Source organism: Variovorax boronicumulans, assembly GCF_040544675.1.
GTDB lineage: Bacteria > Pseudomonadota > Gammaproteobacteria > Burkholderiales > Burkholderiaceae_C > Variovorax > Variovorax boronicumulans_D.
This window is the reverse complement of record NZ_JBEPKK010000005.1, coordinates 170,380-394,975: the sequence shown is the minus strand read 5'-3', so window position 1 is coordinate 394,975 and position 224,596 is coordinate 170,380. Positions and strand designations below refer to the sequence as shown.

General features: G+C 67.5%; 209 protein-coding genes (2 of these 209 running past the window's edge). 95 read left to right on the top strand and 114 right to left on the bottom strand.

All coding sequences use genetic code 11. From position 1 onward, the window contains the following. The 12 genes from ABIC90_RS12480 to ABIC90_RS12425 all read left to right on the top strand — a co-directional run. Window positions 1-692, top strand: partial view of a type VI secretion system Vgr family protein gene (locus tag ABIC90_RS12480; protein WP_354354429.1) — the final stretch only. The gene continues 1,642 nt to the left of window position 1, outside the view; 692 of the gene's 2,334 nt are visible here — the last part of the coding sequence; its start codon lies beyond the left edge, outside the window; the stop codon is at window positions 690-692. A gap of 30 nt (window positions 693-722) precedes the next feature. Continuing rightward, window positions 723-1,163 (top strand): hypothetical protein, encoded by a 441-nt coding sequence (locus tag ABIC90_RS12475; protein WP_354354428.1) that lies wholly within the window; start codon window positions 723-725, stop codon window positions 1,161-1,163. Continuing rightward, a complete protein-coding gene (locus ABIC90_RS12470) occupies window positions 1,160-3,844 on the top strand; it encodes a DUF2169 family type VI secretion system accessory protein (RefSeq protein WP_354354427.1) in 2,685 nt (894 codons plus the stop codon). The genes ABIC90_RS12475 and ABIC90_RS12470 overlap by 4 nt, the downstream gene beginning before the upstream one ends. Next, entirely contained in the window at window positions 3,841-4,896 is a 1,056-nt protein-coding gene (locus ABIC90_RS12465; protein ID WP_354354426.1) for a pentapeptide repeat-containing protein, read from the top strand. Before ABIC90_RS12470 ends, ABIC90_RS12465 begins: the two co-directional genes overlap by 4 nt. Window positions 4,897-4,916: 20 nt before the next feature. Then, window positions 4,917-5,618 carry a DUF3540 domain-containing protein gene (locus ABIC90_RS12460; protein ID WP_354354425.1) on the top strand — a complete coding sequence of 234 codons (702 nt, stop codon included), beginning with the start codon at window positions 4,917-4,919 and terminating at the stop codon, window positions 5,616-5,618. Between the two features lie 48 nt (window positions 5,619-5,666). After that, a complete protein-coding gene (locus tag ABIC90_RS12455; protein WP_354354424.1) occupies window positions 5,667-6,050 on the top strand; it encodes a DUF4150 domain-containing protein in 384 nt (127 codons plus the stop codon). 403 nt (window positions 6,051-6,453) lie between these two features. Continuing rightward, entirely contained in the window at window positions 6,454-8,835 is a 2,382-nt protein-coding gene (locus ABIC90_RS12450) for a type VI secretion system Vgr family protein (protein WP_354354423.1), read from the top strand. A 40-nt stretch (window positions 8,836-8,875) separates the two neighbouring features. Then, window positions 8,876-9,265: a hypothetical protein gene (locus tag ABIC90_RS12445; protein WP_354354422.1), complete on the top strand. Its 390-nt coding sequence runs from the start codon at window positions 8,876-8,878 to the stop codon at window positions 9,263-9,265. Window positions 9,266-9,320: 55 nt separating this feature from the next. Next, entirely contained in the window at window positions 9,321-11,909 is a 2,589-nt protein-coding gene (locus ABIC90_RS12440; RefSeq protein ID WP_354354421.1) for a DUF2169 family type VI secretion system accessory protein, read from the top strand. After that, on the top strand, window positions 11,906-12,955 hold the full coding sequence (locus ABIC90_RS12435; protein ID WP_354354420.1) for a pentapeptide repeat-containing protein: 1,050 nt from the start codon (window positions 11,906-11,908) through the stop codon (window positions 12,953-12,955). Before ABIC90_RS12440 ends, ABIC90_RS12435 begins: the two co-directional genes overlap by 4 nt. Window positions 12,956-13,001: 46 nt before the next feature. Continuing rightward, window positions 13,002-13,661 (top strand): DUF3540 domain-containing protein, encoded by a 660-nt coding sequence (locus ABIC90_RS12430; protein WP_354354419.1) that lies wholly within the window; start codon window positions 13,002-13,004, stop codon window positions 13,659-13,661. Window positions 13,662-13,677: 16 nt separating this feature from the next. After that, window positions 13,678-14,058: a DUF4150 domain-containing protein gene (locus ABIC90_RS12425; RefSeq protein ID WP_354354418.1), complete on the top strand. Its 381-nt coding sequence runs from the start codon at window positions 13,678-13,680 to the stop codon at window positions 14,056-14,058. A 22-nt stretch (window positions 14,059-14,080) separates the two neighbouring features. Here the strand turns inward: ABIC90_RS12425 and ABIC90_RS12420 are convergent, their stop codons facing one another. The 3 genes from ABIC90_RS12420 to ABIC90_RS12410 are packed head-to-tail and all read right to left on the bottom strand — an operon-like array spanning window position 14,081 to window position 17,427. Then, window positions 14,081-14,893: a PP2C family protein-serine/threonine phosphatase gene (locus tag ABIC90_RS12420; RefSeq protein WP_354354417.1), complete on the bottom strand. Its 813-nt coding sequence runs from the start codon at window positions 14,891-14,893 to the stop codon at window positions 14,081-14,083. After that, window positions 14,886-16,976: a type VI secretion system-associated FHA domain protein TagH gene (gene tagH / locus ABIC90_RS12415; protein ID WP_354354416.1), complete on the bottom strand. Its 2,091-nt coding sequence runs from the start codon at window positions 16,974-16,976 to the stop codon at window positions 14,886-14,888. The genes ABIC90_RS12420 and tagH overlap by 8 nt, the downstream gene beginning before the upstream one ends. Window positions 16,977-17,022: 46 nt before the next feature. Next, window positions 17,023-17,427, bottom strand: coding sequence for a TssQ family T6SS-associated lipoprotein (locus ABIC90_RS12410; RefSeq protein WP_354354415.1), 405 nt, complete (start codon window positions 17,425-17,427; stop codon window positions 17,023-17,025). A gap of 149 nt (window positions 17,428-17,576) precedes the next feature. On the opposite strand from ABIC90_RS12410, the gene tssJ reads away from it, so the two are divergent. From tssJ to ABIC90_RS12380, 6 genes are all read left to right on the top strand, one after another. Continuing rightward, on the top strand, window positions 17,577-18,092 hold the full coding sequence (gene tssJ / locus ABIC90_RS12405; protein WP_354354414.1) for a type VI secretion system lipoprotein TssJ: 516 nt from the start codon (window positions 17,577-17,579) through the stop codon (window positions 18,090-18,092). Between the two features lie 159 nt (window positions 18,093-18,251). Next, window positions 18,252-19,631 (top strand): type VI secretion system baseplate subunit TssK, encoded by a 1,380-nt coding sequence (tssK, locus tag ABIC90_RS12400; protein WP_354354413.1) that lies wholly within the window; start codon window positions 18,252-18,254, stop codon window positions 19,629-19,631. Between the two features lie 8 nt (window positions 19,632-19,639). Continuing rightward, a complete protein-coding gene (locus tag ABIC90_RS12395) occupies window positions 19,640-20,989 on the top strand; it encodes a DotU family type VI secretion system protein (RefSeq protein WP_354354412.1) in 1,350 nt (449 codons plus the stop codon). After that, window positions 20,989-24,624 (top strand): type VI secretion system membrane subunit TssM, encoded by a 3,636-nt coding sequence (gene tssM / locus ABIC90_RS12390; RefSeq protein WP_354354411.1) that lies wholly within the window; start codon window positions 20,989-20,991, stop codon window positions 24,622-24,624. Before ABIC90_RS12395 ends, tssM begins: the two co-directional genes overlap by 1 nt. A gap of 1 nt (window position 24,625) precedes the next feature. Further along, the gene (tagF, locus tag ABIC90_RS12385) at window positions 24,626-25,339 is read left to right on the top strand and encodes a type VI secretion system-associated protein TagF (RefSeq protein WP_354354410.1); all 714 of its coding nucleotides are present in this window, start codon (window positions 24,626-24,628) and stop codon (window positions 25,337-25,339) included. Between the two features lie 31 nt (window positions 25,340-25,370). Then, the gene (locus ABIC90_RS12380) at window positions 25,371-27,404 is read left to right on the top strand and encodes a serine/threonine protein kinase (protein WP_354354409.1); all 2,034 of its coding nucleotides are present in this window, start codon (window positions 25,371-25,373) and stop codon (window positions 27,402-27,404) included. Between the two features lie 69 nt (window positions 27,405-27,473). Here ABIC90_RS12380 and ABIC90_RS12375 read toward each other — a convergent pair whose 3' ends face one another. Continuing rightward, window positions 27,474-29,018, bottom strand: coding sequence for a YifB family Mg chelatase-like AAA ATPase (locus ABIC90_RS12375; RefSeq protein ID WP_354354408.1), 1,545 nt, complete (start codon window positions 29,016-29,018; stop codon window positions 27,474-27,476). Between the two features lie 216 nt (window positions 29,019-29,234). On the opposite strand from ABIC90_RS12375, the gene ABIC90_RS12370 reads away from it, so the two are divergent. The 9 genes from ABIC90_RS12370 to ABIC90_RS12330 all read left to right on the top strand — a co-directional run bounded on the left by ABIC90_RS12370 (window position 29,235) and on the right by ABIC90_RS12330 (window position 38,591). Next, window positions 29,235-30,104: a TorF family putative porin gene (locus ABIC90_RS12370; protein ID WP_354354407.1), complete on the top strand. Its 870-nt coding sequence runs from the start codon at window positions 29,235-29,237 to the stop codon at window positions 30,102-30,104. A gap of 63 nt (window positions 30,105-30,167) precedes the next feature. Then, on the top strand, window positions 30,168-30,506 hold the full coding sequence (gene glnK, locus ABIC90_RS12365; RefSeq protein WP_007833403.1) for a P-II family nitrogen regulator: 339 nt from the start codon (window positions 30,168-30,170) through the stop codon (window positions 30,504-30,506). A 28-nt stretch (window positions 30,507-30,534) separates the two neighbouring features. Continuing rightward, window positions 30,535-31,959, top strand: a complete 1,425-nt coding sequence (locus ABIC90_RS12360; protein WP_354354406.1) for an ammonium transporter — start codon at window positions 30,535-30,537, stop codon at window positions 31,957-31,959. Between the two features lie 194 nt (window positions 31,960-32,153). Beyond that, window positions 32,154-33,086: an SMP-30/gluconolactonase/LRE family protein gene (locus ABIC90_RS12355; protein WP_354354405.1), complete on the top strand. Its 933-nt coding sequence runs from the start codon at window positions 32,154-32,156 to the stop codon at window positions 33,084-33,086. 46 nt (window positions 33,087-33,132) lie between these two features. Continuing rightward, the gene (locus ABIC90_RS12350; RefSeq protein WP_354354404.1) at window positions 33,133-34,014 is read left to right on the top strand and encodes a LysR substrate-binding domain-containing protein; all 882 of its coding nucleotides are present in this window, start codon (window positions 33,133-33,135) and stop codon (window positions 34,012-34,014) included. Between the two features lie 136 nt (window positions 34,015-34,150). Further along, on the top strand, window positions 34,151-35,653 hold the full coding sequence (locus ABIC90_RS12345) for an FAD-linked oxidase C-terminal domain-containing protein (protein ID WP_354354403.1): 1,503 nt from the start codon (window positions 34,151-34,153) through the stop codon (window positions 35,651-35,653). 28 nt (window positions 35,654-35,681) lie between these two features. Next, complete coding sequence (gene glcE, locus ABIC90_RS12340; protein WP_436318202.1) at window positions 35,682-36,815, top strand: glycolate oxidase subunit GlcE; 1,134 nt, start codon at window positions 35,682-35,684, stop codon at window positions 36,813-36,815. A 23-nt stretch (window positions 36,816-36,838) separates the two neighbouring features. After that, complete coding sequence (gene glcF, locus ABIC90_RS12335) at window positions 36,839-38,080, top strand: glycolate oxidase subunit GlcF (protein WP_354354401.1); 1,242 nt, start codon at window positions 36,839-36,841, stop codon at window positions 38,078-38,080. Between the two features lie 88 nt (window positions 38,081-38,168). Next, window positions 38,169-38,591, top strand: coding sequence for a carboxypeptidase regulatory-like domain-containing protein (locus tag ABIC90_RS12330; protein WP_354354400.1), 423 nt, complete (start codon window positions 38,169-38,171; stop codon window positions 38,589-38,591). Window positions 38,592-38,600: 9 nt separating this feature from the next. Here the strand turns inward: ABIC90_RS12330 and ABIC90_RS12325 are convergent, their stop codons facing one another. The 3 genes from ABIC90_RS12325 to lplT form a co-directional block, all read right to left on the bottom strand. Further along, complete coding sequence (locus ABIC90_RS12325; protein ID WP_354354399.1) at window positions 38,601-39,095, bottom strand: glutathione peroxidase; 495 nt, start codon at window positions 39,093-39,095, stop codon at window positions 38,601-38,603. Window positions 39,096-39,107: 12 nt separating this feature from the next. Beyond that, entirely contained in the window at window positions 39,108-39,998 is an 891-nt protein-coding gene (locus ABIC90_RS12320; protein WP_354354398.1) for a DMT family transporter, read from the bottom strand. A gap of 69 nt (window positions 39,999-40,067) precedes the next feature. Next, window positions 40,068-41,372 carry a lysophospholipid transporter LplT gene (gene lplT, locus ABIC90_RS12315; RefSeq protein WP_354354397.1) on the bottom strand — a complete coding sequence of 435 codons (1,305 nt, stop codon included), beginning with the start codon at window positions 41,370-41,372 and terminating at the stop codon, window positions 40,068-40,070. Window positions 41,373-41,555: 183 nt separating this feature from the next. Between lplT and alr the strand changes: the two genes are divergently transcribed. From alr to ABIC90_RS12300, 3 genes are all read left to right on the top strand, one after another. Next, window positions 41,556-42,671, top strand: a complete 1,116-nt coding sequence (gene alr / locus ABIC90_RS12310) for an alanine racemase (protein WP_354354396.1) — start codon at window positions 41,556-41,558, stop codon at window positions 42,669-42,671. Continuing rightward, window positions 42,668-43,429 (top strand): hypothetical protein, encoded by a 762-nt coding sequence (locus tag ABIC90_RS12305; RefSeq protein WP_354354395.1) that lies wholly within the window; start codon window positions 42,668-42,670, stop codon window positions 43,427-43,429. Before alr ends, ABIC90_RS12305 begins: the two co-directional genes overlap by 4 nt. 495 nt (window positions 43,430-43,924) lie before the next feature. Continuing rightward, the gene (locus ABIC90_RS12300; protein ID WP_354354394.1) at window positions 43,925-47,764 is read left to right on the top strand and encodes an autotransporter outer membrane beta-barrel domain-containing protein; all 3,840 of its coding nucleotides are present in this window, start codon (window positions 43,925-43,927) and stop codon (window positions 47,762-47,764) included. A gap of 112 nt (window positions 47,765-47,876) precedes the next feature. Here the strand turns inward: ABIC90_RS12300 and ABIC90_RS12295 are convergent, their stop codons facing one another. From ABIC90_RS12295 to hpaR, 14 genes are all read right to left on the bottom strand, one after another. Further along, window positions 47,877-48,854 (bottom strand): 2-dehydropantoate 2-reductase, encoded by a 978-nt coding sequence (locus tag ABIC90_RS12295; protein ID WP_354354393.1) that lies wholly within the window; start codon window positions 48,852-48,854, stop codon window positions 47,877-47,879. 13 nt (window positions 48,855-48,867) lie between these two features. Further along, entirely contained in the window at window positions 48,868-49,665 is a 798-nt protein-coding gene (locus tag ABIC90_RS12290) for a class II aldolase/adducin family protein (RefSeq protein ID WP_354354392.1), read from the bottom strand. 18 nt (window positions 49,666-49,683) lie between these two features. After that, entirely contained in the window at window positions 49,684-50,673 is a 990-nt protein-coding gene (locus ABIC90_RS12285) for a Bug family tripartite tricarboxylate transporter substrate binding protein (RefSeq protein WP_354354391.1), read from the bottom strand. A 126-nt stretch (window positions 50,674-50,799) separates the two neighbouring features. After that, window positions 50,800-51,267, bottom strand: a complete 468-nt coding sequence (locus ABIC90_RS12280) for a nuclear transport factor 2 family protein (RefSeq protein WP_354354390.1) — start codon at window positions 51,265-51,267, stop codon at window positions 50,800-50,802. A 37-nt stretch (window positions 51,268-51,304) separates the two neighbouring features. Then, on the bottom strand, window positions 51,305-52,126 hold the full coding sequence (hpaI, locus tag ABIC90_RS12275) for a 4-hydroxy-2-oxoheptanedioate aldolase (RefSeq protein WP_354354389.1): 822 nt from the start codon (window positions 52,124-52,126) through the stop codon (window positions 51,305-51,307). 12 nt (window positions 52,127-52,138) lie between these two features. Continuing rightward, the gene (gene hpaH, locus ABIC90_RS12270) at window positions 52,139-52,942 is read right to left on the bottom strand and encodes a 2-oxo-hept-4-ene-1,7-dioate hydratase (RefSeq protein WP_354354388.1); all 804 of its coding nucleotides are present in this window, start codon (window positions 52,940-52,942) and stop codon (window positions 52,139-52,141) included. A gap of 16 nt (window positions 52,943-52,958) precedes the next feature. Beyond that, the gene (locus ABIC90_RS12265; RefSeq protein WP_354354387.1) at window positions 52,959-53,366 is read right to left on the bottom strand and encodes a 5-carboxymethyl-2-hydroxymuconate Delta-isomerase; all 408 of its coding nucleotides are present in this window, start codon (window positions 53,364-53,366) and stop codon (window positions 52,959-52,961) included. A gap of 13 nt (window positions 53,367-53,379) precedes the next feature. Further along, on the bottom strand, window positions 53,380-54,207 hold the full coding sequence (locus ABIC90_RS12260; protein WP_354354386.1) for an extradiol ring-cleavage dioxygenase: 828 nt from the start codon (window positions 54,205-54,207) through the stop codon (window positions 53,380-53,382). Next, window positions 54,204-54,539, bottom strand: a complete 336-nt coding sequence (locus tag ABIC90_RS12255; protein ID WP_354354385.1) for an aromatic ring-opening dioxygenase subunit LigA — start codon at window positions 54,537-54,539, stop codon at window positions 54,204-54,206. The genes ABIC90_RS12260 and ABIC90_RS12255 overlap by 4 nt, the downstream gene beginning before the upstream one ends. A gap of 339 nt (window positions 54,540-54,878) precedes the next feature. Beyond that, on the bottom strand, window positions 54,879-56,342 hold the full coding sequence (gene hpaE, locus ABIC90_RS12250; RefSeq protein ID WP_354354384.1) for a 5-carboxymethyl-2-hydroxymuconate semialdehyde dehydrogenase: 1,464 nt from the start codon (window positions 56,340-56,342) through the stop codon (window positions 54,879-54,881). A gap of 16 nt (window positions 56,343-56,358) precedes the next feature. Continuing rightward, window positions 56,359-57,345 carry a Bug family tripartite tricarboxylate transporter substrate binding protein gene (locus ABIC90_RS12245; protein WP_354354383.1) on the bottom strand — a complete coding sequence of 329 codons (987 nt, stop codon included), beginning with the start codon at window positions 57,343-57,345 and terminating at the stop codon, window positions 56,359-56,361. A 41-nt stretch (window positions 57,346-57,386) separates the two neighbouring features. Continuing rightward, a complete protein-coding gene (locus ABIC90_RS12240) occupies window positions 57,387-58,157 on the bottom strand; it encodes a fumarylacetoacetate hydrolase family protein (RefSeq protein WP_354354382.1) in 771 nt (256 codons plus the stop codon). Next, complete coding sequence (locus ABIC90_RS12235) at window positions 58,154-58,789, bottom strand: fumarylacetoacetate hydrolase family protein (protein WP_354354381.1); 636 nt, start codon at window positions 58,787-58,789, stop codon at window positions 58,154-58,156. The genes ABIC90_RS12240 and ABIC90_RS12235 overlap by 4 nt, the downstream gene beginning before the upstream one ends. Further along, a complete protein-coding gene (gene hpaR, locus ABIC90_RS12230; protein WP_013538719.1) occupies window positions 58,786-59,220 on the bottom strand; it encodes a homoprotocatechuate degradation operon regulator HpaR in 435 nt (144 codons plus the stop codon). Before hpaR ends, ABIC90_RS12235 begins: the two co-directional genes overlap by 4 nt. A gap of 99 nt (window positions 59,221-59,319) precedes the next feature. Here hpaR and radA point away from each other — a divergent pair, with 99 nt between their 5' ends. Further along, window positions 59,320-60,708, top strand: coding sequence for a DNA repair protein RadA (radA, locus tag ABIC90_RS12225; protein WP_354354380.1), 1,389 nt, complete (start codon window positions 59,320-59,322; stop codon window positions 60,706-60,708). 53 nt (window positions 60,709-60,761) lie between these two features. On the opposite strand, the gene ABIC90_RS12220 is transcribed toward radA, so the two are convergent. Further along, window positions 60,762-61,217: a hypothetical protein gene (locus ABIC90_RS12220; protein ID WP_354354379.1), complete on the bottom strand. Its 456-nt coding sequence runs from the start codon at window positions 61,215-61,217 to the stop codon at window positions 60,762-60,764. A 154-nt stretch (window positions 61,218-61,371) separates the two neighbouring features. On the opposite strand from ABIC90_RS12220, the gene ABIC90_RS12215 reads away from it, so the two are divergent. Next, window positions 61,372-61,809, top strand: coding sequence for a glycerate kinase (locus ABIC90_RS12215; protein ID WP_354354378.1), 438 nt, complete (start codon window positions 61,372-61,374; stop codon window positions 61,807-61,809). Window positions 61,810-61,822: 13 nt separating this feature from the next. On the opposite strand, the gene ABIC90_RS12210 is transcribed toward ABIC90_RS12215, so the two are convergent. Then, window positions 61,823-62,839, bottom strand: a complete 1,017-nt coding sequence (locus tag ABIC90_RS12210) for a recombination-associated protein RdgC (RefSeq protein ID WP_354354377.1) — start codon at window positions 62,837-62,839, stop codon at window positions 61,823-61,825. A 135-nt stretch (window positions 62,840-62,974) separates the two neighbouring features. Between ABIC90_RS12210 and ABIC90_RS12205 the strand changes: the two genes are divergently transcribed. Then, window positions 62,975-63,928, top strand: a complete 954-nt coding sequence (locus ABIC90_RS12205) for a branched-chain amino acid transaminase (RefSeq protein ID WP_354354376.1) — start codon at window positions 62,975-62,977, stop codon at window positions 63,926-63,928. Between the two features lie 7 nt (window positions 63,929-63,935). Then, window positions 63,936-64,145: a zinc-finger domain-containing protein gene (locus tag ABIC90_RS12200; protein WP_354354375.1), complete on the top strand. Its 210-nt coding sequence runs from the start codon at window positions 63,936-63,938 to the stop codon at window positions 64,143-64,145. Window positions 64,146-64,152: 7 nt separating this feature from the next. Here the strand turns inward: ABIC90_RS12200 and ABIC90_RS12195 are convergent, their stop codons facing one another. The 7 genes from ABIC90_RS12195 to ABIC90_RS12165 all read right to left on the bottom strand — a co-directional run bounded on the left by ABIC90_RS12195 (window position 64,153) and on the right by ABIC90_RS12165 (window position 72,850). Then, complete coding sequence (locus ABIC90_RS12195; RefSeq protein ID WP_354354374.1) at window positions 64,153-65,418, bottom strand: O-antigen ligase family protein; 1,266 nt, start codon at window positions 65,416-65,418, stop codon at window positions 64,153-64,155. 76 nt (window positions 65,419-65,494) lie between these two features. After that, entirely contained in the window at window positions 65,495-66,691 is a 1,197-nt protein-coding gene (locus tag ABIC90_RS12190) for an ATP-binding protein (protein ID WP_354354373.1), read from the bottom strand. A 113-nt stretch (window positions 66,692-66,804) separates the two neighbouring features. Further along, window positions 66,805-67,527, bottom strand: coding sequence for a response regulator transcription factor (locus tag ABIC90_RS12185; protein ID WP_354354372.1), 723 nt, complete (start codon window positions 67,525-67,527; stop codon window positions 66,805-66,807). A gap of 53 nt (window positions 67,528-67,580) precedes the next feature. Continuing rightward, window positions 67,581-69,230 (bottom strand): NAD(P)/FAD-dependent oxidoreductase, encoded by a 1,650-nt coding sequence (locus ABIC90_RS12180; RefSeq protein WP_354354371.1) that lies wholly within the window; start codon window positions 69,228-69,230, stop codon window positions 67,581-67,583. A 4-nt stretch (window positions 69,231-69,234) separates the two neighbouring features. After that, on the bottom strand, window positions 69,235-70,089 hold the full coding sequence (locus tag ABIC90_RS12175; protein ID WP_354354370.1) for a beta-ketoacyl synthase chain length factor: 855 nt from the start codon (window positions 70,087-70,089) through the stop codon (window positions 69,235-69,237). Next, entirely contained in the window at window positions 70,086-71,294 is a 1,209-nt protein-coding gene (locus tag ABIC90_RS12170; RefSeq protein ID WP_354354369.1) for a beta-ketoacyl-[acyl-carrier-protein] synthase family protein, read from the bottom strand. The genes ABIC90_RS12175 and ABIC90_RS12170 overlap by 4 nt, the downstream gene beginning before the upstream one ends. A 155-nt stretch (window positions 71,295-71,449) precedes the next feature. Further along, window positions 71,450-72,850 carry an AmpG family muropeptide MFS transporter gene (locus ABIC90_RS12165; protein WP_436318201.1) on the bottom strand — a complete coding sequence of 467 codons (1,401 nt, stop codon included), beginning with the start codon at window positions 72,848-72,850 and terminating at the stop codon, window positions 71,450-71,452. Between the two features lie 60 nt (window positions 72,851-72,910). On the opposite strand from ABIC90_RS12165, the gene ABIC90_RS12160 reads away from it, so the two are divergent. The 15 genes from ABIC90_RS12160 (at window position 72,911) to ABIC90_RS12090 (ending at window position 87,850) form a co-directional block, all read left to right on the top strand. Next, window positions 72,911-73,777, top strand: a complete 867-nt coding sequence (locus tag ABIC90_RS12160) for a M48 family metallopeptidase (protein ID WP_354354367.1) — start codon at window positions 72,911-72,913, stop codon at window positions 73,775-73,777. A gap of 427 nt (window positions 73,778-74,204) precedes the next feature. After that, the gene (atzF, locus tag ABIC90_RS12155) at window positions 74,205-75,935 is read left to right on the top strand and encodes an allophanate hydrolase (protein WP_354354366.1); all 1,731 of its coding nucleotides are present in this window, start codon (window positions 74,205-74,207) and stop codon (window positions 75,933-75,935) included. Between the two features lie 29 nt (window positions 75,936-75,964). Continuing rightward, the gene (locus tag ABIC90_RS12150; RefSeq protein ID WP_354354365.1) at window positions 75,965-76,963 is read left to right on the top strand and encodes an ABC transporter substrate-binding protein; all 999 of its coding nucleotides are present in this window, start codon (window positions 75,965-75,967) and stop codon (window positions 76,961-76,963) included. Window positions 76,964-76,965: 2 nt separating this feature from the next. Then, complete coding sequence (locus ABIC90_RS12145; protein ID WP_354354364.1) at window positions 76,966-77,793, top strand: ABC transporter permease; 828 nt, start codon at window positions 76,966-76,968, stop codon at window positions 77,791-77,793. Further along, window positions 77,790-78,623: an ABC transporter ATP-binding protein gene (locus tag ABIC90_RS12140; RefSeq protein WP_354354363.1), complete on the top strand. Its 834-nt coding sequence runs from the start codon at window positions 77,790-77,792 to the stop codon at window positions 78,621-78,623. The genes ABIC90_RS12145 and ABIC90_RS12140 overlap by 4 nt, the downstream gene beginning before the upstream one ends. Next, window positions 78,620-79,000, top strand: a complete 381-nt coding sequence (gene hpxZ, locus ABIC90_RS12135; RefSeq protein WP_354354362.1) for an oxalurate catabolism protein HpxZ — start codon at window positions 78,620-78,622, stop codon at window positions 78,998-79,000. The genes ABIC90_RS12140 and hpxZ overlap by 4 nt, the downstream gene beginning before the upstream one ends. Window positions 79,001-79,049: 49 nt before the next feature. Next, the gene (locus tag ABIC90_RS12130; RefSeq protein ID WP_354354361.1) at window positions 79,050-80,168 is read left to right on the top strand and encodes a BMP family ABC transporter substrate-binding protein; all 1,119 of its coding nucleotides are present in this window, start codon (window positions 79,050-79,052) and stop codon (window positions 80,166-80,168) included. A 16-nt stretch (window positions 80,169-80,184) separates the two neighbouring features. Then, entirely contained in the window at window positions 80,185-81,246 is a 1,062-nt protein-coding gene (locus ABIC90_RS12125; protein WP_354354360.1) for an ABC transporter permease, read from the top strand. Further along, on the top strand, window positions 81,243-82,166 hold the full coding sequence (locus ABIC90_RS12120) for an ABC transporter permease (protein WP_307644631.1): 924 nt from the start codon (window positions 81,243-81,245) through the stop codon (window positions 82,164-82,166). The genes ABIC90_RS12125 and ABIC90_RS12120 overlap by 4 nt, the downstream gene beginning before the upstream one ends. Before the next feature lie 5 nt (window positions 82,167-82,171). Further along, window positions 82,172-83,167 (top strand): formamidase, encoded by a 996-nt coding sequence (locus tag ABIC90_RS12115; protein WP_354354359.1) that lies wholly within the window; start codon window positions 82,172-82,174, stop codon window positions 83,165-83,167. A gap of 7 nt (window positions 83,168-83,174) precedes the next feature. Then, on the top strand, window positions 83,175-83,861 hold the full coding sequence (gene biuH, locus ABIC90_RS12110; protein ID WP_354354358.1) for a biuret amidohydrolase: 687 nt from the start codon (window positions 83,175-83,177) through the stop codon (window positions 83,859-83,861). A gap of 7 nt (window positions 83,862-83,868) precedes the next feature. Further along, entirely contained in the window at window positions 83,869-85,467 is a 1,599-nt protein-coding gene (locus ABIC90_RS12105) for an ABC transporter ATP-binding protein (protein ID WP_354354357.1), read from the top strand. Window positions 85,468-85,930: 463 nt separating this feature from the next. After that, complete coding sequence (locus ABIC90_RS12100) at window positions 85,931-86,599, top strand: cysteine hydrolase family protein (protein ID WP_354354356.1); 669 nt, start codon at window positions 85,931-85,933, stop codon at window positions 86,597-86,599. A 29-nt stretch (window positions 86,600-86,628) separates the two neighbouring features. After that, window positions 86,629-87,372 (top strand): GntR family transcriptional regulator, encoded by a 744-nt coding sequence (locus tag ABIC90_RS12095; protein ID WP_354354355.1) that lies wholly within the window; start codon window positions 86,629-86,631, stop codon window positions 87,370-87,372. Window positions 87,373-87,604: 232 nt separating this feature from the next. Next, the gene (locus ABIC90_RS12090) at window positions 87,605-87,850 is read left to right on the top strand and encodes a LysR substrate-binding domain-containing protein (protein ID WP_354354354.1); all 246 of its coding nucleotides are present in this window, start codon (window positions 87,605-87,607) and stop codon (window positions 87,848-87,850) included. Between the two features lie 9 nt (window positions 87,851-87,859). Here the strand turns inward: ABIC90_RS12090 and ABIC90_RS12085 are convergent, their stop codons facing one another. Next, a complete protein-coding gene (locus ABIC90_RS12085) occupies window positions 87,860-88,663 on the bottom strand; it encodes an exodeoxyribonuclease III (RefSeq protein WP_354354353.1) in 804 nt (267 codons plus the stop codon). A 12-nt stretch (window positions 88,664-88,675) separates the two neighbouring features. Between ABIC90_RS12085 and pyrE the strand changes: the two genes are divergently transcribed. Then, complete coding sequence (gene pyrE, locus ABIC90_RS12080) at window positions 88,676-89,359, top strand: orotate phosphoribosyltransferase (protein ID WP_354354352.1); 684 nt, start codon at window positions 88,676-88,678, stop codon at window positions 89,357-89,359. 11 nt (window positions 89,360-89,370) lie between these two features. Continuing rightward, a complete protein-coding gene (locus ABIC90_RS12075) occupies window positions 89,371-90,057 on the top strand; it encodes a DUF4124 domain-containing protein (RefSeq protein WP_354354351.1) in 687 nt (228 codons plus the stop codon). 42 nt (window positions 90,058-90,099) lie between these two features. Here ABIC90_RS12075 and gatB read toward each other — a convergent pair whose 3' ends face one another. Genes gatB through gatC form a run of 3 tightly spaced genes read right to left on the bottom strand, consistent with a single transcriptional unit; the run spans window position 90,100 to window position 93,414 of the window. Beyond that, a complete protein-coding gene (gene gatB, locus ABIC90_RS12070; RefSeq protein ID WP_354354350.1) occupies window positions 90,100-91,590 on the bottom strand; it encodes an Asp-tRNA(Asn)/Glu-tRNA(Gln) amidotransferase subunit GatB in 1,491 nt (496 codons plus the stop codon). A 1-nt stretch (window position 91,591) separates the two neighbouring features. Continuing rightward, a complete protein-coding gene (gatA, locus tag ABIC90_RS12065) occupies window positions 91,592-93,115 on the bottom strand; it encodes an Asp-tRNA(Asn)/Glu-tRNA(Gln) amidotransferase subunit GatA (RefSeq protein ID WP_354354349.1) in 1,524 nt (507 codons plus the stop codon). Next, a complete protein-coding gene (gene gatC / locus ABIC90_RS12060; protein WP_354354348.1) occupies window positions 93,112-93,414 on the bottom strand; it encodes an Asp-tRNA(Asn)/Glu-tRNA(Gln) amidotransferase subunit GatC in 303 nt (100 codons plus the stop codon). The genes gatA and gatC overlap by 4 nt, the downstream gene beginning before the upstream one ends. 210 nt (window positions 93,415-93,624) lie before the next feature. On the opposite strand from gatC, the gene ABIC90_RS12055 reads away from it, so the two are divergent. From ABIC90_RS12055 to mrdA, 4 genes are all read left to right on the top strand, one after another. Continuing rightward, complete coding sequence (locus ABIC90_RS12055; protein ID WP_007833435.1) at window positions 93,625-94,668, top strand: rod shape-determining protein; 1,044 nt, start codon at window positions 93,625-93,627, stop codon at window positions 94,666-94,668. A 90-nt stretch (window positions 94,669-94,758) separates the two neighbouring features. Further along, window positions 94,759-95,721 carry a rod shape-determining protein MreC gene (gene mreC / locus ABIC90_RS12050; RefSeq protein WP_354354347.1) on the top strand — a complete coding sequence of 321 codons (963 nt, stop codon included), beginning with the start codon at window positions 94,759-94,761 and terminating at the stop codon, window positions 95,719-95,721. Further along, on the top strand, window positions 95,718-96,239 hold the full coding sequence (gene mreD / locus ABIC90_RS12045; protein ID WP_354354346.1) for a rod shape-determining protein MreD: 522 nt from the start codon (window positions 95,718-95,720) through the stop codon (window positions 96,237-96,239). The genes mreC and mreD overlap by 4 nt, the downstream gene beginning before the upstream one ends. 54 nt (window positions 96,240-96,293) lie before the next feature. Beyond that, window positions 96,294-98,264 (top strand): penicillin-binding protein 2, encoded by a 1,971-nt coding sequence (mrdA, locus tag ABIC90_RS12040; RefSeq protein ID WP_354354345.1) that lies wholly within the window; start codon window positions 96,294-96,296, stop codon window positions 98,262-98,264. A gap of 37 nt (window positions 98,265-98,301) precedes the next feature. Here the strand turns inward: mrdA and fahA are convergent, their stop codons facing one another. The 5 genes from fahA to ABIC90_RS12015 all read right to left on the bottom strand — a co-directional run bounded on the left by fahA (window position 98,302) and on the right by ABIC90_RS12015 (window position 103,850). After that, entirely contained in the window at window positions 98,302-99,573 is a 1,272-nt protein-coding gene (gene fahA / locus ABIC90_RS12035; RefSeq protein ID WP_354354344.1) for a fumarylacetoacetase, read from the bottom strand. Between the two features lie 31 nt (window positions 99,574-99,604). Further along, entirely contained in the window at window positions 99,605-100,915 is a 1,311-nt protein-coding gene (gene hmgA / locus ABIC90_RS12030) for a homogentisate 1,2-dioxygenase (protein ID WP_354354343.1), read from the bottom strand. A 50-nt stretch (window positions 100,916-100,965) separates the two neighbouring features. After that, entirely contained in the window at window positions 100,966-101,190 is a 225-nt protein-coding gene (locus tag ABIC90_RS12025; RefSeq protein WP_354354342.1) for a DUF2783 domain-containing protein, read from the bottom strand. Further along, window positions 101,187-102,824, bottom strand: a complete 1,638-nt coding sequence (locus ABIC90_RS12020; protein WP_354354341.1) for an FAD-dependent oxidoreductase — start codon at window positions 102,822-102,824, stop codon at window positions 101,187-101,189. Before ABIC90_RS12020 ends, ABIC90_RS12025 begins: the two co-directional genes overlap by 4 nt. Before the next feature lie 66 nt (window positions 102,825-102,890). Further along, a complete protein-coding gene (locus ABIC90_RS12015; protein ID WP_354354340.1) occupies window positions 102,891-103,850 on the bottom strand; it encodes an MBL fold metallo-hydrolase in 960 nt (319 codons plus the stop codon). A gap of 141 nt (window positions 103,851-103,991) precedes the next feature. Between ABIC90_RS12015 and ABIC90_RS12010 the strand changes: the two genes are divergently transcribed. From ABIC90_RS12010 to ABIC90_RS12000, 3 genes are all read left to right on the top strand, one after another. Further along, on the top strand, window positions 103,992-104,918 hold the full coding sequence (locus tag ABIC90_RS12010; protein ID WP_354354339.1) for an IclR family transcriptional regulator: 927 nt from the start codon (window positions 103,992-103,994) through the stop codon (window positions 104,916-104,918). A gap of 137 nt (window positions 104,919-105,055) precedes the next feature. Then, a complete protein-coding gene (locus ABIC90_RS12005; protein WP_354354338.1) occupies window positions 105,056-105,799 on the top strand; it encodes a Crp/Fnr family transcriptional regulator in 744 nt (247 codons plus the stop codon). After that, a complete protein-coding gene (locus ABIC90_RS12000; RefSeq protein WP_354354337.1) occupies window positions 105,796-106,554 on the top strand; it encodes a Crp/Fnr family transcriptional regulator in 759 nt (252 codons plus the stop codon). The genes ABIC90_RS12005 and ABIC90_RS12000 overlap by 4 nt, the downstream gene beginning before the upstream one ends. A gap of 196 nt (window positions 106,555-106,750) precedes the next feature. On the opposite strand, the gene ABIC90_RS11995 is transcribed toward ABIC90_RS12000, so the two are convergent. Next, complete coding sequence (locus ABIC90_RS11995; RefSeq protein ID WP_354354336.1) at window positions 106,751-107,005, bottom strand: hypothetical protein; 255 nt, start codon at window positions 107,003-107,005, stop codon at window positions 106,751-106,753. A gap of 17 nt (window positions 107,006-107,022) precedes the next feature. Continuing rightward, the gene (locus ABIC90_RS11990) at window positions 107,023-107,283 is read right to left on the bottom strand and encodes a hypothetical protein (RefSeq protein ID WP_354354335.1); all 261 of its coding nucleotides are present in this window, start codon (window positions 107,281-107,283) and stop codon (window positions 107,023-107,025) included. Window positions 107,284-107,521: 238 nt separating this feature from the next. On the opposite strand from ABIC90_RS11990, the gene ABIC90_RS11985 reads away from it, so the two are divergent. Next, entirely contained in the window at window positions 107,522-108,238 is a 717-nt protein-coding gene (locus ABIC90_RS11985; RefSeq protein ID WP_354354334.1) for a winged helix-turn-helix domain-containing protein, read from the top strand. A 24-nt stretch (window positions 108,239-108,262) separates the two neighbouring features. Here the strand turns inward: ABIC90_RS11985 and ABIC90_RS11980 are convergent, their stop codons facing one another. The 6 genes from ABIC90_RS11980 to ABIC90_RS11955 all read right to left on the bottom strand — a co-directional run bounded on the left by ABIC90_RS11980 (window position 108,263) and on the right by ABIC90_RS11955 (window position 113,244). After that, complete coding sequence (locus ABIC90_RS11980; protein WP_354354333.1) at window positions 108,263-108,484, bottom strand: hypothetical protein; 222 nt, start codon at window positions 108,482-108,484, stop codon at window positions 108,263-108,265. 54 nt (window positions 108,485-108,538) lie between these two features. After that, the gene (locus tag ABIC90_RS11975; protein ID WP_354354332.1) at window positions 108,539-109,216 is read right to left on the bottom strand and encodes an ABC-type transport auxiliary lipoprotein family protein; all 678 of its coding nucleotides are present in this window, start codon (window positions 109,214-109,216) and stop codon (window positions 108,539-108,541) included. Window positions 109,217-109,231: 15 nt separating this feature from the next. Further along, a complete protein-coding gene (locus ABIC90_RS11970; RefSeq protein WP_354354331.1) occupies window positions 109,232-110,188 on the bottom strand; it encodes an MlaD family protein in 957 nt (318 codons plus the stop codon). 18 nt (window positions 110,189-110,206) lie between these two features. Continuing rightward, window positions 110,207-111,037, bottom strand: a complete 831-nt coding sequence (locus ABIC90_RS11965; protein ID WP_354354330.1) for an ABC transporter ATP-binding protein — start codon at window positions 111,035-111,037, stop codon at window positions 110,207-110,209. A gap of 8 nt (window positions 111,038-111,045) precedes the next feature. Continuing rightward, entirely contained in the window at window positions 111,046-112,212 is a 1,167-nt protein-coding gene (locus tag ABIC90_RS11960) for an MlaE family ABC transporter permease (protein ID WP_354354329.1), read from the bottom strand. Between the two features lie 129 nt (window positions 112,213-112,341). Then, window positions 112,342-113,244, bottom strand: a complete 903-nt coding sequence (locus tag ABIC90_RS11955; protein WP_354354328.1) for a LysR family transcriptional regulator — start codon at window positions 113,242-113,244, stop codon at window positions 112,342-112,344. Between the two features lie 147 nt (window positions 113,245-113,391). Here ABIC90_RS11955 and ABIC90_RS11950 point away from each other — a divergent pair, with 147 nt between their 5' ends. After that, window positions 113,392-115,026, top strand: a complete 1,635-nt coding sequence (locus tag ABIC90_RS11950) for a GMC family oxidoreductase (protein WP_354354327.1) — start codon at window positions 113,392-113,394, stop codon at window positions 115,024-115,026. 152 nt (window positions 115,027-115,178) lie between these two features. Here ABIC90_RS11950 and ABIC90_RS11945 read toward each other — a convergent pair whose 3' ends face one another. From ABIC90_RS11945 to ABIC90_RS11915, 7 genes are read right to left on the bottom strand one after another with little or no spacing between them, the layout of a single operon-like run. Then, entirely contained in the window at window positions 115,179-116,252 is a 1,074-nt protein-coding gene (locus ABIC90_RS11945; RefSeq protein WP_354354326.1) for an ABC transporter substrate-binding protein, read from the bottom strand. Window positions 116,253-116,264: 12 nt separating this feature from the next. Then, a complete protein-coding gene (locus ABIC90_RS11940) occupies window positions 116,265-117,410 on the bottom strand; it encodes an NAD(P)/FAD-dependent oxidoreductase (protein ID WP_354354325.1) in 1,146 nt (381 codons plus the stop codon). Beyond that, a complete protein-coding gene (locus ABIC90_RS11935; RefSeq protein ID WP_354354324.1) occupies window positions 117,407-118,816 on the bottom strand; it encodes an NAD(P)/FAD-dependent oxidoreductase in 1,410 nt (469 codons plus the stop codon). Before ABIC90_RS11935 ends, ABIC90_RS11940 begins: the two co-directional genes overlap by 4 nt. Next, on the bottom strand, window positions 118,813-119,118 hold the full coding sequence (locus ABIC90_RS11930; RefSeq protein ID WP_354354323.1) for a (2Fe-2S)-binding protein: 306 nt from the start codon (window positions 119,116-119,118) through the stop codon (window positions 118,813-118,815). Before ABIC90_RS11930 ends, ABIC90_RS11935 begins: the two co-directional genes overlap by 4 nt. Then, entirely contained in the window at window positions 119,119-119,913 is a 795-nt protein-coding gene (locus tag ABIC90_RS11925) for an ABC transporter permease (protein ID WP_354354322.1), read from the bottom strand. It lies immediately after the preceding gene. Between the two features lie 4 nt (window positions 119,914-119,917). Then, a complete protein-coding gene (locus tag ABIC90_RS11920; RefSeq protein ID WP_354354321.1) occupies window positions 119,918-120,778 on the bottom strand; it encodes an ABC transporter permease in 861 nt (286 codons plus the stop codon). Next, on the bottom strand, window positions 120,775-121,845 hold the full coding sequence (locus ABIC90_RS11915; RefSeq protein ID WP_354354320.1) for an ABC transporter ATP-binding protein: 1,071 nt from the start codon (window positions 121,843-121,845) through the stop codon (window positions 120,775-120,777). The genes ABIC90_RS11920 and ABIC90_RS11915 overlap by 4 nt, the downstream gene beginning before the upstream one ends. A gap of 205 nt (window positions 121,846-122,050) precedes the next feature. Between ABIC90_RS11915 and ABIC90_RS11910 the strand changes: the two genes are divergently transcribed. Next, window positions 122,051-122,929, top strand: coding sequence for an IclR family transcriptional regulator (locus ABIC90_RS11910; protein ID WP_354354319.1), 879 nt, complete (start codon window positions 122,051-122,053; stop codon window positions 122,927-122,929). An 8-nt stretch (window positions 122,930-122,937) separates the two neighbouring features. Here the strand turns inward: ABIC90_RS11910 and ABIC90_RS11905 are convergent, their stop codons facing one another. Further along, entirely contained in the window at window positions 122,938-123,393 is a 456-nt protein-coding gene (locus tag ABIC90_RS11905) for a DUF4174 domain-containing protein (RefSeq protein WP_354354318.1), read from the bottom strand. Next, window positions 123,390-123,890: a hypothetical protein gene (locus tag ABIC90_RS11900; RefSeq protein ID WP_354354317.1), complete on the bottom strand. Its 501-nt coding sequence runs from the start codon at window positions 123,888-123,890 to the stop codon at window positions 123,390-123,392. Before ABIC90_RS11900 ends, ABIC90_RS11905 begins: the two co-directional genes overlap by 4 nt. Before the next feature lie 199 nt (window positions 123,891-124,089). Between ABIC90_RS11900 and amaB the strand changes: the two genes are divergently transcribed. From amaB to ABIC90_RS11880, 4 genes are all read left to right on the top strand, one after another. Further along, window positions 124,090-125,628 (top strand): L-piperidine-6-carboxylate dehydrogenase, encoded by a 1,539-nt coding sequence (gene amaB / locus ABIC90_RS11895; RefSeq protein WP_354354316.1) that lies wholly within the window; start codon window positions 124,090-124,092, stop codon window positions 125,626-125,628. Window positions 125,629-125,794: 166 nt separating this feature from the next. Continuing rightward, window positions 125,795-126,703, top strand: a complete 909-nt coding sequence (locus tag ABIC90_RS11890) for an amino acid ABC transporter substrate-binding protein (RefSeq protein WP_354354315.1) — start codon at window positions 125,795-125,797, stop codon at window positions 126,701-126,703. Continuing rightward, window positions 126,700-127,917 (top strand): pyridoxal phosphate-dependent aminotransferase, encoded by a 1,218-nt coding sequence (locus tag ABIC90_RS11885; protein ID WP_354354314.1) that lies wholly within the window; start codon window positions 126,700-126,702, stop codon window positions 127,915-127,917. The genes ABIC90_RS11890 and ABIC90_RS11885 overlap by 4 nt, the downstream gene beginning before the upstream one ends. 157 nt (window positions 127,918-128,074) lie before the next feature. Then, window positions 128,075-129,748 (top strand): thiamine pyrophosphate-binding protein, encoded by a 1,674-nt coding sequence (locus ABIC90_RS11880; protein ID WP_354354313.1) that lies wholly within the window; start codon window positions 128,075-128,077, stop codon window positions 129,746-129,748. Between the two features lie 3 nt (window positions 129,749-129,751). On the opposite strand, the gene ABIC90_RS11875 is transcribed toward ABIC90_RS11880, so the two are convergent. Together ABIC90_RS11875 and ABIC90_RS11870 are read right to left on the bottom strand one after the other, a co-directional pair. Further along, a complete protein-coding gene (locus ABIC90_RS11875; RefSeq protein ID WP_280810470.1) occupies window positions 129,752-130,054 on the bottom strand; it encodes a hypothetical protein in 303 nt (100 codons plus the stop codon). Window positions 130,055-130,072: 18 nt separating this feature from the next. Continuing rightward, window positions 130,073-131,308 carry an ammonium transporter gene (locus ABIC90_RS11870; RefSeq protein ID WP_354354312.1) on the bottom strand — a complete coding sequence of 412 codons (1,236 nt, stop codon included), beginning with the start codon at window positions 131,306-131,308 and terminating at the stop codon, window positions 130,073-130,075. 631 nt (window positions 131,309-131,939) lie between these two features. Here ABIC90_RS11870 and chrA point away from each other — a divergent pair. Then, window positions 131,940-133,301, top strand: coding sequence for a chromate efflux transporter (gene chrA / locus ABIC90_RS11865; protein ID WP_354354311.1), 1,362 nt, complete (start codon window positions 131,940-131,942; stop codon window positions 133,299-133,301). Window positions 133,302-133,396: 95 nt separating this feature from the next. Here the strand turns inward: chrA and ABIC90_RS11860 are convergent, their stop codons facing one another. From ABIC90_RS11860 to ABIC90_RS11850, 3 genes are all read right to left on the bottom strand, one after another. Further along, window positions 133,397-133,813 (bottom strand): RNA recognition motif domain-containing protein, encoded by a 417-nt coding sequence (locus ABIC90_RS11860; protein ID WP_354354310.1) that lies wholly within the window; start codon window positions 133,811-133,813, stop codon window positions 133,397-133,399. Between the two features lie 182 nt (window positions 133,814-133,995). Further along, window positions 133,996-134,232, bottom strand: a complete 237-nt coding sequence (locus ABIC90_RS11855; protein ID WP_354354309.1) for a DUF3820 family protein — start codon at window positions 134,230-134,232, stop codon at window positions 133,996-133,998. A gap of 8 nt (window positions 134,233-134,240) precedes the next feature. Continuing rightward, a complete protein-coding gene (locus ABIC90_RS11850) occupies window positions 134,241-134,615 on the bottom strand; it encodes a translation initiation factor Sui1 (RefSeq protein WP_206176755.1) in 375 nt (124 codons plus the stop codon). A gap of 51 nt (window positions 134,616-134,666) precedes the next feature. On the opposite strand from ABIC90_RS11850, the gene ABIC90_RS11845 reads away from it, so the two are divergent. Beyond that, complete coding sequence (locus tag ABIC90_RS11845) at window positions 134,667-135,938, top strand: DEAD/DEAH box helicase (protein WP_354354308.1); 1,272 nt, start codon at window positions 134,667-134,669, stop codon at window positions 135,936-135,938. Window positions 135,939-135,947: 9 nt separating this feature from the next. On the opposite strand, the gene ABIC90_RS11840 is transcribed toward ABIC90_RS11845, so the two are convergent. The 11 genes from ABIC90_RS11840 to argE all read right to left on the bottom strand — a co-directional run bounded on the left by ABIC90_RS11840 (window position 135,948) and on the right by argE (window position 148,786). Next, complete coding sequence (locus tag ABIC90_RS11840) at window positions 135,948-136,250, bottom strand: Dabb family protein (protein ID WP_354354307.1); 303 nt, start codon at window positions 136,248-136,250, stop codon at window positions 135,948-135,950. Between the two features lie 17 nt (window positions 136,251-136,267). Next, window positions 136,268-136,573, bottom strand: coding sequence for a YciI family protein (locus ABIC90_RS11835; protein WP_354354306.1), 306 nt, complete (start codon window positions 136,571-136,573; stop codon window positions 136,268-136,270). A gap of 139 nt (window positions 136,574-136,712) precedes the next feature. Beyond that, window positions 136,713-137,879: an acyl-CoA dehydrogenase family protein gene (locus tag ABIC90_RS11830; protein ID WP_354354305.1), complete on the bottom strand. Its 1,167-nt coding sequence runs from the start codon at window positions 137,877-137,879 to the stop codon at window positions 136,713-136,715. A gap of 15 nt (window positions 137,880-137,894) precedes the next feature. Beyond that, entirely contained in the window at window positions 137,895-139,055 is a 1,161-nt protein-coding gene (locus ABIC90_RS11825) for an acyl-CoA dehydrogenase family protein (protein ID WP_354354304.1), read from the bottom strand. A 15-nt stretch (window positions 139,056-139,070) separates the two neighbouring features. Continuing rightward, the gene (locus ABIC90_RS11820; RefSeq protein WP_354354303.1) at window positions 139,071-139,985 is read right to left on the bottom strand and encodes an SDR family oxidoreductase; all 915 of its coding nucleotides are present in this window, start codon (window positions 139,983-139,985) and stop codon (window positions 139,071-139,073) included. A 40-nt stretch (window positions 139,986-140,025) separates the two neighbouring features. Continuing rightward, window positions 140,026-141,990 carry an acetyl-CoA carboxylase biotin carboxylase subunit gene (locus ABIC90_RS11815; RefSeq protein ID WP_354354302.1) on the bottom strand — a complete coding sequence of 655 codons (1,965 nt, stop codon included), beginning with the start codon at window positions 141,988-141,990 and terminating at the stop codon, window positions 140,026-140,028. Continuing rightward, window positions 141,987-143,597, bottom strand: coding sequence for an acyl-CoA carboxylase subunit beta (locus tag ABIC90_RS11810; protein WP_354354301.1), 1,611 nt, complete (start codon window positions 143,595-143,597; stop codon window positions 141,987-141,989). Before ABIC90_RS11810 ends, ABIC90_RS11815 begins: the two co-directional genes overlap by 4 nt. 73 nt (window positions 143,598-143,670) lie before the next feature. Beyond that, a complete protein-coding gene (locus ABIC90_RS11805; RefSeq protein ID WP_354354300.1) occupies window positions 143,671-144,462 on the bottom strand; it encodes an MHYT domain-containing protein in 792 nt (263 codons plus the stop codon). 117 nt (window positions 144,463-144,579) lie between these two features. After that, window positions 144,580-146,268, bottom strand: a complete 1,689-nt coding sequence (locus ABIC90_RS11800; protein WP_354354299.1) for a hypothetical protein — start codon at window positions 146,266-146,268, stop codon at window positions 144,580-144,582. A gap of 96 nt (window positions 146,269-146,364) precedes the next feature. Continuing rightward, entirely contained in the window at window positions 146,365-147,627 is a 1,263-nt protein-coding gene (locus tag ABIC90_RS11795; protein WP_354354298.1) for a DUF445 domain-containing protein, read from the bottom strand. After that, on the bottom strand, window positions 147,620-148,786 hold the full coding sequence (gene argE, locus ABIC90_RS11790; RefSeq protein ID WP_354354297.1) for an acetylornithine deacetylase: 1,167 nt from the start codon (window positions 148,784-148,786) through the stop codon (window positions 147,620-147,622). The genes ABIC90_RS11795 and argE overlap by 8 nt, the downstream gene beginning before the upstream one ends. Window positions 148,787-148,885: 99 nt before the next feature. Here argE and ABIC90_RS11785 point away from each other — a divergent pair, with 99 nt between their 5' ends. From ABIC90_RS11785 to ABIC90_RS11775, 3 genes are all read left to right on the top strand, one after another. Continuing rightward, on the top strand, window positions 148,886-150,079 hold the full coding sequence (locus ABIC90_RS11785; RefSeq protein ID WP_354354296.1) for a glycerophosphodiester phosphodiesterase: 1,194 nt from the start codon (window positions 148,886-148,888) through the stop codon (window positions 150,077-150,079). Between the two features lie 109 nt (window positions 150,080-150,188). Beyond that, window positions 150,189-151,394 (top strand): M20 aminoacylase family protein, encoded by a 1,206-nt coding sequence (locus ABIC90_RS11780; protein WP_354354295.1) that lies wholly within the window; start codon window positions 150,189-150,191, stop codon window positions 151,392-151,394. Further along, entirely contained in the window at window positions 151,391-152,485 is a 1,095-nt protein-coding gene (locus tag ABIC90_RS11775; RefSeq protein ID WP_354354294.1) for a M14 family metallopeptidase, read from the top strand. Before ABIC90_RS11780 ends, ABIC90_RS11775 begins: the two co-directional genes overlap by 4 nt. 40 nt (window positions 152,486-152,525) lie before the next feature. Here the strand turns inward: ABIC90_RS11775 and ABIC90_RS11770 are convergent, their stop codons facing one another. After that, window positions 152,526-153,662 carry an ABC transporter substrate-binding protein gene (locus ABIC90_RS11770; protein WP_354354293.1) on the bottom strand — a complete coding sequence of 379 codons (1,137 nt, stop codon included), beginning with the start codon at window positions 153,660-153,662 and terminating at the stop codon, window positions 152,526-152,528. 51 nt (window positions 153,663-153,713) lie between these two features. On the opposite strand from ABIC90_RS11770, the gene ABIC90_RS11765 reads away from it, so the two are divergent. From ABIC90_RS11765 to ABIC90_RS11755, 3 genes are read left to right on the top strand one after another with little or no spacing between them, the layout of a single operon-like run. Further along, on the top strand, window positions 153,714-155,801 hold the full coding sequence (locus ABIC90_RS11765; protein WP_354354292.1) for a molybdopterin-containing oxidoreductase family protein: 2,088 nt from the start codon (window positions 153,714-153,716) through the stop codon (window positions 155,799-155,801). Beyond that, window positions 155,798-156,922, top strand: coding sequence for an aminopeptidase (locus ABIC90_RS11760; RefSeq protein ID WP_354354291.1), 1,125 nt, complete (start codon window positions 155,798-155,800; stop codon window positions 156,920-156,922). Before ABIC90_RS11765 ends, ABIC90_RS11760 begins: the two co-directional genes overlap by 4 nt. After that, on the top strand, window positions 156,915-157,229 hold the full coding sequence (locus ABIC90_RS11755) for a polyhydroxyalkanoic acid system family protein (RefSeq protein ID WP_354354290.1): 315 nt from the start codon (window positions 156,915-156,917) through the stop codon (window positions 157,227-157,229). Before ABIC90_RS11760 ends, ABIC90_RS11755 begins: the two co-directional genes overlap by 8 nt. Window positions 157,230-157,319: 90 nt before the next feature. On the opposite strand, the gene ABIC90_RS11750 is transcribed toward ABIC90_RS11755, so the two are convergent. The 7 genes from ABIC90_RS11750 to ABIC90_RS11720 form a co-directional block, all read right to left on the bottom strand. Continuing rightward, the gene (locus ABIC90_RS11750; protein WP_354354289.1) at window positions 157,320-158,057 is read right to left on the bottom strand and encodes an SDR family oxidoreductase; all 738 of its coding nucleotides are present in this window, start codon (window positions 158,055-158,057) and stop codon (window positions 157,320-157,322) included. Further along, a complete protein-coding gene (locus tag ABIC90_RS11745; protein WP_354354288.1) occupies window positions 158,054-159,580 on the bottom strand; it encodes an FGGY-family carbohydrate kinase in 1,527 nt (508 codons plus the stop codon). Before ABIC90_RS11745 ends, ABIC90_RS11750 begins: the two co-directional genes overlap by 4 nt. Further along, entirely contained in the window at window positions 159,577-160,725 is a 1,149-nt protein-coding gene (locus ABIC90_RS11740; protein WP_436318200.1) for an alcohol dehydrogenase catalytic domain-containing protein, read from the bottom strand. The genes ABIC90_RS11745 and ABIC90_RS11740 overlap by 4 nt, the downstream gene beginning before the upstream one ends. A 166-nt stretch (window positions 160,726-160,891) precedes the next feature. Then, window positions 160,892-161,872 carry an ABC transporter permease gene (locus ABIC90_RS11735; RefSeq protein ID WP_354354287.1) on the bottom strand — a complete coding sequence of 327 codons (981 nt, stop codon included), beginning with the start codon at window positions 161,870-161,872 and terminating at the stop codon, window positions 160,892-160,894. After that, window positions 161,869-163,359, bottom strand: coding sequence for a sugar ABC transporter ATP-binding protein (locus ABIC90_RS11730; RefSeq protein ID WP_354354438.1), 1,491 nt, complete (start codon window positions 163,357-163,359; stop codon window positions 161,869-161,871). The genes ABIC90_RS11735 and ABIC90_RS11730 overlap by 4 nt, the downstream gene beginning before the upstream one ends. A gap of 41 nt (window positions 163,360-163,400) precedes the next feature. Beyond that, complete coding sequence (locus tag ABIC90_RS11725) at window positions 163,401-164,321, bottom strand: ABC transporter substrate-binding protein (RefSeq protein ID WP_354354286.1); 921 nt, start codon at window positions 164,319-164,321, stop codon at window positions 163,401-163,403. Between the two features lie 115 nt (window positions 164,322-164,436). Further along, window positions 164,437-165,327, bottom strand: coding sequence for an AraC family transcriptional regulator (locus tag ABIC90_RS11720; protein ID WP_354354285.1), 891 nt, complete (start codon window positions 165,325-165,327; stop codon window positions 164,437-164,439). Window positions 165,328-165,634: 307 nt separating this feature from the next. Between ABIC90_RS11720 and ABIC90_RS11715 the strand changes: the two genes are divergently transcribed. After that, on the top strand, window positions 165,635-166,885 hold the full coding sequence (locus ABIC90_RS11715; RefSeq protein WP_354354284.1) for a CaiB/BaiF CoA transferase family protein: 1,251 nt from the start codon (window positions 165,635-165,637) through the stop codon (window positions 166,883-166,885). Between the two features lie 83 nt (window positions 166,886-166,968). Here the strand turns inward: ABIC90_RS11715 and ABIC90_RS11710 are convergent, their stop codons facing one another. The 6 genes from ABIC90_RS11710 to ABIC90_RS11685 all read right to left on the bottom strand — a co-directional run bounded on the left by ABIC90_RS11710 (window position 166,969) and on the right by ABIC90_RS11685 (window position 171,054). Then, window positions 166,969-167,226, bottom strand: coding sequence for an acyl-CoA-binding protein (locus ABIC90_RS11710; RefSeq protein ID WP_354354283.1), 258 nt, complete (start codon window positions 167,224-167,226; stop codon window positions 166,969-166,971). Between the two features lie 88 nt (window positions 167,227-167,314). Beyond that, the gene (locus ABIC90_RS11705) at window positions 167,315-168,151 is read right to left on the bottom strand and encodes a hypothetical protein (RefSeq protein WP_354354282.1); all 837 of its coding nucleotides are present in this window, start codon (window positions 168,149-168,151) and stop codon (window positions 167,315-167,317) included. Window positions 168,152-168,165: 14 nt separating this feature from the next. Further along, a complete protein-coding gene (locus tag ABIC90_RS11700; RefSeq protein WP_354354281.1) occupies window positions 168,166-168,867 on the bottom strand; it encodes a TetR/AcrR family transcriptional regulator in 702 nt (233 codons plus the stop codon). Window positions 168,868-169,002: 135 nt separating this feature from the next. Then, the gene (locus ABIC90_RS11695) at window positions 169,003-169,506 is read right to left on the bottom strand and encodes a phasin family protein (RefSeq protein WP_354354280.1); all 504 of its coding nucleotides are present in this window, start codon (window positions 169,504-169,506) and stop codon (window positions 169,003-169,005) included. A gap of 105 nt (window positions 169,507-169,611) precedes the next feature. After that, window positions 169,612-170,061 (bottom strand): acyl-CoA thioesterase, encoded by a 450-nt coding sequence (locus tag ABIC90_RS11690; protein WP_354354279.1) that lies wholly within the window; start codon window positions 170,059-170,061, stop codon window positions 169,612-169,614. Window positions 170,062-170,157: 96 nt separating this feature from the next. After that, window positions 170,158-171,054 (bottom strand): LysR family transcriptional regulator, encoded by an 897-nt coding sequence (locus ABIC90_RS11685; protein ID WP_354354278.1) that lies wholly within the window; start codon window positions 171,052-171,054, stop codon window positions 170,158-170,160. Between the two features lie 131 nt (window positions 171,055-171,185). On the opposite strand from ABIC90_RS11685, the gene gtdA reads away from it, so the two are divergent. The 10 genes from gtdA to ABIC90_RS11635 all read left to right on the top strand — a co-directional run bounded on the left by gtdA (window position 171,186) and on the right by ABIC90_RS11635 (window position 181,156). After that, a complete protein-coding gene (gene gtdA, locus ABIC90_RS11680; protein ID WP_354354277.1) occupies window positions 171,186-172,274 on the top strand; it encodes a gentisate 1,2-dioxygenase in 1,089 nt (362 codons plus the stop codon). A 69-nt stretch (window positions 172,275-172,343) separates the two neighbouring features. Beyond that, window positions 172,344-173,048, top strand: a complete 705-nt coding sequence (locus ABIC90_RS11675) for a fumarylacetoacetate hydrolase family protein (RefSeq protein WP_354354276.1) — start codon at window positions 172,344-172,346, stop codon at window positions 173,046-173,048. Window positions 173,049-173,172: 124 nt separating this feature from the next. Beyond that, window positions 173,173-174,453, top strand: coding sequence for a 3-hydroxybenzoate 6-monooxygenase (locus tag ABIC90_RS11670; RefSeq protein WP_354354275.1), 1,281 nt, complete (start codon window positions 173,173-173,175; stop codon window positions 174,451-174,453). Between the two features lie 57 nt (window positions 174,454-174,510). After that, window positions 174,511-175,488, top strand: coding sequence for a Bug family tripartite tricarboxylate transporter substrate binding protein (locus tag ABIC90_RS11665; protein ID WP_354354274.1), 978 nt, complete (start codon window positions 174,511-174,513; stop codon window positions 175,486-175,488). A gap of 83 nt (window positions 175,489-175,571) precedes the next feature. Next, entirely contained in the window at window positions 175,572-176,549 is a 978-nt protein-coding gene (locus tag ABIC90_RS11660; RefSeq protein ID WP_354354273.1) for a Bug family tripartite tricarboxylate transporter substrate binding protein, read from the top strand. Then, the gene (locus tag ABIC90_RS11655) at window positions 176,549-177,904 is read left to right on the top strand and encodes an FAD-dependent oxidoreductase (protein WP_354354272.1); all 1,356 of its coding nucleotides are present in this window, start codon (window positions 176,549-176,551) and stop codon (window positions 177,902-177,904) included. Before ABIC90_RS11660 ends, ABIC90_RS11655 begins: the two co-directional genes overlap by 1 nt. 80 nt (window positions 177,905-177,984) lie before the next feature. Further along, window positions 177,985-178,662 carry a hypothetical protein gene (locus ABIC90_RS11650; protein ID WP_354354271.1) on the top strand — a complete coding sequence of 226 codons (678 nt, stop codon included), beginning with the start codon at window positions 177,985-177,987 and terminating at the stop codon, window positions 178,660-178,662. 113 nt (window positions 178,663-178,775) lie between these two features. Then, window positions 178,776-179,657 carry an acyl-CoA thioesterase gene (locus ABIC90_RS11645; RefSeq protein WP_354354270.1) on the top strand — a complete coding sequence of 294 codons (882 nt, stop codon included), beginning with the start codon at window positions 178,776-178,778 and terminating at the stop codon, window positions 179,655-179,657. 25 nt (window positions 179,658-179,682) lie between these two features. Beyond that, window positions 179,683-180,291 (top strand): glutathione S-transferase, encoded by a 609-nt coding sequence (locus tag ABIC90_RS11640; protein WP_354354269.1) that lies wholly within the window; start codon window positions 179,683-179,685, stop codon window positions 180,289-180,291. Window positions 180,292-180,442: 151 nt separating this feature from the next. Continuing rightward, window positions 180,443-181,156 carry an SDR family oxidoreductase gene (locus ABIC90_RS11635; protein WP_354354268.1) on the top strand — a complete coding sequence of 238 codons (714 nt, stop codon included), beginning with the start codon at window positions 180,443-180,445 and terminating at the stop codon, window positions 181,154-181,156. Between the two features lie 7 nt (window positions 181,157-181,163). Here ABIC90_RS11635 and ABIC90_RS11630 read toward each other — a convergent pair whose 3' ends face one another. The 12 genes from ABIC90_RS11630 to ABIC90_RS11575 form a co-directional block, all read right to left on the bottom strand. Then, complete coding sequence (locus ABIC90_RS11630) at window positions 181,164-181,892, bottom strand: ABC transporter ATP-binding protein (protein ID WP_354354267.1); 729 nt, start codon at window positions 181,890-181,892, stop codon at window positions 181,164-181,166. Next, window positions 181,889-182,644, bottom strand: coding sequence for an ABC transporter ATP-binding protein (locus ABIC90_RS11625; protein ID WP_354354266.1), 756 nt, complete (start codon window positions 182,642-182,644; stop codon window positions 181,889-181,891). The genes ABIC90_RS11630 and ABIC90_RS11625 overlap by 4 nt, the downstream gene beginning before the upstream one ends. After that, the gene (locus ABIC90_RS11620; protein ID WP_354354265.1) at window positions 182,641-183,621 is read right to left on the bottom strand and encodes a branched-chain amino acid ABC transporter permease; all 981 of its coding nucleotides are present in this window, start codon (window positions 183,619-183,621) and stop codon (window positions 182,641-182,643) included. Before ABIC90_RS11620 ends, ABIC90_RS11625 begins: the two co-directional genes overlap by 4 nt. Continuing rightward, window positions 183,618-184,538 (bottom strand): branched-chain amino acid ABC transporter permease, encoded by a 921-nt coding sequence (locus tag ABIC90_RS11615; protein ID WP_354354264.1) that lies wholly within the window; start codon window positions 184,536-184,538, stop codon window positions 183,618-183,620. Before ABIC90_RS11615 ends, ABIC90_RS11620 begins: the two co-directional genes overlap by 4 nt. Window positions 184,539-184,668: 130 nt before the next feature. Then, window positions 184,669-185,874 (bottom strand): ABC transporter substrate-binding protein, encoded by a 1,206-nt coding sequence (locus ABIC90_RS11610; RefSeq protein WP_354354263.1) that lies wholly within the window; start codon window positions 185,872-185,874, stop codon window positions 184,669-184,671. A gap of 195 nt (window positions 185,875-186,069) precedes the next feature. Continuing rightward, window positions 186,070-186,309 carry a F0F1 ATP synthase subunit C gene (gene atpE, locus ABIC90_RS11605; protein ID WP_354354262.1) on the bottom strand — a complete coding sequence of 80 codons (240 nt, stop codon included), beginning with the start codon at window positions 186,307-186,309 and terminating at the stop codon, window positions 186,070-186,072. A gap of 153 nt (window positions 186,310-186,462) precedes the next feature. Continuing rightward, entirely contained in the window at window positions 186,463-191,172 is a 4,710-nt protein-coding gene (locus ABIC90_RS11600; protein ID WP_354354261.1) for an RICIN domain-containing protein, read from the bottom strand. Between the two features lie 229 nt (window positions 191,173-191,401). Next, the gene (locus tag ABIC90_RS11595) at window positions 191,402-192,256 is read right to left on the bottom strand and encodes a class I fructose-bisphosphate aldolase (RefSeq protein ID WP_354354260.1); all 855 of its coding nucleotides are present in this window, start codon (window positions 192,254-192,256) and stop codon (window positions 191,402-191,404) included. A 44-nt stretch (window positions 192,257-192,300) separates the two neighbouring features. Beyond that, window positions 192,301-193,281, bottom strand: coding sequence for an aldo/keto reductase (locus ABIC90_RS11590; protein ID WP_354354437.1), 981 nt, complete (start codon window positions 193,279-193,281; stop codon window positions 192,301-192,303). A gap of 11 nt (window positions 193,282-193,292) precedes the next feature. Next, window positions 193,293-194,327, bottom strand: coding sequence for an ABC transporter permease (locus ABIC90_RS11585; RefSeq protein ID WP_354354259.1), 1,035 nt, complete (start codon window positions 194,325-194,327; stop codon window positions 193,293-193,295). After that, a complete protein-coding gene (locus tag ABIC90_RS11580) occupies window positions 194,324-195,844 on the bottom strand; it encodes a sugar ABC transporter ATP-binding protein (RefSeq protein ID WP_354354258.1) in 1,521 nt (506 codons plus the stop codon). Before ABIC90_RS11580 ends, ABIC90_RS11585 begins: the two co-directional genes overlap by 4 nt. After that, the gene (locus tag ABIC90_RS11575; protein ID WP_354354257.1) at window positions 195,841-196,887 is read right to left on the bottom strand and encodes a substrate-binding domain-containing protein; all 1,047 of its coding nucleotides are present in this window, start codon (window positions 196,885-196,887) and stop codon (window positions 195,841-195,843) included. Before ABIC90_RS11575 ends, ABIC90_RS11580 begins: the two co-directional genes overlap by 4 nt. A gap of 179 nt (window positions 196,888-197,066) precedes the next feature. On the opposite strand from ABIC90_RS11575, the gene ABIC90_RS11570 reads away from it, so the two are divergent. Genes ABIC90_RS11570 through ABIC90_RS11560 form a run of 3 tightly spaced genes read left to right on the top strand, consistent with a single transcriptional unit; the run spans window position 197,067 to window position 201,147 of the window. Beyond that, window positions 197,067-198,626, top strand: coding sequence for an FGGY family carbohydrate kinase (locus ABIC90_RS11570; RefSeq protein WP_354354256.1), 1,560 nt, complete (start codon window positions 197,067-197,069; stop codon window positions 198,624-198,626). Continuing rightward, window positions 198,623-200,386 carry a glycerol-3-phosphate dehydrogenase/oxidase gene (locus ABIC90_RS11565; RefSeq protein WP_354354255.1) on the top strand — a complete coding sequence of 588 codons (1,764 nt, stop codon included), beginning with the start codon at window positions 198,623-198,625 and terminating at the stop codon, window positions 200,384-200,386. The genes ABIC90_RS11570 and ABIC90_RS11565 overlap by 4 nt, the downstream gene beginning before the upstream one ends. Window positions 200,387-200,406: 20 nt before the next feature. Then, window positions 200,407-201,147 carry a GntR family transcriptional regulator gene (locus ABIC90_RS11560; protein WP_436318204.1) on the top strand — a complete coding sequence of 247 codons (741 nt, stop codon included), beginning with the start codon at window positions 200,407-200,409 and terminating at the stop codon, window positions 201,145-201,147. A 190-nt stretch (window positions 201,148-201,337) separates the two neighbouring features. Here ABIC90_RS11560 and ABIC90_RS11555 read toward each other — a convergent pair whose 3' ends face one another. Continuing rightward, entirely contained in the window at window positions 201,338-202,231 is an 894-nt protein-coding gene (locus ABIC90_RS11555; protein WP_354354253.1) for a DMT family transporter, read from the bottom strand. Between ABIC90_RS11555 and ABIC90_RS11550 the strand changes: the two genes are divergently transcribed. After that, entirely contained in the window at window positions 202,230-204,206 is a 1,977-nt protein-coding gene (locus ABIC90_RS11550) for a DEAD/DEAH box helicase (protein ID WP_354354436.1), read from the top strand. The genes ABIC90_RS11555 and ABIC90_RS11550 overlap by 2 nt on opposite strands. 52 nt (window positions 204,207-204,258) lie before the next feature. On the opposite strand, the gene uvrA is transcribed toward ABIC90_RS11550, so the two are convergent. Further along, a complete protein-coding gene (gene uvrA / locus ABIC90_RS11545; RefSeq protein WP_436318199.1) occupies window positions 204,259-207,393 on the bottom strand; it encodes an excinuclease ABC subunit UvrA in 3,135 nt (1,044 codons plus the stop codon). Window positions 207,394-207,544: 151 nt separating this feature from the next. On the opposite strand from uvrA, the gene ssb reads away from it, so the two are divergent. After that, window positions 207,545-208,108: a single-stranded DNA-binding protein gene (gene ssb / locus ABIC90_RS11540; RefSeq protein WP_354354251.1), complete on the top strand. Its 564-nt coding sequence runs from the start codon at window positions 207,545-207,547 to the stop codon at window positions 208,106-208,108. Between the two features lie 83 nt (window positions 208,109-208,191). On the opposite strand, the gene ABIC90_RS11535 is transcribed toward ssb, so the two are convergent. From ABIC90_RS11535 to ABIC90_RS11520, 4 genes are all read right to left on the bottom strand, one after another. Then, complete coding sequence (locus ABIC90_RS11535) at window positions 208,192-208,356, bottom strand: DUF2474 family protein (RefSeq protein WP_354354250.1); 165 nt, start codon at window positions 208,354-208,356, stop codon at window positions 208,192-208,194. Further along, window positions 208,353-209,357: a cytochrome d ubiquinol oxidase subunit II gene (gene cydB, locus ABIC90_RS11530; protein WP_354354249.1), complete on the bottom strand. Its 1,005-nt coding sequence runs from the start codon at window positions 209,355-209,357 to the stop codon at window positions 208,353-208,355. The genes ABIC90_RS11535 and cydB overlap by 4 nt, the downstream gene beginning before the upstream one ends. Beyond that, entirely contained in the window at window positions 209,354-210,784 is a 1,431-nt protein-coding gene (locus tag ABIC90_RS11525) for a cytochrome ubiquinol oxidase subunit I (RefSeq protein ID WP_354354248.1), read from the bottom strand. Before ABIC90_RS11525 ends, cydB begins: the two co-directional genes overlap by 4 nt. 112 nt (window positions 210,785-210,896) lie before the next feature. Continuing rightward, a complete protein-coding gene (locus tag ABIC90_RS11520) occupies window positions 210,897-211,073 on the bottom strand; it encodes a hypothetical protein (protein ID WP_354354247.1) in 177 nt (58 codons plus the stop codon). Window positions 211,074-211,250: 177 nt separating this feature from the next. Between ABIC90_RS11520 and ABIC90_RS11515 the strand changes: the two genes are divergently transcribed. Both ABIC90_RS11515 and ABIC90_RS11510 read left to right on the top strand, forming a co-directional pair. Continuing rightward, window positions 211,251-211,712, top strand: coding sequence for a hypothetical protein (locus ABIC90_RS11515; RefSeq protein ID WP_354354246.1), 462 nt, complete (start codon window positions 211,251-211,253; stop codon window positions 211,710-211,712). 106 nt (window positions 211,713-211,818) lie between these two features. Next, entirely contained in the window at window positions 211,819-212,001 is a 183-nt protein-coding gene (locus tag ABIC90_RS11510) for a hypothetical protein (protein ID WP_354354245.1), read from the top strand. Between the two features lie 40 nt (window positions 212,002-212,041). Here the strand turns inward: ABIC90_RS11510 and ABIC90_RS11505 are convergent, their stop codons facing one another. The 10 genes from ABIC90_RS11505 to ABIC90_RS11460 form a co-directional block, all read right to left on the bottom strand. Continuing rightward, the gene (locus ABIC90_RS11505) at window positions 212,042-212,956 is read right to left on the bottom strand and encodes a F0F1 ATP synthase subunit gamma (protein WP_354354244.1); all 915 of its coding nucleotides are present in this window, start codon (window positions 212,954-212,956) and stop codon (window positions 212,042-212,044) included. After that, window positions 212,956-214,611, bottom strand: coding sequence for an alternate F1F0 ATPase, F1 subunit alpha (locus tag ABIC90_RS11500; protein WP_436318198.1), 1,656 nt, complete (start codon window positions 214,609-214,611; stop codon window positions 212,956-212,958). The genes ABIC90_RS11505 and ABIC90_RS11500 overlap by 1 nt, the downstream gene beginning before the upstream one ends. Next, window positions 214,590-215,366 carry a F0F1 ATP synthase subunit delta gene (locus ABIC90_RS11495; RefSeq protein ID WP_354354243.1) on the bottom strand — a complete coding sequence of 259 codons (777 nt, stop codon included), beginning with the start codon at window positions 215,364-215,366 and terminating at the stop codon, window positions 214,590-214,592. Before ABIC90_RS11495 ends, ABIC90_RS11500 begins: the two co-directional genes overlap by 22 nt. Window positions 215,367-215,369: 3 nt before the next feature. Continuing rightward, a complete protein-coding gene (locus tag ABIC90_RS11490; RefSeq protein ID WP_354354242.1) occupies window positions 215,370-215,660 on the bottom strand; it encodes a F0F1 ATP synthase subunit C in 291 nt (96 codons plus the stop codon). Window positions 215,661-215,701: 41 nt separating this feature from the next. Continuing rightward, entirely contained in the window at window positions 215,702-216,412 is a 711-nt protein-coding gene (locus ABIC90_RS11485) for a F0F1 ATP synthase subunit A (RefSeq protein WP_354354241.1), read from the bottom strand. After that, complete coding sequence (locus ABIC90_RS11480) at window positions 216,403-216,711, bottom strand: ATP synthase subunit I (protein WP_354354240.1); 309 nt, start codon at window positions 216,709-216,711, stop codon at window positions 216,403-216,405. Before ABIC90_RS11480 ends, ABIC90_RS11485 begins: the two co-directional genes overlap by 10 nt. Then, window positions 216,704-217,060 carry an AtpZ/AtpI family protein gene (locus ABIC90_RS11475; protein WP_354354239.1) on the bottom strand — a complete coding sequence of 119 codons (357 nt, stop codon included), beginning with the start codon at window positions 217,058-217,060 and terminating at the stop codon, window positions 216,704-216,706. The genes ABIC90_RS11480 and ABIC90_RS11475 overlap by 8 nt, the downstream gene beginning before the upstream one ends. Then, the gene (locus ABIC90_RS11470; protein WP_354354238.1) at window positions 217,057-217,461 is read right to left on the bottom strand and encodes a F0F1 ATP synthase subunit epsilon; all 405 of its coding nucleotides are present in this window, start codon (window positions 217,459-217,461) and stop codon (window positions 217,057-217,059) included. Before ABIC90_RS11470 ends, ABIC90_RS11475 begins: the two co-directional genes overlap by 4 nt. Further along, on the bottom strand, window positions 217,442-218,902 hold the full coding sequence (gene atpD / locus ABIC90_RS11465) for a F0F1 ATP synthase subunit beta (RefSeq protein ID WP_354354237.1): 1,461 nt from the start codon (window positions 218,900-218,902) through the stop codon (window positions 217,442-217,444). Before atpD ends, ABIC90_RS11470 begins: the two co-directional genes overlap by 20 nt. A 260-nt stretch (window positions 218,903-219,162) precedes the next feature. Continuing rightward, the gene (locus tag ABIC90_RS11460; RefSeq protein ID WP_354354236.1) at window positions 219,163-219,876 is read right to left on the bottom strand and encodes a YebC/PmpR family DNA-binding transcriptional regulator; all 714 of its coding nucleotides are present in this window, start codon (window positions 219,874-219,876) and stop codon (window positions 219,163-219,165) included. Between the two features lie 195 nt (window positions 219,877-220,071). Here ABIC90_RS11460 and ABIC90_RS11455 point away from each other — a divergent pair, with 195 nt between their 5' ends. From ABIC90_RS11455 to ABIC90_RS11440, 4 genes are all read left to right on the top strand, one after another. After that, complete coding sequence (locus tag ABIC90_RS11455) at window positions 220,072-221,775, top strand: M14 family zinc carboxypeptidase (protein WP_354354235.1); 1,704 nt, start codon at window positions 220,072-220,074, stop codon at window positions 221,773-221,775. 57 nt (window positions 221,776-221,832) lie between these two features. Further along, the gene (locus ABIC90_RS11450) at window positions 221,833-223,215 is read left to right on the top strand and encodes a chloride channel protein (protein WP_354354234.1); all 1,383 of its coding nucleotides are present in this window, start codon (window positions 221,833-221,835) and stop codon (window positions 223,213-223,215) included. A 265-nt stretch (window positions 223,216-223,480) separates the two neighbouring features. Beyond that, window positions 223,481-223,861 carry a helicase SNF2 gene (locus tag ABIC90_RS11445; RefSeq protein ID WP_354354233.1) on the top strand — a complete coding sequence of 127 codons (381 nt, stop codon included), beginning with the start codon at window positions 223,481-223,483 and terminating at the stop codon, window positions 223,859-223,861. A 186-nt stretch (window positions 223,862-224,047) separates the two neighbouring features. After that, on the top strand, window positions 224,048-224,596 hold the beginning of the coding sequence (locus ABIC90_RS11440) for a VWA domain-containing protein (protein WP_354354232.1). The gene runs 585 nt beyond the window's last position; 549 of the gene's 1,134 nt are visible here — the first part of the coding sequence; the start codon lies at window positions 224,048-224,050; its stop codon lies off the right edge, out of view.

Genomic DNA, 224,596 nt, shown 5'->3' with positions numbered 1-224,596 from the left:
ACGGCGGCGAAACCCGCACCGTGAACGACGGCGCCACAGAGACGGTCTCGGGCGGCGAGACGCGCACCATCACCGGCGGCGCCATTGAAACCATCAGCGGCGGCGAGACGCGTGTGGTCAACGGCGGCATCTCGGAGACGGTGAACGGCGACGTGATCGTCACGGTCAACGGCTCGGTGCTGCGGCTTGTGGCGGGCGCGGACATCCGCATCACAGGCAGCGGCCGGGTCGAGATCATCAACGCCTTCGACGGGAAGCTGGTGCTCGGCCCCGACAACACGGTGGTCGCCGGCCCGAAGACGGTGACCGCGCCCGACATCACCTACAACAGCACCGACCACACCGTCAACGTCACCAACTTCACGATCAACGCGGACGTGACGACCTACAACACGCCCAGCCAGACAGTGAACGCCGACAGCCAGACCTGGTACCAGCGCAACGTGAAGGAAGGCACGGGCTTCCAGGCCACGGCCACCCTGCTGTCCGCCGACGTGTTCGGCGTCAAGATCCTGACCTCGGGCCTCAACTCGATCAATTCGGGGGTGTTCGTCAATCTGTCGCTGATCAATTTCATCGACTGGGTCTGGCGCAAGGAAAACGTCTTCATCAAGATCAAGCAGGTGGCCGCGGTGGAGGTGGACGTGGCCCTGCAGGAAACGCAGACCGGCGACCTGAGCAACACCGAATGAAGCCCGCACCCCACGAAGGAAAAACGCCGCATGCCATGGTCTGAAATAGTGCTCGGCACGATGGGCGCGATCGCGATCGCGCTGGCCATCGCCATGTCTGTCTTCCTGGTGTGGAGCTCCGTGGCCACCAACGCCGAATACAAGCACGAGGAGCGGCACTGGGCGCAACTGCGCGGCCATGCACGGCACGGCGAAGCGGAGGTGCTGAGGCTCGCGCGCCCGCCCGGCCAGCTCACCAAGCGCAGCCGGCACGGCGCGGGCATGACCGCGGCCGAACTGCGCCTGGCCTTTCGCGACGAGCAGGGCGAACTGCGCGAGGCCACGCTCAAGACCTTCATCGACGAGGACCTGCTCTCGACCTTCGCCAAGGGCAGCAAGGTGCATGTGCTGTATTCCGACGCCGTGCCGCCGCTGGTGGCCATCGACCGCGATCGCTCGCAGGTCGAGATTCCGAGCACGGCCGCTTCATGAAGATCGTCAAGCCGCTGCGCATGAGCATGCTCACCCGCCCCTTCATCAAGGAGCGCCGGCACTGGCTCGCCATGACCGCGATCGTCATGACCGACGGCTTCGGCCGCGACGCGAAGGTGGTGCCCGAACCCGAGTGCTGGAAGACCTTTGCCGCCGAGCTCGGCGGCGAGTTCGCATTCGACCTGGGCATGCCCAAGGCCAACCCCGAGTTCCTGGTGACGGGAAACGCCTACACCTGCCACCAGAACGATCGCACGCAGAGCGCGGTGTCGGTGCGGGTCGGCCGACGCACCAAGGCGCTGCAGGTGTTCGGCGACCGCTTCTGGGTCGATGCACGCGCGAGCGCGCCCCAGCCCTTCGACACGCTGCGGCTCGATTGGCAGCACGCCTACGGCGGCCCCGGCTTCGCGGAGAACCCCGAAGGCATCGGCCACGCGGACGAGCTCGTCAACGGTGTGCGCACGCGGCGCCTGCCCAACATCGAGTTGCCGAACGCGCGGCTGCATCGTCCCGACCGGGAGGCGGTGCCCGCGGGCTTCGGCCCGGTCGGCATCGAGCGGCCCTCGCGCGCGCAGCGCCTCGGAAAGCAGTACGACGAGCACTGGCGGCAGAACCTCTTTCCGGGCTATGCACGCGACATGGACTGGAACTACTTCAACGCCGCGCCGCCGGACCAGTGGCTCGCGCCCGGCGACGGCGAACTGGCCGGCGCCGAGTTCGAGATCCTGAACATGCATCCGTCGTTGGCGGTGCAGCGGGGCCGCATTCCCGACTGGCGCGCACGCGGGTTCGTGGCGCGCGGCGCGCACCGCATGCAAGAGCTCGCCGGCGCGGCGTTCGACGACCTGCCGCTGAACCTGAGCACCGCATGGTTCTTTCCGCATCTGGAGCGCCTGGGCCTGGTCTATCACGGCGTGACCGAGATCGCCGAGGACGATGCCGCCGACATCAGCCACGCCATGATGGCGATGGAAGAGCGCAGCGCGCCGCCGCTGCCCCTTGCCGACTACCGCGAGGTGCTGATGCTGCGCAGCGAGTCCGAAGACCGCGCGCTCTACCTCCTGAGCGACGAGCAGCTGATGCCCGAGCACATCCTGGGCCCCTGGCCCGAACTGGACCTGGCCGCGCTGCCCCAGTCGCCCCTGCGGCGCAACATGCAGGCGCGCGCCGATCGCATGCGCTCCGAAGTGCGCGAGAAAGCGAAGCGGGACGGCGTGGACATGCGCCGCTTCGAGGCGCAAGAGAGCGATATGGCGGCGCCCAAGCCGCCCACCTCGATGCGCGAGTTGCCGGGCTACATCGAGAAGACGCGCGCCATGATCGCCACCCAGCGCGCGAAGATGGAAGAGGTGCGCGCAGAGATGGCGGCGGCCGCCGACGCCAACGCGGCCGAGTCGCGCAAGGCGGGCTTCGACACCTCCAGGCTGATGGGGCAAAGCACCGCTTCCAGGCAGAAGGGGCCGCCCAGAACCGACACATGGTCGCGCATCCAGAAGCTGCAGCAGTCGCCCGGCGCGCGCGCCATGCCGCAGGAGGCGGCCGATGCGTTGAAGCGCCTGTCCGTCGACGCAGGCGATCGGCTCATCGCCAACTACCGGCGCATGGCACAGCACCAGGATGCGGCCGATGCGATGTCGCCCGAGGCGGCGGCAGAGGCGCGCGCAGCCGCCGAACGCATTCTGGCGAGCAGCCGCGACTTCTCGGACCTGGACCTCACCGGCGCCGATTTTTCGGGCATGGATCTGCGCGCCACGCGCTGGCGCCGCACGCTGCTGGAGAGCGCCGACTTCAGCGGCTGCGTGCTCGACGACGCCGACTTCGGCGAGGCGCTGCTGGTGCGCGCGCGCTTTTCGCGCACCTCCTTGCGCGGGGCCGGTTTCGACAAGGCCAACATGGTGCTGGCGGTCTGCGAGAACGCCGACTTCGCGGGCGCCCGCTTCGACGGCACCCAGCTGGACGAACTGCGCGCCGAAGGCTGCGACTTCTCGGATGCGAAGCTGGACGACCTGACGCTGGACAAGGCCCGCCTGAGCGACTGCAGTTTCGACCGCGCGCAGCTTGTCTCGGTGGACTTTCTCGACGAGAGCGAACTGCACCGCATCAGCTTTGCCCATGCGCGTCTGCGCAAGGTCTCGTGGCACCAATGCGTCGTTTCCGGAATGGTCTTTGCGGGCGCCGCCCTCGACACCTGCGACTGGACCGACAGCGAATGCCGTGGCGGTGTCGACTTTTCGGACGCGCGGGTGGAGAGCACCTGCTTCGTCGGGGCCAGCAAACTGGGCGAGACAAGATTCCAGCGCGCGGTGCTGGTGGACTGCAACCTGCGCGACGCGCTGCTCGACGGCGCCGACTTCACCGGCGCGCGCATGGACAACACCGATTTTTCCAACGCCTCGATGCGCCTTGCCGTGCTGGTGGACGCCGATGCGCGGGAGTCCAGCTTCGTGCGCACCGATCTCACGGGTGCAACGCTGGCCGGCGCAAACCTGATCGGCGCGAACCTGCAGAAGGCCGTGCTCGCCTCGGCCAACTTTCATCGCGCAAACCTGTTCCAGGCCGACCTGGGCCAGTGCCTGATCGACGAGTTCACCCGCTTCGACGAGGCCTACACCGAGCAGGTGAAGACCGTGCCCAAGCGCGCGCCGCAACCGATGCAGCCGACACAGGCGGACAGGCCATGACGCCCACGCGCATCCAGGCGATGGTCCAGCGGGGCGACGAGGTCCGCGAGAAAAACCTCAAGGGGCTGGACTTCCGCGGGCTGGACCTGTCGGGCGGCATCTTCCTGTCGTGCGATTTCAGCGGCGCCGACCTGTCGGACGCAAAGCTCGAAGGCGGCATGTTCAACCAGTGCCGCTTCGCCGATGCGAACCTGGCCTCGGCGGCGCTGGGCGAATGCGTCTTCAGCCGCTGCGAGGCCCGTGGCGCGCGCATGCCCGGTGCCCGCATGGACGGCGTGATGTTCGACAGCTGCAACCTCACGGCGGCAGACTTCTCGGGCGCCGACCTGGGCCACACGACCTTCGATCACGCCGTGCTGGACGATGCCTCGTTCACCGACGTCCGCCTGGAAAAGCTCAGCGTCTATGCGTGTTCGCTGCTGCGCGCCGATTTCTCGCGCGTGCAGGTGCGCGCCACCTTCTACAGAACCGACCTGCGCTCGGCGGTGTTTGCCGGCTGCAGCTACGACAAGACCATCTTCATCGAGTCCAACCTGGCGGGGCAGGTGTTCGCCGGCCAGTCCTTCGAGAACTGCCAGTTCACCGACGCCGACCTGCGCGACTGCGACTTTCAGGGGGCGGCGCTCCTGCGCTGCAACTTCAAGGGCGCGTTGCTCGAAGGCGGCAACCTGCGCCGGGTGCAGGCGCCGCAGTGCCTGTTTCCGCAGGTGCGCATGAAAGGCGTGGCCTGCAACGGCGGCGTGTTCACGCAGAGCATCTGGAGCGACGCTGATCTGGAAGGCGTCGATTTCACCGGCGCCGACCTGGAACTGTGCGTTTTCCACCGCGCGCGCTGCGGCACGGCCGACTTCGGCGAATCGACGCTGACCTATGCCGATTTTTCGCATGCCGACCTGCACGACGCGGACTTCGGCGGCGCCACCTTCATGCGCACGAAGATGCACCGCGCGCTGACACAGGGCACGCGGTTTTCCGATCGCGGCGGCCTGCTGCCGAACGATCCCGATCTTTTCGCGGCCGAGGAATTCTCGGCACGACGAGCCAGACCCTGACAAGGACACCGAGGTTTCCCATGAACGTCACTTCCCTGAGATCGCACTCGATCCCCGAAGCCGCTGTTGTTGCTGCTGCCGCCGCTGGCACCGCGGAGGGCGGCGCCGTCAATGCGCTGGGGCGCGTCGCCTCGGCGCTGCCGGGCGGCCTCTACAGCGTGGAGAGCGAGGGCCGCGTGCTGCGCTGCCAGCGCGCCGCCAGTTGCCTGTTGCGCCCCGAGATCGGCGACCTGGTGCTCGTGAGCGGGCCCGATGCGAACCGCCTCTATCTCACCGCGGTGGCCGAGCAGGCCGATGCGCGCACCGCGCGGCTGGACGTGAGCGGCGACCTGACGCTGGCCTCCGAGCGCGGCGCCGTCAGCATCGAAAGCGCGACGCAGCTGTCGCTGGAGGGCCGTGAGGGCCTGCGCATGGGCACGCCGCAACTGGAGATCGACGCCGGCGCCGCCGACTGCCGCGTGGGATGCCTGGCCTACAGCGGCGAGGAAGCCGAGGTCAGGGTGCTCAGCATCCGCGTGATCGGCCGCGTGTACGAAGCCATCGTCGACCGGCTGGTGCATCTGAGCAAGACGGCATTCCGGATGACCGAGGGCATCGACCAAGTGCGCGCCTCGCACATCGACTACCAGGCCAGCGAGATGGCGCGGCTGCACGGCAAGAACACGGTGGTCACGGCCAAGGACCTGATCAAGGCCGACGCCAGCCAGATCCACATGGGCTGAGCGACAGCAGAGCTTTCAGTCTTATCGATAAAAAACAAGGAGACACGCATGTTTGCAAACTGCCAGTTGATGGGCATGGACCTGGCCATCCCCGACGTCTGCAAGACGCCGGCCATTCCGATCCCGTATCCCAACTTCGCGCTGGGCCCCACGGCCATTCCCAAGGCCTGGAACATCCTCTACCTGTGCACGCCCGCGCACAACCTGGCCACGCGCACGCCGATCACCTTCGGCGACAACGCGGGCATCGGACTGGGCGTGGCGGTGCAGAGCGTGATGGGGCAGTCGCAGCACACGCTGGGTGCGTTCACGCTGCTGGTCAAGGGCTCGGCGCAGACGCGCCTGACGAGCATGACGCGGCAGAACCGCGGCAATGCGATGGGCATGCGCATCGTGCCGAGCCAGCCCAAGATCCTGGTGCTGATGGCCTGAAGGCGCGAGAGGAAATAAAGCGAAGAGGCCTCCGGTTGCGCCGCGCGCGGCAACGGCAGCGACAGCGGCTTGTAGTGCTTTTTTACCTGTTGCGCCCGGGCGCATCACATCGCATCATCTGTTGCAGCGCGACCGCACGTCAAAGCGGCTCGCAGCGAACCGTGGCATTACATCGAATTACAACGCCGGCGCCCTGGTCGGGCATGGTGACGGTGTACCGCCATAGAGTTGGATGGACGGGTGATCGGCGCGAAATCCACGCGCGCGATCCTGAACCGGCTGAGCGAGCCGACCATCAGTGGCACGGTCATTGCACGCACTTCGAAGGCGTGCAACCGCGTGCGGCGGATGGCGATTTTCGCGACGGTTTTTCTGGACGTTGAGCGCAGAAAGGGAGTCACACATGGCCAGAGTAGTCACGGCACATACGCCGTTGGCAGCGGACCAGCTGCTGTTTCGTTCGATGCACGGCAACGAAGGGTTGTCGGAGTTGTTCGAGTTCGAAGTCGATCTGTTGAGCCCCAATACCTCGGTCGACATGAAGTCGGTGCTCGGCAAGCCGCTGACGCTGGAGATCGTGACCATCGACGGCACGCCGCGGTATCTCAACGGCCAGATCACGCGCTTCACCATGATCGGCCGCGAGGAAAGCTCCTCGCGCTATGTCGTGTACCGGGCCCTGGTGCAGCCCTGGCTCTGGTACCTCACGCGCACCAGCGACTGCAAGATCTTCCAGAACAAGTCGGTGGTCGACATCCTGGACGAAGTGCTGGGCGAGTACGGTTTTGCCTTCGAGAAAAAGCTCAGCGCCACCTACCGCCAGCGCGACTACTCCGTGCAGTACCAGGAGACCGACTTCGCATTCGTGAGCCGGCTCATGGAGCACGAAGGCATCTACTACTACTTCAAGCACGAGAAGAACCAGCACACCCTGGTGCTCGCCGACGACATGGGCGCGCACGACACGCTGCCGGGCTATCCGCGCATCGGCTACCTGGCCGCCGACCGCGTGGGCGATCCGGGCCGCGAAGTGATCGACCAGTGGGAGGTGACCGAGGAGATCCGCCCGGGCACCTTCGTGGTCGACGACTTCGACTTCAAGAAGCCCAAGGCCGACCTGCTCAACACCCGCAGCCAGCCGCGCGGCAACGACCACGGCCAGTACGAGATGTACGAATGGCTCGGCGGCTACAGCGACGCCGGACAAGGCGAGCACTACGCGCGCATCCGCCTGGAAGAGGCGCAGGCGCAGGCCGAAGTCGACACCGGCCACTCCAACGTGCGCGGCATGGCCCCGGGCTACCGCTTCACCATGCAGAACGCGCCGCGCGACGAGGACAACAAGGAATACCTGATCGTCTCGGTGACCTACAACCTGCGCGAAGGCGGCTACGCGACCGGCTCTCCGGACGGCGTGTACAGCTTCAACTTCGGCGTGCAGCCCACGTCCTTTCCGTTCCGCGCGCCGCGCGTCACGCGCATGCCGACCACGCACGGGCCGCAGACCGCCACGGTCGTCGGCCCGCCCGGCGAAGACATCTGGATCGACAAGTACGGCCGCGTGAAGGTGCAGTTTCGCTGGGACCGCTACGGCCAGCGCAACGAGGACAGTTCGTGCTGGGTGCGCGTGTCCAGCGCGTGGGCGGGCTCCAACTTCGGCGCGGTCAACCATCCGCGCGTGGGGCAGGAGGTCATTGTCGATTTCATCGCCGGCTGCCCCGACCGGCCCATCATCATCGGCCGCGTCTACAACGCCGACCAGATGCCGCCGCTGGAGCTGCCGGCGAAGGCGACGGTCAGCGGGTTCATCAGCCGCACGATCAACGGTGACGGCGAGCTGGCGAACCACTTCGTGATCGACGACGACCCGGGGTGCGAGTCGATCAAGATCCATGCGCAGAAGGACTTCACGCTGGAGGTGGAGAACAACGAGATGCACACGGTGGAGGGCAACCGCACCACCCACATCCACAAGAACGACGATCTCACCGTGGACCAGGCGCGGACCACGACGGTGAACAACGGCCTCGATCACGCGATCTACAAGTCGGGCTCGAAGCTGGAGGTGACGAAGAAGGCCGAGCACTTCTTCAACACCGGGATCGAGATCACGACCAAGGGCGGCGCGAAAGAAACCGTCCAGACCGGGACCTCCGAAGTCATCGTGCCGGCCGGGCAGCGGCACGAGACTTTCAAGAGCGGATTCCTGGTCGAGGTCGAAGGCGGCATGGAAGAAAAGGTCAAAGGCGAATCCAAGCTCACGGCGGAGGATGCGCTGCGCACGGAAAGGTACAACTCAGGCTGGGATCGGAAGGTCACCGGCGCAGGCGTCGACCACATCACCTCGACGCTCACGGAAACCATCGATGGCACGCACACGTCGACCGTGACCGGCGGCGACTACGTGGGCAAGGCGAAGAGCGTGTACATCGAATCTACGGCAGGCAACGTGGAGATCAAGGCCAAAGGCGACGTGATCATCGAGGGCGAGCACGTCAAGCGCATCAATCGGGCAAGCATCTGGGACTCAGCGCCAACGCGGTTCACAAGCTCGGGCCTGAACGTCGGGGCCAGCGGCGCGATCACCAGCAGCGCGGGCATCGCCAACTTCAACAACGGGATCCAGATATCGACCAACGGCGCCAAGGGCGAACTGTTCGGCATCAGCTATGCCTTCGGCCTGTACACGACCACGCAGACGATCGCCCATACGGGCAATGCCGGCTATGACGTCAACATGGGCGGCGTGCTGCTGTACTTCAAGATGCTGACTGGCATTGCCTGATGGCACTTCGCGCGTCGTACCGTCTTCCCGGATGATGGCCATGGCTTCGAGCAATTTCTGGTACCTCCTCATTCCGCTGGCCGCGCTGGTCGTGGTGATATCCGGCGCGTTCGGCGTCATGAAGCTGCAAAAGGCATCGAATGGCAGGGCAGCGGGCGCCGATCGCGCCGCGCATGTGTTGCGTGTCGGCTTGCCGACGACAGCCAAGGTGCTGGACAGCACCGATAGCAGGACACGCATCGACCGTATCTACATACTCACCCGCCTGCGCCTGCATGTCGATGCAGTGGGAGGGTTGCCGGGTTTCGAAGCGGAGCTCACGGTGCCCCTGTCGCCAGTGAAGATGCCGCAGTTCGCACCGGGCCGCACGGTGCAGGTCAAGGTGGACCCGGCCACGCGCGACATCGCCATCGACGAGCCGAGGCAATGAAGATTCCGCATACCTTGCTCGCCGCCGAGCCATCGCGAAAGGGCCGCAGCGCTTCATGAAAACGGTCAAGCCCTTCCGTCTCAGCACATTGACGCGTCCCTACCGTTGGCAGGGACGCGATACGCTGGGCGTTTCGGTGCTCGGGTTGGTCAGCCTGGAAGCACAACCGATGCTGCTGCCAGAGCAGGAGCTCTGGCAGTTGGCGGCCGAGGAGATCGGGTCCGGCAATGTATTGGATCTCGGGGTTCCGAAGCTGGTGCCTGAAATGCTCGTGAGCGGCCATGCGTACACCGCCCATCAGCAAGAAAAGACAATCTGCGCCGTCAAGGTTCGGCTTGCCGAAAGAGAGAAGGCGCTGATCGTGTCCGGCGACCGTTTCTGGCTCGATGGCCGCGCCACCGCGCCGCAGCCGTTCGAAAGCATGAGACTCGACTGGGCGCATGCGTACGGCGGCCCCGATGTTCCCGAGAACCCACAGGGAATGGGCCGGGTCGACGAAATGGTCAACGGCGTGCTCGTGCGGCGTGTGCCCAACGTGGAGGCGCCGGATGCACGCATGGCCTCTCGCGGTCAGCACGTCCGCTCCGCCAGCATGGGCGCGATTCCGCCGGACTGGCCGCAGCGCATGCGACTGCTGGGGACCGCATACGGACAGCAGTGGCTGCAGGAGCAGTATCCGGGCTTCGCCGACGACATGGACTGGCGGTTCTTCAATGCCGCGCCGCCCGACCAGCGCTGGCCCGATATGGCCGAACTGCCGGCAGGCGCCGGGTACGAGATCTGGAACATGCATCCCACCGAGCCGGTGCTGCGTGGCGCCTTGCCGCGCTGGCGGGCGCGGTGTTTCGCGAGCTGGCAGAAGGACGGCGGCGAACTGCAGGAAGCGCCGCTGCGCCTGACCACCGCATGGTTCTTCCCCCACGTGCGGCGCGCGATCCTGATCTGGCATGGAAGCTTCGCGATTGCCGAAGACGATGCGGCGGACGTGAAGCATCTCATGCCGGCGCTCGAACTGGAGGCAGAGTCGAGGCCTCTCTCGCATTACGAGGCGGTGCTGCGGCTGCGCCTGGACCCCGAGACTGCGATTCACGCGGTGCGCGATAGCGACCTCGTACCCAAGTCTGTCATGGGCGCATGGGCGGCAGACCAGATGCCCGACGTGGCGAATCGTCCCACGGTGCGCAACCAGCGGGCTGGCCAGCTCCGCGACTACGAGACGCGGCGCGCAAAGCTGGAAAGCGAAGGGCTCGATCCCGACAAGTTTCTGCCACCACCCGTACTGCTCGAGGGCACGCTGCAACTGGAGGATCTGCCGGAATACAGCGCGCGGGCCGAGCAGAAAATTTCGCAGGCCCGCGACGAGCTCAAGGTCCGCAGCGAAACGATGATGGCGGAATTGGGCGTCGAAGGCTCCGATCTCGCAGATGCGACAGGGCGTCGCCGCTTCGATCCCGACCAGATGATCGAGGAGTTGGCCCGGATCGAGGAGTTCGGGCGGCAGGGCCGGCCTGAGAGCATCGAGGAGGCAGCCCAGGCGGTGCTGGAGCGCGAGCGTATGGCCTCGCAGATTCGCCAGGGGCATCTCTACACGGCCCATCTGCTCGATCCGGCCCCGGCGATGACCACTTTCCGCGCTGCCAAGCTGCGTCGGCGCCTGGGTGCCGCCGAGCCGGGACAGCGCCGGTTCGCCGGTGCGAATCTCACAGGCGCCGATTTGTCGGACATGGATTTGAGCGGTGCCGATTTTTCGGGCGCGAATCTCGAGGACGCCAACCTTGCCGGCGCACGCCTGGATGGATGCGATTTCACGCGGGCCGTGCTCGCGCGCGCGCGGCTGGAGCGTGCGACGCTCACCAACGCGCGGCTCGATCACGCGAATCTCGGTGGCGCGCAATGCGACGGCGCGAACTTCGGTGGCGCGAGCCTGCGCCATGCGAACTGCCACAAGACGGTCTTTCGCGCCTGCGTGCTGGCCGATGTGGAGTTCGAGACAACGAACACCCATGAAAGCGTCTGGCAGCAATGCGACTTGCGGCGTTCTCGGTGGCAGCAGGTCGCGATGATGAAGATGACGCTTGAAGATGTCTCTTTCGACGAAGCGAAATTCCGGCAGATGGGATGGATCGAATGCACGCTGAAAGGCGTGTCCTTCGCACATGCCACCATGAACAGTTGCGGCTTTGTTGCAATCAGCGGATCGGAGGGGCTCGATTTCACGGGCGCCACGCTCACTGGCTGCAGCTTCTCGAACGACAGCACGCTGGCCGGCGCGGTGTTGCGCGACGCAAGCTTCAAGCACTGCGGTCTGCGCGGCGTCGCACTGACGGGCGCCGACCTGAGCGGCGCGCGGCTCGACGGGTGCGATTTTTCCAGCTGCGATCTGCGTCGTGCGCGGCTCGATCGGCTGGACGGCGGTGAAAGCCTGTTCGTGCGCGCCGACTTCTCGGGAGCTTCGCTGATCGGCGCGAACTTCATCGATGCCAATCTTTCCAAGGCGGATCTGCGCATGGCGGACTTCCACAAAGCCAATCTGTTCCGCGCGGACGTGTCGCAAGCCATCATGGATGGTTCGACACGGCTGGACAGTGCCTATACCCACAACGCCAAGGTGTGGCCTGCCCGCCGCACCGAGACGACTCGATGACGCGTGACGAACTGCTGGACAACATTCACCATGGTGTGGCTGTGACCGATCTGGACTGCAAAGGCTGGGACCTGCGTGGACTCGACCTTTCGGGGGCGATGTTCGAGCGCGTGGATTTCAGCGGCGCACAGCTTGCAGGCTGCAGCCTGGAAGACGGCACCCTGTCCAACTGCGCATTCGTTCGCAGCGATCTGAGCCATGCGCGGCTCAAGGACGCGCGCTTCTTCCGAAGCCGTCTCGAGGCGGCGCATCTCGATCACGCGTTCGTGCAGGATGCCTCGTTCATGGAGTCGGTGCTCGACGATGCCGTGTTCGAGGGCGCGTGCCTGGAGCGGGTGGCGTTCTTCAAATGCCGGATGTCCCGGATGAACCTGCGCACGCGCCGGTGCGATCGCGTCACGGTGGGCGAATCCCAGGTGGACCAGTTGGACTGCACCGGCGCCTCGCTGACATTCGCGACCTTCTTCCAGATGGATCTTCGCCAGGTGGAACTGAGTGGAGCGCGGTGCGAGAGCTCGACGTTCATGGAGTGCGATCTCACGGGCCAGCGTCTCGCGGGGCAGGAGTTCGTGCTCTGCCAGTTCACCGACAGCCGCATGGACGGCGTGGACTTCAGCAGTGCGGTGCTGACCCAGAGCAATTTCAAGGGGGCGCAGCTCCGCAAGGCGAACTTCTCCGGCGTTGATGCGTGCCACACCCTGTTCCCCGAAGCCGACATGAGCGACGCGAACTGCAGCTGCGGGCGCTTCGATCAATCGATCTGGGCCGACGCAGTAATCGAACGCGTCGACTTCGGCGAAGCGCGACTGCCGCTGAGTGTCTTTCATCGTGCACGCTGTAGCGGCGCAAATTTCCATGGCGCCGAGCTGCAGGACGCCGACTTTTCCCATGCGGAGCTCGTGGACGTCGACATGCGCAGCGCAAACTTTCTTCGCACGCGCTTCCACCGTGCGATGCAGAAGGGGGCTCGTTTCTCGGGACGCGGCGGCATCATCGAGAACGATCCGGACCTGTTCAAAGCCCAGGCATGGAGCGATGGCCACTGAAGCGCCGCCCTGTGTTTGCCAACCCACATCAAGAAGGAAATAGATCATGAACGTCGTTTCACTGCGTGCAGCCCTGAATGAACCGACTCCGGTCCATTTCATGGGGCGGCTCTCCACGCTGATGCCGGACGGGCGGATCGCCGTCGAGGACGAGCAGGGCGCGGCGTGGCTGTGCCGTCGCGCTGCGAGCTGTCTGCTCAGGCCCGGTGTCGGAGACCTTGTGCTGGTATCGGGCCCGGACAGCTCCAGAGCCTATTTGATTGCGGTGATCGAACAGGCCGATGGGTCGGTAAGCCACATCGACTCAGCCGGAGAGCTGAAGCTGGGCGGGCAGGCCGGCGTGTCCATCGAGAGCGCCGGGGACGTTCGCATCCAAAGCGGCGCCACACTGGACATGAAGAGTCTTGAATGGGGCTTGCGCGCCGGCCAGGGGCGCTGCCACGTCGACGAGATGCGTTATACGAGCCAGGCGGTCGATGCGACGGTGGGGCGTTTTCGCCTCGTCGGGAAGGTGTTCGAAGTCGTGGCCGATCGCATCGTCCAGATGGCGCGCAATGCGCTGCGGCTGGTGGACGAGATCGACCAGGTTCGCGTGGGCCATCTGGACTGCAAGGCAACCGAAACGGTACGGATTCATGGCAACCACACCGTGATAACCGGCAAGGACCTTGTCAAGGTCGATGCCGCGCAAATCCACATGGGCTGACAAGGGAGATCAAGCGATGTTTGCCAATTGCCAGCTGATGGGAATGGACTTGGCCTTCCCGGACGTGTGCAGGACACCCGTTCCCATTCCTTTTCCGAACATGGCCCTCGGCCCCATGGCCTTACCCAACGCCTGGAACATCCTGTTCATGGCGATGCCGGCGCACAATATGGCGACCACCACGCCCATTACCTTGGGCGACCAACCTGGGGTGCTGGGGGGGGTGGTGTCGCAGACCTTCATGCAGCAGTCGCGTCACATCACCGGTGCGTTCACCGTGCTCCTCAAGGGGACCCCCGCGACGCGCGTGACAAGCATCACGGTGCAAAACCGCTGCAACATGGTCGGCATGCGGGTCGTGCCGAGCCAGTTCAAGGTATTGATTCTCGCGCCCTGACTGTCCACCCTGGGGCGGCGTGCTAAGCCGCGGCCCGCGGCGCCGCCGTCCCCGCCAGCGTCACCTGCTGCGGAAACCCCACCCACACCGCCAGCGCCGAATAGTTGTCGCGCGACTCGTCGGCCTTGGCTTCGGCGGCGCGGCGAAGCAGCGCGAGCCATTCTTCGGCGCTGTCGGCCAGTTGCAGCGACCGCTCCATCACCTGCTGCGAGATCAGCTGCCAGAGCCCGTCGGTGCACAACAGGAAGGCATCGCCGTCGGCCAGGCGCTGCGGCGTCGACACCGTGGTCTCGGCCGTGGCGCGCGCACCGAGCGCGCGGTACAGCAGGTTGGTCTTGACCAGGCGCTCGCCGCCGTTGGCGCCGTTGCCCAGCGCCGCCTCGCCCGAGCGTTCGGAGAGGCTGTGGTCTTCGGTGCGCTGCATCAGCGCGCCGCGTCGAAACCAGTAGAGGCGGCTGTCGCCCACGTGCGCCCAGCAGGCCTGGCCGGTGGCGCGGTCGACGAACAGCGAGACGATGGTCGCGCTCATGCGGCTCTGGTCGGCCAGCTCGCGCTGCCTGGCCAGGATGGCGTCGTTGGCGCGCTTGACGGCATCCTTGATGTCCTCGGCCGCGACCGACGGATTGGCCACGAAGGTGTTGAGCGCGGTGTCGACCGCGATGCGCGCGGCCACCTCGCCGCCCGCGTTGCCGCCGACGCCGTCGCTCACGACGAAGCAGGCGCTGTATTCGTCCAGGTGATAGCCGATGGCGTCCTGGTTGCCGGAGCGCTCGCCCACGCAGGAGAACTGCGAGGTCGAAATCGGAACCGCGAAGGCGCGGGTGGCTTCAAGCACGGCGTGCCTCCTTCAAGCGTTCCATCTCCTTGTCGTAGGCCTGCTGGAACGCGCGGCCGAACACGGCCTGGAAATCGTCCTCGACGGCGGCGGTGGTCTCGGCGTGCAGCTGCTGCATCTGCCGCCACAGGCGCGCCTCACGGCCGCCGGGCAGCAGCTTCTCGCCCAGGCTGCCGTCGTGCGGCGTGGTGGTGGTGAGCGCCGCGGGGTCGAAGCGCTTGAGCACGGTGAGCAGCGCCGCGCGCATGCCGGCCACCATGCCCAGCTGGTGCGATTGCAGGTCGCCGAGCGCGTCGTGCACGGCGGCCTCGGGCGTGAGAAAGCCGGGCATGCGTGCGCCGAACATCTGCATCAGCACGGCGCGGCCGTTGGGAAGGATCTTGAACGGGTTGTTCTCCTCGTCCACGATCATCGTGATCTCGGCGCGCACTTCGCGCTTGAGCATCGCGCGCGACGACAGGAGCTCGATGGTGCCGTCGGTGAACGCACGCATGAGCCGGCCGAGGCGGCGCATGGCCTCCACGTCCAGCGGCTGCTGGCCGGCGACGTCGGGCACGCCGGCGCCTTCAAGGAAAGCCTGGAAGAGCTCTTCCGGAGAGGGCGATGAAGCTGATGCAACCGATGAGCCGGAGGAAGCCGGCGATGGCTGCGGTGCGGCCGCTGCCTTTGCCGCAGGCGGCGCGGCAACGGGTGGGGGCGCTGGCTCGACTGCAACGGGTTCAGGGCGCGCGATGTCGACGGGCGGCGCGACGTCGACCGGCGGTGCGATGTCGGCACGGGCCGCGGCAACCGGCGGTGGTGCGGGCGGAGGAGGGCTTTGGGGCTCGACCGGCGCGGGTGCCGGAGGAGGCGGCGGCGGCGGAGGTGGTGGCGGCGCAGGCGGAGGCGCCTCCACCACCACCGGCTTCGCCACCGGCGCATCGAAGGCCACCGGGTTCGGCGGCCTGAACTGCGCGCCCACTTCGCGCGCATGGTTCGAATGGCTGTATCCCTGCACCGCGGGCGGCTTGCCCAGCAGGTCGAGGGCCGGGTGCATGTCGTTGAGCGGGTTCTCGTGCGTCAGCGCGGTGGGGCGCGGATCGGACAGCGGCGAGTGCGCGTTGTTGTCGGATGCGAAGAACGACAGCGGGTCCATGCCGCGCTTGAGCGCGATGTCGGACATGTCGTTGCCGGCCCTGCCGGGGTTCAGCTCGGCGAGCGGGTCGACCGGGTTCCTGCGCGCCTGCGACGGTAGCTCGAAAGGCTCGTGCGCCATCGGGTCGGGCATGGGCGCCGGGGTGCTGTCGACGCGGCGCGGCGCGTTGGCCAGAATGGCGTCCCAGTCGGCCGCGGAAGGGATCTGCGAGGCGCTGGGCGCGGGTGCGTTGGCGAACACCGGCAGCGGAGCGGGGGCGGAGACCGGCGCGGAGACGGGCGAAAGGGCAGGCGCCGCGATGGGCGCGGCGAATGGCTCGCGCGGCGGCGGTGGTGCGTAGACCGGGGCCGGTGCAGGCGAGGGTGCTGGTGCTGGAGCAAGTACGGATGCAGGCGCCGGCGAGGCCGGCTGCGCATCGCCGATGGGCAACGTGCCTTCGCCGAACAGGTCCGCGAACACGTCGGAGCCCGGCGAGGCCGGCATCATCGCGCTCGCCCCACCCATGGGGTTCGGCGGCATGGCCGATGACGGAAACACCGTGGGCGGCACATCGAGCACGGGCGCGGGTGGCGCGGAGGGCACAGGAGCGGGGGCCGGCGGGAACGACGGCGCGGCCGCGACGCTCGCCGCGCGCTGCGCGCTCGCGGCCTCCAGCACATAGGTACCGATCGCCACGAGGTCGCCGTCGGCCACGCGCGATTCTTCTTCATGGCGCAAGGTCTGTCCGTTGACGCTGATCGGCAGCACCGCGCTCATGTTGCGCAGCACCGCCACGCCTTCATCGTCGAAGCGCACGGTGGCCTGCAGACGCGAGATCTGCCGCTGTTCGTCGGGCAGCACGAGGTGGTTGTCGGGGCTTCGGCCTATGGTTCCACCGGGTGCCGCGAGCAATGCCGACGGCCCCGCAGTCACCGGCCTGCCGGCATGTTCGATCACCGTCCAGCGCATGTCTTCTCCCTGTTCATCTCTGGCTTGGGCCGTTGCCTGGCAACGGTCAGCGCTTCATTCGCTTGGCGGCCTCGAAGGCGGGGCCCCACACCGGATGCGAGCGCTCGGCGACGCTCAGGTCGAAAGCCGGGAATGCATCCAGGGCCTTGCGAAATTGCATGCGGCATTCGGGAATCTGGTTGGCCACGCAGTAGCTGAAGGCCTCCAGCTTCATGGCGGCCAGGCGCGTGGGCGGCTCGGCTGCTTCGAACACCGACACGCCGCCGCTCTTGAGCGTGGTGACGGCCTTGGCGTAGTCGCCTTCGTCATACGCCTGTTGCGCGCGCTCCAGGGTGTCGCGTGCGACCTTCTGGCTCAGGCGTTCGGGTTGCGGTGGCTCGGGCGGGGGCGGCGTGGTGCAGCCGGCGACCAGGACGAGCGTGAATGCCAACGCGGGCAGACATGATTTCAATCTTTTCTCCTACCTTGCGAAAGTTGCGAAAGGCGCAAAAAGCAATGCTTTGGAACAGTGTGCTGCTGTGGTGCGACAGCGTGACGATGCGACAACGTTTGTCACACGGACTTCGATACTATAGGCCGCGAACCTCTGAGGGAGATCTCATGCATCGACGAAGCTTGCTACAAGGCGCACTTGCAACCACACCGTTGCTTGCGGGCCTCAGTGGATGCGCATCGACAGCCAAGTCGCTGCCCACACCCTACGCCGTGACCGTGCGTATCGACGATGGTGTGAACCCCGACGGACGCGGCCAGGCCGCGCCGATCCTGGTCAAGGTCTTCGAACTGAAATCTTCCGGAAACTTTGAATCGGCAGACTACTTCGCCCTGCAGGATCGCGACCGCGAAACGCTCTCCACCGAACTCGTGAACGCCGACCAGGCCATCATGCGCAGCGGCGAAGAACGTGTCTTCAAGCGCGAGGCCGGGCTCGATTCGCGTTCGATCGGCATCATCGCGGGCTACCGCAAGCTGGAAGCCGCGCGCTGGCGCATCGTGCTGCCGCTCAAGGAACCCAAGCAAACCAATCTGTACAAGATCTGGCAGTTCTCGCCGAGTGAGCAAGCGGTGCGCGTCGTCATCCGCAAGACGGGCATCGAGTTGCTACCAAGTCGTTAGTTTTTGGTTGCCACTAGTACGAAAGTGCGAGTATTTAGTGCGCGAAATACGGTGCGAAATGTAAGAGGCGCCGTGTAGCATCAGAGCAAAACCGATGGACCGGGAGGGCCGTTCACCAACGCACTTCCGTTTCAGCGTGAGCACACCCCAGGAGGTTCTTTGGTGACAGTTCGCAATACGGGCTCCGCACGGCAGGGAGCCCATCCGCAGGCGTTGGCGAATCGCGTGGTGTGGTCCGAGGGCATGTACCTGCGGCCCCAGCATTTCCAGCAGCTTGAACGCTATGTCGAGCAGTACGTGACCCGCCGCGCCGCGGGCATGCAGGGCGCGTACTGGGGATGGCTCAATCTGGAGATCGATCGCGATGCCTACGCGCTGGGCCGCGTGTCGCTGCTCGGCGGCGCGGGCGTGCTGCCCGACGGCACGCCGTTCTCCTTCGGCGCCGAGGACGCGCCGCCGCCCTACGAAGTCCCCACCGACCTCACCGACGAACTCATCGTGCTCGCGCTGCCGTTGCGCAGGCCCGGCAGCGAAGAGGTCATCTTTGCCGAGGACGAAGGTTCGGCCGCGCGCTTCGGCGTGATCGAGCGCGAAGTGGCCGACGGCAACGCCGTGGCGCTCGGCCCGGCGGTGCTGCAGCTCGCGGCGCCGCGCCTGCGCCTGGCGCGTGCGTCGTCGCTCACCGCCGAGTGGCAGGCCATCGGCGCGGTGCGCGTGATCGAGCGGCGCACCGACCACAAGCTGGTGATCGACGCCAACTACATTCCGCCGGTGCTCGATGCCTCCGCGCACACCATGCTGCGCAGCATGGTCGCCGAGCTGCACGGCCTGCTCACGCAACGCTCCGAGGCGCTGGCCTCGCGGCTGTCGCAGCCGGGGCGCGGCGGTGTGAGCGAGGTGTCCGACTTCCTGCTGCTGGAGCTGGTCAACCGCTACCTTGCCACCACCTGGCATGCGCAGCAGGCGGTGCAGGTGCACCCGGAGCAGCTCTTTACCGACTGGCTCAAGCTGGCCTGCCATCTGGCGACGCACACCTCGCCCACGCGCCGTCCGGTGCTGTGGCCGGTGTACGACCACGACAACCTCAACGAGAGCATCCGCCCGCTGATGGAGGAGCTCCGGCGCTCGCTGTCGGCGGTGCTGGAGCAGAGCGCGATCGCCATCGAGCTCGAAGAGCGCAGCCACGGCGTGCGCGTGGGCCGCATGCCCGACCCGGTGCTGGTGCGCAACGCCGGCTTCGTGCTCGCGGTGCATGCCGACCTGCCGGCCGAGGCCATCCAGCAGCGCTTTCCCACGCAGGTCAAGATCGGCTCGGTCGAGCGCATCCGCGACCTCGTGCAACTGCAACTGCCCGGCGTGGTCGTGCGGCCGCTGCCGGTGGCGCCGCGCCAGATTCCATACAACGCGGGCTACCACTACTTCGAGCTCGACAAGAGCGGCGACATGTGGCGCCAGCTCGAAAAATCGGGCGGCGTCGCGATGCACCTGGCCGGTGACTTTCCCGGGCTGGCCATGGAGTTCTGGGCGATCCGTCCGTGAGGGATCCTATGAACGGTGGCAACGACATGGCCGTCGGCGCGGGAGGCTTCGTGCCCCCCAATCCCGGCGGCAACAACGAAACTAGCGGCATGCCTTCGGGCCTGCGCGGCCTGGGACAGCAGCAGCCCGAGTCCTTCACCGCATGGCACGACACGCGGCGCCCGCATGCGGGCGACACGGCGCTGGCGGGCAACAACCCGCTGGTGGCGGCCGCCAATCCGCTGCTCGACCTGATTCCGCAGATTCGCGCCACCGGCCATCACGGCGCGCCCGCGCAATTGCGCGAGCACCTGGTCGACGAAGTGCGGCGCTTCGAGACGCGCGCACAACAAAGCGGCATCTCGCCCGAAGTGATCATCGGCGCGCGCTATTGCCTGTGCACCGCGGTCGACGAGGCCGCGGCGCTCACGCCCTGGGGCGGCAGCATCTGGTCCTCGCAGAGTCTCCTGGTGATGTTCCACAACGAGACCTGGGGCGGCGAGAAGTTCTTCCAGCTGCTGTCGCGCCTGGTGCAGAACCCGCAGCAGCACCTGCACCTGATCGAGCTCATCTACTTCTGCCTGGCCATGGGTTTCGAAGGGCGCTTTCGCGTCATCGACAACGGCCGCTCGCAGCTTGAAACGCTCAAGCAGCGGCTGCTGCAGATCATTCGCCAGACGCGCGGCGAAATCGCCGTGCCGCTGTCGCCCAACTGGCAGGACGCAAGCGCGCCGGTGCGCCGCACGCGCAACTGGCTGCCGCTGTGGGCCGTGGGCGCCGTGGCCGCGGTGCTGCTGGTTCTTACTTTCCTGGTGCTTACCTTCAGCTTGGCAAGCACCTCCGATGGGGCCTTCGCGGCCGTCAATGCCGTGCGCCTGCCGCAGACGGCGCGCGCCGTGGTCATGCCCGCGCCGCAACCGCGCCTGCAGCGCTTTCTGGAGCCCGAGATTCGCGAAGGCCTCCTGACGGTGCGCGACGAGGCCGACCGCAGCGTGGTGGTGCTGCGCGGCGACGGGCTCTTCGCGTCGGCCTCCGACCGCGTGCTCGACCGCTACGCGCCGGTGCTCAGCCGCGTGGCCGATGCGCTCAATTCCGTCGAGGGCAATGTGCTGATCAGCGGCTTCAGCGACGACCAGCCGATCCGCTCCGTGCGCTTTCCTTCGAACTGGCAGCTCTCGCAAGCCCGCGCCGACTCGGTCAAGACGATGCTGGCCACACGCCTGACACGGCCCGAGCGCCTGCGCGCCGAAGGCCGCGGCGACGCCGATCCGCTGGTGCCCAACGACTCGGCGGCCAACCGCGCCCGCAACCGCCGCGTCGAAGTGACGCTGCTGGTGGCGCCCGTGGCGCCGGCAGCCCGGCAGGGGGGAACCCGCTGATGTTTCGCGCTCTTTTCCGTTTTCTCATCGGCCGCGATCTCTGGATTTTTCTGGGGCTGGTGGCCGTTGCGTTCCTGATCTGGGTCATCGGCCCGGTCGTTGCCGTCGGCCGCTACCGGCCGCTGGAGAGCGAGCTCGTGCGCATCGCGGTCATCGTGGCGATGTTCGCGATCTGGCTCATACGGCTGGCCTATCGCAAATGGCGCGAAGGCCGGCTCAACGCGCAGTTGCTCAACCAGCTGCGCACGCCTTCGGCGAAGGAAAAAGAAGCCAAGCCCGAGGACGCGCCCGAAATCAAGGAGCTGCAGAGCGGCTTCACCGATGCCACCACCATCCTGAAGAACATGCGCTTCGGCCAGGGCGCCGACGGCAAGGCCGCGGGCCGCTTCGCGATGTTCGACCGGCAGTACCTGTACCAGCTGCCCTGGTACATCTTCATCGGTGCGCCGGGCTCGGGCAAGACCACGGCGCTGGTCAACTCCGACCTCGACTTTCCGCTGGCCGACCAGCTCGGCAAGGCCGCGGTGCGCGGCATCGGCGGCACGCGCAACTGCGACTGGTGGTTCACCAACGAGGCGGTGCTCATCGACACCGCCGGCCGCTACACCACGCACGAGAGCAACCGCGAAACCGACGAGGGCGAGTGGAAGGGCTTCCTCGACCTGCTCAAGAAGTTCAGGCCGCGCCAGCCCATCAACGGCGTGATCCTCACGATCAGCATTGCCGACCTGCCGCTGGCCGACGACGCGCAACGCGCGCGGCACGCCATGGCCTTGCGCAAGCGCCTGCTCGATTTGCGCACCGACCTGGGCATCGACTTTCCGGTGTACGTGCTTATCACCAAGACCGACCTGCTGGCCGGCTTCAACGAATACTTCGGCTCGCTGGGCCGCGCCGAGCGTTCGCAGGTCTGGGGCTTCACCTTTCCGATCGAGGCCAACCCGGCGGACCGCGCCAAGGCCGACCTGCGCGAACGCTTCCACCACGAGTACAAGCTGCTGCACCAGCGCCTGGACGAGCGCCTGCCCGAACTGATGGCCGCCGAGCCCGACCAGATGCGGCGCGCGCAGGCCTACCTGCTGCCGCAGCAGTTCGCGAGCTTCGAGGACATCCTGGGCACCTTCCTGGCCGATGTGTTCAACCCGTCGAAGTTCGAGGCTGCGTCGATGCTGCGCGGCGTGTACTTCACCAGCGGCACGCAGGAGGGCACGGCCTTCGACCGCGTGATGGGCGCCATCAAGCGCTACCTGCAGGTCAATGCGCCGCCCGCGCCGCCGCCGGGTCCGGGCAAGAGCTACTTCCTGAAAGAGCTGCTGCAGCAGGTGATCTTCCGCGACGCGGGCGTGGCCGGCACCAACCTGCGCTGGTACCGCCGCCGCCGCGCGATCGACATCGTGGGCTACAGCGTGATCGGCGTGCTGCTGGTGGTGTTCCTGGGTGCCTGCGTGAACAGCTGGCGCAACAACAAGGACTACGTGGCCGAGGTCGACAACAACGCCAAGGCCTTCAACAAGGCGGCGGCGCGCGGCGAGCTGCCGACGGTGGTGGATTCGAGCGGCGACATCGCGAGCTCGCTGCTCATCCTGGACCGCCTGCGCGACCTGCCCAAGTCGAGCCAGTTCGATATCGGCGATCCGCCCGTGTCCTACCGCTTCGGCCTCTACCAGGGCGAGAAGCTGCAGGCCGCAACCGACGGTGTCTACCAGCGGGCGCTCGAAAGCGTGCTGCTGCCGCAGGCCGCGCAGCGGGTGGAGCAGTCTTTGCGCGATGCCGAGAAGATCGATGCCGAATACAGCTACGAGGCGCTCAAGGCCTACCTCATGCTGTACGACGCCGAACGTTACGACGCCGACTTCCTGCAGGCCTGGCTCTTGACCGACGTGGACCGCAAGATCGGCGCCTCGCTCACCCGCGAGCAGCGCACCAACCTCGAGTCGCACCTGAAGGCGCTGTTTGCCGAACGGGTGGTGACCTCGCCCTTCGCCAAGGACGACCGCCTGATCACGCAGACGCGCGAGCGCCTGGCCGGCGTGCCGCTGGCGCAGCGCTCGTATGCGCGGCTGCGCCGCATCCTGCTGCAGACCAGCCCGCCCAACGCCTTCACCATCGCCGAGATGGCGGGGGCCGAGTCGGCGCTGGTGATCCGGCGCGCCAGCGGAAAGCCGTTGACCGACGGCATTCCCACGCTCTTCACCTACCGCGGCTACTGGGACATCTTCGACAAGCGCATGGCCGAAACCACGCTGGCGCTCGAACAGGAAGACCGCTGGGTGCTGCAGATCCGCGCGCCCGGCATCGCCGACATCACCTCGCGCGAGCTGCTGCTGCGCGAAGTGCGGCGCCTCTACCTGACCGATTACGTCCGCATCTGGGACGAGTACCTGGCCGACGTGCGGCTGGCCGAGAGCAAGTCGCTGCTGCAGAGCATCCAGATGACGCGCGTGCTCTCCACCGGCGAGTCGCCGATGTCGCGCCTGATCCGCGGCGCCGCACGCGAAACCGACCTGCTGCGCAACCACGACGAGGCCGCGCGCAGCCTGCTCGATTCGGCGCAGAACCGCGTGGCCAGCACCCGCGAACGCATCGAGCAGCTCATCGGCCAGCCCGACGGCAGCCAGCGCCGCAACACCGCGCCGGACCGCCCCGAGTCGCTGGTGGACAACCACTTCGCGCCGCTGCGCCGCATGGTCACCGCGCCCAAGGCCGGCGGCCTGGCGCCCATCGACGCGACGGCCGCGCTCATCAACGAGCTCTACACCTACCTCACCGCCACCGACACGGCGCTGCGCAGCGGCAACATTCCGCCTTCGAGCGATGCGGTCACCAAGGTGCAGGCCGAGGCCGGTCGCCTGCCGGTGCCCTTCCAGGGCATGCTGAACGACCTGTCGGCCACCGCGTCGTCCAAGGCTTCGGCGGTCACGCGGCAGAACATCGGGCAGAGCGCGGCCGCCACCATCGGCCAGTTCTGCAACCAGGCCATCGGCGGGCGCTATCCGTTCTCGCGCGGGTCCAAGCGCGACGTGGCCTCGGGCGACTTCGCGCAGCTCTTCGCGCCGGGCGGGATGATGGACGACTTCTTCAACAAGAACCTCGTCTCGCAGGTGGACACGTCCACCAACCCCTGGACCTTCAAGCGCGGCGTCGACGGCAGCGCGGCGGGGCGCTCGGCGTACCTCGATTCGTTCCAGAAGGCGCAGGCGATCCGCGACGTGTTCTTCAGCGGCATGGCGGGCGGGCGCACCCCCTCGTTCAGCATCGACATCCGCCCCGAGGACATGGACGCGGCCATCACCCAGTTCACGCTGGACATCGACGGCCAGACCGTGCGCTACGCCCACGGCCCGCAGGCGCCGAGCACCGTCAAATGGCCCGGCCCGCGCAACAGCAACCAGGTGCGCTTGCAGGTGACCACCGCCAACGGCACGCCGGCCGGCGGCATCGTGACCGAGGGGCCGTGGGCCCTGCACCGGCTGTTCGACCGGGCTTCGATCTCGCCAGGCGGCGCGCCCGAATCCTTCAACGCCACCTTCGACCTGCAAGGCAAGAAGGTGGTGCTCGCGGTCACGGCCAACAGCGTCTACAACCCGCTGCGCCTGAACCAGATGAGCAGCTTCTCCTGCCCCGGGAAATCCTAGGATGAACAGCAGCATCCCCCCCCATGCGTGGGTCCCGGTCGATGAGCAGATCGGCTGGTACGGCAAGTTGCCCGCTGCCGGCGACTTTCTCTACCGCCGCATGCCGCGCGAACTGCAGGCCTGGTGGGACCGCTGGATGCAGAACGGCCTGGGCAGCTTCAAGCGCTGGCCCGATGCGATGACGCGGCACTATGCGGTCGCGCCCGTCTGGAATTTCGCGATTCCCGCCACGCAGGGCGTGAACGCCGTGCAGTTCGGCTGCATCGCGCCCAGCTGCGATCGCGTGGGCCGCTACTACCCCGTGTGCGTGACGCTGCAGGTGGCTGCGTCGAACTACCGGCCCGCGGTGCTCGAAGGCTCGGCCGCGTGGTACTGGCAGTGCGGCACGGCCTTGCTGCAGGCCATTCGCCACGGCGTGGCGCCCGACCAGTTCGACGCGCAGATCCTGGCCGCGGGCCGCGAGGGCTTTCGCACCGCCAGCGGGGGCTCGGACGACATTCTCTCGATCCTCGGGCCTACAGCCGGTGGCGCGAGCGCCCAACAGCAGCTGGGCTGGCCCGAGCTTCCACTTTGTTTCGATCCCTTCGGCAGCAGCAGCTACTGGTGGACCAACCAGGCCGACGGATCGCCGTTGCGCACCGCGGCCCATGGCGGCGGGCTCAACACACCGCTGTTCTCGAAATTGTTTTCGCAGGGGCACGTGCCATGGGCATGAAAAAACCAGCCGCTGCATCAGGAGGAGATGAATGACGACGACGCACGGTAGCTTGCCCGCCGATCCGCAGGAACGCCCGCACCCGCTGGGCGTGGGCCATCGGCTGGACGAGTTCGAACTGCTCGAGGTGATCGGCGAGGGCGGCTTCGGCATCGTCTACCGCGCCTACGACCATTCGCTGCAGCGCGAAGTCGCCATCAAGGAATACATGCCCTCGATGCTCGCGCGCCGCGTGGGCGACAACAGCGTGCATGTGCGCTCCGAGCGGCTCACGGCCACATTCCAGGCGGGGCTTCGCAGCTTCATCAACGAGGCGCGCACGCTCGCGCAGTTCAGCCACCCGGCGCTGGTGCGGGTGCACCGCTTCTGGGAATCGAACTCGACCGCCTACATGGCGATCCAGCTCTACAAGGGCCGCACGCTGCGCCGCCTGGCCGAGGACGAGCCGGCGAAGGTGTCCGAGCCGTGGCTGCTCGGCATGCTCGGGCCGCTGCTGGGCGCGCTGGAAACGCTGCACCGCAGCCAGTGCTTTCACCGCGACATCGCGCCCGACAACATCTTCATCCAGCACGACGACCTGCCGGTGCTGCTGGACTTCGGCGCGGCCCGCAAGTCGATTGCCGACCTGGTCGACGAGGTGGCGGTGATGGTGAAGTCGGGCTACTCGCCCATCGAGCAGTACGCCGACGACAACACGCTGCTGCAAGGGCCGTGGACCGATCTGTATGCGCTGGGCGCCGTGCTGTACCGCGCGGTCACCGGGCACCCGCCGCCCTCGGCCGTGGTGCGCAGCGTGCAGGACGCCTACGTGCCGCTGTCGTCCATGGGCCGCGCCGACCTGAGCCCGGGCTTCTGCGCCGCGGTCGACCACACGCTGGCCGTGCACAGCAAGGACCGCACGCAGACCGTCGCGACCTTCGCGGCCGAGCTGGGGCTCGTGAAGCTGGGCGACATCTATGTGAACGCGTTGGCCGCACCGACGGTGATGATCGCGCCCGCTCCCGTGTCGGCCACGCCGCCCCCGCCGCCGCTCTCTTCGATGGCGCCGGTGGCGCCGCCGCCGTTCTCGCCGGTGTCGGCCCCCGCGCCGCTCGAAACCCTGGGCACCACCGCCTATGCCGCGCCGCCCGTCGCCGCGGCCGAGCCGGTGGTGCATGTGAGGCCGCCCGCCGCGCCGCCGGCGCGCGCCCAAGCCCGCACAAAGCCGGCCACGGCGGCCAGGAAATCGCGCGTGCCGACCTGGGGCGTGGTTGCGGTGCTGGTGGTCGCGCTGGTGGCCGTCGGGTCGTGGATCGGCCTGCGCCTGACGTCCAGCACGCCGGACACCCGGACCGCCATGGTGCCGGTGCCGCCGCCCGCGGCGCCGATGTCCAACACCGCCGCTCCGCCCGCCACGATGCCGCCGGGCACTGATGCGCCGCCTGTCGCCGGCGCCGTGCCGGGCGCCACCGACGGCACGCCAGTCGCCGGCGCCGCCACGCCGCCCGCAGCGCCCGCCAGCGCGCCGGCCGCAGGGCCGCTGACGCCGCTGGACCCGGTGCCGGTCAACACGCCGGCCATGCCGCCCGAGGCCGCGCTCGCGACTTCCGAGGTCGAGGACTGGAACCTGGCCCAGGCCGAGAACACGCGCGAAGGCTATGAGGCGTACCTGCGCCGCTACCGGCGCGGCCTGCATGCGCGGGAGGCGCGCAACGCGATCGCCGAAATCAACCGCCTGTCGCCCACGGTGCCGCTCGCACCCGGCACCACCTTGCCCGGTGTGACCGCGCCGCCCGGAACGGTGACCGCCGGCGGCACGGTCCCGCCCGGGGTCGTGCCCGGTACTTCGCCGGCACCGAGCGCAGCTGTGCCCGGCATGGGCCGCGTGCAGTTCAACATCCGGCCATGGGGCCAGGTGTTCGTCGACGGCGCGGACCGCGGCGTGAGCCCGCCGCTCAAGTCGCTGTCGCTGCGGCCCGGCATCTACAACATCGAGGTGCGCAACGGCGACCTCGATGTGTACAGGCAGCGGGTGACGGTGCAGGACAGCAAGTCGGCGCCTGTGGTGGCGCACGAGTTCAAGTAGGCGGCCTGTGCGTTCGGGCGGGCCCCCTTGGCGGTGACCCTTGCCCTGAACGCGCCGAGTGACACGGTGTCAGGCCACGCCGCGCAGCGCCCGCCGGTATTGCACCGCCTCCGCCACATGCACCACCTGCACTTCATCGGCTGCGGCAAGGTCTGCAATGGTGCGCGCCACCTTCAATGCCCGGTGCGTGCTGCGCGCCGACCAGCCCAGCTTGGCGGCGGCGTTGTAGATGAACTGCCGCGCGGTGGCGTCCAGCGCCGCGTGCGTGTCGATCGCGCTGCCCTGGAGCGACTGGTTGGCATGCCCCTGCCGCCGCATCGCCCGCTCGCGCGCCGCCACCACCCGGCCGCGGATGCTGTCTGTCGCCTCGCCCGGCGGCGCGTCGAGCAGCTGCTGCGCTGAAACAGCGGGCACTTCGATGTGCAGGTCGATGCGGTCGAGCAGCGGCCCGCTCAGCTTGCCCTGGTAGCGCGAAATCTGGTCCGGGGTGCATCGGCAACTCTTCGACGCCGAACCGAGGTAGCCGCAAGGGCAGGGGTTCATCGCCGCGATCAGCTGAAAGCGCGCCGGAAACTCCGCCCGCCGCGCGGCCCGTGCGATGGCGATGGTGCCGGTCTCCAGCGGCTCGCGCAGCGCTTCGAGCGCGGCGCGCGCGAACTCCGGGAATTCGTCCAGGAACAGCACGCCGTGGTGCGCCCGCGAGATTTCGCCGGGCCGGGGCGGCGAGCCGCCGCCCACCAACGCCACCGCGCTGGCCGTATGGTGCGGCGCTGACGTCGGCCTGCACATCCAGCGCTCGGTCGCAAAGCGGCCGCCCAGGCTGGCCACGGCGGCGCTCTCCAGCGCCTCGTCGATGCTCATCGCGGGCAGCAGGCCGGCAAAGCGCTGGGCGAGCATCGACTTGCCCGAGCCCGGCTCGCCCACCATCAGGAGGCTGTGGCCGCCCGCCGCCGCGATCTCCAGCGCGCGCTTGGCGCCAGCATGGCCCTTGACGTCGGCCAGGTCGGCGTAGAACGGCCGGGCCGCGCCGGCCACGGCCCGCACGCGCGCCCAGCCGTCGTCCGGCGTTTCGAGTGGCAGCGCCGCCGCCTCGTCTTCGCTCATGAACTGCCGCACCACGTCCAGCAGGTGCCGCGCACCGTAGACCTCGCCGCCGGGCACCAGCGCGGCCTCTTGCGCACTGTCCATGGGCAACACCAGCCGCGTCGCCACCCCGCGGGTGTGCAAGGCCAGCGCCATGGCCAACGCTCCGCGCACGGGCCGCAGTTCGCCCGACAGCGACAGCTCGCCCGCAAACTCGTGCCCTGCAAGGCGCGCGTCCTGGATCTGCCCGCTGGCCGCCAGGATACCGAGCGCGATCGGCAGGTCGAAGCGGCCCGAGTCCTTCGGCAAGTCGGCCGGCGCCAGGTTCACCACGATCTTCTTGTTGCTCGGAAACTCCAGCCCGGCGTTCTGGATGGCCGAGCGCACGCGCTCGCGCGCTTCCTTTACCTCGGTCTCCACCAGCCCGACGAGCGTGAAGCTGGGCAAACCGTTCGCCAGATGCACCTCGACCGTGACACTGGCCGCTTCCAGCCCCAGCAAAGCACGGCTTTGCACCAAAGACAGACTCATTTCTTCTTTCCTCCCCAAGATGGTGCGCCATCTTTTTGTCATTCCACGGTCACGCGACACCGTGGTGCCCGCGACCGAACCGAACATCGCTTGTAACGAATTGGCGCTCGTTCCACGCCGTGCCGTGGCTCTTGCGCGCGGGCATTCGTGCGGTTTGGCACGCTCCCTGCTTTGAGGGTGTTCAGGTTCCACAACACACTTGCGAGGAGTTTCCCGATGACGCACCGTTCCGCCGCCCAGGCCCTGATCGTTCTAGCCGCCGCAATGACCATGTCGGGCGCTGCCCTGGCACAGACCGCACCGGCAGAGCCCGCGCCTGCCCCGGCATCGCCGCTCACCGGCAACATCTCGCTGACCACGAACTACAAGTTCCGCGGCCAGGACCAGGACATGATCGGCCGCAACGACTACGCCAAGACGCGCGGCTTCAAGCCCGCCATCCAGGGCGGCTTCGACTACGCCTTCGGCGACAGCGGCTTCTACGTGGGCAACTGGAACTCCAGCGTCAACTGGCTCCAGGGCAACAGCATCGAGACCGACCTGTACGGCGGCTACAAGTTCAAGGCCGGCCCGGTCGACATGGACGTCGGTGCGCTCACCTACATCTACCCGGGCAACTCCGCCGGCAACACCACCGAGCTGTACGTGGGCGCCACCTACGCAAACGAAGCCTTCGGCTCGTTCACCGCCAAGTACTCGCACACCGTGTCCAAGGACTACTTCGGCTACGCCGGCAACAAGGCCGGCTCGGGCCTGAAGGGCCGCAACACCGGCTACCTGAACCTGGCGTACAGCAAGGAAATCGTGCCCAAGGTCACGTTGAAGGCGGCCGTCGGCTTCACGAACATGTCCAGCGACATCCGCAGCCTGGGCTACAAGAGCTACGTCGACTACAACCTCGGCGCCACGTACGACTTCGGCGGCGGCCTGTCGCTCACGGGCTCGGTGCAGGGCGCCAACAAGAAGACGAACTACCAGGTCGTCGCCAACCCGGGCATCGAGATCCCCGATTTCGGCACCTTCGGCACGACGATGTATTCGCCGAACAAGGCGCGCTTCATCCTCACGCTGACGAAGACGCTGTAAACAGAACAAAGAGGTGCGGCCCAAGCTGCCGCACCATTCCATGTCCATCCAAAGGAGAAGCTCATGAAGCTGGTCACAGCCATCATCAAACCGTTCAAGCTCGACGAGGTGCGTGAAGCACTGTCGGCCATCGGCGTGCAGGGGATCACGGTCACGGAGGTCAAGGGTTTCGGTCGCCAGAAGGGCCACACCGAGCTCTACCGCGGCGCGGAATACGTGGTCGACTTCCTGCCCAAGGTCAAGATCGAAGCGGCCGTCTCCGACGACCTGGTCGATCGCGTGATCGAAGCCGTCGAAGGTGCCGCACGCACCGGCAAGATCGGCGACGGAAAAATCTTCGTCTACAACCTCGAGCAGGTCGTACGCATCCGCACCGGCGAAACGGGCCGCGAGGCCCTCTGATCGAGTCTGGCCCTAAAGAACAACGACCATGAAAAAACTGCTTGTCTCTCTCGCGCTCGGCTTGAGCGTTCTCGCCTTCGGCACCACGGGCTTCGCCCAGACGCCTGCCGCACCCGCCGAGGCGCCTGCCGCCTCTGCACCCGCAGCCGCTGAGGCGCCGGCGGCCCCCGCGGCCGCAGCCCCTGCAGCCGCGCCCGCCGAAGCGGCGCCTGCAGCGGCACCGGCACCCAAGGTCGATTCGGGCGACACCGCCTGGATGCTGACCTCGACGCTGCTCGTGATCCTGATGACCATCCCCGGCCTGGCGCTGTTCTACGGTGGCCTCGGCCGCTCGAAGAACATGCTGTCGGTGCTGATGCAGGTCTTCGTGATCTTCTCGCTGATCAGCATCCTGTGGGCCGTCTACGGCTACAGCGTGACCTTCTCGGGCGATGGCAACTTCTTCGGAGGATTCGACAAGATCTTCATGAAGGGCATCACCCAGGAGACCTTCGGCGCGCTGACCACGATTCCCGAGTACGTGTTCGTCGCCTTCCAGGGCACCTTCGCGGCCATCACCGTGGCGCTGATCGTCGGCGCCTTCGCGGAGCGCGCCAAGTTCTCGGCCGTGCTGCTGTTCTCGGTGCTGTGGTTCACCTTCAGCTACCTGCCGATCGCTCACATGGTGTGGGGCGGCGGTCTGCTGGGCAAGGACGGCGCGCTGGACTTCGCCGGCGGCACCGTGGTGCACATCAACGCCGGTGTGGCCGGCCTGGTCGGCGCCTACATGGTCGGCAAGCGCGTGGGCTACGGCAAGGAAGCGTTCACGCCTCACTCGCTCACGCTCACCATGGTCGGCGCTTCGCTGCTGTGGGTCGGCTGGTTCGGCTTCAATGCCGGCTCGGCAGGTGCTGCCAACGCCCTGGCCGGCCTGGCGTTCGTCAACACGGTGCTCGCCACCGCTGCCGCGGCGCTGTCGTGGATCCTGGGTGAAAGCCTGCACAAGGGCAAGGCCTCGATGCTGGGCGCTGCGTCCGGTGCCGTTGCCGGCCTGGTGGCTGTCACGCCTGCCGCCGGTTTTGTCGGCCCGATGGGTTCGATCGTGCTGGGCATCCTGGCCGGCCTGGTCTGCCTGTGGGGTGTGGGCGGCCTCAAGCGCATGCTCGGCGCCGACGACGCGTTCGACGTGTTCGGCGTGCACGGTGTGGGCGGCATCCTGGGTGCCATCCTGACCGGTGTGTTCGCAGCCAAGGGCCTCGGCGGCACCGGCGGCCTGACGCCAGATACGTTCTCGATGGGTGCGCAGGTCTGGATCCAGGTCAAGAGCGTGGTGCTCACGATCGTCTGGTCGGGTGTGGTGGCGTTCATCGCCTTCAAGATCGCCGACCTCACCATCGGCCTGCGTGTGACGGAAGAAGAAGAGCGCGAAGGCCTCGACATCTCCTCGCACGGCGAAACCGCCTACAACCGTTGATCTGCCACCGGGGAGCCCTTCGGGGTTCCCCGGCCGGATGACCACCATCCTTTTTTCTTCTTTCACAAGAACAATTCTTCATACCGGGTTTTTCAAGCGAGAGTCTCCTTTGGATGTTCAGCCCGCGAGCGCTTCGGCGCCAGCGGGCTTTTTTTTGCCTGCGGCTTCGGTGGCCGGGGGCACAATCGCCCACCATGTGGACCTCCCTGGACAACAGCCTCTGCGAGCTCGGCGAATCGCCGTTCTGGCACCCTGAAGAACGCGCCCTCTACTGGCTCGACATCCCCGGCCGCGCCGTGCTGCGAACGCGCGGCGAGATCGGAACGCCATCCGCCACGGTCGAGCGATGGGCGCTTGCCACCGAGCCCGGCTGCATGGCCCCGGCCCGAAGCGGCGGCCTGGTGATCGCGCTGCGCGACGGCATCTACCGCGCGCGCGAATGGGGCGGTGAGCTGGTCGCAATGGCGCGCGTGGAGCACGATGTGCGCACCATGCGTTTCAACGACGGCAAGTGCGATCCGCTCGGCCGCTTCTGGGGCGGTTCGCTCAACGAGGCGAAGGACCGCGCCAATGCCGCGCTCTACTGCTTCGACGCGCGCCCCGGTACGGACATCGCCCCCACGCTCACGCAGATGGCCAACGAGTCCACCACCGCCAACGGCCTCGCGTTCTCGCCCGACGCCCGCACCCTCTACTGGGCCGACACCGCCGCGCATGTGGTGTGTGCGTGGGACTGGGACGCACAGGCCAACGCGCTCTCGCACGCCCGCGTGTTCCATCAGTTCGATGCCAAGCCCGAAGGCTGGACCCCCGACTCGCCCGTCAGTTATCAAGGCCGTCCCGATGGCGCGACGGTCGATGCGGAAGGCCACTACTGGGTCGCGATGTTCGAAGGTGCGCAACTGCTGCGCTTCACACCGTCCGGTGACATCGTGGCTTCTGTTCCCGTTCCTGTTCAGTGCCCGACGATGCCGTGCTTCGGCGGCGACGATCTCAAGACGCTTTTCGTCACCAGCGGTCGCAAGGGGCGGCCTGCGGCGGAGATCGAGCGGCTGCCGGCATCGGGCACGGTGATCTCGATGCGCGTCGATGTGCCGGGGCTGCCCGTCAGCTTCTTCGAGGACTAGGGTGCTCTGTGCACGCGCCCCGGACCAATGAAGAGCGCTTGAAACCGTGGCCCTCCAGCACATCCCGCCCATCCAGTGCCTGCTCACTTTCGAAGCCGTGGCCAGGTTGCGCCACGCAGGCCGCGCAGCCGATGAACTGTGCGTCACGCCCAGCGCAGTCAGCCACCGCATCCGCCAGCTCGAAGCGCACGTCGGCTTCAAGCTCTTCGGCCGCAGCGATTTCAGCCTGACCGCCGACGGTGCCGCCTACCTTGCGAACGTGCGCACCGGCCTCGCCGCGCTGCAGGCCACGCCGCTCGCCAACGCAGCACCGCGCGCCACGCGCCTGCGCATTGCCGTCACGCCGACCTTCAGCCGCGTGTTCCTCATGCCCCGGCTCGAACTGTTCCGCAACATCTACCCGGACATCGAACTGGTGCTGCAGGTGTCGATCCCGCTGCTCGATGTGACCGCCGAACAGGCCGACCTCGAAGTGCGCTACGGCACCGGCGCGTATGCCGATTGCGAGCACCGCCTGCTGCTCGAAGAAGAAGTGGTACCGGCCTGCAGCCCGAGCTACCTCAACGAATTCGGACCCTTCGACGGCTTTCGCACCGCCGCCGAGATCGCCAGCGCGCGGCTGATCCGCAGCCCGCTCGAACCCTGGGGCACCTGGTTCGCAGGCTGCGGCATCGATCAGCCCGAGCCGCACGTCGGCTCGCAGTTCAACGACCTGGGGCTCGTCTACGACGCGGCCGCAAGCGGCTTCGGCGTGGCGCTGGTGCGGCAGAAGATGGGCGCCGCGTGGTTCGAATCGGGCCGTCTGGTGGCGCTCTCCGACCGGGCCGTGCCGTCGCCGCACCGGCACACCATCTGCTGGCAACCCGGCACCCTCGACCGCTGGGAATGCGCAGCTTTTGTCGACTGGCTCGCGCAGAGCCTGCGCTGACGGAGTGCGCCCCACGGCAAAGTTCTCTCAAGCGCCGCGCAAAAAAGCTTCAACCCACGGGCGCCGCATTTCCGTAGAGTGCGGTACACCACGAGACATCCCGCCAGAACGACAAGAGAAAGACGAGGCCCGCCGCATGAATGCGCCGCTCACCGCCGTCCAGCACGGCTCGCTGCAGAAAACGGAACGCCAGTCGCAGGTCGTGCAGGCGCTGCAAGCCTACTTGCCCGCGCATGCGCTGATCTGGCACGCCGAGGACACCACGCCCTACGAGTGCGACGGCCTCACCGCCTACCGGCAGCGGCCGCTGGTCGTGGCCCTGCCCGAAACCGAGGCGCAGGTCGCCGCGGTGCTCAAGACCTGCCACCGGCTCGGTGTGCCCGTGGTCGCGCGCGGCGCGGGCACCGGACTTTCGGGTGGCGCGATGCCGCATGCGCTGGGTGTGACGCTCTCGCTCGCCAAGTTCAACCGCATCCTGAAGATCGACCCGGTGAGCCGCACGGCCGTCGTGCAGTGCGGCGTGCGCAACCTCGCGATCAGCGAGGCGGCCGCGCCGTTCAACCTCTACTACGCGCCCGACCCGTCGAGCCAGATCGCCTGCACCATCGGCGGCAACGTGGCCGAGAACTCGGGCGGCGTGCATTGCCTCAAGTACGGCCTCACGCTGCACAACGTGCTGCGCGTGCGCGGCTTCACCGCCGAGGGCGAGGCCATCGAGTTCGGCGGCGAAGCGCTCGATGCGCCGGGGCTCGACCTGCTCGCGCTGGTCATCGGCAGCGAAGGCATGCTGGCCGTGACCACCGAGGTCACCGTCAAGCTGGTGCCCAAGCCGCAGCTCGCGCGCTGCATCATGGCCAGCTTCGACGACGTGCGAAAGGCCGGCGATGCGGTGGCTGCGGTGATCGCGGCCGGCATCATTCCCGCCGGGCTGGAGATGATGGACAAGCCCATGACCGCCGCCGTCGAAGACTTCGTGCGCGCGGGCTACGACCTCGATGCCGCGGCAATCCTGCTGTGCGAATCGGACGGCACGCCCGAGGAGGTCGAAGAAGAAATCGGCCGCATGACCGCCGTGCTGCGCGGCTGCGGCGCCACCGCCATCGCGGTGAGCAGCAGCGAAGACGAGCGCATGAAATTCTGGAGCGGCCGCAAGAACGCCTTTCCGGCGTCGGGCCGCATCAGCCCCGACTACATGTGCCTGGATTCGACCATTCCGCGCAAGCGGCTGGCGGACATCCTGCTTGCCATTCAGGAGATGGAGAAGAAGTACAGGCTGCGCTGCTGCAACGTGTTCCACGCGGGTGACGGCAACCTGCACCCGCTGGTGCTCTTCGATGCGAACGACCCCGACGAGCTGCATCGCTGTGAGCTCTTCGGCGCCGATATTTTGGAGACCAGCGTGGCCATGGGCGGCACGGTGTCGGGCGAGCACGGCGTGGGCATCGAGAAGCTCAACAGCATGTGCGTGCAGTTCACCGCGGCCGAAAACGAACAGATGTTCGGCGTCAAGCGCGCCTTCGATCCGGACGGCCTCTTGAACCCCGGCAAGGTGATTCCGACGCTGCAGCGCTGCGCGGAGTACGGCAAGCAGGTGGTGCGCGGCGGAAAGCTGCCGCACCCCGACCTGCCGCGCTTCTGATCCGAGAACGACAAGAAGAAAAATGACCATGGATTCAGCCTTCCACCCGATCGCCGAGCGCATCCGCGCCGCCGCTGCCGACGCCACGCCGCTTCGCATTCGCGGCGGCGGCACCAAGGACTTTCACGGCGAAGTGCCGCGCGGCGAGGTCCTGAGCACGGCCGCACTCACCGGCATCGCGAGCTACGAGCCGAGCGAGCTGGTGGTCACCGTGCGCGCCGGCACGCCACTCGCGGAACTCGACGCCGTGCTGGCCGAACAGGGCCAGTGCCTGCCCTTCGAGCCGCCGCACTTCGGCGCGGGCGGAACGGTGGGCGGCATGGTTGCGGCCGGTCTCAGCGGCCCCGCACGCGCCAGCGTGGGCGCGGTGCGCGACTACGTGCTCGGCGCCACGCTGGTCAACGGCCGGGGCGAGGTGCTGAGCTTCGGCGGACAGGTGATGAAGAACGTGGCGGGCTACGACGTCTCGCGCGTGCTGGCCGGATCGCTGGGCACGCTGGGCGTGATCGCCGAGGTGAGCCTCAAGGTGCTGCCCGTCGCGCCGGCCGAGGCTACGCTGGAATTCGCGCCATGCAGCCAGGCCGATGCGCTGCGCTTGCTCAACGAATGGGGCGGGCGGCCGCTGCCGCTGAATGCGAGCTGCTGGTTCGAACACGCGGGTGCCGGTGTGCTGCGCCTGCGGCTGCGTGGCGCCGTCGCCGCCGTGGAGGCCGCGTGCGCGCACTTGGGCGGCGAGCGCAAGGACAACGCGCGCGCCGCCGCCGACTGGCAGGCCTTGCGAGACCAGCAACTGCCGTGGTTTGCTTCCACCGATAGGCCGGAGGCAAAGGACGCGCTCTGGCGCCTGTCGCTGCCGCAGACCGCGCCCGTGATCGCCCTCGAAGGCACCACCGCACCGCTGATCGAATGGCATGGCGGGCAACGCTGGTACAAGGCGCCGCCCGAGCAAGCCGCCCGCATCCGCGAAGCCGCGCATGCCGCCGGCGGACACGCCACGCTGTTCCGCATGCCCGCCTCCCGCGCTGCGGAAACCGGCGTGCCGCGCTTCGACGCACTGAGTGCGCCGGTGGCCCGCATCCACCGCGCGCTGATGCAGGAGTTCGATCCGCACCGTCTCTTCGATCGCGGCCGCCTCCTGGCCCACGATCCCGCCGACGAGTAAATAAAAAAGAAAAGACACCCGCGATGCAAACCGAACTGGCCCCCGAATTCCGCGACACCGACGAAGGCCGCGAGGCCGAAGCCATCCTGCGCAAGTGCGTGCACTGCGGCTTCTGCACCGCCACCTGCCCGACCTACCAGCTGCTGGGTGACGAGCTCGACGGCCCGCGCGGGCGCATCTACCTCATCAAGCAGGTGCTAGAAGGCAAGACGCCGACGCGCAGCACGCAGCTGCACCTGGATCGGTGCCTGACCTGCCGCAACTGCGAGAGCACCTGTCCGAGCGGCGTGCAATACGGCAACCTGGTGGACATCGGCCGCAAGATCGTCGACGAGAAGGTGCCGCGTCCGGCCATGGAGTCGGCCAAGCGCTGGCTGCTGAAAGAAGGGCTGCCGTCGCCGCTCTTCGGCCCCGCGATGAAGCTGGGCCAGTCGGTGCGCGGCCTGCTGCCCGGCGCGCTCAAGGCCAAGGTGCCCGCGAAGCAGGAGGCGGGCGCATGGCCCACCGCCACGCACGCACGCAAGGTGCTGATGCTCGCGGGCTGCGTGCAGCCGTCGATGATGCCCAACATCAACAGCGCCACCGCGCGCGTACTCGATGCGGCCGGGATCCAGGTCGTGATCGCGAAGGAGGCCGGCTGCTGCGGCGCGGTGAAGTTCCACCTCAACGACCAGGAAGGCGGCAAGGCGCAGATGCGCGCCAACATCGACGCCTGGTGGCCGCAGGTGGAGCGCAACGAGGTCGAGGCCATCGTGATGAACGCCTCGGGCTGCGGCGTCACGGTGCGCGAGTACGGCCACATCCTGCAGCACGATGCGGCCTATGCACTGAAGGCGGCCCGCATCAGCGAACTGACGCGCGACCTGAGCGAGCTGCTGCCCGACCTGGTGCCCGCACTGAAGGCCCACGTGCGCGCGCCGGAGGGCGTGATCGCCTACCACCCGCCCTGCACGCTGCAGCACGGCCAGAAGCTGCGCGGCGGCGTCGAGACGCATCTGCGCGCCCTGGGCTTCGACGTGCGCGTGGCCATGAACGAAGCGCACCTGTGCTGCGGCTCGGCGGGCACCTACTCGGTGCTGCAGCCCGAACTGGCGTACCCGCTGCGCGACCGCAAGCTGGGGCACCTCAAGCAGCTGCAGCCGACCACCATCGCCTCGGCCAACATCGGCTGCATCACGCACCTGCAAAGCGGCAGTGCAGACACGCCGGTGCGGCACTGGGTGGAGCTGCTCGACGAGGCGCTGGGCCTGCACGGCAAGGCCTGAGCGCACAGCGGGGCAGGGTTCGGTCCGACTCGCGCGGCGGGCGCTTGCGGCGCATCATGGCGCACCGAATTTGCAAGGAGCTTGTGCCATGTCCCACGTTTTTCGACTTCCCCTCCGCCGCATTCTTCTGGCCTGCGCTTGTGCGGGTGCCGCCCTGGCGGCGCACGCCCAGTCCGCCATGCCGGCATGGCAGGGAACGGGACCCACGCGCTATGTGTGCGGCGGCATCGGCTCCGACGAGTCGGGCGCCATGCGCGCGGCCATGAAGGACCATCCGCTCGCGCTGCTGTTCGCACGCGCCGACGGGGCCTACCTGGCCAACCTGGATGTTGCGATCAAGGGCGGGGGCGACAACGCTTCCGCCGCCATGGCTTTCACGGCCACGGGCCCGGTCTGCCTGATCGACATTCCGGCCGGCCGCTACACCATCGACGCCACCTCGAACGGGCAGACCAAGAGCCAGACAGTGACGGTGGGCGGCGGCTCCAAGACCGCCAGCTTCCGCTTCTGACGGGTCGCTCTAGGCGGCGGCTGTTGCCAGCGCCGCCTCGATGTCGCGCGTGAGCGAAGCCGGGGTGTCCAGCGGCGCGTAGCGCTTGAGCACGGTGCCGTCGCGCCCGATCAGGAACTTGGTGAAGTTCCACTTGATGGCCGTCAGGCCCAGGAGGCCCGGCTTTTCCTTGGTGAGCCACTGGTAGAGCGGCGCCGCGCCGCTGCCGTTGACGTCGATCTTCTCCATCATCGGAAAACTCACGCCGTAGTTCCTGGTGCAGAAGGCGCCGATTTCCTCGTTGGTGCCCGGGTCCTGCGAGCCGAACTGGTTCGACGGAAAACCCAGCACTGCGAGGCCCTGCCCGGCGTATTTCTCATGCAGTGCTTCCAGCCCCGCGAACTGCGGCGTGAAGCCGCATTTGCTCGCGGTGTTGACGATGAGCAGCACCTTGCCCTTGAAGGCGGAGAGCTTTACCGGCGTGCCGTCGATCTGATTGGCTTCGAAGTCGTAGACGCTGGTCATGGTGGTTGTTCCTCAGGTGGACAGGGAGGCGCGATCATCGCCCCGCACGCGCGTTCGCGCAAACGCGGCCCAGACGGCCGCCAGCACGATCAGCGCGCCGCCCACGAGGATGCGCGAGTCCATGGTGGCCGCGCCGAGCGCCACCGACGACACGCTCGCGAACAGCACCTCCGACAGCATGATCACCGAGGTGGCGCTGGCCGTGAGCCGCGCGGCACCGTACTGCAGGCACACATTGGCGATCACGAAGCCGGTGCCCAGCAGCGCGGCCCAGCCGATCCAGCCCGGCGCGGCCTGCATCGGCGAGGCGATGGCGCCGAGCGCGCTGCCGGCCAAGGCGGTGACGCCCGCGACCACGACGCAGCCGCAGAACATGGCCAGCGCGCGCGATTCCCCCGGCGCCTCGCGCAGGCGGCGCAGCACGATGTTGGTCACCGCAAAGCTGAAGCCGGCGGCCACGCCCAACCAGTCGGGCAGGCTCGAAGGCACGGGCCAGGCGGTACCCGGCGTCTTGAGCACCACCACCACGCCGGTGAGCGCCAGCGCCACGCGCGCGAGCGCACCGCCGGTGGGCCGCTCACCCAGCAGCAGCCAGGCCAGCAGCACGCTCCACAACGGCATCAGGTAGAACAGCAGCACCACGCGCACCACGTCGCCCTGCGTCACGGCCCAGTTGAAACCCACGTTGGTGAAGCCGGCCGCCAGGCCCAGCACCGCGAGCATCGGGTAGGCCGCAAAGCCCTTCCAGGCGTGCCTGCGCGCGATGCCCATGAGGGTCGCGATGACCAGATAGATCAGGCAGGTGGTCCACACCGGATGCATGCCGTGGCTCTCGACATGCCGGAACGGAAACCATGACACGCCCCATACGAAGGCGTTGAAGATGAGGGCGAGCGCGGGCATGTTGGCGTTGGAGGGGGAGGGCTTCGGCGCGCTGCGCGCTGGCCTTGTCACCCACGCGTTCGCGCAATGTCAGTGATGCTTGTCGCTGCGGGCGATGGCCAGCAGGTGTTCGACTTCTTCGGGGTACTTCTTCAGGTTGCTGTCGTGCCAGCGCTTGATGATCCACATGCAGCCCGCCACCACCAGGCCGAAGGCGCTGATCGCGCCGTAGGCCGACAGGCCCAGCCCCGTGCACACGCTGTAGAAGCCGCCCAGTAGCAGGATGCAGGCCTGCTCGTTGAAGTTCTGCACGGCGATCGAGCGGCCCGCGCCCATCAGGTTGTGGCCGCGATGCTGCAGCAGCGCATTCATCGGCACCACCAGGAAGCCGCCGAGGCCGCCCAGGATAATCAGGAAGGGCACCGCCAGCCAGACGTTGCCGATGAAGTTCATGCCGATCACCATCACGCCCATCGCGATGCCCATGGGGATCACGCGGGTGGCCATGTCCAGCCGCATGTACATCGAGGCCACGATGGCGCCCACGGCCGTGCCGATGGTCACCACGCCGGTGAGGGCCGAAGCCTGCGTGGTGTTGTAGCCCAGCGCCAGCGAGGCCCACGCCAGCACGATGTACTTGAGGTTGCCGCCCGCGCCCCAGAACAGCGTGGTGGTGGCCAGTGAAATCTGGCCGAGTCGGTCGCGCCAGAGGCGCGCATTGCAATGCCAGAAGTCGGGCAGCAGCGCCGCGATGTTGCGCGCCATGCTGTGTTCGGGGTTGGAGCGCAGCGGCCGCATTTCGACGCCGGTGTGCGGGATGCGCGTGTTGAACCAGGCGGCCAGCATGTAGACCAGGATCAGCACCGAGATGGCGGCTTCGGCCGGCGAATCGATGCCTGTGTCGATCAGCGGAAAGTCGAAGGCCAGCAGATGGGTGGACACCGTGTGGCCCACCAGCGTGCCGCCCAGCACGATGCCCAGCAGGATGGAGGCGATCGTGAGGCCCTCGATCCAGCCGTTGGCCTTGACCAGTTGGGACGAAGGCAGCAGCTCGGTCAGGATGCCGTACTTGGCCGGCGAGTAGGCCGCCGCGCCCAGGCCCACGATCGAATAGGACAACAGCGGGTGCGAGCCGAACAGCATCATCAGGCAGCCGACCACCTTGATCGCATTGCTGATGAACATCACCTTGCCCTTGGGCAACGCATCTGCAAACGCGCCCACCAGCGGCGCGAGCACCACATAGAACACCGCGAAGATCGGCACCAGCGCCGCGCGTTGCCATTCGGGCGCGCCCGAACTTCGCATGAGATCGACGGCAACAACGAAAAGCGCTTGGTCGGCCAGCGACGAAAAGAACTGGGCCGACATGATCGTGTAGAAACCGCGCTTCATCGATGGGCTGGCTGGCCAGAGGGGTCTGCTGGCGGTAGTGAAAAAGTGTCGCGTCCGGGGCGAATGGGCGGTTATAGCATGGGGGTCCGGCGTGGAAATGGGCATCCCCACCGTATTCAACCCCATTCCCGGAAATGCTAAAACGTGGTCCGCATTCCTGCGAAGCCCCTTCAAAAGCCTCCCATGCCGCGCCCCATTCTCGCCACCGTCCATACCGATGCACTGCGCCACAACGTTCAGCGGGTGCGCCGCTCGGCCCTCGATGCCCGCGTCTGGGTGGTGGTCAAGGCCAATGCCTATGGACACGGCATCGAGCGGGTCTACGAAGGCCTGCGCGGCGCGGACGGCTTTGCGCTGCTCGACCTGGCCGAAGCCGAGCGCGTGCGCGCCCTCGGCTGGCGCGGGCCGGTGCTGTTGCTCGAAGGCGTGTTCGAGGCGCGCGACCTGGAGCTGTGCTCGCGCCTGGACCTCTGGCACACCGTGCATTGCGACGAGCAGATCGACATGCTCGCCGCCCACAAGACCTTGAAGCCGCAGCGTGTGTTCCTCAAGATGAACTCGGGCATGAACCGCCTGGGCTTCACGCCCGAGCGCTTCGGCTCGGCCTGGACGCGCCTGAACGCGCTCACCCAGGTCGACGAGATTTCGCTGATGACGCACTTCTCCGACGCCGACGGCGAGCGCGGCATTGCCCACCAGCTCGAAGTGTTCGAGCGCGTCACGCGCGACCTGCCGGGCGAGCGCACCGTCGCCAACAGCGCGGCCACGCTGCGCCACCCCGAGCGCACGCGCGGCGACTGGGTGCGCCCCGGCATCCAGCTCTACGGCAGCGCGCCCGACTTTCCGTTGAACGATGCGGCGCACTGGGACCTGCAACCCACGATGACGCTCGCAACGCGGCTCATCTCGGTGCAGACGCTCAAGTCCGGCGACACCATCGGCTACGGCTCCAGGTTCACGGCCGAGGCCCCTTTGACCATCGGCATCGCCGCGGTGGGCTATGCCGACGGCTATCCGCGCCACTGCGACACCGGCACGCCGGTGCTGGTGAACGGCGTGCGCACCCGCATGGTGGGCCGCGTGAGCATGGACATGATCACTGTCGACCTCACGCCGGTGCCCGACGCGAAATTCGGCGCCGAGGTCACGCTGTGGGGCCGCTCGGCCATGACCGGCGCGGTGCTGCCCATCGACGAAGTCGCGCAGGCCGCGGGCACCGTCGGCTACGAACTCATGTGCGCCGTGGCGCAGCGCGTGCCTTTCGCTCCCGCCGACACCGACCCAGACACGCAGCAATGAAGGTTCTTTCCAACTGGCGCTCGGTGCGCCTGTGGGAAACGCAGGTCGAGCGCGATCTGCATCGCGACTACAGCCTGCGCACGCACGGCATCCTGATCGGCACGTTCACGCTGCTGCTGATGTGGGGCGTCTCGGCGCTGCAGATGCACCTGTTCCGCGTGGACTCACTGGCGGTGCGCTACGCCATCACCTTGGGCATGGGCTATCTGGGCTACCTGCTGGTGCTGCGGTGGTGGGCCAAGCGGCTGGTCGAAGGGCGAGAGCTCAACGCCGACTTCGATCTGCCCGGCGTGGACTTCGGCGGTGGAAAAAGCAGCGGCAGCGGTGTTGGCCCGCAGGGCCAGGTGAACGCGGGGGACGGTGGCAGCAGCAGCAGCAGCAGCGGCCTCTCCGACGTCGCCGGCGCGTTGGACATCGCGGGCTCCGCCGACGAAGGCGCCGTCATCGTGGTGCCGGTGGTTGCGATCTTCCTGATCGGCTCGGCCATCGTGCTGGGCGCCGGCTCGCTCGTGCTGCTCTATTTCAGCTGGGACGCGCTGCTGGCCGTGGCCATCGAGGTGGCGTTCTCGTATGTGTCGGCCCGCGCCGCGGTGCGCGTGGCACGCGAAGGCTGGCTCATGGCGGCCGTGCGGCTCACCTGGAAGCCGCTGCTGGGCGCCATCGTTTGCGCCGTGGCGCTGGGTGCGCTGCTCGATCACTTCATGCCGCAGGTCAACTCCTTGCCCGAAGCCGTGCGGGTCTTGCTGAAGACGCGCTGAGGTTCTGGAGTCCTGCGCGTCGCCGATCACGGCGGCGGCGTGGCCGTTCACTGTGCCGCCGCGCACATCGAGACATTCACGAATGTCAACAATGGTGAACTACTGACACTGAGTTGCGATTGGACAAAGTTGTTGCATAAACTCGTGCGAGTTTCGGCAAACAACGAGAGTGCAAGGGGAAGGCTAAGTGCAAGCAGCACCTGGCAGGGCAACAAGCCCTGGCAAGACATCACATGGGTCGGCGGCCCCTCGCGCATCTGCCCCTCGATGCGCATCACCCTGATTTCCAAGACCCGCCTCGTCGCGGCTTGAGCCGTTGCGGCTGGCCCGCACACCACATCCAAGACTTCGTTTCCGCTTTCTCTGTCACGCGGGCCCATCGGTTTTTTCACTGCCGCTCGGCGAGCGGCTTTTCTGCAGCGTCGTCCAACTCAAAAAGGGAAATACACAATGAGAGTGCCACCGTTCCGAAAGAGCGCCTTCTGTTCATGCCTTGTGCTTCTGTCGATCGCGTGTGCAAGCGCGCAGGCAGCGGACGACCAGGACCCCGGCCAGACGGGGAATCCCGGCAGCTGGCGCACCGGTGAATTCAACGCCTCATGGGGACTCGGCGCGATGAAGGCCGAGTACGCGTACGCGGCCGGCTTCACGGGCAGGAACATCCGCATCGGCGTTCTCGATTCGGGTTTCTACGACAAGCATCCGGAGCTGCCGGCCAGCCGCTTCGTGCCGGTCGTGAGCAACGGGATCTCCGGCGTGCTGAACAACAAGAACGACACGCACGGAACGCGGGTCAGCGGCACCATCGGCGCCGCGCGCGACGGCAAGGGCATGCACGGGGTCGCGTTCAACGCGACCGTCTACGAGGCCAACACCAACGCAACGGACGGATTTCGTTTCGGTGTCTCCGACCCCGCGTTTCCAAGCTCCGACGCCAGGTACTTTGCCGCCGCCTACGACGCCCTGGCGGCCCAGGGCGTGCGACTCATCAGCAACAGCTGGGGCTCGCAGCCCGGCGCCGAGAAGTACGGCACCCTGAGCGATGTCGCCGATGCCTATAAACAGCACAAGCTGGCCAACAACGGCCAGGGCACCTGGCTGGAGGCGGCCATCAAGGTTTCCAGGAACGGCGTCATCAACAACTTCAGCGCCGGCAACACCGGCTTCGACAACGCCAGCATGCGTGGTGCATTGCCGTACTTCCACCCGGAGCTGGAAGGGCGCTGGATGACGACCACCGGCTACGCGCAGCAGCAAGGGCAGGTCTACAACAAATGCGGCGTTGCGAAATACTGGTGCGTTGCCGCCCCCACGGGAACCACGTCCACCAGCTTTGATGATGGACCTCCGGCGGCGTCCGATCCAAAGCCCAGCTACGACAACTTCAACGGGACGTCGGCAGCGGCGCCGCATGCATCGAGCGCCCTGGTGCTGATCATGGAGCGCTACCCCTACATGACGAACGAACAGGCGCTGACGGTGCTGTTCACCACGTCGCAGAACCTGGAAGTGGACCCAAGCAGGCCGATCATCAAGAGGGATCCTCTGGTGTTCAGTGACATCACACCGCTGAAGGTCAGCAGCAGCAAGGCTCCCAATGCGATCGTCGGCTGGGGCCTCGTCGATACTCAGAAAGCGATGAACGGTCCGGCACAGTTCCTGTGGGGTTCCAGTTCCAACTACCACCTGCCAGCGGGCACGGCCGACACCTGGCGCAACGACATCTCCGAGGACGCTCTCATCCAGCGCAAGGCCGAGGAATCAGCCGAGATCGCTGCATGGCCCGAGGCGAGGACCGGACTCCTGAAGCGGCTGCAGGCCGTTCCGGAGCCGGTGGCTCCCTCTGCCGAGCTTCTGGCGGGCATGGCCAAGGGGAAAAAGCTGCTCGAGGCTGCGCTCAACGCCAGAATCAGGGGCGTCTACACGCCGGCGAGGGTCGACGCGGCCTTGGCCGCTGTTCGCGCAGATCCGGCCGGTGCGCAACTTCTGGCGCACTACGAGGCTCTTCGTCCGAACTGGGCCGATTTTTACAGCACGCCCAACGACTTCAACGATTTCATTGCCGGGCGCAGCGATGACGCGCTGGCACAGGCAATCACCAATGCTTCGCGAGAGAACATCCTTGCAAGCAATGCAAGGATCGAAATTGAAATCGACGCTCGAGACATGCGCGTTGTCCATCTCCAGACCAAGACCGATGCCGACTATGTCGGCAGCCTCATCAAGTCCGGCGCCGGCAAGCTGACGCTGACCGGCAACAACAGCTATTCGGGCGGCACCGAAGTGCAGGGCGGCACGCTCGGAGCCGGCTCTTCGACCGCACTGGGCACCGGCACGCTCGCAATGTCCGACGCGACCACATTGCAGGCCGCAGCCGATGGCTTGGCACTGGCCAATGCCATCCGCATCAGCGGCATCGGCACCATCGACACCCAGGCCCACGGCCTGACGCTGTCGGGCGCCATCACCGACGGCGAGGCCCCCGGCGGCTTCGCCAAGCTGGGGACGGGCGCGCTGACCTTGTCGGGCGCCAACACCTATTCCGGTCCCACCGGCGTCATGAACGGCACGTTGCGCGCCGGTTCTGCCACGGGCTTTTCCACAAGAAGCGCGTTCTTCGTGGACACCCAGGGGCAACTCGACCTGGGCAACTTCGACCAGGCCATCGGCTCCCTGTCCGGCAGCGGCCATGTTTCGCTGGGAACGGCCACGCTGACCACCGGCGCGGACGACAGCACCACGATGTTCTCGGGGCAGATCGCAGGCAGCGGCGGCCTGGCCAAGACCGGCAGCGGCGTGTTCACGCTGTCGGGCTCCAACACCTACAGCGGCACCACCGCGGTCGCGGCCGGCACGCTTCAGGCCGGCGCCGTCAACACCTTCAGCGCCGCCAGCGCCATGACGGTGAACACGGGCGCCACACTGAACCTCGGGGGCCACGACCAGCGCATCGCCGGCATGAACCTCGCCGGCACGGTCTCCCTCGCAGGCGCCGGACCGGGCACCACATTGACCGTCACCGGCCCCTGGACCGGCAACGGCGGCCTGCTGAAGTTGGGTACCGTGAGCCCCACCGTCTCGGACCGCGTCCTGCTGAGCGGCGCCGCCGCAGTCGCCACCGGCACCACCACCGTGCAGTTCGGCGATGCGGTGGGGCTGGGGGCGCCCACTGCAGGCCATGGCGTGGAAGTGATCGGCACCGAAGGCGGTGCCAGCGTCCAGGGCGGTGCCTTCGTGCTGGCCGGCGGCCAGCTCACGGGCGGGGCCTACGAGTACCGCCTGAACAACATCGGCAGCGGCGCCTACCTGAGCTCGTCCACGCCGCAGGGACAGGCGTACTACCGCAGCGAAGTGCCGCAGTTCGCCGCATTGCCCGCGCAACTGCGCCAGGCCAGCCTGGCGATGCTGGGCAGCAGGCATCAGCGCGCGGGTGACGACGGCGCGAAGGCCGCGAGCGCCGTCTCGGCCGATGGCTTCGGCGACGGCGGCCGGCGCCGCGCATGGGGCCGGACCATCACCAGCAACCTCGACATCCGTCAGGGCGGCACCGTCAGTCCCGAGAGCCGTGGCCGGCTGGACGGCTTCCAGGCCGGCACCGATCTGCTGGGCATTTCGAGCTGGCGCGCCGGTGTCTATGTCGGCCAGCTCGATGGCGACATGCGCGTGAGCGGCTTCGCCCGCGGCATCCAGAACCTCAGCGTGGGAAGCAACAGCCTGCGCAATCAGTACCTGGGGGCCTATGGCACCTACACCGGCGAAGACGGGTTCTATGCCGACGCCGTGCTGCAGGCCGGACGCCATCGCTACGACCTCGTCAACCCGCTGACGCAATCCGGCAGCGGCGGCAGCGGCAAGGGCCGCAGCCTGCTGGCGTCGGTCGAAGTGGGACAGCCGTTTGCATTGGGCGGTGCGGGTGACTGGAAGATCGAGCCGCAGCTTCAGTTGATCCACCAGCGCTTGAAGCTGGACGATGTGGCCATCGCCGGCAACACGCTGGTGCGGCAACGCCCGGACAACGCATGGCTCGCTCGCGTGGGTGTGCGCATCAAGGGCGAGGTCGGTCTCGGCGCAGGGCGCCTGCAGCCGTATGCACGCTTCAACTTCTACCGTGCGTCCGGCGGCAACGATGTGAGCAGCTTCATCGCATCCGGCGGCCGTGCCGCGATCGCCTCGTCGACCGGTGGCGCATCGGCCGAGCTGGCCGCGGGCGCGACGCTGGTGCTGACGCCGACCTTCGCTCTGTACAGCGAACTCGGCAAGCTCTGGAGCACGGGCGGCGCTGCGCGCGTCAAGGCCTCGGTTCAGGCCGGCGTGGGGGCACGAATCCTCTGGTGAGCGTGAATGAAGAGGGGCCGGTGGTCCGCACGCCCGATGGCGGCGGGCCACCGGCCCTTTTTCGTTCAGCAGCAGCATTCGCACGGGCGCAGGCACCCGGCGTGCCGCTCAATCAGTACAAGCCGAGCTGCCGCGTCCTCAATCGCGCCAGTCCCAGCAGCGCATCGGTGAACGGCGTGGCCACGCCCGTCAGCTCGCCCAGCTCGCGCACCACCGTCACCAGCGCATCGAGTTCCACCGAGCGGCCGGCTTCCACGTCCTGCAGCATCGAGGTCTTGAATGCGCCCAGCTTCTTCGTCACTTCGTGCCGGTCTTCGGGGCTCTGCGTGATCTCGATGCCGATGCGGCGGCCGATCTCCTTGGCCTCCAGCATCACGGCCGAAATGAAGCCGCGCACGTAGTCGTCGCCCATGATCAGGTCGGTGGTGGCGCCGGTGAGCGCGCTGATCGGGTTCACCGTCATGTTGCCCCAGAGCTTGAACCACACGTCCTTCTGGATCTGCGGCGACAGCGTGGTGTCGATGCCCGCGCGGTTCAACAGCTCGACCAGTTTCTGCACGCGCGGCGTGGCCTCGCCCGAAGGCTCGCCCACGATCAGCCCGTTGCCGAAGTGATGCCGCACCACGCCCGGGCCGTCAAGCGAGCAGCTCGCATGCACCACGCACCCGATCACGTTGCGGGCCGGAATGGCCCGGGCAATCGCGCCCTCGGGGTCTACGGCCGCCAGCCGGTGCCCGGTGATCTCGCCGCCGAAACCGCCTTCCAGAAACCACCACGGCACGCCGTTCATTGCAACGAGCACGATGGTGTCGCGCCCCATCAGCGGCCCGATGCGTTCGGCCACCGCGGCCAGCGCGGGCGCCTTCACGGCGATCACCACCAGGTCCTGCACGCCGAGGGCTTCGGGGTCGGCCACCGCGTTGACAGGCACGCGCGTGCGCACGTCGCCGCGCATCAGCGAGAGGCCGTCCTGCTGCAGTGCTTCGAGCGTCGTGCCGCGCGCGACCACGTTGAGCCGTTCGCCGGCCTGCGCGAGGCCGGCACCGATCCAGCCGCCGATCGCGCCGGCGCCGTAAATGCAAATCTTCATGGGAGCGCGCGCCTCAGTTCTTGTAGCTCGGGTCGATGCGGTCGACCTGCCGCACCAGCGCGTTGAACACGTCCTGCCCGGCGCCGTGCGCGGGGCTGAACTGCAGCGCATCGCGCGTGCAGCGCTGCGCGATGTCCTCGCTCACCGGAATGGCCGCGCCCATCGAGAAGGTGGCCATCTGGATTTCGCAGGCGCGCTGCAGGGTCCACAGGATGGCGAAGGTCTGCGGCAGCGTCTGCCCCCAGGCCAGCAGGCCATGGTTGCGCAGGATCACCGCGTTGCGGTTGCCGATGCTCTGGAGCAGGCGCGGGCCCTCGTCGGCATGGATCGTGATGCCCTCGAAGTCGTGGTAGGCCACCATGCCGTGCAGCTGGGCGGTATAGAAATTGGTCTGCTGCAGGCCGCCCTGCAGGCAGGCCACGGCCACGCCGGCCGTGGTGTGGGTGTGCATCACGCAATGCGCGCCGGGCAGGCCGTCGTGGATGGCGGCATGCACGGTGAAGCCGGCCGGGTTCACCGGGTGCGGCGATCCGTCGAGCACCTTGCCGTGCAGGTCGATCTTCACGAGGTTGCTGGCCGTGACCTCGCTGTAGTGCAGGCCGAAGGGATTGATGAGGAACTGCTTCTCGCCACCGGTCACGCTGTCGGGCAGCCGCAGCGTGATGTGGTTGTAGATCATCTCGACCCAGCCCAGCATCGCGAAGATGCGATAGCAGGCCGCGAGCTCTTCGCGCGCGGCGCGCTCGTCGGGGTGGATCGAGGGATGGACCAGCGCCGAGGGCGCCGAGGTCGCGGTAGCGAGTGTGTTCATTGCAGTTCCTTCATATGTTCAACCTTCCGCTGTGAAGCCGACCTCTTTCACGATCGGCGCCCACTTGGCGGTGTCTTTCTTGAGCAGATCGGTCAGCTCCGCGGGCGTGGACGACATGGCGTCCAGTCCGAAGGTGCCCAGTCCGTCGATCACGTCCTTCTGTGCGAGCGTGTTCTTCATGGCGGTGTTCAGGCGCGCCACCAGCTCGGGCGATGCCTTGGCCGGCAGGAAGAAGGCGAACCATTCGCTGTGCGCCATGTCCTTGATGCCTTGTTCGCCGAAGGTCGGTACATCGGGCGCGAAGCGGTTGCGCTGGGCACCCGACACACCCAGGATGCGGACCTTGCCCGACTGCAGGTGCTGCGTGATGTCGCCGATGGGGCCCGACACCGCCGAGATGTTGCCGCCCAGCAGGTCCAGCATGGCCGGCTGCGTGCCGCGGTAGGCCGCGTGCTTGAGCTCGACGCCGCCCTTCTTGCCCAGCAGTGCGCCGATGAAGTGCGGCGTGGAACCCGCGGCCGGCGAGCCGAAGTTGGCGCCGGCCGGGTTGGCCTTGGCCCAGGCCAGGAACTCGGGCACGCTTTTCACGCTGGCCGGAACGGCCGGGCCGACCGCAAAGCCGAAGTCGAAGATGCAGCCGATGCTGACGGGGGTGAGGTCCACCATCGGGTCGTATGGCAGCTTCTTGTAGATGTGCGGGTAGATCGTGAGGATCGAAGTCGGCGTCTGCAGGATGGTGGTGCCGTCGGCGGGCCGGCCCTTGACGTAGCTGACCGCGATCTGGCCGCCCGCGCCGGTGCGGTTTTCCACCACCGCCGCCTTGGCGTACTCGGGGCTGAGCTTCTGCGCCACGCGGCGGCAGATGGTGTCGGACGTGCCGCCGGCCGCGAAGCCGGTGACGATGGTCGCGGTCTCGATGCCGGCCTGCGCAAAGGCCTGCTGGCCGATGCCGGCGAGCAGCGCCGAGGCGCCGGTGGTCTGGAGGATCTGGCGGCGTGTGAAGTTCATGAGGGTCTCTCTCCGGGGTGGTGGTTCGTGAGCGCGTATTTTTCCAGCAAGGCGCGGGGGAAGACCCCCGCGTTTACCTCACGTTTTGAGCGCTGCGACACGATTCTTTGTCCGGCGAGTTCGTCGTCAGAACATCCCGTTCTTGTTGGCGGCGGTCTCAGGCACCGGCTGGATCACATCCCAGTGCTCGACGATCTTGCCGTTCTCCAGCTTGAAGATGTCCACGATGGCGCTGCCGCGCGTGCCGGGTTCGCGTACCGCGTGGACATGCAGGATCACGTAGTCGCCGTCGACAAAGGAGCGCTTGATGTCGCCGCGCGACTTGGGAAACTTCTCGCGCAGGAAGCCGACGAACTTGCGAAAGCCCTCGGGGCCGTCGCCTGCCGTGGGGTTGTGCTGCACATAGCGGTTGCCCACGTACTGCAGGGCCGCATCGGCGTCCTTCTGGTTGAGGCCCTTTTCGTAGAAGGCGAGCACCGTCTGGCGGTTGGCCTCCTGCTGCGCCTGCGCAATGGGGGCCTTGCCCGGTTGGGCGCAGGCTGCGACGAAGAGGGTGGCGGTTGCTGCCATGGCTGTCAGGGTCATGCGTTGCATCTGGGGCTCCGGGAGTGAAGAAGAGGGTGCAAGAGGATCAGTAGCCGTTGGGCGTCACCGCGCTCGCGGCGTTCTTGTATTTGGCCGCCAGCTGCTTCGCCGCGGCCGTGAGCACGATGGTGTCTACCCCCACGGCCACGAACAGCGCGCCGGCCGCGAGCCACTTGCGCGCCTGCTCCTCGGTGGTCGAGAGAATGCCCGGCGCCTTGCCGGCCTTGAGGATGCGCGCGATGGCGTCGGCGATCACCGCCTGCACCTCGGGATGGTTGGGCTGGCCCACGAAGCCCATCGACGCCGACAGGTCGGCCGGCCCGATGAACACGCCGTCCACGCCCGGCGTGGCGGCGATCGCGTCCAGGTTCTTCATCGCCTCGACCGTCTCCGCTTGCACCAGCAGGCAGGTCTGCGCATTGGCTTCGAGCAGGTAGTCGGGGTAGGCCTGCCAGCGCGAGGCGCGCGCCAGCGCACTGCCCATGCCGCGAATGCCCTCGGGCGGATAGCGCATGCCCTGCACCAGCCGCGCGGCCTGCTCGGCGGTGTCGACCATGGGCACCAGCAGCGTCTGCGCGCCGATGTCCAGGTACTGCTTGATCAGCGTGGTGTCGCCCGTCGGGATGCGCACGACGGGGTGCGAGCGCTCCGATTCGGGCTGTGCCGACCACGTGCTGGAGATGCCCTGCAGCTGCCCGAGCACCGAGCGCACATCGTTGGGCGCGTGTTCGCCGTCGACCAGCAGCCAGTCGTAGCCGCAACCCGCGAGGATCTCGGCGACGTAGCCGTCGGCGAGGCCGACCCAGAGGCCGATTTTTTGCTGGCCGGCCTGCATGGCCTGCTTGAAGGTGTTGATGGGGGTGTGCATGAAGGTGTTCTTTCAGACAAGACGAAAAGAGATGGCGCCGAGCGGGCCGTAGTCGGCGTGGAAGGTGTCGCCCGGCAGCGCGGTGGTCGGGCGCGTGAAGGAGCCGCTCAGCACCACTTCGCCGGCTTCGAGGCATTCGTCCCACGGCGCGAGCTTGTTCGCGAGCCACGCCACGCCGGTGGCCGGATGGTTGAGCACGCCCGCGGCCACGCCCGTCTCTTCGATCACGCCGTTCTTGTAGAGCAGGGCGCTCACCCAGCGCAGGTCAACTGCATCGGGCTTCACCGGCCGGCCGCCCATCACGATGCCTGCATTGGCCGCGTTGTCGGAGATGGTGTCGAACACCTTGCGCGGCGCCTTGGTGTGGCGGTCGAACTGCTCGATGCGCGCATCGATGATCTCGATGGCGGGCACCACGTAGTCGGTGGCGGCCAGCACGTCGAAGATCGTCACGTTCGGCCCCTGCAGCTTCTTGCCGAGGATGAAGGCCAGCTCCACCTCGATGCGTGGCGCGATGAAGCGCGTGAAGGGAATGTCGCCGCCCTGCTCGAAGAACATGTCGTCCAGCAGCGTGCCGTAGTCGGGCTCGTCGATCTGGCTGGACTGCTGCATCGCGCGCGAGGTGAGGCCGATCTTGTGGCCCTTCACCGTGCGGCCTTCGGCGATCTTCATCTTCACCCACTCGCGCGAGATGGCGTAGCCGTCCTCCACGGTCATCTCGGGAAAGCGCTTGGAGAAGTGTTCGACCTGCACGCGCGATTTCTCGCTCTCGTGCAGTTCCGCGGCCAGCTGGGCAATGACGGATGGTGAAAGCATGGCGGCTCGTTTTTTCTTATGGCTTGTTGAACAGGGGATGCAGGTTGCTGTGCTTGCCGTCGTACACCTGCCCCGGGCTTTCGTCGATCTGCAGCGTGATGCCGATGTGGCGCTGGTCAAAGATCGGCGCGAAATGCGTGCGCACGTCGGCCAGCAGTTCGTCGCCGGCCTTTTTCTTCACGGCCTCGGAGCGGCCCGCGGCCATGCGGAGGTTGAGGTACACGAAGGCGTAGTCGGCCTTGCCGTCAGCCACCGCATGGTGCGCAGCGGGGTAGGCCAGCACGCGCGTGCCGCCGATGGGGAACACCGGCTTGCCGGTTTCGTCGCGCTGCGCGAGCATGGTGTCGGCGAGCGTGCGACACAGCGCCGACATGTCGGTCTCGGCCTCGATATTCGGCGTGTACAGGATCACCAGGTGCGGCATGTGCGTTTCCAGTTCATTCGATGGACATCGTCGCCGCGGTGCATGTCACCGCGAAGATCGGGATGGCCTTCATGTGGAAGATCTCGCCCTTGCCGCGCGCGGCCGCGGCTACGCTCAGGAATGTGCGGATCTCGAAGCCGCCCTGGCCCGCTTCGCGGTAGGTGGCGTCGTCGCCGTAGTCGTCCTGCGAGAGCAGCGCTTCGCGGTCGTTGGCGCACCAGCGGCGCATGAACTCGGCGTCCCACTCGGCATTCACCTTGCCCGAATCGGGCGTGGCCGGCCAGTGCGAGATGCCGCCCGTGCCCACCAGCGCAATGCGCTCGGGCGCCTTGTCGCAAGCGCGGCGCAAGGCTTCGCCGAAGGCCCAGGCACGGTGCAGCGGCGTGAGCGGCGGGCCCTGGCAGTTGATGTTCACGGGGATCACCTTGGTGTCGAAGTTCGGCGTGAGAAAGTGCAGCGGCACCATGATGCCGTGGTCGAACTTCCATTCTTCCGCATAGGCCACGTCCACCGTCTGCATCACTTCGCGGATCAGGCGCTGCGAGAGCGCGGCGTCGCCGGGGATGGTGTGCTTCTCGATGCCGAGCCACTTCGGGTCCTCGATCGGGCCTTCGTAGCTGTCGGCCATGCCGATGGCGTAGGCCGGCATGTTGTTCATGAAGAAGTTGGCGAAGTGCTCGGCGGCGATGACGATCACCGCGTCGGGTTTCGTCGCGCGCATCGCCTCGCCGAAGCGATGGAACTGCGCGTGGAACTCGTCCTTGACCGCCGGGTCGGCGAGGTGCGCGCGGCCGGTGATGCCGGGGGCGTGGCTGCACACGCCTGCGAATACGAGACTCATACGCCTGCCACTTTCTCGTCGGTTCCGGTTGTCATTGCATAGATGCCTGCGCGCACGGGGCCGTATTTGCGCACGCCTTCTCGCATTGCTTCGAGATAGTCGGCCCATGCGATGCCGAGCAGCGGCGCAAAGTGCATCAGCAACTGACCGTTGCAGCCGAGCACGTAGAGCTTGCCGATGTCGCCGGTGGCGATGGCTTCGCGCTCTTCGTCGTTGAAGTCATACGCGCCCAGCAGTGCCGTGCGCGCGTCGCCGCCTTCGGCATAGCGGCGCTGCACCTCGGGATCGCGGTTGAGCGCGAACAGGAATTTCTGCATGGCGTAGAGGCTCATGTCGATGCGCTGTCGCGTTGTTGTTGCCGTAGCGCGTTCGGGGCGAGTGACGAGAACATCGGGTGCTCCCCTCCGCGAATGTCCCCCGGCTTCGCCTCCTCCTTGATTTCGCTGCGGGGAGCACCCGATGCTCTCGTCACAGGGCACGCTGCCGGTGCATTGACGATCAACGACCGCCCTGAATAACGCTCGCGTCGATGGGGTGCTCTGCGCAGCGAAATAAAGGAGGAGGCCGCAGGCCGGGGGACATTCGCGGAGCAGAGTACCCCGTCGGCGCGAGCGCGCCCTGAACAGCGCGCCCACCGCACGGCATTCAGAAACCAGAGGCCCGTCTTCATCTCAAACGCCCCAGTGCGGAATGTGGTGCGAGCCCATCGACACCGCGATGTTCTTCGGTTCGCAGAACACTTCGTAGCTCCAGGTGCCGCCTTCGCGGCCCGTGCCCGAGGCTTTGGTGCCGCCGAAGGGCTGGCGCAGGTCACGCACGTTCTGGCTGTTGACGAAGCACATGCCGGCTTCCACTGCGGCAGCCACGCGATGGGCCTTGCCGATGTTCTCGGTCCACACGTAGCTGCTGAGGCCGTAGGCGATGTCGTTGGCCAGGCGGATCGCGTCGGCCTCGTCCTTGAACGGGATCAGGCAGGCGACCGGACCGAAGATTTCTTCCTGCGCGATCTTCATGCGGTTGTCGACGTCGGCGAAGACGGTGGGCATCACGTAGTTGCCCTTCTTGACGCGATCCGGCAGCATCGATGGTGCATCGAGGCCGCCGCACAAGAGGGTCGCGCCCTCTTTCGGGCCGAGCTCGATGTAGCTGCGCACCTTGGCCAGGTGGGCCTGCGAGATCATCGGGCCGACGATGGTCTTCCCGTCGAGCGGGTCGCCCACGGTGATGCGCTTCGCACGCTCGGCGAACTTCGCGGCGAAATCCGCGTAGATCGACTGCTGCACCAGGATGCGCGAGCCGGCCGTGCAGCGCTCGCCGTTGTTGCTGAAGATCATGAACACGGCCGCGTCGAGCGCGCGGTCGAGGTCGGCGTCTTCGAAGATCACGAAGGGGCTCTTGCCGCCAAGTTCCATGCTGAACTTCTTGAGGCCCGCGCTCTTCACGATGCGGTTGCCGGTGGCGGTGGAGCCGGTGAATGAAATGGCGCGCACGTCGGGGTGCGCCACCAGTGGCTCGCCGGCTTCCTTGCCGTAGCCGTGCACCAGATTCAGCACGCCGGGCGGAATGCCGGCTTCGAGCGCCAGTTCGCCCAGGCGCGCGGCGGTGAGCGGCGAGAGCTCGCTCATCTTCAGCACCGCGGTGTTGCCGAAGGCGAGGCAGGGCGCGACCTTCCAGGTGGCGGTCATGAAGGGCACGTTCCACGGGCTGATGAGCGCGCACACGCCCACCGGATGGAACAGCGTGTAGTTCAGGTGCGTGGGCGTGGGGTAGGTGTGGCCGTCCACGCGCGTGCACATCTCGGCAAAGTAATAGAAGTTGTCGGCCGCGCGCGGAATCAGCTGCTTGCCGGTCTGTGCGATGACCTGGCCGCAGTCGTTGGTTTCGGTCTGAGCGATCTCGGGCACGTGCGCGGCGATGAGGTCGCCGAGCTTGCGGATGAGCTTGGCGCGTTCCGGCGCGGGCATGCCGGCCCACTTCGGAAAGGCTTCCTTGGCGGCGGCCACGGCCGCGTTCACCTCGGCCTCGCCGCCCGAGGCGACCTCGGCCAGCACCTCCTGCGTGGCGGGGTTGACGGTTTCGAAGCAGGCCGTGCCGGTGACGGACTTGCCGCCGATGAGGTGGTTGATCTGTTGCATGGAGGGTGTGTCCGGTTCAATCGAGCTTGATGTCGCGCGCCTTGATCAAGGCCTGCCATTTCTTGCGCTCCGCATCGGCGTAGCGCGTCATTTCAGTGGCGTCGGCGGGGCGTGCCTCCCAGCCGGCGTCATAGAGCTTCTGCTTCACGCCGGCATCGCCCATGGCCTTCTGCAGCTCGGTGCCGAGCCTGGCCTGCACTTCCTTCGGCGTGGCCGCGGGTGTCACCATGCCTTGCCAGGTGTAGGCCTCGACGTTGGCGTAGCCCAGTTCCTTGGCGGTGGGCACGTTGGGCAGTTGCGGAATGCGCTCGGCCGACATCGCCAGCAGCGGCACGACCTTGCCGGCCTTCACGGCGCTCACGCCGCTGGGCAGGTCGAGCATCATCAGCGGCACCTGTCCGCCCATGAGGTCCTGCAATGCGGGCGCGCCGCCCTTGTAGGGCACATGCAGCATCGACACGCCGGCTTCGCGCTGGAACAGCTCCATCGCCAGGTGATGCGGGCTGCCGGTGCCGGGCGTCGCGATGCTGAACTTGCCGGGCGATGCCTTCAGCGCGGTGATGAGCGCCTTCGCGTCGGCCACTCCGGCGTTGGGCGCGGCGGTGATGACGAGCGGCGAGCGGCCCATCATGCCGACGAGCGCGAAGTCTTTCTCGGCGTCGTAGGGCAGCTTCTTGTAGAGCGCGGGGTTGTAGACCAGCACGCCGTTGTCGGCCGAGAACACGGTGTAGCCGTCGCCCGGCGAGCGCGCGACGTTCTCCGACGCGATGATCGCGCCCGCGCCCGGCTTGTTGTCGACCAGCACCGGCTGGCCGATCTGCTGCGAGACCTGCGCGCCGACCGTGCGCGCGAGAAAGTCGGTGCCGCCGCCGGCCGGATAGCCCACCACCCAGCGCACGGGCTTGGTGGGGTAGGTGGCCGTCTGCGCCGGCGCATCGAGCGCGAGCATCGAGGCGGTGAGTGCCACGAGGGCGGCGGCGAGTGTTTTCTTTCTGGCGTTCATGGCGTTTGTCTCCGCTGGTTTTGTAGGTGTGACAGAAAAAATCAGGACGCGTCGATCGTGTTGACCAGCGCGCCGATGTGCTCGATCTCGGTGACGATCACGTCGCCCGGCTTGCAATCGACCACGCCGTCGGGCGTGCCCGTGAGGATCAGGTCGCCGGGCGAGAGCGTCATGAAGCGGCTGAAGTATTCGATGAGGAAGGGCGCATCGAAGATCATGTCGCGCGTGTTGCCTTGCTGCGTGACGGTGCCGTTCACGGTGGTGCGCAGCGCGAGTGCCATGGGGTCGGGAACGTCGGCCGCATCGACGAACCAGGGGCCCAGCGGCGTGCAGGTGTCGCGGTTCTTCACGCGCAGGTTGGGGCGGTACCAGTTCTCCAGGTAGTCGCGGATCGCGTAGTCGTTGGCCACCGTGTAGCCGCCGATGAAGTCGTAGGCGTCGTCACGCTTCACGTTCTTCGCGGTCTTGCCGACCACGATGGCGAGCTCGCATTCGTAGTGCATGAACTGCACGCCGGCCGGGCGATGCGTGTGCTGGCGGTGGCCGATCAAAGTGCTCTGGCCCTTGACGAACACCAGCGGTTCTTCGGGCGCCTTGAATTCGAGTTCCTTCGCGTGGTCCGCATAGTTGAGGCCGAGCGCGAGGATGGTGCGCGGCCGCGCGGTGGGTGCGAGCGGCGGCAGCCAGACGAGCTGCTCCTGCGGCACGACGCGGCCATCTTCGAGGCGCACGGCGGCGTCGGGCTGGCCGTTGAATTCGTGGGCGATGCCGGTGTGTTCGCGGCCTTCGAAAATGACGCGTGCGTGCTTCATGCGACTGCCTCCTGCACCAGCGTGTTGATCAGAGTCTCGAAGCCCTGGGCGGAGATCTCGACGCGGTCGCCCGCGCGTGCCAGCGGTCGGCCTGCGTCGCAGCCCAGCATCAGCACATCGCCGTGCGCGAGCGTCATGAAGTCGCCGACGTCGGCCAAAAGTTGCTGCGCCGGACGCACAAGCTGCGAGAAGTCGAGCGACTGCTTCAGTTCGTCGTTGATACGCACCTCGACGCGGAAGTCCGCGGGGTCGGCCACGTCCTGTGCATCGCGCAGCGCCGGACCGATGCCCAGGAAGCCATCGACGCACTTGAACTTGACTGGCGGGCGAAAGTAGCTCGCGTGCGGAATCGAGAGGTCGTTCATCAGCACGAAGCCTTCGACATCGCCTTCGGCACCGATCACCATGCCGATGCTCGCGCCGACCTCCACTTCGGGCACCGACGAAGGCACCGCGATGGCGCTGCCGTGCGGGCTCCAGGTGTTGGCGGTCTTCACATAAAGCACCGGCGCTTTCGGCGGCGCCTTGTAGGGCGGCTCGGTCATCTGCGGCGCGAGCGCCTCGACCTCCGCGCGGAAGTTCAGCAGCGTGCCGTACACCGTGCCGGTCGGAAGGAAATGCGCGGTGCTCATGAGGGCTGCTCCAGTGCGATCAGTTCGTCGAGCAGTCCGTAGAGCTGCGTGAGCTTGGCCTTGCCGAGCGACTTCTCCATCCAGTCGTAGTGGGCCTCGATGCTGGTGCCCAGGCGCTTGACCAGCTTCATGCCGTGCGGCGTGGCCTCGACCACGGTGCGGCGCTGGTCGGCGGGGTCGCGTGCACGGGTGATTAGGTTGTCGCGCTCCATGCGCGCGAGCACGCCGGTGAGGCTGGGGCCGAGGATGAAGGCCTCGCGCGCCACGCGCCCGGTGTCGACCGCGCCGTGCTCGCCGAGCACGCGCAGCACGCGCCATTGCTGGTCGGACAGCGCGTGCTCGCGCAGGCTGGGCCGCGTGTGGGCCATCACGGCTTCGCGGGCCTGCAGCAGCAGGCGCGGCAAATTGCGGTGGGTGAACGTGGTGCTCAAGAACGGTTCCTCGTCGAATTACTTAACATGTTAAATGATTCATGATTTCTTTCCTAGCCACCCGTCATCAGGGTTTGTGCGGACACCTAAACTCGTCCCATGGCCAAGGACAAATCTCTTTTCGTCTGCAGTGAATGCGGCGGCACCAGCCCCAAGTGGCTCGGCAAATGCCCGAGCTGCGGCGCCTGGAACACACTGATCGAACAGATGGCCGGCAGCAACGCACCGGCCAACAACCGCTTCGGCACGCAGTTCTCGCCACTGGCGGGCGTCTCCGAACTGGCCACGCTCTCGGAGATCGAGGCGACAGACATCGCGCGCACGCCCACCGGCATCGACGAGCTCGACCGCGTGCTGGGCGGCGGCATCGTCTCGGGCGGCGTGACGCTCATCGGCGGCGATCCGGGCATCGGCAAGTCGACGCTGCTGCTGCAGGCGGTCGATGCGCTGCAGCGCGCGGGACAGAACGCGCTTTATGTCACCGGCGAAGAAAGCGGCGCACAGGTGGCGCTGCGCTCCAGGCGGCTCGGGCTCGATCACTCGCAGGTGCAGGTGCTCGCCGAGATCCAGCTTGAAAAAATCATCGCCACGCTCGATGCCACGCGGCCCGCGATTGCGGTGATCGACTCGATCCAGACGGTGTATTCCGACCAGCTCACCTCGGCCCCCGGATCGGTGGCGCAGGTGCGCGAATGTGCGGCCCATCTCACGCGCTTTGCCAAGACCAGCGGCACGGCCGTGGTGCTGGTGGGCCACGTCACCAAAGAGGGCGCGCTCGCAGGCCCGCGCGTGCTCGAGCACATGGTCGACACGGTGCTGTATTTCGAAGGCGACACGCATTCGAGCTTTCGCCTGGTGCGGGCCATCAAGAACCGTTTCGGCGCGGTCAACGAGATCGGCGTGTTCGCGATGACCGAGCGTGGCCTCAAGGGCGTGGCCAATCCGAGCGCGATCTTCCTGAGCCAGCATGCCGAGCCGGTGCCCGGCAGCGTGGTGCTGGTCACGCTCGAGGGCACCCGGCCGATGCTGGTGGAAATCCAGGCGCTGGTTGACAACGGCGGGCCCAGCCCGCGGCGCCTGTCGGTGGGTCTGGACCGCGACCGGCTCGCGATGCTGCTGGCCGTGCTGCACCGCCACGCGGGCGTGGCCTGCATGGATCAGGACGTGTTCGTGAATGCAGTGGGCGGCGTGCGCATCAGCGAACCCGCGGCCGACCTGGCCGTGATGCTCGCCATCACCTCGAGCCTGCGCGGCAAGCCGCTGCCCAAGGGCTTCATCGCCTTCGGTGAAGTGGGCCTGGCCGGTGAAGTGCGCCCCGCGCCGCGCGGGCAGGAGCGTCTGCGCGAAGCGGCCAAGCTCGGGTTCAGCGTGGCCGTGGTGCCCAAGGCGAATGCGCCGCGCAAGGGCGCCAAGGAAATCGAAGGCTTGACGATCCACGCCGTCGAACGCATCGAAGAGGCGATGGACATCGTCCGCCGCCTCGATTGATTCTTCTCGAGAAAAAATGCCCGGCGCGCCAGTGACGCGCCGGGCTACCCTCCCTATCCCCCGATGTGCATCGTGAACGCCGGCCCGCTGTTGAGCACGCATTGGCCGCTGCCCAAGGTGGCCGAGTTCATCGTGTACTGGCAACTCAGGTTGCCGCCGCGATTGCCGCTGGCGTTGGCCACACCGGCACTTCGCGAGCCGGCAACCCGGGTCGCCTCTCCCTGAAACTGCTCACCGCCGATCTGCGCGTTGAAATGGCCGCGGCCGTTCATGTCGTTGGTCACCGTGCCTGCCACGGTTCCGTAGCGCGCCGCTTCGGCGTTCGACGGATACAGGCGTGCACTGAAGCTCTGCGCAATCGGTCCCGGTGCAACGGCATAGGCCTGCGAAGGCGGCACCGCGGGTGCGGGTTGTGCGATAGGCACCACATAGCAACCGCTCAATACGGTGGCCGTGAGCGCGGCGGCAAGGGTGAGGCGAACGAATGTGACGGAACGCGGAATGGTCATACGCTTTTCAGTGGCCCGGGCCGATGCCCGTGAAATGGAATGTGCGCGAGGCCCGGCTGCGCTCTCGTGCTTTTCGCAATGAGTACCGCGCCGCGCGCCCGGTGGTAGCCATCGCGGCTACCCCTCGCGCGTTCTCCGGGATCGCGAGGCGACAATGCGCGCCATGAATTTCCAGAAATTTCTGGTGCCCGTGGGTGCCATCGTTCTTCTAGGCCTGGCATGGCGCAGCTATGGCTGGGCCGGTGTCGCGCTGACCGGCGGAGCCATCGTGATGTTTTTGCTGCTGCACTTCAACCGCGCGATGCAAGTGCTCAAGCGAGCCGCCGACCGGCCGGTGGGCTATGTCGCCAGCGCGGTGATGCTCAATGCCAAGCTCAAGCAGGGCGTGAACCTGATGCACGTCATGGCCATGACGCGCGCCCTGGGCGAACTGCGTTCGCCACAGGACGAGCAGCCCGAGATCTACCGCTGGACGGACACCGGCGGCTCGTATGTAGACGCCGTGTTCAACGGCGGCAAGCTGCAAAGCTGGACGCTGACCCGGCCCGAGGCGCCACCGTCCGAAGACCAGACCCAGACGCCGGCGAGCTGATCAGGCCGCGTCGTCAGAACGGCGCGTCTTCTTCTGCTTCCTCGGCGGCATCGGCCGGGGTCTTTGCCGCAGGTGCCGCAACCGCAGCGGTTGCCGGTTTGGAAGCTTTTTCGTCGGCAGGCGCAGCGGAGAATGCCGCCTCGCCGCCCAGTGCATCGAGCAGCGCCGGCACCAGCTGGCCGAGTTCGCCCGTGGCGATGGCCACGTCGGCGTCGAAGTTGTCTTCCTTCTTGCCGCCGGCCGCGCCGTCGCCCGTGCCTTCGAGGAACACGATCTTGCGGATCAGCATGCCGTGCGTGAGTTCGAACGACACGCGGTCGTCCCAGGTGAGCGCCAGGCGCGTGGGGCGCTTGCCGTCGGTGATGTGCTTTTGCACTTCCTCGATGTCCAGCGGGTGCTTGGCATAGCGCACCACGGCCTTCGACTCGTCCGACGCCTTGAGCTCGCACTCGCGGTCGATGGTGAAGCCGGCCGGCGGCTCCTGCGTCAGCAGCCAGTCGGCCATGGCGGCGGCCGGCTCGATCTGCGTGTTGATCAGTGCCACGGCAAAGCCGTCGAGCGACTTCACCAGGCTGGTGACCACTTCGTCGGCGCGCGCGGCATTGGCGCTGTTGATCACCAGGCGGCGTTCGGCCTGATCGATCCACACGGCCACGCGGGCGGTGCGCGTGAAGGCCATGGGCAGCAGCTCCAGGGTGATGTCTTCCTTGAGCTCCTTCTTTTCCTTCTTGCCGGGCTTGCGGCCGGTGGTGGCCTCGATCTGCGCGCAGCGCTCGTCCAGCTTGCGGCGCACCACCGAGCCCGGCACGGTCTTGCTCTCGACCATGTATTCGACGAGCCACTGGCCGTCGATGGATTCGACCAGCGGCCCGTTGGCCTCGCCGCGGGGCTCGGCCCAGCCGGCGGACTTTTCCTGCGAGGGGCCGCAGGGCTCGAAGCGGTGCTTGCCTAGCCCTTCTTCCGCCTCTGACAATGTTTGGGACCAGGTCGGTTCGATGCGATAGACGATGACGTTCTTGAATACGGACACGGAAACCCTTTTTCCACTGGTTGGGACAACCGGCCATTGTCGGGCACCCGGTTCCGGCCTCGGCCGTAAAATCGAAAGCTTTTGCGACTTCCCCCTCTGTCGCACCCCCCACACCGCTCCCAAAGGAATCAGGAAATGAGCTCGATCCCCCCCTCGCTGGACGACCGTGACGGCAAGATCTGGATGGACGGCGAACTCGTGAACTGGCGCGATGCCAAGATCCACGTGCTGAGCCACACGCTGCACTACGGCTGCGGCGCCTTCGAGGGCGTGCGCGCCTACAAGACGGCAGACGGCAGCACCGCGATCTTCCGCCTGGCCGAGCACACCGAGCGCCTGTTCAACAGCGCCAAGATCCTGCGCATGAAGATCCCCTTCTCGCAGGAGCAGCTGAACGAAGCCCAGAAGCAGGTCGTGCGCGAGAACAAGCTCGAGAGCTGCTACCTGCGTCCGCTGATCTGGATCGGCTCCGAAAAGCTCGGCGTGAGCCCCAAGGGCAACAAGATCCACGCCATGGTCGCGGCCTGGTCCTGGGGCGCCTACCTCGGCGAAGAAGGCATGCGCCGCGGCATCCGCGTGAAGACATCGAGCTACACCCGCCACCACGTCAACATCACGATGACGCAGGCCAAGTCGGTGAGCAACTACACGAACTCCATCCTGGCCAACATGGAAGCGCTGGACGACGGCTACGACGAAGCGCTGCTGCTCGACGCGAGCGGCTTCGTGTCGGAAGGCGCGGGCGAGAACATCTTCGTGATCAAGGGCGGCGTGGTCTACACGCCCGACCTGTCGGCCGGCGCGCTCAACGGCATCACGCGCAACACGATCCTGCACATCTGCAAGGACCTGGGCCTTGAGCTGGTGCAAAAGCGCATCACGCGCGACGAGGTCTACATCTCGGACGAGGCCTTCTTCACCGGCACCGCCGCCGAAGTGACGCCCATCCGCGAACTCGACCGCATCGAGATCGGCAACCGCGGCGACGGCGGCTCGCGCGGCCCGATCACCGAGAAAATCCAGTCTGCCTTCTTCGACATCGTGAACGGCAAGAACCCCAAGTACGCCCACTGGCTCACGAAAGTCTGAGAAACCCATGCCTACCAACGCAGTCGTCGAGCTCCTGGCCAAGGAGCTCAACCATCAGGGCGGCGTGTTCTGCCCCAGCCCCAAGGCGGACATGCAGCTCTGGGACAACCACCCGAAGGTCTACCTCGATGTGGCACGCACCGGCGAAGCCAAGTGCCCGTACTGCGGCACGGTATACCGGCTGAAGGCCGGCGAGACCGTGTCGTCGCGGCACTGAGGCTGCGTCAGGGCGCCAGGACGTTGGGCAGCGCGGTCTCGTTCGCAGCAACCCGCCTGCGCGGCCACAGGTCGCGCCAGGGCGCAGGGTCTTGCGTTTCCTGCGCGAGCCGCAGGAACACCATGGCGATCCACAGCAAGGCCAGTCCGATCTGCGCGTCTCGCAGCGCCGAATTGACGCTGGTGGCGATGAGCGCAATCAAGGTGGCGGCAAAGGCATAGCGGCCCGCCAGGTCGGGCCGGCGCCAGGCCTGCCACACCGCACTCACCATGATGACCAGCAAGGCCAGCAGCCCGGGCAAGCCGGCCTGCGCGCCCATCCAGAGAAAGTCGTTGTGCGGCATGTTGTAGTCGGCCAGCAGCGCCGGGCCGCGCTTGTGCCATTGGTCGGTCCAGCCGCCGATGCCCCAGCCGGCGAGCGGCTTGTCGATGATCATGCGGGCCGTGTCGCGGTACATGTAGTAGCGAACCACCCAGCTGCCTTCGGACACCACGCCGCCCTGCGCCGCCTCGATCTCCTGAACGCCCAGCGCAAATTTCTGCTGCACTGACGGCAGCTGCGAGACGCCCGCGCCCAGCACCACAACCACCGCGACGAGCGCCACCGCCAGCGTCCTGAGCTGGCGGCGCCACTGGTGAACGCAAGCGGCGGGAATCACCAGCAGCAGCGCGAGCAGCGAGGTGCGCGAGGGCAGCGTGAGGGTGATGATGGCCACCACCGCCAGCACCACCGCGAACGCCGGGATGGCGCGCCACGGCCTGTGCGCGACCATCTGCGAAATGCCGTAGACCGCCGCCGTGGCCGCAACGATGGTGAAGAGCAGCGCGTTGCTGATCGACTTGTTGCCGATCAGGATCAGCACGCCGCGCCAGGGCTCCAGCATCGGGAAGCCCACCGTGTAGTAGAGCGCGATCATCACGATGTTGACCGCCGCCATCGCGAGGAAGCCGCGCAGCGCCCACACGGCTTCCTCGCGCGCGAGCGCCATGGCCATCAGCAGGGTCGCTGCGATGCGCAGGCCGTGAAAGAGGTTGGACGGTGTCTGCGGGTAATGCGGCCGCAAGGCCAGCACGACAAGCGTCCAGGCGACATAGGCCATCACCGGCCACCACAGCGGGTTGGCGCGCAAGCGGGCAAAGCGCTCTTTCGCGCCGCCCGCGACCAGCATCGTCACCAGGAGAAGGATGGCCGACAGGTAGGTGACGCCGACCGGCATGAACACCACCAGCCCCCAGAACATGGCCGCGGGCCGAACGATGTGCGATCTCTGCATAGGCCCGGGATTTTAGGTGCGGCCCATGGCCCCAACCTGACCGCGTGGAGCGCCCCTCGAAAGGGATTGGGGCGTATCAGTGGGCGGGCGCTCTCGCCGGCAGGCGGATCACGAAGCTCGCGCCGCCCCCCGGCGCGTCTTCGCAACGCACGCTGCCGCCGTGCCGCTCGGCAATCGACTTGACCAGCGCCAGCCCCAGGCCCACGCCGCCGTTGCGCTCGCTGGCACCGGGCAGGCGATAGAAGGGCTCGAAGATGCGCTCGCGCAGGGCGGGCGGCACGCCGGGGCCACGGTCGTTGACGCGCACCGTGGCAAAGCCGTTGGCGCTGCCCAACTCGACGCTGATTTCGCCGGCGCCGTAGCGGCGGGCGTTTTCCAGCAGGTTGCGGATCGCGCGGCGCAGCAGGCGCGAGACGCCCGGCACGGTGAGCGTCGCGTTGTCGGTGCCGGCGGCCAGGTCGAGCTCGGCGTTCACCTGCGCGCATTCCTCGGCGGCCAGGCCGGTCAGGTCCACCGCCTCGATGGTGCCCATGTCGGCTTCGCTGGCGTCCAGCCGGCTGGCCAGCAGGATCTCGTCGATCAGCTGGTCGAGTTCGCCGATGTTGCGCGAAATCTCTTCGCGCGCCTTCGGGCTCGGGTGATCGCCCATCAGCTCCAGCCCCATGCGGATGCGGGTGAGCGGCGAGCGCAGTTCGTGCGATGCGTTGGCCAGCAGCGACTTGTGCGAGCGCACCAGTTGCTCGATGCGTTCGGCCGATGCGTTGAATCGTCTGGAGAGATCTGTCACTTCGTCTTGCCCTTCTTCGGCCACGCGCACCGAGAGATCCCCCTCGCCCCATTTTTGAACGCCGCGCTGCAGTGTTTCGAGCCGCTGCGTGATGCGCCGCACGATGGGGTAGACGCCCAGCGCCACCGCCACGCCCACCAGCGCGATCATCCAGCCCAGCCCGAACGGTGTGCGCCATGGCGCAAAGCCGCCGCTGCCGGTGGGCCGTTCGCGCGGCGCCACGCGCAGCGTGATGGCCTTGCCGTCGCTCAGCGTCACGTCGAACTCCAGCCCCTGGCCCGGCACGCGCAACGCGGTGCCGGCGCCGATGGTCTTGTCCTGCGCATCGAGCACGATCACATTGCGCGGCACCGGTGCCAGGCGCTCGCGCTCGGCCTCGGCCGCCTCGCGCACGATCCAGTTGGCCATCAGCGTGAGGATGAACACGCCACCCACCACCGCCAGCCAGATGCGGACGTACAGGTGCCGGGAGTACAGATTTTTCATGACGACGCCATGCGGCCGCCGCCGGGCCGCCCCAAGGCGAGCCGCGCCTCCCCCATGGGGGGTGGCGAATTACACGGAGCGCAGCGAGTGAAAAGCCGGGGGGCCGACATCTTCTAGTCCTGCTGCTTGGCGAACACGTAGCCCACGCCGCGCACGGTCAAGATGCGCTTCGGGTTCTTCGCATCGACCTCGATGGCCGCTCGGATGCGGCCCATGTGCACATCGATCGAGCGGTCGAAGGCTTCGAGCTCGCGGCCGCGCACGGCTTCCATGATCTGGTCGCGCGTGAGCACACGGCCCGCGCGCTCGGCCATCGCCACCAACAGGTCGAACTGGTAGGAGGTCAGGTCGGCCAGCGCGCCGGCCACCGACACGGTGCGCGCGTTGCGGTCGATCTCCAGCGTGCCGAAGCGCATCACGGTGGAGGCCTCGGTGTCGGTGGCGTTCTCGCTGCGCCGGCGCAGCACGGCACGGATGCGCGCGAGCAACTCGCGCGGCTCGAAGGGCTTGGGCAGGTAGTCGTCGGCGCCGATCTCCAGGCCGATGATGCGGTCCATCGGATCGCCCTTGGCGGTGAGCATCAGCACCGACACCTTGGCCATGGGGCCGGGCAGGGCGCGGATGCGGCGGCACACTTCGAGCCCGTCGGTGTCGGGCAGCATCAGGTCCAGGATCACCAGGTCGGGGGCGTGCTGCTGCAGCTGTTCGAGGCCGCTGGCGCCGTCACCGGCGTGGTTGAAGGCGAAGCCCGACTGCGTCAGGTATTCGCCCACCATCTGCGCCAGGCGGGCGTCGTCTTCGATCATCAGGAGTTGGGGGGTGCTCATGCGCTTCATGGTCGTCCACGGCGAGCAAGCGGGCTTGAACGCTCCGTAAAGTTGGGTAAACCTCAGGCGAGCATGTCAACCGAGGGTGCTGCGAAAAGCATAGCGCCGTGGCCGGTGGCGACGGGAGGTACCTTGAGTTTTTCTTCGAGAAGGGCCAGCAGCTCGGCGGCATCCACATGGGGGTCGGCGGCCCGCGCCCGCGCGAGGATCTCGCCGGCCAGCTGGCGCAGCAGGGCGGTCGAGGCGCGGATGCGGGCCTTGAAGCCGGCGTCGTCCAGCGTGTCCTGCAGGCTGCGGTTGAGCTCGGCAAACCACGGCATGGCGGCCTGGTCGAGCATCACGGCCGGGTTGCGCTTGTCGCTCGATGCCGACCAGTCGCGCATCAACCGCTGCACGGCAAGGTTCAGGCGCTGGCAGTGCTGCATCTCGTCCTTGAGGCTGCCCAGCACCGGCAGGTCGGTCAGGCGCCGGTGGAAGAAGATCTGCGAAAGCACGCCCCAGTAGTAGGCGTAGTCCCAGATCACCTTCACCGGCAGCACTTCGGGGTCGCCGAACAGCGGGTACTGGTCCTGGTAGAGGGCCAGCGTGCTCTCGTAGAACGAGTGGTAGATCTGGTCGTACAGCTGCGCCCGCGCTTCCAGCGGGCGCCCGGCGCGGTCCTGCGCGATGAGATCGGTGATGTAGGTGTTGCCGATGGCGATGAAGTCGCTGCCCGGCGAATAGAAGGGGTCCAGAAAGAGCCCCGCCTCGCCCGTCATCGCCCAGCGCTTGCCCGAAAACACCTGCTTGCAGCCGTGCGAGAAGTGCTTGAGGAACGCAAAGTCCTGCAGCAGGTGGCGCTTGCCGTCCAGCGCCTCGTACAGGCGCGGCTGGTAGACGGCGAACCACGCCATGGCTTTCTCGAAGGTGTCGATGGTGTCCAGCGGGTGCAGCTTGGGGTCGGCCACGATGCCCACCGAGTGCGAACCCGAAGCCAGCGGAATCAGCCAAGCCCAGTAGCCCGCGCCCACCAGGTGGTTGGTCGACAGCCAGCGTGCCTGCGGGTTGCAGCGCTCGCGCCATTCGGTGCTGTCGCTCCAGTCGTCCACCGAAATGCGCTCGCCGATGCGAAACCACACGGCGTTCACGTCGTGCGCGTTGGGCTGCGCCAGGCCCAGCTTGCGCTTGAGCATGCCGGCCCGGCCGCAGGCATCGATCAGCCAGCGGGCCTGGGTGCGTTGCGTGTGATCGCCGCGCGTCCATTCGATGTGGTGCGGCGTTGCCGCGTCCTCGGCCAGGTCGATGCGCCGTACCAGTGCGCTGTCGACAAATTGCACGCCGCACCGGGTGGCCTCGTGCGCCAAAAAGTTCTCGAAGATGCCGCGGTCGATCTGGTAGCTGGGCACCGACAGGTAGCGGCTCGCGCCGATCTCGGTGACGTTGTCGATGTCGCTTCGGCCTTCGCTGAAGAAGAAGCGAAAGCCGAACTTGCGCAGCTGGGCCTCGTCCATGTGGGCCTTGAGGCCCAGCACCGTGTCAAAGTAGTGCGCCCCGATCTCGACCGACGATTCGCCCACCTTGTGGGCGGCGTGCGGCACCGGGTGTGTGCGGCGCTCCAGCACCAGCACGTTCAGGTCGGCAAAGCGCTGCTTCAGCTGGATTGCGAGCGTGAGCCCGGCAAGGCCGCCTCCCATGATCACTGCGTCAAATGAATCCAGCGCAGCGTCGTTCATGGTGTCAGTCCTTGAGAGGTGGCCGCAGATGCAATTGCAGCGACAGTGTGGGAGAGAGTGGCAATGCTACGGGCGGGCCCGCATTGCCGTCCAGTTGCGCCAGCGACTCGAAGAGGCCGAGCGCCTGCGCCATCGGGTTGAGGCCAACCAGCGACTTTGCCGCCTCCGAGCGCGGCAGCGTGTAGGTGGAGGCCGCTTCGGTCGAACCGGCGCCGTGGCCGGCCACGGACCAGTCCAGCGCGGCCACGCTGCGCTCGCTGCGCTCCGGCGCGATCACCATCGCCACCGCCAGAAGCCCTTGGCTGTCGGTTGCCGAGGTCAGCGGGCCCACCGTGGGCGTGTCGTAGCCCACCAGCAGCACCGGGGTCTGGTCGGCCGCGCATTGCACGGCCGCCTCGAGCAGGCCGGCTGCAAAGCTGTTTTCGAAGGCGGAGATCGAGTTGCTGGCCGCCATGCAGCCGGTGCCGATGGTCCAGTAGCCCACGGCCGCGTTGTGCACCGAGTTGTGAAAGCGCGTGGGCGACAGCACCGTGGGGTCGGTCGCGAGCGTGCTGCACATGTAGTCGTTGATCGAGAGGTCGCCGTGCGCCGAGACGAACACGCAGGGCACGTCGGCCGCCTGCCGGCCCGAGGCGGCCATGGCGGCGGCGGCCACTTCGAGCGCCAGCGCCACGGTGTCGGGCGCGCGGCGGCGCTCGGCCGGGGCCAGCACCTGCGGCGCCGGGCGCTTGGCCGGCGGATCGGTCAGCGCGCCCTCGCCGCGGAAAGCCGCGCGCGCGGCGTCCCAGCCGGGAAGCGTGGGCGTCCAGAAGGCCGGGCCTTCGATGTAGAGGGTGGGGGGCTTGGGGATGCTGCTCATGCCGCATCCGCCTTGCCGAACACCAGCGAGCAGTTGTTGCCGCCGAAGCCGAAGGAGTTGGACAGCGCATGGCGCACCTCGCCATGCTCGGGCGCCAGGCGGATCTGCGGGCCGAAGCCTGCGTCGATGGTGCCGGTGTTGACGGTGCCCGGCTTCAGGCCGCGCTCGATCGCCAGGAGGCAGATCACCGCCTCCACGATGCCGGCCGCGCCCAGCGTGTGGCCCATGAAGCCCTTGGTCGAGCTCGCGTGCGTGGTGGCGGGGAAGCGGCGCGCCACCAGCGCGCCCTCGACCTCGTCGTTCTTCTGGCTCGCGGTGCCGTGCATGTTGATGTAGTCGATCGCCTCGGGGGCGAGGCCGGCGCGCGCCAGCGCATCGTCGAGCGCGCGTTCGGCGCCCAGGCCCTCGGGATGGGGCGTCGACATGTGGTGCGCGTCGCTGGCTTCGCCGTAGCCCAGGAGGCGCAGCGGCGACGCGGCCGCGCCGGCCTGCACCCGCTCCACCAGCGCGAAGCCGGCCGCCTCGCCCAGGCTGATGCCGTTGCGCTCGGCGTCGAAGGGGCGGCAGGGCGCGCTGGAAACCAGTTCGAGCGAGTTGAAGCCGAACAGCACGCTGCCGCAGAGCGTGTCCGCCCCGCCCACCACGGCCGCGTCGGCCAGGCCCAGGCGAATCAGCCGCTCGGCCGAGGCGAACACCTTGGCGCTGGAAGAGCAGGCCGTGGAAATCGTTTCGTTGGGGCCTTCCAGGCCCAGCACTTCCTGCACGAACATGGCCAGCGAATGGGGCGTGTGCACCGCGGGGCGGCGCTGCTCCGGCTGGAACAGACCGTCGGCGTCCAGCTGGGTGTAGGCCAGTTCGGTCTCGCCGATGCTGGAAGTCGAGGTGCCCAGGATCAGCGCGACGCGCGAGGCACCGTACTTCTCGCGCGCTGCCGCCACGGCCTCGATGAAGCCGTCGGCCTGCAGGCCCAGCCAGGCGAGCCGGTTGTTGCGGCAGTCCCAGCCGGCCTGCGCCTCGGGCAGGCGGAGGTCTTCCAGCCCTTCGACGCGGCCGATGTACGTGGGCAGCGGGTCCTTGCCGAAATCGTTGGTGCGCAGGCCGCTGCGCGAGTGCTCCAGCGCATCGGCGAGCGGCGCCTTGCCGATGCCGACGGCCGAAGTGGCCGTGTAGGCGGTGATCTGGAGAGGGGAAATGCGGGAAGGCACGATGGATGTTGGGGGCGAACGGCAGGCGGAATGGCGTGGCGGAGAAACCGTCAATTTCTCAAAGCGTAATTTTCACGCAATGAACGTGAAAGCCTACCAGCAGAGCGCGCGGGGCCGCGTCGGCTGTTTCCTATAGATCGCACCGAGGCGGGGCCCTATTGACGGTCGGCGGCGCTTGTGGTCGTGGTGGTTGTTGTTGTCGTCAGCCGGGAAGCCAAGCCCACCAGCACCAGCACGGGCACGCCCAGCAGCGCGGTGGCGGTGAAGAACTGGCTGTAGCCGTAGGCATCGACGAAAACGCCCGAATAACCTGCGATGAACTTGGGCAGCAGCAGCATCAGCGAGCTGAACAGCGCGTACTGCGTGGCCGAGTAGCTGATGTTGGTCAGGCTCGACAGGTAGGCGATGAAGGCCGCCGAGGCGATGCCGCCGGCCAGGTTGTCGGCCGAGACCACCGCGATCAGCGCCGTCAGGTCGTGCCCGCGCGAGGCCAGCCAGGCGAACAGCAGGTTGCTCGCGGCGCTGAGCACCGCGCCCAGCATCAGCACGCGCATCACGCCCAGGCGCATCGACAGCACGCCGCCGATGAAGGCGCCGGCCAGCGTCATGATCACGCCGTAGATCTTGCTGACCGTGGCGACCTCATCTTTGGTGAAGCCCATGTCCACGTAGAAGGGGTTGGCCATGATGCCCATCACCACGTCGCTGATGCGGTAGACGGCGATCAGCGCCAGGATCAGCGCGGCCTGCCATTTGTAGCGGCGGATGAAGTCGGCAAAGGGGTCGATCAGCACGTTCCGCAGCCACTCGGCCGCGTTCCTGGCCTTGGGCAGCTCGCGCCGCAGGGGCTCCGGCGACAGCAGCACCGTGAGCACGCCCACGGCCATCGAGGCGGCCATGACGAGGTAGGCCGTTCTCCAGGCGCCGTTCTGGTAGGCCGCCGCGCCGGTGGCGGCCACCGCGGGCGCCACCTCGGCCCAGGCCGCGACCCACAGCACGCCGGCGCCGGCCCAGATCATCGCGAGGCGGTAGCCGGTCTGGTAGGCGGCGGCGAGCGCGGCCTGCTTGCGTGTCTCGGCCGATTCGATGCGGAAGGCGTCGAGCGCGATGTCCTGCGTGGCCGAGCCGAAGGCCACCAGCAGGGCGCACCAGATGAGCGGCGTGAGCCCGTTGCGCGGATCGTTCATCGCCATGCCGATCAGCCCTGCGACGACCAGGCCCTGTGCCAGCAGCAGCCAGCCGCGCCGCCGCCCGAGCAGCGTGGTGAGCGGGGGCAGCGGCAGCCGGTCGACCAGCGGCGCCCACACCCATTTGAAGCCGTAGGCCAGGCCGACCCAGCTGAGGTAGCCGATGGTGGTGCGGTCGATGCCTGCTTCGCGCAGCCGAAAGCTCAGGGTGCCCAGCACCAGCAGCAGCGGCAGCCCGGCGGAAAAGCCCAGCGCCAGCATGCGCAGGGTGGCGGGCTCGAGGTAGACCTTCAGGGCATCGCGCCAGGGCGGTTTGGGGGCGGTGGGGGTTTCTGCGGGCGTGGCGGACATGAGCCCCGGATTGTCCATGAGCCGCCGGGGGAATCGGCCTTCCCGGTCGTCTCCATTTGTTCCTATGATCCGCTCCCTATGTGCCTGCGATGCGAACGCCTTATCTCTGCAACCCCCGCTGCCGCTTCGCCGTGGCAGCCACGGCGGGCTTTCCTGTTGGCCGCGGCGGGCGCTGCCGGCGCGGCCTTGAGCGGCCAAGTGCTGGCGCAGGTCAATGTCGGCAACGCCTCGGTGGCGCGCAACCTTGTGCCCGCGGAGAAGATCGAGGCGGCCGGCGTGCAGCAGTACGGCCAGTTGCTCGCGCAGGCGCGCACCAAGGGCGCGCTGGCCGGCGACAACAACCCGCAGTTGCAGCGGCTGCGCACCATCGCGCAGCGGCTCATTCCCTTTGCCACGCCGTGGAACACGCGGGCGCGCGATTGGAAGTGGGAGGTCAACCTGCTGGGCAGCAAGCAGATCAACGCCTTTTGCATGCCCGGCGGCAAGATCGCCTTTTTCACCGGCATCCTGGAGGAGCTCAAGCTCAGCGACGACGAGGTCGCGATGGTGATGGGGCATGAGATGGCGCACGCGCTGCGCGAGCATGCCCGCGCGCGCATGGCCAAGACGGCGGGCACGGGCGCGGTGTTGTCGATGGGCGCGCAGCTGATGGGGTGGGGGCAGGTCGGCGACCTGGCGGCCCGCGCGGGCACGCAGCTCATTGCGCTGAAGTTCAGCCGCAGCGACGAGACGGAGGCCGACCTCGTGGGCCTGGAGCTCGCGGCGCGCGCGGGCTACGACCCGAAGGCTTCGGTGTCGCTGTGGAACAAGATGGCCGCAGCCTCGAAGAGGCAGGGCGGGCTGAGCTTCCTGTCGACCCATCCGAGTGGGACGGACCGCATCTCGAAGCTGGAAGCGAACATCCCGAAGGTCGAGAGCCTTTACCGCAGCGCCAAGCGGGGGTGAGGTTTGGTCCTCTCTCTGAGGTTTGGCTCCCTCTCCCCTGGGGTTAGGGCAGCGGCACTCATATAAGCGCGCTTCTTCTTGGGGAGCGCCCGGTCTGCGGTACGGCCCCACCGGCCCCACTGCGCCGGCCCTTCGGGCTTCCCTGCGGTGCTCGCGTCTCGCGGGGGCTTGCAGAACTCGCCTTCGGCTCAAACAGCTGCAAGCCCTGATCCGCGAAACGCTGCGCTCCTCGGCGGCGCAGAGGGGCCGGTGGGGCCGTACCGCAGACCGGGCGCTTGTCGTGAAGTTGATGGCGGCTGTTTCGTTGCGGCCCTCTGGCTCCATGGGAAGAGCGGCTAGCTACCAGCGCTTGGCAGTGCCTGCTCATTGGACATTTTCGGCTGGCACATTGCTTGCATATCGACTTGTACACAAGTTTGGATGCCTAATGATGGTGCATGAACACAACGCGCTGACCGCCGCTGCCTGGATCGCGAAATTCGCGGTGCCCGTGCCCGGCGCCGAAACCGGCGACACCCCGGGCGTGACACTGCCGCTGGCGGGCCTGCGCTTCGCGGTCAAGGACAACATCGACGTGGCCGGCGTGCCCACCACCGCCGCCTGCCCGGCCTTCGACCGCAGGCCCACGGCGCACGCAGCGGTGGTGCAGCGCCTGCTCGAAGCCGGTGCATCGCTGGCCGGGAAGACCAATCTGGACCAGTTCGCCTGCGGCCTGAACGGCACGCGCTCTCCTTATGGCGAAGTGCCGAATGCCTTCGATCCCCGTTATGTTTCGGGCGGCTCCAGTTCTGGGTCGGCGTATGTGGTCGCGGCCGGCGAGGTCGATTTCGCCCTGGGCACCGACACTGCCGGCTCGGGCCGTGTGCCCGCGGGGCTCAACAACATCGTCGGCCTCAAGCCTTCGCGCGGGCTGCTCAGCACCTTTGGCGTGGTGCCCGCAGCGCAGAGCGCGGACTGCGTTTCCATCTTTGCGCGCACCGTCGCGCTGGCTGTCGACGTGATGCTGGCGGCCGCCGGGCATGACCCGCGCGACCCGTATTCACGCGACATCGCCATGCACCGCCGGCCGCTGCCCGCGCGCTTCTGCTTCGGTGTGCCCGACACGCTCAGCTTCTTCGGCGACGCCGCCGCCGAAGAAGCCTTTCGCGACGCACAGGCCAGGCTGGTCGCCTTGGGCGGCACGGCCGTCACCATTCCCTACGCCCCGCTCGCCGAGGCCGCCGCGCTGCTCTACGAAAGTGCGCTCGTTGCCGAGCGCTACGCCGCGGTGCGCGAGTTCTTCGACGCGCACGCCGACGAGGTGATCGAGCCGGTGCGCAGCATCCTCGCGAGCGGCAAAAGCTACACCGCCGCCGATGTGTTCGAAGCGCAGACGCAGCTGCGCGCCATCGCGCAACAGGTCGAACCGATGTGGCGCGACATCGACGTGCTGCTGGTGCCCACCGCACCCACGCACTACACGCGAGACCAGATGCGCGCCGACCCGGTGGTGCTCAACCGCAACCTGGGCGCGTACACCAACTTCGTCAACCTGCTGGACTACGCGGCGCTCTCGGTGCCGAGCAGCCTGCGCGCGGACGGGCTGCCGTTCGGCATCACGCTGATCGGCCCCAGCGGGAGCGACCTCGCCCTGGCCGACCTCGGCCAGCGCTACCACCACGCGACCGGGCTCACACAGGGCGCGACGGGCTTGCCGCTGCCCGCGCCGCGTGCGGTGCCCGGCCTCGCCAACCCGGCGCCGCAGACCATGCCCATCGCCGTGGTCGGCGCCCATCTGTCGGGCATGCCGCTCAACGGACAGCTCTGCGAGCGCGGCGCCACGCTGCTGCGCACCACCACCACCGCTCCCACCTACCGCCTCTTCGCGCTGCCGGGCACCACGCCGCCCAAGCCGGGCCTGCAACGCAGCGCGGAGGGCGGCGGCGCCATCGCGCTGGAGGTGTGGGCCGTGCCCATCGCACAGGTCGGCAGCTTTCTTGCGCTGATCCCGCCGCCGCTGGGCCTGGGCAGCGTCGAGCTGGCCGACGGTAGCTGGGTGCACGGTTTCATCTGCGAAGGCCATGCGCTGACCGGCGCGCAGGACGTGACGCATCACGGCGGCTGGCGTGCCTACGTGGCCAGCCGCGCCACCGCCACTGCCACCACCACTGCCGACTGATTCATTCACCTACGGACCCAGGAGCCTTGATGAGCACTCTCGAAAAAACTTCCGCCTCGCGCCGCCGGTTGCTGCAAGCGGGCGCCACGGGCCTGGCCGTGTTGGCCGCGCCGGCCATCGTGCGCGCGCAGGCTGCGCCCAAGCTGCGCATCGGTTTCTGGCCGGTGGCCGCGGGATTGCCTTTCTTCGCGGCGGTGGACCGCGGCTACTTCAAGGAAGCGGGGCTCGAGGTGGAGCCGCTCAAGTTCGCCGGCGCGCAGCAGGTGATGGAAGCGATGCTCGCGGGCCGCTGCGACGGCAGCGCCAACGGCACCGGCTCCGCCAACCTTGCCATCGGCGAGATCGCGCAGCCGGGGCTCTTCAAGATTTTCTGCACCAACCCGAGCAACGCGAAGTTCGTGCTCGACGAATTCATCGTCGCCAAGGACAGCCCCGTCAAGACCATGGCCGAGCTGGCCGGCAAGAAGGTGGCCTCGGGCCCCGGCATCCAGAACGTCACGCTGTGCAAGACCATGCTGGAGCGCGCCGGCGCCAAGGGCGCGATGGTGAGCGAGCTGCCCATCGGCCAGCATGTGGCCGCGCTGGTCGCGGGCCAGGTCGATGCCTGCTACACGCTGGAGCCCACCGGCACCGTCGGCCGCATGAACGGCACCACGCGCGTGCTCGAAGCGGGCGTGGTCGCCAGGTACATCCTCGGCGATCCGATGGCGCCATGGCATGGCGGTGCGGCCAGCCTCACCACCGAGTTCATCAAGAAGAGCCCCGAGGTCGCGAAGAAATACATCGCGGCCTATGCGCGCGGCGTGGAACTGGTGCGCACCAAGCCTGACGATGCCCGCCAGCACATGAAGGGCTACACCGCCATCGAAGGCAAGCTCACCGCCGAAGTGCCGCTCGCCTCGTACATGCTCTACAACGAGTTCAAGCCGAGCGACGTCGCGTACTTCCAGAAGTTCTACGACCTGTTCACCGAGAAAGGCATCTTCGAGAAGAAGGTGCTGGTGGACGGTCTTCTCTACAAGGCCTGACCATGGCCGACGCAAGCACGACCACGGCCGCGCCGTGGACCCCGCCGGCCAGCCTCAATGCTGCCGCGCCCAAGCCACCGCTGCGCGACCGGCTGCTGCCCTTCATCGGCCCCGTGGTGCTGTTCATCGCGTGGGACCTGGTGGTGCGCCTGGGCTTCATCAAGCCGATTCTTCTGCCCACGCCCGCCGACACCATCGCCGCGTTGATCACGGGGCTCGCGGGCGGCCCGCTGCTCACCGACTTTGCGATGACGGTGTGGCGCACGCTGCAGGCCTTTCTCATCGCGGCGGTCGTCGGCGTGCCGCTGGGCGTGCTGCTCGGGAGCAACGAGAAGGCGTACCGCAGCGTCGAGTTCTTGATCGACTTCTTCCGCTCGACGCCGTCGTCCGCGCTGATACCGCTGTTCCTGTTGATCTTCGGCGTGAGCGATGTCAACAAGATCGCCATCGCGGCCTTCGGCGCGCTGCTCATCGTCGTGTTCAACAGCGCCTACGGCGTCATCAATGCGCGCAAGCAGCGCGTGATGGCGGCGAAAGTCATGGGCGCCTCGCGCTGGCAGGTGTTCAAGGATGTGCTGATCTGGGAGAGCCTGCAGCCCAGCTTCGTCGGCCTGCGCTCGGCGGTCTCGATGGCGCTGGTGATCGTCATCGTGGCCGAGATGTTCATCGGCTCCGACACAGGCCTGGGCCACCGCATCATCGACGCGCAGCAGGTGCTCAACGTCAAGAGCATGTACGCGGCGATTCTTGCGGCCGGTGCGCTCGGCTACGCGCTCAACATCCTCTTCCTAGTGGCCGAGCGCCGCATCGTGCATTGGAGCGGACGATGAAAGCCACGCAAGACATCGTCCTGAACGGCCCGGTGTACGCCGACGTGCCCAAGCCCGCGTTCAAGCCCGGCCCCGCCGGCACGCACATCACCATCCGCGGCCTGACCAAGTACTTCGCGGGCTGGCCGTTGTACGAGAACTTCGACCTCGACATTCCGAAGCACAGGATCGTTTCGGTGTTCGGGCCCAACGGCTGCGGCAAGTCCACGCTGATCAACATGATCGCGGGGCTGGTGCCCATCGATTCGGGCGAGATCCTGTTCGACGGCAAGCAGCGCAAGGACACCAAGATCGGCTACGTGTTCCAGAACTACCGCGAGGCGATGTTCCCGTGGATGCGCACCATCGACAACATCGCCTATCCGCTGAAGCTCGAAGGGCGCAGCAAGGCCGAGGTCGACCGGCGCATGGAAGAACTCGTGGCGTCGTTCGACGTGAAGTTCGACCTGAAGCGCTTTCCGTACGAGCTCTCGGGCGGGCAGCAGCAAACGGCATCGATCATGCGTGCCCTCGCGCCCAACCCGGAGGTGCTGTTCCTCGACGAACCCTTCTCCGCGCTCGATTTCGAGATGACGCTCTTCATCCGCGAGAAGCTGCAGGAGGTGTTCATGCAGACCGGCAACACGATGCTGCTGGTGTCGCACGACCTTGAGGAGGCCGTGTACCTCGCCGACGAAGTGCTGCTGCTGACCAAGCGCCCCACCAAGGTGGCCGAGATCCTGCGCTACGGCGATGCGCGACCGCGCACCATCGAGACGCTGAGCACCGAGAGCTTTGTCGCGATGAAGAAGCTGAGCCTGGACATCTTCCAGCGCGAGGTGCGCCGATGACGCTGGAGATCAACCTTCCCGATGTGCATGCCGAGGTCAGCGCTGTGTTCGCACGTTATGAACAAGCGCTGGTGACCAACCAGCGCGCCGTGCTCGACGAACTGTTCTGGAACAGCCCGCACACGCTGCGCTACGGCTTCTCGGAGAACCACTACGGCCACGCCGACATCCGCGCCTTTCGCGCTTCGCTGCCGGTGCAGAGCCCGCCGCGCGAATTGCTGCGCACCGTCATCACCACCTACGGCCGCGACTTCGCAACCGCGAACGTCGAGTTCCGCCGCGAAGGCAGCCGCCAGGTCGGGCGCCAGAGCCAGACCTGGATACGCACTGCCGAGGGTTGGCGCGTCGCTGCCGCCCACGTGAGCATGCCGGCCTGAACGCGCGGCACATTTTTTGCACCTCCTTCAACTCCCCCGAAAGAACGCCATGACAAGCTCGATCAATCGTCGCGATTCACTCAAATCCCTGGCCGCGCTCGGCGCTGCCGGCACCCTCGGAGGCTGGAGCGCCCTGGCTCGCGCACAAGCCAAGCCGCTGACCGTCGGCGTGATCTACGTCGGCGCGCGCGACGACTACGGCTACAACCAGGCGCACGCCATGGCCGCCGCCGAGATCAAGAAGCTGCCCGGCATCAAGGTGGTGGAAGAAGAGAACGTGCCCGAGACCGCCGCCGTGCAGAAGACCATGGGCGGCATGATCTCGCAGGACGGCGCGAAGCTGCTGTTTCCAACGTCCTTCGGCTACTTCGATCCGCACATCCTTGCCGTGGCGCCCAAGTACCCCGACGTGCGCTTCTCGCACTGCGGCGGCCTGTGGACCGAAGGCAAGCACCCCAAGAACGCGGGCAGCTTCTTCGGCTACATCGACGAGTGCCAGTTCCTCAACGGCGTGATCGCCGCGCACATGACCAAGAGCAACAAGATCGCCTTCGTCGCCGCCAAGCCCATTCCGCAGGTGCTGCGCAACATCAACGCCTTCACGCTGGGTGCGCGTTCGGTCAAGCCGAACATCACCTGCAGCGTGATCTTCACCGGCGACTGGTCGATGGCCGTGAAGGAGGCCGAGGCCACCAACAGCCTGGCCGATCAGGGCTGCGACGTCTTCACCATGCATGTGGACGGCCCCAAGGTGGTGGTCGAGACGGCAGCCAAGCGCGGCAAGATGGTCTGTGGCTACCACGCGAGCCAGGCCAAGCTGGCACCCAATGCGTACCTGACAGGCGCCGAGTGGAACTGGCTCACTGCGTACAAGACCGCCATCGATGCCGCGCAAGCCGGCAAGCCGCACCCCAACTTCCTGCGCGGCGGCCTGAAGGAGGGCTACGTGAAGATGTCCGCCTACGGCCCCATGGTGCCGGACGCCGCGAAGAAGCAGGCCGACGACATCAAGGCCAAGATGATCGCGGGCACCTTCGACATCTTCAAGGACGGCATCAAGGACAACAAGGGCGCGGTCGTGGTGCCGGCCGGCAAGGTGCTGAAGCAGACCGACCTGGAGCTGGAAAAGATGAACTACCTCGTCGAAGGCGTGGTCGGCCAAGTCTGATCTTCGGCACTCCGTCATGCGTCACGCGTTCAAGGAATTCGCCCTGCCGGTGTTCGCCATCGCGGCGGCGCTGCTGCTGTTCGGCGTGCTGGTGGCATTCGCCGGTGTCGACCCGGTCGAAGTGTGGGTGACCCTCTTCAAGGGCGCGTTCGGCGACTGGTTCTCATGGCAGAACACGCTGCAGCGCGCGGCACCGCTGATGCTCACCGCGCTGTGCGTGGCGCTGCCCGCGCGCGCGGGGCTGATCGTCATCGGCGGCGAGGGCGCGCTGGTGTTCGGCGGCCTGGCCTGCGCGGCGCTCGCGCATGCGGCGCCGTTGCCGGCCAACGTCGTCGGCACGGTGATCGTCTGCGTCGCGGGCGCGCTGGCCGGCGCGCTGTGGATCTCGCTCGCAGGCTGGCTGCGCCAGTATCGCGGCATCAACGAAACCATCAGCAGCCTGCTGCTGGCCTACATCGCCATCGGCATCTTCAAGCACCTGGTCGAAGGGCCGCTGCGCGATCCGGCGAGCCTGAACAAGCCATCGACGTACGCGCTCAACGACGGGCTGCTGATCGGCGGCATCGGCGGCTCCGACGTGCACTGGGGCTTCGTGATCGGCGTGGTGGCGTGCCTCGGGCTCGGCTGGTGGTTGCGCGCGACCGCTTCGGGCTTTTCGGTGCGCGTGGTCGGCGGCAATCCGCGCACTGCGCAGCTCGTGGGGCTGCCGGCCACGCGGTTGATCCTCGGTGCCTGCGGCCTTGGCGGCGCCTGCGCGGGGCTCGCGGGCGCGGTCGAGGTGGCGGCGGTGCACACCAATGCCAATGCCTCGCTGATCGCGGGGTACGGCTACGCGGGCATCCTCGTGTCCTTCATCGCGCGGCACAACCCGGTGGCCATCGTGCCGGTGGCGATTCTTTTCGGCGGCTTCGGCGCGGCCGGCAGCCTGCTGCAGCGGCGGCTGGGCCTGCCCGATGCCTCGGTGCTGGTACTGCAGGGCATTGCGTTCGTGCTGATCCTCGCGAGCGAGGGGCTGCGCATGATCGACTGGAAGGTGTTGCGTGCGCGCATGTTCCGCGCCTCGGGGAGCCCGGCATGACCGCCGACCAGTGGATCGCGCTAGTGGCTGGCATCGTCGGCGGTGCGCTGCGCGTGGGCGCACCATTTCTTTTCGTGAGCCTGGGCGAATGCCTCACCGAGAAATCGGGCCGCATCAACCTCGGGCTCGAAGGCGTGCTGGTGCTGTCGGCGATGGCTGCCTTTGGCGGCGCCTACCTCACCGACTCGGCCTGGCTCGGCGTGCTGATCGGTGCGATGGCGGGCGCGGTGCTCGCGCTGCTGCACGGGCTGCTGTGCTCGCTCGATCGTGTCAACGACGTGGCGACCGGCATCGCGCTGATGCTGCTCGGCACGGGCCTCGCGTTCTACCTGGGCAAGCCATTGATCCAGCCGCAGGCGCCGCAGATTCCCGCCATACCGCTGGGCTTCTGGAGCGACAACACCGTGGTGCGCTCGGCGCTGCAGCTCAATGCGCTGGTGCCCATCGGCATCGCGCTGGCGGTGCTGCTCTGGTGGGGCTTTGCGCGCACGCGTGCGGGCCTGCTGGTGCGCATGGCCGGCGATTCTGCGCAGGCCACACGCGCGCTCGGCTATTCGGTCTCGGGCCTGCGCATTGCGGCGACCACGGCGGGTGGCTTCATCGCCGGGCTCGGCGGCGCATCGCTCACGCTGTTCTATCCGGGCAGCTGGAACGAAGGCATTTCCAGCGGCCAGGGCCTGATCGCCGTTGCGCTCGTGATCTTCGCGCGCTGGAGCCCGCTGCGCTGCGTGGGCGCAGCCTTTCTCTTCGGCGGTGCGGGCGCCATCGGGCCCGCGCTGCAGTCCATCGGCATCGGCTGGGGCTACCACCTCTTCAACACCGTTCCCTATGTGCTCACGCTGGTGATCCTGGTGCTCACCTGCAAGCCGGGCAGCGCCGCCATCGGCAGCCCGGGCGAACTTTCATCGACAAGGAACTGAACACCATGAGCGGTCTGGGCGGCCTCAACAGATCGGCGCACGGCGTCGTCGTCGGACTTGTGCAGTTGCAACTGCCGAACGTGAAGACGCCGGCCGACCTGGCCGCGCAGACGCAGCGCATCTGCGAGATGGTGGGCAAGGCGCGCCGCAACCAGTCGACCATGGATCTCGTGGTGTTCCCCGAGTACGCGCTGCACGGCCTGTCGATGGACACCAACCCCGAGATCATGTGCACGCTCGATGGTCCCGAGGTCGCGGCCTTCAAGCGCGCGTGCATCGAGCACCGCATCTGGGGCTGCTTCTCGATCATGGAAGCTAACCCAGGCGGCAACCCCTACAACAGCGGGCTCATCATCGACGACCAAGGCGAGGTCAAGCTGTACTACCGCAAGCTGCATCCGTGGGTGCCGGTCGAGCCGTGGGAGCCCGGCAACCTCGGCATTCCGGTGTGCGACGGCCCGAACGGCAGCAAGCTGGCGCTCATCATCTGCCACGACGGCATGTTTCCCGAGATGGCACGCGAGGCCGCGTACAAGGGCGCGGACATCATCCTGCGCACGGCCGGCTACACCGCGCCGATCCGGCATGCGTGGAAGATCACCAACCAGGCCAACGCCTTTTGCAACCTCGCCTACACCGCGAGCGTGTGCCTCAGCGGCAGCGACGGCAGCTTCGACTCGATGGGCGAGGGCATGTTCTGCAATTTCGACGGAACGGTGCTGGTCGAGGGCGGCGGGCGCATCGACGAGATCATCACCGCCGAGCTGCGGCCCGACCTCGTGCGCGAGGCGCGCACCGGCTGGGGCGTCGAGAACAACATTTACCAGCTCTACCACCGCGGTTATGTCGCGGTGAAGGGCGGCGCGCAGGACTGCCCCTACACCTACATGCACGACATGGCCGCTGGCACCTACAGGCTGCCGTGGAGCGCCGAAGTGAAGGTGACCGACGGCACGAGCTGCGGCTTTTCGCCGCCGGAACGCAACTACCAAGAAGGATGAGCACGCCATGACCACCATCGCTTCCGAGGCCTACGCCTGGCCTTACAACGGCGACCTGCGCCCCGAGAACACCGCGCTGATCGTGATCGACATGCAGACCGACTTCTGCGGCAAGGGCGGGTATGTCGACGTGATGGGCTATGACCTGTCGCTGGTGCAGGCGCCGATCCAGCCGATCGCGCGCACGCTCGCGGCGCTGCGGCCCCTGGGCTTTCACATCATCCACACGCGCGAAGGCCACCGCCCCGATCTGGCGGACCTGCCCGCCAACAAGCGCTGGCGCTCACGGCAGATCGGCGCCAACGGCGTGGGCATCGGCGACGACGGCCCGTGCGGCCGCATCCTGGTGCGCGGCGAGCCGGGCTGGGACATCATTCCCGAGCTCGCGCCGCTGCCCGGCGAGGTGGTGATCGACAAGCCCGGCAAGGGCTCGTTCTATGCCACCGACCTGGAGCTGATCCTGCGCACGCGCGGCATCCAGAACCTGATCCTCGCGGGCATCACCACCGACGTGTGCGTGCACACCACGATGCGCGATGCGAACGACCGCGGCTTCGAGTGCCTCTTGCTGTCGGACTGCACGGCCGCGACCGACCACGGCAACCATCTCGCCGCGCTGAAGATGATCACGATGCAGGGCGGCGTGTTCGGCGCGCACACCACGTCGCAGCAACTGCTGGCCGCGCTGGGTTGATGAACTCATGAGCACCGTCGCTCCCCATGCCATCGGCGCATTGCCCACGGGCAGCGGCGCCCTCGCGCTCGACACCTACGAACTGACCAAGCGCTTCGGCGCCTTCACCGCGATGGACCGCGTGACGATGCGCGTGGAGCCCGGCACGGTGCATGCGCTGCTCGGCGAGAACGGCGCGGGCAAGAGCACGCTGGTGAAGTGCGTGGCCGGTTTCCAGCGCGCGGAGGAGGGCAGCATCCTGATCGACGGGCGCGAGCAGGACATCGCCAACCCCATCGTCGCGCGTGCGCTGGGCATCGGCATGGTCTACCAGCACTTCACGCTGGCGCCTGGCATGACGGTGGCCGAGAACCTGCTGCTGGCCGGTGGCAAGACGCCCGCGCTGATCGACTGGAAGACCAAGCGCGCGGAACTGAAGGCGTTTCTCGCCACCACGCCTTTCAGCCTGGACCTCGATGTGCGGCCGTCGGAGCTTGCGGCGGGTGAGAAGCAGAAGCTGGAACTGTTGAAGCAGCTTTACCTGAAGCCGCGCCTCCTGATCCTCGACGAGCCCACCTCGGTGCTGACCCCGCAGGAGGCCGACGAGGTGCTGGGCCATGTGCGCGAGTTCGCGCGCAGCGGCCTGTGCACCGTGCTGATCATCACGCACAAGTTCCGCGAGGTGATGGCGTATGCGGACAGCGTGACGGTGCTGCGTCGGGGCAAGGCGGTGCATCGTTGCCGCGTGGCGGACACGAGCCCGGCGCAGTTGGCGCAGGCCATGATGGGCGGCGAAGACGCGGCGGTTACCGCGCCGCCTGCATCGCCCGTCGCAAGAAAGCCTGTTTCCGATGCGGCGCCTGTCGCGCTGAAGGTCGAAGGCCTGCAGGCGCAGGGCGACCGCGGCACGCTTGCGCTGCACGAGCTGAGCCTGTCTGTGCGCGCTGGAGAAATTCTGGGTGTGGCGGGCGTCTCGGGCAACGGCCAGCGCGAACTGGTCGAAGCCCTGGTCGGGCAGCGCCCACGACTGGCCGGCCGCGTGACCGTGATGGGCCAGCCGTACAACGCACGCCGCGCCGAGAACCGCAGCCTCAAGGTGCGCAGCCTCCCCGAAGAGCCGCTGCGCAACGCCTGCGTGGGCGACTTGAGCGTCGCGGAGAACATGGCGCTGCGCGATTTCGACAGGCCGCCGTTGTCGCGCAGCGGCGTGCTGAACTTTCCGTTCTGGCGCAACCGTGCGCGCGAGTGGATTGCCGAGTACGGCGTCAAGACGCAGGGCGAAGGCGCGCCGATCCGCAGCCTCTCAGGCGGCAACGTGCAACGCGCGGTGCTCGCGCGCGAACTGGCGGGCGACATCAACGTGCTGATCGCGGCGAACCCGGTGTTCGGGCTCGACTTTGCTGCGGTTGCCGAAATCCATTCACGCATCGTGCAGGTGCGGGAGAAGGGCGGGGCGGTGTTGCTCATCAGCGAAGACCTCGATGAACTGCTGGAGCTGGCGGACCGGATCGTCGTGATGAGCGAAGGGCGGATCGTGTTCGAGACCTCTGCTGCTGGGGCTGAAAGGCATGTGATCGGGGCGCATATGGGTGGTGGGCATCATGAGCCTTTGAAGGCGGTTGCATGAGTGCGCTGCTTCTTGTCGGGAGTCCGCCCGGTGTGCGGCACGGTGCGGGCGCCCCCACTGCGCCGGCCGCTTCGCGGCTCCCCTGCGGTGCTCGCATTTCGCGGGGTCTCGCAGAACTCGCTTCGCTCAGACAGCTGCGAGCCCTGATCCGCGAAACGCTGCGCTCCTCGGCGGCGCAGAGGGGGCGCCCGCCCCGCGCCGCACACCGGGCTCCAAGGTGGAGTGTTCGCCGTCGATGCGTCCCCGGCGATGGGTGGTGTGTCTCCGGTCGGCCGTTGAGGCACCGCCGAGCAGCGCAGCGATGGGCGGATCAGGGCTCGCCGCTGTTTGAGCGAAGCGAGTTCGGCGAGACCCCGCCCTTCGTGAGCAGCGCAGGGAAGCCCGAAGGGCCGGTGACGTCGGCTGGCCGGAGACACACCACCCATCGCCGAGTCCCCCGCCCTGGAAAACAACGAGACACGACATGCGCATAGAAGCCAACCCATTCGCGTATGAGTTCGACGTCCAGAAGACAGCCCTGGTCCTCATCGACATGCAGCGCGACTTCATCGAACCCGGTGGCTTTGGTGAAACGCTGGGCAACGATGTGTCGCTGCTGGAAGCCATCGTGCCGGCCACGAAAGCGGCTTTGCAGGCGTGGAGAAATGCAGGCGGTCTTGTCATCCATACGAGAGAAGCGCACAGGCCCGATCTCTCCGATTGCCCGCCCGCTAAACGCAACCGCGGCAACCCGAGCTTGCGCATCGGTGATACGGGCCCGATGGGTCGCATCCTCGTCGCCGGTGAACCCGGGAGCCAGATCATCGAAGCGCTTGCGCCGGTCGACGGCGAGATCGTCATCGACAAGCCCGGCAAGGGCATGTTCTACGCGACCGGCCTGCATGAGCTGCTGCAGCAGCGCGGCATCACGCACCTGCTGTTCGGCGGCGTCACCACCGAGGTCTGCGTGCAGACGAGCATGCGCGAAGCCAACGACCGCGGCTACGACAGCCTGCTGCTCGAAGACTGCACCGAGAGCTACTTTCCGGCCTTCAAGGCGGCGACGCTGGAGATGATCCGCGCGCAGGGCGCGATCGTCGGCTGGACCGCGCCGAGTGCGGCGCTGCTCGCGGCGTTGAGCGGTGCGACCTGAGGCCGGTGCCAGCGACTACCATCCCCCACGTGTCTACCGTCCGACCCCCCTCCGCTTCCACCGCCGCACCCGCTGCTGACGCAGCCGTTTTCCGCACACGCGCCGACGAGGTCTATGCGCAGCTCAAGCGCGACGTGGCCGAGTTCATCCTCGTTCCCGGCGACCGCTTCACCGAGAACGAAATCAGCGACCGGCTCGGCGTGTCGCGTACGCCGGTGCGGCAGGCGCTGTTCCGGCTGCAGCAGGAGGGATTTGTCGAGGTGCTGTTCCGCAGCGGTTGGCGTGTGCTGCCCTTCGACTTCGACCAGTTCGAACAGCTCTACGACCTGCGCATGGTGCTGGAGACCACCGCGGTGCACCGCATCTGCGAAGCCGACCACCGCGTCGACCGCAGCCTGCTCGACACGCTGGCCGGTATCTGGCTCGTGCCGGTGGCCGAGCGCAGCACCGACACCGCGCAGGTCGCGCAGTGGGACGAGGCCTTTCATTGCTCGCTGGTGGCGGCTGCCGGCAACGCCGAGATGGCGCGCGTGCACAGCGACGTGACCGACCGCATCCGCATCATCCGCCGGCTCGACTTCACCAAGCAGCCGCGCATCGAGGCCACCTACGACGAGCACGCGAAAATCTTGAAGGCCATCCGCGCGAACCGCGGAGATCAGGCGGCGATGCTGCTGCGCGCGCACATCGAGACCAGCCAGGCGGAGGTGCGCAAGATCACGCTGCATCAGGTGCATCTGGCGCGGCACGCGGGGAAGACGATGCCGCGCTAAGGGTTGATCGGCCCCTTCCCCCTCTGGGGGAAGGTCGGGATGGGGGCAGGCGGCCTTCACCAAAGTTGCTGCTTTGCGAAGGCCGCGAGCCCCCACCCCTGCCCTCCCCCGGAAGGGGAGGGAGAAAGACATGCCTTGGGGCCACGGCTGACATTGCGCGCACATGCGCTGCACTGGCAGCGGCGAGTCCGCATCGCTCCTTCCCCTCCCGGGGGAAGGCTGGGATGGGGGCTTGCAGCGCTTGCAATCTGGCTGCGCCTGCTCCAACTCGATGGTCGAGGCCGGTTTCGGCACGGCCGTGATGCCGACCTTCGCGCTCGCGGCCTGCCGCCGCCATCGCGTGCGCACCGACGTGCTGGTCAAGCCGAAGGTGGGGCTGGACTTCTACCGCATCGCCAAGCGCGGCGCGCAAGAGGCCGAGGCGATGCAGGCCTTTGTCGCGACGCTGGAGAAGGCGCTGCCGGCGCTGTCGCGCTGAACGACCGGCTCAGAGCGTGAAGTCGTAATCCACCGTGATCGGCGCGTGGTCCGAGAATTTCACGGTCTTGTAGATCTCTTCGGTGCGCGCCAGTGCGGCGATGGCCGGCGTGGCCAGGTGGTAGTCCAGCCGCCATCCCACGTTGTTCGCATAGGCCTGGCCGCGGTTGCTCCACCAGGTGTAGGCCTGGTCGGTGGTGTCGGGCTTGAGCAGGCGGTAGACGTCCACCAGGCCCGCGCCCTCGGCGCCGGCGTCGAGCAGATTGGTCATCCACTGGCGTTCTTCGGGCAGGAAGCCGCTGTTCTTGCGGTTGCCGCGCCAGTTCTTCAGGTCGATCTCCTTGTGGGCGATGTTGACGTCGCCGCAGAGAACGAACTCGCGCTCCTTCTTGAGCGCGATGAGGTGGGGGAAGAAGCCTTTCAGGAAGCGGAATTTCGCCTCCTGCCGCTCCTCGCCCGAACTGCCGCTCGGAAAGTAGCAGCTGATGACCGAGAACTTGCGCTGGGGCGTGTCGAAGCGCAATTCGAGGTAGCGGCCTTCGGCGTCGAACTCGGCATCGCCCCAGCCCACCACGACCTGGCTCGGAGCGTGCTTGGTGTAGATCGCGGTGCCGGCGTAGCCTTTTTTCTCGGCGAAGTGGAAATGGCCCTTGAGGCCGGCCATTTCCTCGAAGCGGCCTTCGATGTCGCTGGCCTGGACCCGGATCTCCTGCATGCAAATACAATCCGGCGCAAGTTCGGCCACCCAGTCGGCAACGCCCTTGGTGGCGGCCGAACGCAGGCCATTGAGATTGAGACTGGTCAGTTTGAACACAAGGAATTCCCGATGGCTGTAGATGGTGAGAAGAGCAGCGCGGTGGCGCAGGACTTCGTTCAGTTCGCGCTCGACGCCGGTGTGCTTCGCTTCGGCGAGTTCAAGACCAAGGCCGGCCGGATGAGTCCTTATTTCTTCAATTCGGGGCTCTTCGACGACGGCGCCAAGATCGCGCGGCTCGCGGGATTCTATGCAGACCGGCTGATCGAGAGCGGCCTCGAATTCGACATGATCTTCGGCCCCGCCTACAAGGGCATTCCGCTGGGCGCCACGGTGGCCGCCGAGCTCGCGCGGCGCGGGCGCAACTACCCCTTTGCCTACAACCGCAAGGAAGCCAAGGCGCACGGCGAGGGCGGCAACCTGGTGGGCGCGCCGCTCAAGGGCCGCGTGCTGATCGTGGACGACGTGATGTCGGCCGGCACCGCGGTGCGCGAATCGATCGCCGCGATCCAGGCCGCGGGCGCCGCGCCGCATGCCGTGGCCATCGCGCTCGACCGGCAGGAAAAAGCCACCGAGAACGGCGTCGACGTGGACCACAGCGCCGTGCAGTACGTGCGCAACCAGCTGGGTCTGGCGGTGATCGCCATTGCCACGCTGGACGACCTGCTGAGCTACCTCTCGGGCAACGCCGCCGCCGATCTGGGCCCGCACCGCGAGCGCGTGCTGGCTTACCGCGCGCGCTACGGCGCGAGCTGAGGAACACAGCGATGCGCACGCGCGATCACGGCAAGCCCACCCGCCTGCTGGCGGCCGCATCGGTTTCCCTGCTGGCAGGCATCTGCCTTTGCGGCGCGGTGCAGGCGCAGAAGTCGGAAGCCAACGCCGGCGGCATCTACACCTGCACCGACGCGCGCGGCCGCACGCTCACGGCGGACCGGCCGATTGCCGATTGCAGCGATCGCGAGCAGCGCGAGCTCAGCCCCAGCGGCCTCACCCGCCGCAAGATCGAACCCACTTATTCGGCGCGCGAACTGGCCGAGCGCGAGGACCGCGCCCGCGAAGCGGCACTGCAAGCCGCCAAGGCGACCGATGAACGACGGCGCGAACGCGCATTGCTGGTGCGCTACCCCAGCGCCGCCTCGCACGAGCGCGAACGCAACGACGCGCTGGCGCAGATCGACGCGGTGATCGTGGCGGCGCAAAAACGCATCGCCGAGTTGAGCGAAGACCGCAAGAAGATCGACGAGGAGATGGAGTTCTACAAGAGCGACAAGAGCAAGGCGCCCGGTGCCATGCGCCGCAAGCTCGAGGACAACACGCAGAGCCTGGCGGTGCAGAACCGCTTCGTCGCCGAGCAGGAAGAAGAGAAGAAGCGGGTCAATGCGCGCTTCGATGAAGAGCGCGGCCGCCTGAATGCGTTGTGGTCGCCGAAGAGCGGCGGAAACACGCGCTGAAGAAAACCGCGGAGCCAGGCGCCTGGCTCCGGGTTTTTTCGATCAACCCAGTTTGGCCTTGAGCAGGTCCGTGACCTGCGCGGGGTTGGCCTTGCCGCCGCTGGCCTTCATGACCTGGCCGACCAGGCCGTTGAGCGCCTTTTCCTTGCCCGCGCGGTACTCGTCGACGTTCTTCTGGTTCTTCGCAATGACCTCATCGAGGATGGCGTCGAGCGCGCCGGTGTCGCTCATCGGCTTCAGATCCTTGGCTTCGATGATGGCGTCGACGTCGCTGCCTTCGCCGGTCCAGAGGGCCTCGAACACCTGGCGCGCCGCGTTGTTGGGCAGCGTGCCCTCGGCGATGCGCTTGATCAACTGGCCCAGTTGCTGCGCGCTGACCGGGGCGGCTTCGATGCCGATCTCCTGCGCGTTCAGCCGGCGTGCAACTTCTCCGGTGATCCAGTTGCTCGCGAGCTTGGGCGTCGCGCCGGCGTTCACCGCGTCGTCGAAGTAGCGGGCCAGCGCCGTGCTTTGCGTGAGCTGCGCGGCGTCGTATGCCGACAGGCCATGCGCGCTCACATAGCGCTCGGCCATGGCGCGCGGCAGCTCCGGCATTTCGCCGCGCACGCGCGCGATCCAGTCGGCCGCGATGACCAGCGGAGGCAGGTCGGGGTCGGGAAAGTAGCGGTAGTCGGCCGAGTCTTCCTTGGCGCGCATCGCACGCGTCTCGCCGGTGTCGGTGTTGAACAGCACCGTGGCCTGCTCGATCTTGCGGCCGTCCTCGATCTCGTCGATCTGCCAGCGGATCTCGTAGTCGATCGCCTGCTGCATGTGCTTGAAGCTGTTGAGGTTCTTGATCTCGCGCCGCGTGCCCAGCTTGTCGCCGGGCTTGCGCACCGACACGTTGGCGTCGCAGCGAAAGCTGCCTTCCTGCATGTTGCCGTCGCAGATGCCGATCCAGGTGACGATCTTGTGCAGTTCCTTCGCATAGGCCACGGCCTCGGCGGTGGAGCGCATGTCGGGCTCGGTCACGATCTCCAGCAGCGGCGTGCCGGCGCGGTTCAGGTCGATGCCGCTCTGGCCGATGAAGTTCTCGTGCAGCGACTTGCCCGCGTCTTCTTCGAGGTGCGCGCGCACCAGGCGCACTGTCTTCATTTCTTCGCCGAGGAAGAAAGACACCGAGCCGCCCTGCACGACAGGAATCTCGAACTGGCTGATCTGGTAGCCCTTGGGCAGGTCGGGATAGAAGTAATTCTTGCGCGCGAACACGCTGCGCGGCGCGATGTGCGAGCCCAGCGCCAGGCCAAGCTTGATGGCGCGTTCGACGGCGCCCTTGTTCATCACGGGCAGCGTGCCGGGCAGCGCGAGATCGACGGCGCAGGCCTGCGTGTTGGGCTCGGCGCCGAAGGCGGTGGAGGCGCGGCTGAAGATCTTGCTCGCGGTCGACAGCTGCGCGTGCGTCTCGAAGCCGATGATGACTTCATAGCCGCGCACCAGCGGGCCGGTCGGGCGGCCTTGTTGCTGTGCTTCGAAGGTGTTTACGGTTTCGCTCATTTCAAAAGCCCTCCGGCGTGCGCGTGTGCCAGTCGGTGGCTTGCTGGAAGCGGTGCGCCGCGTTCAGCAGCTTCGCTTCGCCGAAGTAGTTGCCGATCAGTTGCAGGCCCACGGGCATCGGCTTGCCGATGCCCTGTTTCGAGCCTTGCATGCCGGCGTCGTCGAAGCCCGCGGGCACGCTCATGCCGGGCAGGCCGGCCAGCGATGCGGGCAGCGTGAAGATGTCGGCCAGGTAGTCGGCCACGGGGTCGTCGCCGTGTTCCCCGATCTTCCATGCGGTGGTCGGCGCGGCGGGGCCGGCGATCACGTCGCAGTGCTTGAGTGCCTGCTGGAAGTCGTCGGCGATCATGCGGCGCACTTTTTGCGCCTGCAGGTAGTAGGCGTCGTAGTAGCCGTGCGAGAGCACGTAGGTGCCGATCATGATGCGGCGCTTGACTTCGTCGCCGAAGCCCTCGGCGCGCGTCTTCTCGTACATCTCGGACAGGTCCTTGTACTGCTTGGCGCGATGGCCGAACTTCACGCCGTCGAAGCGGCTCAGGTTGCTCGATGCTTCCGCCGCGGCCAGGATGTAGTACACGGGAATCGACAGCTCGGTGCGCGGCAGCGAGACCTCGACGCGCTTGGCGCCCAGCTTCTCGTACTGCGCAAGCGCTGCATCGATGGCCGCGCGCACGCCGGGTGCCACGCCTTCGCCGAAGAACTCCTTCGGCACGCCGATGCGCAGGCCTTCGAGCGAGTCGTTCAGCGAGCGGCCGAAGTCTTCGGCGGGCTTGTCGAGCGAGGTCGAATCGCGGTCCAGGTCGGGGCCGCAAAAGGCCGACAGCAGCAGCGCGCAGTCTTCGGCCGAGCGAGCCATCGGGCCGGCCTGGTCCAGGCTCGACGCGAAGGCGACCATGCCGTAGCGCGAGGCGCGGCCGTAGGTCGGCTTGATGCCGGTCACGCCGCAGAAAGAAGCCGGCTGGCGGATCGAGCCGCCGGTGTCGGTGCCGGTGGCCGCGGGCGCGAGGCGCGCCGCCACGGCTGCGGCGCTGGCGCCCGAGGAGCCGCCCGGAATGCGGTCCCGGTTCCACGGGTTCCGCACCGGCACGGCCTTGTCATGGCCCACGGCGGGCACGGCGACGTTCTCGTTGGCCGAGCCCATCGCGAATTCGTCGCAACTGAGCTTGCCCAGCGTGACGGCGCCGGCCTCGGCCAGGCGGCGCACCACGGTGGCGTCGAAGGGCGAGCGGTAGCCCGCGAGCATCTTCGAGCCGGCGGTGGTGTCGAAATCGGTGGTGACGAAGATGTCCTTGTGCGCGATCGGCACGCCGGCCAGCGCCGGCGCATTGCCGGCGGCAAGGAGGGCGTCGGCCGCGCGGGCCTGGGCCAGCGTGACTTCTTCGTTCACGGCAACAAAGGTACCCAGCGATTCATGGGCCTTCATGCGGCCGAGGAAAACCTGGGCGGCCTCGACGGCCGAGACCTTGCGGTCGGACAAGGCGCGGGCCAGGGCGACCACGCCCATCTGGTGCAGTTCGCCGCTCATTGTTCGATCACCTTGGGGACGAGGAACAGGCCCGCTTCGACGGCGGGGGCGGTCTGCTGGTTGGCCGTGCGGTTGTCGGGCTCGCTCACGACATCGTCGCGAAGGCGCAGGGTGATGTCCTCGATGGCGGCCACCGGATGGGCCAGCGGCTCGATGCCCGCGGTGTCCACCGAACGCATGCGTTCGACCAGATCGAAAAATCCGTTGATCTGGCTAAGCATGCGCTCGCTTTCGTCGGGAGCGAGCTGGAGCCTTGCCAAGGAGGCAATGCGTGCGATATCTGAAGCGGAAAGGGACATATATCGGGGCGACCGGAAAAGCGGATGTATTGCAAGCCGGAATGGCTGCTAATACGGGGATCAGAGGGGATTCGGGTATTATCCCGCCTTTGCCGCAACCCCCGCGAACGCGTCGGCTTTTGCGCCAAAAACGATCAATTCACCCCGTCAAAACCCAGAAATAGAGCGACGACCTGCCGACGCGCAGGCCGTGCTCAGAGGATTCCGCACATGTTTGGAGCTTTCCGTCGGTACTTTTCCACCGACCTTGCGATCGACCTCGGCACCGCCAACACCCTCATATTCGCCCGCAACAAGGGCATCGTGCTGGACGAGCCCTCCGTCGTCGCGATCCGCCACGAAGGCGGCCCCCATGGCAAGAAGGTGATCCAGGCCGTCGGCCGCGAGGCCAAGGCCATGCTGGGCAAGGTGCCCGGCAACATCGAGGCGATCCGCCCGATGAAGGACGGCGTCATCGCCGACTTCGTGATCACCGAGCAGATGATCAAGCAGTTCATCAAGATGGTGCACCCGCGCACGCTGCTCACGCCGAGCCCGCGCATCATCATCTGCGTGCCCTGCGGCTCGACCCAGGTCGAGCGCCGTGCCATCAAGGACGCGGCCGAAGCCGCCGGCGCCACCTCCGTCTACCTCATCGAAGAACCCATGGCCGCGGCCATCGGCGCGGGCCTGCCAGTCAGCGAAGCCTCGGGCTCGATGGTGGTGGACATCGGCGGCGGCACCACCGAAGTGGGCGTCATCTCGCTGGGCGGCATGGTCTACAAGGGTTCGGTCCGCGTGGGCGGCGACCGCTTCGACGAAGCCATCATCAACTACATCCGCCGCAACTACGGCATGCTGATCGGCGAGCCGACGGCCGAAGTCATCAAGAAGAACATCGGCTCGGCCTTCCCGGGCTCCGAAGTCAAGGAAATGGAAGTCAAGGGCCGCAACCTTTCCGAAGGCGTGCCGCGCAGCTTCACCATCAGCAGCAACGAAGTGCTGGAAGCCCTGACCGATCCGCTCAACAACATCGTCTCGGCCGTGAAGAACGCGTTGGAGCAGACGCCGCCCGAGCTGGGCGCCGACATCGCCGAGCGCGGCATGATGCTCACCGGCGGTGGCGCCCTGTTGCGCGACCTCGATCGCCTGCTGGCCGAGGAAACCGGCCTGCCGGTGCTCGTGGCCGAAGACCCGCTGACCTGCGTGGTGCGCGGTTGCGGCATCGCCCTGGAGCGCATGGACCGTCTCGGGAGCATCTTCACGAGCGAGTGAAGACGCAGGAGCCCTCATCGGCCGGCCTCTGCTTGCGCAGGCCGGCCTTTTGTTATTTGATGCAGCAGCACTACCGCCAGGTCTGAACCCATGCCTCTGGGCACGCTCGATCGCACAGCGCCACCCCTGTTCAACCAGGGGCAGTCGGCACTCAGCAAGCTGATCTTCTTCGGCGCGCTGTCGCTCTTTCTGATGGTGGCCGACGCACGCTTCCATATCGTGCAGCCGATCCGCGCGGCGGTCGGCGCGGTGCTCTACCCGGTGCAATGGGTGGCCATGAAGCCGGTGCAGGCCGTCATGGGCGGCGGCCGCTACCTCGAAGACCTGCAGACCGCCCAGCGCAACGAAGCCGATGCGCGCAAGGCGCTGATGATGCAGGCCGAGCGCGCGAGCCAGGCCGACACGCTGGCGCGGGACAACGCACGCCTGCGCGAGCTGCTCGAGCTGCGCCAGATCACCACCACGCCCGGCCGCGCGGCCGAGGTGCTCTACGACGCGGCCGACCCCTACACCCGCAAGATCGTCATCGACCAGGGCCTCACGCACGGCGTGGCCGCCGGCTCGCCGGTCATCGACTCGCACGGCGTGCTCGGCCAGGTCACGCAGGTGCTGCCCTTCACGAGCGAGGTGACGCTGGTCATCGACCGCGACCTCTCCATTCCCGTGCAGAACACCCGCACCGGGGTGCGCAGCGTGGCCTTCGGCGACGCCTCGGCCCACGGCGGCGGCCTGGAGCTGCGCTTCATGGCCGCCAACGCCGACCTGCAAGAGGGCGACCTGCTCTCCACCAGCGGCGTGGACGGCATCTACCCGGCGGGCCTGCCCGTGGCCAAGATCGAACGCATCGAGCGCCGCGCCGACTCGGGCTTTGCCCGCATCTACTGCGTGCCGCTGGCCAGCGTGACCGCCGCGCGCTACGTGCTGGTGCTCGAGCCCACCGGCGCGCCGACGGCACCGCCGCCCGCCGCTGCGGCGACCGCGCAGCGCAAGCGCGCCGAGGGCAAGCCCGGCGCCGGCAAGAACGAAAAGAAAACCACCGGAGGCACGCGATGATCAAGCGCCCCGGCCAGCAGCAGCTCCTGCTGCCCGTCAGCCCGCTCTTCATGTGGACCAGTCTGGTCGTGGCGCTGCTGATCAACATGCTCCCCATCGGCCGCGCGGCCTGGATGCCCGACCTGCTGGCGCTGGTGATCGTGTTCTGGGGCGTGCACCAGCCCATGCGCGTGGGCATCGGCGCGGCCTTCGTGTTCGGCCTGTGCATGGACGTGCACCAGGCCTCCATGCTGGGCCAGCATGCGCTGTCCTACACCACGCTGGGCTTCTTCGCGATCATGATCCACCGGCGCCTGCTCTGGTACCCGGTGCTGTCGCAGGCGCTGCAGGTGCTGCCGCTGTTTGCGCTGTCGCAGCTCATCGAGGTCATCACCCGCATGATCGGCGGCGGCGTGTTTCCGGGCTGGTCGGTGCTGATCTCGCCGGGCGTGGAGGCCGCGCTGTGGCCGCTGGCCTCGGCGCTCTTGCTGGCCCCCCAACGCCGCACGCCGGAACCCGACGAGAACCGCCCTCTCTAAGCCTCGCCTGCCGTATTTGCCATTGCACTGGCACGCGCCTAAGCTCCCACCGCCATGACCGAAATCCGCAACGTCGCCGCCGACCTCGCGCGCTTCAAGCGCCGCGTGATCGTGATCGGCCTGGTGGTGCTGTTCGCGTTCGGCCTGCTGTGCGCGCGGCTGGTGTACCTGCAGGTCATGCGGCACGAAGACCTGGCCGAACAGGCCGAGAGCAACCGCACGGCCGTGGTGCCGGTGGTGCCCAACCGGGGCCTCATCCTGGACCGCAACGGCATCGTGCTGGCCTCCAACTATTCGGCCTACACGCTGGAGATCACGCCCTCCAAGGTGGGCGATGTCGAGGAAACCATCGACAGCCTCACGCAGGTGCTCGAAGTCTCGCCGCGCGACCGCCGCCGCTTCAAGCGCCTGCGCGAAGACTCGCGCAGCTTCGACTCCATCCCGATCCGCACCCGCCTGAGCGACGAAGAGGTCGCGCGCTTCGCGGCCCAGCGCTACCGCTTCCCCGGCGTGGAAATCAAGGCGCGCCTGTTCCGCAACTACCCGAACGGCGAGACCGGCTCGCACGTGCTCGGCTACATCGGCCGCATCAACCAGCGCGAAAAAACCGCGATGGAAGACTGGGAAGAGGAAGAGCAGGCCAACTACAAGGGCACCGACTACATCGGCAAGCTGGGCATCGAGCAGAGCTACGAGAAAACGCTGCACGGCCTGACCGGCGTGGAGCAGATGGAAACCTCGGCCGGCGGGCGCGCCGTGCGGCGCCTGGCCAGCCATCCGGCCACGCCGGGCAACACCGTGATGCTGTCGCTGGACATCAAGCTGCAGAAGCTGGTGGAAGACATGTTCGGCGCGCGGCGCGGCGCGCTGGTGGCCATCGATCCCAAGACCGGCGAGATCCTGGCCTTCGTGAGCAAGCCCACCTTCGACCCGAACCTGTTCGTCGAAGGCATCGACACCGAGAGCTGGAAGGAGCTGAGTGAATCGCTCGACAAGCCGCTCCTGAACCGCGCGCTGCGCGGCACCTACCCGCCCGGCTCCACCTACAAGCCCTTCATGGCCATGGCCGCGCTGCAAACCGGCAAGCGCAGCGCAGGCACCGTGGTCAACGACCCCGGCTACTTCAACTTCGGCGGACACCGCTTCGGCAGCCCCGAAGGCAACCTGGGCGGCGTCGACATGCGGCGCTCGATCCAGGTGTCCAGCAACATCTACTACTACTCGCTGGCCAACGAGATGGGCGTGGACCTGATCCATGACTTCATGAAGCCGATGGGCTTCGGCCAGATCACCGGCATCGACCTGGGCGGCGAAGTGCGCGGCGTGCTGCCCAGCACCGAGTGGAAGCGCAACGCCTACAAGCGGCCCGAGGCGAAGAAGTGGTATGCGGGCGAGACCATCTCGCTGGGCATCGGCCAGGGCTACAACGCCTTCACGATGCTGCAGCTGGCGCAGGCCACGGCCATCCTGGCCGACGGCGGCATCAAGCACAAGCCGCACCTGGTGCTGGCCACGCGCAACACGGTGAGCGGACAGGTCGTGCCGCTGCAGCAGCCGCCGCCGGAAAACCTGGGCTTCACCGCGGCCAACGTCGCGGTGATCCGCGAGGGCCTGACCAGCGTGGTCACCAGCGGCACCGCGCGCAGCGTGTTCGCCGGCGCGCCGTACCAGGCGGCCGGCAAAACCGGCACCGCGCAGGCCGTGACGCAGGCGCAGAACACCAAGTACAACGCCCGCGCGCTCGAAGAGCACCAGCGCGACCACGCGCTGTTCATGGCTTTCGCACCCGCCAACGACCCGAAGATCGCCCTGGCGGTGATCGTGGAGAACGCCGGCTGGGGCGCCGGCGCCGCGGCGCCCATTGCGCGCCGGGTCTTCGACTACTGGCTGGCCGGCCAGTACCCGAGCGAGGCGGACATGGCGGCCGTCAGCATCGGCAAGGCGGGCGCACCGATGGGCAAGCCGCGCCTGGCGAGCGAAATACCGTGGCCCGCGCCGGCGGCGACTGTCGCGCCGGCACCCTGACCCTCTCCCGCGAGCGGGAGAGTGGACAACACAGATCTCAGGCCACCACGGTGCCGCTGACTTCACCCAACCCGATACGCACCGCCCCCGCGCGCTCGCACCAGCCGCGCATGACCAGCGTGTCTCCGTCTTCCAGGAAGGTGCGCTTCTCGCCGTTCGGCAGCGTGATCGCCTGCTTGCCGCCCAGCGTCAGTTCCATCAGCGAACCGGCCTCGTCGGGCTTCGGGCCCGAGAGCGTGCCAGAGCCCAGCAGGTCGCCCGGCTGCAGGTTGCAGCCGTTCACCGTGTGGTGCGTGACCAGCTGCGCGGCGGTCCAGTAGGCGGCCTCGGTGGTGTTGCCGCGCGTGAGGCGCGCGGGCGCGATGCCTTCGGCGCGCATCTTCGCAGTCTGCAGCAGCACTTCGAGCGTGATGTCCAGCGCGCCGGCCTCGCGGTTCGACGGCGCATCCAGGTACGGCAGCGGCTGAGGATCTTCCGCGGGCCGCTCGAACCTGGCACGGAAAGGCGCCAGCGCCTCCATCGTCACGATCCACGGCGATAGCGTGCTCGCGAAGTTCTTCGCGAGGAACGGACCCAGCGGCTGGTATTCCCAGGCCTGCAGGTCGCGCGCCGACCAGTCGTTGAGCAGCGTCACGCCGAACAGATGGTCTTCGGCTTCGCCGATGGCGATGGGTTCGCCCAGCGCATTGCCACGGCCGACGAGGAAGCCCAGCTCCAGCTCGTAGTCCAGCCGCTTCGACGGGCCGAAGCTCGGCTCGGCGGCATCGGGCGCCTTGGTCTGGCCCTTCGGGCGCTTGAAGGTCTGCCCGCTCACGCCGATGGACGAGGCGCGGCCGTGGTAGCCGATGGGCACCCACTTGTAGTTGGGCATCAGCGGCTGGTCGGGGCGGAAGAGCTTGCCGATGGTGGTCGCGTGGTGAATGCCCGTGTAGAAGTCGGTGTAGTCGCCGATGCGGCAGGGCACGGTCATCTCCGCATTGGCCTGCGCCAGCAGCGCCTTCGACCATGCGGCCTGCCTGTCGCTGCCTTCGGCGAGGCCCGCGGAGATCGCGGCGCGCAGGGCCTGGCGGTCCTTTGCACTCGCGCTCATCAGCGCGTTCATGTCGTCGGTGTCGACGAGGCCCGCGGCCTTCAGGTCGAGCACCTGGTCGCCGATGGCGACACCGATGCGAAAAGCCTCGCTGCTGCCGGCGCTGCGAAAGCGGCCGAACGGCAGGTTCTGGATCGGGAAGTCGGTGCCGGCTTCGTTGGCCGAGGCGACCCAGCTGCGCAGCTTGGGGTCATGGGTGGCGTTCAGTGCGATGGTCATGGATGTCCTTGGGTTCCGGGTTCTGTGGGCCTCATGGCTTGAATTGATCCTTCAGGCCCGCCCAGCAGTCGGCGTAGTCGGTATCGAGCGCCGGGCTCCTGAGGGCGAAGTTCGTCGGAATGAAGCGGTAGCGGCTCTCGAACATGAAGGCCAGCGTGTTGTCCAGCTTGTGGGGCTTGAGGTCGGCGTGGGTGGCCTTGTCGAAGGCTTCCTCGTCGGGTCCGTGCGGCACCATGCAGTTGTGCAGGCTCGCGCCGCCGGGCTTGAAGCCGCCCGGCTTGGCGTCGTACTCGCCCAGCACCAGGCCCATGAATTCGCTCATCAGGTTGCGGTGGAACCACGGCGGGCGGAAGGTGTTCTCCATCACCATCCAGCGCGGCGGAAAGATCACGAAGTCGCAGTTGGCGGTGCCGGGCGTGTCGCTGGGCGAAGTCAGCACGGTGAAGATCGACGGGTCGGGATGGTCGAAGCTGATCGAGCCGATCACCATGAAATGCGCCGTGTCGTACTTCACCGGCACGAGGTTGCCGTGCCAGGCGACCACGTTGAAGGGCGACTGCCTGGCCGGTGCCTTCCAGAAGCGGCCGCCGAATTTCTTGACGATTTCGTAGGCGCCTTCTTCTTCCTCGAACGCCGCCACGGGGGCCTGGAAGTCCCGCGCATTGGCCAGGCCGTTGGAGCCGATGGGGCCCAGTTCGGGCAGGCGGAAATGCGCGCCGTAGTTCTCGCAGACGTAGCCGCGCGAGAGACCGTCCGGCAGCGCCACCTTGAAGGCCATGCCGCGCGGCAGCACCGCGATTTCCCCGGGCTTCACGTCGAGCACGCCGAGCTCGGTGGTGATGACCAGACGGCCCTGCTGCGGCACGAGCAGCATCTCGCCGTCGGCGTTGACGAAGGCGCGGCGCTCCATCGAGCGGCCCGCCAGGTACATGAGCGAGCCGATGCCCACCTGCGATTCGGCATCGCCGTTCGCCGCCATCGTGTGCATGCCGTCGACAAAGTCGGCTTCGGCCGCGCCGTCCAGCGGCATCGGGTGCCAGCGCATCGGCTCGGGCGGCAGCGCGATCTCGCGGTCGGCACCGGTGGTCCAGTGCGGCTGCGCATAGGGCTGGTAGCGGCCCGACACCACCGAAGGCTGGCGGCGGTACAGCCAGGTGCGGCGGTTCTCGTGGCGCGGCGCGGTGAAGGCGGTGCCCGAGAGCAGCTCGGTGTAGAGGTCGAAGGGCCCGCGCTGCGGGTTGTTGCGGCCTTGCGGCAGGGCGCCGGGCACGGCTTCGGAGGCATGCTCGTTGCCGAAGCCGCTCAGGTAGCGCCGGTCATTGTTGGCGGTGGCTGGGGTCATGGTGTTCGTTCGCTTTCGAAAAACGCGATGGAAGTGGGCGCTCAGCCGGCTCAGCCGGCTCGCGCGGCATCGAAGGCCTCGCGCAGCACGGCGAGCGAGCCGATGTGGTTGGCCAGCACGAGCACAAGGCGCGCGTTGAAGGCGTGGCTTTCCTCGGTGGCCATTCCCTGGTGCGCCTCGATGAGCGCTTCATAAAAATCGTCGGGCGCCTCCAGGTTCGGCGCGGCGATCAGTGGTGTGGGGTGTTGCTGCTGCTGTTGCATGGTGCTGCTCATGACTTTGCCAGTGCGCGGTCGACGGCGGCGCGAACCTTCGCCGCCGTGGGTTGCCGCCAGCGCGCGCACACGTGCTGGTCGGGCCGCAGGAGGTAGACGGTACCCGGTTGCGCGTCGTAGCGCTGCGCGGCGAGTTCCGCGCCGGCACTTGTGCCCTCCACGCGCACGACATGCAGCGGCGCGTCGCTCGCCGCCAGCGCCTGGAGGCTGCGCTCGGCCGCTTCGCCCTGGCCGAACACCAGCGCGGTGAACCGGTGCACATGGCAGGCGCGCAGCAACCAGCCGTCGCTGCCGTCGGCAAGCACCACCGGTGCGTCGGCGGCCGCGGCGCCCGGCACCATCGCGCTATCGAAGGCCTCGGCATCGGGCGTGTTGAGCGGCGAGTCGCGCAGCACCGTGGCCACCGACAGCCGCCCGCTGTTGACCAGCGCGCGCGCGAAGGCGTGGCGCTTCGTCAGCGCCAGCACTGCGTCGCGGAACAGGCGGCTCACCTCGCTCTTGGGCGTGATGAAATCGGTGGCGCGCGTGGAGTTGCGGATGTTCTCGTCGGCCGCGAATTCGCGCTCGCTGGCGTAGCTGTCGAGCAGCGCATCGGGCGCTTCGCCGCTGACCACGGCCGCCAGCTTCCAGGCCAGGTTGTCCGCGTCCTGCACGCCCGAATTGGCACCGCGCGCGCCGAAGGGCGACACGCCGTGCGCCGAGTCGCCCGCGAACAGCACGCGGCCATGCCGAAAGCGCTCCATGCGCTGGCAGGCGAAGGTGTAGACGCTGGCCCAGCCGATCTGGAACTGCACGTCGGCAAAGCCGATGCTGTCGAGCAGCGCGCGTACGCGCGGCGTGATGTTCTCGGGCTTGCGTTCTTCCACGGGGTCGGCGTCCCAGCCGAGCTGGAAGTCGATGCGCCACATGCCGTCGGCCTGCTTGTGCAGCAGCACGCTCTGGCCGGGGTGGAAGGAGGGGTCGAACCAGAAGCGGCGCTCGGTGGGCAGTTGCGCATCCATCGTGATGTCGGCGATCAAAAAGCGATCGCGGAACACGCGTCCCTTGGCCTCCTGGCCCAGCAGTTGCCGCAGGTTGGAGCGCGAGCCGTCGCAGGCGGCGACGTAGCCGGCTTGCAGCTGGTAGTCGCCATCGGGCGTTTCGATGGTGAGCACCGCGCCGTCGTCGCGCTGCGCGATGCCCGTCACCTTGTGGTTCCAGCGCAGGTCGATCAGCGGCAGCGTGGCCGCGCGTTCGACGAGGTAGCCCTCGACGTAGTACTGCTGCAGGTTGATGAAGGCCGGGCGCTCGTGGCCGGGCTCGGGCAGCAGGTCGAAGCGGTAGACCTGCTCGTCATGGAAGAACACCTTGCCCACGTTCCACGACACGCCCTTGTCGACCATGCGGTCGCCGCAGCCCAGGCGGTCGAAGACCTCCAGCGTGCGCTTGGCAAAGCAGATCGCGCGCGAGCCGCTGGAGAGGGTGTTGTCGTTGTCCAGCAGCACGACAGGAACCTGGCGCAGCGCGAGGTCGATGGCGAGCGTGAGGCCGACCGGCCCGGCGCCGACGATCACCACGGGGTGAGGGGCCGGGCTCGCTGCGTCCTGGTCGGGGTGGCGTTTGTAGTCGAAGCGCAGGCTTTGATAGTCGATCACGTTTGTCTCCGTGTCCTGGGTCTTGTCTTTTGCTCCCTCCCCCAGCGGGGGAGGGAGCAAGGCCGATCAGCCTTCCAGCGCCTTCCACATGTCGATGTCCCGCTGCGCCGTCCACACGCGCGGATCGGCATGGCCCGAAGCTTCGTCATACGCCCGGCTCACATCGAACGGCATGCAGTGGTCGAAGATCACCCACTGGCTGTACTTGGGCTTGAGCTTCGCGTAGGTGTCCTTGTAGACGGTGTTCAGGTCGCGGCCGGCCTTCACGCCTTCCTGCACGCTGGCATACACATCGGAGATGAAGTCGCGCGTGCCCGTGAGGCCCTCGGCCACGGCCTCCGGCGTGGTGAGCGCGGCGCCGCGGCCCGGCACCAGCGCGGCGGGCTTGAGCGCGGCGATGTTGTCCAGCGTCTGCGGCCAGTCCTGGAAGTAGGCGTCGCCGGCATAGGGCGTGGCGCCGAACTCCACCAGGTCGCCCGACAGCAGCGTGCGCTCTTGCGGCAGCCAGACGACGGTGTCGCCCTTGGTGTGGCCGCGGCCCAGCTGGATCAGCTGAACCTCGAGCTTGCCCAGCCACAGCGTCATCTTGCCGGTGAAGGTCATCGTGGGCCAGGTCAGGCCCGGGGGCACGGTCTCGACGTTCTGGAACAGGCGCGGGAAGCGGCCGATTTCGCTGGCCTTGTCTTCCTCGCCGCGCTCCACGATCAGGTCGCGCGTGTCCTGGCTCGCCAGGATGTGCTCTGCGCCGTAGCCCGCCGCGCCCAGCACGCGCACCGCGTGGTAGTGGGTGAGCACCACGTACTTGATGGGCTTGTCGGTCACTTCGCGGATGCGGCGCACCACGTCGGCGGCCATGGCGGGAGTGGCCTGGGTGTCGGCGACCAGCACGCAGTCGTCGCCGATCACGATGCCGGTGTTCGGGTCGCCCTCGGCGGTGTAGGCCCAGGCGTGCTCGGAGATCTGGCTGAAGGTGATCTTCTTTTCTTCCATGTCGGCTTGGCTGGCGAACTTCTTGGCTTGGCTCATCGTGTTGTCTCCGGTCTGTGGGGGTGGAAGGTGATTCGTCGGAATCGGATTCGTTGAAATTCGTTTAGAGCAAATGAATTCGCGGATGACGAATTTCTCGCAGTGTAGACCGCGAATCGGTTAATGTCTAATCCCTTCTCCATGAACGAACGATCGGCAGGCCTCGTGACCCAAGCGACCAAGGACTCCAGCCCCACCCCCGACACCCCCGAGAGCCCTGAGACCGACCGCGCCGCCCAGCGCGGCATCCAGAGCATCGAGGTCGGCGGCCAGCTGCTGCGCGCGCTGGTGCACCACGGCCGCCCGATGGCGCTGAAGGACCTGGCGCGCGAAGCCGACATGACGGCCGCCAAGGCGCATCCCTACATGGTGAGCTTCGGGCGGCTCGGGCTCATCGAGCAGGACCGCGCCAGCGGCCACTATCTGCTCGGGCCACTGGCCTTGCAACTGGGGCTCATCAGCCTGCAGCAGGCCGACCCGGTGCACATCGCCACCCCGCTGATCGGCACGCTGGCGCAGCAGACCGGGCACACGGTGGCGCTGGCGGTGTGGGGTGCGCGCGGCGCCACCATCGTCCGCACGGCCGAGTCGCCTTCGCCGGTGCACGTCAACATGCGGCACGGCACGGTGTTCTCGCTCACCAACACGGCCTCGGGCCGCATCTTCGCGGCGTACCTCGATGCTGACGCGGTGCGCCAACTGCTCGAGGAAGAGCGCCAGCGCCAGAAGCAACGCAAGGGCGCCGCCGAGCCCGCGCCGCCGGCCGGCATGCCGCCGGTGCAGCCGCTGCCTTCGTGGAGCGACTTCGAGCAGCAACTGAAGGAAGTGCGCGAACACGGCATCAGCCGCTCCGACGGCGAGGTGATCCAGGGCGTGAGCGCCATGGCCGCGCCGGTGTTCGACCACACCGGCGCCATCGTGCTTGCGGTGACCGCCATCGGCCCGGCCGGCATCTTCGACACGGCATGGGACGGCGAAATCTCGCGCGCACTGCGGGCTTGCGCAGGCACCGTATCGCAGCGCCTGGGCGCGAGCGCCGCGGGGCCTTCCGAGCTTCGAAAACCATAGCGGCGATCAGGGCCGGCGCCCCTTTCGCGCCGGTCCGGGTGGTACCCTCCGGCGCGCCGCCGCACAGGGTTTGCGATGCGGCGTTGGCGCGGGGGATCGATCCGATCGCCGCAATCGCAACCGGGCAGGAAAAGCAAGTGGCACCCAGCAGTTCCACGCCGAGTGACAAAGAGGTGATGGCGCGCACCCTGCGCAAGACGCGCGCCTTCGCCAATTGGTCGCCGATGGCACTGAGCCTGCTGCTGGCATCGTCCAGGTTGTGTTGGCATGCGCGCGGCGACTCGCTCTCGGCCCCGGCGAAGTCGCCCGAGATCTTCGTGATCGTGACGGGGCATGCGGTTCAGTTCGAGACATCGCCGCAAGGCATCCGGTTGCATTGGGCGCTTCGCGGCCCCGGACAGCTCCTGGGCTTCATCGGCATGCTGGCCTTCGAAGAAAGCCGCCGCGAATACGTTGCCAACGACGAGGTTGTCGCCGTTCACATGCCGGGCCAGCTGTTCTTCGACCTGCTCGACAGCGACCCCGGGCGCTGGAAAGACCTGGGGCGCATGCTGCTGCAGCAAGAGCGCGAGCAGATCGACCTGGTGTTGGGCCAGATCGTGGGCGAGCTGTCGCGCCGCCTGGCCAGCACCGTCAAGCAACTGGCCGCGCTCCACGGCATTCGCGCCAGCAGCGAAAGCGCCACCCACTTGCGATTGACGCAAAAGGACCTGGCAGGCTTGTTGCGCGTGAGCCGCCAATCCGTGAACAAGGAGCTGACCGCCTGGGACGCCGCCGGCGTGATCAAGCTGAAATTCAACGCGATCGTGATCCTCGATGAAGCTGCGCTGACAAGAATTTCCTGCGCCGCCGCGCTGTCCGACGGGGGACATGCGGCGTGACCGCCATTCGAAACACTGCCGCCGATACCGTGTCGATGGAAAACGCCTTGCGGATGAATCCGGCGTTCTCGCAGTGGCCCCGCGACGCTATGGCTCGGCTGCTCGCTTCTTCGAGAACAGGCCGCCATGCGGCCGGTACCGTTTTTCTGAACGAGCTGCGCGAGAAGACAGAGACTTTTCTCGTTGTTTCCGGGGAGGCGATGCTCACCCTGGTCTCCCGCGACGGCGATCAGTTCGACGTGATGATCTTAGGCCCCGGCATGCTGATGGGAATGGCGCAGATGTTCAGCGGACCGACGCGGGCCGCCCTCGCCTACAGGGCGCACTCCGATGTCGTGGCGATCCACATGCCGACCCGGTTGATCGTGGAAGCGCTCGATGAGCAGCCCGTGCTCTGGAAAGACATGATGTTCATGATGACGCGCCAGAGCGCGGCGCAAGTCCGCACGGTGAGCAGCCAGATCGCGGGTTCGCTGCGGCAGCGTGTGGCGGCAACCGTCGACCGGCTGGCCGCGCTTTACGGAACGAGCGTTGCGGGTGAATCTTGCGTTCGGCTGCGGGTATCGCAGGCAACCCTGGCCACGCTGCTGCAGGCGAACCGACAGGCGGTCCACAGGGAGCTCAAGGCCATCGCGGCCTCCGGCGCGATCGACCTGGCCTACAAGGCCATCGTGGTGAAGGACTTCGAAATGCTCAGGTGCCATGCGGTTGAAGCGCGTTCTGCAAGCAATGAGGGCGCGGCTGGCAGTTGGTAGACAGTCCGCCCTGAACAATCGCAGGTTGTGGCCTGCTTCGTACATCACAGCGTGTAGCGCGCGTGCAAGGTTTAGAGCTTGTTCCTGGCCTTTGTGCGCTGCGTCCAACCTCGTCAGAAACCGCAGCGAAACATCGTTCTACGCGGCATTCCAGCGCAAATTGCGCACCAGCTCCGAATAAAAATATTCCGCTATATCAGCGGATTAAATATTGTTTAGATTGGATGGCCGCGCAGGCAACCAAATTGGCCTGCAACACGGTGCTGTCCAAGGTGGATCGGCCTTGGAATTTGAATTTAATCGCTTCAAGAGCAGGGGTGCCGTATTTCCCATTTTTTGGCTTGCGGGTAGTTGAAGTTCGATAACACCGGCAGGCAAGCCATGTTTTCGGTGAATAAAAATCAAAATAAAGCAAAACAGAACTTGTTAAATTTCCAGCAATGGAAATCACTCGATTTGGCATTTTCCTCAGCTTGGATTGGCGATCAACTCGTGAAATATGTCACGACCATTCGCGAACGATGTGCTGGCGCCATCGACTTCAACACGCATGCTGCCGGCCGCCAAATCAATGCCCCACCAAGGTGCAGGTCGTGTATGGATCGCTGGCGGCCCAATCGCAAAAAAATACACATGGTTGAAAAGGATTGCATGCAAACATGTGCAATTGTTTTGGAAGGGCTGTAAATATTTCTTCCAGAAAGTCGCAATCTTGACATCTGAACCCATGCACTTTTTTGTAAGTGGATAGATTCCATCTGGCTGTCGGGTTGCTGCGACAAGGGAGGGGCGAAAGCGCCTGTCGCAGCGGGCGATGGGGATGCTTGTGAAGCGTTCGGACACCTTGGGTGCGATCAGGGGCGCGTTGAAACGGCCACGCAAGCGGCTACCGACAATCCGCGAATATTTTCAGAAAATTGCTTATATAAAGATAATGATTCCAAGAGAGTTGTGCGAATCGCCAGCGTTGGCTGACAAAGAAAAAATGCTTTTTGTGGCGTTGGTGGATGGGAATCTGGTGAGAAGAAATTCCTTGCGCCAGCAACTGGACGCCCTGGGTTGCGCATCGCTGATCTTCGATTCCCCGTGTGAGTTGATCGCGACGCAGCGCGATCTGGGGGCGGTGTGCTGCATGATCGTCGCGCTCCAGGGCGACGACATCCAATCGAAGATCCAGGCCGTCATGGAGAGGTACGACTCGCCGATGCTGCTGGTCACCTCCCAGGACAGCTATTCGACCCTGTCGTTGCTGGAGCAATCGTTCATCAATTCCAAGAAAGTCGACGTCATCCACGACTCCTGCAGCAGGCACGAACTGAATTGGCGGCTGCAGCTCCTGAAAAAGAACGCAAACAGCATTTCCGCCGGTGCCGGCTTTTTCAACTACGGCATCTACAGCTTCGACATCAAGAGACGGCAAGCCTGGGCGGGATCCGAAAAAATCCCCCTGCGGCCCCTGGAGTTCGAACTCGCGCTCGAGCTTTTCCGGAACATCAATTCGGTATTGACCAGGGAAAAGCTCTACGCCCTGCTCTGGAACGAGCCTTCGAGCTCGGTCAAATCGAGAAAGCTCGATGTCTGCATTTCCAATGTGCGAAAGAAAATGAACCTCGATGCAGACAGGGGTTTCCTGCTGAAGTCGATCTACGGCACAGGCTACGAATTGAGTTCGCTGTACTTCTGAACAGCGGCCCGGCGCAGCGGGCGATCAGCCTTTCTTGCCGCCCAGCAGCACCAGCGCACCGCCCACCACGATGGCCGCCACGCCGGCCCAGGCGGGGAAGTTGACGGTTTCCTGCTCCTTGACCGAGAACTCCAGCGGGCCGAGCTTGGCCTGGTGGGTCTCCTTGGTGAAGCTGAAGCTGCCGAGCGCGAGGGCCGCGACGCCCGCCACGATCAACAGGATGCCAACGATGCGTGTTGCGTTCATGGGTCGGTTCTCCTCGATGGTTGTTTGTTGCGGCGGACCGCGTTCGGCGGCAGCTTAGCGCTGCGGTTGAGTTTGCGGCTGCAATTGCAGCCGATCCATCCACTGCACCAGCTCGGCCACGGCCGTGTCGCTGGCCGCGACCAGCGCCTTCACGCCGCCAGGCGCATCGGCGCTGGGCGCGGGCCGGCGCACTGTGAAGGTCCTCTGGCCCAGCACGCGGTCGCCGCCGGGAGTGCCGCGGATCAGCGTGGCACGCAATCGCACCAGGCCCACGCTGCTGCTGGCCGAATCGAAGTAGTGGCTGAACTCGTCCAGCGAGATGCGCAGGGTGTCGGGCACCTCGCCTTTGCTTCGCGCAATGGTGGCGCTTTCTTCGGGGCCGAGCACGGTGCGGCGCTCGGCCAGCGTGTCGCGCAGGCGCTGGCGCAGCAGTTGCGCGGGTGGCTGGCTCCAGCGCGACTGCCCGTAGGGGCGCAGCTCGTTGGCGTCCGCGTACCCCAGGCGATAAAGGATCTGCGTGCCGTCCAGCCGGGTGTTGCTTTCGAACTCGGCCAATGCCAGGGTCGGCAGCGGCGCCGCTGCAGGCGCGGGCGCGGCGGCGACCAGCCCGGGGCCGAAGTCGTACAGCGCCGCGCGCGCGGGCTTGTCGGGCAGCGCGCCGCAGCCGGCAAGCACTGCGGCAAAGCCGATGCCCGCGAGAACCGCAGCGAGGGAGTGGGTGTTTGTCTTCATGCTCATCACCTTCGATCAAGGACGCGCGGCCGGCGCGGAGAAACCCGGCTCGCCCGGACCGGCCGCGGCGCCGCCGTTGCCGAACAGCAGCGATTGCGGGTTGTCGTTGATGCTGTCGGCCGCGCGGCCCAGCCGGCGCACCGCGCGCGAGGTGTCGTCGGCCACGCGGTTCACGCGCGGCAGCGTGGCGCTGTTGAACGAGTCCACCGCCTGCGCCAGCGCCTTGGTGCCGTCGCTCAGCCGCTCGACCGGGCCGTCGGCCGCATTCAGCCGGCCCACGGTGGTGTTGAAGTTGTTGGCCACGCGCGAGACGTCGCCCGCCGCCTTCTTCACCGAGCCCAGCGTCTCGGGCATCGCGGCCAGCGTCGGGTTCAGGCCGGTCTTGACGGTGGTGTCCAGCGTCTTGAGCAGCGTGTTGGCGCTGGACGAGGCGGCCGCGATGCTCTCCAGCGCGTCGGCCGCGCGCTTTTGGTTGGCGTCGCCCAGGAGTGCGTTGGCGCGCTTGGTCACTTCTTCCACCTGGTTCAGGATGGCCTCGCCGCGGTCCTGCAGCTGCGCCAGCATCGAGGGCTTGAGCGGAATGCGGGGCGGCTCGTCGTCGTTGGGCTTGAGGGCGACGTTCGATTCGCCCTTGTCGTCCAGCGCGATGAACGCCAGGCCGGTCACGCCCTGGTAGCTCAGCGTGGCAAAGCTCGAGGTGGTGAGCGGCACGCGCTCGTCGACCGTGATGCGCACCCGCACGTTGCCCTTGACCTTGGGGTCGAAGTCGATGGACGCCACCTTGCCCACCGCGATGCCGCGGTAGCGCACCATCGCCTGCGGCTGCAGGCCGCTGACCGCGTCGCGGGTGGACAGCTCATACACGTTGCGCACGGTGTTGTCGCGCGTGAACCAGATCAGAAGCGCCACCAGCACGGCGACCAGGCCGAGCACGAAGGCGCCTGCGGCGAGGGCATGGGCTTTGTTTTCCATGGGGTGTGTACCTACCTTTCAGCGCGCCGCGGCTTCGGGCCGAGGCGTGTGTTGTTGCGTGGCGGGCCTGTCGTGCAGCGCCTCCAGGGCGCGTTGCCCGCGCCCGCCCAGAAAGTATTCGTGGATGAAGGGATGCGGGTAGGCGATGACCTCGCGCGCCGTGCCGCTCACGATGACCTTCTGGTCGGCCAGCACCGCGATGCGGGTGCTCAGGTCGAACAGCGTGTCCAGGTCGTGCGTGACCATCACCACCGTCAGGCCCAGCTCGCGATGCAGGCCGCGCAGCAGGTTGCAGAAGCTGTCGGAGGCCTCGGGGTCCAGGCCGGCCGTGGGTTCATCGAGCAGCAGCAGCGGTGGGTCCATGATGAGCGCGCGCGCCAGCGCCACGCGCTTGATCATGCCGCCCGACAGGTCCGACGGGCTCTTGTTGGCATGCTGCGGCTCCAGCCCCACCATCTGCAGTTTCACGAGCGCCGCGTGGCGGATCAGCTCGTCGGGCAGCAGCTTCAGTTCGCGCAGCGGAAAGGCGATGTTCTCCAGCACGCTGAAGGCCGAGAACAGCGCGCCGTGCTGGAACAGCATGCCCACGTTGGCCGCGCCAGAGGCGCTGAGTTCGCCGGGCTGCTGCCCCAGCACCTCGACCACGCCGCGCGAGGGCTTCTCCAGCCCGAGCATCTGGCGCAGCAGCACCGTCTTGCCGGTGCCCGAGCCGCCCACCAGCGAGAGCACCTCGCCGCGGTCGATGTGCAGGTCGAGGTCGCGGTGCACCACCTGATCGCCGTCGGGGTTCTTGAACACCGTCCAGAGCTTGCGGATGTCGACGACGGTGGCGTCGGCGCTGTTGTTCATGGCGGTATTCATCCCCGGAACCCGATGCCCTTGAACAGCACCGCGAACAGCGCGTCCACCAGGATCACCGCGGTGATCGACGTCACCACCGACGAGGTGGTGCCGCGCCCCAGGCTCTCGGTGTTGGGCTTGACCTTCATGCCGAAGTAGCAGCCGATCAGCGCGATCAGGATGCCGAACACCGCCGACTTGGCCATCGCGAGCCACAGGTTGGCAATGGGCACCGCGCGCGGCAGCGCCGAAAGAAAGTACGCCGGAGAAATGTCGAGCGCCGCATCGGCCGCGAGCATGCCGCCCAGGAGCGCCGCCATCGAGGTCCAGAGGCTGATGAGCGGCATCGCGATCGCCAGCGCCAGCACGCGCGGCATCACCAGGCGAAAGCCGTGCGGGATGCCCATCACGCGCATCGCGTCGAGCTCTTCGGTCACCCGCATCACGCCGATCTGCGCGGTGATGGCCGATCCCGAGCGTCCCGCGATCAGCACGGCCGCCAGCACCGGCCCCAGCTCGCGCACCAGCGAGAGCCCGAGGATGTTGACCACGAAGGCTTCGGCGCCGTAGTTGCGCAGCTGCTGCGAGATCAGGTAGGCCAGCACCACGCCGATCAAGAGGCCCACCAGCGCCGTGATGTGCAGCGCCGTGGCGCCGAACTGATAAAGATGCCCCGAAAAATCGCGCCAGGGCGCGCGGTGCGGCGCGCGGATGAGCGTGCCGACGTCGATGGCCAACTGGCCGATCAGCCCCACGAAATCGCGCGCCACGACCATGGCGCGCGGCCCGTTGTGCGAGAACGCGCGCAGGCGGTCGGCCAGCGTCTTGGGCGGCTCCTCGGGCGTGGCGACGGTGTATTGCGCCACGTGATCGAGCACCGCCTTTTGCTGCGCTTCCATCTCCAGTGTGGCGGGCCATTCGTGGCGCCAGTGCTCCCACAGCAACTGGGCGCCGATGTGGTCCAGCTGTTCGATGGGGCGCAGGTCCCAGGCGCGGTCGTCGGCGGGCGGCGCGGCCGCGAGGCTCTTGGACAGCGCCTGCCAGGCGGGCAGCGACGACATCCCCAGCGCGGTCCAGCGGCCACTGGCCACCGTCCACTGCCGGCCTCCCTGCTCTTGTTGCGCTACACGCGGCGACACGCTGTCGGCGGCTTGGGCGTCGGCAGTCGAGGTGGCGGAGGGCATGGGCGGATGAGAAGGAAAGTAAACAAAAACTTGGGTTCCAGGGTTCGCGCATCGTAACCGCGTGCATCGGCAGCTCGTGTGCGCCGCACGCCTCATTCACGTAGGGCGGCGCGCTGCTTCAGCTGGCCTTCAGTTCCAGGCCTTGACCATGGCATCCCAGGCGCTGGCGATCACGGGCTCGTCGCGCCGGGCCGCCAGCGAGACGAAACGCAGTGCGCAGTCCAGCTGCACCCGGTCGGCCATCACCAGGCCATGGGCCTGGCATTCGCGGATCGCAATCGAGTCGCGCACCAGGCTCAGGCCAATGCCGGACTTCAGCAGGTCCAGCATCGAGGCCTCCTGGTCGACCAGCGCCACGCGCCGCGGGGTCAGCCCCAGCGGCGTGAACACCCGCTCCAGCATCCGGTGGTGCGCCGATTCGGGCGGTGTTGCGAGCCAGGGCAGGGCGGCCAGCGCCTTCCAGTCGCGGCCCAGCACCTGCGGGCCCCAGCCGGCGGGCGCAACCACGCGGTAGGTGAAGCGGGCGAGCGTGCGTACCGAGAGCGTGGCGTTCTCGCGGTCGTCCTCGCCCGGGTCCAGGTGAAAGCCCACGTCCAGGTCGCCGCGCAGCAACTGGGCGAGCACGCTGCCGCTCATGCCGTGGCGCAGCTCGGTCTCGATCTGCGGCGCGGCCTCGACCAGCTCGCGCAGGAACACGCCCAGCCGCGTGAACTCGGGGTCGAGGATGGTGCCGATGCGCAGCGCCCCGCGCACCGTGCCCTGGAGCTTGCGCGCCGCCTGCTGCAGGTCGCCCACGGCGGCCAGCACCCGCTCTGCCTGCGGCAGCATCGCCGCCCCGTCGGCCGTGAGCGCCAGGCCGTGCGGTGTGCGGGTGAAGAGCACCAGCCCGGTCTCCTCGGCCAGTCGCTTGAGCTGCAGGCTCACCGCGGGCTGCGTGAGGTGCAGCCGCTCGGCCGCGCGCGAGACGTTGCCCTCCCTCGCCGCGAGAACGAAGGCGCGCAGAATCTGCAGGTCGATGGCGGCGGTGGTCATATAAGTTCGATTTATAAGCCAATGGCGCCGAAATCATTGGCCTTTGCTTCGAAGAGCAGGCTAAATTGCCGCCCGGAGATCGCATCAGGCCCATGAATCTCTGAAATACCGCGCGCAAGACACAGACATCCGGAAAAAACAAGAACCATGCGAGACAACGACAACACCTTCGACTACATCATCATCGGCGCCGGCACCGCGGGCTCGCTCATCGCCAACCGCCTGAGCGCCGACAAGAAAAAACGCGTGCTGCTCATCGAAGCCGGCCGCCGGGACGACTACCACTGGATCCACATCCCGGTCGGTTATCTCTACTGCATCGGCAACCCGCGCACCGACTGGCTCTACAACACCGAGCCCGATGCGGGCCTCAACGGCCGCGCCCTGCGCTATCCGCGCGGCAAGACGCTGGGCGGTTGCTCCAGCATCAACGGCATGATCTACATGCGCGGCCAGTCGCGCGACTACGACCAGTGGGCCCAGCTCACCGGCGACGACGACTGGCGCTGGCAGAACGTGCTGCCGGCCTTCAAGAAGCACGAAGACTTCTACCTCGGCGCCGACGAGATGCACGGCGCGGGCGGCGAGTGGCGCGTCGAGAAGCAACGCCTGCGCTGGGACATCCTCGACGCGTTCGCCGATGCCGCCGTGCAGGCCGGCGTGCCGCACACCACCGACTTCAACCGCGGCAGCAACGAAGGCGTGGGCTACTTCCAGGTCAACCAGAAGAACGGCTGGCGCTGGAACACCGCCAAGGCGTTCCTGCGGCCCACCTGCTACGGCCGTCCCAATTTCGAGCTGTGGACCGGCGCGCAGGTCTCGCGCCTGCTGTTCGAAACGCAGGAAGACGGCACCCGACGCTGCACCGGCGCCGAGGTGTGGAACGGTTCCGAGATGACCACCGCGCGCGCCGAGCGCGAAGTGATCCTCTGCGCGGGCGCCATCGGCTCGCCGCAGATCCTGCAGCTCTCGGGCGTCGGCCCGGCCGACTTGCTGCGCCAGCACGGCATCGACGTGGTGCTCGATGCGCCCGGCGTCGGCGCCAACCTGCAGGACCATCTGCAGATCCGCGCGGTCTACAAGATCGACGGCGCGCCCACGCTCAATGTGCTCGCATCGTCGATGGTCGGCAAGGCGAAGATCGGGCTTGAGTATTTGCTGAAACGCAGCGGCCCGATGAGCATGGCGCCCTCTCAGCTGGGCGCCTTCACGCGAAGCTCCGACGCCTACGAATGGCCGAACCTCGAGTACCACGTGCAGCCGCTGTCGCTCGATGCCTTCGGCGATCCGCTGCACAGCTTTCCGGCCTTTACCGCGAGCGTGTGCAACCTCAACCCGACCAGCCGGGGCTCGGTGCGCATCAAGAGCAAGCGCTTCGAAGACGCGCCCGCCATCGCGCCCAACTACCTGAGCACCGACGAAGACCGCAAGGTCGCGGCCGACTCGCTGCGCGTGACCCGCCGCATCGCCGCGCAGCCCGCGCTTGCGAAGTACAAGCCCGAGGAGTGGAAGCCCGGCGTGCAGTACCAGTCCGACGAAGACCTAGCGCGCCTGGCCGGCGACATCGCCACCACCATCTTCCATCCGGTCGGCACCACGAAGATGGGCGCCGACGGCGACCCGATGGCGGTGCTCGATGCGAAGCTGCGCGTGCGCGGCATCCAGGGCCTGCGGGTGGTCGATGCGGGCGCGATGCCGACGATCACGAGCGGCAACACCAACAGCCCCACGCTGATGATGGCGGAGAAGGCCGCGGGCTGGATCGTCGAAGCCAACCGCTGAGGCGGAGCCGGCAGCGCGGCGTCGGCTTGCTCCCTCCCCCTCTGGGGGAGGGCTGGGGTGGGGGCACGCGGCCTTTGCACAAGCAGCGCCTTCCCCGGCGCCGCGAGCCCCCATCCCAACCTTCCCCCGGAAGGGGAAGGAGCAAGGCAGGCTCAGCGTTCAATCGTCTTGTTCCAGCGCGAATTCCACGCCGGCCGGTTCGCATTGATGCTTTCCCAGTCGATGGTGATCGCGGTCTTCATCCACTTGTTGACGTCCGCCACCTGCGTCGCGCCTTCGCCCACGGCGGGCGCCTTCGGGTTGGTCGGGATCTGCGCGCCGTACTGAAGCACGTTGGCCTGCGCGAGCGGGCTCAGCAAAAACTCGGCGAGCTTTTGCGAGAGCTCGGGCTCGCTGTTGTTGGCGATCACGCACTGGCCCACCATCAGCACCACCGCGCCTTCCTTGGGCGGCGCGTACTCGACCGGAATGCCCTTGGTCTTGAGCGCGGCCACCGCCGTGGGCGTGAGCGGGAAGATCGCCGCCTCGCCGGTCTGCACCATCTCCGAGAGCTTGGCCGAGCTGGGGATGTACTCCAGCACGTTGGGCCCGATGGTGGTGGGCCAGGCCTTGAAGCCGGGTTCCACGTTCTTGTCGTTGCCGCCCTGGATGCGGTTGAACATCAGGAAGCCGTGCAGTCCGAACGAAGACGACGACATCGACTGGAACACCACCTTGCCCTTGAACTTGGGATCGGCCAGGTCCATCCACGAGGTGGGCGCGGCCCAGCCCTTTTCCTTGAACATCTTGGTGTTGTAGGCCAGGCCCGTCATGCCAAGGCTCACGCCACTGGCCATGTCGCCCTTGAAGCGCGCAGCCGGGTAGATGTCGTTGAGCGAGGGGTTGGGCCGCTGCTTCTCGCACAGGCCCATGCCGATGGCGCGCACCATGATGCCGTCGTCCAGGAACATCACATGCATCTGCGGGCGGTCCTTGTTGGCCTGCGCCTTCGCCAGGATGTCCGACGAGGTGCCGGGCACCACCACCACCTTGGCGCCGTAGAGCTTCTCGAAGGCCGGGAACACGTACTGTGTGTATGCCTTCTCCATGGTGCCGCCGTTCATGCCGATGTAGAGCGTCTTGGTCTGCGCGCCCGCGGTGGCGCCGGCTGCCAGCACCGCAACGGCCGCCGCACCCTGCAAGGTCCGGCGAAGTGAGAAGAAGCAGATCTTCTGGAAACGGGACATGGTATTTTCCTTTCAGGGTGAGGGGATGGATTCGTTGTCTTGCACAAGAAAGCGGTCGATGGAGAAAGCGTCGATCGGCGTGCTGCTGCGTCCGTCGCGCACCAGCTCGGCCAGCACCTCGCCGGCGCCGGGACCGATCTGGAAGCCCGCACCCGAGAAGCCGAAGCCGTGAAAGAGGCCGGGCGTGGTGCGGCTGGGGCCGAGCACTGGCTGGCGGTCGGGCAAATAGCCCTCGGTGCCGCTCCAGCTGCGAATGAAATGCGCCTGGCGCAGCGCGGGCAACAGCTCGATGGCCTGCGCCGCGAGCATGGCGATGGCATCGCTGCCGGCGCGCGCGCGGTCGGCATCGACCGCGATGCCCGCGCCGCCGCCGAGCACCAGATTGCCCCGCGCCACCTGCCGGCCGTAGATGCCGCCGCCCTCTACACCGAGGCTCCAATCCATGAAATGCGGCACCGGCTCGGTCACCACCATCACGGGGTTGCCCGAGCGCAGCGGCACGGCTTCGTCGAACTCGGCGGCGATGGGGCCGGACCATGCGCCCGCGCAGTTGAGCAGCACCGGCGCATGCACTTCGAGCGCATGGCCCGAGCGCAGCATGAACATCGCGCCGTCGTGCATCACCTCGTCGACCTGGTGGCGCTCGAAGATCTGCGCGCCCGCGCGCTGCGCCGCGAGCGCGAAGGCGGGCGACACCAGCCGGGGATTGGCCTGCCCGTCTTCCACGCAGAGCGAACCGCCCACCGCGCGCGGGCCGAGCCAGGGGCAGCGCTCGCGCAGGCGGGCGGCGGAGATCAATTCCAGGCCCAGATCGAAGTCCAGGCTCTGCGCGCGGTAGCGTTCCAGCGAGGCCATGTCGGCTTCGCTGCGCGCGATCTTGAAGTGGCCCGAGCGCAGGTACTCGCCGTCGGTGCCGATCAGCGATGGCAGGCGGCCCCAGATGCGGTGCGCGCGTTGTGCAAGCGGCAACTGGCTCAGCGGCCGCCCCTGGCGCCGCACGCCGCCGAAGTTCACGCCGCTGGAGCGCGAGCCGCAGAGGTCGCGCTCCAGCAGCGCGACGCCGATGCCCATCTGCCGCAGCGCGAGCGCGGCCGACGCGCCGACGATGCCGCCACCGACGATGGCGACATCGGTGCGCAGCGTCTTGATCGAGCTCACGCGCCTGCTCCTTCGGTGGCCGCGTGGGAGACCAGGTCAATCGGAATCGGCTTGATCGGCGCCTGACCGCGCAGCCGGCCCACCTGCTGCAAAGGCTGACCGGTGGCGTGCGCGAGGATCTCCGCAGCCGCCACGCCGCACATGCGGCCCTGGCAGCGGCCCATGCCGACGCGCGACAGGGCCTTCAGACGGTTCATCTCGTCGGCGCCGTTGACGGCGACGGTCTGGCGCAGCGTGCCGGCCGTGATGTTCTCGCAGCGGCAGACGACGAGATCGTCGGACGCGTTCGCGGCCCAGTCCTGCGGGAGCGGAAAGGCGCGTTCCAGCCCGCGCCTGAAACCCGTGAGCCCTTGAAGCTTGCGTTCGAGCGCATCGGCGCGCGAGGCATCGACGGCCACGCCCCGGTCCGCAAGCAGCGCGAGGGCGGCGCGTTCGCCAGCCCACTCGGCGGCATCGGCGCCCATGATGCCGGCTCCATCACCCGCGAGGTACACGCCTTCGACGCTGGAGCGGCCAGCGGCATCGCGCACCGGCAGATGGGCACGGTGCATCGGCGCGAACTCGAAGCGGCAGCCGAGCAGGTCGGCCAGTTGGGTTTCGGAGCGCAGTGCGTAGCCGAAGCCGACGGCGTCGCAGGCCAGCGTGCGTTCTTCACGGCCGTCGTGCCATGCAACGCCGGTGACGCGGCATGCGCCGTCATCGCCGATCACGCGCAGCGGACGCACGCCGCTGTGCAGCGGCACACCGTGCGCACGCAGCCACGCGACGAAATACACGCCCTTCGCGAACACGGCGGGCTGGCGCAGCATCGCGGGCGTCGCGGCGATCTGGTCTGCAAGGCGCGCGGTGTCGAGCACGGCCGCGACCTTCGCGCCGGCCTTCGCGTACTGGTAGGCCACGAGGTACAGCAGCGGCCCCGTGCCCATGAACACCACGCGCTCGCCGATGGCGCAGCCCTGGAACTTGAGCGCCACCTGCGCGCCGCCCAGCGTGTAGACGCCGGGCAGGGTCCAGCCCGGCACGGGCAGCACGCGGTCGGTCGCGCCCGTCGCGACGATCAACGCGCCGTGCGGCAGACGCGTCGTGGTGCGCGTCGGGTTGTGCAGCACGTCGAGCACGCCGCCTTGCGCGTTCCACACGAGACTGTCGGGGCGGTAGTCGATGCGATCGCGCAAGGCATCGAAGGCCTCGTGCACCGCGTTCGCACGCGATGCTTCGAAACCGTAGAGCGTGGCCGCGGTGCGCTGGATGAAATTGGCGGGCGGGCGGCGGTAGATCTGGCCACCGGCGCGCGAGGCCTCGTCGATCACGATGGGCCGCAAGCCGTGCGCCACCAGCGCCTCTGCCGCACGCACGCCGGCCGGCCCGGCGCCGACGATCACGGGTCGAAGCTCGGCATCCGTCATGCGCCGCTCCGCCCGGTGACAAGCGCCATGCCTGGCGCGATGAAGGTGGCGCAGGCGCGCAGGCGCTCGCCTTCGGCGGTGGCGATCCAGCAGTCCTGGCAGGCGCCCATCATGCAGAAGCCGGCGCGCGGCGTGTCGCTGAATTCGTTGCGGCGCAACTGGCTGGCCTGCGTGAGCACGGCGGTGAGCACCGTGTCGCCTGCGAGCGCCGAGGCCGGCTCGCCATCGAGCGTGAAGGCCACCGCAGCTCGGCCGGTTTCGGCCACGCGATGCAGCAGTGCGCGGGATGCGTTCGATGTCATCTACTTGCGCCCCACCAGCACGCGGTCCAGCCCGTAGAGCCGGTCCAGGATCACCATCGCCACCGCGGTCACCGCCACCATCAGCGCCGAGACTGCCGCCATCAGCGGATCGATCGACTCGGTCGCATACATGTACATGCGCACCGGCAGCGTCACCGTGCTGGGCGAGGTCACGAAGATCGACATCGTCACTTCATCGAAGCTGTTGATGAAGGCGAGCATCCAGCCGCCGGTGACACCCGGCAGGATCATCGGCAGCGTGATGCGCCGGAACACCGTCGCCTGGCTCGCGCCGAGCGAAAGCGCGGCCTGCTCGGCGCTGCGGTCGAAGCCCACGAGCGCGGCCACCACGAGGCGCAGCGTGTAGGGCGTGACGATCAGCGCATGCGCCATCACCAGCCAGCCGAAGCTGCCCGTGCCGCCCACCAGCGCGAACAGGCGCAGCAGCGCCACGCCCAGCACCAGGTGCGGAATGATCAGCGGCGACAGGAACAGCGCGTTGAGGAAGTCGCGCCCCGCAAACTCGTAACGCGTGATCGCCAGGCCCGCCGGCACCGCCAGCAGCGTGGCGATGGTGGCCGAGGCCAGCGCGAGCCACAGGCTGTTCCAGAACGACTGCATGAAGTCCGGGTGCGCGAACACCGCGGCAAACCAGCGCAGCGAGAAGCTGGTGGTCGGAATGGTCAGCGTGTTTTCGGGCGTGAACGCGACGATGCACACCACCAGCAGCGGCGCCAGCATGAAGGTGATGACCAGCGCGTTGAACGCGAGGGCGAAGGGGCCGTTCTTGCTCATATGGTCACCCGAGCGCTTTCTTGTAGCGGCCTTCGATGAGGCGGTTGTAGCTGAGCATGACGATAAGGTTCGCGGCGAGCAGCGTGAGGGCAATCGCAGCTCCGAGCGGCCAGTTCAGTTCGCTCAGGTACTCGTCGTACACCACCGTCGCAACCATCTTCAGGCGGCGCCCGCCGAGCAGCCCCGGAATCGCGAACGAACTCGCGGCCAGGCCGAACACGATCAGGCTGCCCGAGAGGATGCCCGGCATCACCTGCGGCAAGACGATGCGCCGCAACGTGGTGAACGGCGAGGCCTTGAGTGAGAGCGCCGCGTTCTCGACACCGGGGTCCAGCTTCTGCAGCGAGGTCCACACCGGGATCACCATGAAGGGCAGCATCACGTGGACCAGCGCGACGATCACCGCGATCTCGGTGTAGAGCATCTTCACCGGCCCGATGCCCACGAGGCCGAGCAGCGAATTGACCGCACCCTCGGGGCCGAGCAGCATGCTCCAGCCGAAGGCGCGCACCACCACCGACACCAGCAGCGGCGCGAGCACCACCAGCAGCAGGATCGAGCGCCACGGGTTGCGCATGCGGCTGAGCACGTAGGCCTCGGGGGCGCCGATGACGATGCAGATCAGCGTGACCAGCGCCGAGATCCAGAAGGTGCGCCAGAAGATGCCGTGGTAGTACGAGTCGGTGAACACATGCGCGTAGTGGTCGAGCGTGAACTCGCCGGCCTTCGGCCCGGTGGCGGGGTCGTACACGTTGAACGACAGCACCGCGGTGAGCAACAGCGGCACCAGCAGCAGCGCAATGAAGAGCAGCAGCGCCGGGCCTGACAGCCACCACGGCGCGGCCTTGTTCTTGATGCCGCTCATGCCGCAACCGCTTCCTCGGCTGGCAACAGGCGCGTGCAGTGCGCGGGCCAGTCGATGCCCACGGCATGGCCTTCGTCCAGCGCATCGCGGCCGTCGTTGGGGCTCAGCACCATCAGGTCGCCAGCGGGCGTGCCCACGCGGTAGAGCCACTGGCTGCCGAGGAAGAAGCGCTCCTGCACTGTGCCGTCGAGCCGGCCGCGGCCGGCGGCAACCAGCTGGAGTTTTTCAGGCCGCACGCTCATGAGCACCGCGGCGCCCGGCTTGAAGCCGTCTTCGTCCACCTGCACAACGAGCGGCCCGACCTCGACCTTGCAACTGCCGGTGCTGCAGGCGGTGACGCGGCCGTTCAGCAGGTTGGCCTTGCCCACGAAGGTGGAGATGAAGCGCGTGCTCGGATGCTCGTACACGCGGTGCGGATGGTCGATCTGCGTGGCGCAGCCGCCTTCCATCACCACCACGCGGTCGCTGATGGACATGGCCTCGCTCTGGTCGTGCGTGACCATCACCGTGGTGGTGCCGACCTTGCGCTGGATCTGGCGCAGCTCGAACTGCATCTCTTCGCGCAGCTTGGCGTCGAGGTTGGAGAGGGGCTCGTCGAGCAGCAGCACCGGCGGTTCGATGACCAGTGCGCGGGCAAGCGCCACGCGCTGCCGCTGACCGCCCGAGAGCTCGCGCGGGTAGCGCGTGGCGTGCGGCTCCAGGTGCACCAGCGCCAGCGCCTGCTTCACGCGTTCGGCGCGCTCGGCCTTGGGCATCTTGCGCATCTCCAGGCCGAAGCTCACGTTGTCGGTCACCGTCATGTGCGGAAAGAGCGCGTAGCTCTGGAACACGATGCCCAGGCCGCGCGTGTTGGCCTTGGCATGGGTGATGTCCTTGCCCGCGAGTTCGATGCGGCCGCTGCTCACGGCCTCGAAGCCCGCAATCATCTGCAGCGTGGTGGTCTTGCCGCAGCCCGAGGGGCCGAGCAGCGAGACGAACTCGCCCTTTTCGACCGTGAGGTTCATGGCCGACACCGCGCGGGTGCTGCCGTAGAACTTGGTCACGTCGGTAAGCCGTAGGAATGACATGGAAGCGCCTTTCGTGGGGGCAGGAAAGCGGCGTGCGACGCATTGGTGCAGGCCGTGGACCGCTGGGTACTTTCAATTCACTCTATTGCAACGATTGCGCCAGATCGCCTCGGGTATTCCATTAATCAGAATATTTCTCTGATTTATTCCGTTGATTGGAATGCGAGCCCTAGAATTGCCTCAGAAAATTCCACAGGAGCAAGGTATGCAGACCCCCTCGGAGACGCCTTCGGAGCAGCCCGCTGCCAGCGGCGGCGTGCCGCGCGTCTTTTCGGTGATCCGCGCGCTCGGCGCGGTGCAGGCCGAAGGCGGCCGCGTGACCCAGATCGCACGGTCCGTGGGCCTGACGCAAGCCACCACGCACCGTTTGCTGCAATCGCTGATGGCCGAGGGCATGGTCGAGCAGGACGAGCGCAGCAAGCTGTACCGGCTGAGCATCGATTTCTTCGCGCTTGCGGCGAGCGCCGGCAACCCCGGCGACCTGCGCTCCATATGCAGGCCGGTGCTGCTGCGGCTGTGCGCGAGCCTGGGAGACAGCATCTTCCTGTTGGCGCGCAGCGGTTTCGACGCCATCTGCCTGGACCGCAGCGAAGGGCCGTTTCCGATCCGCTCGTTCACCGGCGATATCGGCGGGCGCATCGCGCTGGGCGTGGGGCAGGGCGCGCTCGCCATCCTGGCGTTTCTGCCGGAGGCCGAGCGCGAGGAGGTGATCCGCTTCAATCTCTCTCGGGTGCGCGAGTACGGCGTGTACGACGAGGTCTATCTGCGCACCGAAATCGAGCGCGTGCGCCAGCAGGGCTATGCGGGGCGCAACACCGGGCTGCTCGAAGGCATGGCGGGCGTGGCGGTGCCGATCCTCGACCGCGAAGGGCGCGCGGTGGCTGCGCTGAGCGTGGGCACCATCGCCGACCGGCTCAATGCCGACCGCATGCCGACGGTGGTGGAGCTGCTCAAGAGAGAAGCGGCGGCCATCGGGCCGAAGATCAATCCCTTCGATGCGACCCTGCGGCGGCCGGCGCAGAGCCTGGCGGGGTCGCCGGCGGGGCAGAAGATTTCATTGCCCGAAGCGCCCGGACCGGGTTAGGCGCTGCCTCAGCGCTGGCGCATCGGCATCCGGTCGATCTCGGCGAACACCGCCTGCAGGTCGACGCCGGGGCCTTCGGTCATCTTGACGCCGCCGTCCTTGCCGACCAGCACGAAAGTCGGCGCGCCTGCTGCGTCCAGCTTCAGCGCACGAAGCAGGGCGCGGGTCTGCGCCGGGGGAAGGGGCTTGTCGTTGCGGCGGCCCTCGCCCGCGACCACGGTGTAGAGCACCATCTCGCGGTCGATGAAGGCCTCGCGCGTGGCGGTCTGGCGCAGGGCCGCTTCGACCTTTTGCAGCAGCGGATCGGCCACTGCCGGCACCACCACGACCACCGGCCGCGTTTTCCAGCGTTCGGCCACGAGCGGGTTGCTGTCGGCGGCCAGCGCGGGGAGCGGCACGGCGAGGCAAAGGGCTGCTGCTGCAGCAGCGGCAGCGGTGGCATGGAGCAATGGGCGTCTTGTCATTTGAGCTTCCTGTCTTCGCTTTTGGCTTCCGCCATCGCCTCGGGTTCCAGTTCTTCGGCAAAGCGGTTCAGGCGAATGAAGATGCCCCAGCCCGCCATCAGCAGGCCGACCGCACTCAGCATGGCGGCGGCGTACAGCAGGAGTTCGGGCGCCTCGCGCGCCTTGAAGGTTGCCACCAGCCCTTCGACCGCCACGGCCACCACGATGACCACCATGAAGCGCGAGAGGAACCTGCGCACGCGGGTCGGCGCGCCGATGTGCGCGTCGCGGATGACCTCTTCTTCGAGCACCGTCTGCGAAATCTGCAGCGCCACCACGCCGGCGGCCAGCAGGCCCATCGCTTCGATGATCGCCTCGGCCGCCGGAAGGTCGAGGCCATGCATCACCGCGCCCCATCCCGTGCGCGCCGCGATCACGACCAGCACGAGCGAGGCGATGGCGAATGCGAGCGCCATCAGCGCGTGGATCGCGGCGTAGAGGGAGTGGATGAGCTTCATGGCTTTGTCCGCGGGGTGGGGGTGCGGAATCTTCGGTGCGGACCTGCGGCTTGCGCGTAGGCGCGCAGCCCGACGCGCGGGGAGCGGACACCGAGTTCATTCCGCAAACGCATCAGGTCCTTCCAATTTTTCACTAGGCAATGGCGCGGGATTCGCACATATTGACCCGTCCCGTTTTTCCCCGCATGCCGGAGCGTCCATGTCAGAAGCCCAAGCCCCCCAGTCCCTTTCCGCCGATATCGAGCAACTGCTCCAGCGCCTGGGCGTGCCCAGCAGTGCCCACACCGGCGGCGAACTGACCGTGCGCTCGCCGGTCACCGGCGAGGTCGTCGCCCAGGTGCGGGAGACCACAGCCGTGGAAGCCACCGGCGCCATCGGCCGCGCGCACGAGGCCTTCAAGGCCTGGCGCAATGTGCCCGCCCCGCGCCGTGGCGAACTGGTGCGTTTGCTGGGCGAAGAGCTGCGCGCCGCCAAGCGCGACCTCGGACGCCTGGTCACGCTGGAGGCCGGCAAGATTCCGTCCGAAGGCGCGGGCGAGGTGCAGGAAATGATCGACATCTGCGATTTCGCGGTCGGCCTTTCGCGCCAGATCTACGGCCTGACGCTGGCCACCGAGCGCGCCGAGCACCGGATGATGGAAACCTGGCATCCGCTGGGCGTGTGCGGCGTGATCTCGGCCTTCAACTTTCCAGTGGCCGTGTGGTCCTGGAATGCGGCGCTCGCGCTGGTGTGCGGCGATTCGGTGGTGTGGAAGCCGTCCGAAAAAACACCGCTCACAGCGCTGGCCGTGCACGCCATCGCGCAGCGCGCCATCGAGCGTTTCGGCGATGCGCCCGAAGGCCTGCTCGGCTTGCTGCTCGGCCAGCGCGACATCGGCGAAGTGCTGGTGGACGACCACCGCGTATCGATCCTCTCGGCCACCGGTTCGACCGCGATGGGCCGGCAGGTCGCGCCCAAGCTGGCGGCGCGCTTCGCCCGCGCCATTCTTGAACTTGGCGGCAACAACGCCGCCATCGTCACGCCCTCGGCAGACCTGGACCTCACGCTGCGCGGCATCGCCTTCTCGGCCATGGGCACGGCCGGCCAGCGCTGCACCACGCTGCGGCGCCTGTTCGTGCACGACAGCGTGTACGACCAGCTGGTGCCCAAGCTCGCGAAGGTGTACGGCAACGTGCAGGTGGGCGATCCGCGCGAGGCCGGCACGCTGGTCGGTCCGCTGATCGACCGCGCGGCCTTCGACGGCATGCAGAAGGCCTTGGGCGAAAGCCGCGAGATCGGCGCGACGGTGCACGGCGGCGACCGCGTGGAAGGCATCGGCACGCAGGACGCCTACTACGTGCGCCCGGCGCTGGTGGAACTGAAGTCGCACGACGGCCCGGTGCTGCGCGAGACCTTCGCGCCCATCCTCTACGTGGTGCGCTACAGCACGCTCGACGAGGCCATCGAATGGCATAACGCGGTGGGCGCGGGGCTGTCATCGTCGATCTTCACGCTCAACGTGCGTGAGGCGGAGCGCTTCATGTCCAGCGCCGGATCTGACTGCGGCATCGCCAACGTCAACATCGGCCCGAGCGGCGCCGAAATCGGCGGCGCCTTCGGTGGCGAGAAGGAAACCGGCGGCGGGCGCGAAGCGGGCTCGGACAGCTGGAAGGCGTACATGCGGCGTGCGACCAACACCATCAACTACTCGACGGCGCTGCCTCTCGCTCAAGGCGTGACCTTCGACATCGGGGATTGAGGCTCGCCCCCAGGCTTCGCGCACTTCGTGTCGCTTCGCCAACCCCCTACCGGGGGCGCCATCTGCGGCCCGGCGAAGCCGGTTCCGCGATGTCCCACGAAAAGTCATGCCGTGCCGGCAGGGCGCGCCGCACCTTGCCAAAGAAAAACTACCAGGAGACAGAGAGATGAAGATGCAACTGAAGACCCTCGCCACCGCCGCGCTGCTCGCGCTCGCCTTCGGCACGACAGCCACCGCGCAGCAGGCCCCGACCGGCGGCACGCTCGACAAGATCAAGGCCAGCGGCAAGGCCGTGCTCGGCGTGCGCGAAGCCTCGCCGCCCATGGCCTACATGCTGGGCGCGGGCGACAAGTACGTGGGCTACCACGTCGAACTCTGCGAACGCGTGCTCAAGGACATCGCGCCCAACGCCAAGCTCGAATACATGGCCGTGACCGCGCAGAACACCATCCCGCTGGTGCAGAACGGCACGCTGGACATCGGCTGCGGCCCCACCACCAACAACACCGCGCGCCAGCAGCAGGTGGCCTTCGCGCTCACCACGTATGTGAGCGAAGTGCGCATGGCCACCAGGGTCGATTCGGGCATCACCACGCTGGACCAGCTCGCGGGCCGCAACGTGTCGGCATCGACCGGCACCACCGCCGTGCAGCTGCTGCGCAAGCGCGAGCGCGCACAGAACGTCTCGTACAACACCATGCTCGGCAAGGACCACCTGGAGAGCTTCCTGCTGATGGAGTCGGGCCGCGCCGATGCCTTCGTGCTCGACGACAACCTGCTCGCCGGGATCATCGCCAACTCGAAGAACCCGTCGGCCTACCGCATCGTGGGCGATGCGCTGGGCTCCGAGCCGATCGCACTGCTGTTCCGCAAGGACGACCCGGCCTTCAAGGCAGCGGTGGACGATTCGCTGCGCAAGCTGATGAAGAGCGGCGAGGTCGAGAAGATCTACACCAAGTGGTTCGTGGCCGCGATTCCGCCGAAGAACACCAGCCTCAACCTGCCGATGAGCCCCGCGCTCAAGCAGCTGTTTGTCGAACCCAACGACAAGCCACTGGAAGCCTACGCCAAGTGACAGGCGCAGCCGTGTTCTCGCCGGCGCAACGTGTGCGCGCCATCCACGTCTCGGAGATCCTGCGCATCACCGACCATGCACAGGCGCTCAAGCGCGCCGGCCGGCCGGTGATCGTGCTGGGCGCGGGCGAGCCCGACTTCGACACGCCAGAGAACATCCGGCATGCGGCCTCGCAGGCGATTGCGCGCGGCGACACGCGCTACACGGTGCTCGACGGCAGCCCGGCGATGAAGGCGGCGGTGCAGCTGAAGTTCAAGCGTGACAACGCGCTGGACTTCGCGCTCGACGAGATCAGCGTGAGCGCGGGCGCCAAGCAAGTCATCTTCAATGCGCTGATGGCGAGCCTGAACCCGGGCGACGAAGTGATATTGCCCGCGCCGTACTGGACCTCCTACGCGGACATCGTGCAGATCTGCGGCGGCGTGCCGGTGTCGGTGGCCTGCAGCGAGGAGAACGGCTTTCGGCTGAGTGCGGCGCAGTTGCAGGCGGCGATCACGCCGCGCACGCGCTGGCTCTTCCTGAATTCGCCGTCGAACCCGAGCGGCGCGGCCTACAGCGCCGCGCAACTGAAGCCGATCACCGATGTGTTGCTGGACCACCCGGGCGTCTGGCTGCTGGCGGACGACATCTACGAACACATCCTCTACGACGGCCTCGCGTTCGCGACGCCGGTGGCCGTCGAGCCGCGGCTGCGCGATCGCACGCTCACGGTGAACGGCGTGTCGAAGGCCTATGCGATGACCGGCTGGCGCGTGGGCTACGGCGCCGGGCCGCGCGCGCTGATCGCGGCGATGGCGGTGGTGCAGAGCCAGTCGACCTCGTGCCCTTCGTCGGTGAGCCAGGCCGCGGCGATCGAGGCGCTCACCGGGCCGCAGGACATCGTGGCCGAGCGCTGCGCATCGTTTCAACAGCGGCGCGACTTCGTCGTGGCCGCGCTCAACCGCACCCAAGGCCTGCACTGCCGCGTGCCCGAGGGCGCTTTCTACACATTCGCAAGCTGTGCGGGCGTGCTCGGCAAGCGCACCGCCGCCGGCGCGCTGCTGCAGACCGACAGCGACTTCTGCCGCTACCTGCTGCAGGACTTCGACGTGGCGGTGGTGCCGGGCAGCGTGTTCGGGCTGGCGCCGTATTTCCGCATTTCGTATGCGACGTCGATGGGGCAGCTGGAAGAGGCGTGTGCGCGGATCGAAGCGGCATGCGCGGCGCTCAAGTGAATTTGAATTGCACCCTCCCCCTCTGGGGGAGGGCAGGGGTGGGGGCAAGCGGCGTATCAATTGCCATCGGCGCATCCACCGCCGCTTGCCCCCATCCCAGCCTTCCCCCGGAAGGGGAAGGAGCAAAGACCAAGACCTTCATTGCATTGGACACAGCATGACTTCATCCCGCACCGGCGGCCAGATCCTGGTCGACCAGCTCATCACCCACGGCGTCAAGCAGCTCTTCTGCGTGCCCGGCGAAAGCTTCCTGGCCGTGCTCGACGCGCTGCACGATGCGTCCATCGACGTGACCGTGTGCCGGCAAGAGGGCGGCGCCACGATGATGGCCGAGGCGCAGGGCAAGCTCACCGGCAAGCCCGGCATCTGCTTCGTCACGCGCGGCCCCGGCGCCACCAACGCGGCGGCGGGCGTGCACATCGCGCACCAGGACTCGACGCCGCTGCTGCTGTTCGTCGGCCAGGTCGCGCGCGAGGCGCTCGGCCGCGAGGCCTTCCAGGAGCTGGACTACGGCGCCGTCTTCGGCACCATGGCCAAGTGGGTGGTGCAGATCGACGATGCGGCGCGCCTGCCTGAACTGGTGTCGCGCGCCTTCCATGTCGCCACCTCGGGCCGGCCCGGTCCGGTGGTGATCGCGCTGCCCGAAGACATGCTGACCGAAGCCGCGGTGGTGGCGGATGCACAGCCTTATGCGGTCACCGAAACCCATCCCGGTGCATCGCAGATCGCCGAGCTGCAGCAGCGCCTGTCGCAGGCACAGCGGCCCGTCGTCATCCTGGGTGGCAGCCGCTGGTCCGAAGCCGCGACACAGCAGTTCGCCGATTTCGCCGAGGGGTATGCGCTCCCGGTTTACTGCTCGTTCCGCCGCCAGATGCTGATGTCCGCCGATCACCCCTGCTATGCGGGCGACCTGGGCCTGGGCGCCAACCCGCGCATGCTCGAGCGCATCCGCAACGCGGACCTCGTGCTGCTGGCCGGCGGGCGTTTGTCGGAGGTGCCGTCGCAGGGCTACGAGCTGTTCGCGATCCCGCAGCCCAGGCAGGCGCTGGTGCATGTGCATGCCGATGCCGACGAGCTCGGCAAGCTCTACCGCCCGACGCAGGGCATCCACGCCACGCCGCAGGCTTTCGCCGAAGCGGTGGCCACGCTGCGCCCGGCTTCACCGCCTGTCTGGCAGGCCGAAACGAAGACCGCGCGCGAAGAATTCCTTCGCTGGAGCGACCCGGCGCCCATCCGCATTCCCGGCCCGCTGCAGATGGGCGAGGTCATGCAGCACCTGCGCGAGGTGCTCCCGGCCGACACCATCTTCTGCAACGGCGCGGGCAACTTCGCCACCTGGGTGCACCGCTTCTGGCCGTTCCGTGCGTTCGCAAGCCAGCTGGCCCCCACCAGCGGCTCGATGGGCTACGGCCTGCCGGCGGGCGTGGGCGCCAAGCGCCTGTGGCCCGGGCGCGAGGTGGTCGTGTTCGCGGGCGACGGCGATTTCATGATGCACGGCCAGGAGTTCGCGACCGCCGTGCAATACGGCTTGCCGATCCTCGTGGTGCTGCTGGACAACGCCATGTACGGCACGATCCGCATGCACCAGGAAAAGCACTACCCCGGCCGCATCAGCGCCACGCAGTTGAAGAACCCCGACTTCCGCGGCTACGCCGAGGTGTTCGGCGGCCACGGCGAGCGCGTGACGACAACCGAGGAGTTCAGCCCCGCGCTGGCGCGTGCGCGTGCCAGCGGCAAGCCCGCGATCCTGCATTGCCTGTTGGACCCCGAGGCGATCACGCCGGGCAGCACGCTGCAGTCGATCCGCAAGGCTGCGCTGGCGGCGGGTTGAGCGTCAACGCAATCCACCCACATAGCGAGGCGGCGGCGTAGGCGGATTCCCATCCGGCTGCCGCGCCGCCAGCCGCGCAGCGCGGGCCAGAGGCTCCATCGCCTGCTCGAGCCGTGTCGCCAGCTGGTCGAGCTCCTCGTCCTTGGTTTCTGCCGCATGCTCCCGTGTCATGCGCACGATCTCCGCGGCGTACTCGGCATTGGTGGCCATCCATTCGGTGTCCGTCACGCGCCCGTGCTTTCGCCGCAGCGCCACGTGAAGGCGGGCGGCGAGGGCGATGCGTTCGCTTTCGGACATGGATGGCATGGTGTCTCCCTCGGGTGGTCAGGCTCCCAGGCGTTCACGATGCTGAGCAAGATCGAGGCCCAGCTGTTCGCTCTCGGCATCGACACGCAATCCGACCAGCACATGCACCAGGAACAGCACGATCGCCGTGCCCGTCGCGCTGTAGATCGCCACGCTGCCCACCGCGATGGCCTGCGTCAGCACATTGCCGGCCGCGCCCGAGATGCGTGCATCGGCGAACACGCCCGTGAGCAGCGCGCCCACGATGCCGCCGATGCCGTGCACGCCGAACACGTCCAGCGAATCGTCCGCGCCGAGCATGTGCTTCAGGCCCGTCGCACCCCAATAGCAGGCCAGGCCCGCGATGGCGCCGATGGCGAGCGCCGAGAGAGGGGTGACGAAACCGGCGGCCGGCGTGATCGCCACCAGCCCGGCCACCAGGCCCGAGCAGAGTCCCAGCAACGAGGGGCTGCGCCGCACGATCCACTCGCCGATCATCCAGCTCATCGCGCCGGCGGCCGCTGCGATGTGCGTGACCAGCATCGCCAGCCCCGCGCGCCCGTCGGCGGCCACCGCCGAGCCCGCATTGAAGCCGAACCAGCCCACCCACAACAAGCCTGCGCCCATCATCGTCATCGCCAGGCTGTAGGGCTCGAAGGCCTCGCGCCCGTAGCCCTTGCGCGGCCCGAGCGCATAGGCGCACACCAGCCCCGCGATGCCCGCGTTGACGTGCACCACCGAGCCGCCCGCGAAGTCGAGCGCGCCCATCTGCGCGAGCCAGCCTCCCGGCTCCCACACCCAGTGCGCGACCGGCGCATACACCAGCACGCTCCACAGCAGCGCAAACCACAGCACCGCCGAGAAGCGCATGCGCTCCACGAACGCGCCGAGCACCAGCGCGGTGGTGATGATCGCGAAGCTGAGCTGGAACATCGCGTAGACGGACTCGGGCACGTTGGGCGCGACATGGCTCACCGCGATCTGCCCGGCCTCCTTGATGTATTCGAAGCCCGAGAACCAGAAGCGCCCGGTGCCGCCCAGCCACGGCCAGCCGGGTGTGAAGGCCAGCGAGTAGCCCACCGCGAACCAGGTGATCGAGACCACTGCTGCAATCGCCACCACGGCGGCCATGGTGGCCAGCACGTTCTTGCGCCGCACCATGCCGGCATAGAAGAGCGCGATGCCGGGCAGCGTCATGAGCAGCACCAGCGCAGTGGAGGTCATCATCCAGGCGGTGTCGGCCGCGTTGATGGAGGCTTGCGGAACCAGGGCCATGGCGGTGCGCTTCTTCGAGTTGTTGGGTAGCGCATCCAGTGCAGGAGTCGTGCCACATCGTTAACTATCAGAAACACTTTGGTTTGCGAACTGGCCGGATGAGGTAAGGCAAAGCGGGTAATTCCCAATGCACTGCTGCGGTGCAACACCTAAAGTCTGCGCACTCGCGAACGGGCACTGCTCGTGCTGCCGAGGGTCCGAGGAGACATTCCCCCAACAAGAAAAATGCTTCAAAGGCTCCGAAACGAGAGCCTGGTTCGAACTTGAAAGGCGCCGCTGGTCGGCGCCTTTTTTATGCTCGGAAGCAGCGTGCGCCGGGACAGTTTTTGAAGCGTGACATGGACGGTTCGAGCCCGGCCAGTCGCCACTCAGCGCTACTTTTTCAATAGCAAACTCCAGTGCGACAATTCCGGCGTGGAAATGCCGGTGGTCGCGCGTGGCTCGCTGCCCGCAGGTTTTGCCGAAGCGATCCTGGGTGGAAGCGGCCTCGTCCCGGTGCCTCCCTCAAGCGTGCGTCAACTTGGGGCGTGGGCGCGCTTTGTGCAGGCAGCGTCCATCGTGGCGGCGAGCGCGCTCGTTCTGAACTCCGCTTACAACGTGTTCCTGAGATAGCGACAAGAGAAAGTCTCCGATGCAGCCAGAGCCCGCCGTCCCGCCCGCCGCCCAACCCGCGCCCGTCAGCTTCTGGCAGGCCTTCGGCTATTGGCTCAAGCTGGGCTTCATCAGCTTCGGCGGGCCGGCCGGGCAGATCGCGCTGATGCACCAGGAACTGGTCGAGCGGCGGCGCTGGATCTCGGAAAAGCGCTTTCTGCACGCGCTCAACTACTGCATGCTGCTGCCCGGCCCCGAAGCCCAGCAGCTGGCCATCTACATCGGCTGGCTCATGCACCGCACCTGGGGCGGCATTGCGGCGGGAGCGCTCTTCGTGCTGCCCTCGCTCTTCGTCCTGATCGCGCTGTCGTGGATCTACATGGCCTGGGGGCAGGTGCCGGCGGTAGCGGGGCTGCTGTACGGCGTGAAGCCGGCGGTGACGGCCATCGTGCTGTTCGCCGCCTGGCGCATCGGCTCGCGGGTGCTGAAGAACGCCTGGCTCTGGGCGATTGCCGCAGCCGCGTTCGTGGCCATCTTTGCGCTCAAGCTGCCGTTTCCGCTGATCGTGCTCGCGGCGGCCGCCGTCGGCTATGTGGGGAGCCGCGTGGCACCGGGCTTATTTGCGGTCGGTGGCGGGCACGGCGCCGCGGCGGTGTCGTCAGGCCCCGCGCTCATCGACGACGACACGCCAACGCCAACGCCCGCGCACGCGCGCTTCGGCTGGGGGCAATTCGTGCGCGTGCTGGCGGTGTTCGTCGCGCTGTGGCTGCTGGCCATTGGCGGGCTGGCGGCACTTTACGGTTGGCACGGCGCGTTGACGCAGATGGCCTGGTTCTTCACCAAGGCGGCGCTCCTGACCTTCGGCGGGGCCTATGCGGTGCTGCCTTATGTGTTCCAGGGCGCGGTCGACCACTACGGCTGGCTCGACGCAACACAGATGATCGACGGGCTGGCGCTGGGCGAGACCACGCCCGGGCCGCTGATCATGGTGGTGTCGTTCGTGGGGTTCGTGGGCGGCTGGCGCGAGGCGCTGTTCGGCGCCGGCGCGCTGCCGCTGGCGGGCGCGACGGCGGCGGCGGTGGTGAGCTTCTTCACCTTCCTGCCGTCGTTCATGTTCATCTTTCTGGGCGCACCGTTCATCGAATCGACCCACGGCAACCTGAAGCTCACCGCGCCGCTGACCGCGATCACCGCTGCGGTGGTCGGCGTGATCGTCAACCTGGCGGCCTTCTTTGCCTGGCACGTGCTGTGGCCGGCGGGAGCGGGCGGGCGATTCGATGTGGCATCGGCGGCGATCGGGCTGGTCGCCGCCGTGGCGCTGTTCCGCTTCAAGGCCGGGGTGATCCCGGTGGTGCTGGGCTCGGCGCTGCTCGGGATGGGCTGGCAACTGGTTCTGCGCTGACGCGCCTGAGGAGCGGACGCAGAAACGAAAAAAGCTCCCGAAGGAGCTTTTTGTTCATTCAGAGAGCCGGGGCTCTCATGAGTGAGGGGTAGGGCTTAGTAGCCGCCGCGACCACCGCCGCCGCCGCCGCCGTAACCGCCGCCGCCACCGCTACGGCCGCCACCGCCGCCGCCGTAACCGCCGCCGCCGCCACCACCACCGTAGCCGCCACCACCGCCGCCGCCGTAGCCGCCACCACCACCGCCGGTGCGGGGGGGACGTGCTTCCATCGGACGTGCTTCGTTCACCGTCAGGGCACGGCCCTGGAGCGAATGGCCGTTCATGGCTTCGACAGCTGCGAGTGCTTCGGCATCCGAGCCCATTTCGACAAAGCCGAAGCCCTTCGAACGGCCGGTGTCACGTTCCATCATGACCTTGGCGCTGACGATCGAGCCGAACTCGCCGAAAGCCTGTTCCAGGTCGTTGTCACGCACGGAGTAGGCGAGGTTGCCTACGTAGAGTTTCTTGCCCATGGAGGGACTCCTAATTCAAACCAACAAAACAAAAGCGATGGAGTCCCAGAATCACAACAAACAAGTGCGCTGTGGCGCGAAACTGACCGATCACCGAATTACGTGCACGGGAGACAAAGCTCACAGACACGTGGGTGGAATTATCCACGCCAGTTTGTGAAAAAACGTGGATAAATCGTGTGTTATTGAGAAACATCTCGCCTCGATGGGCTGTTTCGCAACGGTTTGAGCAGGTCCGAGAGCCCGTTGTGGTCTATTTCATGCATCAAATGGAGCAGCCGGCCGATTTCTCCTGAGGGAAAACCCTCACGCGCAAACCAGGTCAGGTAATTTCCGGGCAAATCGGCGATCAGCGTGCCCTTGTGCTTGCCAAAAGGCATTTCCAGGCTCACGAGGCGCTGCAGGTCTTCGGGTTTCATGCGTTGCTTCAGCCTCCTGCGCGCTTGACGGTGTGGCCTTGCTTGACCAGCGCGGCGATCACCAGTTCGCGGTGGTCGCCCTGGATCTCGATGGTGCCGTCCTTCACCGTGCCGCCCGAGCCGCAAGCCGTTTTGAGCTGCTTGCCCACGGCTGCGAGCGCCGCGGCGTCCAGCGCAAGGCCCTTGACCACCGTCACGCCCTTGCCTTTGCGGCCCTTGGTCTCGTGCGATACACGCACAATGCCGTCCGTGGCCGGCGCGCGCGCCTTCAGTTCCTTGCAGCGGCACTGCGCCATCGGCGCGCGGCAATCGGGGCACATGCGGCCGCCCGCCTCGGTGGAGTACACCAGGGCGCTGGCCTGATTGCTTTTTGTCGTTGCCATTCGGTCCATCTCTCTATCTTCTTGTCCGGGTTTCTCTTTCTGTCTGTTCACATGCCATTCGACTCACTGGGGCTGGCCCCCGCGCTCGTGCAGGCTGCCGCCGAAAGCGGCTATACCGCGCCGACCGCCATCCAGGCCGCGGCCATCCCCGCAATTTTGCAGGGCCGCGACGTGCGGGGCTCGGCGCAGACCGGCTCCGGCAAGACCGCCGCATTTTCCCTGCCGCTGCTGCAGCGCCTGGCGGCCGAGCCCGCGCCGTCACCGCGCCGCGTGCGCGCGCTGGTGCTGGTGCCCACGCGCGAACTCGCCGCCCAGGTCGGCGAAACCATGCGGAGCCTCGCGCAGCATCTGCCCGAGCGCCTGAAGATCGCCATCGCCTTCGGCGGCGTCTCGATCAACCCGCAGATGATGAGCCTGCGCGGCGGCGCCGACATCGTGGTCGCCACGCCGGGCCGCCTGCTCGACCTGGTCGAGCACAACGCGCTCAAGCTGGGCGCGGTGACCATGCTGGTGCTCGACGAGGCCGACCGCCTGTTCGACCTGGGCTTTGCCGAAGAGCTCGGCCGCATCCTCGCGCTGCTGCCGGCGCAACGGCAGAACCTGCTCTTCTCCGCCACCTTTCCGCCCGCCATCCAGTCGCTGGCCGACGGCATGCTGCGCAACCCGGCGGTCATCGACGTGCAGGGCGAGCCCGGCACCGAGCCGAACATCGTGCAGCGCGTGATCGAGGTCGATGCGAACCGCCGCACCCAGCTCTTGCGCCATCTGCTCAAAGAGAACGAATGGGAGCGCGTGCTGGTGTTCGTCGCCACCCAGCATTCGGCACAGATCGTGGCCGAGAAGCTCTACAAGAACGGTGTGTACGCGGTGCCCTTCCACGGCGACATCGCGCAGGGCACGCGCACCGGCATCCTTGCGCAGTTCAAGGAGAGCCGGTGGGACGTGGTGATCGCCACCGACCTCGCGGCGCGCGGCATCGACATCGCGCAGCTGCCGGTGGTCATCAACTACGACCTGCCGCGCTCGCCCACCGACTACATCCACCGCATCGGCCGCACGGGCCGCGCGGGCGAAAGCGGCCTGGCGATCAGCTTCGTGAGCGCGGCGACCGAGGCGCATTTCCGCGTGATCGAAAAACGCCAGGGCCTGAGCCTGCCGCGCGAGCGCATCGAAGGCTTCGAGCCGACCGAGGTGGCGGTGCCGGTGGTCGATGCCTCGGGCACCGGCGGCATCAAGGGCGCGCGGCCGAGCAAGAAGGACAAGCTGCGCGCGGCCGCCGCGCTGGCTGCGGCGGAGCGGGGCGAACCCGAGCAGAACGACTGATCTGCCCCTTTAATCCGCCGCGTAGTCGACCTGGTGCCGCGCGATCCGCATGTCGCCCAGCTCTTCGCGCACGCGCAGATGCGCAGCGTGCGTGGCGTAGGCGTCGAGCGATGCCTGGCTGTCGAACTCGCTGTAGAGGACCACGTCGCAGGCATAGCCGATCCGGCTCGAATCGACACCCACTTCGAGGTGCAGAAGCCCGGGGATCTGGCCGCGCAGCGATTCGAATTTGCGCTTGAGCAGCGCCGCGGCTCGGGCTTTCTCTTCTTCCGAGTCGCCGCGCAGGGTCCACATCACGATGTGCTTGAACATGAATGGGGTGCGTCCGCTCACTCGGCGGGCGGAAAGCCCAACTTCTGCGGCCAGAGGTTCACGAAGGGCAGCAACGAGCTTGTCGCGTAGAGGCCGGCGCGCGTGAAGGGCTCGTCGGCCTGCCATTGCGCTGCGGCCTCGCGGCTCGCGAAGTCGATGGCCAGCAAGCTGCCGATCATGGTCTTGCCGTCGTCGGACAGCAGCGGCCCGGCGAAGGCCATGCGGTCGGCCACCTGGGCCAGGTAGGCCTTGTGCGCGGGGCGGATCGCATTGCGGAGCGCGGCGCAATCGGGCTTGTCGAGAAGATGGAAAACGAAGATCACGCGGGCTCCTGCCGGATGCGGATGAAGAGAGCCGGACGGCGGCTCCCGTGTGCGATCGATGGTAAGCAGGCCCCGCGCGAAAGGCCATGCCTTGCGCACCTTGTCGATGAAGAACAGTTTTCCGCTGGCGAAGAAGTGACTAGACCCAGCCGAGCTGCCGTGCCGCCAGCTCCTTCATGATCTCCTCGGCCCCGCCGCCGATCATCATCACCTTGACTTCGCGGTAGATGCGCTCGCTCACCGTGCCGCGCATGAAGCCCATGCCGCCGAGGATCTGCACCGCCTGGTCGGCGCAGAACTGCATGGTCTGCGTCGCGTGGTTCTTGAGCATGCAGACCTGCGCCACCCATTCGGGCGCATTGAAACGGCCCTCTGCTTCGTGCGCATCGCCTTCAGCGCACACGGCCTCCAGCCACGCCTCGGTGGAGGCGATGCGCATCTGCATGTCCACCAGCTTGTGGCGCACGACCTGATGCTCGACGAGCGCCGCGCCGAAGGTCTTGCGCTCGCGCGACCAGGCCAGCGCTTCGTCCAGGCACGCCTGTGCGAAGCCGAGCGCACCGGCGGCCAGGCCGATGCGCTCGCCGTTGAAGTTGCCCATGACCATGCGAAAGCCTTCACCTTCGTTCCCGAGCAGGTAGCGCGCCGGCACGCGCACGTTGTCGAAGTGCAGCGTCGCGGTGTCGGAGCACAGCCAGCCCATCTTCGAAAGGCGCGTACGCGAAAGGCCGGCCGCATCGCCGGGCACCAGCAGCATCGAGATGCCGCCCGCACCGCGTCCTTCGCCAGTGCGCACCGCCACCGTGATCCAGTCGGCGCGCATGCCCGAGGTGATGAAGGTCTTCTCGCCGTTCAGCACGTAGTGGTCGCCGTCGCGCCTTGCGGTCGTGCGCAGCGCCGCGACGTCGGAGCCGCCGCCGGGTTCGGTGATCGCGAGCGCCGCGATCTTCTCGCCGCGCAGCACGGCGGGCACGACTTCGTGGCGCACCTCGTCGCTCGCATGCAGCACCACCGGCGGCAGGCCGATGTTGTGCGAGAACAGGCTCGCGAGCACGCCGCCGCTCTTGCCGTGGCGCGCGAGTGCAATCCATGCGGGGAGCTTGAGCGAATAGGAAGCCGGTGTGCCGCCGAACGCTTCGGGATAGCCGAGGCCGAGCAGCCCGAGTTCCGCGGCGCGCGTGTAGAGCGCGCGCGGAAATTCGCCCGCGTCGTCCCAGGCTTCGACGTTCGGCGCGATCTCGCTCTCGGCAAAGCGCCGCACCGTGTCGGCGAGCGCCGCGCGATCGGCTTGCAGTTCGGCGTCCATGCGCTGCAAGCTTCTTCAGCCGCGCGGCGGCCGCTTGGCGATGCCCATCGTCTTCGCGAGGATGCCCAGCATCACTTCGTCCGCGCCGCCGCCGATCGAGCCCAGGCGCCCGTCGCGATACAGCCGCGCCACGCGGTTCTCCAGCGTGAACCCCATGCCGCCCCAGAACTGCAGGCAGGTGTCGGCCACCTGCCGCGTGAGCCGCCCCGTCTTGAGCTTGGCCATCGAGGCGAGTTCGAGCACGTCCTCGCCCTGCACATGCAGGTCGCAGGCGCGGTAGGTGAGGGCGCGCAGCGCTTCCACTTCGGTCTTCAGTTCGGCCAGCTTGAACTGCACCCACTGCTGGTCGGCCAGCGTGGCACCGAACATCTGCCGCTGCTGCGCCCATTCGATGGTCTGCGCGATGCAGTCTTCCATCGGTTCGAGCGAACTGGCGGCCGCCCAGAGGCGCTCTTCCTGGAACTGCTGCATCTGGTAGATGAAGCCCTGGCCTTCCTCGCCGATGCGAAAGCGTTGCGGCACGCGCACGTTGTCGAAATAGATGAGCCCGGTGTCGCTCGAATTCATGCCGATCTTGCGGATCTTCTTCGCCTTCTCGATGCCCGGAAGGTTCATCGGCACCATCACGAGCGACTTGTTGCGGTGCACCGGCCCATCGCCGGTGTTGACCAGCATGCACATCCAGTCGGCTTGCAGGCTGTTGGTGATCCACATCTTCTGGCCGCTGATGAGGTAGTCGTCGCCGTCCTTGCGTGCATGGCTCTTCAAGCCCGCCACATCGCTGCCCGCGCCGGGCTCGCTCACGCCGATGCAGCCGACCATGTCGCCCGCGATGGCGGGCGCAAGAAACTCGCGGCGCAGTTCGTCGCTGCCGAAGCGCGCGAGCGCGGGCGTGCACATGTCGGTCTGCACGCCGATGGCCATCGGCACGCCGCCGCAGCTGATGTGTCCCAGTGCCTCGGCCATGGCCATCGCATACGAGTAGTCGAGGCCGCCGCCGCCGAAGGCCTCGGGCTTGTTGAGACCCAGCATCCCGAGGTTGCCGAGCTTCTTGAAGACCTCGTGCGCGGGGAAGATCTCGGCCTCTTCCCATTCGTCGACGTGCGGGTTGATTTCCTCGTCGATGAAGCGGCGCAACGTGTTCTGGATCTCAAGGTGTTCGTGGGTGTACTGCATGTCGCTTGTCTCCGGTCAGTCGTTCGTTTCTTCGTTCTTCTGGAACACGCGCGGCGTCTGCGCCAGATGAAAGCCGTCGAAGGGCCGCACCGCGGCGCGTTGCTGCGCCGCTGCATCGGGCAGCGCCATCGGCCATCCCATGCGCACCTGCGGCCGCGCGCCGTCCACCCGCAGCACGCTGCCGCTGATGAAGCTCGCGGCGGGACTCAGCAGGAAGGCGATGGCGGCGGAGGTCTCGGCTTCGTTGCCGAAGCGGCCCGCGGGCACGGTCTTGCGCATGGCGCGCAGCATGTCGCCGGCTTCGGGCGGGTAGTGGTCCATGCCGCTGGATGCGATGTAGCCGGGCGCCACGGCATTCACGCGCACACCGTTCGCGGCCCATTCGAGCGCGGCCGTCTCGGTGAAGCTCACCATGCCCGCGCGCGCCGCGCCGCTGTGGCCCATGTTGGGCATCGAGCCCCACATGTCGGCCACGATGTTGACGATGGCGCCGCCATGGGCCTGCATGCTCTGCACGAAGCATTCGCGCGCGACGAGGAAGCCGCCCGTGAGGTTGGTGTGGATCACCGCCTCCCAGCCCTTGGCCGAGATGGCGGCGAGCGGGGTGATGTACTGGCCGCCCGCGTTGTTCACAAGGCCATCGATGCGGCCGTGTGCGGCGACGACTTCGGCGATCGCCGCGCGCACGGCTTCTTCCTGGCGGATGTCGAAGGCCTGCGTGCTGGCCTTGCCGCCCGCCGTGACGATCTCGGCCTGCACCTGTTGCAGCTTTTCGATGTTGCGGCCGACCAGCACCACCTGCGCGCCCAACGATGCGAGTTCGTGCGCCGTGCAGCGGCCGATGCCCGAGCCGCCGCCGGTCACGACGATCACCTGCCCGGCGAACAGGCCGGGCGAGAACACGGAGCGGTAGCGGGAGGGAGCGTTCATTCGAAAGGCTTTCTGGAAATCGAAAAGGCGGTCTGCCGCCTCAGGCGTCGGCAATTTCCGCCACCACATGGCGCGCGGCCACCTGTGCGCCCACTGCGACATGCAGCGCGGCAACACGACCGGCGCGCGGTGCGCAGTGCACATGTTCCATCTTCATCGCTTCGAGCGTGACGAGGGGCTGGCCGGCAGCGACCGTGTCTCCCTCGGCGGCCAGCAGCGCGATGACGCGGCCGTTCATCGAGGCGCGCAGCAGGCCGTCGCCGCCTGCGGCACCGGCACGGGGCACCGCCACATGGGTGAGATCGTGGAGTTCGAAGGCCCGGCCCCGGAAGTGAAACCACAGGTGGGCGGCGGACTTGCGCACCGACACGGCCTGCTCCGAAACACCGTGGCATGAGAAGCGCACAGCACCATCGCCGGACAGCGACAGCAGCTCGATCTGTTCGGGCTCACCAGCATCGAGTGCGACATCGAAACGACCCACGCCCTGCGGCGTCACACGCGCCGCATGCGCCTTGCCGTCGAGCGCGAAGCGCAGGTCGGTGGGCAGCCTGTGCGCGAGCGGCGAAGGCCAGCCGCGTTCGCCCAGTTGAAGCAGCAGCGCGGCCAGCCATGCGGCGTAGCCTTCCGTGACGGTGTCGGGTGCAAGCAGTGCATCGGCATGCGCGGCGATGAAGGCCGTCGTCGCGGCACCTTCGGCAAACACCGGGTGCGACAGCGCGCGCTGCAGAAGCTGCTGGTTGGTCGCGATGCCGAGCGCCACCGTGTCCTGCAGGCCTGCCATCAGGCGCTGCCTCGCTTCGTCGCGGGTGCGGCCGTGCGACACCAGCTTCGCGATCATCGAGTCGTAAAAAGCCGGCACTTCGGCGCCATCGCGCAACGCGTGCTCGGTGCGAAGGGTCGGCGAAGGCCGCCACGCGACGAGCGTTCCGCTCTGCGGCATGAAGCCTTGTTGCGGGTCTTCGGCGCACAGCCGCACTTCGATGGCATGGCCGCTGATAAGCACATCCTGTTGCGCAAGAGGCAGGGGCTCACCGGCTGCAACACGCAACTGCAGCTCGACCAGGTCCAGCCCCGTCACCGCCTCGGTTACCGGATGCTCCACCTGCAGCCGCGTGTTCATCTCCATGAACCAGTACTGGCCGTCGGCATCGAGCAGGAATTCGAGCGTGCCCGCGCCTTCGTACGCGATGGCTTTTGCCGCCGCAACGGCCGTCGCGCCCATGCGTTCGCGCAACTCGGCGGACACGGCCGGCGAAGGCGACTCCTCGATCACCTTCTGGTGCCGCCGCTGCACCGAGCAGTCGCGCTCGCCAAGGTGGATGGCGTTGCCGTGCCGGTCGGCGAACACCTGGATCTCGATGTGGCGCGGCGCGACTATGGCGCGTTCCAGGATCACGGTCGCATCGCCGAAGGCATGGAGCGCTTCGGACTGCGCGCTCTGCAGAAGCTCGGCAAAGACAGCGGCCGATGGCACGAGCCGCATGCCGCGCCCGCCGCCACCGGCCGTCGCCTTGATCATCACCGGCCAGCCGATGCGCGCGGCCTCGGCGGCGAGCGTGGCTGCGCTCTGGTCGTCGCCCTGGTAGCCCGGAATGCACGGCACGCCTGCAGCTTGCATCAGCCGCTTGGCACCAGCCTTGTCGCCCATCGCGCGAATGGCTTCGGGCGAGGGGCCGATGAAGACCAAGCCCGCATCGCGGCAGGCCTCTGCGAACGCCGCGTTCTCCGCGAGGAAGCCGTAGCCGGGATGCACGGCTTGCGCGCCGCTCGTGCGTGCGGCCTCGATGATCGCGGCGATGTTCAGGTAGCTCTGCGCGGGCAGCGATTCGCCGATCCACACGGCCTGGTCGGCTTGCCGCACATGCTCCGCATCGGCGTCGGCGCTCGAATACACGGCCACCGTGCGATAGCCCATGGCGCGCGCGGTGCGCATCACGCGTACCGCGATTTCGCCGCGGTTGGCGATGAGGATCTTGCTGAACGCGTGCATGCGGGTGTTCATGGCCGTGCCACCGAAAACTGCATCGCCTGCGGCACGCGCGCATCGGCATCGCGGCACACCGACAGCACCTCCGCCAGCACCGCGCGCGTGTCGCGCGGGTCGATCACGCCGTCGTCCAGCAGCAGCGCGCTGGTGGCGAACACGCTCATCTGCCGGTCGAAGCGCTCGACGATCTGCTGCTGCATCGCATCGATCTTCGCGGTGTCGACCGCGCCCTTGCGCGCCATGCCGGCCTCCATCACGATGGCCATGGTCTTCGCCGCCTGCTCGCCGCCCATCACCGCGGTGCGCGCGTTGGGCCACGAAAAGCAGAAGCGCGGCGCGAAGCCGCGGCCGCACATGCCGTAGTTGCCCGCGCCGTACGAGGCGCCGCAATGCAGCGTGATCTGCGGCACGGTCGCGCTGGTCACGGCCTGGATCATCTTGGCGCCGTGCTTGATGATGCCGGCCTCCTCGTGCGCGCGGCCCACCATGTAGCCGGTGATGTTCTGCAGGTAGACGATGGGCGTGCGCGACTGGCAGCAGGCCTGGATGAAGTGCGTGGCCTTGGTCGCGCCGTCGGAATCGATGGGGCCGTTGTTGGTGACGATGCCCACCGCATGGCCTTCGAGCCGGATGTGGCCGCAGACGGTGGCGCTGCCGTAGTGCGTACTGAACTCGAGGAACTCGGAGCCGTCGGCGATGCGCGCGATGACTTCGCGCATGTCCACCGGCCGGCGGCCGTCGCTGGGCATGATGCCGAGCAGGTCTTCGGCGTCGTAGCGCGGCGGTGTGAAGGGCCGCGGCGCTTCGTTGCGTGCCCAGTCGATGCCGCCGAGGATCGAGCGCGCGATGCGGATGGCGTCGCGGTCGTCTTCGGCCAGGTAGTCGCCCAGACCCGAGACGTGGGTGTGCATCACGGCGCCGCCCAGTTCCTCTTCGGTCGCGATCTCGCCGGTGGCCGCCTTCAGCAGCGGAGGCCCCGCAAGAAAGGCCCGCGTGCGGTCGCGCACCATCACGATGTAGTCCGACAGGCCCGTCTGGTAGGCGCCGCCTGCCGTCGAGGAGCCGTGCGTCACCGTCACCACCGGCAGCCCCGCGGCCGACAGGCGCGCAAGGTTGCGGAAGATGCTTCCGCCGCGCACGAAGTCCTGCACGCGGTACTGCATGAGGTTGGCACCGGCGCTTTCGACCAGCTGCACGTAGGGCAGCTTGTTCTCCAGCGCGATCTCCTGCACGCGCAGCTGCTTGTCCAGGCCCATGGGCTGCAGCGCGCCGGCGTCGATGCCCGAGTCGGAGGCGTTGACCATGCAGCGCACGCCCGAGACCTGGCCGATGCCCGACAGCAGCCCGCCGCCGGGCACGCTCCTGGACAGGTCGGGGTTGTCATGTCCCAGTCCCGCGAGCGAGGCCAGCGGCAGAAAAGGGGCGCCGGTGTCCAGCAGCAGCGCGAGCCGCTCGCGCGGCAGCAGCTGGCCGCGCCGGGCAAATCGCTCGGCCGACGCGCCCGATGCGGCTGCGGCGCGGGACTCGTGGGCGCGCACCTGATCGAGCAGCGCCAGCATGCCGGCGCGGTTGGCCTGGAAGGTCTCGCTGGCCGCTTGCAGCCTGGATTCGATGACGGGCATGGGGTCTGTGCAGATCGCTGGGTTTCGCTCCACACAGACTTTAGGGGGCAGGCTTTGCGCCCGCTTGCGCCAACTAGCTGGTGCGGGCGCGATGGCGCGCAGCGGTCGCCGTGGGTGCGGCGGGCGCGTCCAGGCTGCTGCCGGTGACCACCCAGTAGATGAAGATCAGCACCGCGCCGGCCGTGCCGAACACCGACAGGCCCATGTAGCTGCCGCCGATGGCGAGCGCGTCGGCCGGTGCCGCGGCCGTGCAGATCATGCTGGCGGCGCTCATGCCCACGTAGTGCATGGTGCACACTGCCACGCCCATCACCACGGCGGCCGCGATCTGGTGGCTCAGCTTGCGCAGGTTGAACGCCAGCCACAGCGCGGCCGCAGCGGCCGTGACCGCGATCAGCACCGACAGCGCGACGGTGCCCAGGTCGAATTCCATCTCGGCGCGCATGTTCATCGCGAACATGCCCATGTAGTGCATCACGCAGACGCCCAGCCCCGCCAGCAGGCTGCCGGCCAGCCAGCCCGCTTTGCTGAACTTGCGCCGGCCGCCGGCCAGATAGAGCGCGATGCCGGAAATCAGGATGGCCGCCACCAGCGACACGATCGTCAGCGGCAGGTTGTACGCAATGGCCACGGGCAGCCGGTAGGCCAGCATGCCGATGAAGTGCATGGACCAGATGCCGATGCCGCCCAGCGCGACGGCGGCGCAGGCCACGACGGCCAGGTTGGGTTTGCCGTCCGCGCCGACCATGCGGCCCGCGCAGATCAATGCCACCAACGATCCCGCGAACGAGATCAGGAACGAAAGTGCTACCAGCCCCATGGAGTACTCGGGCGACAGCAACTGGCCTACGACGAGGGGAGTCATGCGGTTTTCCCTTTCGGAAAGAGAACGCCCGCAGCCTCGACAACCGGATGTGATCGGGGCGCCGCGCGGCGTCCCAGCCAGTTTGTAATATTTGTTTTTAAAAGTAAATCAAATTTTCTACTTATCGTTACGCAAGATTACGGGGCGAATTCGATATATCGCATTGTTGCGGTCCGCGGACATGTAGACCATGCCGTCGCGGCCTACGGCCACCCCGGTGACCACATAAGGTGGCGGTAGTCCGGGGCCGGCTGCGAGGCCGATGGGCAGGTTCTCGGCGACGGTGCGGCGGGTGCCGGTGGCCGCATCGATCTCCACCAGCCGCCGCGCTGCGCTCTCGGCCACGATGAAGCTGCCCCAAGGCGTTTGCGCCAGCCCTTCGGGCAGGGCGAGGCCCTCGGCGATGGTGCGCAGCGGCGCGCTGGCGTCCAGCGGAATGCGCAGCAGCTTGCCGGCCGCCTCGGTGACGTAGAGCGCGCCGTCCTGGCCGACGATCATCTGCACCGGGCCGTTCAGGCCGCTGGCGAGCACCAACTTGTCTGCAAACTTCGGCCCGCTGGCGCGCGTGATGCTGCCGGTGGCGATCTCGGCGTAGATCACGCTGCCGTCGGGCATGGGAATGGCGTCGAAGGGCGCCTTCAGGCCGTGGATGGTGTCGACGGTTTTCAGCGTCTGTCGGTCGACCAGCTGGACCGTGCCGGTGAACCACGAGGTCAGCGCGAAGAGCCTGGGCGACAGGCCGACCGCGAACGGGTAGTCCAGCTCGGGCTCGCGCTGCATGCGGAACACGTCGCGCACCTCGCCAGTGCGCACGTCGACCTGGCGGAAGCCGAAGACGTCGGCCACCCACAGGTCGTTGCCGTCGATCTTCATGCCGGCCGGCACCGCCAGCTTGCCGCTGGTGAGCGTGCGCAGCTCGCCGGTGGCGGGGTTGAAGGCCTGCACCTCGTTGTTGGCCATGTTCGAGACGTAGATCGTGCCGTCGGGCGCGATGGCCAGGTTGTCCAGCGAAGGCCGCAGCTGTTTCGCGACGGTCTTCTTGCCGGTGGCGAGTTCCACCCGCACCAGTTCGCCGCTGCGCGCATCGACCACCCACAGGTTGCCCTTGCCGTCCAGGTTGGCGGCGGCCGGGATCTTGAAACCCTCGGCGATCACGCGCAGGTCGCCGTTTGCCGGGTCGATCTTCACGACCTGGCCCTTGAACCACAGCGGCCCGTAGAGCATGCCGTCGGGCCCGACCTCGAAGCCGTTGAAGCCGCCCATGTCCTTCTTGATGAGCCGTGGCGGCTTCTGGCCGGCGCGGTCGATTTCCCATAGCGCATCGCCCAGGAACACCTGCGAGGCGTAGAGCTTGCCGCTCTTGCCGTCGAAGGCGAGCGAGTTGAGGCCGGGCAGGTCCTTGGCGAGCACGCGCAGCGGCGCGGTGTCGCTCTCGCGGTAGCGCAGCATGCCCATGAGGTAGTTGGTCCAGGCCAGCTCGCCCTGCGGGCCGACCGCGATGTCGTCGGCCTGGCCCTCGGGTGCATCGATCAGCACCTTGGCCGCGCCGGTGTTGCGGTCGACCTCCCACAGCGTGTTGCCCAGCACCGAGCCCGCGAGCAGCCGGCCCTTCTGGTCGATGGCCAGGCCGTGCACGCCCGAGAACGAAGAAGGCGCGACCAGCACCTCGGGCGCCGCCCACGAAGCAGGCCGGGTGACGACCGCCGCCGGCGGTGGCGCGACGAAGGTGCTGCAGGCGCCCAGCAGGAAGAGCGGGGCGAGCAAAGGGGCGATCAGCGAGACGGCGCGGAACGGGCGACGGGGCATGTCTTCTCCTTCTTGTGAATGCCCGAGCAGTCTAGGAGGAAGGAGGGGTTCAGGCGCGGTCCCGCGCGCGACAGGCGGACTTTCGCGCGCCGCGGCTCACCCGCGCAGCAGCTGCGTCACGGTGTGGATCAACAGGCCCACCAGCCCGCCCACCAGCGTGCCGTTGATGCGAATGAACTGCAGGTCGCGCCCGATGTGGCGCTCCAGCTCCACCGTCATCTCTTCGGCATTCCATTCGCCGACCCGCTCCTCGATGTAGCGGCGGATGTCCTCGCGGTAGCGCTCGATGGCCAGCGGCGCGGCGGCCTCGATCTGCTCGTTGATCCAGCGGCGGATGGCTTCGTCGGCCTGCAGCCGTGTGCCCAGTGCGCCGGCCATCGACGCGATGCGCTGGCGGATTGTCGAATCGCCGCGGCCCAGGTCGTCCTGCAGCCACGCGAGCAGTTCGCCCCACAGGCCGTGCAGGTAGTCGCCGAGCGCGGGGTGCGCCATCAGCTCGGCGCGGATCTGCTCGCCGCGCTGCTGGAACTCGGGGTCCAGCTTCAGGCGCACCACGAAGTCGTCGACGAAATGGTCGAAGCGCTTGCGCATCGGGTGCTCGGGCTCGGCCGCGAGCTCGCCGATGGTGCGCGCCACGGCCGCCACGATCTTGCGCGTGGCGAGCTTGGCCGCGACCTGGTCCAGGCCCACGTAGCGCAGCGTCTTGATCTCGCGCGCAATCGCCTCGGTGATGTGGGCCTGCATCTCGTCGCCTTCGAGGAGGCCCGCCACCTGCTGCAGCACGTCGTCCAGCAACGCCTGATGGCGGCCGCCGGCCGTGAGCGCGTCCAGGGCCTGGCCGGTGAGGCGCGAAAGGTCGATCTTTTCCAGGCCCGCCGCCGCGGCGCGGCCCATGAAGGCGCGCACCCGCTCGTCGTCGAAGGCGGTGAGCCCGTAGCGCGTGGCGGCCACGCCCCATTCGCCCAGCTTCTCGCCGCTCGCGGGCCGGGCCAGCCAGTCGGCGATGCGGCCGGCGGTGTCGAAATCGCGCAGCTTGGCGAGCACCTGCGTGGTGCTCAGGAAGTTGTTGCAGATGAAGCCCGCGAGCTTGGCGCCGATGCGGTCCTTGTTGCTCGGGATGATCGCGGTGTGCGGAATCGGCAGGCCCAGCGGATGGCGGAACAGCGCGACCACCGCGAACCAGTCGGCAATGGCGCCGACCATCGCGGCCTCCGCAAACGCTGCCACATAACCCCAGGCCGGATGCTGCGCATGCAGCACGCTCGCCACCGCATAGAGCAGCGCCGCCGCGCACAGCAGGCCGAGCGCGACGCGCTTCATGCGCCGCAGCGCATCGCTGCCGTCGTCTTCTTCAGCCAATGGTGTGCGAAGTGGCCAGGCGCTCCATGAACAGCTCGCAGCGTGCCAGCTGCTCCAGGCTCACGAACTCGTCGGGCTGGTGCGCCTGCTCGATGCTGCCGGGTCCGCACACCACCGTGGGGATGCCGGCGTTCTTGAACAGGCCCGCTTCGGTGCCGAAGGCCACCAGCGTGGTGCGGTCCTCGCCCGCCAGGCGCTGTGCGAGCAGCGTGACCGGGTCGCTGGCCGCGCCGAGGAAGCTCGGGATCTCGCAGATCGTTTCGAACTTGAAGCCCGCATCGGGCGCCACCTTCTTCATCGCGGGCTCGATGCTCGCGGCGTAGGCCAGCACGTCGGACTGCATGCGCCTGGCGTCGGCCGTGGGCAGATCGCGGAATTCATAGCGGAACTCGGCATCGCGCGGCACCACGTTGTCGGCGATGCCGCCGTGGAACTGGCCCACGCTCGCGGTGCTGAAGGGCACGTCGAAGCCTTCGTAGCGGGGCTCGCTGCGCTCGAAGTCCTCGGCCATGTCGCGCACCTTGCCGATCACGCGCGCGGCCATCTCGATGGCGTTGACCGACCTGGGCGTGAGCGACGAATGCGCCTCCTTGCCGCGCACGCAGCACTTGTAGCGATACACGCCCTTGTGCGCGATGGCGGGCACCATGCTGGTGGGTTCGCCCACGATGCAGGCGAGCGGCTTGATGCCGGCATCGCGCATGTCGGCGATCAGTTCCTTCACGCCGAAGCAGCCGATTTCTTCTTCATAGCTGAAGGCGAAATGCACCGCGAAGGGCGAGTCGCTTTCGAGAAAGCGCTTGGCGTTGGCCAGCGCGATCGCGATGAAGCTCTTCATGTCGGCCGAGCCGCGGCCGTAGAGGCGCTCGTTCTGCACCACGGCCGAGAGCGGGTCGACGCTCCAGTCCTGGCCGTCCCAGGGCACCGTATCGGTGTGGCCCGACATGATCACCCCGGCCGGCTTGCCCTCGCCCAGCGTGGCGAACAGGTTCGCCTTGGCGCGCTCGGCGTTGTAGGTGATGCGGCTCTTCACGCCCAGGGCGGCGAGGTGGCTCTGCGCGAGGTCGATCAGCTGGAGATTGCTGTTCGCGCTGATGGTGTTCATGCGCACCAGCGACTGGGCCAGCGCGAGGCTTTGGGGGGAAAGCGTGTGGGGCATGCAACAGATTGTCCAAGAAGTCGATGCCCCGCGCCGGCACTTGTTCTGACTGTCATCGGGAGCGGGTACCCTGCGCCTCTTTTGGATGGAGAAAAAAACATGCGCACCCTTCAGATCGCACTGACCGCCACCGCCGCCCTGTGCGTTGCGGCCTGCACCGGCACCGGCCCCTCGGGCCCCGCCAGGCTCCTCACGCTGGACGGCAACCCGCCGCTGGTCATTGCCCACCGCGGCGCCTCGGGCTACCTGCCGGAACAGACGCTGGAAGCCTATGCGCGCGCCATCGAGCTCGGCGCCGACGTGATCGAGATGGACCTGGTCTCCACCAAGGACGGCGTGCTCATCGCCCGCCACGACCCCAACCTGGCCATCAGCACCGACGTGGCCAAGCACCCCCGCTTCGCCTCGCGCAAGAAGACCATCAAGGTCGACGGCGAAACCCAGACCGGCTGGTTCAGCAACGACTTCACGCTGGCCGAGATCAAGACCCTGGGCGGCATCTCCACCGACGCCGAGCGCCCGCAGGAATTCAACGGCAAGTTCAAGGTCGTGACCTTCCAGGAGATCATCGATTTCGCCAAGGCCAAGTCGAAGGAAACCGGCCGCACCATCGCGATCTATCCGGAAACCAAGAACCCCACCTACTTCCGCGACCTGGGCCTGCCCATGGAAGACAAGGTCATCGCCGCCATCAACGCGGCCGGCTGGAACAGCAAGACCGCGCCCATCTACGTGCAGTCGTTCGAGCCGGGCAGCCTCAAGTACATGAAGGCCAAGGGCCTGAACACCAGGCTGATCCAGCTGATCGACGGCGACGGCATCGACATGAAGACCGGCGCCATGACCTATGCCGTGCCGGTCGACCGCCCCTACGAATGGACCAAGGCCGGCGACAAGCGCAACTTCGACGTCATGGTCACGCCCGCGGGCCTGGCCGAAATCAAGACCTATGCCGACGGCATCGGCCCGTGGAAGCGCTACATCGTGACCATCAAGGGCAGCATCGGCGCCGACGGCAAGCCGCTGGACGTGAACAACGACGGCAAGATCAACGACGCCGACGCCACCTCGGTCTCGCCCACCACGCTGATCGCCGACGCCCACAAGGCGGGCCTCTTCGTGCACCCCTTCACCTTCCGCAACGAGTCGCGCCGCCTGGCCGCGGACTACAACAAGGACGGCAAGAACGAGTACGCGATCTATTACAAGCTCGGCGTGGACGGCGTTTTCACCGACTTCACCGACACCGCGATCGCCGCGCGCACCGAGTACCTCAAGAGCCTCGGCCGCTGAGTTTCTGTTCGCGGAACACCGCGGAACCGGCTTTGCCGGGCCGCTGGTGTTGCCCCCGGTAGGGGGAAGGCGTAGCCTGGGGGCGTACTTTTTATCTAGACTGTGCCCCATGAAACTCATCGATTCGCTCGTCACGCAGGCGGCCGGCATCGCCGCCGTCCGACGTGACCTCCACGCCCATCCTGAACTCTGCTTCGAAGAAGTCCGCACCGCCGACGTGGTGGCAGGCAAGCTCACCGAATGGGGCATTCCCATTCACCGGGGCCTGGGCACCACCGGCGTGGTCGGCATCGTCAAGAACGGCACCAGCAACCGCGCCGTGGGCCTGCGCGCCGACATGGACGCACTGCCCGTCACCGAGCTCAACACCTTCGCCCACGCCAGCAAGCACCAGGGCAAGATGCACGCCTGCGGGCACGACGGCCACACCGCGATGCTGCTCGCGGCCGCCCAGCACCTGGCAAAGAACCGCAACTTCGACGGCACCGTCTACCTGATCTTCCAGCCGGCCGAAGAGGGCGGCGGCGGCGCCCGCGAGATGATCAAGGAAGGGCTCTTCGAGCAGTTCCCCATGGACGCCGTCTTCGGCATGCACAACTGGCCCGGCATGAAGGCCGGCCAGTTCGCGGTGAGCCCCGGCCCGGTGATGGCCTCGGGCAACAAGTTCTTCGTCAACGTGATCGGCAAGGGCGGCCACGCCGCGCTGCCGCAGACCGGCATCGACCCGGTGCCCATCGCCTGCGAGATCGTGCAGGCCTTCCAGACCATCCTCACGCGCAAGATGAAGCCGACCGATTCGGCCGTGATCTCGGTCACCACCATCCACGCGGGCGAAGCCAACAACGTGATCCCCGACAACTGCGAGCTGTCGGGCACGGTGCGCACTTTCTCGCTGGAGGTGCTGGACATGATCGAGGCGCGCATGAAGCAGATCTGCGAGCACATCTGCGCCGCGCACGACGCCACCTGCGACTTCCGCTTCGAGCGCTACTACCCGCCCACCATCAACACCGAGACCGAGGCCCATTTCGCGCGCGATGTGATGGCCGGCATCGTCGGCGCCGAGAACGTGCTGAAGCAGGAGGCCGCCATGACCTCCGAAGACTTCGCCTTCATGCTGCAGGCCAAGCCCGGTGCCTACGCCTTCATCGGCAACGGCGACGGCGCGCACCGCGACGTGCACCACGGCGAAGGCCCGTGCACGCTGCACAACGCGAGCTACGACTTCAACGACGATCTGATCCCGCTGGGCGCGACCTGCTGGGTGCAGATCGCCGAGCAGTTCCTCAACAAGTCCGGCGGCAGCGCCGCATGATCGGCATCGGGGAGGCCTTTTCGGCGCGCTACGCCCAGGCGCGCCAGAAGTTCCTGCAAGGCTGCGTGAGCGCGGGCCTCACCGTGGAGCCGCATGCGCACCCGCTGAAGGGCCGCGACGGCGAAGATCTTTCGATGGACGTGGCGCTCGACGGCGATGCGAACGCCGAGCGACTGCTGGTCGTCACCAGCGCCTGCCACGGCGTCGAAGGCCATTGCGGCAGCGGCGTGCAGGTGTTCGCGCTGCACGACGCCGAATGGCGCGAGAAAGCCAAGGCCCAGGGCGTGGCGGTGCTCTATGTGCATGCGCTCAACCCGCACGGCTTTTCTTACGGCCGCCGCGTGACGCACGAAAACGTGGATCTGAACCGCAACTTCATCGATTTCTCGAAGCCGTTGCCGGTCAACGAGTCCTACGCCAGGCTGCATCCGCTGCTGCTGCCCGACACCTGGCCGCCCACGCCGGAGAACCAGGCCGCCGTTGCCAAATGGATCGACAAGCACGGCACCACGGCCTACCAGGCGGCCGTGACCAGCGGCCAGTACCAGTTCGACGACGGGCTCTTCTTCGGCGGCAAGGCGCCGACCTGGAGCAACAAGACCCTCCGCGGCGTGCTGCGCCGCCATGCGGGCCATGCGAGGCGCATTGCCTGGATCGACCTGCACACGGGGCTGGGTCCCAACGGCCTGGGCGAGCGCATCTATGCAGGCAAAGACGACAAGGTCGCCTGGGCGCGCGCCAACGCCTGGTGGGGCACGCCGGCCGCGCCGGTCACCTCGATCTACGACGGCTCATCGACTTCGGCGCTGCTGCGCGGCCTGATGTGGGACGCCGTGTACGAGGAATGCCCGAATGCCGAATACACCGGCATCGCCCTCGAATACGGCACGCTGCCGATCCTGGAAGTCACGGGCGCGCTGCGGGCCGACCACTGGCTGCACAAGCATCCGGAAGCACCGGCCGACCTGGCCGACGGCATCCGCGCACGGATGCTGGAGGCTTTTTATACGGACACCGATGCCTGGCGCGGGCAGATCGTGAGCCAGGCCCGGCAGGCGATGTTCCAGGCGGTGGACGGGCTGGGCGGCTGAACTGCCGACCAGAAGTCTGGGCCGCCGCCCGGCTTCGGCCTCAGGTCCGGACCTTGCCGTCGCCCGTGAGCATCGACAGCTCGACGAACTTCGAGCCCACGTGGTTCCTGGCCGAGAACGACACCTCGAAACCGCCGAACTGCTGGCGGTCGATGCTCTCCAGGCCGGCGATCAGGCCGTCGCGCGTGGCCTTGCCCGGCGTCTTGCGCAGGCCCTCGGTGAGCACCTTGGCGGCCAGGTAGCCTTCCATGCTCGAGAAGTTGGCGCTGGCCCCGCCGCCGGCCTTGCGCACCGCGTCGGTGAACTCGCGCGTGAGGGCATTGGCCGGGTTGTAGGGCGAGGGCACCACCTGCGTCACCATCACGCCCGCCGCTTCCTTGCCCAGTTCGTCGGCCAGCGCCTGCGTGCCCACGAAGGACACGTTGAAGAAGGTGCCGCCGTAGCCCGCCTTGCGCGCCTGGCGGATGAATGCGGCACAGGCCTTGTACGCGCCCACCTGCACCACCGCGTCGGGCTTGGCCGCCACGAGGGTCTTGACCGCCTGCGCCACGTCGGACGAATTGCGCTCCACCGTGGCCATGGCCAGCGGCTTGAGCGACTGCTGCGACAGCGCCAGCGTGACGCCGTCGAGCCCGGCCTTGCCGTAGGCGTCGTTCTGATAGAAGACCGCGATCTTCTTCAGGCCCAGGTGGGTGAGGTGCTTGACCATCAGCGCGGTCTCGTCGTTGTACGAGGCGCGCAGGTGGAACACGTTTTTCTGGAAGGGCTCGCGCAGCGACATCGCGCCGGTGAACGGGGCGATGAATGGCACCTTGTCCTTCACCGCCAGCGGCAGCGCGGCCAGGCTGGTGGGCGTGCCGATGTAGCCGAAGAGCGCGAACACGTCTTCCTCGATCAGCTTCTGGGTGTTGAGGGCGCAGCGGTCGGGCTCGTAGCCGTCGTCCAGGGTCTTGAGCACCACATTGCGGCGGCCCGCGGCCGGCTGCGCGTTGTACTGGTCCAGGAAGAGCTTGGCCCCCTGCTGGAACTGGATGCCCAGTTGCGCCGCCGGCCCCGTGATGGCGGCCGATTGGCCCAGCACCAGCGGGGTGTCGCCTTGCGCCTGCGCGACGCGCAGACTGCCGATCGTGGCGGCGGCGCCGACGGCCAGGGAAAAATGTCTGCGATTCATCGTCATGGTGAAAACCTCTTCTGCGCGTTGGCCCGCGCTCCAAATTAGACTTGTCCGATGGCCCACGCACCGGACTCCTTGCACGACACTTCCCACCCCGCAACGACCACGGTGCTCGGCGCCTGTCCGCACGATTGTCCGGATACCTGCGCGCTGGTCACCACCGTCAAGGACGGCGTGGCGGTGAAACTACAGGGGAATGCCGCCCATGCGCACACGGGCGGCGTTCTCTGCACCAAGGTGTCGCGCTACATCGAGCGCAACGACCATGCCGAACGGCTGGTTCAGCCCCTGAAACGCGTGGGTCCCAAGGGCAGCGGCCAGTTCGAACCGGTGAGCTGGGATGTCGCCCTCGACGACATCGCCAGGCATCTTCAAGTATTACAGGGAAAACCCGAAGCCATTGTCCCCTACAGCTATGCGGGAACCATGGGCCTGGTGCAGGGCGAGTCGATGGACCGGCGGTTCTTCCACAAGCTGGGCGCCTCGCTGCTGGACCGCACCATCTGCTCCATGGCCGGAGGCGAGGCCATGGTGCACACGCTGGGCGCCAAGATCGGCATGCGCATCGAGTTCTTCGCCGAGGCCAAGCTGATCCTGATCTGGGGCAGCAACTCCATCGCCAGCAACCTGCATTTCTGGCGCCACGCCCAGGCCGCCAAGCGCGCCGGCGCCCGGCTGGTGTGCATCGACCCGCGCAAGACCGAAACGGCCGACAAGTGCGACGAGCACATCGCGCTGCTGCCCGGCACCGACGCCGCCCTGGCCCTGGCGCTGATGCACGAGCTCGTGGTGCATGACTGGCTCGACCACGACTACATCGCCAACCACACCCTGGGCTGGGCGCAGCTGCGCGAGCGCGCGCTGCAATGGCCGCCTTCGCGCGCGGCCGAGGTCTGCGGCATTCCCGAAGCGCAGATCGTGGCGCTGGCCCGGGCCTACGGCACCACCAGGCCCGCGGCCATTCGCCTGAACTACGGCATGCAGCGCGTGCGCGGCGGCGGCAACGCGGCCCGCGCCATCGCCTGCCTGCCGGCGCTGGTGGGCGCCTGGCGCGACCGCGCCGGCGGCCTGCTGCTGAGCAGCTCGGGCCACTTTCCGGTCGACCGCGCCGCGCTGCAGCGTCCCGACCTGCTCGAAGGGCGCCGCCCGCGCACCATCAACATGAGCACCATCGGCGATGCGCTGCTGGACGAGGCGAATCCGGTGAAGGCCATCGTGGTCTACAACAGCAACCCGGTCGCCGTGGCGCCCGATTCGGCGAAAGTGGTCGCTGGCTTTGCGCGCGAAGACCTGTTCACCGTGGTGCTGGAGCAGTTCCGCACCGACACGGCCGACTATGCCGACTACCTCCTGCCGGCAACCACGCAGCTGGAGCACTGGGACATCCACTGCAGCTACGGCCACACCGACGTGCTGCTCAACCGTCCGGCCGTGGCGCCGCGCGGCGAGGCCCGCAGCAACGCCTGGGTGTTCCGCGAGCTGGCGCGCCGCATGGGCTTTACCGACCCTTGCTTCACGGACGACGACGAGACGCTGTGCCGAACCGCGTTTGCCGAGAACGCCATCGACTACGCGCAGATGCTCACGCAGGGCTTCACCAGCCTGAAGCTGCCCGAGGCGCCCTTTGCCGAAGGCAGGTTCCCCACGCCCTCGGGCCGCTGCGAATTCTTCAGCGAACGCCTGCAGGCCATGGGCATGGACGGCCTGCCCGACCACCTGCCCAACTGGGAGCCGGCCGGCAGCTCGACCGAGTTTCCGCTCGCGATGATCTCGCCGCCGGCGCGCAATTTCCTCAACTCCACTTTTGTCAACGTGACCAGCCTGCGCGCCATCGAGGTCGAGCCGCTGCTGGAGATTCACGAAGCCGACGCCGCCGCGCGCGGCATCGAGGACGGCGCGATGGTGCGCATCTTCAACAAGCGTGGCGAGCACCGCTGCCGCGCCGAGGTGTCGCGCCGCGCGCGCCAGGGCGTGGTGCACGGCATGGGCATCTGGTGGCGCAAGTTCGGCGGCGACGGCACCAACGTCAACCAGCTCACGAGCCAGCGCCTGACCGACATCGGCCGCGGCCCCACTTTCTACGACTGCCTGGTCGAGGTGGAACGCATTGCGCCCCCCGCCGCCGGGAGCGCGTTGGGGTGAGGGCAGCCCGCGCCTGCGCCGTTGCCGCCGCCGCGCTGCTCCTGTCGGGCTGCGCCGACCTCGGCTACTACTGGCAGTCCGCCAGCGGCCACATCGACATCATGCGGGCCGCCAGGCCCGTGCCCGAATGGCTCGCCGACCCGGCCACGTCGGCTCCGCTCAAGGCCAAGCTCGAACTCACGCAGCGCATCCGCCGCTTTGCCTCGGCCGAACTGGGGCTGCCCGACAACGCGAGCTACAAGTCGTACGCCGACCTGCACCGTCCCGCCGCCGTGTGGAACGTGGTGGCCGCGCCGCCGTATTCGCTCACGCTCAAGAGCTGGTGCTTTCCGGTGGCCGGCTGCGTGGGTTATCGCGGCTACTACAGCGAGGACGCGGCCAAGGCCGAAGCCGAGGCGCAGCGCCTGCTCGACCTGGAAGTGGCCGTGTACCCCGTGCCGGCGTATTCCACGCTCGGCTGGATGAACTGGGCCGGCGGCGATCCGCTGCTGTCCACCTTCATCGGCTATCCCGAAGGCGAGCTCGCGCGCCTGGTGTTCCACGAACTCGCGCACCAGGTGCTGTATGTGCCCGGCGACACGGTGTTCAACGAGTCCTATGCCACGGCGGTCGAGCGCATCGGCGGGGCGATGTGGCTGCAACGCGAAGCCGGCGAGCCGGCGCGCCGCGAGTACGCGCAGTTCGACGGCCAGCGCCAGGACTTTCGCGCGCTCGCCCTCAACACGCGCCGCGCGCTCACGCAGGTGTACGAGTCGCCCGAAGCCAAGGCCAAGGACTGGCCGGCCGTCGAGGCGCTGAAGAAGGCCGCGATGGCCGACTTTCGCGCGCGCTACGCCGAGCTGAAGAAAGGCTGGTCCGGCCCGCGCCAGGGCGCCTACGACGGCTGGGTGGCGCGCGCCAACAACGCGGCTTTCGGCGCCCAGGGCGCCTACGACGACCTGGTGCCCAGTTTCGAGGCGCTGTTCGAACGCGAGGGCCGCAGCTGGCCGCGCTTCTACACTGAGGTCCGGCGCATTGCCGCGCTGCCGACCACGGACGAACGCCGGAGTGCCTTGCAGGCCGCCACCGGTATCCTGCAAACCCATTCCAGCGACAACAACAACGGAGATCACGGTGCCTGACATCCATATCGAGAGAAACCACACGCTGGGCATTGCCGGCGCCCGCGAAGTCGCGCGCCAATGGGTGCAGCAGGTCGAGGAGGACTACGGCCTGGAGTGCACCTACACCGAGGGCGCGGACTGCGACGTCGCGCAATTCAGCCGCGCCGGCATCGACGGCACGGTCGAGGTGACGGCCAGCACCTTCAAGCTGGAGGCGACGCTGGGTTTTCTGTTCAGCAGCTTCAGCGAGCAGATCGAGCAGAAGATCTCGCGCAACCTGGACGAGTTGCTCGATTCGCCGAACGGCGGCACGCGCTTCGCCTGAACGGATTCGCCTAGACAAACCCGTTCACGCTGAGCTTGTCGAAGCGCCGCGCAAGGCTTCGACAGGCTCAGCCCGAACGGTTCGTTCGCATCACACGATCGTGTAGCCCCCGTCGACCGGCAGCGCCACGCCGCTGACCATCGACGCGCCATCGGAAAGCAGGAAGAGGATCGGCGCAACCACCTCTTCGACCTGCGCAAACCGCCCCATCGGAATGTTCCTCAAGGCCGCCGCGCTCTTGGCCGGATCGGCCCAGGCCAGCTCGGCCATCGGGGTGAGCGTGACGGTCGGGTTCACGCTGTTCACGCGAATGCCGTGCGGCCCGAATTCGAGGCACAGCGAGCGCGTGATCGCGTCCATTGCGGCCTTCGATGCGCAATAGCAAAGATGCGCATCGAGCGCGACCAGCGCGGCCTGGCTCGACACGTTGACGATGCTGCCGCGCACGCCGACCGCGATCATCGCCTTGCCGCAGCGCGAGGCCACCAGCGCCGCGGCGCGTGCGTTCACGGCCATCACGGCGTCGAAGCTTTCGGCCTGCAGGTCGAGCGCGGATTCGAGCAATGCGATGCCGGCGCAGTTCACCACGAGGTCGAAAGCCGCCAACGGTGCGAGCGCACGTTCCAGTGCGCTTGCGTCGCCGACATCGATCGCCAATGGCGTGCAGCCGGCTTCTGCTTGCAGCGCGTCGAGCGCCGCCGCGTTGCGTCCCACGGCCGTCACCGCCGCACCCGATTGCGCAAGGCGCACCGCCACCGCGCGGCCGATGCCGCTGCTCGCGCCGGTCACGAGGGCGCGACGGCCGGAGAAGTCGAAGGAGGTCGTCATTTGAGCCGGTGCATCGCGTCACGCAATGCGGGGTAGAGGGATTTGTAGATATCGAAGCGCTCGCGATAGGCCGCCTGCGCCGCGGGTTCGGGCCGCGCGCGTTCCACCAGCGTGACCCATCCGCGCTCGGCCGTCGCCGCATCGACCAGCCCCGCACCGAGCGCCGCGAGCATCGCCGCGCCGAGGGCGGCCTCGACCTCTTCCTCGATGGTGAACACGGGGTAGCCCGTGATGTCCGCGACGATCTGCATCCACAGGTCCGAATGCGCTGCGCCGCCGACCACGATCAGGCGTTCGTCCAGCGGCTGGCCGCTTTGGCGTCCGGCCTCGATGTTGTGTTGCAGCGCAAAGCTCACGCCTTCAAGCACCGCGCGGTAGAGGTGCGCGCGGCTGTGCGCGAGCGAGAGGCCGATGAAGGCGCCCTTGGCCTGCGCATCCCAGATCGGGCTGCGCTCGCCCATCAGGTAGGGCAGGAAGACCAGGCCCTCCGCGCCGGGCGGCACGTCGACGGCCTTGCGCTCGATCAGCGCATGCGCGTCTTCGCCGGTGCGCGCGGCCTCGGCCACCTCGGCCTGGCAGAAGGCTTCGCGGAACCAGGTGACGGCCGCGCCCGCGGTGATCGCGCCGCCGAACACATAGCTGCGGTCCGCGCCCCGGTACACATGCGGCATGGTGATGAGCTTGTGGCGCGCATCCACCGTCGGGCTCACGAAGCCCCAGCACATGCTGGTGCCGATCATCGCGACGTGGTCGCCGCTGCCGGTCACGCCCGCGCAGAAGGTGGCCACCGCCGCATCGACGCCGCCGGCCATCAGCGGCATGCCTTCGGCAAGGCCGAGCTTCGCGGCCCACTCGGCGCAGAGGCCTCCGACCACATCGCTCGATTCGACCAAGCGCGGCGGCATCATGCGCGCCGGAATGCCGAGCATGGCCAGGGCGTCTTCCGACCAACTGCGCTGTGCCGCGTCGTACACGCCGCCGATGTTGCCGGCCGAACTGTGGTCCACCGCGAGCTCGCCGGTCAGGCGCCAGTTGATGTAGCTGTTGGGCGGCACGAAGTAGCGCGTCTTCGCCCACACCTCGGGCAGGTGCTCGCGCACCCACAGGATCTTGGTGTAGCCGTAGTAGCTGTCCACGCCGTTGCCGGTGATCGCCTGCAGCCGCGCCACATCGACCGTTGCGTTCACCGCATCGACTTCGGCGGTGGCGCGCCGGTCCATCCAGATCAGGCAGGGGTGCAGCGGCTGCATGGCTTCATCGACCGGGATGCCCGCGCCGCCGTAGAGGCTGCTCACGCACATTGCCGCGATGTCCGACGCGGCAACGCCGCTCTTTGCCACGCAGGCCCGCACGCTCTCGCACACCGCGTCGAACCACACCGTGGCGTCCTGATGCGCCCACAGCGGCTTCGGCGTCTCGGGCTGGTAGGCCACGCTGGCCTGCGCGTGCACCTTGCCGTCGATGCCGACCAGCAGGCACTTGGTGCTTTGGGTGCCGATGTCGACGCCGATCACGTACTTCATGACAATTCCCGGGGCTGCGGCTTGAGCAGCACCTTGATCGAGTCGAGCGAGTTGGCCAGCGCAAACGCACGCTCCCATTCGGTCAGCGGAAAGTCGTGCGTCACGATGCCCTTCGAGGTGACGAGTCCGCGCGCCAGCAGGTCGATGGCGATCGGATAACAGTACGGCCCCAGGTGCGCGCCGCGCACGTCGAGCTCCTTGCGGTCGCCGATGATCGACCAGTCGGCACTCGTCTCCGAGCCGAACACGCTGAACTCCACGAAGCGGCCGAGCTTGCGGATCATCTCCAGCCCCTGCGTCACGCCGATGGGCGCGCCAGTGGTCTCGATGTACACGTCGCAGCCGTAGCCTTCGGTCAGGCCCTTGACGATGGCGTCGGCGTTCTCGGTCTTCGGGTTGATGGTCACGTCGGCGCCGTACGCCCTGGCCAGCGCGAGGCGCTCGGGCACGAGGTCGATCACGATCAGCTTCTTCGGTGTCTTCAGCCGCGCGGCCTGCACCATCATCAGGCCCAGCGGGCCGGCGCCCGCGATCACCACCACGTCGTCCAGCTGGATGTCGCCGCGGTTCACCGTGTGGATCGCGCACGAGAGCGGCTCGATGATGGCCGCGTCTTCCAGCGAGATGCCGTCGGGGATCTTGTGCACGCGCGAGGTCGGCGGCAGCCGCATGTAGTCGGCCATGCCGCCGTCGGCCACGAGGCGCTGGAAGCCGAAGATGTTGTGCACCTCGCACATCCAGTATTTGCCCGAAGTGCAGAAGCGGCACTTGCCGCAGGGCACGATCTGCTCGGCGATCACGCGGTCGCCCTTCTCCACGCCGAAGTGCTCGGCCGCACCTTCGCCGAGTGCCTCGACGTAGCCGAAGAATTCATGGCCCGGGATGACCGGCGCCTTGACCCACGAGGGCTGGCCGTCGCCGCCCCAGAACATCTTCGCGCCCGAGTGGCACTTGCAGTCGGAGGCGCAGATGCCGCAGGCCGCGATGGAGATCAGGAGTTCGTTGCGGCCGATGGTCGGCATCGGCACGGTTTCGAGCCGGTAGTCCTTCGGGCCGTGGCAGACGACGGCCTGCATGGCGGCCTGCACTGCGGAGAGTTCGCCGATGGCGCCCGATGCGCCGGGCTGGAGCTTTTGGTAAGGCATGGGGTTCTTGTGGAGGTCAGAGAGGTTGTTCGGTTTTTCTCCCTCCCCTTCCGGGGGAGGGCAGGGGTGGGGGCGAGCGGCGGTCGATGAGGCGCTGTGGCCAAACCAGCGCCGCTTGCCCCCATCCCCACCTTCCCCCGGGAGGGGAAGGAGCAAGACAAAGGGGTCAGCGTTTGGCCTCGCGGCTGATGAAGATCGCGAGCAGCACGATCCCGCCCTTGATGATCAATTGCAGATACGGCGACACGCCGATCATGTTGAGACCGTTGTTCAGCACGCCGAGCAACAGCGCACCGACCAGCGTGCCGACGATGGCGCCGCGTCCGCCGGCGATGGACGTGCCGCCCATCACCACCGCCGCGATCGCATCGAGCTCGAAGCCCACGCCCACGCCCGGCTGCCCGCTCGTGACGCGTGCCGCCTGCACGATGCCCGCGGTGGCCGCGGTGAGACCGCTCAGCGCGTACACGAGCAGCTTGTAGCGCGACACCCGAACACCCGAGAGCCGCGTCGCCTCCTCGTTGCCGCCGATGGCATACACATACCGCCCGAACGGCGCCATGTTGAGCAGCACATACGCCACGATGTAGGTCGCCAGCATGATGAGGATCGGCACCTTGATGCCCGCCAGCACGCCGCCGCCGAGAAAAGCGAACGACTCTGGCAGCCCGTCGATCGGATAGCCGCCCGTGTAGATCAGTGCAATGCCGCGCGCGATGCCCATGGTGGCCAGCGTCACGATGATCGGCGGCATGCGCAGGTACGCCACGCAGTAGCCGTTGAAGAGGCCGATCACCACGCCCACGGCCAGCCCGAGCGGCACAGCGAGCATCGGCGGCAGCCCGAACTGCACCATCATTCCCGAGGCCAAGGTGCCCGAAAGCGCGACCACCGCACCCACCGAGAGGTCGATGCCGCCGGTGAGGATCGCGGCCGTCATGCCCACCGCGATGATCGCGTTGATCGACGACTGCAGCGCGATGTTCTGCAGGTTGCCCCACGAAAGGAAGTCGTCGGTCGCGACGATCATGAAGGCCGAGATCGCGACCAGCCCCACCAACGGCAGGAAGGCCGTCGAGCGGCGCAACTGGGTGAAGAACCCGCCGGCGGGAGCCGGCGGCGTGGGGTGAGTGACGGTGGCATTCATTGCGAACCCCCTGTGGTTGCGTGGCGCATGATGTCGCCGGAGTTGATGGAGTCGCCCTCGAGCGTGGCCACGATGGACCCGCCCGAGAACACGGCGACGCGGTCGCACATGCCGACGATCTCGGGCAGCTCGCTCGAAATCATCACGATGGCTTTGCCCTGGCGCGTGAGTTCGCGCATCAGGCTGTAGATCTCGGCCTTGGCGCCGACATCGATGCCGCGCGTGGGCTCGTCGAAGATCAGCACTTCGCTCGCATGGCCGAGCCAGCGCGCGATCACCACCTTCTGCTGGTTGCCGCCCGAGAGCGTGGCCACGCGCGTTTCGATGCTCGGCGCCTTCACGCCGACCCGCCTGGCGAGTTCGCCGGCCGACTGCTTCTCCGACCTCTGGCTCACGAGCCCGGCAGTTTTGTGCCTGCCCAGGTTGTTCATCGAGATGTTGAAGCGGATCGTGAAGTCGGTGATCAGCCCCTCGACCTTGCGGCTCTCGGGCAGCAGGCCGATGCCGTTCTGCAGTGCCTCGGTCGGGTCGTTCAGGCGCACGGGCTTGCCGTTGCGCAGCACCGTCTTGCGGTGCACGCGGTCGGCGCCCATCATCCCGAGCGCGAGTTCGGTGCGGCCCGATCCCACGAGGCCTGCGAAGCCGAGGATCTCGCCTTCATGCAGCGCGAAGTTGTTGACCGGCCCGCCCTTGAAGAGCTGGATCTCCGGCACCTCGAGCACCTTGCGTCCGCGCGGCGCGGGCACGGGCTTGGGCGGAAAGTTGTGCTCGATCTTGCGGCCCACCATCATCTCGACCAGCGCATCCACATCTGTCGCGCCCACATCCGCGTGCCCGGCGTTGGCGCCGTCGCGCAGCACGCTGATGCGGTCGCACACCTCGAAGATCTCATCGAGGTGGTGCGAGATGAAGATCATCGCCACGCCCTTGGCGCGCAGCTCGCGCATGATCTTGAAGAGATGCCCGGCCTCGTTCGGCGTGAGCGTGGCGGTCGGTTCGTCCAGCACCAGGAGGCGCGCCTTCAGCGACAGCGCCTTGCCGATTTCCACGAACTGCTGCTGCGCGACCGAGAGCCGGCAGATCGGCACATCGAGGTCGATCTGCACGCCCAGCTCGTCGAAGAGTTGCTGCGCCGAACGCTTCATCACCGCCTTGTCCAACAGCCCGAAGCGGTTCTTCAGGTAGCGGCCGAGGAAGATGTTCTCCACCGCGTTCAGGTACGGGATGAGGCTGAACTCCTGGAAGATGATGCCGATGCCCGCCGCGATCGCGTCGTTGTAGCCCGCGAACTTGCGCTCGCTGCCTTCGATGAAGATGCGGCCCTCGTCGGCCTGGTAGATGCCGCCGAGGATCTTCATCAGTGTCGACTTGCCCGCGCCGTTCTCGCCGAGCAGCGCGTGCACTTCGCCCTTGCGGATCGAGAGGTCAATGCCCGAGAGCGCCTTCACGCCCGGAAAGCGCTTGGAGACGCCTTCCAGCCGCAGCATCTCGGCGTTGTTGTTCGTTGTCACGGCGCGGTTCCGAGCGCTTACCAGGTGAAGGTCTTCGCGCCTTCAGCGTCGATCAGCTTCACATCGACCGGCACGGCCGCCGGCACGTTGGCGCCCCACTTCTTCGCGAGCGCAATGCCGATGGCCAGGCGGATCTGGTCGCGCGGGTACTGCGCGGTGGTGGCGATGAACTTGGAGCCCGGCTTCTGCATTGCCTTGATGGCTTCGGGCGCGCCGTCCACGCTGGTGAGCTTCACGTCCTTGCCGCTGGCGTCGATGGCCGCGAGCGCGCCCATCGAGCCGCCGTCGTTCACGCTGAAGACGCCCTTGAGGTTCTTGTTGGCCTGCAGGATGTTCTCGGTCACGGTGAGCGCGGTGGCGCGCTCCTGCTTGCCGTTCTGCGTGCTCACCACCTTGATGCCGGGATACTTGGCGAGCGCTTCGCGGCAGCCCTTCACGCGCTCCAGAATCGGCACGACCGGAATGCCGTCGAGGATCGCCACGTCGCCCTTCTCGCCGATGCTCTTGGCGAGGTACTCGCAGGCCAGGCGGCCGGCGTCGGTGTTCTTGGAGCCGACGAAGGAGTCGACCGGGCCTTGCGCATTCGCGTCCACCGCCACCACGACCAGGCCCGCCTTCTTGGCCGAACGCACCGCCGACTGCACGCCGGTGGAGTCGGTCGGGTTCAGCAGCAGGATGTCGACCTTCTTCTGGATCATGTCTTCCACGTCGCCGATCTGCTTGGCCACGTCGTGCCGCGCGTCGGTGGTGACCACGGTCGCGCCGATGCTGGCCGCGGCTTCTTCCAGCGCCTGCTTCATCGTCACGAAGTAGGGGTTGTTCAGCTCCTGGAAGCTCATGCCGATGCGCAGCGGCTGCTTGGGCGCCTGCGCCTGTGCGGCGGTGGCGCCGCAGGCCAGGGCGGCGGTGAGGGCGGTGGCTTTGAGAAGGTTCTTCATGGTTGCGGTCTCCTTGGGTTTGTTGGCTGACAAAAAACGCGGGCAAAGGCGTGCCCCACGCGGCGCCCGATGCGCCGCGCCGGAAACGACGCGGGGAACGAAAAACGGACGCCGGCTACGGCGACTTGGCGGCACGCGAGGCCGCGGCCTGCATGCGATGGAAGTTGCGGAACTTGGTCGGCGGCATGCGCTTGTGCAGCAGGAACTGCCGGTTGAAGTTCGACACGTTGTTGAAGCCCACGTCCATGCAGACATCGAGCACCGGCTTCTCGCTGTTGGTGAGCAGCTCGCAGGCGCGGCTGATGCGCAGCCGGTTCACATAGCGCACGAACGACTGGCCCGTGTGCTTGCGGAAGGAGCGCGAGAACGCACTGGGGCTCTGGCCCACCAACTCGGCCAGCATGGGTTCGCGCAGTTCGTCGCCCAGGTTGGCGGCGATGTGCGCGAGCACGTTGTTGATGGCGTGCGACATGAAGGCCTTCGGGTCGGGCTTGAAGGCGGGGCTGGCGAGCCGCTGGCGGTCGTGGCTGTCGACCAGCAGTTCGAGCAGCGAGAGCAGCAGGATCACGCGGCGCAGGCCCCGCGCCTCGAGCAGTGATTCCATGATCGGCTTGGCCGCGATGGCCGTCTGGGCCGAGAACAGCAGGCCCGAGCCGGATTCGGCCAGCAGCGGCGCGACGCGCTCGAATTCGGGAAAGGCCGTGGCCATGTTCTTCATCAGCCCGGCCGGGAACTGGATCACGATGCCGCGCCGCTCGACACTCTGGCCTGCGGGCACGTCGCTGATCCAGTTGTGCGGAAGGTCCGGGCCCGTCATCACGAGGTTGCCGGGCTCGAAGTGCCCCACGTGGTCGCCCACGAAGTAGACGCCCCGGGTCTCCACGATCAGCTGGATCTCGTACTCGGGATGGAAGTGCCAGCGCACCGTGCGGTACGGATAGCCGTGCGCCCAGACGGTGAACGATTCATCGCTGCGGACTTCGACGATTTCCAGATCGGGCTGCATGAGCGGTCTTCTTTCCTTGTCTCTTTGTTCTGTGGGTGGGGTGGGTGTGACACCGTGGAGCGGACTGTACGAATCGCCTGCGGCGCCAACAACCAAAGACAGCGTCCGAAACTGATACTTTTTTGAGCTTGGTGCAAGCGGACCGGCCAAGGCGTTGCAGTGCAGCAAAGGCCTTTCTCCTCGGGGGAGAGGGGCGATTGGCGGGCGATTGCTGCGGTGCGGGATCGCCGAAACTGCCGTGTCAAGAATTCATAGGTGTTTTCCCGGCCCGGAGGGCGCGCGCCGAGGCACGGCACACTCTGGCGCCATGACGAATACCGCTTCCTCCACCGCAGCGCCCGCCACCGCCGCCGGCCCGCTCGCCGGCCTCAAGGTCGTCGAACTGGGCCAGCTGATCGCCGGGCCTTTCGCCGCACGCACGCTGGCCGACTTCGGCGCCGAAGTGATCAAGATCGAGCCGCCCGGCGCGGGCGATCCGCTGCGCACCTGGCGGCTGCTGAAGGACGGCACTTCCGTCTGGTGGCAGGTGCAGTCGCGCAACAAGCGCTCGCTGGCGCTCGACCTGCGCGAGCCCGAGGCGCAGGCCATCGTGCGGCAGCTTGCGGCCGAGGCCGACGTGCTCATCGAGAACTTCCGCCCCGGCGCGATGGAAGGCTGGAGCCTCGGCCCCGACGCGCTGCTGGCCGCCAACCCCGGCCTCGTGATGCTGCGCATCAGCGGCTACGGCCAGACCGGCCCGTACCGCGACCGCCCCGGCTTCGGCGTGGTGGCCGAGGCCATGGGCGGGCTGCGCCATCTCACGGGCGAGCCCGGCCGCGTGCCGGTGCGCGTGGGCGTGTCGATCGGCGACACGCTGGCCTCCTTGCACGGCGTGATCGGCGTGCTGATGGCGATGCAGCACCGCCACGCGACGGTGAGCGCCGAGCATCCGAAGGGAAAGGGGCAGGTGATCGACGTGGCGCTCTACGAGGCGGTCTTCAACTGCATGGAAAGCCTGCTGCCGGAATACGGGGCGTTCGGCGCGGTGCGCGAGGCGGCGGGCAGCGCCTTGCCCGGCATTGCGCCGACCAACGCGTACCGCTGCGCGGATGGTGGCTACGCGATCGTGGCGGGCAACGGCGACAGCATCTTTCGCCGCCTGATGGCATGCATCGGCCGGCCCGATCTCGCGGCCGATCCGGCGCTCGCCGGCAATGCGGGGCGGGTGGCGCAGGTGCAGATGCTCGACGCCGCCATCGGCGACTGGGCCGCCGCGCGCACCGTGGACGAAGTGCTGGCCGCCCTCGATGCCGCGCACGTGCCGGCCGGCCGCATCTACACCATCGCCGACATCGCGGCCGATCCGCACTACGCCGCGCGCGGCATGCTGCAGCAGGTGCAAATGCCAGACGGCAGCGCGCTCGCGGTGCCCGGCTTCGTGCCCAAGCTCTCGCTCACGCCGGCCAGCCACCGTCACAACGCGCCGGCGCTGGGGGCGGACACCGATGCGGTGCTGAAGGAGATCGGTCTCAGCAACGAACAGATCTCGGCGCTGCGCGCGCGGCGGATCGTGGGTTGAAAGGCAAGGCCGTTCGCGCTGAGCTTGTCGAAGCGTTGCGCAAGGCTTCGACAAGCTCAGCCCGAACGGTTCTTCGCGCAGTTTTAGTTCCGGAGAGATTCGATCAGGTCGATGTACTTCTGCTTGGCCTCGTCGGCGCTCGCGCCCTTCTGGGCGGTCCACGCATCCCACTTGGCGCGCGCGACGATGTCGCTGAAGCTGGGCTTCTTGGCGGTGTTGTCGCCCTCGGTGGCCTGCTTGAAAAGGCCGTAGATCTTCAGCAGCGTCGGGTTGTCGGGGCGCTCGGCCAGGAGCTTGGAGTTGGCCTGGGCGGCTTCGAACTGGGTGTGGAGGTCGGACATGGATGGATCCATCGAAAAAACTGGAATCCGGCATCTTAAATTGCGAGGTACCTGCCGGTACCTGCGAACGCCGCGAGCGCGAGGCGCTTCAGTCCCGCAACCCCGCCCGGGCCAGCTCCACATCCAGCCGCTCGCGCGCATCCGCCGGCTTCAGCGCCGCGGCCTTCTCGTAGAGCTGCGTGGCTTCGCCCATGCGCGAATCGCCGTGCAGCATCAAGAGCGCACGGGCGTACTCCATCATCCCCGCGGGCGTATGGGGATGCAGTTCGAGCCCGCGCTCGAAAAGCTCGATGGAGGTCTCGGCGCGCACGCCGTAGGTCATGCGCCCGACCAGCGCCCCCACCTTGTCGATCACCTCGGCATGGAAGGCGGCCAGCGCGATGTGCGCGTCGGCGTGCTTGGGCTGCAGCGCGATCACGCGTTCCAGCGCGTCCTTGAGCTTGGTACCCAGGCCTTGCGCGAGCGCGCGCGCCACGCTGATGCCCTGGCTGTAGCGGCCCAGCGCATAGGCCTGCCAGTACAGCGCCTGGCAGTTGTCGGGTTCGGCGGCGGCCTGCGCGCCGGCGCGCTCGATCACTTGGCGGAACATCGCGAGCCGCACGGCCTCGCGCGGCTCCAGGTAATTGGCGTAGATCGCGGTCGCCTGGTTGGCGAGCACCAGGCCTTCGGAGCCGTGCAGCAGGCCGATGGCGGCGGCGCGTTCGAATTCGCCGCTGTGGTACAGCGCCCAGCCCTCGGCCAGCGGGGCGTCGGCGTGCGGCGGCGGCAGCGCATGGCCGGCGTGCAGGCGCGGCCAGTGCGGCAGCAGGCTGCGGGCGTCGAAGCGCGGCGCATCGGGGTAGGGCAGGGGCCGCCAGGGTTCGGTGTTGGCGGCCACCGGGCTGGCGGACATCAGCGAGAGCGGTTTGAAGTCGGGGTGGGGCATGGTGTGAACAGGCCCTAGGCCGCCATGTCTGCAGTGGGAGTCGCTGCTTTGCTCGGGACGTCTTCGCCGTTGTAGGCATTGCTCAGCGTCAGCAGATGCCGACGCTGCTCGCGCGCCAGGTACGGCGCGAGCAGGTGCAGGGTGTGGTGGCCGCCGCGCATCAGCGCGCCCTGGGCGTGCGCCGGCTCCAGCGCCTCGCGCGGGTTGCGCACGTATTCGTAGCTGAGCCAGTAGGTGAGCACCACGACCATGCTCTGGGCCAGCGTGTCGACCTCGTGGGCGTCGATGTCCAGGTGGCCGGCGCGGCCGAGGCCGGCGATCATCTGGCGGATGGCGCGCGTCTTGTTTTTCAGCACCAGCTGGAACTGGGTTTCCAGGTGCCGGTTCTTGCTGAGCAGGTCGTTCAGGTCGCGGTAGAGAAAGCGGTAGCGCCAGATCAGCTCGAACAGCGTGTGCAGGAAGAACCAGGCGTCCTCCACGTCATTGACGCCTTCGCTCGCGTGGAGCAGCTCGTTGAGCTCGGCTTCGTAGCCTTCGTAGAGCCTGTTGATCAGCTCTTCCTTGGCCGGGTAGTGGTAGTACAGGTTGCCCGGGCTGATGTTGAGTTCGCCCGCCACCAGCGTGGTCGAGACGTTCGGCTCCCCGAAGCGGTTGAACAGGTCCAAAGCGGCTTCGAGGATGCGTTGCGCCGTACGGCGTGGCGCCTTCTTTGCCATGTCGGTGCCCCCGGTATGTCTCTTGGTCTTGGGGACACTCTAGCCTATGTGCGCCGCATCATGAGCGGCGCAGGCCATGTTTTGCGGCGCTGATTTTTTGTGCAGTGCCGCAATTGCCCGGGCCGGCGTGGCCGCTCAGCCGGCCTTGGGTCGGCGCAGGGTTTTCTTGGCGGCGGGGGGCGCCGCGGACTTGCGCGCGGTGCTCTTGCGTGCGGTGCGGGCGGGCGCCGCGGCATCCTTGGCGCCGCCTTGCTTCAGCTGTGCTTCCAGGGCCGCGATGCGTGCCTGCAGCGCCGCCATGTCGGCGGCCGAGGGCACGCCCAGTTTCTCGATGGCGCGCGCCACGCGTTCCTCGAAGATGTTTTCCAGCTTGCCCCACTGGCCGGCCGCCTTGGTGCCGAACTCGCTGGCGAAGCCGCTCATGCGCTGCTGGGCCTGGGCCAGGGTTTCTTCGGCGGCGGCCTGGGTCTTCTTCTGCATGCCGGCGCCGTCCTTGACCAGCGCCTCGAAGGCCTTGCTGCCCTCCTGCTGCATCTTGGCGAAGGCGCCGAGGCCGGCAAGCCAGATCTGCTGGGCCGAGTCCTTGATGCGGTCGGAGGACTTGTTGTTGTCGTTGCTGCTGTCGTCTTGGGTCGCCATGCGGGGTGTTCCTTTGAAACTGAGCGGCCGACTCTAGCTGCTGGTCCCCGCTGACGTTAGAGCTTTGTGCCTAGGCCAAGCCCCCGCAGGCAAGCCCCCGCAGGTTCAGGGCGTGCCGCCGGCCGCGCGGCTGGCGTCCAGATGGGCCTTGGCGCGCTCGGCCAGTGCCATTTCGCCGGGGGTGCCGGGAACGAAGCTCTCGACCGGCAGCGGCCGCCCGTGCGAGTCGACCGAGACGAACACGATCAGGCACTCGGTGGTCTTTTCCATCGTGCCGCCCTTCATGTCGCCGCTGCGCACCTCGACTGAGATGTTCATGCTGGTGTTGCCGGTGTAGGCCAGGCGGGCTTCGACCTCGACCAGGTCGCCGATCATGATCGGCCGGTGAAAGCGGATGCTGCCGATGAAGGCGGTGATGCAGTAGCGCTTGGCCCAACTGGTCGCGCAGGCGTAGCCGGCCTCGTCGATCCACTTCATGACCGTGCCCCCGTGGACCTTGCCCCCGAAGTTGACGGTGCTGGGCTCGGCCAGAAAGCGCAGGGTGATCGAAGACATGGAGGCCGCCTTTGTGGGATGGGCTGTGGTGGGGAGCCGCGATTATGCGAGCGGGCGGGCGCCCGCGGACGCCGCCCGTCGTTTCCGCATGCACGCTCAGCTGCCGCTGAACAATTGCGCCAGCGTGCGCCGAAGCCAGGCGTTGCCCGGGTCCGCGTGAAAGCGCTCGTGCCAGTGCTGCTTGACCGCGTAGTCCGCCAGCGCGAAGGGCATCTCCAGCAGCTTCACCGGCTCCTGCGTGGCCAGCACCTTGCCCAGGATGCGCGGCACCACCACCAGGAGTTCGGTGTGCGCCACGATCCGCGCGACGCTCAGAAAGCTCGACAGCCGCACCACCACGTTGCGCTGGAGGCCGAGCCGCGCGATGGTCGTGTCGACGATGGCATGCCCGGTGCCTGACGTGGACACCACCGCATGCGCCTCCGCCTCGAAGCGCTTGCGCGTGAGCCTGGCGCCGATGCGCGGATGGTTCTGCGCCGCCAGGCACACGAAGTTCTGCATGAACAGCGTCTGCTGGTAGAAGCCCGCGTCCAGCTGCGGCATGAAGCCCACGGCCAGGTCGACCTCGCCGTCCTGCAGGCGGCGGCCGCTGTGGGTGGAGATGATCTCGGTCTCGATGTGCACCCCCGGCGCCACATGCCGCAGGTGGTCGAGCAGGCCGGGCAGCAGCACCACTTCGCTGATGTCGGTCATGCAGATGCGAAAGCGCCGCTGCGCCCGTTCGGGCTCGAAGCTGCTGCGGTTGCCCTGGGCCTGCGCCAGCTGGGCCAGCACCTCGCGCAGGTGCGGGCGGATGCGTTCGGCATGCGGCGTGGGCTGCATGCCCTGGGCGGTCCGGGTGAAGAGGCGATCGTCGAAGTGCGCGCGCAGCTTGTTGAGCGCGGTGCTGGCCGCGGCCTGCGCCATGCCCAGCCGCTCGGCGGCCCTGGAGACATTGCCGGTCTTGTAGACCTCGTCGAACACGGCGAGCCATTCGAGATCGAGCTTGGACATGGGGGCTTTCCGGGCTTTGCTGCTTAGGGCGAAAGACACCATTATCGAAATTTCGAATTCCGTGTATTGGCTGCCGGTCTTGAGGAAATAGTGGGGCAGCTCAACAATGGCCGCAACGGAGACACCCACGCATGAACCCCGCTTCCGCAAGCGCCGCAAAAAGCAGCGCCCCGGCCAACGCCGCCGAGCGCCGCGACTACTACGCCCGCATCCGCCCCCTGAACCTCAGCCCGCTGTGGGAATCGCTGCACGCCCTGGTGCCGCGCGAGCCGCAGACGCCCTGCGTGCCCGCGCTCTGGCGCTACGACGAGATCCGCCCGCTGTTGATGGAATCGGCCGAGCTCATCACCGCCGAGGAGGCGGTGCGCCGCGTGCTGGTGCTGGAGAACCCGGCGCTGCCGGGCAACTCGTCGATCACGCAGTCGATCTATGCGGGGCTGCAGCTCATCATGCCGGGCGAGGTCGCGCCCTCGCACCGCCATGTGCAGTCGGCGCTGCGCTTCATCGTCGATGGCAAGGGCGCCTACACCACGGTGGGCGGCGAGCGCACCACCATGCACCCGGGCGACTTCATCATCACGCCCTCGTGGGCCTGGCACGACCACGGCAACGAAGGCATCGAGGGCGTGAGCGAACCGGTGGTGTGGCTCGACGGGCTCGACATTCCGATGCTGCGCTTCTTCGACGCCGGCTTTGCCGAGAACGACGATGCCAAGGTGCAGCACGTCGCGCGGCCCGAAGGCCACAGCCTCGCGCGCTTCGGCCACAACATGGTGCCGGTGCGGCACGACCACGTGTCGGCCACCTCGCCGATCTTCAACTACCCCTATGCGCGCAGCCGCGAGGCGCTGGCGCAACTGCAGAAGCAGGAAGCACCCGATGCGTGGCTCGGCCACAAGCTGCGCTACATCAATCCGCTGACGGGTGGTTCGCCGATGCCGACCATCTCCACCAACCTGCAGCTTTGCCCCAAGGGCTTCGCCGGCAAGACGCACCGCGCGACCGATGGCGCCGTCTACAGCGTGGTCGAAGGCCACGGCATCGCCGAGATCGCGGGCCAGCGCTTCGAGTTCGGGCCGCGCGACACCTTCGTCGTGCCGTCCTGGGCGCCGCTGCGCCTCTTGTCGCCGGCCGAGGACGTGGTGCTTTTCAGCTTCTCCGACCGCCCCGTTCAGCAGGCCATGGGCATCCTGCGCGAAGCCTTTTTCGAAGACGCCTGAAAAAGCCGGGCGACTCTCTTCCATTTCATTTTTTCGACCGTGTGCCGCCGCGTGCGGCAGGAGCCCCTCATGTCCTTCGTTTTCACGCCCCCTTCGATCGTGGGCCTGCCCATCGTCGATTCCGACAAGCTCTTCCCGGTGCGCCGCGTCTACTGCGTCGGACGCAACTACGCGGCGCATGCCCGCGAGATGGGTTTCGACCCTGACCGCGAGCCGCCGTTCTTCTTCTGCAAGCCCAATGACGACGCCTCGGTCGTTCCCGTGGCCGAAGGCCAGACCGGCGCCATTCCGTACCCGCCGCTCACCAGCAACTACCACTACGAAGCCGAGCTCGTGGTCGCCATCGGCAAGGGCGGCAAGGACATTCCGGTCGATGAGGCTTCGGGCCACATCCACAGCTACGCCGTGGGCCTGGACATGACGCGCCGCGACCTGCAGATGAAGATGCGCGAGCAGGGCCGCCCGTGGGAAATCGGCAAGGCCTTCGACTTCTCGGCGCCCGTCGCGCCGCTGCGCACGCTGGCCGACGTGGGTGAGATCAACGCGGGTGCGATCACGCTCGAAGTCGACGGCCAAGTGCGCCAGAACAGCGACATCACGCACCTGATCTGGTCGGTCAACGAAGTCATCGCCAATCTCTCGACGCTCTTCACGCTGCAGCCCGGCGACCTGATCTTCACCGGCACGCCCGAAGGCGTGGGCGCGGTGAAGGCGGGGCAGACGATCAAGGTGAGCATCGAGCGGCTGCCGTCGCTCACGGTTCGCATCGAGTGATACGGAATGCGGTCGATCTTCAGAGCCGTTCGGGCTGAGCTTGTCGAAGCCTCGCGCAGCGCTTCGACAAGCTCAGCGTGAACGGATTTTTCTTGAACACAGTTTGTACGAGGCCGCAGTTCCCATGAGCGCATTCCCCTCAGAAAAAAGACGCCCCACCGTGCTGCTCGTCGGCGGCGGCATCGGCGGCATGGCCGCGGCGCTCGCACTCGCGCGCCTGGGCGTTTCCATCGACCTCCTCGAGCAGAGCGCTGCCATCGGCGAGATCGGCGCGGGCCTGCAGCTCGGTCCCAATGCTTTCGCGGCGCTCGACGCGCTGGGCGTGGGCGAGGCGGTGCGCCGGGGCTCGGTGTTCACCGACCGGCTGGTGATGATGGATGCGGTCGATTGCGGCGAAGTGGCCTCGGTGCCCGTGGGCGAGGCTTTTCGCGCGCGCTTCGGCAATCCGTATGCGGTGAGCCACCGCGCCGACCTGCACGGCGCGATCCACGAGGCGGTGAAGCAGCATCCGCTGATCCGCTTCCACACCTCGGCGCAGGTCGATTCCATCGACACCGGCGCGCACGGCGTCACAGCGGTCACGCGCGACGGACGTCGCTTCCAGGCCGACGCGATCGTGGGTTGCGACGGCGTGAAGTCGGTGGTGCGCGCCAAGCTCATCGGCGATGCGCCGCGCGTCTCTGGCCACGTCGTGTACCGCGCGGTCGTGCCCGCGGCCGACATGCCCGCCGACCTGCGCTGGAACGCGCCCGTGGTCTGGGCCGGCCCCGACTGCCACCTGGTGCACTACCCGCTGCGCCACGGCGAGCAATACAACCTCGTCGTCACTTTCCACAGCCGCGAGCAGGAAGAGTGGGGCGTGACCGACGGCAGCAAGGAGGAAGTGCTCTCGTACTTCGAGGGCGTGCACGCGCGCCCGCGCCAGCTGCTGGACCGGCCCACCTCGTGGCGTCGCTGGAGCACCGCCGACCGCGACCCGGTCGCGCGCTGGAGCGAGGGCCCGGCCACGCTGCTGGGCGATGCCGCGCATCCCATGATGCAGTACCTCGCGCAGGGCGCCTGCATGGCGCTGGAAGACGCGGTGACGCTGGGCGCCGCCGTGAAGGCCTGCGATTTCGACATGAGCGCCGCGTTCAAGCTGTACGAAGCCGCACGCATCGCCCGCACGGCGCGCGTGGTGCTGTCGGTGCGCGAGATGGGGCGGCTGTATCACGCCAAGGGCGTGGAGCGGCTGGTGCGCAACAGCCTGTGGGCGGGGCGCACGCCCGAGCGCTTCTACGATGCGGTCGAATGGCTCTATGCGTGGCGTCCGGCGCATTGCCTGGACGATGCGCCGGGGACGCTGCGGCCGGCCGCTGTCGCGCAGCAGGGCGCCAAAGCGCCAGCCGTGCTTTCGTCGCACTGAAACGACTTTCTTTCCATCATCACTATTCGAGGCCACAGGCCCAGGAGACAAGACACCATGAACTTCTCGCGCGCATTGCTGACCGGCGCTCTCGCCCTCACCGCCACCGCCGGCGCGTTCGCCCAGGCGACCGATTTTCCGAACAAGCCCGTGACCCTGGTCACGCCTTTCGCGGCAGGCAGCGGCCCCGACGCGGTGCTGCGCCTGGTCTCCGACAAGCTCTCGCGCCTCTGGGGCCAGCGCGTGCTGATCGACAACAAGCCCGGCGGCGGCGGCTTCATCGCCATCGACCAGGCCCGCCGCGCGGCGCCCGACGGCTACACACTGCTGCAACTGGACAGCGAGCACATCGCCGCGCTGCCACACCTGTACAAGTCGAAGAATTTCGTGACGCTGCAGCACTTCGACCCGGTGGCCTCGCTGTTCCGCACGCCTTTCTTCGTGGCGGTGGGCACCGATTCGAAGTGGAAGACCATGGGCGACCTGATCGCCGCCGCCAAGGCCGAGCCCGAAGGCGTGGTCTACGGCTCGTGGGGCGTGGGCAGCCCCGGCCACCTGGGCGCGCAGCAGCTGGAGGCGCTCACCGGCATTCGCATGCGGCATGCGCCGTACCGCGAGGTGTCGCAGCTGTATTCCAACGTCGGCACGGGCGAGGTGCCATGGGCCTTCGCGAGCATCCCGTCGAGCCAGGGCATCTACAAGGCCGGCAAGCTGCGCTACATCGCGGTTGCGGCGGCCAAGCGCATTCCGCAGATGCCCGAGGTGCCGACCATGGCCGAAGCAGGGGGACCGGCGTCGCTGGAGGTCAACTCCTTCGTCTCGCTGCTCGCGCCCAAGGGCGTGCCGGCGGCGGTGAAGGCAAAGATCAACGCCGATGTGGCCAAGGTCATCGCCGACCCGGAGATCCGCGCCCGCTTCGACACCTTCGCCTTCGAGCCGCTGGCCTGGTCGCCGGAGGAGATTCAGCGCAATGCCGAAGCCAAGTCCAAGGTGTACGGCGAGCTGGTGCGCAGGGGCAACATCAGCCTGGAATAGCGGGTTCTGCACCTTGCCCGGGCTTCGGCCCGGCAGTTAAGCTGACCCGCTGTTTACTTTCGACAACATTCACCTCCCTCGCCATGCAAGCCAAAAAACGAGCCCTCCTGATTGCCTGCGGCCTCGCCGCCGCCACCCTGCTGCCCGTGGCCGCCAGCGCACAGGGCACCGAGTGGCCGACCAAGCCGATCCGCCTGATGGTGGGCTTTCCGGGCGGCTCCACGCCCGACATCGCGGCGCGCACCATCGCCGAGCCGCTGGGCAAGGCGCTCGGCCAGCCGATCGTGGTGGACAACAAGGCCGGCGCCTCGGGCAACATCTCGGCCGACCTGGTGGCCAAGGCCACCGACGACCACACGCTGGGCATCGTCATCAACGGCAACCTCACCTCGTCGAAGATGCTGTACCCCAAGCTGCCCTACGACCCGGTCAAGGACTTCACGTACCTCTCGCTGATCGCCACCGCCCCGCTGGTGCTGGTGGCGCAGAACAACCTGCCCTCGGGTGCGGCCTTTTTCGACGCGGCCCGCCAGGCCGGCGACAAGTGGAACTACGGCTCGGTGGGCGTCGGCTCGGTCGGCCACCTGGGCATGGAACTGCTCAAGAGCCGCGCGGCCGGCTTCAACCCCCAGCATGTGCCCTACCCGGGCAACCCGCAGGTCATTACCGCCATGCTGGGCGACCAGGTGCAGATGGGGCTGATTCCGCCGGGCGTGGCCATGCCGCAGATCCGCGCGGGCAAGCTCAAGGCCATCGGCCTGACCGGTGGCCGCAGCGCGCTGGTGCCCGAAATTCCGCCGCTGGCCGAAGCCGGCGTGAAGGACTTCAACCTGGAGGTGTGGGTGGCGCTGCTCGGCCCGGCCAACCTGTCGAAGACCGCGCAGGCGCGCATCGGCCGTGAGCTCGCCATCGTCATGAAAGACCCGGACGTGCGCCGCAAGCTCTTCGAGCAGGGCTGGCAGGCCGTGGGCACCTCGCCGGACGGCATGCGCACGCGCGTCAACGAAGAGGCGGCGATCATGACGAAGATCATTTCCACCCGCGGCATCAAATTGCAGTGATGGCAGTCCTGCCGCACACCCTGACCGAACCGGCGCGCGAGCTGCCGGTGTTTGGCGAATACGACGTGGTGGTGGTCGGCGGCGGCCCCGCCGGCATCGCCGCCGCGGTGAGCGCCGCGCGCCACGGCGCCAGCACGCTGCTGGTGGAGCGCTACGGCTTCCTCGGCGGCATGGGCACCGCGGGCGGCGTGACCAACTTTGCGGGCCTGTACGGCAAGCGCAACGGCCAGATGACGCTGCTGGTGCGCGGCGTGGCCGACGACCTGCTCGAACGCATCGGCGCGCTCGGCGGCCTCAACACGCCGCAGGACGGCATGCAGGGCCGCATCCGCGTGCGCTCCTACGACACCTCGGCCTACAAGATCGCGGCCGACCAGTTGCTGGTCGATGCGGGCGTGAACCTGCTGTTCCACGCCTGGGCGGCGGCGGTGGTCCGCGACGGTGACCGCATCGCGGCGCTGGTGGTGGAAACCAAGTCGGGCCGCCAGGCGATTCGCGCCAATGCCTTCATCGACGCCAGCGGCGACGCCGATGTGGCGGCCTTTGCGGGCGTGCCTTTTGAAGTGGGCGACGGCCATGGCAGCGGGCTCTTTCCGACCACCATGTTCCGCGTCGGCCAGGTCGATGCGCCACCCGCGCTCGCGGCTGTCGGTGAATTCAAGGCCATCAACGACCTGATGGCCCGCGTGCAGCAACAGAAGCCCGGCGTCTACAAGTTTCCGCGCGAAGGCGCGATCCTGCGGCCCAACATCGATCCGCGCGAATGGCGCGCCAACGTCACGCAGATCCGCAATGCGGCCGGCCGCGCGATGAACGGTGTCGATGCGCGCGAACTCACCGAGGGCGAGCTCGAAGGCCGCCGCCAGATCGCCGAGTACTTCAAATTCATGAAGGCCGAGGTGCCCGGCTTTGCGCACTCGGCCATCGTGGAGATCGCGCCGCAGGTCGGCATTCGCGAAACGCGCCGCATCGAGGGCCTGTATGCGCTCACGGGCGAGGACATCCTTTCGTCGGCGAGCTTCGACGACAGCATCGGCATCAACGCCTGGCCGATGGAAATGCACGCCGACGGCCGCATCGAATGGGCCTTTCCGCGCGACGACAACCGCACCTACAACCAGCTGCCCTGGCGCATGCTGGTGCCGCGCCAGGTCGACAACCTGCTGGTGGCCGGCCGCTGCGCCGCGATGACGCACGAAGGCCAGTCGGCCGCGCGCGCGAGCGGCGGCTGTTTCGTGATGGGGCAGGCCGCGGGCACGGCGGCTGCGTCGCTGGGCGGCGCGAAGTTCGCCAGCGTCGATGTGCCGGCGCTGCAGAAAAAGCTGGTCGCCGACGGCGCCGACATCGACCGCTGAAGGCGCCGGACACGCGGTATGGCGCTAGAGTCCGGGGCTTGATGAACTCGAACCCCGGGCGAAAAGTGAACCTTCTTTCCTTGTCGACTTCCGCGCGCCGCGTTTTCCTTGTCGCTTGCTGCGCCGCGCTCGGCCTTGCGCAGTGGGGTTGCGCGAGTGCTCCCGACGACGGGCCCGTCCGGGGCAAGGACGAGATCCTCAGTCTCCTGGCGAGCAAGGACGGCCGGCGCATCGTGATTGCCGGCGAAAAGTACCACTACGTGCTGGTCGGCGATCCGGCCGTGGCGTCGCTGCTGCGCTGGGAAAACCGCGTCAAGATCACGCCCGCTCTGACCGCCGAATTCAAGGTGGCCCCCGACCAGAGCGTCGAAGGCCAGTACGTGCTGATGGCGTACGACGCCGACCTCACGCCCGAGGACAGGCGCTTCCTGGTTGCAACCGGCTTTGCGAAAACCGAAGTGAAATACGGCGACCGCACCGGGACGGCGCTGCGCTATTTCGGCAGCATCAAGGGCGCCCGCTACCTGGCCGGGCCGATCAGGAAGACCGACGCGGTCGACTTCTCCAGGACCCACTACCTGCACTACGTCGAACTGCGGACGATCAGCGGCGATGCCGCCGCCAAGCCCGCGGCCACGCCGCTGGCCTACGGCCCCGACGGCACGCTGCTGGCCGGCGGGGTGCCCGTGTTTCGGGTCGAGGGCGGAACGGACATCAGCTGCCGCGCCAGCGTCATGGGCTTCTGCCTCTACAGATAGCGCAGACAGCGGCACTGCTGACCGGCGGGCGACAGCGCGCCCGCCCGGCCTTTGCTATGGTGGCGGGTTGCCTTTTGTCGCGTTGACCGCGTTCTCTTTTCGATGCTTTCCCGATGACCACCGATCCCGCCACCGCCGCCCGCCTCGTGGCGGAACTCGTCGCCCTCATGCAGCTGGCCCCGCTGGGCGGCGACCGCTTTCTCGCCCAGAGCGAAGACATCGGCACCCCGGCCGTCTTCGGCGGCCAGGTGCTCGGCCAGTCGCTCGCGGCCGCGAGCCTCACGGTCGGTGCCGACCGGCCGGTGCATTCGATGCACGCCTACTTCCTGCTGCCGGGTGAGCATGCGCCCATCGAGTACAGCGTGGACCGCGTGCGCGACGGCCGCAGTTTCACCACCCGCCATGTGGTGGCGCGCCAGGGGGACCGGATCATCTTCGAGATGTCGGCGTCGTTCCAGACGGTGGACGAGGGCGTGGAACACCAGCTCGCGATGCCCGACGCCGAAGGCCCCGAGGGATTGGTCAGCGAACTCGACCAGCGCCGAGCGCTCGGCGATCGCCTGCCCGAGCGCTGGCGCATCAAGGGCCTGGAGCCGCACGGCATCGAGTACCGCCGCGTCGAGGCCGACGACCTGATCACGCCCGCCGTGCGGCCGTCGGAAAGCGCCATCTGGATGCGCGCCATCGCGCCGCTGCCCGACGACCCGGTGGTGCATCGCGCGCTGCTCGCCTACGCCTCCGACCACGGCCTCCTGCGCGCCGCGATGCTGCCGCACGGCCTGAGCTTCATGAGCGGCCAGGTGCGCCCCGCAAGCCTGGACCACGCGATGTGGTTCCATCGCGATTTCCGCATGGACGACTGGCTGCTCTACGTGCTCGACTCGCCCAGCGCGAGCGGCGCGCGGGGCCTGTGCCGCGGCAGCCTGTTCACGCGCGACGGGCGGCTCGTGGCCTCGACCGCGCAAGAGGGCATGTTGCGGATCGCCAAGCGCTGAGAACCAGAACCCAAGGACAGACCCAATGAAGATCTTCCACTCGCCCGCTTCGCCGTTCGTGCGCAAGTGCATGGTCGTCGCTCACGAACTCGGCATTGCCGACCGCATCGAGAAGCTGCCCAGCGCGGCGGGCCCGGTCAAGCGCGACGCCACCATCCTCCCGAAGAACCCGCTCGGCCAGGTGCCGACCTTCATCTGCGACGACGGGCAGGTGCTGTACGACAGCCGCGTGATCTGCGAATACCTCGACGCCACGCATTCGGGTGCACTGTTCCCCGCCGATGGCACCGAGCGCTGGGCCCGCCTCACCGAGCTCGCACTGGCCGATGGCATGACTGGTGCCGCATTGCTTGCGCGCTACGAAACCATGCTGCGCCCTGAAACCCTGCGCTGGAACGACTGGACCGAGGGCCAGCTCGCCAAGGTGCGCACTGGACTCGAATGGCTTGAGACGGCGGCACCGTCGTTCGGTGAGCGTGTCGACATCGGCACCATCGCGTTCGGTTGTGCGCTGGGCTATATGGACTTTCGATTTCCGTCTGTCGATTGGCGTGCTTCAGCGCCACATACCGCGAAGTGGTTCGAGGTGTTCAACCAGCGGGCGTCGATGCAGGCGACTTTGCCGACGGTCTGAGCTCTGTTCAGGGCGGCGATCACGCCGACGGGGTGCCTTGCTCCGCGAATGTCCTCCGCCCTTCACGGAGGGGAGTACCCGGTGTCCTGTGCACCCGCCCCGAATCCTTGGCTAAATTCGACCCTCGCGTGAAACCAACCAAGGACTCCGAATGTCTTCAGAAGCACAGAAAAAAGTAGCCATCGTCACAGCCGGCGGCAGCGGCATGGGCGCAGCAGCCGCCCGCAAGCTCACGGACGACGGCTTCCGCGTCGCCATCCTCTCGTCGTCGGGCAAGGGCGAGGCGCTGGCCCAGGAGCTCGGTGGCATCGGCGTGACGGGCTCGAACCAGTCGAACGACGACATCCAGCGGCTGGTCGACAAGGTCACGAGCGAATGGGGCCGCGTCGACGTGCTGGTCAACAGCGCGGGCCACGGTCCTCGCGCGCCGATCCTGGAGATCACCGACGAGGACTGGCACCGCGGCATGGACGTCTACCTGCTGAGCGCCGTGCGCCCCAGCCGCCTCGTGGCGCCGTTGATGGTCAAGCAGGGCGGCGGCACCATCATCAACATCTCCACCTTCGCCGCCTTCGAGCCCGACCCCGTGTTCCCGACCTCGGGCGTGTTTCGCGCAGGACTCGCGGCCTTCACCAAGCTCTTCGCCGACAAGTACGCCGCCGACAACGTGCGCATGAACAACGTGCTGCCCGGCTTCATCGACAGCCTGCCCGAGAAGGAGGTGTTCCGCGAGCGCATTCCGATGGGCCGCTACGGCAAGAGCAGCGAGATCGCGGCTGTCATCGGCTTCCTCGCGTCCGAAGGCGCGGGCTACATCACGGGGCAGAACCTGCGCGTGGACGGCGGCATCACGCGCTCGGTTTGACGCGGTCCTACACGCCCAGGTAGCGCGTCCACAGCGACCGGTCGGCGTCCAGCGCGGCCGAGTCGCCCTGCCACACCACGCGCCCGCGTTCGAGGATCACATGCCGGTCGGCCAAGGGCAGCAGGCGCTGCACGTACTTGTCGACCACCAGGATCGCTTCGCCTTCGGACTTGAGCGTGGCGATGCAGTGCCAGATCTCCTCGCGGATCACCGGCGCCAGGCCTTCCGTGGCTTCGTCGAGGATCAGAAGGCGCGGGTGCGTGGAGAGCGCGCGCGCAATCGCCAGCATCTGTTGCTCGCCGCCCGAGAGCTGGTTGCCCGCGTTGGCCTTGCGTTCCGCCAGGCGCGGGAACAGGCCGTACAGCGCCTCGACCGTCCAGCGCGGTGCGCTGCCCGGGCGCGGCCGTGCGAAGGCGCGCAGATGCTCGTCCACGCTGAGGTTCGGGAACACATGGCGCCCCTCGGGCACGATGGCCACGCCGCGCCGCGCAATGGCGTCGGGCTTGTGGCCGCCGATGGCATCGCCGCCGAAATGCACCTGGCCGCGCATCGGCGGGAGCGTGCCGGTCAGCACCTTCAGCAGCGTGCTCTTGCCCATGCCGTTGCGGCCGAGCAATGCGAGCACTTCGCCCGGGCCGATGCGCAGGTCGATGCCGAACAGCACCTGGCTCGCGCCGTAGCCGGCCTCGATGGCCTTCGCTTCGAGCAAGGTCTTCGTTGTCGTCGCGGTGCTCATGCGTGTCCCTCTGCTTCCGTTCCAAGGTACACCGCCTGCACGTCAGGATGCCCGCGCACTTCGTCGGCCGTGCCGCTCATCAGCACGCGGCCCTGCACCAGCACGGTGAGCCGATCGGCCAGGCGGAACACCGCATCCATGTCGTGCTCGATCAGGAGGATGGCCATGGATTCGCGCAGCGATTCGATCAGGTCCACCATGCGCGCTGATTCGTCGGGGCCCATGCCGGCCATCGGCTCGTCGAGCAGCAGCAGCTTGGGCTCGGCCGCGAGCGCCAGCGCCACGTCGAGCGCGCGCTGCGCACCGTGCGGCAGTGTGCCCGCGATGCGATGGCGCTCGGCGCCCAGGCCCACGCGGTCGGCCAGCGCTGTGGCGCGCCTGACCAGGTCGGCTTCGCCCGAACGCGCGCCCATGAAGCGCAGGCTGCTGCCCGCATGGGCCTGCGCCGCGAGCATCAGGTTGTCGTGCACGGTCTCCTTGGCGAACACGCGCGTCACCTGGAAGCAGCGCGACATGCCGGCCGCCACGCGCTGGTGGTCGCGCAGCCTGGTGATGTCGATCTCGTCCAGCAGGATGCGGCCCGCGTCGGCCTTCAAGAGGCCGGTGATCAGGTTCACCAGCGTGGTCTTGCCCGCGCCGTTGGGGCCGATGAGCGCATGCACTTCGCCGCGCTCGACGGTGAGGTCCACGTGGTCGGTCGCGAGCAGGCCGCCGAAGCGCTTGACCAATCCTTCGATTCTGAAAAGGCTCATGATTTGCTCCCTCGCCCCTCTGGGGAGAGGGTTGGGGTGAGGGGCAAGCGGCGCTTGTACAGTGCGGCCAACCCTTTGGGCGCCCACAACGCAACGGCAATCAACAGCAACCCGAGCGGCATGTGCCAGTGCTCCGTGTGTTGTTTCAGGAACTCCTCCAGCAGCAGCCAGACAGTGGCGCCGACCGGCCCGCCCCAGCTGCGGCCCAGGCCGCCGATGACCACCATCACCAGCAGCGTTGCCGACTGGGTCCAGTGCATCGTTGCGGGACTGACGAAACCGTTGCCACCGGCAAGCAGCGCGCCTGCCAGTCCGGCGATGGCGCCGGCGATGGCGAAGGCCACCAGCTGCAGCCGGAACACCGGATAGCCCAGCGCACGCATGCGCGTCTCGTTGTCGCGGATGCCCATGAGCGCATGGCCGAAGCGCGATTGCGTCGCGCGATGCAGCCACCAGAGCGCGAGCGCCACGATGACCAGCACCACCCAGTAGAAGTTCGATTCGTTGCCCAGGTCGATGCCGGGCAGCAGCGTCGGCCTGCTCATCAGCGTGTAGCCGTCGTCGCCGCCATAGCGGCGCAGCGACACCACCACGAAGTACAGCATCTGCGCGAAGGCCAGCGTGGTCATGATGAAGTAGACGCCGCGCGTGCGCAGCGCCACCGTGCCGATCAAGGCGGCGACCAGGCCGGCCACCAGCGCGGCCAGCGGCCACATCACCCAGGCCGACACGACGCCCGCATCGCTGAGCGCCACCACCGTGTACGCACCCATGCCGATGAAGCCCGCATGCCCCAGCGCCACCATGCCGCCGAAGCCGAGGATGAAATTGAGGCTGGCCGCGGCCAGCGCCACGACGAGCACGCGCCGCACGAAGCCGATGTAGAACTCGAGCCCGAAGAGCGGCGCGATCAGCGGAAATGCCGCGAGCAGCAGGAAGACCAGCCCGAGGCCGATATAGCGTGAGGAGTGCTTCATGCGCGTGCCGAGAACAGCCCCGAAGGCCGGAAGATCAGAACAATCACCATCAGCGCGTACATCGCGACCTCGGCGAAGAGCGGGCCCAGGTCGGCCGCGGTGGCCGGCGGCAGCGTGGCGCGCAGCAGCATCGGCACGAAGGCGCGCCCGACGGTATCGACCACGCCCACCAGGAGGGCCGCCACGAAGGCGCCGCGCACCGAACCGATGCCGCCGATCACCAGCACGACAAGCGCGGGGATCAGGATGGCCTCGCCCATGCCCACCTGCACCGCGACGATCGGCCCCATCAGCGCGCCGGCCAGCGCGGCCAGCGCCGCACCGAGCAGGAACACGCCGTTGAAGATGCGGCCCACGCGCACGCCCATCAGCTCGGCCATCGGCCGGTCGGACGCGCCCGCGCGCACCCGCATGCCGATGCGCGTGTGGTTGACCAGGAGGTACAGCGCCAGCGCCACCAGCAGCCCGCCGACCAGGATCACCAGGCGGTAGGAGGGGTAGGGCAGGCCGTCCAGCAGATTCACCGGGCCGGAGAGCGCGGCAGGCGTGGGCGCCATCACCGGCGAGGGGCCCCACACCATCTTGACGATGTCGTCGGCCACCAGGATCACGCCGAAGGTGGCGAGCACCTGCGCGAGGTGGTCGCGCGTGTAGAGCCGGCGCATCAGCAGCACTTCGAGCAGCAGCGCCACCACGACGGTGACCGCCACCGCGATGACGATCGCGGCGGTGAACGAGCCGGTGCGCGTGTGCGCCTCGGCCGCCACGTAAGCGCCCGACATGAACAGCGAGCCGTGCGCGAGGTTCAGCACGTCCATGATGCCGAACACCAGCGTGAGCCCCGCCGCCAGCAGGAACAGCATCAGCCCGTAGCCGAGGCCGTTGAGCAGCTGCTCAAGAACAAGAATTCCACTCATAGGACGAAGAAGAGGTTTGCCCGCGTTTTCATTCGAGGAACACCGAGGAACCGGCTTTGCCGGGCCTCAGGTGTTGCCCCCGGTAGGGGGTAGGAGAAGCGACACGAAGTGCGCGGAGCCTGGGGGCGAGCTACTTGAGCGGGCACTTGTCGGCGTACGAGTCGCCGTAGTTCGTGAGAACCGTGTTGATCAGCTTGTTCGTGACCTTGCCCTGTGCATCCTTGCCGACCACGCGCAGGTAGAAGTTCTCGATCGGAAAGTGGTTGTTCGCGTACTTGAAGTTGCCGCGCGTGGACGCGTAGTTGGCCTTCTTCAGCGCGGCGACCACGGCTTCGCGGTTCTGCGCGTTGCCGCCCGCCTGCTTGACGGCCGCGTCCATCGCGAGGATCGCGTCGTAGGCTTGCGCCGCGTACACCGACGGATAGCGGCCGTTGTATTCCTTGCGGAACGCGGCCACGAAGGCCTTGTTGGCGGCGTTGTCCAGGTCGTGCGCCCAGTGCGAGGTGTTGAACAGGCCGAGCATCGGCTCACCGACGGCGCCGATCACGTCTTCGTCGGCCGAGAAGCCGCTGGTGACCAGCGTGATGTCCTTGGACAGGCCCGCGCCCACGAACTGCTTGATGAAGTTGATGCCCATCGCGCCGGGCAGGAAGAAGTAGATCGAGTCGGGCTTGGCCGCGCGCAGCTGCGCGAGTTCGGCGGCGTAGTCGATCTGGCCGAGCTTGGTGTAGAGCTCGTCGGCCACCTGGCCCTTGAACTGGCGCTTGAAGCCGCCCAGCGCATCTTTGCCCGCGGGGTAGTTGGGCGCGATCAGCACGGTCTTCTTGAAGCCGCGGTCTTGCGCGAACTTGCCGGCGGCTTCATGGAACTGGTCGTTCTGGTAGGCGGTGCCGAAGAAATACGCATTGCACTGCGCGCCCGCGAACTGGCTGGGGCCGGCATTGGCCGAGAGGTAGGGCACCTTGGCGTTGAAGAGCGTCGGGCCCACGGCCAGCGCCACGTTGGAGCCGATGGGGCCGCTGAAGATGTCGATCTTGTCGCGCTGGATCATGCGGTCGACCAGCTGCTTGGCCTGGTCGGGGCTGCCGGACATGTCGGCCTGCACGAATTCGACTTCCTGCCCGCCGAGCTTGCCGTTCAGCTGCTTGATGCCGAGCGCGAAACCGTCGCGCGCCTCGGCGCCCAAGGCCGCGAAAGGCCCCGAGATGTCGAGGGCCAAACCCACCTTCACGGGGGCGGCCACGGCCGACATCGCGGTACCAAGGGCTGCGCCGCAGAGCAGCAGCGAGAGCAGGGTGCGCGGCAGCGCGGGCGACTTCGGGGACAGATGGCTCATGGGTTCTCCGGCTGGGAAGGATGAAACGACTTGCCGGCACTGCGGCATGCAGCACCGGCGGCATCGGACCGTTGATAGCTAAATACTTTAACTGTAAACAATTCGGTGTCAACGGTGCTAGCACGAATGGTGCCAGTGACGCATGTCACTTCCTGGTGCGGCGGCCCGGTTTGCCAGGGCCGATTTGCCGGGGTTTCAGCCGAAGGGGCTGGCGGTTGCGAACCACAGGGCGATGCCGGTGGCGATGATGAACGCGCCGTCGGTCACGCCCGCGACGAGGAAGAACTTGGTCTGCAGCAGGTCGACCATTTCGGGCTGGCGCGCGGTGCCGTCCAGAAACTTCTGGCCGACCAGCGCGATGCCGATGCAGGACCCGAGCGCTGCGATGCCGATCAGCAAGGCGACGGCGAGGGGAAGGATGTTGAAGCCGGTCATGGTGCTTTCTCCTGGTGGTTGATCGATGGACGTACTTTCCCGCAACGGGTGCGCGAAATCCATGACGCCGGAGGTCATGCGCCGGGGCAAAAAAAGCCGGCCGTGAGAACGGCCGGCCTTTGGTGGAACTCCGCGGAACCGGCTTTGCCGGGCCTAGGGCAGCTGCGTCCAGCTCTGGTTCGTCCCGCCGTTGCAGGTCCAGGTGATCAGCGCCGTGTCCTGCGTCGTCGAGGCGTTCGGCACGTCCAGGCAAGAACCCGAAGCCCGGTTCTTGAGGGTGCCGCCCACCAGGCTCCACTGCGTGGTGTCGCCGGCCGAGCACGCCAGCTGCACCACCGCCGCGTTCGTCGTCGCGGTGCCGCTCTGCGCCAGGCACAGGCCGCTGTGCTCGGCCTTGAACTGCACGTAGCCGCCCGTGAGGCTCGTCACCGTGAACTTCTCGTTGCTCGCCGTGCCGCACGGCCACTGCACCGCCGTCGCGCCGCTGGCGGTCGATACGCCCTTGATGTTCACGCACAGGTTGCTGAGGTTCGAACGGATGCGGGTGATCGTCGGCGTCGGGTCGGTGTCCTGCGACCGCACGTACTCGCGAATCGCCACCACGTCGGCGGCAGGCAGGCTGCTGGCGTTGCCGTGCCCGCTGGCGAGCACGTCCTGCAGCGTGGCCGCCTGGCCGTTGTGGAAGAAGGCCGCGGTGTTCCAGCTGCCCAGCAGCGTCGGGGTGTCGAAGCCCACGCCCGCCAGCGGCTGGTTCATGCCCTTGCCCGACGAGAGCTGGATGGTGCCCACGTCGTGCCGGATGCCGTCGCGGAAGGTGGCGCCGGTGTGGCAGGTCACGCACTGCGCCGAGGCGAACAGCGCCTGCCCGCGCGCCGCATCGACGCTCAGGCTGCCGTCCGCATTGCGCGCCGGGCTGCGCATGTACTTGTTCAGCGAGGCCAGGTAGGCCGCCATGTCGTCCAGCTGCGCGTTCTTGCCGGCCTTGGGTGCGCCCAGCGGATCGGAAGTGGCCGCGAAGTCCGCGTTGCTGAGGAAGCCGAGCCCGCCGAACTCATTGCGGATGTCGTTCTCGAAGTCCTGCACTTCGTCGAAGTTGGCCGTCCAGTGCAGCTTGCCGTGGCCCAGGCCCCGCTTGCCCATGAGGCTGATGGTGCGGCGCAGGCCCTCGCCGCGCTGGGTGAAGTCCCACACCATGCCGTCGTCGCCGGCATCCGCGTGGCAGCTTGCGCAGGAGATGTAGTTGTCCTTGCTCATGCGCCGGTCGGAGGCGTTGTAGAACACCTGCTTGCCGCGCAACGCCGCGGGCGACATCGGCTCCTGCGCCACCGTCGTCACGTTCTGCAGGAAGATCGCGGCCGCCGATTCGGACGACAGCACCGAAGCCACGTCGTGCACCGACACCGAGCGCGCCAGGAAGTTGTTGACGAACAACCGCTTCCTCGTCGCGTCCAGGTACAGGCCGTGCGGCGCGCTGCTCGCGTTGATCTCGCCCCGCACCGCGCGGCTGTACGGATCGACGATGGCCACGCGGTTGCCCTCCATCTGCGCGACGAACAGGTAGTCGCCCGACGGCGAGAACAGCGCGGCGCGCGCGGGTGCGCGGTCGTCGAAGTCCATCTGTTCGGCGAACACTTCCGCAGCCGTCTGAAGATTGACCTGCGACAGGATGGAACGCACCGTCTGGTCGTGCACCAGGTTGTTGCCGTCCCTGAACTTGCCGCGCACGATGTTGTCCTTCTTCGAAGGCAGCACCGCCCGCATGCCGTCCGGCGAGATGACCACCTGGCTCAGGTAGTTGGCCACGCCGCGCGCACCGGCCTCGGTGTCAACCGTGGTGGTGTCCACCGGCAGCGCGATGGTGGGCATGGCGCTCATGCTCTGCAGGTTCACCTTGTGCAGCTGGCCGCCTGTCATCTTCGACTTGAAGCGCGTGACGTAGGCCACCTGCGCATTCGACTCCACCGCAATGCCGCGCAGGTTGCCTTCGAGCGCCACGGCGCCGGTGGTGGCACCGTTGCTCGGGTCGAAGCTCATCAGCACCGACTTGCTCTCCAGCGTCAGCAGGCCCTTGGCGCCGTCAGGCGTGAAGGCCACGCCGTAGGGGCCGCTGCCGTAGGCGAGCGGCACGGTGGCCGAGAGGCTGCCGTCGGCCGCGCTCAGCACAACCAGCTTGTCCTCGCCCTGCACCGTGACCCAGATGCGGCCATCGGGCCCCACGGCCAGCGTTTTCGGCTCGTCGCCCACGCGCACTTCCCAGCGCTTGGCCAGGGTCTGCGCGTCGATGGCGGCGACCGTGCCGCTGTCGGGGTTGACCGAATACACCGAGTTCGCATCGCCCGCGATGTTGGTGGTGTGCGTGGGCGGCCTCGGCGTGAGCGGAACGATCACGGTGAGGTTGTAGGTGTAGAAGGTCTCGCGGCCGCTCGCGTCCCTCACCGTCAGCGTCACCGTGAAGTGGCCGGGGCGGTTGTAGGTGTAGCTGTAGTTCGGCTGGTTGGAGTAGGCCGTCTGCGTGCCGTCGCCGAAGTTCCAGCGGAACTGCGCGCCGCTGCTGCCCAGCGTGGCGGGGTTGAACACCAGCTGGCCGTTGACGATCTTCGGTCCGCCGCCGATGCCGGGGTCGCCGATGATGGCCTGGCCGCGCAGCGTCGCCACCTCGGTGTCGCTGAGCACGCGGCCGTAGACGCGCACCTCCGCCAGGGTGCCCTTGAACATCGCGGCGTTGCCCTGGATCTGGCCCAGCACGCTGAACTTGTTCGACAGGCCCTTGGTGCCGGTGAGCCCGGCCGACGTGGTCTTCACGCCGTCGACGTACACCGCCTGCGCGCCCGAAGCCGCATCGCGCGTCAGCACCACATGGTGCCAGGCGCCGTCGTTCACGACGGCCGTGGAGGTGGTGCCCACGTCGTTGCCCACCGACAGCTTGATGCGACCGTTGCTGTCCAGCCAGCCCCAGAACACATCGTCCGCGCCGCCCGACTGGTCGCGACCGAAGATGCCGGGCGCGGTCCACGAGTTGGGGCCGCCGGCCTGCGTGGTCTTCATGTAGAAGCTCATCGAGGCGGTGCCGCCGAGCACGGTGGCCACCGAATCGTTCTTCAGCGGCACACCGGCGGTGCGGTTCGCGAAGTTCATGCCGATGCTCTCGAACGCATCGCCCGTCACCGGGGTGCCGTTGTTGCTGCCGATCTGGTCGGAAAGGTTGCCCGCCAGCGGCCAGTAGTGCATCAGGTTGATGTCGGTCGCGTTGCCGGTGTTGAAGGTGGAGCGGTAGTCCGCGCCGATGGCGTTGCCCGCATAGTCCTTCATGCCGTTGGCTGGCAGGAACACTTCATAGCTGGTGCCCGGAGAGAGCGGCTGCTCGGGATGGAAGTTGACGATGCCCAGCTGCACGCTGTAGGTGCCCGCCAGCGTGTTGCCGCCGACAGGACGCACGATGAAGCTGTTGGCGTTCACGCTCTCGGGCCGGATGTTGTCGGTCATGCCCAGGCCGATGCGCGAGGTCAGCGCCTGCTGCTTTGCCCCGTTGGCGGGTGAGACCTGTTTCACTTCGGGCTTGGTGGTGTCCGGGTCCACCGAATGCACGATGAAGCCGCTGCCCGAGCCGTGGTCGTTGCCCACGAAGACCAGGTTGCCGAAGAACGCGACTTGGCCGTTGTCCGAATGCGAGAAGTTCGGGTCGTCCTCGCGCAGGATGCTGCCGCGGCCCACCTCCACATGGTTGAGCGGATTGCTCACGTCGACCTTGTGGATGCGGGTCTGCGCGCCCTGGATCACGTAGTTGTCCTGCGTGGCGCAGTACAGCTGTTCGTCGATGACCAGCCGGTTGTCTTCGGCCACGAATCGCGAGCGGTCGATCAGGTCGTAGCTGTACATCCTGGCGCCACTGCCGCGCGTGGAGACATGCAGGTTCCTGCCGTCGAAGCAGGTGGCGTAGTAGAACGGTGTGGTGCCCACGATCGTGTCGAGCACCTTGGGGTTGAGCGGGTCGGAGATGTCCAGGCTCGCGAAACCGCCGTTGCTCTCCATCGCGGTCAGCACCATGTGGTTGCCCATGGTGAAGATCGGACCGACGCGGAAGTTGCCGAGCTCGCCCGTGGGCACCGGGTTGGGCTTGCCCGCGCCGCGGTTGGCGATGACCGCGTTGACCGGGTCGCGCGCATCGACGATGAAGACGCCCCGGCCCGCCGACGCCACGTACAGGTAGGGCGCCTGCCACGACAGTTGCCAGGCCACGTTCTCGTAGTCGCCGCTGTTGACGCCGGGCAGCGCGAGCTTCTTGACCTGCTTGATGTCGTTGACGTCGGTGAAGTCCCAGAACTCGATGCCGTTGATGCTGGGCAGCACCACGTACGTCTTGCCGCCGATCGTGGCGGTGCCGAAGGAGTGGGTCTCGCGGAATTCCTTGGTCCGGCCTTCGGGCTCATAGATCTTCTTGGCGAGCTGGATCTGGCGCGGGTTGGACACGTCGTACAGCAGAAAACCGCCCGGGCCCAGGCCGCTGTCCGGCGCGAACGACGTGAGGAAGTAGCCGTTGATCATGATGCCCGCGTTCATGCCGTAGTCCTTGCGGCCCGGGTAGGTGGCGGGCACCTCGCGCGACTCGAAGGCGCTGCTGTGCGCCGGATCGAGCGGGTGGGAGGTGCTGGTGATCATCGACACCGGTTTGAACAGTTCGGCCGAGGTGTAGGTGAGGTTGCCCAGGCCCGGCCCCTGCAGCGGGAGCGGGTCGGCAACGGCTTCGGCGGCGGCCGTTGCCATGTTGTTGAGGGTCGTCATCGGACTGACCCCCGTGATCGCCGCATGCGTCAGCAATGTGACGAGCGGCGCCATCAACGCCATCACGTAATACCGAATTTTCATCGTCGCCTCCAAGTTGTTAGAAGTTCGCAGGGGAACCCACTGACTCGTTTCTTCTTCTCTGGCTCGACTTGCAAAGTGCGCGCGCAGGGCGCACCCCGGCAGGCGACGGGTCGATCGCCTTCCGTAAACCCTCCGAAAACCGTTCACGCTGAGCTTGTCGAAGCGCTGCGCGAGGCTTCGACAAGCTCAGCCCGAACGGTTCCGGTTCTCGCTCCCTGTAGCGACAGCCTTACTTCTTCGCGCCGCCCGATTCGTAGATGTCCCAGGCCGCCTCGGCGCTCGCGTCGCGGTGGATCATGGCCATCAGCGCACTGACCACCGCGGACGGATTGGCGTGCTGGTACACGTTGCGTCCGTACACCATGCCGACCGCGCCCTGGTTCATCAGCTCGCGCGAGCGCGCGAACACCTGCTGCAGGTCTTCGCGCCCGCCGCCACGCACGAGCACGGGGCAGCGTGCGGCCTGCACCACGCGGTGGAAATCCTTGGGGTCGCTGGTCGGGTCGGCCTTGACGATGTCGGCGCCCATCTCGCGCGCCAGGCGCACCAGCGTGACGATCTTCTCGGCATCGCCGTCCACCATGTAGCGGCTGCCGGGCGTGGGCGACTGCATCACCAGCGGCTCGATCATCAGCGGCATGCCGTAGCGGTCGCAGTCGGCGCGCACGCGCGCGATGTTCTGCACGCACTGGCGGAACAGGTCGGGCTCGTTCGGCAGCATGAAGAGGTTGACCACCACGCAGGCCGCGTCGCGCTGCACGGCCGGCAGCACCGGGTCGTGCTCGTTCTGCAGCTGCGCCCACATCACACGGTGCAGCGTGGCGTTGTAGGGGTTGCCCATGTCGATGCGCATCACCAGCGCGGGCTTGTCGCGGCCGGGGCGGTCCTGCAGCAGGTCGGACTGGCCGTAGTTGAGCTGCAGCGCATCGGGCGCGGCGGCCACGAGCTTGTCGATGACCTGGGGCATGTCCTCCAGGCCGTCGAGGAACGAGGGCTCGTTGCACACGCCGTGGTCCAGGGCGATGTCCAGGCAACGGCCGTTGGTGAGCAGGCGGTTGAGCCGTGCTGTCTTGTCTTTCGACATGGGAAAGAACTCCTTGTTGGGGTCGTGAAAAAAGAGGGGAGGTGTCAGGCGAGCGCCGAGAGGTGGCGTTTGGCCGCGGCGTCGATCAGGCCGAGGGCTTCCTGGCCCAGTTCCACCGCACCGGCGCCGGCGTTCTCGATCGCCTGCTGGCGAACGCGCGCGCCGCACAGCGCGACGGCGACGGTGCCGCGCGCGACGGTCCACGCGATCATCATCTGGCCGAACGAGCAGCCCAGCTTTGCGCGCAGGGGCTCGAGTTCTTCGAAGAAAGCCTTGAGCGTTGCGCGGTTGCCCGCGCTGAAGCGCGGGTTGGTGGCGCGCTGGTCGTCGCCCTTGAACTCGCGCTCGGGGTCGATGGGGCCGGCGAGCAGGCCCAGCGCCAACGACGAGTAGCCGAGCACCGCCACGTTGTGCTCGCTGCACAGCGGCGCGAGCGTGGCTTCGATCTCGCGGTCGATCAGGCTGTAGCGCTCCTGCGCCGCATCGACCGGGCCGTAGCGCAGGTACTCCGCCAGCGTCTCGGGGCTCACATTGCTCACGCCGATGGCGCGGATCTTTCCCTGCTTCTTCAGGTCGAGCAGCGCATCCATGGTCTCGGCCACCGGCGTGGTGCTGTCCTGCCAGTGCGTGATGTAGAGGTCGATGTAGTCGGTCTGCAGGCGCTTGAGGCTCTCTTCGCACTCATGGAAGATCGACTCGCGCCCGAGGAAGCGGTACACCGGGTGGCCGTCTTCTTCGAAGAAGTGCGTTCCTTGTTGTGTGTGCCACACCAGTCCGCACTTGGTGGCGATCACCGCTTGTTGCCGGCGGCCCTTGAGCGCGGTGCCCACGATGCTTTCGGAGCGGCCGAGGCCGTAGGCCGGCGCGGTGTCGATCAGGCTCACGCCCGCGTCCAGCGAGGCATGGATGGCGATGACGGCGGCCGCGTTGTCCCCGCCGCCCCACATCCATCCGCCCATGGCCCAGGTGCCCAGGCCGATGGCCGAGCATTCGATGCCCGAGGGGCCCAGCGTGGTCTTCTTCATTTCAGGTGCGCTCATCGCGTTGTCTTTCGGGTATTCAGGATGTGGTCGATGGACACGGCCGCGAGCAGGATCAGGCCCTTGATCACGTCCTGCCAGTAAGGGGAGACGTCCAGCAGGATCAGCGAGCTGGTCACCACCGAGAGCAGCGCCAGGCCGAGCACCGCGCCCAGCACCGTGCCCGAGCCGCCCTTGAGGCTCGCGCCGCCGATCACCGCGGCGGCGATCACGTTCAGTTCCATGCCCATGCCGAAGGTCGGCGTGGCGGCGCCGAAGCGCGCGGTGTAGATCACGCCGGCCAGGCCCGCCGAAGCGGAGCACAGCACCGTGACCCAGAACTTCACGCGTCCCACGCGGATGCCCGAGTACAGCGCGGCCTTCTCGTTGCTGCCCGTGTAGAACACGCGGCGCAAGAGCGTGGAGCGGCGCAGCACGAAGTCGCTCACCACCACGATCGCCAGGAAGATCAGGATCACCGCCGGCACGCCGAAGAGCGTGCCCTGGCCGATGAACTTGAACTCGGCCGGCAGCGAGAACAGCGACTGCGGCGTGCCCTGCGTGAGCGCCAGGCACAGCCCCCGCACGATCACCATGAAGGCCAGCGAGGCGATGAAGTGATTGAGGCCGATGCGCGTCACGCAGCCGCCGATCATCGCGCCGATGAGTCCGCACATGCCGATGGCCACCAGGCTCGCAAGCCACGGGTCCACGCCCATCAGGAAGAGCTTGCCCGTCACCACCATCGCAAAGCACACCACCGAGCCCACCGAGAGGTCGATGCCGCCGACGATCAGCAGGATCGTCATGCCCACCACCACGATGCCTTCGATGGAGAAGGACAGCAGCATCGCGCGCACGTTGTCCCAGGTGAGGAAGTAGGGCGATGCGAAGCTCATCGCGATGCACAGCACCGCAATGATGAGCAGCAGCCCTGCTTCGCGCATGCTGGTGAGTTTGTTGCCGGTCTTCACGGGGTCGCCTCCTGACGGTCCAGAATGCCCGGGATTCCGAGGAGGAAGGCCCGCGTCGAGTTGTGCCGGGTAGTTCATGCTGTTTCCTGTTCGCAGAGTCCGGAAGCCAGCCGCAGCAGGGCCTCTTCCGTCATTTCATTGGCTTCGACCTCGCCCGCGAGCTTGCCGTCGCGGATCACCAGTGCGCGGTCGCACAGGCCGATGATTTCCGGCAGTTCCGAGGAGATCACGATCACGCCCACGCCCTGGTTCGCAAGCTCGCGCAGGATGTGGTGGATTTCCGATTTCGCGCCCACGTCGACACCGCGCGTGGGCTCGTCCATCAGCAGCACCGACGGGTTGGTGGCCAGCAGCTTGGCGATGGCCACCTTCTGCTGGTTGCCGCCCGAGAGGCTGGAGACCTCGATGGCGACGCCGTCCGATTTCAGGTTGAGCTTGGCGCCCAGTTCCCTGGCGAGCTTGTGCTCGGCCGAGCGCTGCAACAGGCCCCATGCGGAGCTCACGCGGCGCAGCGCCATCGACGACACGTTCTGCGCGATCGGCAGGTCGAGGAACACGCCGGCGGCCTTGCGGTCTTCGCTGAGGTAGGCGATGCCTGCGCGCAGCGCGTCGCTGTACTTGCGGATCGTGAGCGCCTTGCCGCTCAAACGCACCGTGCCTCGCTTGGCGATGCGCAGGCCGCAGATGGTTTCGGCGAGTTCGCTGCGGCCGGCGCCCATGAGGCCGGCGATGCCGAGGATCTCGCCGCGCTGGAGCGCGAAGGAAACGCCGTGCACGCGCTCGCCGTCGGCGATGTCGGTCACTTCGAGCACCGGCCCCGACGATTCCAAGGTCAAGGACGCGGCCTGCTTGGGCGGGTAGTAGTTGCCCAGGTCGCGCCCGACCATGCGGCGCACCAGCTCGTCGGGCGTCATGCCCGCGAGCGGACTGCAATGCACGTTGCGCCCGTCGCGCAGCACGGTGACGCGGTCGCAGTGCGTGAAGATCTCTGCCATGCGATGGCTGATATAGATGATGCCGATGCCCTGCGCCTTCAGGTCGTGCAGCACGCGGAACAGCGCCGCCGACTCGTTGTCGGTCAGCGCGGCTGTGGGCTCGTCCAGGATCAGCACCTTGCAGTCCAGCGTGAGCGCCTTGGCGATCTCCACCAGTTGCTGGCTGGAGATGCTCAGGTCGCGCACCGGCATGCCGGGGTCGATGTCCTGACCCAGCCGCTGCAGCACCTTGGCGGCGCGCGCGTTGAAGCCGGCGTAGTTCATCCACGCCGCCTTGCCGGCGTTGATCTCGGGCATGAAGATGTTCTCGGCGACGGTGGCGTCGGCGCACAGCGCGATCTCCTGGTGCACCAGTCCGATGCCCAGGCGCATCGCGTGCGCCGGGCCGTCGATGACGACCTTCTGGCCGTTGAGAAGAATGTCGCCCTCGTCGGGGCGATGGATGCCGTCGATGATGTTCATCAACGTCGACTTTCCCGCGCCGTTCTCGCCACACAGGGCGTGGATCTCGCCCGCCTGCAGCGAGAAGTCCACGCCCGAGAGCGCGCGCGAAGCGCCGAAGCGCTTGCTGATGCCGCGCAGTTCGAGCAAGGCGCTCATTCGCCGATTCCCTTGGTGCCACGGCGCGCGAGGTACTTGTCCCAGTAGAAGTCGTCGGCGTTGGCCTTGCTCACCACGGCCAGGCCGTTGTCCAGGAAGGGCACCGACATCGGGTTCGTGCCGTTGCGCTTGGCGTCGTTCATCGGGTCGATGAGCGAAGGGTTCTTGGCCAGGAACAACATCATCATGCCCATGTAGCCCTGCATGCCCTGGTTGGGGTTGATGGAGCCGAACACGTCGCCCGACTTGATCATGTCCAGGATCTTGGCGTTGACGTCACAGCACATCACCTTGATGTTCTTCTTGCTCTCGACCTTGGCCTGCGCCGCGCCCAGCGCCGAGTTGGCCTCGGGCATGAAGAGCGCACCCAGGTTCGGGTTGGCCTGCGCCAGGCTCAGCACCGCCTGGTAGGCCTTGTTCGGGTCCTGGTTGCTGGCGGCGCGGCCGACCAGCTTCATGCCCGGGTGCTTGGCCTTCATGCGGTTCACGAAGGCGGCGATGCGGCGGTCGTGGTTGTCCTGGCCCGGGTTCTCCAGCACGGCGTATTCGCCCTTGCCGTTGAGCGACGCGGCGATGGCGTCGGCGGCCTGCGTGCCTTCGCGGTCGTTGTCCGAGGTGATGAAGGAGGTGCGCTTGGAGTTGGGCGAATCGGCCGCGAAGGTGACGACCGGGATGCCCATCGCCGCGGCGCGGTTGATCGGCTCGATGAACGGATCGGGGTTCATCGGATGCAGCAGGATGCCCGCGGGCTTGCGCGCCAGTTCCTGTTCGAAGGACGCGAGCTGCTTGTTCACGTCGTACTCCGGCGTGCCGGTGTAGCGCGTCTTCACGCCCAGCGTGCGGCCGAGCTGCTTCATCATTTCGTAGACCGGAAACCAGTACTCCACGCCGGACACCATCACGTTCATCACGTAGACGTCGCTGGCATTGCCGCGCAGGCCGGCGCCTGCCGCGGGGGCTGCTGCTTGTTGTTGCGCGAACGCGCTTGCGCCGGCCAGGCCGATACCGGCAGCGGCCGCGGACTTCAGGAAATTACGCCTCATTCTTTGTCTCCTCACGTTGACTGGCAGAGCTTTCGACCTGCGTTGGACGCAGATCTTTGGGACCTCGGTGTCACATCAGTTGTTATGACAGGCTAGAATGTAATCCCGGCGTGTTTGTCTCGATAACTAGGGGAAACGCTACTGGCGATGTGCTTTTATTCCGCCGAAGCTGTTATGACATGAAGCCTAACCTACTGATCGGCGTCGACATGGGATCGAGCAGCCTGAAAGCGCTGGCCCTCGACGCCGGAAGCGGCCGCGTCGCCGCCCTGTCCCGCATGCCCTTGCCGCACCAGCGGCTGTCCGGCGGCGGCTGCGAAGTCGGCGCCGCCGCGATCCGCGCCGCGCTCACCCACGTGCTGCGCGACGTGGCCCACCAGCTCGGGCCGCGCGCGGCCGAGGTCCGCGCCATGGCCTGCACCGGCCACGGCGCCGGCCTCTACGCGCTGGATGCGAACAACGCGCTGGTCGGCGGCCGCGCCGTCGCCTCCACCGACCAGCGCGCCGATGCCGGTGCCCGCGCGCTGTCGGCCAGCCACGGCGCGCGCTTGTTCGAGGACGTGGGCTGCCGCCCCTGGCCCGGCCAGCCCACCGTGATCGCCGCCGAACTGTTGGGCGCCGACGCTGTGCAGCGCGGCGAGCTGCGCCGCCTGCTGTTCGCCAAGGACTACCTGGGCTTTCTGCTCACCGGCGAGATCGCCACCGACGCCAGCGACGCCAGCACCGCCGGGCTGGTGTCGCTTGCCACCGGCGGCTGGTCGCAGATCGCCTTCGATGCATCGGGCATCGCGGACCTGGGCGCGCGCGCCTTCGGGCCCATCGTGCCCAGCGGCACCGCCATCGGAAAGCTGCAGCCCTCCGAAGCGGCGCTGTGCGGGCTGCCTGCGGGCATTCCGGTCGCGATGGGCGCCATCGACCTGCTTGCCTCGATGACCGCCATCTGCGCCGAAGGCCGCGGCCGTGCGGTTCAGGTCTTCGGCACCTGGTGCGTCAACGCGGTCATCGGCCCGGTGATCGCGCCCAAGCCCGAGGTGGCCGCCATCGTGAATTTCGGCCGCACGAACGAGCGGCTCTACATGGAGAACAGCCCCTCTTCGATGGCCAACATCGCGTGGCTGGCCGGCGTGCTCGCGCTGCCAGATGCGCGCGCGGTGGTCGACCTGGCCATGACGGTGCCGCTGGGTGCCAACGGCCTGCGCTTCGTGCCCTTCATCAACGGCGGCGGTGGCGTCACGGCGGGCTTCGTGGGCTTCAAGAGCCATCACACCCGCGCGGACATGGCGCGCGCCGTGGTCGATGCCGTGGCGGCGCTGCATGCGCGCCATACCGCGCGCCTTGCGGCAGGCGGCCTCGCGGTGACCGCGTCGACGGTGCTCGGCGGCGGTGCGAGCGATGCGCGCCTGGTGCGCTTGCTGGCCTCGTTTCTGGGCCGCCCGGTGGAGCGCTGTGCCGACGACGAAACCGGCGCACGCGGCGCCGCGCTCTACGCCGGCATGTCGCAGGGCCTGGTGGATGCGGACCTCCAGGCGGCCGAGGGCAGTGCGCTGCTCGCACCCTGCGAAACCATCGAACCCTACCCACGCGGCGCGAGCGCCCATGCGGACTTCAACGCCGATTTCAACGAACTGATCGACAGCATGTCACCTGTATTCACCCACATCGCAGGCGGCGCGCGAAGCGCCGCACGGCCGCCCGAAGGCGCTGGCACCGCAGCGCGCAGCGCGGAGGTTTCGCCATGAGTGCCTGGCAACTTCCTTTCGTGCGTCCGGCGTCGCTCGCGGGCCGCCACTTTTCGACCGTGATCGTCGGCGCCGGCATCAACGGCGTGGGCGTGTTCCGCGATCTTTCATTGCAGCGCGTCGATTGCCTCATCGTCGACAAGGGCGACTTCGGCGCGGGCGCCAGCAGCGCGCCCTCGCGCATGATCCACGGCGGCCTGCGCTACCTGGAGAGCGGCAGCTTCTCGCTGGTGGCCGAAGCCACGCGCGAGCGCAACCTGCTGCTGCGCAACGCACCGCACCTGGTGCGCCCGCTCAAGACGGTGGTGCCGCTCGCGAACTTCTTCGGCGGCCTCATGAGCAGCGCGCTCAAGTTCTTCGGCCGCACGCCGCCGCAGCGCACGCGCGGCCTCCTGGCAGTGGCCCTGGGCCTGCGGCTCTACGACATCCTGGGCCGCCGCCAGCGCGTGATGCCCGGGCACCGCATCAGCCGCGTGCCCGCCAATGACCGCAAGCTGTTCCGCGCGGCGATCCGCTGGACCGCCACCTTCTTCGATGCATGGATCAGCCATCCCGAATGGCTCATCCTCGAACTCATCGGCGACGCCTGCCGCGACCAGCCGCGCTCGGCCGCCGCCAACTACTGCCGCGTGACGGGCTGCGCCGGCAACATCCTCACGCTGCGCGACGAAATCACCGGCGCGCTGGTGCGCGTGACCGCCGACACCGTGGTGAACGCCACCGGCGCCTGGCTGGACCGCAGCGCGGCCGTGCTCGGTGGCGCCGGCCCGCGCGTGATGGGCACCAAGGGCTCGCACCTGGTGCTCGACCATCCCGCGCTGCGCGATGCGCTCGATGGCCGCATGGCGTATTTCGAAGCGGTGGACGGGCGGGTGTGCATCGTCTACCCCTTCCTCGACCGCGTGCTCGTGGGCTCCACCGACATCCCGGTCGAAGACCCGGACCAGATCGTCACCGAGCCCGCCGAGGTCGACTACCTCATCGACGTGCTGCGCGAGGTGTTCCCCAACATGGCCTTCGGCCGCGACCACGTGGTCTACACCTACGTGGGCGTGCGGCCGCTCGCGCGCTCGGATGCGGACAAGCCGGGCCAGATTTCGCGCGACCATTCGGTGGTCGTCGATCCGCCGAACGCGACGCGCGACATTCCCATCGTCGGCCTCGTCGGCGGCAAGTGGACCACCTTCCGCTCGCTCGCCGAAGAGGCGACCACCGAGGTGCTGCGGCAGCTGGGGCGTTCGCGCACCGCATCGACCGAACTGCTGCCCATCGGCGGCGGTGCCGATCTGCCCGCCGATGCGGCGGCCGCCGAGCGCTTCGTCGAGAAGATGACGGCCGCATCCGGCATGGACCGCGCGCGCGCCCGGACGCTGCTGGGTCGCTACGGCTCGAAGGCGCTGCCGCTCGCGCAGCGGCTTGCGGCATCGGGCGACGTGCCGCTGCAACACGCGCCCGACTACTCCGCGGCGGAGCTCTCGTACCTTTGCCTGGAAACCGGCGTGGTCCACCTGGACGATCTGGTGATCCGCCGCACGCTGCTGGCCATTCGCGGCCTCGTCACCGATGCGGCGCTCGCCGAAATCGCAGACGTTGCCGCCGAGGCGCTGGGCTGGGACGCGACGCGCGCACACGAGGAACTGAGCGCCTGCGCCACCGCCCTGCGCGAGCGCCACAACGTGCGACTGCACGCCGTGGCGCCCGACCTGCAGCCTTCTTTCGATGCATCATTGATGGCCGGCTCCGCCCTCGGCCAGTCCTGAAAGTGAACAGTTCCAACGACATGTCGACCGTGCTCGACCGCAACTCCGAGTCCCCGCTGTGGGCCCAGTTCCGCGATGCGATCCGCCTGCAGATCCTGCAGGGCGTGTTGCCCATCGGCGCCAAGCTGCCGTCCGAAGCGGAGCTGGGCGACCAGTTCGGCATCTCGCGCATCGTGGTGCGCGAAGCGCTGGCCGACCTGGTGCGCAACAACCTCATCTACAAGATCAAGGGCCGCGGCGCCTTCGTGTCGGCGCGCGAGCGCGACGAGGATTTCGTCTCCACCGTGCTCGGCTTCTCCGACGAGATGGAGCGCAAGGGCCGCTCGGTGCGCACGCAGATCCTCACGCAGGAACTTCGCGCGCCCACCGAGCAGGAGGCCGCGGCGCTGGGGCTGACCGAGCCCGATGCACAGGTGGTGGCGCTCAAGCGTCTTCGCAGCGTTGACGGCGAACTGCGCCTTCTGGTCGAGACGGTGGTGCCCGCGGACCTCGCGCCCGGGCTGCACCGCACGCGCCTGGACGACCGCTCGCTCTACGACGTGCTGCGCCGCCAGTACGGCCTGCGCCTGGTGCGCGCCGAACGCTGGATCGATGCGGTGCTGCCCGATGCCGAAACCTGCAAGCTGCTCGACCTGCCGCAGCCCGAGCCGCTGTTGCGCATCGAATCGATCGCCTACGGCGCGAACGGACGGCCGCTGGAGCACTACCGCGCGTTGCACCGTTGCAAGGAAAGCCGCCTGCACGTGCAGACGACGACCTGAGCGGGTTTTGTCCCGTTCGCACTGAGCCTGTCGAAGTGCCGGTCCAGGCTTCGACAGGCTCAGCCCGAACGGGTGCGGGGCATCGAAAACCTGGCGCGAGAACAATCCGTTCGCACTGAGCTTGTCGAAGTGTTGGCGCAGGCTTCGACAAGCTCAGCCCGAACGGCCGTTGCCGATCACGAGTACGGGTTCAGGCCTTGGCGGCGGCGCTGCGCGAAGGCCAGAGCACGGAGGCGATGGCCACCATCATCAGCGCGACCGCGACCCAGTCCTGCCAGTGCACGACCTCGCCGAGCCACACGGCGCCGCTGAACACGCCGAGCACGGGGATGAACATCACGCTCAGCGTCGAGGCCACCGGCGGCAGGCCGCGCGCGAGATAGAACCACGCGGCGTGCGCGAAGCCGAAGATCAGCACCGCGTTGTAGAGGATCGATCCCCAGGTCACCGGACCGGGCCAGCGCCACTGGGTGCGCTCGAACAGCAGCGAAAGCACCGTCATCACGACGGCCGTCATCGCCGTCATCCAGAACGAGAGCGTGAGCGTCGGCAGGCCGATGCGCGTGTGGCGCAACAGCTGCGTGCCCAGCGCCCATGTCGCCGCGGCCACCAGCGCCAGGGCCACATAGCCGGGGCGCCCCGCGAGGTCCGTGAGCTCGTGCCACAGCAAGAGGCCCACGCCGACTGCGCAAGCACCCACGCCGATCCATGAACGCCGCGTGAGCACGGCAGAGAACAGCAGCGCGCCGATCACCGCCGAGAACACCGGCATCGTGTACCCCAGGATCGCCGCGCGCCCGCCCGACAGCGCCTTCACCGCCAGGATGATGCAGGCGTGCCAGACGAACATGTTGGTCGCCCCCAGCCACACCAGCTCGGGCCACGCGCTGCGCGGCACGCGGAACGGCACCTTCATCCACACCAGCGCCAGGCCCAGCACCGGCAGGCCCAGCCAGATCGAGATCGCGCGGAAGGTGAGCGGTGGATAGTCGGCCACGCCCAGCTTCATCACCGGCCAGTTGAAGCCCCATGCGAGGGTCAGGAGAACGAGCAGGACGAACTGGCGTGGGGTGAATGAAGGCATGGGCCGCGATTGTGGCGTGGCCCACGCATTCGTGCATGGGCGCCGGTCAAGTGAGCTGGATTGCGAGCACAGCCGCCGCAGGAGCCAGGAAGGCTTTGTATGCTCGCGCACTATGGCCATATTTGCTCAGGGGCTCTCCAACATTGACAAGCGCTGTGCCAATGCGGGTGAGCGCGCTGTACTACACCAACTCAAACGCTGCTTGTCCGACGATTACATGGTCTGGCATAACGTGCCCCTGGGCCCGCGGGCGCGGCAGCCTGATTTCGTGATCTTGAGTCCGAGACAGGGAATCCTCATCCTGGAGGTGAAGCATTGGAAGCGCTCGACATTGGTGAATGCGAACCGCGACAGCGTCGAACTTAGAACCGAGCGCGGCGTGATCACCGAGGCCAATCCGCTGCGGCAGGCGCGTGACTATGCGATGGAGTTGGTGGACTTGATGGCGAAGGACCCGCTGCTGGTGCACGGCGAGGGGCCATTTCGCGGCAAGTTGCTGTTTCCCTACGGATGGGGTGCCGTGTTTTCGGGCCTTGCGCAGAAAGACGTGGCCGGGCCGGACTTTCATGGACCGTTTCCGGCGCATCAGGTCCTGCTGCGCGACGACCTCGACGAGTCGGTTGACGAGGCTTCATTCCAAAGCAAGTTATGGGGCATGTTCACCGTGACCTATCCGCACACCTTATCGCTACCGCAACGCGACCGCATCCGATGGCACCTGTTCCCGGAGATTCGGGTGCAGCATCAGGCTTCTTTGTTGGAAGACGGCGATGTGTCGCCTGCGTTCGTGCTGCCTGACTTGATGCAGGTCATGGATTTGCAGCAGGAGCAGGTGGCGCGGACGCTGGGCGAGGGGCACCGGGTTATTCATGGTTCGGCCGGTTCGGGAAAGACCATGATCTTGGTATTCCGCGCGCAGCAGTTGGCCGCAGCGGCGCAGCCAGATCGGCCGATCCTCGTGCTTTGCTACAACCGTGCCCTGTCGCAGCGTATCGAAGGCCAGTTGCGCCAGCGTGGCGTAGACGAGCGCGTGGTGATCCGAACCTTTCACAGTTGGTGTCAGGAGTTGGTCAAGGCGTACCAACTGGATGTACCCCGAGGCCTGAAAGGGAGCGCGTACTACGAAGCGCTGGCTGAGACCGTGAGCCGATCTGTAGCGAGCGGACTGGTGCCCGGCGGGCAGTACACAGCGTTGTTGATCGACGAGGCGCACGACTTCGAGGATGCGTGGCTGGAGTTGGCGGCGCGCATGGTCACGCCGGCCACGAACTCGCTGCTGGTGCTGTACGACGACGCACAGTCCATCTACCAGAAGAAGCGTCGCAAGTTCAACTTTGCGAGCGTGGGCATTCAGGCGCAAGGGCGCACCAGCATCCTCAAGCTGAACTACCGGAATACCGCCGAAGTGCTGATGCTGGCGATGCATTGCGCGCAGACTTTGCTGGCCGATCGCGCAGAAACCGAGGAGGCGATGCAGTCGGTATTGCCAGTCACGGCGGGACGGCGGGGACCGACCCCGGTGTTGCTGCTGGCCGGGAATGCGCGCGAAGAGGCTGAGTGGGTGGTCGAACGCATCGCGCAGGCGATAGCGTCAGGCCGGGCGCTGGATGAAGTTGCAGTGCTGTGTCGCATCAGGCGGCACATGGATCTCGTGGGTCTCGCGCTCCAGCGCCAGGGGATCGCTTTCCAATCCATGAATGCGCCCGATTTCCAAGCTTTCGACTGGACGCGCCCGAGCGTCAAGTTGCTGACCTTACACAGTGCCAAGGGTTTGGAGTTTCCGATGGTCGTTGTGGCCGGGCTCGACGCAATGCCTCTCGCGAGCGAGCCAATGGACGAAGAGGTGCGGCTGCTGTACGTGGGCATGACACGCGCAACCCACGAACTGGTGCTGTCTGCTGCCGGCACTTCGCCGATGGTGAGGCGAGTGCAGAACTCGTTGGAGGCCGTGGCGCAGCGGTTCGGGACAGCCTGAGCCAGCGCTTCTGAAGCTGGCGGCGAGTTGACGTGGTGGACGTCGGCTCGTTTCAGAGCAAACGCTTGAGATACCGCCCCGTGTGGCTGGCCTCATTCGCCGCAATGTCTTCCGGCGTGCCTTCACCCACCACCGTGCCGCCACCCGCGCCGCCTTCGGGGCCCATGTCGATCAACCAGTCGGCGGTCTTGATCACATCGAGGTTGTGCTCGATCACGACGATGGTGTTGCCCGCGTCGCGCAGCTGGTGCAGCACCTTCAGCAGCAGCTCGATGTCGGCGAAGTGCAGGCCGGTGGTCGGTTCGTCCAGGATGTAGAGCGTGCGGCCGGTGTCGCGCTTGCTCAGTTCCAGCGCAAGCTTCACGCGCTGCGCCTCGCCGCCCGAGAGCGTGGTGGCCGACTGGCCGAGCTTGATGTAGCTGAGGCCCACGTCCAGCAGCGTGCGCAGCTTGCGCTCGATGGTCGGCACGGCCTTCAGGAACTCGTGCGCGGTCTCCACCGTCATCTCCAGGATCTGCGCGATGTTCTTGCCCTTGTACAGAACCTCCAGCGTCTCGCGGTTGTAGCGCTGGCCGTGGCAGACCTCGCAGGGCACGTACACGTCGGGCAGGAAGTGCATCTCGACCTTCACCACGCCGTCGCCCTGGCAGGCCTCGCAGCGGCCGCCGGCCACGTTGAAGCTGAAGCGGCCCGGGCCGTAGCCGCGTTCGCGCGCGGTGTTGGTTTCGGCCATGAGCTCGCGGATCGGCGTGAACAGGCCCGTGTAGGTGGCCGGGTTGCTGCGCGGCGTGCGGCCGATGGGGCTCTGGTCGACGTTGATGACCTTGTCGAAATACTCGATGCCCTCGACCGATTCGTGCTCGGCCGGTTCTTCGTGCGCGCGGTAGAGCGTGCGCGCCACCGCGGTGTAGAGCGTGTCGTTCACCAGCGTCGATTTGCCCGAGCCTGACACACCCGTCACGCAGGTGAGCAGGCCGACCGGGAAGGCGACGCTCACGTTCTTCAGGTTGTTGCCGGTGGCGCCGACCACGCGAATTTCCTGCAGATCGCTTTGCGAGGCGATGTGCGCCGCTTCGCGCGCGGCGCGCCGTTCGGCCGCAGGGCTGGGCGCAAAGCGCGAGGCCTTCTTGCCTTCGTTGAAGGCGGGCTTCTTGACCACCGGCAGCCAGGCGGTGCGGTGCCTGGGCACCTCGATCTTGCGCACGCCCGAGAGGTACTGGCCCGTGAGCGACTCGGGGTTGGCCGCCACCTCGGCATAGGTGCCCTGCGCCATCACGCGGCCGCCGTGCACGCCGGCGCCGGGGCCCATGTCGATCACATGGTCGGCGGCATGGATCATGTCCTCGTCATGCTCGACCACGATCACGCTGTTGCCGATGTCGCGCAGGTGCTTCAAGGTGCTGATCAGCCGGTCGTTGTCGCGCTGGTGCAGGCCGATGCTGGGTTCGTCGAGCACGTACATCACGCCGGTGAGGCCCGAGCCGATCTGCGACGCGAGCCGGATGCGCTGCGCCTCGCCACCCGAGAGCGTCTCGGCGCTGCGGTCCAGGCTCAGGTAGTTGAGGCCCACGTCGTTGAGGAATTTCAGGCGCAGCCCGATCTCGCGCACCACCTTGTCGGCAATGTCGGCCTTGGCGCCGCGCAGCTTGAGCGTCTGGAACCAGGCGAGCGAGTCGCGCAAGGTGAGGTGGCTCAGTTCGAAGATCGCCATGCGCGGAGGCTCGCCGCCATCGGCCGGGCGGGCCGACTCGTCGACCAGGAACACGTTGCGCGCCTCGCGCCGCAGGCGCGAGCCGCCGCAGTCGGGGCAGGGCTGCAGGTTGCGAAAGCGCGCGAGGTCTTCGCGCACCAGCACCGAGTCGGTTTCGCGGTAGCGCCGCGTCATGTTGGGGATGATCCCCTCGAAGGGATGCTTCTTCGTGAGCTTCTTGCCCGCGAAGTTGCCCGACTCCATGGTGTAGTTGAACTTGATCTCTTCGGCGGCCGAGCCGTTCAGCAGCACCTGCTGCACCGAGGCGGGCAGCGATTCGAAGGGCGCGTCGACGTCGAACTTGTAGTGCTTCGCGACGCTCTCGATCATGCTGAAGTAGTAGCCGTTGCGGCGGTCCCAACCCTTGATGGCGCCGCTGGCGATCGACAGCGACGGAAAGGCCACCACGCGCGCCGGATCGAACACCTCGCGGTGGCCGAGGCCGTCGCAGCTCGGGCACGCGCCCACGGGCGAATTGAACGAGAAAAGGCGCGGCTCCAGCTCCGAGAGCGAGTAGTGGCAGATCGGGCAGGCGAACTTGGCGTTGAACAGGTGCTCCTTGTCGGCCGCACCCTCGGCGCCGAGCTCCAGCGCAATCGCACGGCCTTCCGCCAGGCGCAACGCGGCCTCGAAGCTCTCGGCCAGGCGCTGCTGCATGTCGGGGCGGGCGCGCAGGCGGTCGATGACCACGTCGATGTCGTGCTTCTCGGTCTTCTTGAGCTTGGGCAGGTCGTTGTATTCGTAGGTCTCGCCGTCGACGCGGAAGCGCACGTAGCCCGCGGCCTGCATCTCGGCGAAGAGCTCGAGGAACTCGCCTTTCTTCTCTCTTGCCACGGGCGCCAGGATCATCAGGCGCGGCTCGCCGGGGATGGCCAGCGTGGCGTCCACCATCTGCGAGACCGTCTGCGCCTGCAGCGGCAGGTGGTGGTCGGGGCAGAACGGTGTGCCGGCGCGGGCGTACAGCAGGCGCAGGTAGTCGTGGATCTCGGTCACCGTGCCCACGGTGGAGCGCGGGTTGTGGCTGGTGGCCTTCTGCTCGATGCTGATCGCGGGCGACAGGCCCTCGATCACGTCGACGTCGGGCTTGTCCATGAGCTGCAAAAACTGCCGCGCATAGGCCGACAGGCTCTCCACATAGCGCCGCTGCCCTTCGGCATACAGCGTGTCGAAGGCCAGGCTCGACTTGCCCGAGCCCGACAGGCCGGTAATGACGACCAGCTTGTTGCGCGGGATGTCGAGATCGACGTTCTTCAGGTTGTGGGTGCGCGCACCGCGGATGCTGATGCGCTCCTGCGCCAGCAAGGCGCCCAGGTAGGTATTGCGTTCGAGTTCCGCGTCGCGGGCGCTTTCCTCGGCGGCGGCGGTGTCTTCAATGGCTTTGGAATTCAAAGGGGGCGATCGTCCGAGGGCAACCGGACATGATAGTCCGAGCGGCATTTCATGGCGAGCGGGCGGGTTGAGGCCGGTTCATCGGCCGCCTTGCCGCGCGGGGCTTCGCAACCCGGGCGGTGGCGCCCGGCCAGCCGGCATCGGGCACAATCTCCGGTTCTTTTCCTCCTCCTTCATCTACTTATCAGGGGCAGTGCATATGGCATCGGTCAACAAAGTCATCGTCGTCGGCAATCTGGGGCGCGACCCGGAAATGCGTACCTTCCCGAGCGGCGACCAGGTCGCCAACGTCACAGTGGCCACCACCGATCGCTGGAAAGACAAGCAAAGCGGCGAAATGCGCGAAGCCACCGAATGGCACCGCATCGTCTTCAACGGCCGCCTGGCCGAAATCGCCGGCCAGTACCTGCGCAAGGGCTCGCAGGTGTATGTCGAAGGCTCGCTGCGCACGCGCAAGTGGACCGACAAGGACGGCATCGAGAAATACACCACCGAAATCCGCGCCGACCAGATGCAGATGCTGGGCAGCCGTCAGGGCCAGGGCGGCCCGTCGGGCGGTCCCGAGGACGACGGCGGCTACTCACAAGGCGGCGGGGGCGGTGGCTACTCGCAGGGCGGCAACGGTGGTGGTGGTGGTGGCGGCTACGCCCCCCGCGCCCCGGCTGCAGCAGCGGCTCCCCGCGCACCCTCGGCCGCGCCGCGCCAGGCCCCGGCCAAGTCGTCGTCGGGCTTCGACGACATGGACGATGACATTCCGTTCTAAGTAAAAAGACGTTCTCGGTGCCTTGAGCGGTCAAGCCCACCATCCTTCGGGACGGGACTGGCGCAGCAACCGGGCATGAGCGACTAAACCTTCAACACCATCCGCAACAGCACCGCCACGAGCAGCAGCACGGCGATGCTGGCGGCCCAGATGCCGAGCATCCAGATCAGCCGGGCCCTGAGCGGTGGCAGCGGTGCGCCGGGCCGCGGCGTCGCGATGGCCGGCCAGCGAAGCAGGCGCCGCTTCATGCGTGGTACCCGTCCGCGCCGACCTTGCCGCGAAACACCCAGTACGACCAGGCCGTGTAGCCCAGGATCATCGGCAGCACCAGCGCCGTGCCCCACAGCATGAAGACCTGGCTGCTGCGGTCGGTGGCGGCCGCCCAGATGGTGACGGCGCCCGGCACCACATCGGGAAACACGCTGATGCCCAGCCCCACGAAGCACAGCGCGAAGATGCCCAGCGTCAGCAGGAAGGGCGCCACCTCGCGGCCCGCCTTCATGCTGCGCACGAAGGCATAGCTGGCCAGCGCCACCAGCACGGGAACCGGCGCCACCGCCAGCATGGCCGGCCAGCGCAACCAGTTGTCGAAGTACGCGGCGCTGAGGAAGGGCGTGGCCGCACTCACGGCCACGATGGCGGCCAGCGCGCCGCCGCCCAGCCACCACGCCATGGCGCGGGCCTGCTGTTGCAGGCGACCCTCGGTCTTCATCACCAGCCAGGTGGCGCCCAGCAGGGCGTAGGCGATGGCGACGCTCACGGCGGTGATCAGCGTGAACGGGGTCAGCCAGTCCCACCAGCCGCCGGCATAGGCACGGTCCTTCACCGCCACGCCTTGCAGCAGCGCGCCCAGCACCACGCCTTGCGAGAGCGCCGCCAGCAGCGAGCCGCCGCTGAAGGCCAGGTCCCAGAAGCCGCGGTGGGCGGGGTCGCGCCATCGGAACTCGAAGGCCACGCCGCGAAAGACGAGCGCCAGCAGCATCGCGACGATGGGTGCGTACAACGCCGAGAAGATCAGCCCGTAGGCCAGGGGAAACGCCGCCAGCAGCCCGCCGCCGCCCATCACCAGCCAGGTCTCGTTGCCGTCCCACACCGGCGCGATGCTGTTCATCGCGGTGTCGCGGTCGTGGCCCACCGGAAAGCGGCGAAAGAGGATGCCGATGCCCAGGTCGAAGCCGTCGAGCACTACATAAATGAACACGGCCAGCACGATGATGAAGGCCCAGATGACGGTGAGGTCGAAGTTCATGGTCCGGTCCTCACTGGGTTGCCGGCCAGTGCGTCGGGCCGTAGCGCCGCCGCGGGCGTGGTGCCGGCGGCGCGCTCGGGCATGTGGGGCGGCTCGGGCTCGTGCAGCGCCGGCGGCTTGGCCATCAGCTTCAGGATGTAGATCACGCCCGCGCCGAAGACGGCGAAGTACACGACCACGAACGCCAGCAACGACGCCGCCACCGCCGGCGCGGCCAGCGGCGACGCGGCATCGGCCGTGCGCATCAGGCCATGGATGGTCCAGGGTTGGCGGCCCACTTCGGTGGTGATCCAGCCCGCCAGCACCGCCATCAGCCCCGATGGCCCCATCGCCAGCGCGAACCGGTGCAGCCACTTCCATTCGTAGAGCTTGCCGCGGGCGCGCGCCAGCAGGCTCGCGGCGCCCAGCGCCGCCATCAGGAAACCCAGCCCGACCATGATGCGGAAGGCCCAGAACACGATGCCCACGGGCGGCCGGTCGGCTTCGGGCACGGTGTCCAGCCCCGCCAGCGGCGCGTTCAGGTCGTGTTTGAGGATGAGCGACGAGGCCTTGGGAATCTGGATCGCGTAGTCCACGCGGTTCTCGGCGCTGTTCGGAATGCCGAACAGGATCAGCGGTGCGCCCTGCGGATGGCTCTGGTAGTGGCCTTCCATGGCCATCACCTTCACCGGCTGGTGTTCCAGCGTGTTGAGGCCGTGCAGGTCGCCCAGCACGATCTGCATCGGCGCGACGATGGCCGCCATCCACATCGCCATCGAGAACATCAGCCGCGCGCGGGGGTTGCCGCGGTCCTTCAGCAGGTGCCAGGCGCCCACCCCGCCCACGATGAAGGCCGTGGTCAGGTAGGCCGCCGACAGCGTGTGCGCCAGCCGGTACGGAAAGCTCGGGTTGAAGATGATGGCCAGCCAGCTGCCCGCCGAAATGAACTGGCCGTCGGCGTTCATCGCGTAGCCGGTCGGCGTGTGCATCCAGCTGTTGACCGAGAGGATCCAGAACGCCGAGACGAAGGTGCCCAGCGCCACCATCAGCGTGGCGGTGAAGTGCAGGCGCTTGCCCACGCGGTTCATGCCGAACAGCATCACGCCCAGGAAGCCGGCCTCCAGGAAAAAGGCGGTCAACACCTCGTAGGCCATCAGCGGGCCGATGATCGGGCCGGCCTTGTCGGAGAACACGGCCCAGTTGGTGCCGAACTGGTAGGACATGACGATGCCCGAGACCACGCCCATGCCGAACACCAGCGCAAAGATCTTGATCCAGTAGCGGAACAGGTCCATGTAGTGCTCGCGCCCGGTCTTCAGCCACAGCCCTTCGAGCACCGCGAGGTAGCTGGCCAGCCCGATCGTGATGGCCGGGAACAGGAAGTGGAAGCTCACCGTGAAGGCAAACTGGATGCGCGCCAGGAGCAGCGCTTCGGGGAGATCGAACATCGTGGGAATCCTTGTGTCGGTCGGGCCCGGTGAAGCCCGGTGCGCGACTTCTTGTCAGTCTGGGAGCGCTCGCCTTCGGGGTCTGTGCGGCGACACACACAGCAACGGCGGCTCAAGACGCGTGCAGCGGGCGGTCTTGAAAAAACACCAGCAAATTCAATGGGTTGGGCTGCTGCCTGCGCTGCACTGCCAGTTCGGGAGCGCGCAGTTGCGCCACAAGTGGCAGTTTTCTGCCAGATTGGCAGTGCGCCGGCACGATGCGGCCGGCCTTGCTGTCATGGCCATCCATGGCCGTCCATGCCCGCGTTGAGACTGCGAGGCATGCAGTGCTCGCTTTGTGCGCTGCCGCGCTTCAAAGCTGCGATGGTTTTTGCGCATGGGTGGGGCGGCGAACAGACGGTTTGCAAGAGGACCCGTACAACCGACGACATCGCCCACGCCCCTGCAACCCGCACCCGAGCTCCACATGATCTATTCGCCCTCCACCGGTTTTCCTCAGTTCATCTCGCATGAACTCCCGATGCGCGCCCAGGAAGCAGGAGCGCGCACGCCCCCGGCCAAGCAAGCGCCGCAGCTGCTTTCGCTGGTCCCGATGCCAGACCGCGCGGCACACGACGGGATCGATGACTGGGACAGTCTCTTGACCGCGTTGACTGCCCGGTTGCGGTCGGCCGCTGCGCCGGGCACAAGCGCAAGCCGGACCCGGGACGTGGTGATCGAATGCGCGAACGACCTCGATCTTCTTCACTTCGCGCTGGGTGCGGAGCAGATGCGGCGGCAGAAGCTGGAATCCGGTCTCGACGATTCGAATGCCGCCGTGGTGCGTGGAATCGCGGGTTTCGGCGAATCGCTTCACCCGACAAGGCTGGCAAAGGGCAAGCTGCGTTGGGGCAAGGCGGCGTCTCCCTTCTACAGAGTCTTTCGCTGACGCCGCGGCCGCGACGCCGGTCGCGAGACGGCTCGGTACGCCAACGAACGGACGCGCTTTGCTTTGAGGCGCATCGTGGAGGCCGATCCGCACGAGACCATTTCCAATGACACTGAAAAACGACATCGCCGCACTCGAACTGCGCATCACCCAGGAAGAAGAAAAGCGCGACGCCTGGCGCATCGCGGGCCCTGAGGAAAAGTACCTCGAGGCCTACAGCATGGTCGAGGCGCTGGAGCTCCAGCTCGAAAGAAAGCTTCTGCAGCACAGCGCCGGCAGCGCTACATGATGAAAGGGAGCGGCGTGCTGTTCAGCGCGATGTGCTGCGCTCATCCGCGCGTCGCCACCTGAGGCGACATCGCGTCGAAGCCGGCGACGACGTCGAACAGCTCCTCGTCGATGCCGCTCTGGCGGGTGCGATGAAACTGCGCGCGGAGCTCCGCGAGCAACTCGCCGATGTTGCGATCGGCGCGTTGCATGGCGGCAAGCCGGCTTGCGTTCTCGCTGGCAAGGGACTCGGCGCTCGCGCGAAACAGTGAAACGAACAGGTGCTCCCGGATGAAGGCCAGCAGCGCCTGCGGGCCTGTTCCCAGCACTTCCGGCCGTCGTGCGGTGGGCCAGGGCCGGCCGGCCAACTCGCGCCGCCAGTGCTCATCCAGTGGCAGCAGGCGCTGGCTCACGGGCGCATAGCCTGAGCCGGTCGGCCGGTTGTAGAAAAGCATCAGCGTCTGGCGCTGCGCCTGGCCGGTACGTTCGCCGTCCGGCGCCTGAACCGCCATGAGGATCTGCCCGACGAGCCGCGTGATCAGTTCGACCGAACCCGGAACGGCAAACGAACCCACCGGCGGCAGGCCCGCGTCGAGCAGCCGTTCCTGCACACGCTCGCCCACAGCCCAGACCTGCGCGTTCGCAGGCAAGGCTTTCAGGTGCCCCATCGCATGCTCGACCACACGCTCGTTGAACCGGCCCACCAGCCCCTGGTCGGAACCGAACACGACGGCGTGCGCCGCGGTGTCGTCGGCAGGCCCCGGTGGAATGCCGGCAGACAAACCGTCCTGAGCGGTCGAACGCAGGCAGACGCCCAGCCCGAGTTCGACCGTGCGCGCGTAGTCGGACAGGGCGGCCACCGACCTTTCGTACTGGCCGATGGCCGACGCCGCAGAGGCCTTCATCGTGCGCACCACGGATTTGAGGTCGCCTGCGCTGCCGATCTTTCGGCGCAAGGCTGTCGTGGTCGTGGCCATCAGCGCTGTGCGGGAGCCGCCCCCGGCAAGGGCGGGCCGGACGCCTTCTCACGATCGGGCTCGGCCGCGTGCGCAATCGAGCCCGGCTCCTGGTCTGCCAGAAACGTTGCGATCGCCTGGCGCGCGGCTTCGGTGATCTGTTCGCGGTCTGCGTCCGTCAGCGCCTGCACACCCGCCAGTCGCGCGCCCAACTCGTCGGGCACCGCCTGGGCGGCGTCCTCCACGGCCCGCTGGGCTTCGGCCATGCGGTCCAGCGGCACGCCGTCGAACAGTGCCGCATTCAGCGCCAGCAGGATGGCGATCTGTGCCGGCACCGACATCGGCGACAGCTCAGGCTGGCCCAGGCAGGCGCGGATGCGCCGGCCATGCGCAATGGATTGCCGCGTGGCGTCGTCGAGCCGCGCTCCGAAGCGCGCGAACGTTTCGAGTTCCTCGAACTGCGCGTAGGCCAGCTTGAGGTCGCTGGCGACCGCACGGTAGGCCGCGCGCTGCGCCTTGCCGCCCACCCGCGAGACCGAGGGACCCACATCGACGGCAGGCAGCACGCCCAGCGCGAACAGCGACGGCGACAGCACGATCTGCCCGTCGGTGATGGAGATGAGGTTGGTCGGGATGTAGGCCGAGATGTTCTGGGCTTCGGTCTCGATGATGGGCAGGGCGGTCATCGAGCCGCCTCCGCGCTCGCCATTCAGATGGGTCGCGCGCTCCAGCATGCGCGAATGGATGTAGAAGATGTCGCCCGGAAAAGCCTCGCGCCCCGGCGGGCGACGCAGCAGCAGCGACAGTTCGCGATAGGCACGCGCGTGGTGGGTGAGGTCGTCGTAGACGATCAGCACGTCGCGGCCCGACTCCATGAAATGCTCGGCGATGCTGGTGGCGGCATACGGTGCGATATAGGCCAGGCCCGGCGCGTCGTTGCCCTCGGCCACCACCACCACGGTGTAGGCCAGCGCGCCCTTCTCGCGCAGCCTGGCCACCGCCTTGGCCACAGCGGACGCGCGCTGGCCGATGGCGCAGTAGACGCACAGCACGCCGGTGTCGCGCTGGTTGAAGATGGCGTCGATGGCGATCGACGTCTTGCCCGTCTGGCGGTCGCCCAGGATCAGTTCGCGCTGGCCGCGGCCGATGGGAATCAGCGCATCGATGACCTTCAGGCCGGTCTGCAGCGGTTCGGTCACGGGCGCGCGGTCCATGATGGCTGGTGCCGGCCGCTCGATGGGCAGGCGCTCGCTCGCCGCCACGCGCCCCAGGCCGTCCAGCGGCCGGCCCAGCGGGTCGATCACGCGCCCCAGCAAGGCGTCGCCCACGGCCACGTCCATCACACGGCCGGTGCGCTGCACTTCCTGGCCGGCCTGCAGTGGGGCGTGGTCGCCCAGCAGCACGACATCGACACCGTCTTCGTCCAGGTTGAAGGCGATTCCCGACAACCCGCCCGGAAAGAGCAGCAACTCCTCGAAGCCCACGCCAGGCAAGCCGTGAACCCGTGCGATGCCTGTGAAGACGCTGGCGACCGTGCCGACTTCGCGCGGCAGCAGTTGCGGCCTGAAGGCTTGCAGGCGCTCTGCCATGCCGTCGAATGCATCCCGCACCGCACCTTGCAGCGATGCCGCCGCCGCCCCCGGCTTGGCGGCCGTCACGAGGGCTTCGCCGCGCACAGCCGTTCTTCCAGTCCTGGGGAGGAGAGGGCGTCCAGGTAGTGCGAAATGCTCCAGGCCAGCTTCTGGCCCTGCGCACTCAGCTCGATGCCGCCGACCAGCTCGGGCGCGGTCTGGAACGCCAGCGCAATCGGCTGGCCGAAGGTTTCGTCCAGGGCGGCCCGGATCGCCGCGTGCTGCGCCGCGGGCAGCTCGAAGGCGCTGCGCAGCAAGGCCGGCCGGGCCTCGGACACCGCCTCGAGCGCCCGGCCGAGCGTGAGGAGCGCCGCGCCGTCGAGGGCGCGCAGGTGCCGGATGAAGACCTCGCAAGCCTGCTGCTCCAGCCCGACCGATGCAAGGTCGCCCAGCACCCTGCGCGAGATGTCGAACACCTGGTCCTGCGTGCGGCGGGCGATCTCGGCGTGCAACTGCTGCGTCTCGTTCAGCAGCGATCTCGCGCGCTGAGCGCTTGCCGCATCGACCGCCTCGCGGGCTTCGAGCTGCAGGCGCTCGCGCTCGGCCTTGGCGGCATCCCTGGCCTCGTGCATCAGGGCTGCGCGCTGTTCGTCGAAAACCCGGTTCTTCTTCTGGAACTCGTCCTGCTGCCGGTGAGCCCGGGCCTGGGTGTCGGCAGCATCCGCCAGCTCGGCTGCGATCTTCCGCTCCCTGGCCGCGATGGCGTCCAGCACCGGCTGGTAGAGGAAGCGCTTCATCAGCCACACCAGGATGATGAAGTTCAGCAGCTGCGCCCCGACGGTGAACCAGTCGATGGGCACGGCCTACTTTCCCGCCGCCTGCGCGACGGCGGCGACCGCGGCATTCCAGAATGGATTGGCGAAGATCAGGATCATCGACACCACGAAGCAGTAGATGGCGGTGGATTCGATCATCGCCAGGCCGACGAACAGGGTGCGGGTGATGGTGGCCGACGCATCGGGTTGCTGGGCCAGCGACGTGAGCGCAAGCGCCACGGCCCTGCCCTCGGCCAGCGCCGGGGCCATGGTGCCGAAGCCGGTTGTCAAGCCGGCCATGACGATGGACGCAACGGCGATCCAGGTGAGAGAGTCCATGAGGTGCCTTCGATGTGGTTGAGAGGGGAAGCCGCGGCGGCTCAGGCAGGCGGCGCCGCGGCAGGCCCGGCGCCGGCCTTGCGGCTGCCGGCGTTGCGGGTTGCCGCAGCGATGTACACGGCCGCCAGGATGGTGAAGATGTAGGCCTGCACCATGCCGGTGAGCAGGCCCAGCACCGTCATCACGACGGGGAAGACCAGGGGCGTGATCGACAGCAGGATGGCGAGGATCATGCCGCCGCTCATCATGTTGCCGAACAGGCGCACCGCCAGCGCCAGCGTGCGCGAGACCTCGCTGATCAGGTTGAACGGCAACATGATCGGCGTCGGTTGCACATACGACTTGAGGTAGGCGGCCAGGCCCCGGCCCGAGATGCCGAACAGCGGCACCGCCACGAGCACGCACAAGGCCAGCGCGGCGGTGGTCGACAGCGAGGCGGTGGGCGGCTCGTAGCCGGGCACCACGGTGGCCAGCGCCGCGGCGGCGACGAACAGGAACAGCGTGCCCAGAAACCCGAGGTAGCGGCGCGGCGCATGGAGGCCGACGTCCTCGATCTGGCCCACGATGGCGGTCACGACGATCTCCAGCAGGTTCTGCCAGCGCGAGCGTTCGTGGCCGGTGGCCAGGCGGCGCGTGATCAGCGCGGCCCCCAGCACCAGCACAGCCATCAGCGCCCAGGTGAACACGATGGTGGCGTTGAGCTTCACAAAGCCGTGCTGCCAGAAGATCCACGCGTCGGGTGTCAGTCGCATGGCGGTCCGATCGCGGCGGCGGTCGGCCGTGTGACGCGCAGCACGATGGCTCGCGCCAGCAGGAAGCCCACCAGGCACAGCCCCAGGCGCAGCGGTTGCCCCGCACCCACGGCATGGAAGCCGGCCAGCACGATGGCGGTGCGCACGGCGAGGCTGCCGAGAAACCAGCGCGCCGGTGTCGGCGACGAGGCACCGCGGCGCACCGTCCACCACAGGCCGCCGAAGAAAACGCCCCCCAGCAGGCCGCCCGCCAGCAGCGCAGCCAACCCGCCCCATGTCTGGCCCAGGCTGTCAGGCATCGCCTTGCTCCTTTTCGTCCTCTTCGTCGCGCATGACCTGCTCTTCTCTGGACACCCAGTGCCAGGCGTTCAGGCATCCGACGGCCAGGCCGCCCATCAGCAGCGCCAGCGTCCAGGAGCGGCCGCCGGGATGGCGCTGGTCCAGCCACAGGCCGAGCGCCGCACCCAGGAGCGTGGGCACCGCCACCGACCAGCCGACCAGGCCCATCATGCCGAGGCCGACCCAGACCCCCGGCGTGCCGCTGCGGCGCGCCTTGAGCTTGCGCGCGGCCTTGGCGCCGACCTGATCGGCCAGCGTCGCATGCGAGGAGCCCGGGCTGGCCGGCAGGCGCCTGGGGTCCCGGCTCATGACGGATGCTCCCTGAGCATCGCGAACCGCCGCACGAAGCCGGTTTCCAGCCTGACCATCGCCGTGCGCATCTCTTCCTCTTGCGCATCCAGTGTCAGGAACTCCTGCTCCACCGCGTCGCGCAACCCGGCCAGGTCCATGCCGCGCAGGGCCCGCCGAACCGTGATCGCGACGTCCGGGCCGGTCTTGACGAGCACACCCTCGTCCACGGCCAGGAACACCTCGCCCTGGTCCGGGGCTTCGAAGCTCAGGATGCCCGGCACCAAGGCGGCGACGCAGTCCAGGCGCTGCGGCAGCAGCCCGAACGAGCCTTGCGCCGTTTCCACGACGATGCGCGTCACACCCTTCTGCTCGGCGAAGACCTCGAAAGGCAGCAGCACCCTAAGCGTCATCGACAGCATGGGCCTGCTCCCGGGTGGGCTGCGGCCGAGCGTCGCGCATGGCTTTCGCCTTGGCCTTGGCGGTGGCTTCGTCCACTGCGCCGATCATGTACAGCGCGCTCTCGGGCAAGTCCTTGAACTCGTCGCCCAGGATCCGTTCGCAGCCGTCCAGGGCGTCTTTCAGGCTCACGAGCTTGCCGGCGAGGCCGGTGAACTGCTCGGTCGTGAAGAAGGGCTGCGTCAGAAAGCGCTCGAGCCGGCGCGCGCGCGCCACCACCTTGCGGTCCTCGGGCGACAGCTGTTCCAGTCCGAGCATCGCAATGATGTCCTTCAGCTCGGCGTACTGGGCCAGCGTGCGGCGGATGGCCTGCGCCAGGGTGTAGTGCCGCTCGCCGACGATGCCCGGCGTGATCATCTTGGAGCTTGACTGCAGCGGGTCGATGGCCGGGAACAGTCCTTCGCTGGCACGCTGGCGCGACAGCACGATGGACGCCGACAGGTGCGAGAAGGTGTGCACGGCCGCAGGGTCGGTGAAGTCGTCGGCCGGCACGTACACCGCCTGAATTGCCGTGATGGCGCCGCTGTCGGTGTTGGCGATGCGCTCCTCCAGCGCCGCCAGTTCGGTTCCCATCGTCGGCTGGTAACCCAGGCGCGAGGGCATCTGTCCCATCAGGCCCGAGACTTCGGAGCCGGCCTGGATGAAGCGGAAGATGTTGTCGATCAGCAGCAGCACGTCGCGGTGCTCGTCATCGCGAAAGTATTCCGCCATCGTCAGCGCGGCATGCCCCACCCGGAAGCGCGCACCGGGCGGCTCGTTCATCTGCGCAAAGATCATGACCATGTGCGGCAGCACGCCGGCGGCCTTCATCTCCCGGAACAACTCCTCGCCTTCGCGCGAACGTTCGCCGATGCCGCAGAAGATGCTCACGCCCGCCTGGTGGCCGATCATGTTGTGGATCATCTCGGTCAGCAGCACCGTCTTGCCGACGCCGGCGCCGCCGAACAGGCCGGCCTTGCCCCCGCGCTCCAGCGGCGTCAGAACGTCGATGGCCTTGATGCCGGTCTCGAAGACCTCGGACCTGGTCGAGCGGCGCACCAGAGGTGGCGGCTGGCGATGCACCGAACGCCACTGCACCCCGTGCAGCGCGGGCCCGCTGTCGATGGTGGTGCCGAAGACGTCGAACATGCGCGAAAGGATGGCGTTGCCAACCGGCGCCTGCAGCGGCCCGCCGGTGTCCTCGACGGGCATGCCCCGCGCCAGGCCCTGCGTGGGGCTCAGCGCGATGCCCCGCACATGCCGCGCATCGCGCTGGGCCAGCGCCTCGATGGCCACCCGGCCGCCTTCGCCCGCGCGCAACAGGGAATGAATGGCAGGCAACGCGCCGTCGAAGCGCATGTCCACCACGCTTCCGCGGACCGCCACGACGACACCGGTCTGTGCAGCGGTGCGTTCTTGATGCATGTGGACGGGCCTTTGGTTCAACCGGTAGCCGGCGTGTGTGCCGCAGCATGCGGATGCCTCACGACGTGTGGCAACGGACAGTCTGACCGGGTCGCGTGAACGCGTCTGTACGCTGGCGTACATGCCGGTGACGACCGGCGTCAGCCCATGTTTCTGGCCTGCAGGTTTCCTGTGTCCGTATCCGTACCCGGATGCAGGGTCGGCCTACTTCATCCTGGAGCGCAAGTATTGGTGTGGACCTCGCACCGCACCGAAAAACCTCAGCCCGCCAGCCCCACGAACACGTTCTGCACATCGTCGTTCGCGTCGATGGCGGCCAGGAAGACTTCGACTTCTTCCAGGTCTTCCGCGCTCAGGCTGGCCGGATCGACCGGGTTCTTGGGCTTGTAGCCCAGCTTGGCCGACAGCACGGTGAAGCCCTGCGCCGGCAGCGCGCGGCTCACCAGGTCCAGGTCGGTGGGGTCGGTGAGGAACACGGTGGCGCTGCCTTCGCCGGCCGGCTCGAAGTCCTGCGCGCCGGCTTCGATGGCGGCGACCTCGGCATCGGCCGTGGCATTCGCGGGCTCGGCTTCGATCATGCCGACGTGGTCGAAGTCCCAGGACACCGAGCCCGATGTGCCCAGTTGGCCCTTGCGGAACAGCACGCGCATTTCGGGCGCGGTGCGGTTCACGTTGTCGGTCAGGCACTCGACCATCACCGGCACGCGGTGCGGCGCAAAGCCTTCGTAGATCACATGCTCGAAGTGCACCGCCTCGCCCGTGAGGCCGGCGCCCTTCTTGATGGCGCGGTCCAGCGTTTCCTTGGGCATCGAGACCTTGCGGGCCTGCTCCACCACCAGCCGCAGCCGCGAGTTGGAGGCCGGGTCGGCGCCGTTGCGCGCGGCGATCATGATTTCCTTGGCGAGCTTGCCGAACAGCCGGCCCTTGGCATTGGCCGCCAGATCCTTGTGTTTAGCTTTCCATTGGGCGCCCATGTCTGTTTCCTTGAATGTGTGTTGCGGCCTGGTCTGGCACTTGTGGTCCGGCTCCGGAGAGCGCTTTGCAGAAGGGCTGGATGCCGTTCGGGGCGACTACTGTAGCCGCAGCGCGTGCGGCAGGGAACAGCGCCCGGCGCGGGCTGCTACGCTGCCTGCCGAATCCCGTTGTTGTCGTGCGCAAGGAGTTTTTTCATGACGGCCGCATCCGCCACCCTCTACCCCACGCCCTTCGAAGCCGGCAACGGCAACCGGACCGCCACCTGGGCCGAGTGCGTCGCCTTCTACGCGCAACTGGCCGAGCGGTTCCCCGGCGTGCTGCAGTGGCGCCAGATCGGCGTGTCCGACACCGGCGTGCCCCTGCATGCCGGCGTGGTCACCGCGGACGGCGTCTTCGATCGCGAAGCGCTCCGGCAGCAGGGCCGCCCGGTGTTCTTCAACAACAACGGCATCCACCCCGGAGAGCCCGAAGGCATCGACGCCTGCATGGCGCTGGTGCGCGACCTTTGCACGCAGCCCGCACGGCTGGCGGCGCTGGGCGACACGGTGTTCCTGTTCATTCCCGTCTATAACGTGGACGGCTGCGTGAACCGCCAGAGCACCTCGCGGGTGAACCAGCAGGGCCCCGAGTCCTTCGGTTTTCGCGGCAACGGGCGGCACCTGGACCTGAACCGCGACTTCATCAAGTGCGACAGCCTCGCCGCGCAGGTCTTCAACCGCTTCTTCACCGCATGGGATCCCGACGTGATGGTCGACACCCACACCTCGAACGGCGCCGACTACGCCTGCACCATGACGCTGATCCCGACGCAGCCCGACAAGCTGGGCGGCGCGCTGGGCGGCTTTCTGCGCGAGCGCATGCTGCCCGCGATCTACGGCGACATGGCGCGGCGCGGCTGGCCCGCTTGCCCGTATGTGAACCTGCTGGCCGAGACGCCGGACGACGGCATCGAAGACTTCCTCGACCTGCCGCGCTTTTCGACCGGCTACGCCGCGCTGCACCACACCATCGGTTTCATGCCCGAGACCCACATGCTCAAGCCTTATGCCGACCGCGTGGCCGCGATGCGCACGCTGGTGGAGGTGGTGCTGGCGTTCACCGTGGCGCATGCGCCGCGCATCCAGGAACTGCGACGCGATGCCCGCAGCGCTGCGGCGCGACAGGCGCGCTGGCCGCTGACCTGGCTAAACGACCACAGCCGGCCGGCCAGCCTGCGCTTCAAGGGCTACGAAGCGGTGCGCACGCCCAGCAGGCTCGGCAGCTACCAGCGCCTGGCCTACGACCGCAACCAGCCGTGGGAAAAGGACATCGTGCACTTCGACCGCTGCGTGGAAGACCTGGCCGTGGCCGCGCCCAAGGCCTACCTGGTGCCGCAGGCCTGGCGCGAGGTGATCGAGCGGCTGGGGTGGAACGGCGTCGCGCTGCGGCGGCTGGAGGCGGACCGGTTGTTCGAGGCCACCCGGGTCTATCGCGTGCAGGAAGCGACCCCGCGCGCGAACGCCTACGAAGGCCACATGTTCCATGACCGGGTGGTGCTCAGCGCGCACACCGAAGCCTTCCAGGCGCGCGCGGGCGACGTGTGGGTGTCGCTGGACCAGCCCAGCGCCCGCTACGTGGTCGAAACCCTGGAGCCCGAAGCCCACGACAGCTTCTTTCGCTGGGGCTTCTTCAACAGCGTGCTCGAGAAGAAGGAGGCGTTTTCGGCCTATGTCTTCGAAGACACCGCGCTGCAGATGCTGCAGGACGAACCCGAACTGGCGCGCGTGTTCGAACAGTGGAAGGCGGCGCATCCCGACAGGCTGTCCGACCCGCAGGCGGTGCTGGGCTTTCTCTTTGCCCACGGAAAGCGCCATGCCGAGCCCGAGTGGCGGCGCTACCCGGTGGTGGCGGTGATGTAGCCGCTGCTTGCGGAGCTGCCCGACCCGATCCCGCACCCGCTGCCAAAATAACCCGCAATGAACCACGAGCCCGACTTCTTCGAGAACCTGCGCGCCGAGTTGTCCAGTTGGCGCCTCTGGACCGACCGGGCGATCGTGCTGGGCTACGCGGTGATGGCCGGGCTCTTCGTGGTCGGTTTCACGATCGCCGCCGAATGGGCCTTCGGGCTGTTCGGGCGGTTGCACCAGTCGGCGCCCTGGGCCGTGTTGCTGTGGACACCCGCCCTGACCGCTGGCATCGTCTGGGTCACCCGGCGCTGGTTTCCCGGCGCGGGCGGCTCCGGCATTCCGCAGATCAAGGCCGCGCTCGACCCCGCCGTGCCGCCCGAGCGGCGCAGCCTGTTCGCATCGCTCAGGCTCACCGTCGCCAAGATCGGCTTGGGCGTGGCCGGCTTCGCCGCCGGGCTGTCGATCGGCCGCGAGGGGCCGTCCGTGCAGGTGGCGGCCGGGGTCATGCAGCATGCGCGGCGCTGGCTGTCGCCCGGCAGCACCATCGACGCACGCGCGCTGTTGATCGCGGGCGGCGCGGCCGGCATTGCGGCGGCCTTCAATGCGCCGCTGGCCGGCGTGGTGTTCGCCATCGAAGAACTGTCGGGCCGCATGGAGGCGCGGGCCAGCGGCGTGATCATCGCCGCCATCGTGCTGGCCGGCCTGGTGGCGGTTTCGGCCTTCGGCAACCTGAGCTACTTCGGGATCATCAAGGTGCCGTCGCTCGGCTGGAATCTGCTGGGCCCGGGCCTCTTGGTCGCGTTGGTGTGCGGCGTGGCCGGCGGGCTCTTCGCGCGGCTCATGATCGCGTCGCTGACCGGCGCGCCGCAGCGCCTGAACCGGTGGCGCGCACGCTGGCCGGTGCGGTTCGCGGCTGTCGGCGGCTTGCTGATCGCCGTGATCGGGCTGGTCTCGGGCGGCGCCACCTTCGGCGCCGGCTCCGAAGCGGTCAAGCAGATGTTGGCGGGCCACGACGAGCTCACGCCGCTCTACACGCTGCTCAAGTTCATCGCCACCTGGCTCACCGCCTGGTGCGGCGTGCCGGGAGGCATCTTCGCGCCGTCGCTGTCGATCGGTGCGGGAATCGGCGACGGCATTGCGCAACTGGCCGGCCCCGCGTTCGGCCCGGCCCTGATCGCGATGGGCATGGCCGGTTTCCTGGCCGCGGTCACGCAGGCGCCGCTCACGGCTTTCATCATCGTGATGGAAATGATCGACGGGCACTCGATGGTGCTCAGCCTCATGGCCAGCGCCATGCTCGCAAGCCTGGTGTCCCGCATGATCAGCCGGCCGCTTTACGAAGCCCTGGCCGACCACATGGTGAAGACGGCAACCGGGCTGCTCCAGCCAGCCACCGTGCCGGGCGAAACGGCGCCCCCTGCGGACGCTCCCCCGACACCATCGTCGCGCTGACGAGGCGGCCGACGGGCGGGCCTCGTCAGCCATTTCCCCATCATTGTTTCCGTTTTGTGAACGCCGCGGTTCCTTTTGCCAAGGGTTTTTACCTAGATGTCGGCGCACAATTCATCCCATGGACCGGACGAACAACACGAACAGCTGATCCAGATGAACAGGGCCCCGAGCGAGGTGGCCGCCCCCAACGAGGGACGGTGACCCACCCAAGACCGGTTCGAAATCATCCGAAGCAAAAACCGAAACTGAATTGAAGGAAATCCAAATGACCGCCTCGAAGCTCCTCTCCGCCGTTGCCGTTGCCCTGATGGCTGTTGCCGGTGTCGCCCATGCCGAAACCTACAACGGCGTGCATCCCCTGACCTCGGCCGCCAGCCGCGCCGATGTCGCCGCTGAAGCCGTGGTGGCTGCGCACAGCGCCAACCCGTACGCCACCGGTGCCAACTCCGGCCCGGCCCGCGTGTTCGTGTCGTCGGTCAGCCGCTCGGACATCCGTACCGAAGCCGTTGCCGCCGCACGCAGCGACAACCCGTACGCCGACGGCGCTTCGTCGGGCGTGGCTCCGCTGGTCGCCAGCACCGTGGACCGCGCCACGGTCCGTGCCGCAGCCCGCGCTGCCGCTCGCGGCGACGCACTGCCGCTGTAATCCACGGCGAGCGTCAGTTGCCAAAGCCGGCCCTGCGAAAGCGGGGCCGGCTTTTTCTTTGCCGTAGCCTTTCTTCCGCGTGCCGGCGCCGCGCAGGCCATGGCCGCTCAGGGTCGTCTGATAAGCTGCTGCGGCCTCCTTCGACCCGTTCTTCCAACCCCCTTTGTCCTTGCGAACGCATCGCGCATGTCGTCCGAAGAAACCCTGCGCCGCTGGCGCCTGATCCTCGGCCGCTATGCGGCGCAACCGCTGTCGCAGGCGGAGTTTTCCGCCGGCGACTGGAAGCTCGACCAGGCCCTCGAATACCTCTACGGCCGCGAGTACGAAGGCCGCGGCCTGGCCAGGCCGAGCGGCGGCGGCGGCCCCGGCTCGCTGGACCCGAGCCAGCTGCGCGCCGTCGACTGGCTCAATCGCTCGCGCAAGCTCTTTCCACAGGACGTGTTCGAGCGCATGCAGACGCAGGCCATCGACCGCTACCAGCTCACCGCCCTGCTCAACGACCCGGCCGTGCTGCGCTCGCTGGACCCGACGCCGGGCCTGGCGAAAGCGCTGCTGGGCATGCGCGGCCGGCTCTCCGCCCAGATGCGCGATGCGGTGCGCGAGGTGATCCAGAAGACCGTCGACGAGATCACCCGCAAGCTCAAAAACGACTTCGTCAACGCGCTGGTCGGGCGGCGCAACCGCATGCGCCGCTCGCACATCAAGAGCGCGCAGAACTTCGACGCGCGCGCCACC

Excerpts from the sequence above, each read along its gene's own strand:
- ABIC90_RS12475 (WP_354354428.1), top strand. The coding sequence starts at position 723 with ATGCCATGGTCTGAAATAGTGCTCGGCACGATGGGCGCGATCGCGATC.
- ABIC90_RS12470 (WP_354354427.1), top strand. The coding sequence starts at position 1,160 with ATGAAGATCGTCAAGCCGCTGCGCATGAGCATGCTCACCCGCCCCTTC.
- ABIC90_RS12465 (WP_354354426.1), top strand. The coding sequence starts at position 3,841 with ATGACGCCCACGCGCATCCAGGCGATGGTCCAGCGGGGCGACGAGGTC.
- ABIC90_RS12460 (WP_354354425.1), top strand. The coding sequence starts at position 4,917 with ATGAACGTCACTTCCCTGAGATCGCACTCGATCCCCGAAGCCGCTGTT.
- ABIC90_RS12455 (WP_354354424.1), top strand. The coding sequence starts at position 5,667 with ATGTTTGCAAACTGCCAGTTGATGGGCATGGACCTGGCCATCCCCGAC.
- ABIC90_RS12450 (WP_354354423.1), top strand. The coding sequence starts at position 6,454 with ATGGCCAGAGTAGTCACGGCACATACGCCGTTGGCAGCGGACCAGCTG.
- ABIC90_RS12445 (WP_354354422.1), top strand. The coding sequence starts at position 8,876 with ATGGCTTCGAGCAATTTCTGGTACCTCCTCATTCCGCTGGCCGCGCTG.
- ABIC90_RS12440 (WP_354354421.1), top strand. The coding sequence starts at position 9,321 with ATGAAAACGGTCAAGCCCTTCCGTCTCAGCACATTGACGCGTCCCTAC.
- ABIC90_RS12435 (WP_354354420.1), top strand. The coding sequence starts at position 11,906 with ATGACGCGTGACGAACTGCTGGACAACATTCACCATGGTGTGGCTGTG.
- ABIC90_RS12430 (WP_354354419.1), top strand. The coding sequence starts at position 13,002 with ATGAACGTCGTTTCACTGCGTGCAGCCCTGAATGAACCGACTCCGGTC.
- ABIC90_RS12425 (WP_354354418.1), top strand. The coding sequence starts at position 13,678 with ATGTTTGCCAATTGCCAGCTGATGGGAATGGACTTGGCCTTCCCGGAC.
- tagH (WP_354354416.1), bottom strand. The coding sequence starts at position 16,976 with ATGCGCTGGACGGTGATCGAACATGCCGGCAGGCCGGTGACTGCGGGG.
- tssJ (WP_354354414.1), top strand. The coding sequence starts at position 17,577 with ATGCATCGACGAAGCTTGCTACAAGGCGCACTTGCAACCACACCGTTG.
- ABIC90_RS12395 (WP_354354412.1), top strand. The coding sequence starts at position 19,640 with ATGAACGGTGGCAACGACATGGCCGTCGGCGCGGGAGGCTTCGTGCCC.
- tssM (WP_354354411.1), top strand. The coding sequence starts at position 20,989 with ATGTTTCGCGCTCTTTTCCGTTTTCTCATCGGCCGCGATCTCTGGATT.
- tagF (WP_354354410.1), top strand. The coding sequence starts at position 24,626 with ATGAACAGCAGCATCCCCCCCCATGCGTGGGTCCCGGTCGATGAGCAG.
- ABIC90_RS12380 (WP_354354409.1), top strand. The coding sequence starts at position 25,371 with ATGACGACGACGCACGGTAGCTTGCCCGCCGATCCGCAGGAACGCCCG.
- ABIC90_RS12375 (WP_354354408.1), bottom strand. The coding sequence starts at position 29,018 with ATGAGTCTGTCTTTGGTGCAAAGCCGTGCTTTGCTGGGGCTGGAAGCG.
- ABIC90_RS12370 (WP_354354407.1), top strand. The coding sequence starts at position 29,235 with ATGACGCACCGTTCCGCCGCCCAGGCCCTGATCGTTCTAGCCGCCGCA.
- glnK (WP_007833403.1), top strand. The coding sequence starts at position 30,168 with ATGAAGCTGGTCACAGCCATCATCAAACCGTTCAAGCTCGACGAGGTG.
- ABIC90_RS12360 (WP_354354406.1), top strand. The coding sequence starts at position 30,535 with ATGAAAAAACTGCTTGTCTCTCTCGCGCTCGGCTTGAGCGTTCTCGCC.
- ABIC90_RS12355 (WP_354354405.1), top strand. The coding sequence starts at position 32,154 with ATGTGGACCTCCCTGGACAACAGCCTCTGCGAGCTCGGCGAATCGCCG.
- ABIC90_RS12345 (WP_354354403.1), top strand. The coding sequence starts at position 34,151 with ATGAATGCGCCGCTCACCGCCGTCCAGCACGGCTCGCTGCAGAAAACG.
- glcE (WP_436318202.1), top strand. The coding sequence starts at position 35,682 with ATGGATTCAGCCTTCCACCCGATCGCCGAGCGCATCCGCGCCGCCGCT.
- glcF (WP_354354401.1), top strand. The coding sequence starts at position 36,839 with ATGCAAACCGAACTGGCCCCCGAATTCCGCGACACCGACGAAGGCCGC.
- ABIC90_RS12330 (WP_354354400.1), top strand. The coding sequence starts at position 38,169 with ATGTCCCACGTTTTTCGACTTCCCCTCCGCCGCATTCTTCTGGCCTGC.
- ABIC90_RS12325 (WP_354354399.1), bottom strand. The coding sequence starts at position 39,095 with ATGACCAGCGTCTACGACTTCGAAGCCAATCAGATCGACGGCACGCCG.
- ABIC90_RS12320 (WP_354354398.1), bottom strand. The coding sequence starts at position 39,998 with ATGCCCGCGCTCGCCCTCATCTTCAACGCCTTCGTATGGGGCGTGTCA.
- lplT (WP_354354397.1), bottom strand. The coding sequence starts at position 41,372 with ATGAAGCGCGGTTTCTACACGATCATGTCGGCCCAGTTCTTTTCGTCG.
- alr (WP_354354396.1), top strand. The coding sequence starts at position 41,556 with ATGCCGCGCCCCATTCTCGCCACCGTCCATACCGATGCACTGCGCCAC.
- ABIC90_RS12305 (WP_354354395.1), top strand. The coding sequence starts at position 42,668 with ATGAAGGTTCTTTCCAACTGGCGCTCGGTGCGCCTGTGGGAAACGCAG.
- ABIC90_RS12295 (WP_354354393.1), bottom strand. The coding sequence starts at position 48,854 with ATGAAGATTTGCATTTACGGCGCCGGCGCGATCGGCGGCTGGATCGGT.
- ABIC90_RS12290 (WP_354354392.1), bottom strand. The coding sequence starts at position 49,665 with ATGAACACACTCGCTACCGCGACCTCGGCGCCCTCGGCGCTGGTCCAT.
- ABIC90_RS12285 (WP_354354391.1), bottom strand. The coding sequence starts at position 50,673 with ATGAACTTCACACGCCGCCAGATCCTCCAGACCACCGGCGCCTCGGCG.
- ABIC90_RS12280 (WP_354354390.1), bottom strand. The coding sequence starts at position 51,267 with ATGCAACGCATGACCCTGACAGCCATGGCAGCAACCGCCACCCTCTTC.
- hpaI (WP_354354389.1), bottom strand. The coding sequence starts at position 52,126 with ATGCACACCCCCATCAACACCTTCAAGCAGGCCATGCAGGCCGGCCAG.
- hpaH (WP_354354388.1), bottom strand. The coding sequence starts at position 52,942 with ATGCTTTCACCATCCGTCATTGCCCAGCTGGCCGCGGAACTGCACGAG.
- ABIC90_RS12265 (WP_354354387.1), bottom strand. The coding sequence starts at position 53,366 with ATGCCGCACCTGGTGATCCTGTACACGCCGAATATCGAGGCCGAGACC.
- ABIC90_RS12260 (WP_354354386.1), bottom strand. The coding sequence starts at position 54,207 with ATGAGTCTCGTATTCGCAGGCGTGTGCAGCCACGCCCCCGGCATCACC.
- ABIC90_RS12255 (WP_354354385.1), bottom strand. The coding sequence starts at position 54,539 with ATGAGCCTCTACGCCATGCAGAAATTCCTGTTCGCGCTCAACCGCGAT.
- hpaE (WP_354354384.1), bottom strand. The coding sequence starts at position 56,342 with ATGCAACAGATCAACCACCTCATCGGCGGCAAGTCCGTCACCGGCACG.
- ABIC90_RS12245 (WP_354354383.1), bottom strand. The coding sequence starts at position 57,345 with ATGAACGCCAGAAAGAAAACACTCGCCGCCGCCCTCGTGGCACTCACC.
- ABIC90_RS12240 (WP_354354382.1), bottom strand. The coding sequence starts at position 58,157 with ATGAAGCACGCACGCGTCATTTTCGAAGGCCGCGAACACACCGGCATC.
- ABIC90_RS12235 (WP_354354381.1), bottom strand. The coding sequence starts at position 58,789 with ATGAGCACCGCGCATTTCCTTCCGACCGGCACGGTGTACGGCACGCTG.
- radA (WP_354354380.1), top strand. The coding sequence starts at position 59,320 with ATGGCCAAGGACAAATCTCTTTTCGTCTGCAGTGAATGCGGCGGCACC.
- ABIC90_RS12220 (WP_354354379.1), bottom strand. The coding sequence starts at position 61,217 with ATGACCATTCCGCGTTCCGTCACATTCGTTCGCCTCACCCTTGCCGCC.
- ABIC90_RS12215 (WP_354354378.1), top strand. The coding sequence starts at position 61,372 with ATGCGCGCCATGAATTTCCAGAAATTTCTGGTGCCCGTGGGTGCCATC.
- ABIC90_RS12205 (WP_354354376.1), top strand. The coding sequence starts at position 62,975 with ATGAGCTCGATCCCCCCCTCGCTGGACGACCGTGACGGCAAGATCTGG.
- ABIC90_RS12200 (WP_354354375.1), top strand. The coding sequence starts at position 63,936 with ATGCCTACCAACGCAGTCGTCGAGCTCCTGGCCAAGGAGCTCAACCAT.
- ABIC90_RS12195 (WP_354354374.1), bottom strand. The coding sequence starts at position 65,418 with ATGCAGAGATCGCACATCGTTCGGCCCGCGGCCATGTTCTGGGGGCTG.
- ABIC90_RS12190 (WP_354354373.1), bottom strand. The coding sequence starts at position 66,691 with ATGAAAAATCTGTACTCCCGGCACCTGTACGTCCGCATCTGGCTGGCG.
- ABIC90_RS12185 (WP_354354372.1), bottom strand. The coding sequence starts at position 67,527 with ATGAAGCGCATGAGCACCCCCCAACTCCTGATGATCGAAGACGACGCC.
- ABIC90_RS12180 (WP_354354371.1), bottom strand. The coding sequence starts at position 69,230 with ATGAACGACGCTGCGCTGGATTCATTTGACGCAGTGATCATGGGAGGC.
- ABIC90_RS12175 (WP_354354370.1), bottom strand. The coding sequence starts at position 70,089 with ATGAGCAGCATCCCCAAGCCCCCCACCCTCTACATCGAAGGCCCGGCC.
- ABIC90_RS12165 (WP_436318201.1), bottom strand. The coding sequence starts at position 72,850 with ATGGACAATCCGGGGCTCATGTCCGCCACGCCCGCAGAAACCCCCACC.
- ABIC90_RS12160 (WP_354354367.1), top strand. The coding sequence starts at position 72,911 with ATGTGCCTGCGATGCGAACGCCTTATCTCTGCAACCCCCGCTGCCGCT.
- atzF (WP_354354366.1), top strand. The coding sequence starts at position 74,205 with ATGATGGTGCATGAACACAACGCGCTGACCGCCGCTGCCTGGATCGCG.
- ABIC90_RS12150 (WP_354354365.1), top strand. The coding sequence starts at position 75,965 with ATGAGCACTCTCGAAAAAACTTCCGCCTCGCGCCGCCGGTTGCTGCAA.
- ABIC90_RS12145 (WP_354354364.1), top strand. The coding sequence starts at position 76,966 with ATGGCCGACGCAAGCACGACCACGGCCGCGCCGTGGACCCCGCCGGCC.
- ABIC90_RS12140 (WP_354354363.1), top strand. The coding sequence starts at position 77,790 with ATGAAAGCCACGCAAGACATCGTCCTGAACGGCCCGGTGTACGCCGAC.
- hpxZ (WP_354354362.1), top strand. The coding sequence starts at position 78,620 with ATGACGCTGGAGATCAACCTTCCCGATGTGCATGCCGAGGTCAGCGCT.
- ABIC90_RS12130 (WP_354354361.1), top strand. The coding sequence starts at position 79,050 with ATGACAAGCTCGATCAATCGTCGCGATTCACTCAAATCCCTGGCCGCG.
- ABIC90_RS12125 (WP_354354360.1), top strand. The coding sequence starts at position 80,185 with ATGCGTCACGCGTTCAAGGAATTCGCCCTGCCGGTGTTCGCCATCGCG.
- ABIC90_RS12120 (WP_307644631.1), top strand. The coding sequence starts at position 81,243 with ATGACCGCCGACCAGTGGATCGCGCTAGTGGCTGGCATCGTCGGCGGT.
- ABIC90_RS12115 (WP_354354359.1), top strand. The coding sequence starts at position 82,172 with ATGAGCGGTCTGGGCGGCCTCAACAGATCGGCGCACGGCGTCGTCGTC.
- biuH (WP_354354358.1), top strand. The coding sequence starts at position 83,175 with ATGACCACCATCGCTTCCGAGGCCTACGCCTGGCCTTACAACGGCGAC.
- ABIC90_RS12105 (WP_354354357.1), top strand. The coding sequence starts at position 83,869 with ATGAGCACCGTCGCTCCCCATGCCATCGGCGCATTGCCCACGGGCAGC.
- ABIC90_RS12100 (WP_354354356.1), top strand. The coding sequence starts at position 85,931 with ATGCGCATAGAAGCCAACCCATTCGCGTATGAGTTCGACGTCCAGAAG.
- pyrE (WP_354354352.1), top strand. The coding sequence starts at position 88,676 with ATGGCTGTAGATGGTGAGAAGAGCAGCGCGGTGGCGCAGGACTTCGTT.
- ABIC90_RS12075 (WP_354354351.1), top strand. The coding sequence starts at position 89,371 with ATGCGCACGCGCGATCACGGCAAGCCCACCCGCCTGCTGGCGGCCGCA.
- gatB (WP_354354350.1), bottom strand. The coding sequence starts at position 91,590 with ATGAGCGAAACCGTAAACACCTTCGAAGCACAGCAACAAGGCCGCCCG.
- gatA (WP_354354349.1), bottom strand. The coding sequence starts at position 93,115 with ATGAGCGGCGAACTGCACCAGATGGGCGTGGTCGCCCTGGCCCGCGCC.
- gatC (WP_354354348.1), bottom strand. The coding sequence starts at position 93,414 with ATGTCCCTTTCCGCTTCAGATATCGCACGCATTGCCTCCTTGGCAAGG.
- ABIC90_RS12055 (WP_007833435.1), top strand. The coding sequence starts at position 93,625 with ATGTTTGGAGCTTTCCGTCGGTACTTTTCCACCGACCTTGCGATCGAC.
- mreC (WP_354354347.1), top strand. The coding sequence starts at position 94,759 with ATGCCTCTGGGCACGCTCGATCGCACAGCGCCACCCCTGTTCAACCAG.
- mreD (WP_354354346.1), top strand. The coding sequence starts at position 95,718 with ATGATCAAGCGCCCCGGCCAGCAGCAGCTCCTGCTGCCCGTCAGCCCG.
- mrdA (WP_354354345.1), top strand. The coding sequence starts at position 96,294 with ATGACCGAAATCCGCAACGTCGCCGCCGACCTCGCGCGCTTCAAGCGC.
- fahA (WP_354354344.1), bottom strand. The coding sequence starts at position 99,573 with ATGACCATCGCACTGAACGCCACCCATGACCCCAAGCTGCGCAGCTGG.
- hmgA (WP_354354343.1), bottom strand. The coding sequence starts at position 100,915 with ATGACCCCAGCCACCGCCAACAATGACCGGCGCTACCTGAGCGGCTTC.
- ABIC90_RS12025 (WP_354354342.1), bottom strand. The coding sequence starts at position 101,190 with ATGAGCAGCACCATGCAACAGCAGCAGCAACACCCCACACCACTGATC.
- ABIC90_RS12015 (WP_354354340.1), bottom strand. The coding sequence starts at position 103,850 with ATGAGCCAAGCCAAGAAGTTCGCCAGCCAAGCCGACATGGAAGAAAAG.
- ABIC90_RS12010 (WP_354354339.1), top strand. The coding sequence starts at position 103,992 with ATGAACGAACGATCGGCAGGCCTCGTGACCCAAGCGACCAAGGACTCC.
- ABIC90_RS11990 (WP_354354335.1), bottom strand. The coding sequence starts at position 107,283 with ATGGGTTCAGATGTCAAGATTGCGACTTTCTGGAAGAAATATTTACAG.
- ABIC90_RS11980 (WP_354354333.1), bottom strand. The coding sequence starts at position 108,484 with ATGAACGCAACACGCATCGTTGGCATCCTGTTGATCGTGGCGGGCGTC.
- ABIC90_RS11975 (WP_354354332.1), bottom strand. The coding sequence starts at position 109,216 with ATGAAGACAAACACCCACTCCCTCGCTGCGGTTCTCGCGGGCATCGGC.
- ABIC90_RS11970 (WP_354354331.1), bottom strand. The coding sequence starts at position 110,188 with ATGGAAAACAAAGCCCATGCCCTCGCCGCAGGCGCCTTCGTGCTCGGC.
- ABIC90_RS11965 (WP_354354330.1), bottom strand. The coding sequence starts at position 111,037 with ATGAACAACAGCGCCGACGCCACCGTCGTCGACATCCGCAAGCTCTGG.
- ABIC90_RS11960 (WP_354354329.1), bottom strand. The coding sequence starts at position 112,212 with ATGCCCTCCGCCACCTCGACTGCCGACGCCCAAGCCGCCGACAGCGTG.
- ABIC90_RS11955 (WP_354354328.1), bottom strand. The coding sequence starts at position 113,244 with ATGACCACCGCCGCCATCGACCTGCAGATTCTGCGCGCCTTCGTTCTC.
- ABIC90_RS11950 (WP_354354327.1), top strand. The coding sequence starts at position 113,392 with ATGCGAGACAACGACAACACCTTCGACTACATCATCATCGGCGCCGGC.
- ABIC90_RS11945 (WP_354354326.1), bottom strand. The coding sequence starts at position 116,252 with ATGTCCCGTTTCCAGAAGATCTGCTTCTTCTCACTTCGCCGGACCTTG.
- ABIC90_RS11935 (WP_354354324.1), bottom strand. The coding sequence starts at position 118,816 with ATGACGGATGCCGAGCTTCGACCCGTGATCGTCGGCGCCGGGCCGGCC.
- ABIC90_RS11930 (WP_354354323.1), bottom strand. The coding sequence starts at position 119,118 with ATGACATCGAACGCATCCCGCGCACTGCTGCATCGCGTGGCCGAAACC.
- ABIC90_RS11925 (WP_354354322.1), bottom strand. The coding sequence starts at position 119,913 with ATGAGCAAGAACGGCCCCTTCGCCCTCGCGTTCAACGCGCTGGTCATC.
- ABIC90_RS11920 (WP_354354321.1), bottom strand. The coding sequence starts at position 120,778 with ATGAGCGGCATCAAGAACAAGGCCGCGCCGTGGTGGCTGTCAGGCCCG.
- ABIC90_RS11915 (WP_354354320.1), bottom strand. The coding sequence starts at position 121,845 with ATGTCATTCCTACGGCTTACCGACGTGACCAAGTTCTACGGCAGCACC.
- ABIC90_RS11910 (WP_354354319.1), top strand. The coding sequence starts at position 122,051 with ATGCAGACCCCCTCGGAGACGCCTTCGGAGCAGCCCGCTGCCAGCGGC.
- ABIC90_RS11905 (WP_354354318.1), bottom strand. The coding sequence starts at position 123,393 with ATGACAAGACGCCCATTGCTCCATGCCACCGCTGCCGCTGCTGCAGCA.
- ABIC90_RS11900 (WP_354354317.1), bottom strand. The coding sequence starts at position 123,890 with ATGAAGCTCATCCACTCCCTCTACGCCGCGATCCACGCGCTGATGGCG.
- amaB (WP_354354316.1), top strand. The coding sequence starts at position 124,090 with ATGTCAGAAGCCCAAGCCCCCCAGTCCCTTTCCGCCGATATCGAGCAA.
- ABIC90_RS11890 (WP_354354315.1), top strand. The coding sequence starts at position 125,795 with ATGAAGATGCAACTGAAGACCCTCGCCACCGCCGCGCTGCTCGCGCTC.
- ABIC90_RS11880 (WP_354354313.1), top strand. The coding sequence starts at position 128,075 with ATGACTTCATCCCGCACCGGCGGCCAGATCCTGGTCGACCAGCTCATC.
- ABIC90_RS11875 (WP_280810470.1), bottom strand. The coding sequence starts at position 130,054 with ATGCCATCCATGTCCGAAAGCGAACGCATCGCCCTCGCCGCCCGCCTT.
- ABIC90_RS11870 (WP_354354312.1), bottom strand. The coding sequence starts at position 131,308 with ATGGCCCTGGTTCCGCAAGCCTCCATCAACGCGGCCGACACCGCCTGG.
- chrA (WP_354354311.1), top strand. The coding sequence starts at position 131,940 with ATGCAGCCAGAGCCCGCCGTCCCGCCCGCCGCCCAACCCGCGCCCGTC.
- ABIC90_RS11860 (WP_354354310.1), bottom strand. The coding sequence starts at position 133,813 with ATGGGCAAGAAACTCTACGTAGGCAACCTCGCCTACTCCGTGCGTGAC.
- ABIC90_RS11855 (WP_354354309.1), bottom strand. The coding sequence starts at position 134,232 with ATGAAACCCGAAGACCTGCAGCGCCTCGTGAGCCTGGAAATGCCTTTT.
- ABIC90_RS11850 (WP_206176755.1), bottom strand. The coding sequence starts at position 134,615 with ATGGCAACGACAAAAAGCAATCAGGCCAGCGCCCTGGTGTACTCCACC.
- ABIC90_RS11845 (WP_354354308.1), top strand. The coding sequence starts at position 134,667 with ATGCCATTCGACTCACTGGGGCTGGCCCCCGCGCTCGTGCAGGCTGCC.
- ABIC90_RS11840 (WP_354354307.1), bottom strand. The coding sequence starts at position 136,250 with ATGTTCAAGCACATCGTGATGTGGACCCTGCGCGGCGACTCGGAAGAA.
- ABIC90_RS11830 (WP_354354305.1), bottom strand. The coding sequence starts at position 137,879 with ATGGACGCCGAACTGCAAGCCGATCGCGCGGCGCTCGCCGACACGGTG.
- ABIC90_RS11825 (WP_354354304.1), bottom strand. The coding sequence starts at position 139,055 with ATGCAGTACACCCACGAACACCTTGAGATCCAGAACACGTTGCGCCGC.
- ABIC90_RS11820 (WP_354354303.1), bottom strand. The coding sequence starts at position 139,985 with ATGAACGCTCCCTCCCGCTACCGCTCCGTGTTCTCGCCCGGCCTGTTC.
- ABIC90_RS11815 (WP_354354302.1), bottom strand. The coding sequence starts at position 141,990 with ATGAACACCCGCATGCACGCGTTCAGCAAGATCCTCATCGCCAACCGC.
- ABIC90_RS11810 (WP_354354301.1), bottom strand. The coding sequence starts at position 143,597 with ATGCCCGTCATCGAATCCAGGCTGCAAGCGGCCAGCGAGACCTTCCAG.
- ABIC90_RS11805 (WP_354354300.1), bottom strand. The coding sequence starts at position 144,462 with ATGACTCCCCTCGTCGTAGGCCAGTTGCTGTCGCCCGAGTACTCCATG.
- ABIC90_RS11800 (WP_354354299.1), bottom strand. The coding sequence starts at position 146,268 with ATGCCCCGTCGCCCGTTCCGCGCCGTCTCGCTGATCGCCCCTTTGCTC.
- argE (WP_354354297.1), bottom strand. The coding sequence starts at position 148,786 with ATGCCCCACACGCTTTCCCCCCAAAGCCTCGCGCTGGCCCAGTCGCTG.
- ABIC90_RS11785 (WP_354354296.1), top strand. The coding sequence starts at position 148,886 with ATGCGCACCCTTCAGATCGCACTGACCGCCACCGCCGCCCTGTGCGTT.
- ABIC90_RS11780 (WP_354354295.1), top strand. The coding sequence starts at position 150,189 with ATGAAACTCATCGATTCGCTCGTCACGCAGGCGGCCGGCATCGCCGCC.
- ABIC90_RS11775 (WP_354354294.1), top strand. The coding sequence starts at position 151,391 with ATGATCGGCATCGGGGAGGCCTTTTCGGCGCGCTACGCCCAGGCGCGC.
- ABIC90_RS11770 (WP_354354293.1), bottom strand. The coding sequence starts at position 153,662 with ATGACGATGAATCGCAGACATTTTTCCCTGGCCGTCGGCGCCGCCGCC.
- ABIC90_RS11765 (WP_354354292.1), top strand. The coding sequence starts at position 153,714 with ATGGCCCACGCACCGGACTCCTTGCACGACACTTCCCACCCCGCAACG.
- ABIC90_RS11750 (WP_354354289.1), bottom strand. The coding sequence starts at position 158,057 with ATGACGACCTCCTTCGACTTCTCCGGCCGTCGCGCCCTCGTGACCGGC.
- ABIC90_RS11745 (WP_354354288.1), bottom strand. The coding sequence starts at position 159,580 with ATGAAGTACGTGATCGGCGTCGACATCGGCACCCAAAGCACCAAGTGC.
- ABIC90_RS11740 (WP_436318200.1), bottom strand. The coding sequence starts at position 160,725 with ATGCCTTACCAAAAGCTCCAGCCCGGCGCATCGGGCGCCATCGGCGAA.
- ABIC90_RS11735 (WP_354354287.1), bottom strand. The coding sequence starts at position 161,872 with ATGAATGCCACCGTCACTCACCCCACGCCGCCGGCTCCCGCCGGCGGG.
- ABIC90_RS11730 (WP_354354438.1), bottom strand. The coding sequence starts at position 163,359 with ATGCTGCGGCTGGAAGGCGTCTCCAAGCGCTTTCCGGGCGTGAAGGCG.
- ABIC90_RS11725 (WP_354354286.1), bottom strand. The coding sequence starts at position 164,321 with ATGAAGAACCTTCTCAAAGCCACCGCCCTCACCGCCGCCCTGGCCTGC.
- ABIC90_RS11720 (WP_354354285.1), bottom strand. The coding sequence starts at position 165,327 with ATGCAGCCCGATCTGGAAATCGTCGAAGTCCGCAGCGATGAATCGTTC.
- ABIC90_RS11715 (WP_354354284.1), top strand. The coding sequence starts at position 165,635 with ATGACGAATACCGCTTCCTCCACCGCAGCGCCCGCCACCGCCGCCGGC.
- ABIC90_RS11710 (WP_354354283.1), bottom strand. The coding sequence starts at position 167,226 with ATGTCCGACCTCCACACCCAGTTCGAAGCCGCCCAGGCCAACTCCAAG.
- ABIC90_RS11705 (WP_354354282.1), bottom strand. The coding sequence starts at position 168,151 with ATGCCCCACCCCGACTTCAAACCGCTCTCGCTGATGTCCGCCAGCCCG.
- ABIC90_RS11700 (WP_354354281.1), bottom strand. The coding sequence starts at position 168,867 with ATGGCAAAGAAGGCGCCACGCCGTACGGCGCAACGCATCCTCGAAGCC.
- ABIC90_RS11695 (WP_354354280.1), bottom strand. The coding sequence starts at position 169,506 with ATGGCGACCCAAGACGACAGCAGCAACGACAACAACAAGTCCTCCGAC.
- ABIC90_RS11690 (WP_354354279.1), bottom strand. The coding sequence starts at position 170,061 with ATGTCTTCGATCACCCTGCGCTTTCTGGCCGAGCCCAGCACCGTCAAC.
- ABIC90_RS11685 (WP_354354278.1), bottom strand. The coding sequence starts at position 171,054 with ATGTCCAAGCTCGATCTCGAATGGCTCGCCGTGTTCGACGAGGTCTAC.
- gtdA (WP_354354277.1), top strand. The coding sequence starts at position 171,186 with ATGAACCCCGCTTCCGCAAGCGCCGCAAAAAGCAGCGCCCCGGCCAAC.
- ABIC90_RS11675 (WP_354354276.1), top strand. The coding sequence starts at position 172,344 with ATGTCCTTCGTTTTCACGCCCCCTTCGATCGTGGGCCTGCCCATCGTC.
- ABIC90_RS11670 (WP_354354275.1), top strand. The coding sequence starts at position 173,173 with ATGAGCGCATTCCCCTCAGAAAAAAGACGCCCCACCGTGCTGCTCGTC.
- ABIC90_RS11665 (WP_354354274.1), top strand. The coding sequence starts at position 174,511 with ATGAACTTCTCGCGCGCATTGCTGACCGGCGCTCTCGCCCTCACCGCC.
- ABIC90_RS11660 (WP_354354273.1), top strand. The coding sequence starts at position 175,572 with ATGCAAGCCAAAAAACGAGCCCTCCTGATTGCCTGCGGCCTCGCCGCC.
- ABIC90_RS11655 (WP_354354272.1), top strand. The coding sequence starts at position 176,549 with ATGGCAGTCCTGCCGCACACCCTGACCGAACCGGCGCGCGAGCTGCCG.
- ABIC90_RS11645 (WP_354354270.1), top strand. The coding sequence starts at position 178,776 with ATGACCACCGATCCCGCCACCGCCGCCCGCCTCGTGGCGGAACTCGTC.
- ABIC90_RS11640 (WP_354354269.1), top strand. The coding sequence starts at position 179,683 with ATGAAGATCTTCCACTCGCCCGCTTCGCCGTTCGTGCGCAAGTGCATG.
- ABIC90_RS11635 (WP_354354268.1), top strand. The coding sequence starts at position 180,443 with ATGTCTTCAGAAGCACAGAAAAAAGTAGCCATCGTCACAGCCGGCGGC.
- ABIC90_RS11630 (WP_354354267.1), bottom strand. The coding sequence starts at position 181,892 with ATGAGCACCGCGACGACAACGAAGACCTTGCTCGAAGCGAAGGCCATC.
- ABIC90_RS11625 (WP_354354266.1), bottom strand. The coding sequence starts at position 182,644 with ATGAGCCTTTTCAGAATCGAAGGATTGGTCAAGCGCTTCGGCGGCCTG.
- ABIC90_RS11620 (WP_354354265.1), bottom strand. The coding sequence starts at position 183,621 with ATGAAGCACTCCTCACGCTATATCGGCCTCGGGCTGGTCTTCCTGCTG.
- ABIC90_RS11615 (WP_354354264.1), bottom strand. The coding sequence starts at position 184,538 with ATGAGTGGAATTCTTGTTCTTGAGCAGCTGCTCAACGGCCTCGGCTAC.
- ABIC90_RS11610 (WP_354354263.1), bottom strand. The coding sequence starts at position 185,874 with ATGAGCCATCTGTCCCCGAAGTCGCCCGCGCTGCCGCGCACCCTGCTC.
- atpE (WP_354354262.1), bottom strand. The coding sequence starts at position 186,309 with ATGACCGGCTTCAACATCCTTCCCCTCGCCGTCGCCTTGCTGATCGGC.
- ABIC90_RS11600 (WP_354354261.1), bottom strand. The coding sequence starts at position 191,172 with ATGAAAATTCGGTATTACGTGATGGCGTTGATGGCGCCGCTCGTCACA.
- ABIC90_RS11595 (WP_354354260.1), bottom strand. The coding sequence starts at position 192,256 with ATGTCGAAAGACAAGACAGCACGGCTCAACCGCCTGCTCACCAACGGC.
- ABIC90_RS11590 (WP_354354437.1), bottom strand. The coding sequence starts at position 193,281 with ATGAAGAAGACCACGCTGGGCCCCTCGGGCATCGAATGCTCGGCCATC.
- ABIC90_RS11585 (WP_354354259.1), bottom strand. The coding sequence starts at position 194,327 with ATGAACTACCCGGCACAACTCGACGCGGGCCTTCCTCCTCGGAATCCC.
- ABIC90_RS11580 (WP_354354258.1), bottom strand. The coding sequence starts at position 195,844 with ATGAGCGCCTTGCTCGAACTGCGCGGCATCAGCAAGCGCTTCGGCGCT.
- ABIC90_RS11575 (WP_354354257.1), bottom strand. The coding sequence starts at position 196,887 with ATGAGGCGTAATTTCCTGAAGTCCGCGGCCGCTGCCGGTATCGGCCTG.
- ABIC90_RS11570 (WP_354354256.1), top strand. The coding sequence starts at position 197,067 with ATGAAGCCTAACCTACTGATCGGCGTCGACATGGGATCGAGCAGCCTG.
- ABIC90_RS11565 (WP_354354255.1), top strand. The coding sequence starts at position 198,623 with ATGAGTGCCTGGCAACTTCCTTTCGTGCGTCCGGCGTCGCTCGCGGGC.
- ABIC90_RS11560 (WP_436318204.1), top strand. The coding sequence starts at position 200,407 with ATGTCGACCGTGCTCGACCGCAACTCCGAGTCCCCGCTGTGGGCCCAG.
- ABIC90_RS11550 (WP_354354436.1), top strand. The coding sequence starts at position 202,230 with ATGGGCCGCGATTGTGGCGTGGCCCACGCATTCGTGCATGGGCGCCGG.
- ABIC90_RS11555 (WP_354354253.1), bottom strand. The coding sequence starts at position 202,231 with ATGCCTTCATTCACCCCACGCCAGTTCGTCCTGCTCGTTCTCCTGACC.
- uvrA (WP_436318199.1), bottom strand. The coding sequence starts at position 207,393 with ATGCCGCTCGGACTATCATGTCCGGTTGCCCTCGGACGATCGCCCCCT.
- ssb (WP_354354251.1), top strand. The coding sequence starts at position 207,545 with ATGGCATCGGTCAACAAAGTCATCGTCGTCGGCAATCTGGGGCGCGAC.
- ABIC90_RS11535 (WP_354354250.1), bottom strand. The coding sequence starts at position 208,356 with ATGAAGCGGCGCCTGCTTCGCTGGCCGGCCATCGCGACGCCGCGGCCC.
- cydB (WP_354354249.1), bottom strand. The coding sequence starts at position 209,357 with ATGAACTTCGACCTCACCGTCATCTGGGCCTTCATCATCGTGCTGGCC.
- ABIC90_RS11525 (WP_354354248.1), bottom strand. The coding sequence starts at position 210,784 with ATGTTCGATCTCCCCGAAGCGCTGCTCCTGGCGCGCATCCAGTTTGCC.
- ABIC90_RS11520 (WP_354354247.1), bottom strand. The coding sequence starts at position 211,073 with ATGGATGGCCATGACAGCAAGGCCGGCCGCATCGTGCCGGCGCACTGC.
- ABIC90_RS11515 (WP_354354246.1), top strand. The coding sequence starts at position 211,251 with ATGATCTATTCGCCCTCCACCGGTTTTCCTCAGTTCATCTCGCATGAA.
- ABIC90_RS11510 (WP_354354245.1), top strand. The coding sequence starts at position 211,819 with ATGACACTGAAAAACGACATCGCCGCACTCGAACTGCGCATCACCCAG.
- ABIC90_RS11505 (WP_354354244.1), bottom strand. The coding sequence starts at position 212,956 with ATGGCCACGACCACGACAGCCTTGCGCCGAAAGATCGGCAGCGCAGGC.
- ABIC90_RS11490 (WP_354354242.1), bottom strand. The coding sequence starts at position 215,660 with ATGGACTCTCTCACCTGGATCGCCGTTGCGTCCATCGTCATGGCCGGC.
- ABIC90_RS11485 (WP_354354241.1), bottom strand. The coding sequence starts at position 216,412 with ATGCGACTGACACCCGACGCGTGGATCTTCTGGCAGCACGGCTTTGTG.
- ABIC90_RS11480 (WP_354354240.1), bottom strand. The coding sequence starts at position 216,711 with ATGCCTGACAGCCTGGGCCAGACATGGGGCGGGTTGGCTGCGCTGCTG.
- ABIC90_RS11475 (WP_354354239.1), bottom strand. The coding sequence starts at position 217,060 with ATGAGCCGGGACCCCAGGCGCCTGCCGGCCAGCCCGGGCTCCTCGCAT.
- ABIC90_RS11470 (WP_354354238.1), bottom strand. The coding sequence starts at position 217,461 with ATGCTGTCGATGACGCTTAGGGTGCTGCTGCCTTTCGAGGTCTTCGCC.
- atpD (WP_354354237.1), bottom strand. The coding sequence starts at position 218,902 with ATGCATCAAGAACGCACCGCTGCACAGACCGGTGTCGTCGTGGCGGTC.
- ABIC90_RS11460 (WP_354354236.1), bottom strand. The coding sequence starts at position 219,876 with ATGGGCGCCCAATGGAAAGCTAAACACAAGGATCTGGCGGCCAATGCC.
- ABIC90_RS11455 (WP_354354235.1), top strand. The coding sequence starts at position 220,072 with ATGACGGCCGCATCCGCCACCCTCTACCCCACGCCCTTCGAAGCCGGC.
- ABIC90_RS11450 (WP_354354234.1), top strand. The coding sequence starts at position 221,833 with ATGAACCACGAGCCCGACTTCTTCGAGAACCTGCGCGCCGAGTTGTCC.
- ABIC90_RS11445 (WP_354354233.1), top strand. The coding sequence starts at position 223,481 with ATGACCGCCTCGAAGCTCCTCTCCGCCGTTGCCGTTGCCCTGATGGCT.